Genomic DNA, 230,686 nt, shown 5'->3' on the forward strand with positions numbered 1-230,686 from the left:
CTGCAGGAAATGTAATCACCTTTTCCAATTTCATTTGGTTCATCACCACCATTAACAAACGATCAATTCCCAAAGCAATACCCGCACAATCTGACATATTCGGTAAAGCAGCGAGCAAATACTCATCGATTGGCATCACATGTAAACCCAGCTTTTCACGCTCAGTATTATCTGCTTGAAAACGACTACGCAAAACCTCAGCATCAATCAACTCATCATAGGCATTGGCAAGTTCTAACCCTTCAATATAGAGCTCAAAACGTGCAGCAACTAACTCACCATCCTCATCCAATTTAGTCTTTGCCAAAGAGGCCAATTCTGGGGGGAAATCAGTTAAAAATACCGGCGTATCAAAACCTAAACTTGGCTCAACCATATGAGAAAATAACAAATCAATATAGGCCAAACGATCATCACCCAAATCCAGATTGAGTCCTACACGGTGTGCCACATCTTTTAATTGTTGCAAAGTTGCTTGCAGTGGATTCAAGTCCAAACGATCAATAAATGCATGCTTATAACTGAGTACGGTTGGTCGAACTTCACCAAAACGTTCATCCAAAACCACATTCAATAAATCAGTGACTTCTAGCATCAAATCTTTCAAGCTGAACTGCGGACGATACCATTCCAACATAGTAAATTCACTATTGTGTTTACGCCCATGTTCATCATCTCGGAAAACTTTACAAATTTGATAAACCGCACCACTGCCACTCGCCAATAAACGCTTCATGGCAAACTCTGGTGAAGTTTGTAAATAATGCGTTTGTTTTTTGCCATGTACATGACGCTGAGCCTGTACAGAAGCCAGATGGACATCGGTTACACCTGCTTGAGACAAGATCGGAGTTTCAACCTCTAAAACATCACGCTCAATAAAAAATTGGCGAATTTGTCTATAGAGTTTTGCTCGTGCTTTAAGCGCCTGAATATCACAAGTCGGTTTAAAATCTATGCTCATGCTTTTGGCCCTCCATGAGCAGCCCATTCACGGCGCAAAGGATAAGTTTTACGAAGGTAATCAAAAGCTTTTTGATCCACCTTGCCATCCTTTAAGCAATCTCTTAAATTTTCATCATCTCGCTGAATATTGTAAATTTCAGTTAAGTATTTTTTCAGCGTTTGTTTAATGTTATTGCCATAAAAATATTGTTCACATGCCGGTAATTGTGATTCAAATTTCTTATGTGCGGTATAGGCAAATGTTTTACAAAATGCATCATAAATCATCTGAGTACCGCGTGCTTTACCTTCGAGACTGTAACCCGCAATATGTGGCGTCACGATTGTAATTAAATCCAGTAGACGTTGTGAAATCTCAGGCTCATGTTCAAAAACATCCAACACCACTTTACGACGTGTTTTTAAGATATCTGCCATTAATGCTGCTTCTTCAACAACAGCACCACGCGCTGAATTAATTAAAATGGTCTCTGGCTGCATTAGCGCCAATGCATCAGCATTGATTAAATGATGTGTTGCAAACGGCCCTGTTTGGGTTAAAGGCACATGTATGCTGATCGCATCGGCTTTCTTTAATAAAGCGTCAAATTCAACTTGCTGAACATTTTCTCGTTGTACCAAGGGATCATAGCCAATTACATTCCAGCCCAACAACTGAGCCATATATGCTAATCGTGTTCCCACATTGCCTAGACCAATAATGCCTAAAGTAAACTTTTTCCCTAAATCTAGAAAATCTTGATTGAGATGCAGTAAAGCCGTAATCACATATTCTGCAACGGCTTGTGCATTGCAACCTGCTGCATTTGACCATGCAATTTGATGCTTTTCTAATGCTGGAATATCTAGATGATCTGTACCTATGGTTGCACTACCAACAAATTTTAGTGCTGTATCTTGGATCAATTGTTCATTGACTTTTGTTATAGAGCGTACCAATAACGCATCTGCATCATTCACATCATGATGAGTCAAATTGCGTCCTGCTGCTTGATGAATGGTTCCGAATTCTGAAAAGAAATATTCAGTAAATGCTAGATTTTCATCTGCAACAATTTTCATAGCGTCATCCACAAGTTTAACTGCCGCTATGATAAACCTTTGAACCACTTAAGACTATGCAGTTCATACATCAAATTTTTTAAAAATGGCATAAAAAAACCCGCAAGATGACTTACGGGTTTTTAATTCTGAATATTTGTTTAGAACAAACGATTCATACCATTCAATGTTGCCACACGATAGGCTTCTGCCATTGTTGGATAGTTAAATGTCGTTTCAACAAAATACTTAATGGTATTGTTTCCACTTTGCATCACTGCCTGTCCAATATGAATAATTTCGGCCGCATTATTGCCGAAACAATGCACACCTAATAACTCTAAGGTATCACGATGGAATAACAGTTTAAGCTCGCCGACTGTATCCCCTGTAATTTGCGCACGCGCCAAATGACGGAATGATGCTTGTCCAACTTCATATGGAATTTTTTCAGCAGTTAACTGACTTTCAGTTTTACCAAAGAATGAAATTTCAGGGATGGTGTAAATCCCAGTCGGAATATCTTTCACTGGTTTAACATTTTCTTCGCCGCTCATATTTGAACCAGCGCAACGACCTTGGTCATATGCTGCAGAAGCAAGGGATGGCCAACCCACAACATCACCTGCTGCATAGATATTTTCAACTTCGGTTTGATATTGATCATTTACCGCAAGTTGCCCACGGCTATTTGGTGTAATGCCTACATTTTCAAGACCTAAACCATCGGTATTTCCTGAACGGCCATTACACCAAAGAATGGCATCAGCTTTAATTTTTTTACCGCTTTGCAAATACAAGACCACATGATCATCAAACGTTTCTAAATGATCAATTTGCTCATTGTGACGCATTAACACGCCTTGTTCACGTAGGTGATAAGACAACGCGTCAGCAATTTCATCATCGAGATAACTGAGCAGCTGATGTTGTGTATTGATCAAGTCAACTTTATGGTCTAAACCAATAAAGATAGATGCATATTCACAACCAATTACACCCGCTCCATAAATAATAATTTTATGAATTGGGTAATCCAAATCTAAAATTTTATCTGAATCAAATACACGCGGATGGTTAAAGTCTAGACCTTGCGGGTGATAAGGACGGCTACCTGTGGCAACCACAAGCTGTTTGAAAACTAAAGTTTCTTTAACACCATCTTCACTAAAAATAATCACCGTATTTTTATCTTGGATATATGCGCGACCGTGAAATACATCAATATGGTTACGGTCATAAAAACGTGAATGGGTATCAACTTGCTGTTGAATCACTTTATGCGCATTACGCAAAACTTGCTTCATAGTGAATTGTTTCCAATCCCCTACTTTTTTAAACATTGGATCACGTTGGTAACGGATAATACTTGAAACTGTCTGACGTAAAGCCTTACTTGGGATGGTGCCGACATGGGTACAGTTACCACCAAGTTGCTCACGAATATCTACAATTGCAACACGCTTACCCGATTTAGCAAGCTTCATTGCCGCGCCTTCACCAGCAGGACCAGAGCCAAGTACGACCGCATCGTATTTCACAAATTTCCCACTAACGACTTCTTTCTTACGTGGCATTCAAAGCTCCTTATAGTAAATTCAGTCTATCTCTTGTCTTATGCGATATTATGACCTAAACCAAAACAATTTTCTGTATTTCGCATGCATATATTCTGTGATAACGACATTTAGTATATGAATAGTGTTTTTGCCCTATCTTTTTGCATTTCCGCTATAATGAGCATAATCTCCCCCGTAGAAAACAGTGGAAAAGTTGAATATGTCAGAGAACCGTAAACCAGAACAGGGTGTCAAATTACGTGGCGCGGAAAAAGTTGCTCGTATACCTGTAAAAGTTATTCCGACGGTTGAAGCACCACGAAAGCCGGACTGGATTCGTGTCAAAATGGCTGCGCCTGATGAAGTTCAACGAATCAAAACCACTTTACGTGCACAAAAATTACATACTGTGTGTGAAGAAGCAGCTTGTCCTAACCTTCCAGAATGTTTCGGTGGTGGTACTGCAACCTTTATGATCATGGGTGATATTTGTACCCGTCGCTGCCCGTTCTGCGATGTTGCACATGGTCGTCCAAATGCACTTGATCCTGATGAACCTCGTCATATGGCAGAAACCATCGCCAATCTCGGTTTAAAGTATGCAGTGATTACCTCTGTAGACCGTGATGATCTTTTGGATGGTGGTGCGCAACATTTTGTTGATTGTATTCAAGAAGCGCGTCAACTCAGCCCAAAAACACTATTAGAAATATTGGTTCCAGATTTCCGTGGTCGTATGGATATTGCACTGCGTATCATGACCGAATGTCCACCAGATGTATTTAACCATAACATCGAAACAGTACCTCGCCTCTATAAAGCGATGCGCCCGGGTTCAGACTATCAACATTCTTTAAACTTATTAAAAATGTTTAAAGAATACTGCCCTGATGTGCCAACAAAATGTGGTTTGATGGTGGGTATTGGTGAAACCGAAGAAGAAGTGATTGCCCTGTTAGATGATCTACATGCACATGGTGTCGATTATGTGACAATTGGTCAATACTTACAGCCTTCTAAAGAACATGCGCCAATTGATCGCTTTGTTACGCCAGAAGAATTTGAGCGTTATACTGCACACGGTCACAAACTTGGTTTCAGAAATATCTGGGCTGCTCCAATGGTTCGTTCAAGCTATTTTGCAGATCGTCAATATTATGGTGAACCTGTTCCAGTGGTACGTCGTAAAGTTGATCCTGCGAAAAAAATTGCGGTACAAGCCATCGAAGCTTAAGTCATTGTTCAAAAAATTTAAGCGTCAAAAAAGCACTCAAAATTGAGTGCTTTTTTACAGATATTTTTGATCTTTAACGACACTTCCCTGTAGTTTTACCTTCAACACTACTCATACTGCTTTGTAGTTTCGTCAGTGTAGAGCATTGTAAATTTCCTGAAATCATTGATTTATTTAAGCTCAATATTGACGAAACCTGACCTGCAAGCACATCCCCCTCAACAGAAGAATTGACCAATTTCAATACTTTGGCGGTATTGGCTTGCACATTTCCACTCACTGAAGAATTATTTAAAATCAAACTCCCACCATTGAGTACATTCACATTTCCATCAACGGATGTACTATTTAAGGTACATGTTGCACCTGCTGGTACAGTTAAGTTTGCCACAGCATTATTACTGATTGTACTTGAACAATTTGCAGCAAATCCAAGTGGAGCTATGCCTAAACCACATGCAATTGTGATGAGCTTTAAGAAACGCTTTTTCATTGACATTACCCTTTTGTATTATGAATTTAGAATAAATTTATTGTTGGATGATTTTAAAATATACAGTTAGAAAGTTTAATGACAAATATGTTGATTTCTTTTAACTGGGAATCATGAATTTAAAAATGGATGGCGCTTTAGCTTATTTACCTCATTTTACTGTTGTTGCAGATTTGGGTTAAAATAAATCATTTCCGATTCATAGACTTAGCGACTTTGACTGATTTCAAAATCAGAAAGTCGCTTAAATTAAAATAAATGTCTTTATTTTACTTTCTGCTTAAGTTCCTCAACGTAGTCTGCGTAATTCAACATTAAGCCCTTCCCAGTCAAATCTTCAGGGAGCAATTTAGTACAAAACCAATTGTCGGTCCAAGTATGATTTTGTGGAAAATATAAGCTTACTAGCTCACCTTTAACTTCTTTTTTAATCTCAGCAATAACCTTCTTTGTTTTTGCTGTCCCCATTTGTTTACTAAGATATTTGAATATCAGCTGTTGCAATTCCTTCTGGTAACGCCCGTGCTGTTGATACCACTGATCATACAAGCGTTGTAGTTCTGGCTCTGTCGATGCATCAAACTTCTTACATGAAGCAAGTGTTTTTGGAAACAAGGCTGGTACATCTAAATAAGCCGTATATAGAAACTGTAGCTTGCCTGTACCGTCTGCACGTGCAACAGATGTCGCCAATAGCAAAACACAACACAAAACTATCCGTGGAATATTGAAAAGAGATTTTTTCATATTATATTTTCCTTCTCACTGCCGAATGTATGATTCGCACATCGTGTTAGACCACGACAAAGTACATATTGGACTAGATTTAACCACCAACTATAAATAGTTGATTAATATTTTATTTATAAAAACTTAACAATAATCTTTGACTATACCATTTAAAAACCCACAAGGCTAAGGTTTGCTTCAGTTTTTTGACTGCCTCAAATCACATTATAATTAGTTGTATAAATCGCCAAGTACGGTATGTAAGTTTAAATCTGACAAAATTTTTATAGAGTATTTATCCAGTCAAATCGGTTTCTCACTTATGTAAGCATCTAAATAAAATACGCATCGTTTTTTAGACTGGCTCGTTTGCAAGCCTAAGCATTTCATTTAGAAATCTCTTAACGATACTGTTTTATCTATTATTTTAATTATCTATCTTATTGTTAAATCAATATTATTTTATTTTTCATACATCGTTAAATTTTAACGATTAATATAATTTTACATTTTTTTAACGGCAACACTTCAACTTGACCTTAACATAGTGATTTTAGTCTTAGTAAAAATTGATGATGAAAAAATTAACTTTAGCTATTTCAGCAACCCTATTTTCTGGGCTTTGTTTTGCCCAAAACCCATTAAGTGTACATGTATTAAATCTTGAAAATGGCTTACCTTCAAGCAATGTTAAAGTCATTCTTGAAGCGCAACAAAAAGATAAATGGGTAAAAATTAATGAGGGAAGTACTGATAGTAATGGGCGAATTTCATCTTTATACCCTGAAAACAAAGCCTTAGATAAAGGTGTCTACAAGGTTACTTTTCAAACAGGTGAATGGTTTAAACAAAATAACCAACGTGCTTTTTTCCCAGAAGTTCCTGTGGTTTTTGTGATTGATGGAAGTCTTGAACATTACCATATTCCTCTCTTGATTAGCCCTTATGGATATTCAACATATCGTGGGAATTGATTGATCATACCAAGTTAAATTTTAGGCATAAAAAAACCGATGTTTTTTTAACATCGGTTTTTCTTGATACACAACTTAATTAAGCCTTTAACCATTTCTCAGCTTTGGCTTGATCTAATACAGTTAACTCAACCCTAGTCAACGCAACTTCACCACCTTGCAACTCAAATTGTAAAAACTCATCACGACGGAATGCATAAACTGTAAATTGACCTTGCTGTTTTGCATATTGGTTTAAAAGTTTTTCAGACGCTTTTAAACCATCAATCGCAATGATCACATCATTGGCAGACAGCCCCGCTTTTGCACCAACACCATCACGACGCGCTTGCTGAATAATGACACCCTCAGCTTTTTCAGCAACTTTCAAACCAAATGGAAGTGCTTTTTCATTTTGCAAGCTATAGCTCAAACCAAATTCAGGGAACAATTGATCCAGTGGTAACTCATCTGTGGTATTAATCAAATGATTAATCTGTTCGATCCAATTATCGCCAGTCAGTTCATTACACAGTTCGACAATCGTACGCTCATTGACTTGCATGCCCTTTTGGGTATTTTCATACAAACGGCGCATTAAGGCATCCAAACTAGAACCACGTAAACGTAGACCTAAATCTAAACTGAGTGCAACCAAACAGCCTTTATTGTAATAACTGGTTCCAGCATTATTTGAGTTTTCATCCTGACGGTAAAATTTAATCCAAGCATCAAAACTAGACTCTGAAACAGATTGAATAAAACGTCCTGGATTTTGTAGATAACGATCAATTTGCCCTTTTAACAACTTTAAATAAGATGCTTGAGAAATCACACCACTGCGATACAGAATCAAATCATCGTAATAAGAGGTGAAACCTTCAAAAATCCATAACAGTGAGGTATAGCCTTCCTGATCCAAATCATAATTTGCAAAATTTTCAGGGCGGATAAATTTAACCAACCACGAATGAAAATATTCATGGCTACACAATCCAAGGAAGCGTTGATAATCCGCAGAAGGCTCTACAGGTTCATTTACTTTAGGAAAATCATCACGTGGCGAAATCAGGCTAGTACTATTAGGATGCTCTAAACCACCATAACTATTGCCAGTTGCCATAGTCATAAAAGTATAGTTTTCAAAAGGCGCTGAACCAAACATTGAAATTTCTGTACTACAGATTTTTTCAAGGTCTTGCTTCATACGCGCTGCATTCATTGTATGCTGACCAGAAACCACAAATTCATGTGGAATCCCGTTCGCTTCAAAACTAAAACGGGTTTGATCCGCCAATTCAAATGGTGCATCAATCAATTGTGCATAATTGTTGGCTTTTAAGGTATAGCGCCCTTTCACCAAGCTTCTTGATTCTAAACCTGTGGCAATTTGAAAATGCTTTAATTCTTCAGGTAAAAATACTTCAACTTCGATTGCTGATTCTTCTTGGTCTTGTAGCCCTAGGCAGACACAAGCAGGATTGACATATAAACGGGTTTGATCGACATACGCGCCACGTACCGAAAGGTCATAGGCATAAACATCATATTCAACAGTAATCAGTTCATGGTCGGTGTTATATAAACGCCATTTATTTTTTTCAAACTTATTAATTTGCAGTTGACGACCCGCTTCATCATAGGCTTTCACAGATTCGATATGTTTAGAAAATTCACGGATCAAATAGCTACCAGGAATCCATGTAGGAAGTGACAAAACTTGGGTAGGGTTCGCCAGAAAGCGCAATGTGACATGAATGAGGTGCTGACGGTAATCGTCAAATTCAATCTGATAATGCAACATAAATATATATTCGAAAATAGACAGTGAGAAATTACCAATTAGATTAGCATTTTTTTACAAAGTCAGGCGATTTTAGTCGAAATTGTCTACTATTCTGACTAGCGAAGAGTGAAAAAAAGGCATAGCATTCGCAAAGTTTATGCACTCTTGCCATAGGATTGGCTTAAAGGTAAATCTGTTGAAAATTCTTGCTTCTTTTATCGCGATAACTGGCTTGGTTTGCTCCACGTTTGTTAACGCCGCTTTACTTAATATTAATCCGCAATCTGTTGAAGCTGAAGCTTGGACAATATTAGATACGCAATCGGGTCAAACCATTGCTGAATATAATAGTCATGTACAGCGCGCACCAGCATCCATGACCAAAATGATGGTCGCTTATATTGCGTTGAAAGAACTCAAAGCGGGTCATATCAAAAAAGAAGAGATTATTACTGCAACCCCTGTGGTTCAGATGGTGCAATGGGATGAATCTCAAATGTACCTAAAGCAAGGTGAGCAAATCTCAATTGACCAACTTCTTGCTGGATTGATTGTGATGTCTGCCAATGATGCAGCAGTAACACTGGCAGAACGCATCTCAGGTAGCGTACCTGCATTTGTTGCTCGTATGAATCAAGAAGCACAAGCCTTGGGAATGAAGGATACTCATTTTGCCAACCCTCCCGGTATTACCATGCCTGATCATTTTTCGTCAGCGCATGATATGGCGATCTTAGGTCAAGCAGTGACATCACAAACCCCTGAATATATGCATTATTCAGTGATGCCAAGTTTTAGTTATAACCAACATTTTCATCATGCCACCAACCTTGTTTTAAAGTCTGATCCAAGTGTAGATGGTTTAAAAACAGGTTTTACCAAAGCAGCAGGCTATAACTTAGCACTGACAGCGCATCGTCCTTCTGCCATTACAGAGTCTCCTGATCGTCGTTTAATTGTGGTGGTGATGGGTGCAAAAAGTGCAGTTAAACGCGCGGAAATTGCACATAAACTGTTAAACTTGGGCTATGCCTATACCCGTGATGAAGTCGCAATTAAAGACAAACAGCTGATTGCTGAGCTCCCTGTGGTTAAATCCACCTTGAAAATGTTTAAGGTTGAAGCAAAAAAACCTCAACTCATTACCACATCTTTATATAACGATGCGACACCAATTGATTTAGCGACTTTTGATGTTGTAAATAGCCGTATTATGAAAACTGAAGCAAATGGTCTATTGGCAACAGTTGAACCGCTTACAACAACTCAAACCCATTTGAATGTTGAACTGAATGAGACATCACTTACCGCACCTTTAGAAAAGATCATGCATTTGGCAAAAGTGAATGTTTACCAAAACAATCAACTGATTCAAAGTTTTGATATTGAAGATGAAGTGCATATCGAACAAGCCTCTTGGTTTGAACGTTTAATAGAATGGATCAAGTCAATTTTTGGAATTTAATTAAAACCAACCAATTTACTTAGATTTATTATAATTATGTAACCTGTAATACAAAAAAAACCTAAACAATTAAATAGAATGGCATATTTATGCCATTCTATTTTCATAACAACAATTTAGGTTTTCTATGTCAAATCTACATCATATCGTGATTGTTGGTGGTGGCGCTGGTGGTTTAGAACTGGTGACACAACTCGGTGATACGCTTGGAAAGAGTAAAAAAGCCAAAATCACCCTTGTTGACCAAAAACTCACCCATATCTGGAAACCATTGCTGCATGAAATTGCGGCTGGTACCATGAACCCAAGTGATGAAGAAACCAATTATTATGCGCATGCAGCCAAGCATCACTATGAATTTGTCTTGGGCCGTTTTGAACATTTAGATCGTGATAACAAAACCATCGAGCTTAGCAAAACCCAAACCAGTAAATATGAATCCAATCAAGAGCAAATCACACTGCATTATGACACTTTAATTCTGGCCGTCGGCTCAGTCTCCAATGACTTTAATACGCCTGGAGTTAAAGAATTTTGTCATTATCTCGACAGTCGCCAACAAGCAGAAGTCTTCCAACAGGACTTACTGCACTTGTATTTAGATGCACAAAATAAAAATATTGATCGTGAATTACACATTGCCGTGATTGGTGCAGGCGCAACAGGTGTTGAACTTTCAGCTGAGTTGGTTCAAGCCAAACAGAACTTTTATAAATATGGTTTAAATAAAATTAACCCAAACAATGTCAAAATTACTTTGGTTGAAGGCGCTGATCGTATCTTACCTGCACTTTCTGAAAAAATGGCTGAGCATGCCACACAGCAATTACAACGAATGAAAATAGATGTATTAACGGGCAAACGTGTTGAAAAAGTAGATGCTGAAAAAGTCTATTTTAGTGATGGCACATCCGTAGAAGCACAATTAAAAGTTTGGGCAGCAGGGATAAAAACCCCTAAAGTAATTGCCAACTTAGCAGGCTTTGAAAAAGATCGCATGGGGCGTTTAAACGTATACGCAACCTTACAGACTCAGGCTGATCCAAACATTTTTGCCTTTGGTGATTGCGCCCACTGTATCTTAGATGCAAGAGAAGCACCACTTGGTCCACGTGCACAAGTCGCAAGTCAACAAGCTTCGTTTCTTGTAGATGCAATGAATGCACGTATCAAAGGACGACCACAGCCAATGTTCCAGTTCGCAGACAAAGGCTCACTGGTATCACTCAGTGAAAATAAAGCGGTCGGTGAGCTACTTGGTCAGGTCAATGTTCAAGGCTTCGTGGCAAAATCGATGTATGTGTCTTTATATCGTATTCATCAAGCGACGATATATGGCTATGCTCATGCAGGCTTGTTAACGGCTAAAGATTTTGTTACACGAAAAATCGCGCCAAAAATAAAATTGCATTGAAATTTAAATTTTTGCCCATATTTATGAAAAAATGGTCAAAATACAGATGAAAATGCAATTTTTTAGTAATTTTAGTCTACAAAAATTGCTTTTCACTTTATGATGTAGCCTTAAAATTATCGATTACCGAATGGATCAATAACATGACTGCTATTGCAAATAACAACGTGGTTTCTTTCCACTATACGCTGACTAACGCTGAGGGTGAAACTCTCGATAAATCACAAGGTGAACCACTTGCATATTTACATGGCGCAGGTAACATCATTCCTGGTTTAGAAAAAGCTTTAGAAGGTAAAACTGTAGGTGACAAATTTACAGTCACTATCCCAGCTGCTGAAGGTTATGGCGAATATAACCCTGACCTCGTTCAAGAAGTTCCTGCTCAAATGTTCCAAGGTGTTGAGAACATTGAAGCTGGTATGCAGTTCCAAGCTCAAACTGATGATGGTGTTCAAATCGTTACTGTTAAAGCAATCGAAGGTGACAACATCATCGTTGATGCTAACTTCCCATTAGCTGGCCAAGATCTTACTTTTGAAGTTGAAATCGCAGAAGTTCGTGATGCTTCTCCAGAAGAATTAGAGCACGGTCATGTACACGGTGCAGGTGGTCATCACCACTAAGATCTGCTTGATCTGATCGAAAAGGCAAAGTTTTTACTTTGCCTTTTTTATGCGTATTGGTTTAAATTGATGAAAATCTAGTGTGAATGAATCCATTCCTATCAATCCTATGCAAAAACAACTTCTTTGGTTCCGTCAAGACTTACGTATTCAAGACCATACGGCCCTATGGCATGCAGCACAAAGCGGTCCTGTAATTGCACTGGTGATTCTTTCACCTGAGCAATGGCGGATGCATGACGATGCACCAATTAAGCTTGATTTTTATTTACGTCAAATTCAAGCCATTCAACAAGAACTTGCTTCTATTCAAATTCCGCTGATTATCCGCACTGTTCCCTTATGGGAAAATATTGCAGCAGAGATCAATCAACTCTGTCACAAACTGGACATTGAAAATGTACACGCCAATATTGAGTGCGGTGTTAATGAATTAAATCGAGATTTCCAAGTTCAAACACAATTGAATCAAAGTAATCGTGATTTGGTTTTATATCATGATCGCACTCTGTTCCCTGTCGGTTCAATTCGCAATAAATCCAATCAACCCTATCAAGTCTTCGGTACATTTAAAAAATACTGCTATGAACAACTGAGTATTTCGATCCCGCAATGCTTCCCTATTCCAGAGACTCAAGCCTTAAATGATGCAGTAGCTGTGGGCGAGTTGAATAACAATAGCCTGCCGACTTTGGCCGAGCTTGGTTTTATATTCGATCCGAATCAGATCAACAAGCAGTGGCAAATTGGCGAACAATATGCCTTGAATGTCTTGGATGATTTTATTGAAAACAAAGTCCGTCATTATCAACTCGAGCGTGATTTTCCCCAAATTGAAGCCACCAGCCAGCTCTCAGCCTATTTAAATATAGGCATCCTTTCAATTCGACAGTGTTTCAATGCCCTCTTTCGAGCACAATTCGGACATTTTTCTATTGATCATGTTGGTCAACAAACATGGCTCGATGAGCTACTTTGGCGTGAGTTTTATCAGCATATCCTGTTTGATTTCCCGCGTGTGTCAAAGCACTTGCCCTTTAAAATGCCCACACAGCAGCTACAATGGCGCGATGCCCCAAATGATTTAAGCGCTTGGCAAACAGGTCAGACAGGGATTCCTATCGTCGATGCAGGTATGCGCCAGTTACTTCACACAGGCTGGATGCATAATCGGATCCGTATGGTTGTCGCCATGTTTCTCACCAAGAACCTATTGATTGATTGGCGTTTAGGTGAGCAATGGTTTATGCAACATCTTATTGATGGGGATTTGGCTGCCAATAACGGAGGATGGCAATGGTGTGCATCCACAGGAACAGATTCCGTACCTTATTTCCGTATTTTTAACCCTATCAGCCAATCGCAGAAATTCGATGCACAAGGTGACTACATTCGACAGTGGGTTCCAGAGCTTGCACATTTAGACGCAAAAACCATTCATGAACCTTATGCAAAAAATCCCAATATTGAGCTCAATTATCCAAAGCCAATTGTGGATTTAAAACAAAGTCGTATTCGAGCAATTGAAGCTTTTAAGCAGATTTAAAGTCTCACTTAAAAGCGTTCTCAATGGTTTGATTAAATCGCGTGTTGAAACAATTTAAACGGATTTTGAGGATGGTTTTTTGGGCGTTCAATCGATTCAAAATAGCAGTAATATTTAAAGATGCGATCCAAAGAAACATAAAGCACTTTTTGTTCTGAAACTGACCAGATTTGCGCATGGTTAGAACCTGATAAGGTACTTCCACTCAATTGGAACAGATAAAAATCTTGTGTCCGTTGAACTGGTTTTTGAGTAGCTTGCGTGTCTGAACTTGATGAAACCTGACTGGATGAATTTAATAATCGACATGGTGTATTAATTAGCCATTTTTCACTAAACCAAAGTTGTAACAGATCGCCCAAATACAGTTTTTTTTCAGTAAATGGCCAAACATCTAAATAGGCTTGTTCAACTTGGATAAAATATTGTTCAGGATCTTGCAAGATTGAAAGATAATTTTCTTGATAGAATGAGAAGTTTTCAAAAATTTGAGAAATAGTAAGCGTATTCATTCGCTGTCTCCTATTTAGCCATTTAGTGCTGGCAAGTTGGTTTTAAATCCACACTGTTTAAGTCAAACTTAAACACTCTTTATGGTTTTAATCTAACAAGACCGTTTCACTATTGCAACTGTCAGAATCAATTTTTTTAAATTATCCATAGATTGCTCAAATAAAAACCATACAGTGTACAAATGAAGAAAAGATGACAGGAAAGGCTTGACCCATAAAGATATATCCTTATAATCGCATTCAGATTCTCCAATAGCTCAGTCGGTAGAGCGACGGACTGTTAATCCGCAGGTCCCTGGTTCGAGCCCAGGTTGGAGAGCCAAATTCTAAAAGCCCACTCATTGAAGTGGGCTTTTTTTATTTCAGAACTATACACAGGCTGTGACAAACTAAAGCAACAGTTCCATGTGGTTTTTATTAAACAGCACAACGAAATAGACCAAAGCAATGCTTTGGTCTATTTTTTAAATTCAGTATTTAATCAGGCAAGCAGTTAAACAGGCACACCACTATGAAAACGGAAAGTCTTATCAGGCGATAAAATCAAATCCTTCTCTACTTCACGAATCAATTCGATGCGTTGCTGAATATCCTCTTCTGGATCTTTTAATTTAGCAGTTTTAGCAACATCTAAAGCCAAAGCTAAATAGTCCTCATAATGACGAGATTCAGATTTCAGCAAGTAACGGTAATAACGACCCAACTCATCATCTACCAATGGCGCTAAGGCATAAAATCGTTCACAAGAACGTGCTTCAACAAACGCACCAATCACCAAAACATCAATCAAAGCTTCTGGTTCATAAGTACGAATTTCTTTACGCAAACCACCTGCGTAACGACCTGCACTCAGACCTTTCCATTCTTGACCACGCTTGGTCATAAACTCTAACACTTGTTCATAATGCAACATTTCTTCACGCACAAGTTGCGCTAATTTGATCTGCAAATCGGTAAAAAAACTGTAGCGAAACATCAAGTTCATTGCTGTTCCAGCCGCTTTCTTTTCACAATTCGCATGATCCTGCATGAGCAATGGGAGATTGTTCAATGCCTCATCCAACCATGCCTTTGGCGTTTCACAGCCTAAAAAAGCAATCACAGGTTGCATAAGCTCATCATAATTCATATTCGACATGATCAATATTCAACAACGTAAATCAAAAATTAAATTAACCAGCTGCATGAAGTGCGGCCTTCATGTCCTTCACTGCTTGTTCCAAACCGACAAAAACACTTTCGGCAATAATGGAATGTCCAATATTGAGTTCATGAATCTGAGGAATTGCAGCAATTGCAGCCACATTGTCCAAATTCAAACCATGACCAGCATTGACGACCAAACCTTTAGATGCTGCGTACTCTGTACCTTTAATAATTCTTTCGAGTTCAATCTGTTGAGCTTCAGCAGTTTTAGCGTCTGCATAAGCACCCGTATGTAATTCAATAGTGGGTGCACCACAAGCAATTGCAGCATCAATTTGCGCAAAATCAGCATCAATAAACAAAGATACATCACAACCAATTGCAGTTAATGCCTGAGTCGCAGCTTTAACATCTTCAAAATGCCCAAGCACGTCTAAACCACCTTCTGTGGTGATTTCTTGACGTTTCTCTGGCACAAAACACACATGATGTGGTTGAATCTCTTTTGCAAATGCAACCATTTCATCAGTTACAGCGATTTCCAAGTTCATTCTTGTCGTCAATACAGGTCGCATACGGCGCACATCATCATCTTGAATATGACGACGATCTTCACGTAAGTGTAAAGTGATGCCTTCCGCCCCTGCTTGTTCGCAAATTAATGCAGCTTTCACAGGATCAGGATAAGTCGTTCCACGTGCTTGTCTGAGGGTTGCAACATGGTCAATGTTTACACCTAGCAATGCAGCCATAACATTCTCCTAATTAACCAATAAATTAAAATTAACGGCTCAACGTTTTAGATTGAGCATTTTGAACCCAAAGCTGACGACTTTTTAATGGTCGATCACCTAAAAGTGAAGTAATCATTTGTCGATAGAGTTTAGCCAATAATTGTAACTGCTCTGGGCTAAAATCCCTACCCTTTTCATAATTTGCCATGCTTAGAATTTGTTGGCCCAGCAACGTCCCAGACGAGGTATATGACACTGGTGTAAAGCCTTCGGCCAATTGAAATTGATAACGTTGGGTCAGCATAATCTCTTGTTGATTTGAATCATGCCCATAATCCAGTGGATAGCCTAACTCTTCTAACAGTGCGTGTTCAAACTGGCGTAAAATTTGTCGAAGAAATAAATCAGCTTGTGGATGTTCAGCCAATTTTTGTAAATGTTGTAAAGTTAAATGGTATTGCTGAAATGTTTCAGACATCATTTCTTCAAGCGGACATAAACGGAGCAGCAGTTCATTTAAATAAAAGCCCGAAAAGAAAGCATCCCCATAAAAGAAAATCGGTTGATTGAGTATTTCGAGTTTTGAAAAGTTTTTAAGCTCGGATTTTCCCGACGCTTGTAAAGTAATCGGTTGGTATTGTGGTGGTGGGGTTTGTCTAAGAATACCGTCGACACGACCATGCTCTTGTGTAAATAAGTGCACAATATGACTACGTTCTCTGTATTTTCGATGATGGATTAAATAACCATGCAAGATTTCATTACGCATCTAGCTTGAACTTAATCATCCTTTTGTTTTTTCTTATCATCGTCATCATCCCCGTCAGGGATAACAGCGCCTACAACCGCAGCAGTGCCTTTAACCACGCCTTTTGTGGTTTTATAAGCAACTTTGACGGGAACTGTCACAATTTTAGTGATACAGCCTTGTAACATGATTATGCAAGCAAGAATTGCTATAACTCGAATCATTTCAGTTCCCAAAAAGTCAATTAAATATCGCTGTAGCCTAAACTTTTTAAAGCACGTTCGTCATCAGACCAACCGCCTTTAACTTTCACCCAAAGTGTTAGCATGATTTTTTGCTCAAACATTTTTTCCATGTCAACACGAGCATCCATACCAATTTTCTTCAGCTTAGCACCTTTTTCACCGATCACGATGGCTTTTTGCCCAGGGCGATCAACAAAAATTGTAGCATCAATATAAGTACATGCAGCTTTAGGACGACCAGTTTTTTCATTCACTGTCGCTTCTTCTGTTTTAAATGACTCAATTTGAACCGTTAAATCATAAGGCAGCTCTTCACCTAACTGACGCATAATTTTCTCACGAATGATTTCACTGGCAAGAAAACGTTCTGAACGGTCAGTTAACTGTTCTAAAGAGTATAATGGCGGCTGGAATGGCAGATACTTTTCAATCGCTTCACGCAAATGATCCAAGTTTGCACCACGTAATGCTGAAACAGGAACAATTTCAGCAAAATTCATCAACTTCGCACGTTCTTGGATCAACGGTAAAATCATACGCTTATTTTCTAAGGTATCGATTTTATTGATAATCAAAACGACTGGCATTTCTGCATTTTGCAGTTTCTCTAAAACCAAGTCATCATTTGGTGTCCATTTCTGGGCATCTAAAACAAATAGAACCAAATTGACATCACGCAATGCAGAATGTGCAGCTTTGTTCATCATTTTATTGATCGCACGCACTTCTTTCTTGTGCATCCCCGGTGTATCAACAAATACAGCCTGAGACTTTTCACGACTATCAATACCAATGATTTTATGGCGTGTTGTTTGTGGCTTACGTGAAGTAATTGACAACTTTTGACCCAATAAATGGTTCATCAATGTCGATTTACCCACGTTTGGACGTCCTACAATTGCAACAAATCCACTTCGATAATCCGAAGGGATTTCTGTACCTTGTGAGCTAAAAAATTGATTAATTAACTCATTACCGCTTTCAGACGGCTCGTGATCAGCATCATTGTGATCGGAATGTGTACTCATGCAGTTTACTGCTCCAATATCTTTAAAAAATCCGCCGCGACTGCTTGTTCTGCAAAACGGCGACTTGATCCCTCACCCATCATTTTAGGCAAGCCATCTACTGTACATTCTACTTTAAAATGCTGGTTAGGTGCATCACCCTGAATATCTACGACCTCATAAACTGGGAGATGCTTTTTACGAGCTTGTAGATATTCTTGCAAACGTGATTTTGGGTCTTTGAGTTGATCTGTCGGTTCGATATGATCTAAATACGGTTCATACCATTTTAAAACAATCGATTCCAACAAAGGCAAATCTCGTGTTTCGGTATAAATCGCGCCAATAATTGCTTCAACTGTATCCGCTAATATTGACTCACGATGATGACCGCCTGATTTCAATTCACCTGTACTTAAAATTAAACTTTGACTTAGCTTTAAATCATTAGCAATTTTACCCAGTGCTTCTTGGCGTACCAAAGTTGCGCGCATACGCGTCAAACGTCCTTCATTTTCATGAGGGTACGCATGATATAAGTAATTTGCGATGATCATACCCAACAATGCATCACCTAAAAACTCTAGGCGCTCATAGTTGTATTTGTGACTCACCGAGCGATGAGTCAGCGCGAGTTGTAATAACTCGTATTGTTTAAACTGGTAACCGATTCTACTCTGTAAGCGAGGATCACTTACTTTCAACTGACCTTTGATCAAAACTCTTCTCGAAAGTGAGGACTAAATCTATATTCAGCATGAAATTTTTTCGTACTTCATATTTTTTAGTCACTTGTAAACCATCTTTAGTTGATACAGTCGCAATATCCTCAAGTTTAGTATCTCGGATATTGTTCATTTCTAACCGTTTATCAACTTCTGTTGCAAATTTCATTGGTGTGATTTCAGCAGAGCTATTCTTTATCTGCTCTACAATTTGGTTATTAATCACACGATCATCCCAGTATAAAGGCCATACAGCAACTATGATTTTCAACATAAAAGCTAAAGCAATTATCCCCAGTAAAATTCCAATATATGAAGCGCCTTGTTGATTTTTACGCATTTTTTTTATCCAACAGCTCAGAATGAATAATCTTTAATCGCAATTGAAAATAATCATATAATTGAGTCAAATACACTGCTGCAGACTCACTGATCATTTTCAATTGTTATAAATTTTTTATCCACTGCAAACCCTGGTGTGATAAAAAACTTTATCGCGCTATTATCCTTGAAACTGCATCAAGTTGCTAGTTTAAATCATTTGTTCTATTTCATTTTTCTTATAAATCAAGACAACTTGATAGCTTTAGCAGATAAAAATAAAGGTCAATATAAATTGACCTTTATTTGATTTTCTAAACTGTAGTCGATTAGTTAATTGCACCGTTGCGACTAAATGAAGGCATTTTTAAACCAGGTTCCTTATGCATCCACACATATATTGCATGACCAGTTAAGTTTTCTTCAGGTACAAAGCCCCAAAAACGACTGTCTGCACTTTGGTCACGGTTATCACCCATGGCAAAATACTGGCCTTTTGGAACAGTCACTTCCCAACTTTGACCATTTGATTTTACAAAGCGGTCATTTGCAGTTGCTACATAAGGTAGGTCTTGTTTTTTCTGTGCATAATTAAATGCTGAAACCAAAGTATTTTGACCTTCCAACAAACGAACTAAATGCTTATGCGTACCCATCGTTTCATAATAGTAGATTGACTTAGGCGTATCTAAAATATCTTTTTCACGACTAAACTCAGCAGGTACTTGCTCAACATTTTTACCATTGATTGTAAGTTGACCATTATTGAATTCAAGATGGTCACCTGGTAAACCAATAATACGTTTGATATAACTTATTTTGGGATTTTCTGGATAACGGAAAACAGCAACATCACCACGTTGTGGCTCACCAATATCAATTATCTTGGTATTGGTAATCGGTAAACGCACACCATACTGGAACTTATTCACCAAAATATAATCACCTGTTTCTAAAGTCGGTACCATAGAATCAGAAGGAATATTAAACGGTTCAAATAAGAATGAACGCAATACCAAAACCACTGCTAGAACAGGCCAGAAATCATATGCCCATGAAATGATGACATTTTCATTCCCCTTACCTTTTGTTGCACGTTGTTTCAGTACAAACTTATCCAGTAACCATAGCCCAAAAAATATAAGCGTTGCAGGAACGAGAATTAAATTAAAATCAAAATCCATGAGCAATAAGACCTCTAGTTTTTATCTTTCTACTTTTAACACAGCAAGGAACGCTTCTTGTGGGATTTCAACACTACCCACTTGCTTCATGCGTTTCTTACCTTCTTTTTGTTTCGATAACAGTTTCTTCTTACGAGAAACGTCACCACCATAACATTTAGCCAATACGTTTTTACGCATCGCTTTAACTGTTGAACGTGCAATGATTTGTGCACCAATTGCAGCTTGAATCGCCACATCAAACATTTGACGCGGAATCAAGTCTTTCATTTTTTCAACTAAAGCAATACCACGGTGACGCGCATCATTACGATGACAAATCATTGCCAAAGCATCAACCTTATCACCATTAATTAACACATCAACCTTAACTAGAGATGAACTCTCAAAACGCACGAAATTGTAATCCAGTGAAGCAAAGCCACGTGAGCAAGATTTCAATTTATCAAAGAAATCCATAACCACTTCTGCCATTGGAATTTCAAAGGTAATTGATACTTGGTTACCCAAGAATTTCATATCTTTTTGCACACCACGGCGCTCGATACATAAAGTCATGACATTACCCAAGTATTCTTGAGGCACTAAAATATGACATTCAGCAATCGGCTCGCGTAAATCTTCAACTGTTGAACCATCAGGCATTTTAGATGGGCTATCGATATAAATCGTTTCGCCATTTTTCATCAATGCTTCATAGATTACGGTTGGCGCAGAACTGATTAAGTCTAAATCATACTCACGCTCTAGACGTTCTTGTACAATTTCCATGTGTAGCATTCCCAAGAAGCCACAACGGAAACCAAAACCTAAAGCATCTGAGCTTTCAGGTTCAAAGAACAACGCAGAATCGTTAATTTGTAACTTATGTAGCGCTTCACGGAATGGTTCAAAATCACTGGCATCAATTGGGAATAAACCCGCATATACCTGTGGTTTTACCTTTTTAAAACCCGGTAAAGTTGCAACATCAGGTGTGGTTGCCAAGGTAATCGTATCACCAACTGGCGCACCAAAAATGTCTTTGATCCCTGCAATGATAAAGCCAACTTCACCCGCTTCTAAAATACCGGTATCGGTATGTTTTGGATTAAAAATACCAACCGAAGTGATGATGTGCGATTGACCTGTTGATTTCATCAACATTTTATCGCCTTTACGCACACGACCTTGTTTGATACGAACAAGTGATACAACACCTAAATAGTTGTCAAACCAAGAGTCAATAATTAAGGCTTGTAATGGTGCGTCACGGTCACCTTGCGGTGCTGGAATAATGTCAACCAATGTCTCTAAAACAGACTCTACACCTAGACCTGTTTTTGCCGAACATGTTGGCGCATGTGTTGCTTCAATACCGATAATTTCTTCGATTTCATGAATAACACGTTCAGGTTCTGCTTGTGGCAAATCAATTTTATTCAGGACAGGTAGTACTTCTAAACCCTGCTCAATTGCGGTATAGCAGTTTGCAACAGATTGCGCCTCAACCCCTTGTGCAGCATCGACAACCAACAATGCACCTTCACAAGCTGCAAGAGAACGCGATACTTCATAAGAGAAATCCACGTGTCCCGGTGTATCAATAAAGTTTAATTGATACTCTTGCCCATTTGGATGGGTATAGTACAAGGTTACAGAAGCCGCTTTAATGGTAATCCCACGTTCACGCTCAAGCTCCATAGAGTCTAGGACTTGAGCCTGCATTTCACGGTCTTGCAATCCACCACACATTTGAATGAAACGGTCTGCAAGTGTCGACTTGCCGTGGTCGATATGAGCGATAATCGAAAAATTACGTATATTGTTGATATTAACGGATTTCTTAGCTACTGCCATACACTACTCTAAAAATATGTACACAATCATGTACTCAATATCAAAAGTACTTATGACGTGCAAAAAATGAAATATCTTAATTGCTGCACAGTATAAGCAGAACATGGTCAAAAATATAGTAATTACATATAAAAATAAGACCTGCTGTGTATTGTTTTATCAACTGTGTCAATCCATGCTTTTAATCTGGTGACTCACAAGAACGAGCAGAACCAAGCGCTTTTTCTTGATACTTATGCATCCTGACACTTCTATTCTTAGCTAAATAGTGTTCCAGCATACTTGATGCATAGATGGATAATTATCTGTATAGATGGATAGTTATCTTTAACGCTGCATCAATCATTAGCCTTATGTTTTTTCATTGATGTCACCTTAATCATAGGAGATGAATCATTCGCTAATGCAGAAATGAGCGATGTTCATTCTGTACATAGAATCTGTAATCCTGTACATAGAATCTGTACTCGTCTTTTTAATAAAAATAGGATCGGACTCATAAAAAGTTTGAGCCAGACTATAAAAAAATAACTGAGTTAAATCTCATGATAAAAAGAATGATTCAACAAAACATCAATAAAACACATAAAATAACTTCAGCAGCTTCAAACAAAATTAAAATTATTTACAACTTTTTGACTCTTTTTATATTCCTCAATCGTTTTAGTAATAGCTTATCTAAACAAAAACATTAACGTGGTGCTGTGCAGATAGAAATTAACCTTATTGGCGAATCTAAAGCACTTGATTCAAGCTCAATAGAAATCTTTGTTCAACAACAGATTACAGTGACCCCAAAATGACAAAACAGTCAGGTCATTGATATGAATATTATCCTTTTAGGTTGCAACGGCCATACCGCTGTGACCATGATTGAATGGTGAGACAATTTGAATAAAGACCATGATCCTAAGCCTAACATGCAACAGACCCAACTGATTACTCTGGCAGAACAGCTTCGCCCTGAACTGCATCGCTACTGTTCGCGACTAATGGGCTCTGTCATTGAAGGTGAAGATGTTGTTCAGGATACGCTTGCACGGGCATTGCTTGTGATTGACAAAATACAAGATTTTCAGATGTTACGTGCCTGGTTATTCCGTGTAGCACATAACCGAGCACTTGACTTACTCCGAAGTCGAGCCATTCGAATAACAGAAGCTGTAGATACTACTACTGACGATATTGAAGATATAAATACCTCTGATCCGATGGAGATGCTGATGCGTGAGGAAACAATTAAAATGGCGGTTTCACGATTTATGCAACTCCCAGTACTTCAGCGCAGTGTCATCATTCTTAAAGATGTTCTTGATGAACCTCTTGTAGACATTGCTACCCTACTGAATCTCTCAGTAGACTCAGTAAAAGCCCATCTTTCCCGTGGACGTGCTCAACTGCGCGAACTCAACATAACCACTGAGGAAGCACAAATTGTCCGACAAACATCTGATGCAGTAGCAAACTATGTAAAGCTGTTTAACCTACGCGACTGGGATGGGCTAAAAGCATTACTTTCTGATGATGTCAAACTCAGTCAGTCTACTCATCCTATCCGTGTTGGCGCTGCCGATGTCTCCATGTTCTTTGGTGCCTACGCAAAAATTGACCATATCTGGCTTGTTCCCGCATGGCTTGGAGATCGTGAGGTCATTGCGGTCTTTGAAAACCGTATAGACCTCAAACCAAGTTATATCATGTGGCTGGAATGGCAAGAAGGCAAAATTAGCTTTATTCGAGATTACCGCTATGTGCGATATGTTGCCGCTGATGCAGAGCTGATATTAACCCCAAATAAATAAACAATTAGGCTCGTCATCATACTCAAACCCACTCGCCATTGAGCATAGCTATTGTTGATGAGCCAAATGCCTTAAGGAGAATGCCATGAAAGCACAAGCAATCCGTATTCCAGATTTAGCACGTGAAGTATGTCCTTTAGAAAATATTGGCTATGAAGATGCTTTTAGCATTGATATTCCGACTCCCATGATGACTAAAAAGTACAGTGCTGAAAAATGGGCATATGAGATTTTTGCCAATGCTCCTCCAGCAATCAATCAGATCGTTAGTCAGTCATGGAATACCTTGGGATTTAAATCTAAATCTGAATCACACTGGCAATCACTAGAATCAGCAACAATGATCAAGCAAGATGATTTAATCATGATGGTTGTTCACTCTGATTCAGTTGATATTCAAATATGTATGGTCATCAACCTGATCGAATCTCAGCTGATCTTCTCTTCTTTCTTTAGCCGCGGTCATAAATGGTTCTCAACACCCACCTTGAAAATGATGACAGTTCCGCATCGCTTCATTGCACCATATTTACTTAACACTGCGGCTGAGCGTATGAAATTAAAATCATACATTTTTATTGTTTAAAAATAGCTCATCTCAAAATTGAGTAATGTCACTCATACAATTGCATGTTTTTTTTACAGATAAGCTCTCCATTGAGAGCTTTATTTTATTTCTTCATCTTGCTCGAATTATTTTTACTAACCCCATATTCCATTCTAATCGATGTTGTAATTTTGCCTAGTATGGCCAAGTAGCCAATACATTATCCTGCCTTTTCGGCTGTAGATGATGATTCAAAGTGATTCAACACATTTAAGCGTAGATGATAAAAATCACGTCAACAATCTTTCGATTCCACACCTGCCTCATCATCGCAAGTTATCAATACACATCCACATGATCAGAATGATCAGCGGCCCATCAACTGATATAAAAAGTCGAGTCGAAAGTACGTCGCTAGATCAAATTAAAATAATTTAGAGGCTTTTTGACTCTTTTCCAAGGCTTCAATCGTTTTAGTAGTACATCACTTTATTAGACATTGGAGAAATCGTCATGAATCTGAAAGACAAAAAAGTCGTGGTCACTGGTGGTAGTCGTGGTCTCGGTTTAGGTCTAGTTGAAGCACTGGTTGATCAGGGTGCAAAAGTAACTGTGGTTGCACGTAATGTAAAAGATCTTGATGCAGTCGCTGAACGGCTAGGTGTTTATACCATTTCAGCAGATATCACAAATCAAGCTGCGGCACACCGTATCATTGCAGACATTCGTCCAGATGTACTTGTGTTAAATGCTGGAGCAGCGCCTCGTATGGGGCTTTTGGACGAATTAACTTGGGAAGAATTCTCTATCAATTGGGAAACCGATGTCAAAGCCGCCTTTTTCTGGTTTCAAGCGGTATTAAAAACACCACTTGATCCAGGCAGCAGAGTTTTAGTGGGATCTAGTGGTGCCGCTGAGTCTGGTTCTCAAATGACGGGTGGCTACGCCAGTTCTAAACGTGCGCTTTGGTTCATGACCAAATATGCCAATTTGTTTGCGCAAGATAAAAATCTTGGTATTCAGTTTCAGGCCATCGTTCCACGGCTAATGGTTCTTGGTACGGGAGTTGGCGACTCAGCAGCAGGTGCTTATGCAGCAGCCATGGGAATTACACCTGAAGAATTTGTCTCCCGCTTTGGGGCACCTATGCCACCGAGAGCTTTTGGTGATCATGTGATTTCAATACTTAAAGAGCCTCAATTTGCTGAGAGTATGGTACTGGGACTCAATGGTAATGATGGCGTGACGGTTATCGATTTATAACCACCACTCAAAAGATCAGGGTTATACAGCCTGCGCTAAGTGAAGCTGTTATCTCCCTGATCATAATTTAAATAATTTGATTTTCGCTCAAAACCTAATTAAGGCATCATCCTATGATCCACCTACATTACTGGCCAACGCCAAATGGCCATAAGATCACTATTTTTCTTGAGGAAGCAGGTCTTAAATATGATGTAACACCTGTGAATATCGGTCGGGGGGATCAGTTAAAATCAGCCTTCCTTGCTATTTCACCCAATAACCGTATTCCAGCAATCATCGATGATAGTCCAGATGATGGTGGCGAGCCTTTGAGTGTGTTTGCGTCTGGCGCAATTCTTCAATACTTGGCTCAAAAGAGCGGATTATTTCTTTCCAGTGAACCCAGAGCACGAATCATGGCCTTGGAATGGCTGTATTGGCAAGTCGGTGGGCTTGGTCCAATGTTAGGTCAGAATCAACATTTTGCAAAGTATGCACCTGATAAAATTCCTTATGCAATCGAACGTTATGTCAATGAAACCCGACGCCTCTACAAAGTGTTGAATACTCATCTCGACGGACGTACTTTCATTACAGGTCAAGATTACTCAATTGCCGATATGGCAGCATATCCTTGGATCGTTCACCATGAAGAACATGGCATAAAGCTTGCTGATTTCCCTCATATTAAAACTTGGTTTGAAACAATCCGTGAACGCCCTGCTATTCAGCGCGCATATAAAGTTGCTGAGAAGGTACAAGTGATGGATCCAACTCAGGACAGCTTGGCACACAAAATATTATTTGGTTTGACTCAATAAAGTCAGGTCGTAACGAAATGAATTTGTTGCTGAACGATACATTATTTAGCAATAGTGTAAATGAGTCCTGAGATGCATGTCGTTACGATCAAATCCACTATACATTTATGACTCTGAAAATTTATTTCTCTGCTGGTCTTTATTTAAACGATTTTTTGAAAATTTATGCAAATTACAATTGAAACCCGCACTTATATTTTAGATCCAGGAAAGCTACGATATTATAATGGAAACACATATATTTATAATGAATGGCTAATTGCTCCACAACATAAACAAAGCTACCAAATCGATTATGAAAAATTGATAATATTGATCAATGTCGCCCAATATATCCCATTGATCAATGCAACGATTCCGCAAACGCTGATCTATGATCAGTTTCTCAGCCCAAAATTAAATAAATTACTGAATGGTTTAAAAAAATTGGATATTGAATTAAGCATTCAACAAGGTGAAATAGTTTTATTGCCAAGTGATATACAAATAGATCTGGGTATGCAGGATACTGCAGTTAAAAAAGAATTTAGTAGAAATATGCTGATTAATATATTGAATTCAGGAGCTGAATTTTTCTTAATGCGAACAGGGCCTTCCCTTAATTAATTTTTTATTATCAAATAGATATTTGATCAATCCTTTTTATAAAGAAGGAACTTTCAGTACCAATATAATTCAGTTAACATGATTATTTTTTGATTTATAGAAGCGGTTTCATAATATTTGACTGCCGATCTTTTAAATTTAAAATATTTGATTATAATCTGTATAAATGCATAATTTTTAAATTTATAAAAACCTGATCAAATGATTCTTTATTCAAAAAAATAAAGGACATAACATGTTCATTATTTGATAATAGATAAAAAAATTAATTATTGCTTTTTATCCTTCTGCATTTTTCCAATAACTTCTCTAGAAACATATTGCTTTCCAATATAGTCATCAAAATGGTTGATTTGAATACGCTCCAGCTTCAAATATTTTATATTTAAAATTTTAGTATTTTCTTGATGCTGCCCAATCGCAAAACCTAGACATTTTTTACTCATACTGTCATTTGCATCAGCCAATCCACTGAACATGAGCAATGGTAAAGAGTCTGTTGACAACTCATCTACGTTTGCGACTACGTGTGTTTATTAGGCGTTAGCAGGCACAAAATACGAAATTTAGTCATTCCAAATGATCAGAAACATCATTTCACAAGCTAACACGTAGCGGCAAAAACACGCTAGTCACCGCTACGCCTTGCGCTGCAAACAAAGCAGGGCTTTGTTCTTGCTCAGGTAGCAAAAATAAATTCTGCTGAGTGGAGGTGTTCTTTAAGCATTTGTTTATTGAACACGCTCATGATATTGCTCTATACAATAAATAATTTTGTCATAGGTCAATATCATGCTCAAAGAAATTATTTCAGACAGACTGAGTGAAATTAAATTAACGATTGAGAAAGCCTGCCTCAAGGTGAATCGAGATCCTTCTGAAATCAGATTATTGCCTGTCAGTAAGACCTTTTCAGCAGAGCATGTCCGAGCAATTCACGCTCTAGGATATGACTGTGTAGGGGAAAATAAAGTTCTTGAAGCTAAGAGTAAATATGAGGAACTAAAACAACTTAGCAATTTAAAATGGGTGCTGATTGGGCATCTACAGCACAATAAAGTGAAATATGTAGCCCAATTTATCAGTGAATTCCATGCCTTAGATCGCGTCGAACTTGCTTACAAACTAAATAGCGCCTTAGATAAAGAAAAGCGGATTATGCCTGTCTTTGTTCAAGTCAATACATCAGGCGAAAGCAGTAAATATGGCATTCAGCCTCATGAGCTAGAAGATTTCATAGAACAATGTCTGCCTTTTACCTACATAAAAATCGTTGGATTGATGACTCTGGCAATACATAGCCATGTCCCTACTGAGGTCAAGCAGTGTTTTCAGCTTTTAAGAACCCTAAGAGATCAAATTTCAAAAAAGCACCCAGAGATACAACGGCTTTCAATGGGCATGTCTGGAGATTTTGAACTTGCGATCGCTGAAGGTGCAACAGATATCAGGATTGGACAAGCAATTTTTGGCGCACGTTCCAAACCAGACAGTTATTACTGGCCTACTGAATAGAGCATCACGATGAAAACTCATTATCAGATCAATATATATCGAGAAAAAAAGTTACTCGGTACTTTTACACCCAATCATCTTGCTTCACAAAATTCGATTCAGCAACTCATCGCAACATTGAAAGTGATTGATTCTATTGACGTTGAGTTTGTACAAGTGACTGAAGATATGCGTGTTCTTATCTATCAAAATGGTCAGATGAGAACGTTGTCCTCTCAATACTCTTATCAAAATACAACTGCTGATTTAGTTTTTCAACAGAATGAAGAGTCATCCAATTCAGTTTGATTCATAGCGCTGATCCACACTTATTTCACCGAGAGACAAACATGAACATGATAAAACACCAAGTTATTAATGTGATCCAATTTTTAAGTTTTGAGGATACCGGAAGTTTTAGCCCCGTACTTAAACAGATGGGCTATGACATTTGTGTTTTTCAAGCAGGTGTAGATGACCTAAGTACTATCTTACAAGAAAAGGACCCACTTATCATTCTTGGCGGGCCAATCAGTGCATATGACTTAATCACCTACCCTTATCTAAAAGAAATCATCGTGGGATTGAAGCAACGATTAATAACCAATTATGCAACTTTTGGTATTTGTTTGGGTGCTCAACTGATTGCAACTGCTTTAGGTGCAAGAGTATATCCCGGCCATATCAAAGAAATAAGATGGGGGCGTTTATCCTTGAGTGCTCAGGCATTTGCATCACCTTTAAGGTTTCTTGAAGGTATACACGTTTTACATTGGCATGGTGATACATTTGATTTGCCGACTGTTGGCACGCACTTAGCTAGCTCAATTTATTATCCAAATCAAGCATTTAGTGTAGGGAATAATATTATGGCATTACAGTTCCATGCTGAAGCCGATCCTAAACAATTTGAAAGATGGCTCATCGGTCATAGTGATGAATTAAAGCAACATAAGATAGATATTCTGGATTTAAGACTTGAGAATCAATATTATGGCAATATACTGGCAGACAAAGCAAAACTTGTACTTGAAGACTGGTTAAATAACTTGATCAGGTTTTAAAGTAAATGATTGGATCTATATGGCTGAAATTAAAGGTAAAACATCTCAGGACATTCAAAATAGTATTCGAGAACTTATTCAGAATGGGATTTTGAAGGAGGGGGAATTATTACCCAATATTCGTGCTTTAGCCACTGAGCTGGAAGTAAATCGTAATACTGTCGCTGCCGCCTATAAAGATTTAGCCTTAATGGGGATTGTCATATCCAAAGGCCGTGCAGGTACCCAAGTCCGTAAAAATCCACAAATTAATAGTTTTGAAAACCTTCAAAAAACAAATCAAACATTTTTTGACCTCGCGCATGGAAATCCATGCCAAGGTTTTTTACCTCAACTACATGACATCAACTTTAATTTTAGTGCACCGTATTTATATGGTGACAGTACCAAGCTTCCAGATTTGGAAACCTTTGCTCGAAATGAAGTTTTTGCTGACATCAGCCATAAAATTGCTGAAATTGAATTTACCCATGGTGCGGTAGATGCAATTGAAAGAATTCTCCATGCACATTTAATCCAATCTGACAGTATTGCGATTGAACAACCAGGTTTCATTACCAGTATTCATACTTTACAGGTGAATCGCTTTAATATGGTGTTTTTCCCAGTCACAGCACATGGCTATGATATTCACAGTATAAGAAAAGCACTTGAGCAAAAAGCCAAAGCAATTGTCATTACACCAAGAGCACAGAATCCGACCAGTTATAGTCTTGATGCTAAAACGGCACAAGAATTACATCAGTTATTTTCTGAATACCCTGATGTACTCATTATTATTGATGATCACTTTTCATTACTTGCCACAACACCTTATTATCATATTGTGCCTGAATCTACCAGACATTGGGCGGTGATAAGATCTGTATCAAAATTTTTAGGTCCAGACTTTAGATTTGCATTTATCAATTGTGATCCTCAGACTGCGACCAGACTAAGGATGAAACTAAATCCAAACTGTACCTGGGTGAGTCATATCTTACAAAAGATGATATTTTCGCTCATGACATCGGACAAAGTTCATCAATTAATGAATAAAGCAAAAATACATTATCAGACAAAAAATCAAGAAATCGTTAAAAAATTATTGGATCAAAACCTTCTAGATCTAGGTTATTGTGATGGTTTAAATCTATGGATCGAACATGAACAAGCTCAGGAAATAGCATATCAACTCGCGCTAATGGGATGGAAAGTCAGACTTGGAAAAGAGTTTTCATTAGGCCAGGATATTAAAGGTATACGTATTACCACTTCTGAATTAGATGAACAAAAAGCGATGGACCTACTCAATGATTTATCATTTATCTTAACTAAAATAATGACACTCTAAAATTTATGCTTTTCATCCATTATTTTTGCTAACGATCTTAAACTAAGGAAAAGTAGAAAACTAATTTCCTACTTTCCCTCATGAAAAAACATTGAATTTAAAAATCAGAAACCTGCCAATTTTAAACGATTGGCATGCTGACCATATAACGGAACGGGATCTGCACCAGCACCAGAGCCAGCAAGTCCCAGTATCTGATTGATCTCATCCAAATGGTTCTGAGGATAATTATCACGAATGACATTGCCCAAATGAGATGAACATACCGGTACCAAACCGTCACTATCACTACCAGTGGTCAATTTGATAAATGCTTGACCAGCAAGCAACCCGTAAGATGAACCATCTAATAAATTTGTAAGTCCACCGTTACCTGACCATGAATAATAATTCACACCATTCACTGTGGCAGCTCCTGACCCACATTCAGTCACTGGAATACCTTGAGGGAAAGTGGTATTAAACTCACCAGCTCCAGCCTTGGTCAATCCTGCAAGTGCACTTAAAACATCTTGATCATATGTTCCACCATTACTAGAAGTACCACCCAGAAAGCTTTCTATACCTGTAAACGTATTGATTATAGCTCCGATAGTTTTATCAAAACCTATTACACTGGCGGGTTTACGTACAAGTGTTTCCACCAAATCTGCAACCGGACTACCTTTATTTGAGCCCGCAATACCTGTTACTGACGCGATCAAATCAGGACGAACACCCGCAACATAGCGTACAGTTTGCACACCTTGGCTATGACCAATCAGGTTTACTTTTTCAGCACCTGTTAAAGCCTGAATCGTGAGAACTTGTTTAAGTAATTGTTCACCTCGCACAGCGTCAGAGTTAGCAGAAGATGTATTGGTGACAAATACATTTGCACCCTGACGGCTTAAATCCTGAGGAATTCTATCCCAGTAATTGACAGGTCCAATCTGTGAAAAGCCGAATAAACCATGTGCAAACACCAACGGATATTTAGTTTTGGCATAATCTGTTTTTTTAGAAAACAGCCCCCAATCTGTTGCAGATGTTTGACTACAACCAGCTTGATCGTTTTTGATACCGCAATTTTGATAACTGGTAGTTACAATTGCTGAGCTATTAACCGATGTGAATATGATGGCCCCAAATACCAAGGCCGGGATTGCTTTCTTCATTGTTCAAGACTCCATATATTTGAACATTATTTTTGTATTACATTGATTTCTTGATACTTCAAAATATTTCCCTGAAAATCTCCTTGTCTAATTCTCAATGCTATATTTCTGTTATTGATCGTTTCCTCATTGCCTATTCAGCCACTTTTTTATTCGAATTAGCCTGCATCTGTTCAAAAGTCTGTGCACGGATTCGTTCTTCTGGGCTACTAAAAGATCTATTGCGTAATTCATTTATTGCAGCCTGTTGTTGAGCCGCATCTTGCTGACTCGCCGTAATTTGTGCCCTTGCTGCAAGATAACTATCCACTTTTTTTTGCCACTGGCTTTCCTGTAAATCAACCTGAGTCAGGCGATCTGCTGCCGCTGCACCCACTAATTTTTTACGCATCTCGTACAGCTCACTCGCTGAACCTCCACGTTGATTAATTTCAGTGGTCAATTCCTGTAATTGGTTGTATTGTAAAATCGGCTGCATACTTGCTTTCAGGTCTTCTGGCTGTTCATTCAGCAATGCTGCACTTTTTTCTGCCTTCTGATCTGTGCTTAAGCGTTTATCATTATTGATCGCGTATTGTGCGATTGTATATTGGTCATAGCTTTCTTCTTGCGCAAAAAATACATCTGCTTCTTGTGGCGTAAAAATCTGCCTGCGAAGTTTAACCATGGCTGACGCAACTGTTTTAAAGTCCTTTGCACTATTGGACTGTGCTGCAGGTAACTTTTCACGCTGATGTAGATAATCAATATACTTACCAAGTAGTTGGTAAGAATAAGGTTGAGCAGTCGTTGGTAGAAGACCAGCAAGGTATTGACGAATATCAGCAACAATACTGCTTTCCGTTTTTTCACCAATACTTGAAAGAAAATAATCGAAGCAGTCACGAATTCCACGAGATAAAACCAACTGCCCTTTAGTATCAACCTGTAAAGGACAATTCACCTCTGTTCCTCTTAGGGATGGTGCCAACTCAGGCATAACACCATGAAACTTTAAGACTTGTTGATTTGTATCAGAAACTGACGCAACAGTACTCAACGATTGCTGATTTTGTAACGTAGAGTCTGAACTTGATGGGGCTATTACAGTATTGGTTTCTGGTTTTAAATACCATACTATTCCAACAAGAAATAAGACAACCAACAGCAACAACAGATGTTTTTTATAGTGGCTTATAACGTCCATGTTATATCTCTTTTTCAATATTTTATTATGCTTTTCACAACCTCAGATTTTCCGATATTTCGCAAAATCATTAACCAGCTAAAAAGGTAGCTGCTCCCTACAAAAAACATATACCGATATAATCATAAGTTTTAAACCCATTCGCTACTCCATAAAATTATGATGTTCATATTCAAGTGATCTAGCTTTTCAAGAAGTTTCATGGCATAACTATTAAGAGCGAATTAATAATTGATACTTTTGGTCAGTCAAAGCTTCTTGCAATGATTATTAGACATAAATCACAAGCTAACAATCACCAAGAATGCAAAGTTTTTGCAGAAACAGTATTTTTCTCGGAATTCCAAAAATATGCTTAGTTCGTTTTCAGATACTTTTTTTGATATCTATCGGTTATCAGGTATAGCAGGCAAAATCCATAGTATTTCAACTCTTTTACCTGGAGAAATACTAGAATTTTCTCCAAATCATGGCTATATACATATTATTCAGAAAGAAAAATGCCTTTTAACAATGAACGATCTGGAACATCATCTGGAATTGAAACATTGCGACATAGCTGTGGTTTTACCTAGTAACTTTCACAGTATAAGCTTGAGTACAGATGCATTTCAGGATGCTAAAATCATCACCTGTACAATTGATTTTTCAGGTATTTATGGCTCAGCCATTGCCGAGGGTTTGCCTGCTTTCATTCACGTCCCTTTTACCTGCAAAGCCACAAATATTATTGCGGAATGGGTTCCAATCACTGTTCATGCAATTCAACAGGAACTTAAAGCACCTTCGATAGGCAGTCAGATTATGCTGACCAGAATTATTGATCTTTTATTTATTTGGTCAATTCGTTGTTGGCTTAGCACTGTTGAACCGAATCATAGAAGCTGGATTTCAGCATTACAGGAACCGATGATCAGTAAAGCCATGTCTTTAATGCATAATCATCCGCATTTTGACTGGACTGTTGAAGAACTTGCTAAGTGTACTAATTATTCAAAATCAAGCTTTTACAAGAAGTTTACTGAATCTGTCGGGACCACCCCAATACAATATTTAAAATCGCTGAGAATGCGATTAGCCAGTGAATTGCTATTAACCACGCAAAAAAGTATTTTTCATATTGCTGAGCTTGTTGGCTATTCCTCTCAGGCTGCATTCAGCCGAGTATTCTCCCAAACATTTAACTACTCACCTTCTGAGTTTAGAGAATCCTTTAAAAATAATCCTGCACAGGAGTAAAACACAACTGCGCTTATTAACAATGTATTGTGCAAAATTGTTAAATCAAAGTATTTTAATAGTTAGCTTTAGTATTCATTTAAGTCTGCTTCGGAATCTGGCATGCCAAATTTGAGTTCATCACCAACTTTGGCGATTGCGTGAATAGCGGGTAGGAATTTTGCACCAATAACTGTTAATTTGTATTCTACAGAGGGTGGCGATGTCGGGATTGGCAGACGTTGTATAATTCCTTTACTTTCCAAATGACGTAGGCGTTCTGTCAATACTTTTGCAGTAATTGATGGCAAGTCAGCTCTTAACTCGCCAAATCGACGTGGTCCAGCACTTAAACACCAGATGATTTCTGCAGTCCAAGCACCCCGTAGCAGTGCCATACTCTTACTCAAGGGACAGACATTATTTGGCGAAGGCGCACGGTTTTTCCGCAGCTTTAGACCCAAGGTTTCCTCCATTCATTCTTGAGATTTTCTCTGAGATTTCTTATTTATTCATATATTGAATATTAATTCCAAGGATGATATTCCACTGACATACTATGCGGAAAATATGCGCAAGCTGCAACCTGATGATTATTGTGAATCTTACTTTAAGCCTATTTGCGATGATTCATTCAGGTCTGTTCAACAGGTTGCAAGCGTTGCTTGTTGTTCTTAGAAGTGCATCTTTCACTTGGCAGGATTGATTATTTTTTTAAATATTAAAGCTACATTCAATTGTTGTGTATTAATTTTAAAATACTTCTCAAGATATTCGCGAAATTCATCTTCGCTTGTGAACTCTTTTTTTATTGAATGATTTCTACCATGAATCTTTACAGTCGTTCCACTTAAGTTTATTCGTTCATCTGGAGTAACTGCAGCAAGCATCAAATGTTGAGTAAATATAGAATCTGGTGATGTTGCAATATACCAATTGGCAATTACAGCATCCGACTCCGAGACTTTCTGTTCTGGATCAAGTGCATAAATATTGATCCACTCATCACGTATATAAGCTTGAAGCATAATCTTTACACCCGTCAGGGCACTTTCAGCAATACCACTGTCTTTTACGTCAATAAAACGGAAAGCTTCATGCGGTGTATCCTGGATTTCCCCGAGCTTATCCAGTGAAAGAACGGCTGTCGGAGTCGTTCCACCAAAACTGGGATCAAATAAATATAATTTATCCGCCAGCCTTACCACAGTCACCAAATGTGTACGAATCGGAGCTTCTATAGGTTGAGATTGATAATATACGCGCCCCAAAAGATTAAAAGCCTCATATCCCAGTTCATTTAATACTGTTCTAGTCAGCATACTCTGTTCCAAACAATAGCCTTCTCGTCCTTGATCAAGTAATTTATCTGCGATCTGTGATAATTCCATAGACACGTTATCACCAAGAAAAGAAGAAATATTTCCAAACGGGATGCTGGTTACATGTAGAAATAACAACTTTTTTAGACTCTCAAGCGTAGGTAAATACTCACCTTCCACGCCCAGTTTGGTTAAATATTTCTGTGAAATTGATAATTCTGAAGACATCGCTTTGCTACCTTATAAATCATAAAACTAGAATTTATTTGATTTTACAAAATCAGTGAATTTAATCGGATCTCGCCCCAGAACCTGAGTAACACCTTTGCCGATACTTTCATTTCGCCCATCTAATATTTCAAAAAATGCCTGCGCCATATGTTCTGCAATAAAATTATCCAATCCTGCATTTTGCAGATATTGTTTATATGCTTTTTGATTAAGATATTGATACTGTATATTTCGCTTAAGCTTTACTCCGATAGCATTCACCGCTTCTGCAAAAGTCAATAACTCTGATCCTGTGACTTCATAAATTTTGCCGTTATGTAAATCATCAGTCAGACATTCAACCACAACATCTGACAAATCCTCCAAGTCAACGAATGGTTCTTTTACAGTATCTGCCATAAACGTCACTTCGCCAGATCTTATGCCATGTAGAAAATGACCTTCACTGAAATTTTGGTTAAACCATGCTGAACGAATGACCGCCCAATCAAGTTCAGCCTGCATTAAAATTTTTTCACACTTTTCAACAGATGCTTGACCTCTGCCTGATAATAATACAGCTTTGGAAACAGACTGATTCATCATTTCTGTGATCAATCCTTCAATCTGTTGTTCTGCTCCTGACATTGAAGTATCTGGATGAACAATGTAAACGATTTCAATATTCTTCAGTGCTGGGCCAAATGTACTGCTATCATTCCAATCAAAATACCGTTCATTTTCTACATGCGCATTGATGGTACGAGTAGTGACAATTGGATTATATTTATGCGACTTTAATTTCTCTACGACGCGTCGTCCATTTTTGCCTTTTCCACCGATGATCAGAATATTCTTGGTCAAACTTTTCATAGATTACCACTTCATTAATTTAAAAAATTACTAGATTCTAGATGCCGAATAACAGCATGCATCTTCGAGTTTTCAGGAGTGTTAAACGAAACAGAAGTAGCTTCACTTCATAATAATTTCATCAAATTATCGAAGAAATTCATAAGCTAAGGAGCCTTTTGATGTGGTTATCATTGCACTTACTGTCTACATTGAGCGATCTCAGTATGCGCAAAGCATGATCAAATATGAATAGAATTACAGAAGACTTATACAAATCTATGGTATCCATTTGGAAACGGGTTTAATCACAAAATCGCTAAAAATTGCTCGTAATATCCACGCCATCTAACCAATGATATCTGCTCTAATCTACTGTTTTGAAAATAAATATTTTTTACGTGACTGTGTGTATTTAACAGCATTTTCTCAATGCGAAATAAAGATGGTCAGTTAATGATATGTAAGATTACGCATTAAAAAACCTTTTAACTTTCAAAAATCCCTAATGAATATTTAATTATTTGACATGTCATGATATTGTTCTGTTGTTTTAATTATTTTGTCACAGGACAAATTAAAAAGATCTAATCTTCTTTTCACTTTTGGATCTTAAGCTAATGATCGAATAGAAAAATTTATTTAAGTTAAACAAAATCATTAGTTTAATTTACTCACTATAAATAGTCACATTTTATAAATGACGACAATTTAAGCTAAAAATATAGTGAAAATGGCATAAGACTCCAATATGGCTATAAGTTTTAATCAATAGGTTGCAATATTATTATGAAAAATAGCTTGTTTAAAAACATCATGTTGATATACATATTCGGTCATGGACTACATAGCATGGCATTAAATGCAGCACCTTACTCAAATCAAACTGGTCAATCACCACTAATTGTTGCGCATCGCGGTGGAACGGTAGATGCTCCTGAGAACACAGCCTATGCAATTGATCTCGCTCTAAGGAATCACGCAGATGTAATCTGGATCAGCGTACAGTTAAGCAATGATGGTGTTCCTATACTCTATCGCCCTAATAATCTAAATGCTTTAAGTAATGGCCAAGGTTTGGTCTCTGCATATACTGTAAAACAATTACAGGGCTTGGATGCAGGATGGAATGTCGCCCGCAATGTAGGACAACAAACAATTTACCCATGGAGAGGTAAAGGAATCCATATCCCAACACTTCAACAGGTGCTTACTCAATTTCCTCGAACCACTTTTTATATTGATATTAAGTCGCCTGATGCTGATCCTGTGCAAATTGCTACGGCTATTAAACGTGTCCTCGTTTCCACCAACTCACTTAACCGAGTAAGGCTCTACTCCACTGAACGCCGTTATACAGATGCCGTCAAACAGGTCGGTCAAATTCCGTATTTTGTTGCAAGAGATGATACTCGGGATATTTTAGCTCGTGTCGCACTGAACCATAATTGTCAGGCTGCTCAAGAACCAATTGGGTGGCATGGTTTGGAGTTAAGACGGCAGGTTGAGGTTGTAGAAACCTATACATTAGGTGAAGGCCGTTCAAAAGCAGAGTTTGTTTGGGATAAGGAAATTATGAACTGTTTTAGGACACAAGCAGCAAATCGTATTGTCCTGTTCGGTATCAATTCTGAAGCAGACTATCGAATAGCAAAACAGTTAGGTGCTGAAGCCGTAATGGTCGATTCCCCTGCTCAATTTTCCAATCGATGAAGTGTTTAAGTTAAGTCAACTCATAGATCATTACAGTAAGGCAGTTCAATATAAATTGAACTGCCTTACTCAATCTTACTTTCGTTAAAGATCACCATTAACTAAGCATTAGACAGGATGGCTGGTCAACCATTCTCGGGGAGACATGCCTACCCTGACTGAAAATGCGCGAGATAATGCTGATGGATTAGCATAACCCAGTTCTTCAGCCAATATTTTAATTGAATGCCCTTCTCGCAATCTACTTTGTGCCAAAGCAATACGCCAGTCTGTTAAATATTCAGCTGGTGTCTGTCCCATCACATCACGGAAGGTATTGGCAAAAGCTGTTCTAGACATACATGCCAGTTCAGCCATGCGCTCTAGTGTCCACGATTCACCCGGATATTCATGTATTCCCACCAGCGTGCGCGCCAAACGTGGATCTGAAAGACCAATAATAAGTCCAGTGCTTACCCCTGCTTCATGAGGATGATCTAATAACCAACGTAATAGTTGAAGCACCACCACTTCAAATAACCGATTCGCTAATAATCGTTGCCCACAACGGGCGTGGTCTGTTTCAGCAAATAATAGTGCAAGCGCCTGATCCAATCCTTGTACACGCGCTAGAGGAAGTGCAATTACGGCAGGTAATGCCCTTACCAGTGGATTCTGTTGTCCACCATCCAGTATCAACCGCGCGCAGGTAAAATCAGCACCTTCTCTGGGCGGGTTATGAAAATGATGTGTAATTGGCCCAGGATAAAAAAGTAGCGTTGGTTCATCAAAACGCATGCGTCTTGGCAAATGCGCCATAGCTGGATGACTGACTTCCAGTTGTCCCTGACGTAAGACATGTAAATAGCCATACCCGTCACAAGCATCAAAATGGCTGACGCCACATAACACACCAGTATGGTACAACTCTGCCTGCATGCGGAAACGATCAAGCAGACCTGAAAGGCGATCAATGGGGTGAATAGTTTTCATTTGAACGAATTGATATATTTTATGAACATATTGTATCTAATCATACAGAAAATTTACACATAATAATCAAAGTTTGATGCACTTCTACTATCACTACGATCCTTTAAGGAGAACAACATGTCACGTATCAACCTTGACACTCAACTCGCACCCCAAGCAAGTCAGCCTTTATTAAGCCAAATTCAACAAGCTTTTGGTACGACTCCAAATATGTTTAAGGCAGTGGCAAATTCGCCAGCAGCGTTACAAAGCATGTGGTCCGCTTTTGCTGCCTTAGGTAAAGGTACACTTGGTGCAAAATTAGGTGAACAGATTGCTGTTGCAATCGCCAATTTAAACCGCTGTGAATATTGCTTAGCAGCACATACTGTACTCGGTCAAAATGCTGGCGCTAGCGCTGCTGAAATGGCTGAAGCGCAAATAGGAAAAGCAGCTGATGATAAAACAGCAGCAGCACTGACTTTTGCTTTAAAGGTGGTCAATCAACGAGCTCAGATGACTGACGCTGATATCACAACACTTCGCAATGTAGATTTTAATGACCAACAAATCGTTGAGATTATGGCGCATGTGGCTTTGAATATATTCACCAACTACATCAATATCACACTAGATACGCCAGTAGACTTTCCACGAGTCGAATTGATATAAAACCTACCGACCTCTCGTGTATAACAGAGAGGTCGCTTTCATTAAATATAAGATTTTCTTTATGCGTTATTGCACTTCATCTAAAAATCCAAGTAATTTAAATCATTGAACTTAAATCAAAAGGATCTATTTCAGAATTAATGGGTTGATAGGCTTGGATAAACGTCGGTGACATCCGTTTCGGACGCCCTGAAGCAATTTCTATACATGCCCATTTGGTATTGCCAGTAAAGAGCAAGCTTTGGTCTTTGGCATTAAAAAAAGCATACTGACGGAAAGAATAAAGTGCGTTGATCTCGTATAACCAAGTTCTCAAAATAATATCATCATCTAACATTGCTGCTTTGCGATACTGAACATGATGTTCTACGGCAACCATTGCATGTTTCATTTCTAAATACTGATCGAGTCCAACACCCAATGTTTCGATATGTGCAGATGCAACATCCTGCATCCATTGTACATAGACCACATTGTTTACATGACCTAAGACATCTATATGCTCTGGTTTTACTTTGATTCTTAAATCAAATACTGAACTCATATCTTCTTTCCTTTTCCACTTTTTCAACCATCCGTATAAGTTTGACATAAAAAAGCCACTCTTTGAGTGGCTGATTCTGATCAGTTGTATTTATTGAATACGTAATCCAATCATAGCATGTTGCCCTTCACGAACAATCGCTACACGCGCTACCGTATTTTTCTGTAGTTCAGAAATAGCATCAACAAAATCATTTGGTGTATTTACTTTCTTGTTATTTACTTGGGTGATCACATCGCCAGGTAAAATCCTTGACTGTGCAGCTAAGCCGCCTCTGGTCACATCTTGAATAAACACACCACCTTTAACATTTAAACGATTCTTTTCTTGTTCAGTTAAAGCACGAATCGCAACACCAATGATAGGCCCTTTATTTGGCTTAGCCGAAGTGTTGGTATTGTCAACTTTTGCAGGGGTATCATCTGGTGCAACAGTTAAAGTTGCTGTAATTACTTTTGGTTTATCGTCACGTAAAACTTCGAGCTTAACAGATTGATTAGGTTGAGTACGATTCAAATAATTCAATAATTCAGAGGTGCGTGATATTGGCGAACCATTATATTTTAAGATTACATCGCCTGATCTAAAGCCCGCTTTTTCTGCAGGTGAATTCGGCGCAACTTGGGTAATCAACGAACCTTCTGGTTTATCTAATTTATAAGCTTCTGCTAAGTTTCGATCGATATCTTGCAGCATTACACCAAGATAAGAACGAGTTACTTTACCATTCTTTTTCAACTGATCAGCAACATCCATTGCTACATCAATTGGAATAGAGAATGACAAGCCCATATACCCCCCCGTACCACTAAAGATACGAGAGTTTACACCGACAACTTGACCTTGTTGGTTAAATAGCGGACCACCTGAGTTACCCGGATTCAATGCCACATCGGTTTGGATAAATGGAACAGAGGTTTCACCCATCATATTACGTGACTTGGCACTGACAATCCCTGCTGATGCAGAATAATCAAAACCAAATGGCGAACCGATTGCTAGAACAGGCTGCCCGACTTTAAGTTGATCTACATTACCCACAGATAATGATGGGAAATTATTCCCTTCAACTTTCAGTAAAGCCACATCTGTACGTTCATCACTGCCCACCACTTTTGCATCAATTTCACGGCGATCATTCAGCATAATCGTCACTTTAGATGCATCTTCAACCACATGGTGATTTGTCAGTAAATAACCATCTTTACTAATAAAGAATGCACTACCATACGCAGTCTTTTCTTGTGGCGCGCGTTGTTGTGGAATAATGATTTGATTACCAAAGAAACGCTTTAGAATTTCAGGTACTTGTTGCTGTAACAACTCTTCCTGAGATAACTTTTTAACAACATTAACACTCACAACAGCTGGGCTGACTTGTTCAACCAAGTTAGAAAAATCCACAGGTGTTGAAGCTTGAACTTGTGATGTTGCCGCAGCGACAGTAAATACTGCTGCATACATTCCTTTTTGTATTAGACCATTACTCATTTCTCACGAACCCGCATCTGATGATTATTTGCTTAAAAATGTTTGTAACATATTATTTAATATCGTTACGTAAAAATATGTTTACATTTTTTTATAAAACAAGACTTTACTTAATTTTATATTAAAAGCCTTGGAATATCTTATTTATACTAAAATCTGACACATGTGACTATTGTAATTTGTTAAAAAAAAGAGTGTTATTAGCAAACATTTTTCAAATTAGCTGATGGACATGTCTAATTTAAGTACAACTCATCAATTTGACGTGGTTATTGTGGGGAGTGGCGGTGCAGGTTTAAGTTTAGCCTTATCTTTGCCTGAACATTTTAATATTGCTGTTTTAGCGAAATCAACCTTAACCGATGCAAGCACATATTTTGCACAAGGTGGTGTTGCTGCTGTACTTGATGAAACAGATTCCATTCAACAGCATATTGATGACACTATGATTGCAGGCGCACAGTTATGTGAGATTGATGCCGTCAAACATACCGTTGAAGGTGGTCGACCTTCTGTCGATTTCTTACTCAACCATGGTGTGCAGTTTACATTAGATGAAGATGAACAATTACATCTGACCCGTGAAGGTGGACATTCACAACGTCGCATTATTCATTCAGCCGATGCCACAGGTAAAGCCATTTCGACCACACTGGTTCAACGTGCTCAAGAAAAGAAAAATATTCATATTTTTGAAAATTACATTGCGATTGATTTAATCACCACACATAAATTAGGACATAAACAACAGCCCAATCGTGCGGTGGGTCTTTATGCACTTGATGAAAACAACGAAAAAGTTCATACCTTTTTAGCGCCATTCACTGCCCTTGCTTGTGGTGGTGCCATGAAAGCTTATTTATATACATCAAATCCAGATATTGCCACAGGCGATGGTATTGCCATGGCATATCGCGCAGGCTGTCGTGTCGCAAATATGGAATTTAATCAATTCCATCCAACCTGTTTATATCATCCTCAAGCACGCTCATTTCTGATTACGGAAGCAATGCGTGGTGAAGGTGCGTATTTACGTTTACCTGACGGTGAACGCTTTATGCTGCGCTTTGATGAACGTGCCGAACTTGCTCCACGAGATATTGTTGCACGCGCCATTGATTATGAAATTAAACGCTTAGGCATCCGTCATGTCTGGTTAGACATCAGTCATAAACCGGCTGAATTTGTTAAAGAACATTTCCCGACCTTATATGCGCGCTTATTAGAACTCGGTATTGATATCACCAAGGATATGATCCCCGTTGTTCCAGCTGCACACTATACTTGCGGCGGCGTGGTGGTTGATGAGCATAGCCAAACTGATTTAGCTGGTTTATATGCAATTGGTGAAACGTCGTATACAGGGTTACATGGGGCTAACCGTATGGCCAGCAATTCACTGCTTGAATGCTTTGTATATGGTATGAGTGCTGCCAAGGACATAGAGGCAAAGTTTAATCCTCACTTTGATATACCGACCGTGCCTGAATGGGATGCTTCACAATCGACCAATCCTGATGAAGATGTTGTGATTCTGCAAAACTGGGATGAGCTCCGCCAAACCATGTGGAACTATGTCGGGATTGTAAGAACCACAAAACGTTTACAACGAGCATTGCATCGTATTGAAATGTTGAAGAAAGAAATTACTGAATATTATCAGGATTATCATGTCAGTAAGAACTTGATTGAACTACGTAATTTGGTCATGGTTTCAGAGATGATTGTTCGTTGTGCCATGCAGCGTAAAGAATCACGAGGTCTACACTACACGCTTGATTATCCTGAGCTTTCACCTGAGTTAAGAAAAACGGTATTAACACCGCCAAACTTTACAGTTGAAACCCCATTGGTAAATGAAGCAGTTTAAAATCCTTTGAAATCACAAAAAATAGTCAGATCATTCTGGCTATTTTTATATAATGTAACTTAATGAGCAAATCAAAGCACTTGAGCAAGAACAAAGCACTGCTTTGTTTGTAGCGCAAGAATGTGATAACACAAGGAGAGGCACCGCTACAGATATAGTAGCGCAAGGATGTGGTAGCACAAGGTAAGGTATCGTCTACGCAAATCAATTTAAATTTTTCAAGCTAAAATGCGACAGTGCAAATCTTTTTAATAATTCATAAAGTTATAAATTCATTTTGATAAAATGCAATAAAACCTTCTACTTAAAAATAAAACCTTATATTTGCTGCATATAATTTCGAGGAGAAAGCTGCATTATTTTCTTAAACATCACAATAAATGAGCTATCACTGTCATAGCCTAATTTCATCGCAACCCGATGCACTGAATCTCCTTCTGTTAACCACTGTAATGCCAATACAACATGTAACTTTCTTCGCCATTGATTAATACTCATCCCTGTCGTTTGATGAAAAGTTCGTGTAAGGCTTCGTTCACTCATACAACATAACTTTGCCCATTCAGCCAAACTTTGATTTTGCTCAGGATATTTTAATAAATGGCGGGTCAATTTAACTAAACGAAGATCTTGTGGAATGGGTAAATAAAATGTCGGCTTTACAACTGATTGAATTTCATCCAATAGGCATTGCTGCAAACGGAAGTCTTTTTCTGAAAGCACCGTATCAGACAATGTTTCAACTCTTTCCAATAAGGCATTCAGCAAATTTGTCACTTGCAACATGGTGCAATTCGGTTCTAAAAGATGATCAAGTTGGGGGGCAATAAATGCAACATAGCCAGAAGAGACACCATAACTACTGACTTTATGTGGCACATTTGATGGAATCCATAAAGCCTGTTGTGCAGGAACAACCCAAATACCAGACGGTGTTTCCACAGTAATTAAGCCATTCAATGTCATCATCAATTAGCTTTTTACATGCTGATGTGACGCAAGCTCCCAATCAGGAACTTGCTGATGTATTTTTAATACAATAATTGCTTGGTCTATTTGATCTACAAAAAAAGGATCCACATTATCAAGCATGGTTTGCCTATATATTTATCACTTTAAAACAGCGTCGATGACTTTCTGCGCTTGTTGTTGATTGTCTACAATAAACATCGGGTAGCCTGTAAACTTAATAAAGTTATTGGCAAATTTTTGCGTCTCTAGTCGAATATTTTCATCAGGTTCAATATGAATCAATGCTTTCACATATTGGCTTAGAATTTCACGTTTTGCTTTAACCCATGCCGCAACTTGCTTGCGTTCTTCATGATCATTTTTTTGTTCAGAAAAAGCCCCTTCACTGATAAAAACAAATGTTTCTTTACGACTCAATAATGCTTCATAAATTGCAATTGTTTCATCAACTGAGACTGCATCTTCAGCTTGATAACTAATACGAACGATTGGAAAGTTTTCTAAATTTTGAATAAACATGATAACCACCATAAATGAGAATAATTATCATTGTATTGATTTATACAGATCGTACATTACTAAATTCAGCCAATAAATACGGTATTCCAGCCAAATTTAACAGCGAGTTTAGTCTTTATTTTTTCCATAATAAGTACGATGCGCTATATGAAAAGTTTCAGCATGTAATTTTGCTAAATCATCTAAGTTCTGATAGCCCCCTGCAAGTACAAACATGATCGGAATATTGTCACGTTTGGCAAGGTTAAACACTATTTCCTCTCTTTTTTGAATCAACTCTGTCGTAAACCATGCCGAACCATAAGGATCTGCTTGATGGCAATCCATCCCCGCTTGATAAATAATAATATCGGCTTTCCACTCATTCGCTCGCTGAAACGCTTCATGCAATGCCATAGTATATTGAGCAAAACTTCCATGCTTGGTGTGAATATGACGGCTTTCCGCCCGCTCATACGTGGGGTAGCCAAAGGCCAAACCGTAAATACTAAAATTATATAAATTATCTAATCTGCGGGTAAAATCAGCTGTCCCATCACCACCATGCTGATCGCAATCCAAAATAAAGATACGTTTATTTGCATAATGTTGTGCAATTAATGCCAAGCCATTAAAAGTGCAATAAGAGCCACCATATTCATAATTGGCGTGGTGAAACCCTTGCGCAATATTGGCGGCAATCCCATGTTGGAATGCCAGTTCAGTTGCCAACAATTGCCCAGCATTGATGGAGAGTACTGCATCTCTTAATTGTTCATTCCAAGGCTTAAAACCAGCAAAAGTTGCCAGTTTTGCGGGTTGCCCTGTTAAAAAAGCCTCGACATATTTAGGTGAATGTAAGGCTTTTAAAATTTCTGGATCAATTTGTTGTGGTTCATGAAATTTATAATCATTAAATTGCTGTAGTTGCTCTGCGACTGCAACAAGTTTTTCCATGCTATTGGTATGTGTTTGAGCAAAATAGCGTGGAGAAAAACAAACATTTAACATAAAGCTATCCGAGACTGAGTGCTCTCAATTGTGATTTTGCAACATCATTGAGTTGTTTTATAAGTGTTGTGTCAGGACTAAAAAGTCCATTATTCACTTGTTGTTCAAAATGTGTCGTAAATGCCCTTTGTCGATTCTCAGGTGAAATGGCTAAAGTGGTTAATCGCAAAAACCAAAAACCTTGAATCTCTTTATAGGGAATAATATAGCCTTTAAACTCTTGATTGGGGACTTTGTTTGCAATTTGTTCAATATCATAATCGACAGAAAATAAAGAACCAATTGGAATACGAATTCCATTCATCAATAAAGGTTGTAAATTTATACAGGAATGATTATCCCCCATGTTCATTTTTTCAATCAACAGAGGACGATTTTGATCATCTACAAAAATATTAATTGAGCCTTGTCTTAACATCGAACGATGGGCAATCTTTAAGAAAAATGCTTCTGCCATTGGACATGAACCCACTTTAGGCTTACCGTCAAGCGTCGCAATTTCAACATAACCTGTTTCATCTGCTGTTTTGGGTAAAATCACATCTTCCAAAATAGTGCAAATCACATGACTTTCTTCTAATTGCGCTTGTTGCGATAAGCGTCTTAAATTTGCTTGGATTGCAACTTCTTGTTCAACTAAGGCTTTAAACTCATCATCTTTGGCTTGAGTAAGAAAATTTTGAATCGATTTATTTTGATCTAAGTTATGCCAATCATCGATATCTAAACCATAAGCATTTTTTTGCTCAAGAATTTTTTTTAATTTCTTAAAATCATAATCTTTAAATATTTTTAAATCAGTTGCTTCAACTTGATCACGCGGAAAATTAATGTACTCAGCCAATACGCGTGTAGCCTGCGTATAACCGCAACCACGGCGTTCAGTTTGATGTGAATAGTGTTCATTCAACATCTCCGTCAATTTATCTGATAAAGGAAAAACCTGTTCCTTAAACAAATCTACGACTTCATGACCTGATGACATATTCTTTATTCCATTTAATCTATATTAATTTTCAAAATAAACTATTTATTATGAATAAATTAGCATTATCCCTTGCAGAACTCAATATATCACTCAAGTTGTAATTGCATCTATATCAATCAATACAATTGATTATTTATTATTGTTTTTGATATTCATGATCCATGCCCATACATGATCTAAGTATCCATTAAAGATCTTTCATAAATCAAAAAATGACCATGTTGAGTAAATCAGATTGGTATTGAAAGTCCCTTCTCCCTTTGGGAGAAGGCTAGGATGAGGGGGATTTTATGATGATCTATGGCTTTAAAAAGGACTAACGTAAGAAGTCTATTGTTAATGACGCTATAACCAAGAATATAGCTTGATAATCAAAACAATTTAACCATCACTAAAAATAGTGATTATTAAAACACCATCAGGAAATACAGCAGGGATTAAAAAATTCACCCAATACGCATTTTTAAAATCCCTAAATGCTTTATTTTTGTGGTGGAACAGAATAAGTTCCTGTCACATGTGCAACAGGATCATCCGAACCTAAAGAATAAATCCAGACCTCACCTACAATTAAAGCTTTACCCACTTTCATCAATTTACATACGCCACGAATATCAACACCACCCGTTGGCTTGCGTAAAAAATTAATATTCATATTGGTCGTAACCGTCAAACCAATTAAACCAATTTCACCCATAATCGCAACATAGAGTGCAAAATCGGCCAAGGCCATCATGGTTGGACCTGAAACAGTTCCACCTGGTCGTATATCTTGATCACTGACATGCCAAACCAAAGAAGCCCCTTTTTCGGTTACTTCTTCAATTTCACAACGTTGTAAGCTAGGTGAAAAAAATTGCTGTAAGAATTCTACGATTTCAGCTTTCGAGCTTTTCATAATTAAAGTCTTTATATCCTTGACCTAAAACAATATAAAGACTTTTTCGGTCCAAAACACTAGGGGCTGTTGACAATTCGTCTATGTTTGCGACTATAAGTGTTTTTTAGGCAATACTAGGCACGAAATACGAAATTTAGTCATTCTAAATGATGAGAAACATCGTTTCGCAAGGTAACGAAGTAGTGACAAAAAACACTTAAGTCCCCCGCTGCGCCTTGCGCTGCAAACAAAGCAGTGCTTTGTTCTTGCTCAGGGTTGTGACTAAAATTATCTCAGTCTACGTTATGAAACTCGAAAATAGTCTCGCTATTCTCTTCCTTTCATGCCTTGCCTGCTCAATTTTAGTCTACAACGCAAGCCATTTATGAAATGCCAACAGCCCCTTTCTCGTTCAAATCAATAGAATAAATTGCTCAATTTCACTTATTTAGAGGATTAATTGGTATTTATTTTAAGTAGCTCAACGCCTCAGCAAATACTTGCTCTGGTGCTTGAGTCGCATCTAAGCGTTTCATTCGTTGAGAATCACGCAAATGAATTTCAGAAAAACCACTGCGTACCGATTCAAAAAACACCACTTTTTCTTGTTCAAAGCGGTCTAAGGCACCACGTGCACGTGCACGGTTCATTCCCAATTCAATTGGCGCATCCAACCAAAAAGTAATATCTGGCATTTTAGAGACAAAATTTTCATTGAGCAGTTGTAACTTCTCTCGACTTAACCCGCGACCAGCACATTGATAAGCAAAGCTTGAATCGACAAAACGGTCACACAGTACAATCTTGCCCTCTGCCAAGGCAGGTAAAATCACAGCTGCCAAATGTTGTGCTCGTGCTGCATACATCAGCAATAACTCAGTGTCATTACTCATCTGTTCTTCATGATTAACAGACAGCAATAATGAACGGATTTGTTCAGCTAAAGGCGTACCACCAGGCTCACGTGTTAAAACAACCTGTTGACCTTGTTGTTGAAAGTAATCAAATAACTTTTGAATGAGCGTGGTTTTTCCTACACCTTCAGTACCTTCAAAACTTATAAACATGCTCATTCCTTAATTCTTAGACCGCATAACTTGAATATATTCTTGCACTGCACGATTATGATCATTCAGATTGGCTGTAAATTTGTGCCCACCATTACCTGTGGCAACAAAGTAAATGTTTTCAGAAGTATCTGGATGCATCGTTGCTTCAATGGCTTTTTTACTGGGTAATGCAATCGGAGTTGGCGGTAAACCATTGATCGTATATGTATTATAAGCAGTCGGAGTACGTAAATCCTGCTTTGAAATCTTACCCGTATATTTATCACCCATCCCATAAATCACGGTAGGATCGGTTTGTAAACGCATGCCCTGTTTTAAACGACGATAGAACACACCTGAAACCTGACGTAACTCGCTGTCTACACTGGTTTCTTTTTCAATAATTGATGCCATGATTAAGGCTTCATATTTATTTTTATAAGGTAAGTCTGGCGCGCGTTTTTCCCAAGCTTCATCTAAAATTTTCATTTGACGTTGGTACAGGTCAGTCAAGATTTGCTTATCCGTTGCACCTTTATCAAAGAAATAAGTATCAGGTGCAAATAAACCTTCTGGGTGATCATAAGGAATATTTAAGGCTTTCAGCATTTCACCACTCGGAAGCTGAATCACCGATTTTTCAACCAATGGATCTTTTTTTAATGACTGAATTAATTGCTTCGTTGTCGTCCCTTCTATCACCAAAAGTCGACTCATCTGGGCATTTTCAATATTAGAAACCATTTCTAATACTTGGCGTACATTCATACCTTTAGTGACTTCATACACACCAGCTTTCATGGTGTCATGAATGAAAATTTTCCGATAAAGCTTAAGAATGATTGGAAAACTAACCTTATCTTCTTTAGCCAATTGATCAATAAAACCGGTATAGGTTTCACCATTTGAAATAGACAGCTTTTGTTTTTGACCCGTCACTGGATACGCTTTAAAAATACTCATTTTTAAAATGATTGCAGTAATAATCAAAAAAACAACCAGAACGATCGCAATGCCTTTATAGATGTTATTGCTCACTTGGGCTTGAGTTTTCTTTTTAGATTTTGGCTTAGGTTTGGTTTTAGGCATGAGAATTAAACTGACTTAAATTTAAAGTATTAAATAACTCAACACAGGATTGAGTGTCTAGATGTTGATGATTCAACGTTTCGACCACTTTCATTGGACTGAGGGCATTGCAAAAGAACAGGCTTTGAAAATGTCGAATTTCATCCATATCGATAAAACGCTGTTCACAGGTGACACCATAATGTTGCATCCGTGACAAAATTTCGGCACGCATCACACCATGTACACCATTATAACGAAGTTCAGGCGTAATCCATCTATTGTTTATCCGAATAAAACAATTACTGCTCACACCTTCAACAACTGAACCTTGTACATCTGTGACTAATGCTTCTAACCAACCTTTTGCCTGAGCTTCTTTTTTCAGCAACACTTGTTCTAAACGGTTTAAGGTTTTTAAACCCACTAAATTCGGCATCAATAAGCCAATCGCTTGATCCAATACACCACTGTGAATTAATTCAGGCTGGAAGCATGCAGTTGTTTTTGGATAATAAACCACATAAAGATCGGCCTCATGCTCAGGCATCGCATAACCACGATCACCATCACCCCGACTAATGATGACCTTCAATGTGCCATTTAATATTCCATTTTTTTGTCTTAAACATTGTAGCGTCTGATCCAATAACTCAAAATTCACATCTAAAAATAAACGTTCAGCCGCCAACTTCAATCGAGCACGATGTAAAAGTTCCAACTCCATAACATCTTGATGTAATCGTACTGTGGTAAAACAACCATCTCCATAATGAAATGCTCGATCTAAAAGTGAAATAGAATCAACGAATTGAGCATTTTTAAAACAGATCATTAAGCAATTTCCTATGGCTTTGCACGAATACTATAAGCAATATAAGCATTTTCTTTTTCTCTTTTATTCATATAAAATTCGTTTTTTATTATTTTTTATGGATAAAGACTAGCGTTATGCTCACTCCATCTTACCGAACTTCAGAATTAAATGGGGCAAAAAAATGCAGTTCTCTAAACTTAAATTCGCTGTGGCAGCAGTACTGATCTCAACCACATCTTTCAGCGTTGCTGCAAAAGATTTTTTAAATGTATCTTATGATCCAACACGAGAATTGTACGATAATTTTAACAAACAATTTGCAACGTTTTGGAAATCTAAAACTGGTCAAGACATCCAGTTTAAACAATCACATGGTGGCTCTGGTAAACAAGCGCGTGCGGTTATTGATGGTTTGCAAGCAGATGTTGTGACTTTAGCATTGGCCGCAGATATCGATGCGATTGCACAAAATACAAATTTATTGCCAAAAGACTGGCAGAAGAAATTCCCACAAAACTCTACACCGTACACATCAACAATCGTTTTCCTCGTCCGTAAAGGTAACCCGAAAGGCATCAAAGACTGGGGCGATTTGGTAAAACCAGGTGTAGAAATTGTAACACCAAACCCTAAAACTTCAGGTGGAGCACGCTGGAACTATTTAGCAGCATGGGCTTGGGCAAAACATAAATATGGTTCAGACGCGAAAGCACAAGAGTTTGTACGTCAAATTTATAAACAAACTAAAGTACTTGATTCTGGTGCACGAGGTTCTACGACGACATTTGCAGAACGCGGTATTGGTGATGTGTTATTGGCTTGGGAAAATGAAGCGTATTTATCTACACGTGAACAACCAGGTAAATTTGAAATCATTACCCCATCACTATCGATCTTGGCAGAACCACCTGTCGCAATTGTTGAAAAGAATGCTGAAAAAGACGGTAACTTAAACTTAGCAAAAGCATATTTAAATTATCTGTATTCACCTGCTGGTCAAGACATTGCAGCGAAAAACTTCTACCGTCCGCGTAATGCAGCAATTTTGCAAAAGTATTCGACAACATTCAAACCGTTAAAATTGGTCACAATTGATAAAGAGTTTGGCGGTTGGACTAAAGTTCAAAAGCAACATTTTGAAAATAATGGTGTTTTTGATCAAATCGTAAAAGCCAATGCAAGCAGCAAATAACTGTTTAAAATAAACTTAAGCGAAAGGAAACAGGAGCATAGACATGATTCATACAATTATTGTTCCAGGCGTTGGTGGTAGTGATTACGATCACTGGCAGTCTAAATTACAACGTGAACTCATGTCTTGCTCGCGCGTACAACAACAGGATTGGAACTTACCTATTCTTAAAGACTGGATTGCCCAATTTGTTGCGACTGTCGTCAATGCTACGCAACCTGTTCAAATTGTTGCACATAGTTTCGGATGTTTAACCACGGTTGCTGCTTTGGCTCAGCATCCTGAAATTGTAGCTAAAGTAAGAAAAATTATTTTAGTTGCACCAGCTAATCCAGCACGTTTTGGTGATGCTGGTTTTGCTCGAAACAGTATCGGTGACTATGAAGCTTATTTTCATGAGTTGAAAATTACGGTCCCTGCTGAAATGATTATTTCTGAAAATGATCCTTGGTTAAATTTTGAAGATGCACAGAAGCTTGCGAAAGCGTGGAAAATTAGGCCTCGAAATTTAGGTCAGGTTGGGCATATCAATGTTGCATCAGGCTTTGGACACTTTCCTGAAATTTATGATCATTTAATTTTTGATAAGCAAAACTTCTTTATCAGTAATACTGATGACAACAAGTTGTTATTTAAATTTGCAATTTAATCATTGCCTTTTAAGCTTGCAAAATCGTTTTAAATTTGCTTATTGATTTCAATAAGCTTTCTCTCTTTTGAGGAGTCATCATGTCGCAGCGATCCCGAGTGCTGCCAGGTTTTGGTCTTTCACTAGGCTTCACCCTAGCGTATCTATCATTAATCGTACTGATACCACTGTCTGCTGTATTTATAAAATCATTAGGCGTAGGTTGGGATGGTTTATGGGAAATCTTGAGCTCTGAACGTATTTTAAAATCATTACAGCTCAGTTTTACCACCGCCCTGATTGCAGCCTTGATCAATGTCATTTTCGGCTTTTTATTGGCTTGGTGCTTAGTCCGTTATTCATTTCCTGGTAAACGTATAGTAGATGCATTGGTGGACTTACCCTTTGCATTACCTACAGCGGTCGCAGGTATTGCGTTAACCTCTTTATATGCATCAACAGGTTGGATTGGTCACTTGCTCGAGCCTTTAGGGATTAAAATTGCCTATACCTCACTAGGTATTACGCTTGCTTTAATTTTTATTGGTATTCCTTTTGTGGTTCGTACAGTACAGCCAGTTTTAAGTGACCTTGAAACTGAGCTAGAAGAAGCCGCTTCTGCATTGGGTGCAAATCGTTTTCAGATCGTGACAAGAATCATTTTACCGATTTTGTTTCCGGCCTTACTGACTGGCTTTGCGTTGGCATTTGCTCGCGGTGTGGGTGAATATGGTTCGGTCATCTTTATTGCAGGAAATATTCCTTACGAAACTGAAATTGCTCCGTTAATGATCATTACCCGTCTTGAAGAATATGATTATGCAGCTGCGACGACAATTGCAGTGGTGATGCTGGTGATTTCTTTCTTTATCTTGTTCCTGATTAACTTGGTACAAGCTTGGGCAAGTCGCCGTACAGGGAGAACCGCACGATGAGCTTAAATACCAACAGCAATGCTTTGGCTGAAAAACTGCAATCTCGTGATGCGACACGTGAACCTGCCTGGGTACGTAATATCCTACTGATTATTGGTCTGATTTTCTTTTTAGGCTGCTTAATTCTACCGTTGGTGCTTATTTTTGTTGAAGCATTTAAACAAGGGATTCAAGTCTACTTTGCTTCACTGGTTGATCCTTATACCCTGTCTGCGGTCAAACTCACATTATTGACTGCAGCCATTGCAGTACCTTTGAATGTGATTTTTGGTGTTACAGCAGCATGGTGTGTTGCCAAGTTTAATTTCCGTGGAAAATCATTCTTAACCACCATTATTGATACACCATTTTCAGTCTCACCCGTCATTGCTGGTTTAATGCTGGTTTTGATCTTTGGCTCACAAGGTTGGATTGGATCATGGTTAATTGAACATGATATTAAAATCCTCTATGCGACACCGGCCATTATCCTCGCAACTGTATTTATTACTGTTCCTTTTGTTGCACGTGAATTAATTCCATTGATGGAAGCACAAGGAACAGAAGAAGAAGAAGCTGCAATTGTGCTAGGTGCTTCAGGTTGGCAAACCTTTTGGAAAATTACCATTCCAAATATTAAATGGGGTCTCATTTATGGCGTGATTTTGTGTAATGCACGTGCCATGGGTGAATTCGGTGCAGTATCTGTGGTTTCAGGTCATATTCGTGGTGAAACCAATACCTTGCCGTTGCATATTGAAATTTTATATAACGAACCAAATTCGATTAGTGCTGCTTTTGCCGTCTCAACATTGTTAGCATTTTTGGCCATCATTACCTTGATTTTAAAAACATGGGTTGAATATCGCCAAGAAAAACAAGATCGCGAAAGTAAAGAATCAACTGTTTCTTAAGGAATTGCACATGAGTATTCAAGTTAAAAATATTGAAAAAAACTTCGGTGCATTCCATGCACTTAAAAACATATCGCTAGATTTTCCAGAAGGTCAATTGGTTGCCCTGCTTGGTCCTTCTGGCTGTGGTAAAACCACATTACTGCGTATTATTGCCGGCTTAGAATCGACTGATAGAGGACAAGTTATCCTTGAAGGTACAGATGCAACCAATATTCACGTACGTGAACGTCAAGTTGGTTTTGTATTTCAGCATTACGCACTGTTCCGTCATATGACTGTTTATGACAATGTTGCATTTGGTTTACGTGTTCGTCCAAAGGCGACTCGACCAAATGAAACTGAAATCAAAAAACGTGTTACTCGTTTATTGGATTTGGTACAACTTGGTTTCTTGGCAGATCGTTATCCAGCGCAATTGTCTGGTGGTCAACGTCAACGTATTGCATTGGCACGTGCCTTAGCTGTTGAACCACGTGTATTGCTCTTAGATGAACCTTTTGGTGCATTGGATGCCAAAGTACGTAAAGAATTACGCCGTTGGTTACGGACTTTACATGATGAATTACATATCACGTCAATCTTTGTAACCCATGACCAAGAAGAAGCCTTAGAAGTTGCTGATCAAATCGTGGTGATGAACAAAGGTGATATTGAACAAATTGGTTCACCGCGTGAAGTTTATGAAAAGCCTGCAACCCCGTTTGTATTTGACTTTTTAGGTCAAGCAAACCGTTTTGAAGGTGAAAACCATCAAGGCATCATTCAAATTGGTGAAGATCTCATCCAACTGCCTTCTGCTACGCAAACCGCAAATGGTAAAGTGATTGCCTTTGCCCGCCCAAATGAATTGAAAATTCACACGCAACCGACTGAAAATACAATTCAAGCAACCTTCTTACGTGAGTTGTGGATTGCGGGTAAAGTCATGGCAGAGTTACAAGATCGTCAAGGACAACTGATTGAAATTGCTTTAAATCCTGATGAAGCAAAATTACATCAATATCGACCAAATCAAACAGTTTGGGTAAGTGCATCTACACTTCACCTATTTGAAAATCAAGTCGCGTAATCGACGACAGGATGAATATTACCCCTATTCATCCACATTTGAGGTATCGAACATCATGAACTTTCAACAATTACGAATTATCCGAGAAACAGTTCGTCAAAATTACAACTTAACCGAAGCCTCTGCTGCACTTTATACTTCACAATCTGGTGTCAGTAAGCATATTAAAGATTTAGAAGATGAATTGGGTGTACAGCTGTTTGTTCGTAAAGGCAAACGGTTATTAGGTTTGACAGAACCTGGTCAAGCATTGTTGAGTATTGTTGAACGCATGCTTATTGATGCTGACAATATTAAACGTCTTGCCGATGATTTTAATAAAGTTGATGAAGGTACGCTTACAATCGCAACAACACATACACAAGCACGTTATGTGTTACCACCGATTGTTAATTTATTTAAAAAAGCATTTCCCAAAGTTCATTTGATTTTGCAACAAGCCAGCCCTGTTGAAATATCTGAAATGTTATTGCTTGGTTTGGCTGATATCGGTATTGCAACTGAATCACTAACCACTGAAGATAATTTGGGCAGTGTATCTTTCTATAACTGGAAACACAGTATTATTACGCCACAAGATCACCCTCTGACTAAGCTTAATCCTAAAGAGATTACCTTAGAAAAATTGGCTGAATTTCCAATTATCACCTACCACGGTGGTTTTACAGGACGTTCTAAAATTGATAAAGCATTTGAAGATGCCAATTTAGATGTAGATATCGTCATGTCAGCACTGGATGCCGATGTGATCAAAACCTATGTTGAACTGGGAATGGGTGTTGGTATTGTCAATGATGTCGCTTATGACACAGAACGCGATAAACGTCTAAAACAAATCGATACTGATATTTTTGGTTTAAATACGACATGGATTGCGGTTCGTAAAGGCCACTTACTTCGTGGCTATGGCTATGAGTTTATTTCACTCTGCTCACCGGAAGCCGATATCAAAGCATTGAAAAAAATTGCGTATCCTGATGATTAAACTTTGAGATAAATGATTAAGAAAGAAATTAAGTCATCAAGGAATAAATCGTCAATAAATAAACCATCGAATAGTCATGACGATCAAAGATAGAGAGCTACGGCTCTCTTTTTTTATCATTAAAAAATAAAACACAAACTCTTAAGAATAATTAATCTATTTGATTTTATTTAATATTTTATTTTAAGCATGCCTTTTTAGTATAAAATTTAGTCTTAACTTTATCACTGATCAATTTATTTCGGGGGGAATGAATGAATTCTATTGCTTGGGGCTTAACCCTTGGAAGCTTTGTTCCTCTTTTTAGCCATGCCGCAGGTATGGAGAAATCTGACCAGTCTATCCTTGCTTTTTTAGAACCGAATCATTATGTAGAATTGTCTTATGCAGAGCTCTATGCAGATGTTTCAGGGCAACTACCTCAACATGAGCAATTCAAACAACTCGGCATTCAAGATTTTTCAACGGGAAATCTTGTAAATAACTACCATTTTGTCAATGCTGCTGCAAAACTGCAAATGGCCCCACAACTTTCATTTGGACTGATTTATGATCAGCCTTATGGTGTTGATCTTAGTTATGAATATCGCCCACAGAGCTTTGCTGGAAAGCAACTTTTAGAATCGGGTCAATTTAATTTTAAAAGCCAAAATCTTTCGATACTCTTGGGTTATCAACCTAATACGAATTGGAATATATATGCTGGCGGCATTTATCAACAGTTCGAGGGTGAACTCAAAGTCTTTGGAGCAAACTATTCAGCGATGAGTGGCTATCATGCACAGCTAAAACAAAGTTCAGGTCATGGTTGGCTTGCAGGTTTAAGCTATCAAATTCCAGAGTATGCAGTAAAAACTGCGATTACCTATCGTTCCAAGATCAATCATCAATCTGCAATCACTGAGGATGTGGCAGAGCAAACTTTAAGTATTATTCCTTTCGCTAAAACACAAATCACCACACCTCAATCCGTCAATCTGGATCTTCAAACAGGTTTAACGCCATCGAATATTCTTTATGGCAATTTGAGGTGGGTCAATTGGAAAGATTTTGAAATTCAACCTAGACAATTTGGTGCAGTGGTTAAGATTGCTTCTGAACAATACCCTGAACTCATCAAACCTTTTAATTTGATTGATTACAACAAGGATCAATGGTCTGCAAAGCTTGGATTTGCGCATATATTTTCACAACAATGGGTTGCCACTACAGATATTTCATGGGACTCAGGCAATGCTAATCCCGCTGGAAGCTTAAATCCTTCTGATGGCTTTTATGCTTTAGGCTTGGGTGCTTTATATAACATCAATCCGCAGAGCTTTATTTCTTATGGTGTTAAATATTTTAAATTCAATAAAGCAAAAGTTAGCGACTTAGATGCCAATACTTCAATTATCCAAAATTCAACTTTATCTGAAGTGGGCCATAATGATGCTTTTGCACATGGAATTCGAGTTGGCTATCGCTTTTGATTCATCTAAAAATTCAATTCAGCTATCAAAAATACCAAGTTCAAAATAAAAAACGAGCCGAAGCTCGTTTTTTATTACATGATAATCAATAAATTACCAGTGGTAGCTTACACCCACTTTACCAACTGGTAACCATTTATATTTGTCATCGTTACTGATTTTATCCGCTTCTGCTCTAGTTGCTTGACCTAACGTACGACCATCATCACCAATTAACCCAGGGTTACTAGAAACAAGTTGTACTGTTGGATTACCTGTATAGTAAGCACCTACTTCACCAAATACACCGAAATTCTTGTTGATTTTTGGAGCAAAACCAAAACCTACATAAGGGGCGATATCATTATCATATTTCTGGTTACCTTTAATTGATACATTATCATTTAAACCAGCGTTAAAGCGTGATCCATCAACTTTAAATGATGCATTACGACCAATATTACGATTCACATCATAATCATTGTCGATATAAGCTACACCAGTAGCAACATATAGACCTTGTGCCCAAACATTTTGGCTTGCACCCCAAGGACGAATCTCAGCATTTAAATACGCTAATTTGTTGTCCATGTCTAAGTCATACTTAGATCCATTGATTTTTAAATCATCAGACCAAGAAATATCACCACCGTTATAACCCAATGCTAAACCAACATAAGGGTTAGCAGTCCAAAGTAAAGCACCACCGTAACCAGTTGTACCGACTTCAAGACGAGCGCCTGTAGGGATTAATTGGTTTGCTTCAAATGCATAACCTTGGTCAACAACAGACCCATCAGCCATTGCTAAACCAGAAGCAGATAATGCAGCTGTAACAGCCAATAATTTTAACACTTTCATTTATGTCTCCTCAAAAAATAGAGTTTGTTCTTTAATCATTAATGTGTTGGACTCAAAACGATCATATGTGATTCGTTCTTCACAATTAATAGAGAAATTGATTACTTTTTGTTATTTTTTGATACAATTGGATATTAATTGTTGTTTTTAAAAGAAATAAATTAAATAAAAACTTAACAATTCACTTATTTGGTTGTTTTATTTTAAATTATAAGATTAGTTTTTTCGATTGAAACTAGATTTTATATCTAATCTGAGTCGAATTTGGTGTAGAATCTTTTAAAATTTTTTGGGAAGGAAGATCATGTCTCAGCTTTCAACGATCATTGAACAAGCGTTTGAAAACCGTGCCAACTTTACAGCAGTAGATTGTCCTGCTGAAGTACGTCAAGCTGTTGAAGAAGCCATTGCTGGCTTAGATAACGGTACACTTCGTGTAGCTGAAAAAATTGACGGTGAATGGATTGTTCACCAATGGTTGAAAAAAGCTGTTTTATTGTCTTTTAAATTAAACGATAACAAGCCAATTGAATCATGTGATCTTCGTTTCTATGACAAAGTAGAAACTAAATTTACCGGTTGGACTGAAGAACAATTTAAAGCTGCTGGTGTACGTGTTGTACCACCTGCTGTTGCGCGTAAAGGTTCTTTCCAAGCGAAAAATGTCGTATTGATGCCTTCTTATGTAAACATTGGTGCTTATGTAGATGAAGGCACAATGGTTGATACATGGGCGACTGTAGGTTCATGCGCTCAAATCGGTAAAAATGTTCACCTTTCAGGTGGTGTAGGTATTGGTGGTGTTCTTGAACCACTTCAAGCAAACCCAACAATCATTGAAGATAACTGCTTTATTGGTGCACGTTCTGAAATCGTTGAAGGCGTGATTGTTGAAGAAGGCTCAGTTATTTCAATGGGCGTATTCATTGGTCAATCGACTAAGATTTTTGACCGTGAAACAGGTGAAATCCATTATGGTCGTGTACCAGCTGGATCTGTCGTTGTTTCAGGCAGCCTACCATCTAAATGTGGTACATATAGCTTATATGCTGCAATTATTGTCAAGAAAGTTGATGCTAAAACGCGTGCTAAAACAAGCTTGAACGAATTGCTTCGCGAAGACTAATTTATATTCCCTCGTGGAATTTTAGTTATCTAGCGTAGCAATCGCTTCTCATCTCTACGGTCAATCGTGATCGTAGAGATTTTTCATTTTGTAATCTGTGGTAAATTTCATGAATTCTCTTCGTTCTTCGACTATTCCTGTTTCTGATCCGTCTGCGGGGCTGCGTATCACGGAGATTTTTTATTCATTGCAAGGTGAAGCCAACACTGCGGGTTTACCGACTGTTTTTATTCGTTTAACGGGTTGTCCATTACGCTGTACCTACTGCGATACCACCTATTCTTTTGAAGGTGGCGAACGCCAATCGCTTGACCAAATAATTCAAACAACATTAGATTATAAAACTCCTTATATCTGTGTCACAGGTGGCGAACCGCTCGCCCAACCCAATGCCTTACCCTTAATGCAACGTTTGGCAGATTTAGGTTGTGAAGTTTCTTTAGAAACCAGCGGTGCTTTAGATGTCTCTAAAGTCGACCCACGTGTTTCAAAAGTTTTAGATTTAAAAACCCCAACTTCGGGTGAAGTTGCACGAAATTTACTCAGCAACTTTGATCATTTAACTCAACATGATCAAATCAAATTTGTGATTTGTAATCGTGAAGACTATGAGTGGTCTAAACAGCAAGTTGAACAATACGCATTAGAGCAAAAAGTCAGCACAGTATGGTTTTCTCCTGCTTTTGCAGTGGAAAAAGGTGCGGCACGTTTGCCTCAGCTTGCTCGTGATTTAGCACAATGGATTTTAGAAGACCATCTCCCTGTTCGCTTCCAGTTGCAATTACATAAATTGCTTTGGAACGATGAAACTGGTCGTTAAATTTATCGTCAATTATTAATATTTGGAGAGTTGGATATGCGCCCTCGTGCCGTAGTCTTATTATCTGGTGGCTTAGACTCAACGACGTGTTTGGCTTGGGCTCAAGCAAACTATGACTGTATTGCCCTAAGTTTTATGTATGGTCAACGCTCTACCACTGAACTCGATGCAGCCCGCGCTTTAACGCAACGTGCAGGTGTAGAACATCGTGTGATTAATATCGATTTAGGTAATTTAGGTGGTTCAGCGCTTACAGACCTTAACATTGATGTCCCTGATCATGAAACAGATGGTATTCCTGTAACTTATGTTCCAGCACGTAACACCATTTTCTTGTCTTATGCACTTGCAGCAGCAGAAGTTTTTGATGCTCAAGCGATCGTGATTGGCATCAATGCTGTTGATTATTCAGGATATCCTGACTGCCGCCCAGAGTTTATCGAGGCCTTTGCTAACATGGCTCGTCTTGCAACGAAAGTCGGTGTAGAAGGAAAACCGCTTAAGTTTGAAACACCTCTGTTACATTTATCCAAAGCGAATATAATACGCTTAGGCATTGAACATGGCGTAGACTATAGTCAAACGGTTTCATGCTATCAAGCAGATGACCAAGGACGTGCTTGTGGCAAATGTGATAGCTGCCGACTTCGTAAAGAAGGTTTTAAGGATGCAGGTATTGCAGACCCAACACGTTATATACCGCAATAACAAGGTACTGTTTATGAAAAATTTAAAATCAAGTCTTATTCTTTCTGCTTTATTTTCAGCTTCGGCTTTAATGGGATCTACGGCTTTTGCTGCTGAATCAAATGCAGTTCAACAAGCCTATAAAAGCGCAAATGTTAAATCTGCACTTATTGGCGTGTGTAAAACAGAAACAGCTAAAGGTGGTAAATTAACTTCTGCTGAAGTAAGCAAATACTGTAGCTGTGCTGTTGAATCTGATGGTAAGTTAACCAACGATCAAAAATGGCAAATCCAAAGTGCCATTAACCAAAAGAAAAGCCCAGCAACACTTGCTTTCGTTCAAAAAAATAACCAAGACCTTCAAACATGTTTTGGTCCTCAGTTAACAGGTAAATTAAAAGCCTTAACTGAAGAAGCAATGAAAGCTGCACAAGCGAAGAAATAATTTCTTCTTGTTGCAAAGAGCCTGCTTATGCAGGCTCTTTTTATAATTGGATGATACAAAACCATATGCAGGACCAATGGAATACTGTGATACAGCAACAAAAATTTGTTGCTTCATATAGTGGCGGGAAAGATAGTAGCCTAGCTTTATATCACGCTTTGCAAAATGGGCAAGCCGTAGCTCTCATTGTCATGTTAGAAGAACATGGACAAAGATCTCGTTCTCATGCCATGCCGCTTGATATCATTGATGCTCAAGCCGAGCTGATTGGTTTACCTATACTTAAAGCATCAGCCACGTGGAATGACTATGAACATCAATTTGTAAATCTTCTCAATCAAGCCAAACAGTTGGGTGCAGAAGCACTTGTTACAGGTGATATTGATCTGATTGGACATGCGCAATGGAACCAATCTGTCTGTGAGCAAAGCCAATTACAGTTATGCATGCCATTATGGCAAAAACCACGGCTCGACATTGTGGGTGAATTTATTCAACTGGGTTTTGTCAGCATCATTGTGACGATTAATTTAAACCTCGGTATGCGGGTTGAAGATTTGGGTAGAATTTTAACAGCTGATTTTGTGAATGAATTAATCGCACGTGGGATCGATCCATGTGGTGAAGCTGGTGAATTTCATACCACACTGATAGATGGTCCAATTTTTAAAAAGCCACTTTTACTGCATAAAGGTGATATTCTGTATCATGAAAATTATGCCTTTTTAGCACTTGAACTTAAACACAACAGCATTTAAGGACAAACAATGACTGAACAAATACAACTTCCAAATCAGAAATTCCCTACGACTACGGGTGAAATCAACCTCACTGAGCTCTCTACAGATTGGTTAGTTTTATATTTTTATCCAAAAGATTCTACACCTGGCTGTACCACTCAAGCGGTTGGTTTCTCTTGTATAAAAGATCAATTTGACGCTTTAAATACCACCATCATTGGTGTATCTCGTGACTCTGTAAAAGCACATCAAAACTTTACTGAAAAGCAAGCATTGACCATTAATCTGATCAGTGACAAAGAAGAAGTATTATGTAAACACTTTGATGTAATTAAAGAAAAAAATATGTATGGTAAACAAGTGATGGGGATTGAGCGCTCAACATTTATTTACCATCAAGGCAAACTGGTTAAAGAGTATCGTAAAGTTAAAGCGGCTGGACATGCTGAACAAGTTTTAGAAGACTTAAAAGCACTACAAAAAGCTTAACTGCAAAAGTCCCTACTCGCTTTAAAGTTAACGTGACTTAAAACGTGTCAGGGACTTTAAATGTTCTTATTGAGTACATCCTCAAGCCCGATATAGATTGTTTCCTCTTTCCTCATAAAAAGATCATTACTCTGACTTAATCCAACAATGCCAATCAAAGCAGCAAAGAGATTGCAATTCCCCACATAACCAATCCAATAATAAAATCTAATATTTGCCATGAGCGTTGATTTTGAAAAACCGGGAGTAAAAAGCGTGCACCAAAACCTAAGCTAAAGAAGAATAACCACGATGCTGTTACTGCACCAATCGCAAAATAAAGTGCGGTAGTTTCAAACTTTGTCGATATAGAACCAATTAAAACCACTGTATCCAAATAAACATGTGGATTAAGCCAAGTTAAAGCTAAACAAATCAGAAGCATTTTCATCAGCTTGGATTCATTTTTTTCACTTGGTTTTAAACCTGTCGATGTTCTAAAAGCTTGTAGAAAATGTTGCGCCCCATAGATCAATAAAAATGTCGCTCCAAAATATTTTGCCCAATCGACAAACTCTGGATGCGTTTGAATGACTTTTGAAAATCCCAGTACACCCAATAAAATTAAAATCGAGTCAGATGCGGCACAAACAACACAGACCCAAAATACATGTTGCTTTTTTAAACCTTGTTTGAGTACAAAAGCATTTTGAGCGCCAATTGCAATAATCAAGCTAAACCCAACAGCCAACCCCTGCATATAACTTTGCAACATTTTAAAACTACACTTTTAAAGTTTTGAATGGACTGTGCTATTATCCAAACTTATCTCTTTAAATGAGTATTTATAAATAAATATCATCTTAGCTAAGTTTTTCTTAGTTAATCATGATGTGACATTTTTAAAAGAACTTATATCTTTATATAAAAAACACCCAATTTTTTTATAGGATCAGCATGTTACAAAGTAAGCATAGTGAAGCATTTCTAGCGGTTGCCGAAACTGGTAGCTTTGAGCAAGCTGCTATTCGTTTGAATATCACAGCATCAGCGGTAACACTACGTTTGCAAACTTTGGAAAAACAACTTGGGCAAGTGCTGATTATTCGAGAAAGACCATGTAAAGTCACTCTAGCAGGTCAGGAAGTGTTACTTTTCCTGCAACATCATCGCTTGATGGAACAAAATTTAATTCAAAATCTTCAAGGGCAAAGCTCGCAATCACAATTTTTTAAATTAAATATCGCGGCTAATGCCGATTCATTGGTGACGTGGCTATTACCCACAATTCAACACACCTTACTCACAGAAAAAATTGTTATAGACTTAAAAATTGATGATCAAACCCAAACCCATCACCTTCTTGAAGCGGGATTGGTCAATGCCTGTATCTCGACCGAATCGAAACCAATGAAAGGCTGTGAGGCGATTCATTTAGGTAAAATGACTTATAGGATGGTTGCTACACCGAATTTTATCCACACTTACTTTCAGCATGGCATTCAACGTGAAACGTTACGGCATATCCCTGCTGTTATTTTTAATGATAAAGACCATGTACATGCTGAAGTTTTACAACACGGTTTTGGCTTGATGCCAAACAGTTATCCATGCCACTTTATTCCTTCTGCAACATCTTTTGTGGATGCAATTTTGCTCGATTTAGGTTATGGCATGGTGCCTAAAATGCAAATTCAAAAAGAATTAGCAACAGGACAATTACTTGAAATCATGCCTAAAGCAAGAACTGATTTACATCTATATTGGCATCATTGGAAACAACAATCTAAACAACTGGAAAAACTCACATTGGATTTAATTAGTAATACTCAATCTATTTTGGATTAATCTTTCTAGAAGCTACGACTCGACCCAAATTAAAGTATCTTATTTTAATAATTTATAATGAAAAACTTTAGAAATAATCCACCAGCGATTTTCACTAAAAACCAATGTTAAAACATCATAAAAATACTTTGGTTCAATGACACATTCCAAGCTTACAACTGCGGTAGTTTCACTCAGTATTTGAATGGAACAAATTTTATCTTTTCTTACTTGCTTTAAAGATGAAGGAGAAATGCGCTTTTCAACAATAGCAAAATATTCAGACATCGTTAAAATAACCAGTGGCTCTTCAACTGCAGAAACATAACATGCTTTAGCGTGAAAAATTTGCTGCAATTTAGCAATATCACAGTTGTATAAACCGTCAAAATACAATTGAATAAGTTGCTGTATATCCTCTAATGTTTTAGACATAATATACTCTCCATTGTCTTTATGATTTTTGGCGTATCTCTGTTACAGTTTGCCCTGCCACCCCCCAATTGTCGGTATGCACTTCATCAATCACTACAAATGTTTTTTCAGGATCCTTATTCAACACATTCACCAACAACTCAGTTGCACCTTGAATCAATTGCTTCTTTTGCGCTTGAGTCACCCCTTCATCTGTCACTTGAATTAGAATATATGGCATGGATGTTTCTCCTAAAGAAGACCTTCAGCTTGCATTGCTTTTTGTACAGATGGATGTTGTTGCATTTGCTCCATAAAAGCTTGTAAAGATTTCAAATGACTTAAGTCCAAATTGATAAATGTTACCCAACGAGTCACAACAAATAAGTAAATCTCTGCAATGGTAAATGCTTGCCCCAACAGATTTTCTGAATCATGAATTTGCTCGTCGACCCATGTATATTGTTTTAATAATTTCTCTTTGAAAATATTTTTACTCGTATCATCAAACCCTTTTTGAAAAAATGGTGCATACGATTTATGTAATTCCGAACTAATATAGTTCATCCACTCCAATACTTTATAGCGCTTTAAATCGCCAAATGTAGGTAATAAATCACTACGTTTAGCAACCTCAGCCAAATATTGGCTAATGATCGCACCCTCACTCAAATGCAAGCCATCATCACTGATTAAAAATGGCACTTGGCCTTTCGGGTTAATTTTCAAAAAATCCTGACCTTGTTCTGTCTGATGATTTTTAAAAGAAACATTCACTAAATTAAAATCTTGGTTAATTTCTTGTAATACGATATGAGGGGCAAGTGAACATGCACCCGCTGTGTAAAAAAGTTGCATCTACTTATTCCTTTAGTGACTTTAACTTCATGCTATTCTTAACATCATGAACAATAAATACTCATAATATCAATTCAGTTATTACATGGTGTATATAATGAACACAACATTAAAACGAACAATGTTGAGTAGTGTTGAAATATTTTGTCTCGTTGCAGAACAGCGAAGTTTTTCCAAGGCTGCCTATCAAGCTGGTTTGACACCCGCAGCGGTAAGTCGATCAATTGCTCGTTTAGAAGGTCGCTTAGGAATTCAACTGTTTAATCGAACAACACGCAATGTTCGTTTAACCCAAGCGGGTGAGGAATATTTCTTAGAATGTCAGCAGGCACTCAAACAAATTGCTGAGGTTGAATTAAGATTAAAAAATAAATCAGCTCAACCTTCTGGAACAATCAGGATGAGTTTACCGACACCTTTTGGTCACTTTAGAGTTCTACCTCTCTTACCTAAATTTCAGCAGCTTTACCCTGAAATTAACTTGGATATACAGCTCACCAATAAAAATGTAGATTTCATTACGGAAGGTTTTGATCTTGCAATTCGGGGGCGTAATGTGCCTGAATCCAATTTAATTGCTCGTTGTTTAGAAAAAGCCGACTTGCTGATTGTCGCCTCTCCTGAATACTTAAAGAAACATGGCACACCTACTGAGATTGCCGATTTACAGCATCATCAATGTATTCAATTTATCTTACCTAGCACAGGAAAAGAAGTGCCTTGGTCTATGCTCATTGAAAATGAAGTTGTAGAGATTCAAACGCAAGGACACTTGAATTGCAGTGAAGATATTTTAGCGACCATTACCTTAGCTCAACATGGTGGTGGTCTATTGCAAACCTGTCGTTTTATTATTGAAAATGATTTAAAACAAGGAAAGCTGGTAGAAGTCCTACAACAATATTCAGGTACTCAACGGCAATTTTCCCTGCTTTATCCTAAGAATAAATATGAACAACGACACATCCGCTTATTCATTGATTTTTTAATTGAATATCTAAAATATTAGACTCAAAAAACTGGCTCGAAATAACGATGAGATTAAAAAAAATACCGCACCCTGGTCTTTTCTATCTTTGATCTTTTCTATCTTTGATCTTTTCTAGGTCTGATATTTTCTATTGTGCTTTCCACTGCCCAGACACTTGGATATTCACTTTTTCTCCAACGCCACCCACAGCTTTTTTCATTCCGAAATCACTACGCTTTATGACTGTAGTAGAACTAAAATCCAGCAATTTTGGATTATTTAGATTGGGTTTAATTGTCGCATTAAAAGTTACAGGCTTAGTGACATTACGCAAGGTTAAATTACCTGAAATTAGATATTTATTATTAGCAAGCGGTTTAAATGCCGTACTTTTAAAAGAAGCGGACGGATATTTAGCAGCATAAAATAAGTCTTCACCCATAATTATGTTTTTCAAGGAAGATTTATTAATGCTGAGGCTATTTACATCCATCACAAATTCAGTAGATGCCTTTTGCGGAGTGCTCGTATCAAAGTTAAGAGAAGATTGAACACGTTTAAACTGCCCTTTGACAATGTTCATACCCAATGAGTCGATATGAAATCCAACATCACTATTGGGGGTCAATGTCCAAGACGCGGCATAACTTGAAATCGAAATAACAAAGCTACCCAATAACGCCCCATTTATAATGACTGATTTAAACTGCATGCAATACTCCATTCATATTCTATATATTTCTATTCAGTGTATTGCAATGCACACAAAAAACATTAAAGATTTGATTTGTCTTGCGTTTGGTATTTGTACTTTAATTGTTGGTAAATTTCCGTTTTCTGAAACTTTTCTAAAAACTCAGCTGTGCCCAAAGGAAATTCGACCTGATAAATTTCACCACGATAATACGCTTCACGTAACGGGGTCGCAGAAATAGAGCCGACTAAACTATCCAGTTCAACCATTTGCCATTCTGGAAATAGTTTTAAGTAATAAGATGAATCATCTTTAAAGTGACCAATTAAACCAATCTTATCGGTCTCTAAAACAGTAGCATTGACCAAGGACTTAACCAGCTCTACCCATTTAGTATCGTTATAAACATCAATAACATGTACAAATTTGATTCGTTTTTGATCCGCTTCAGAAAAATTAGACAAAATCATTTGTTCCCGTTCTGATGCCAGAAAAGGATTTTTAGTATTTCGTTCATTTTGCGCAGAACCCAAGGCCAAAATTACATATTGGCTTTGTTGTAATGCAATTTTAATGGTTTGCATATGCGCGAGATGAAAGGGCTGAAAACGTCCAATATAAACAAGATAATCAAATTTATAAGTCATAAAAGTAATTTTTTATGAACTCATCAGTTGCAACAGAATTTCAAATATGCGACATAATGAGGGCATAAAATCCAATTAAATTTTAAAGCAAGGATAGTACGATGACACTTAGTTGTATTCAACAGCCACATCAACATTTAAACGCAAATTTAGAGAATGGTGTACTGACTTTAGCAATTAATCGACCAGAAGCAAAAAATGCACTGTATGGTGAATTGTATCTATGGATTGCAAAAGCCTTAGATGAAGCTGATCAAGATCGTGATGTTCGTGTAGTGATCTTACGTGGTGCAGATGCTGACTTTAGTGCGGGTAATGATATGAAAGACTTTATGGCTTTCATTCAACAACCACTTGAAGGTAAAGAAGGTGATGGCCCTCCATTTGTATTATTAAAATCTGCTGCACGATTATCTAAACCATTGATCTGTGCAGTCCGTGGTGTAGCGATTGGGATCGGAGTAACAGTACTTTTACATGCTGACCTCGTTTATGCAGACAATACAGCCCTGTTCCAAATTCCATTTGTCAGCTTAGGACTTTCTCCAGAGGGTGCTTCAAGCAAACTGTTGATTCAACAAGCGGGATATCATAAAGCGGCTGAATTGCTGTTAACTGCGCAAAAATTTAACAGTGAAAAAGCACTCAATGCTGGCTTAATCAATAGTATTGAAGATGATGTATATGGTCACGCTTTACATCAAGCACAAACCCTTGCAGCACTTCCATTGGCTTCGATCAAGCAAACCAAAGCGTTAATGAAACATAATCTTGAAGAGATTATTCAATGCGTGGATGATGAAGCGGTGATCTTTATGCAACGCGTTAAATCACCTGAAATGGCTGAGGCCGTTGCTGCATTTATGCAAAAGCGTAAGCCAAATTTCTCTCAATTTAATTAATTGAGTGAATCTGATCAAAGCCACTGCATGAGTATTATTCAGTGGCTTTGGTCATTTTGAATCCAATAAAACAGTTCATTTAATTATGGGTAAAGATCATGTCACAAGATACAATGACCAAGAAGCGCTATTACGAACCCGCTCCACAAGATATCGATATTGAAAATTTCCGTAAAGTCATAGAAAGTCGTCGCTCAGTACGTAAATACACTGAAAAGCAAATCCCTGCCGATGTTTTAGATGCTTGTTTAGATTTGGCTTTATTGGCACCAAACTCATCAAATCTACAGCCTTGGACGTTCTATGTGGTTCAGTCTCAAGCGAAAAAGAATAAATTAGTCAAAGCTTGTTTAAGCCAATTATCAGCAAAAACAGCAGCAGAACTGATTGTATGTGTGGCACGTATTGACCGTATTGATGAAATGGCAAAAAACAATTTAACCCATTTCCCAATGCCTGAAGCGCCAAGAGCGGTAAAACAATATTATAAATTTATCGCATATAACTATAAAACAGGTTATCTCAATGCTTTAGGTAACTTTAAAAAAGTGGCTTTTAAAGTTGCACGCACGTTAGATAAACAACTCCCTGTGACTGCGTTTAACCCAGCTGATGCAAAGCTTTGGGCCAGTAAAACGACAGCCTTGGCTTGTGAAAACTTGGTATTGGCTCTACGTGCTTATGGTTTTGACAGTTGCATGATGGAAGGTTTTGATGAACCCTTAGTTCGTAAGATCCTCAATCTAGGTGATAAAGAATTTCCAGTCATGGTGATTAGTGCTGGTGAACGTGCTGAAGATGGCGTATTCTTCCCACAATACCGTTTTGATCGTGATTTGTTTATTCAAAAAGTTTAATTTTAGCTAATCAATACCCCCTCTCTATTCAGAAGAGGGTTGAGATTTTTAAACTATTATTCAATATCAACCATTTGAATAAACTCAAAAGCAGGTTCTTCATAAGGATGACTTGCTTTTAAAGCGATTGCCACTTGTTTTGCCTTATCTTCAGGAACGATGGTTTCCACTCGCCATTCAGGCAGTTGCTCCAAATGATCTAACTCGCCTATAAAAGGCTTTGCACCACTTAACGGTTTAAATTGACCTGTTCCTAACACTTGCCAAGCACAATGTTCATAATCGCCAATACCACCCGCTCCTGCTTTAAAAATTGCAAGCTTGGTTGCTTCAAGGTGTGATTCTGGAACGTAGTAGATCAATTTAAGCATTTATTTTATGTTCAAAAACTCGATTATAGCTTTGTTCGCATTTACTTTTATTTATTTTTTATTTGGTTTTCGTTAGAAAAAAACTGTGTATAGTTAGCTCAATTGATAAGATTTAATCAGAACTGTAGATTTTATAAGCTTGATCAGAATACAAAAAAAAGAGCGCCTAAGCGCTCTTCTTATTTCCCTAAAAATTACTCGTCAGATTCAGTATTATCAGACTCAGTTTCACCTTCATCCATAACAGTTTCATCATCAACTAATTTTTCAGAATCAATTAAACTCTCTGACTCTAAAGCAGTCTCGCCTTCGATCGCATCTAACTGATCGATAATCTCATCATCGGCTTCGACAGCTTCAACTGCAACCACACCGACCAAGACTTCTTCATTACCTAGGCGGATCAAACGGACACCTTGGGCATTACGACCTGTTCTCGCTACTTCAGAAGCACGGGTACGAACCAGCGTTCCACCATCAGAAATCAACATCAATTCTTTAGATTCATCGATGGCAACAGCACCCACTAACTCACCATTACGTTCAGATGTTTTAATGGCAATAACACCTTTACCACCACGTTTTTTGGTTGGGAAGTCATCTACTGGTGTACGTTTACCATAACCATTTGCAGAAGCACATAATACTTCGCCAGTTTCTGGTACAACAACTAACGAAACGATTCGGCTAACCACATTGGTATTTGAATCTGAAGTATCTTCATCATCTGAATCTACATCAACTTCAACATCTTCTTCTGTTTGTGCCGCAGCCAATGCCACACGCATACCACGAACACCTTTCGCAGTACGACCCATCACACGAGCATCAGTTTCAGAGAAACGAATTGCTTTACCTTCATTTGAGAACAACATGATTTGCTGTTCACCATCAGTAATTGCAACACCAATTAAAGTATCTTCTTCTTTCAACTCAATCGCACGTAAACCATTTGAACGAACATTACCAAACTGCTCTAATTCAACACGTTTTACTGTACCTGATGCTGTTGCCATAAATACATAGAAGTTTTTACGCACACTTTCTACACGTTCAGCAAATTCAGCAATTAATTCATCATCAAGATCAGAAGCAGAAAGCTCAATACCAATTTCTTTGAGTTGCTTACGTAAAGCATCTGATAAGTCATCTGGATTTTCACCAAGCTCTGCAAACGCAGCTTTTAGTGCTTCATAATGTGAGTCGATAATTGTGTTTTCACGCAGTTGAGCAACGTTGGCACGGACAAAAGTTCTAAACTCAGTTAAACGCTCGGTAAATTTCTTCGGAGCATCAATTACAGGAAGAATCGCTGTAATAGTCTCTTCTGCATCCAGTGGTAATAAGTTCACCATTGGGCGGCCTTTTGCACCACGTGACGCTTGAGGTACTTCAAATACTCTTAAGCGATAAACTTTACCTACATTGGTAAAGCACAATACAGTTGCATGGTTCGATGTCACGATTAAATGTTGAATATAATCATCTTCTTTCATCGAAGTTGCAGATTTACCACGTCCACCACGGCGCTGTGCAGCATAATCAGACAATGGTTGAGTTTTTGCATAACCTGTTTTTGAAACAGTTAAAACAACTTGCTCTTCTGGGATTAAATCTTCACGAGAAAAATCAATACGTGATTCAACAATATCCGTTTTACGTGCATCGCCATACTGTTGAAGAACCAATGCAAGTTCTTCACGAATCACATTCATCAAAAGATTGAAGTCATTTAAAATTGCTGTAAGTTCAGCAATTTGAGCTAAAATTTCAGAATATTCAGCTTGTAACTTATCTTGTTCAAGACCGGTTAAACGATGTAAACGTAATTCTAAAATTGCACCAACCTGAGCTGGAGATAAACGATAAAGCTGACCATCCAAACCAAATGGACGACTTGGATCTTCACCTTCGATCTCATCCGGACGAACTGAAATCGCGCCTGCTTTTTCTAGCAATGCAACAACATTTCCACCCGCCCATTCGCCAGCAAGTAAACGCTCGCGTGCTTCAGCTGGATTCGCAGAAGTCTTAATGGTTTCGATGATTTCATCAATATTGGCTAAAGCAACAGTCAAACCTTCTAAGATATGACCACGCTCACGCGCTTTACGTAATTCAAACATGGTACGGCGTGTCACCACTTCTTGACGGTGACGAATAAATGCCGCAATGATGTCTTTTAAATTCATCAGTTTAGGTTGGCCATTGTCTAGGCAAACCATGTTGATACTGAATGAATTTTCAAGTTGAGTATTTAAAAATAAGTTATTGACAATAACTTCAGCGTTTTCGCCACGCTTTAAGTCAATTGCAATACGCATCCCGTCTTTATCAGATTCGTCTCGAAGTTCTGAAATACCTTCAAGTTTTTTCTCTTTTACCAATTCAGCAATACGTTCAATGGTTCTTGCTTTATTGACCTGATAAGGAATTTCAGTGAAAACAATCGTCGTACGACCAGTTTTTTGGTCTTCTTCAAAATGGTATTTACCACGAATATGTAAACGACCTTTACCTGTACGGTAAGCATCTACAATTCCTGATTTACCATAGATAATCCCGCCTGTAGGGAAATCTGGACCAGAAATATATTCCATCAATCCTTCAATTGAGATGTTCGGATTATTTGCATAAGCCAAACATGCATTAACTACTTCTGTCATGTTGTGTGGCGCCATGTTGGTCGCCATACCGACAGCAATACCTGTCACACCATTGATCAATAAGTTAGGAATACGTGTTGGCATAACCTGAGGAATACGCTCAGAGCCATCGTAGTTATCTTCCCACTCGACTGTATCTTTTTCTAAGTCAGCCAACATTTCATGGGTGAGCTTACGCATACGGACTTCGGTATAACGCATTGCTGCTGCGCTGTCACCATCGACAGAACCAAAGTTACCCTGACCATCAACCAATTGATAACGTAGGCTAAAATCTTGAGCCATACGAACAATTGTTTCATAAACAGCTGAATCACCATGTGGGTGATATTTACCGATTACGTCACCAACAACACGCGCAGATTTTTTATAGGCTTTGTTATAGTCGTTGCCTAACTCGTGCATAGCGAACAGCACACGACGATGAACAGGTTTTAAACCATCTCTCACGTCTGGTAATGCACGAGATACAATAACACTCATGGCATAATCGAGATATGAGCTTTTTAGTTCATCCTCAATGGCAATCGGTCTAATTTCCGATACGCTCATGCATACTCCTTATTACAAACAGTGCAAGCAGCAACTGCTCATTTATATAATCTAGCTAGTCAAAATTTAGCTCAAAAAGCGTTGAGCCAAAATCTAAAATTCAGTCGCACAGTATAGCATAAAACCAAGCGATTTTGTGCCTATCCGACCACACTATAATCATGATTTTTTGTAGTATTTTTAAACAATTTTAACGATTTATTGACAATAAAAAACCACCTGATTAGGCGGTCAATCAAGCATCGCTAAATTTATAAATGAATGGGTATTTTTATCTCAAAACCTGACCTGTTTTTATCTATCCAATCATACTCACTAGCGTGCTTCATTCACTGTTTTTTAGGGTCTATTGACATTTCATAAATGGCTTGCGTTGTAGGCTAAAATTGAGCAGGCAAGGCGTGAAACGATGAGAATAGCGAGACTATTTTCGAGTTTCATAACACAGGCTGAGATAATTTTAGCCACAACCCTTCGGGACTAGAGTGGTTTTTACCGCTACGTCGTTTCCTTGTGAAACGATGTTTCTCATCATTTAGAATGACTAAATTTCATATTTCGTACCTTGTATCATCTAAAAACCACTCGTAGTCGCAAACGTAGACGAATTGTCAACAGACCCTTTGTTTATCAGTAAAAAATAAATCACATCAAACAGTTTTATTTCGGATCGATTAAAACAACTCAAACTTGAAAATTGCCATATAAAATCCGATATGGCAAAAAATATGAGCAAAGCAATACGGAGTCCAACCCCACTGATCAGAAAAATCTAAACACATCCAAATATAGAGTGTTGTAAATTTCTATAATTTATATGGATCTGCCTGAAGCAATTCACAGTGTTGCAGCAAATCATCACTGATTGCTACGCGATAACACTGCCAATCACGAATTTGATTATTTTCAAGCTGTGGAACCATATATATTCGGCTTGCAGGCGCATCAGTGAATTTACCCACTAAAATCCCTTGCTGTGTGATTTCAATTTGATCAAAAATAAAATCACTAAACTGGGTCTGTTCAAACTTTTCAATATCTTTTAGGCTCGTCGCAAAACGATGCTTGGCGTCATAATACTGTACTAAACGCGCTTGATAAGCTTGCATATCAAAATAACGTGCTTGGTATTCGTTAGACACCACCTCTTCACTTGCAGGTAGTGCTTCATCTGTTGTCGCAGCGTCATCTTGATTGGATGACCCAATTACAGACATCACAATAGGGATAACCACACTTGAAATAACCCCAAGCACTGCGGGACCAAACATAAATACGGCTAAAAGTATCCAGACAATTTTAAAATTTTTCTTTTTAGGCTGATTTTGAGACTCTCTTTGTGTATTTACGACTTTCTGCTGCCATGATTCAAGTAACGCACTCGCCTTATCACCTACAGATGTATGCTGATTGCTTTCTGTTTCATTGTTCGGCGGAGTCTGACGAGGTTTTATATTATGCGTGGGATTTGACTGTCCTTGCTTATTTTCACGGCGTACAGAAAATTCAACATTGCTATTGCCTGTCAAATCGTTGGTCTGTTTAACATGTTTTAAACGAGTACCACAAACACCACATTTCATGGCTTCATTGATATTCTCAGCGTAACATTTGGGACACTTCATATTTATAGCTATTCTAGGTGAGATGATATGGAATTGAGCAGTAATGGAAAAGCGCAGCGTCTAAAACGACAGAATCAGCCACTCTAACGCGCCAATAAGTATAGAATTAAAAAAATGGTCAAAAGCCACTACAGGATTAAATACGATGTTGTATCTGTAATAGCTGATTTACACTGGAATTTTCTGTATGTCGCCAGTATACGATTGAAAATTTAATTGTGTTTATGCTTTGATCTTATCGGGTTTAAAATTGGACTTCAAGGTATTTATCCACTGATTCTCTCTTGTTCTTTTAGCCAAAGCATTGATCTCCCTACATCAATTACTTATTGATAAAATAATCACTCAAGATACAGCATCTTAAACATAAAACTTAAGATCAGAAAAAATGAAAATAGCATTTTTGATCACTGTTTTTATTTTATGACAGCTTATGTTTAAAACCACTTTTATAAATCAAGAAAAGATCATATAGCGTGAATCATATTAGTTTTGCAAGGTTCCTTATACCTATGGGAAAAAATGACGATAAAGGAGCTTTTAAATTGATTTACACTATAAAAAGGGCTGATGAGAGAAGCTACTCAGAGTTTCTTTATTTGAATAGAGAATAACCCACCATCACGACTTTATTTATCCGTGCACACCATCCATCTACGTATTCAATAAATTTCTAAAATAAAAAAACGCACTTAGGAAATCCTAAGCGCGTTTTTTGAAACTTAATTCGAGAATTAAAGTTTAGAAACTAATTCAGGAACAACAGTATTCAAATCACCAACTAACCAGTAGTCAGCTACAGCATTGATTGGTGCTTCTTCATCTTTGTTGATTGCAACAATCACTTTAGAATCTTTCATACCTGCCAAATGCTGGATCGCACCAGAAATACCTACAGCGATGTAGAGATCAGGCGCAACGATTTTACCAGTTTGACCAACTTGCATATCGTTAGGAACGAAGCCAGCATCAACCGCAGCACGTGAAGCACCTTGAGCAGCACTAAGCTTGTCAGCAAGTGGATCAAGTACTTTATGATAGTTCTCACCAGAACCAACACCACGACCACCCGATACAACGATACGCGCAGCAGTTAATTCAGGACGTTCTGATTTCACAATTTCTTCAGAAATGAACTTAGAAATACCTGCATCACCTGTAGAAGCTGCAGATTCAACTGCAGCAGAACCGCCTTCAGCAGCAACAGGATCAAAAGCTGTACCACGTACAGTTGCAAGAACAATTGCTTCGTCAGATTGAACTGTAGCAATTGCATTACCTGCATAAATTGGACGTTTGAAAGTTTTAGGACCTTCAACAGCAATGATGTCAGTAATCATGCTTGAGTCTAAAAGTGCAGCAGCGCGTGGCAAGATATTCTTACCTGTAGTTGTTGAAGCAGCAAGGATATGTGAATATCCTTTACCTAATTCAGCAACAAGTTTCGCTACGTTTTCAGCCAATTGGTTTGCATAAGCTGCATCATCAGCAAGCAAAACTTTGCTTACACCAGCAACTTTCGCAGCAGCATCTGCAACTGCTTGAGCACCAGAACCTGCAACCAATACAGTGATATCACCACCGATTTTTTGAGCCGCAGCAACAACGTTTAAAGTTGCACCGTTAAGTGTCTTATTGTCGTGCTCAGCGATAACTAAAATACTCATGATTTTATCCTTCTGTATTAGATCACTTTCGCTTCATTTTTAAGTTTTTCAACAAGCTCGTCTACAGACTTCACTTGTACACCAGCTTTACGCTCTGCAGGTGGTTCAACTTTAACTGTTTTAAGTTTAGAAGTTGCTGTAACACCGAAATCTGCAGGAGTTTTCGTATCAAGTGGCTTTTTACGTGCTTTCATAATGTTTGGAAGCGCAGCATAACGTGGCTCATTCAAACGTAAGTCAGTGGTGATGATCGCTGGAGTATTTAACTCAACAGTTTGTAAACCACCATCAACTTCACGAGTTACTTGAACTTTATCGCCATTTACAGTTACTACAGAAGCAAATGTACCTTGACCAGCGCCAAGTAAAGCACCCAACATTTGACCAACTTGGTTAGAGTCATCATCAATTGCTTGCTTACCTAAAAGCACAAGTTGTGGTTGTTCTTGTTCAACAACAGCTTTTAGGATTTTAGCAACTTCTAAAGCGCCAAGTTGACTGTCATCAGCCTCAACTAAAATACCGCGGTCTGCACCAAGCGCCATAGCAGAACGAATTTGTTCTTGCGCTTCTTTTGGTCCAATAGAAACAACAACGATTTCTGAAACTGTTCCTTTTTCTTTTAAGCGAACCGCTTCTTCAACTGCGATTTCATCGAATGGGTTAATTGACATTTTAACGTTAGTAAGGTCTACCCCACTATTGTCCGGTTTAACGCGAACTTTAACGTTGGCATCAACCACACGTTTTACAGCAACAAGAGCCTTCATGTAATCCTCGGCTGTTTTAGCAAAAGTAAATGTTAAGAAGAGTTATAATAACGCTTCATTTAAAATTATTTAGGTGTCCTATCTTGCAATGTGATTGGCATTTCGGTCAAGTCACAATTCGCAAAACTGCTGTAAAAAGTCATAAAAAAGCTTGAACGTACAGTTCACATTTTTTCTAAATATTTTAACTTAGACACGTAAGGCTACTATTTCGATAATATTTATATATTGATAAATAACATTATTTGTATAGATTCTGTATAAATAATCAAAAGAATTAAGATAAATTATCAATCAATCAAAGGGATGACACCACCCGTTCATCGATACTGCTACACTCTGTCATTTTAGACAGATTCAGCAATTTTTCTAAGTATGTTTATTGATTAAATTTGTGAACTTTTTGGCATTAAACTTGTAACAAAATACTAAATATACAAAAACGGGCTTCTTTTCAGAATCACCCGTTTGTTTCTGTTTGGATTAATTTGCCAATAACCATGCGGCTGCAATGGTCAACAAAGTCCCTGAACCACCATCAATCCATTTTTGCTTACGTTCATTGATGTGCTGCTCTTTGGTCAATTGAGCAATCAAAAGGCTCAAACCACAATACACCAAGAATATCAAAGCAATAAAAATTGCTGACAAGGCTAAGCCTTGAAACACAGTGTTGCCTGATTTATCGATAAATTGTGGCAAAATCGCAAAATAGATCAACATGCCTTTTGGATTCAACAATGCAGTAACAAAGCCTTTGCGAATAGGATTTGAAACTGCTTTCTGTTCAATACGTAATGTCTTTTGGCTAAATACTGATTTAATCAAATGAAATGCCAAATACAATAAATAGGCGATCCCCAAATATCGAATCGTCTCAAACAATACTGGGAATGAAACAATAATTGCAGCAATTCCAAGCGCAACCAGAATCGAATGAACCAGATAGCCAGAACAAATACCGATTGTCGCCATCATGCCTGCTTTCGCATCTTTACCTATCACTTGTGACAGGATAAATAACATATCTGGTCCTGGTGTGAAAATTAACGGAAGTACCGTTAAGGCAAAAAGTACAAATACAGACATCTCTTTTCCCTTTCTGAAGTTTGACTGCGAGAAGAAAACAGTATCTTTTAAAATGCTTAAAATAGGATTTCAAATATTCTATAATGATGATTATTTTTCAAATTAAATTCTAATTTATGAAAATTTCATCTAAGACTATTCTAATTAAGCTAGACCGTATTGATAAAAATATCATTCGTGCTTTACAAGCCAATGGTCGAATCCAAAATAATGATCTTGCTCGTGAGATTGGGCTCTCGCCCTCATCATGTCTAAGACGAGTTCGACTCTTAGAAGAAGCCAAAGTTATCCAAAACTATACAACAGTGGTGGATCCACAAAAAATTGGCTTTCAATTGATGTTATTCTCAAGAATCTGGTTGTTAGGCCAAGATGCTGAAACCATTGATACCTTTATTGAAGCAATGAAAGAACTGCCTCAGGTCATGGAGTGTTATATTATTCTGGGTGAATGTGATGCGATGTTAAAAGTGGTAGTACCTGATTTAGAAAGCTATCGTAAATTTCAGTCGACACATTTGACCAAAAAGAATGGTATTACTAGTGTAAAAACGGATGTCCCAAGTCAAATTATTAAACAAAGCTTTCAGCTACCTCTTGAAGATCTGTAATTCAAAAATACGTATTAGGTGAATATGAAAACATTTAATCGCCCTGTTCGATTAGAAACACCCAGACTTATCCTTAGACAATGGCAAGCTCTTGATTTTGAAGATTTTGCAGATTTAAATGCTGATCCAGAGGTTATGCGGTATTTTCCAGCGACCTTGTCAAAAAATGAAAGTGACCTTTTGGCACATCGATTTCAAGACTCAATTACCGAATGTGGTTGGGGATTTTGGGCGGTTGAGTTAAAAGAAAATCAGCAATTTATCGGTTTTGTGGGTCTAGCCAATCAAGCGGAAAAATTTACTTTCTCTCCTTGTGTTGAAATTGGTTGGCGATTTGCACAACAATATTGGCATCAGGGCTATGCGACGGAAGCCGCTCAGCAATGTTTAGCATTTGCATTTGAAAAATTAGCTTTAGAACAGGTTGTTTCTTTCACATCTGTACTGAATCAAGCTTCGGAAAAAGTAATGCAACGACTTGGTATGGATTATGTCGAGAACTTTATGCATTCCGCTTTAGACAAAAACCATGCTTTGGCTGAACATGTACTTTACTGTATACAAAATCCAAAGCTGTAACGCTGGTCAATATGCGGGTTATCTTGGGCGATGCAAAATTTTATATCGTAAAACAAAGATCTGCATATCGAGCTAAATAAGACTGAGGAAATACGTTAAAAATTATCGCCCTTTTCTATCTAAGCAGTACTTTGATCAGGATGTTCAATAAAAATGATTTATGAATTATGTACAGATCGTCTTTTACTTCGACAATGGCAAGCTTCTGATTACGATGCTTTTGCAAAAATCACAGCAAACCCTGAAGTAATGCAATTTTTCCCCAAAATTTTAAATCGTGAACAAAGTGACGAACTGGCAAATCAGATTAAATATTTAATCGAAATCAAAGGCTGGGGACTTTGGGCAGTTGAATTGATTGAAACCCAAGAGTTTATTGGGTGTGTTGGACTACATCAACAACCCTCAAAATTTGAATTTTCTCCATGTATAGAAATTGGCTGGCGGCTTGATCCAAAATTTTGGAATAAAGGATATGCAACTGAGGCAGCTCAAGCTTGTTTAAGATTTGCATTTGAAGAACTGAATTTTCAAGAGATTGTTGCATTTACATCTAAACATAATCTTGCTTCGCAAAATGTCATGAAAAAAATTGGAATGAGCTTTTCTCATGACTTTCTGCATCCTGATTTTGATGAGCACCATCCACTACATGAAGAGAAGCTCTATCGAATTCAAAAACAAGATTTTCAATTTTAGTTTTGCATTATTTCGCCATGCTTGCTAAAAAATCACGATGAATATGGCTTAAATCAATCAAATCTTGATTTTTGAGCTCCAGCACTTGCCAAATCTCAATAAAGTCTTCTTTTAAATCAATATGATTAGACACTGTTTGTGCCGCTTGCCATTGTTGGTCTGATATCCATAAATAGGTCTGATTGGTTGCGGTATTTACAGCTTGAACTTTACCCTCAGCATTGATACCCAATACTTTTCCTTCTTGCGGTAAGGTTGCCTCAATTTTGGGGAGGCTGAATTCTACAAAATGTTTAATTTGACGTAAGCCATAGCCCTTAAAAATTTCTTTTTGAGCGTCAGTCAGTTGCTTATATTTTTGTTCAAGTTCAGGGATCATTGAAAGACCTAATTTTTCTGCAAAATTGAATCAATAGAAATGTATTGAATAAATACCAAACCTAGATATACATGAGAGCATTTTTAAAAACAATTATCTATTCGACTTTTTTCTGTGCTAAATGTGTTTAAGCATTATGCATTTTATTAAAAAACCAACTGTGCTTTTCACCAGGTCTATTCGCTACAAAATAGAAAGGTCAACGCTTAATAAAGCCTTATATTCAAAATTAATTTTTTATTTTTGATGCAGCAGCTCTTGGATGCGCTTGATCATAGACTTGTGCCAGATGATCAAAATCGACATGGGTATAAATCTGTGTTGTGGTTAAATTGCTATGTCCTAGCATTTCTTGCACTGCACGCAGATCGCCACTATTGGATAACATATGACTGGCAAAACAGTGACGCAATAAATGTGGGTGTAAGTCAACATTTACCCCTGCACGTAGTGCTTGATATTTGACTCGATTTTCAATCTGACGTGGGCTAATACTTGTGCCGCGTTGAGTAATAAATACCAAAGATTCAGGGCTAAACTCCCCCTGCCAGATTCGATAGATTTTTAACCATTCAATCAGACTCTCTCTCGCTTTAGAGCCAAAAGGTACGATTCGAGTTTTATTCCCCTTACCCGTGATACGCAATAAATGACGGGTAAAATCAATATCTCGTATGGTTAAACTTTGCACTTCCGCCAAGCGTAAGCCACTCGAATAGAGCAATTCCAGAATAGCCTTATCTCGTAACCACAACTGCTTTTCTATTGGCTTTTCAGGTTCGGGCTGATCCATAATTTGATTGACCGTTTCAATATCAATCATCCCTGGTAATGGTCGAGCTTGCCGCTTTATCTGAAAATCATCTGCTGCATTGATTTCTAAATAACCACCTTGTTTGGCCCACTTCATAAACTGACGAATTGAAGTTAAATGCCGTTGTAAACTACTGGTCGAAAGCTGATCTTTTTCGACACGATAAGCTACATACTCTCTTAAATCAGCAGCTTCGACTTGTTTTAACTCAACCTGCTTGTCATAACAAAAATCAATAAAGTTGGATACATCTCGGAAATAAGCATCTAAGGTATGTACCGATTGATTCTGTATTTTCCGATCCTTAATCCACATCGAGAGCAATTGCATTGCACCGTATTGCATAAGCTCTCCTTTGATCAAAATAGCAAATGATATAACCAGATTGAAAAATATCAGTCTTGTAAAACTGTATACACCACACCATTGATGACTTCCGCCATCTTATTTAAATTGAGTTTTTCAACAGTATCCTCTTGGGTATGATAATGCTTATTTCTAAAAAAAGCCGTATCTGTGATCATAATAGCAGGGATATCGAAGCGCCAATAATTCAAATGATCTGAGAAATCCACGCCGTGTACAAATGACGGCGCTATCAATCTTTGACAATCAAGGCGTTTTAACGCTTTCATAGCATCACAATATTTTTCGCCCAAACCACGTGAAGTGAAATTACTCACTGCACCAATAAAATTTCCATGTTTGGGATAAAACAAAGCTAATCCCGATGGATAATCCTGAACATTTTTATGGTCAAAATATCCAATCATTTCCAAAATATACACCGCTTGAATTTGATCTTTTTGTTTTAAAATGGATTGTGTATGAATATAACTCCCCATATGTTCAGTACGGAAATACGGAGGTTCTTCCAAAGTATAAAAGACAAAATCAACATTCTGTTTAAGACTAGCTTTATTGGCTGCCAAAATTCGTGCAATCTCTATTAGCCCCACCACACCAGAAGCATTATCATCAGCACCTTTGAAACTCCCATAAACATCATAATGTGCACCAACAATCACTTTTTTGGCATGACCCATTTGTAAGTGACAGATTACATTTCGATAGGTTTTGCCTTTGACTTGATAAGGCTGGTATTCACAAGGAATCGCAAACTGTTCAAGTTGTTGTTTAATGAATGCCGCAACTCGATCGAGCTCTTGAATATTTTGATAATTTCGAAACGCTTGTGGGTGAATCACTTGTTGTAAATAACTGTTTAAACGATCAGGTTCAGCTTGCTGATCATAGCGTTGTTCTGCAGCGACACTCCATGTTGAAAGCCCACAGCTGAGCAATATAATGAAAAGATAGTTTAAATTTAAAAAATTTGGATAAGCTATTTGCATGTATAAATCCAATTTAAAAGTGTGTTGGTATAGCTATAATTTAAAAAAACAGCAATTAGACATTCAGTTCTTGTTGTACGCCTGAGAATAACCAATATCACGCTATAATGATGCAATTACCACGTTAGAAATTGTTAATATGAAAATCCGTATTCTGACCATTGGTCAAAAAATGCCTGCTTGGGTATTAACTGGTTTTGAGGATTACTTCAAAAGAATCCAACCTTTTGTACAGACGCAAATTATTGAACTCCCGATGGCAAAGCGTGGCAAAAATGATTCCGAAGCAGATATTTTAAAATATCGCCAAATTGAGGGCGATAGTATTCTCAGCCAACTGAAACACAATGAAGTATTGATTGCACTTGAAGTAGGCGGACGTGAATTTAGTACTGAAAAGCTGGCTGAAACCATGAAAGGCTGGATGCTTGAGGGTTATGATGTTGCACTGGCCATTGGCGGACCAGATGGGCATTCTGAAGCCGTGCGAAAAGCTGCTGCTTGGCACTGGTCACTGTCAAAACTAACTCTGCCCCATCCATTGGTTCGGGTTATGCTGATTGAACAACTTTATCGTGCGATGAGTATTAACCATAATCATCCGTATCATCGTGCAGGCTAGTCATGTAATTGCGCAAAAGTTGCATTGATGAAACAGTCTGTTGAAATAAAAGGCTTATTGAGAGCATACATTTTAGCTAGAATGGGCAATTCACGCTGTATTTAATGATCATTTAGGCACAAAGATATGAACTTACAAACACTCCCAGGTTTATTCATTTCACATGGCTCTCCCATGCTTGCGCTAGATCCTGAACAAGTCGGTCCTGCACTACATCGTCTTGGTCTAAATTTGCCAAAACCACAAGCCATCGTGGTGATGTCTGCCCACTGGGAAAGTGAGGCTTTAGAAGTCAATACAGGTGTACGCCCTGAAACATGGCATGACTTTCGTGGTTTTCCTCAAGCGCTGTATGAGATTCGCTATCCCGCACCAGGAAATCCTGAATTGGCGGAAGAAATTCTACATCTCTTGGCTGAAGCTCATCTTCCTGCACATGCAAATAGTACTCGACCTCGTGATCATGGTGTATGGATGCCTTTATTACATATGTATCCTGAGGCGGATATTCCTGTCATTGAAATTTCTTTACCGATGAATATGCATGCTGATCAAATCTACCAAATTGGTCAAGCACTTGCCCCACTCCGTGAAAAACAAATTTTATTGATTGGTTCAGGCAGCATCACTCACAATTTAAGAGAATTGTCATGGAACGGCAAAGATGAAAATGTCCCTGAATGGGCATCTACATTTAGAAATTATGTGGTGAGCAAACTCAACCATAGTAATTATGATGCTGTATTGGAATGGGATAGCATTCCTTATCTACAGAAAAACCACCCAACACTTGAACACTTTGCGCCTCTTTTCTTTGCAATGGGTACTGGCCATCGCTTTAGTATTGTGCACAGTAGTTTTTCGATGGGCGCGCTAGGTATGGATATTTATCGTTTTGACTAAATGATTCAATTGATCATAATTCAGCACAAATGATAACAATTTGTTAATTATTGTTTAACTTTTAGTTATATGGATACATATTGAAACCGAATTAATAAATTGTATCCATATCTTTTAGTGTTTCATGGTTTATCCTATGCATAGTTTTTTAAAACGTGAATAGAATATGAAATTCAAATATTTAGCATTAGCTGTACTTCCTTTAGCCCTAGCGGCTTGCCAATCTGGCGATATTCAAAAATTGGGTGATACCGCTGTGAAAGTATTACAACAACAAGGTAATGCAGAGCAAACATTAAATGCTTATCAATGGTCTTATCAACCAGCAGATACCAAACAACCCATCGTACTTAATTTTGCAGACCAACGTCTAAGTGTTGCGACTGGCTGTAACCGACTAATGACCAGTGCAAAAGTTGAAAACGGTTTATTGGTTACTGGCAATATCGCATCAACCAATATGATGTGTTCTCCTGAATTAATGAAACAAGAAAGTTTTGCTGCTGCATTGTTCCAATCAAATAAAACAGCATTTGTACTCGATACAGCAAACACTGAAAGCCCAACGCTTACTTTGGTAAACGCGACAGGTGGTAAAGTTGTATTTACAGGTAAAATGACACCTGAAACTAAATACCAAAGCCAAGGTGAAACAATTTTCTTAGAAATCAGCCCAGAAACTAAAGAATGTTCTGCTGGTGTAAGAAAAATGCAGTGCTTACAAGTACGCGAAATCAAATATGCTGACAATGGTGTAAAAACCCAAGTAGATAAAGATTGGACATATTTCTATGACCAAATCGAAGGCTTTACTCATAGCCCTGCTGAGCGCCAAGTGGTTCGTGTAAAACGTTATGAGATTAAAAACCCAGCTGCTGATCAGTCTAAATACGCTTATGTACAAGACATGATTATCGAACGTGAAACTGTAAAATAATTGTATAGAAAAGCTGAAGTTCAACTTCAGCTTTTCTTAGTTTAACTATTTATAAACATCTAGATTTAAATCAGTTTTATGCTTTTCCAGCCAAATAATCAAAATATTTCTATTTTAAGGTTTGCGCCTCAATTTTAATCGATGCAGAACATTCAACACTGCATAATAATTAAAAAAAACAGTGAATATAAACACTCAATAATACAAACTTAAGCAATCCATAGTGATTGCAGCAAAGCTCATTTTTAATACAGCAAGATCGATAAAGGTAAAATCATGAATCACAAATTAAGCGTTGCATTAATCTTACCGTTGCTCGTCATGGCATGTAGCCAAGAATCTACAACTCAAAAAGTTCCTACAACACCAACGCCTATAGAAACCCAAGTTTCAAATACAGCAACTCAACCACAAATTATTTTTTTAGAGGTCAGTCCTGAAACTCGACCTTGTACTGGTGTTGCACCACAAACCTGTCTTTTAGTTCGTGAATTAACATTGAGCGAAACTGGTCAAAAAAATTATAGCGAGAAAGAAGCGAGTTATTTTTATGACTCTATTGATGGCTTTACCCATAATTCAAAGTCTACTCAAATTATTAAGGTCAAACGCACAGAAATTGCCAATCCTGCAGCTGATCAGTCTCAATACCAATATGAACTCGACTCAATTGTTGAAACAATTCCGAGCAAATAACCTTATCACTGTTTTTCTAATTGCTCAGATAAAAAAACCGATGCAAAAGTTATTACTAGTGTTTGAAAATATATAAAACATATCAAATAGACTCTCTAGGGATTCTATTTGATATCAACCATAGGATATTAAACTTGTTTATTTTTAGTTGAAGTTATATATGATAGCTAAAAATGACAATTGAAATTTCCTTAAAAAAGAGCCTAACAATAATGCTCTTTTATAAAAACTGATTAGTTACTCTGGAGTCTTATTAGGACTAGCTATCATTGCTTTATGTCGAGATGATGTGCTTAGCAGAGGCATTTCTTGCTGAAACTAAGCTAATAGTTTTTGTTGCGATTAGTATCTACTTTTCTTCCGTAAATTAGTACTTAATAAATTCACTGATCATACCCAAGCTGTCATCTGAATTTGGATCGCTTAGGGGCTTTGTATTCTTAAATATTTGTGCAACAAAGCCATTCAAATAGTTATCTTTTTACAGTCAACCAATTTATAAAATCCATAGTGAGTATATATTAAACTAGTTGATAGGAATTTAAATTAAGCAGTTAATATTTTTAGAAAAAAAAGAAAAAAATTAAATTGTCATTCAGTAGGGAACGAGCTATCTTTAACTTGAAAAATAAATTAGTAATGATGTATATTGTGTGAAAATAAACACTTATATAAAGATGTTAACGAGGGATTAAGTGAGTCAAGAAATCAATATTTTTGTTAGCTACTGCCATACAAACGATGAAGATCAAAAATTTTTAGATGATTTATTAATGTTTATCAAGCCTGCTATTAACAATTTAAGCAATGCTAAATTGTGGGTTGATAAACATATAAAGACAGGTCAAGACTTAAGACCCACTATTGAAGAGGCTCTTACTGAAATGAACCTCATGATTTGTATGGTTAGCCCAGAATATTTGAATTCAGACTACTGTATCAATAAAGAGCTGCAAGATGCACTGGAAAAGAGAAAAATTGGGACAGCTAATATTTTCCCTATTATCCTAAGAAAATGTCCATGGAAGTATACTTTTTTTGGACAGGTTTTATGTCAACCTAAAGATGGTAAGCCTTTAAAAGACTGGGATGATCGGGACGAGGTATTCTCTGATATTACTGATGAATTGATGGATGTCATTTACCACATACGAAGTAATGCTATGGACGAAAAAAAAAAGTAATAATTAGTGACAATGTTAGCCATGAACTGATGGTTCCTGATAATAACCAGTTATCTAATTATCTGAACAATTTAGGCATACATATCACCCATGCCAAGAAAGACTTTATTACACTAGAAGAATTATTCGTATATCCTGATATACGAATAATTAATGATATTTCTACCATCCAGAAACCTGCTTGGACACCACAAGAAGTCCTAGATAAGTTCAAGCTAGTTTATTTCCGTGGTACAGAAGAAACAGGAAAGACATCCCTTTTCAAAAAATTAGCACAGGATTCGATTAATGCTAATGAAAAAGTAATCATTCTGAATGGTACAGATATTAACAACACTAATATTATTGACCTGGTTAAAAAGTGTACTGATAAATATAATTTGAATCCAATATCTGACTTTAGTCAGTACACTATTTTTATTGATGATTTCGAGAAGCAAAAATTAAAGCCTCAATACTTAGACAATCTACTTAAAATATTGTCGGAAGATTTCAAACAAGTCGTACTTTTTATTGATAAAAAATCAATCATCCATGAGCAGAATAAATATTTAAAACATGGCTTCTATGAGGTTGAAATTCAGCCATTTGGATATAAAAAACGATATGAACTAATTAAGAAATGGGTCCTTTTAGAATCTGAAAATGATGAAAATTTAATCAGTGATGAGGCATATAATCGTATTGATATTTTTTCACGTCAGTTCGACTCCATAATGAAAAAGAATATTATGGATTCACGGCCAATTTATATTCTTAGTATTATGCAGACCTTAGAGAACCTGTCACATACAAATGGAAACTATTCTCTAACATCTTATGGTCAATGTTATCACGTCTTGATAACAGCAATGCTCAGTAAAGCAAAAGTAGGAATGCAAGAATTAGACGGTGTTTTAAACTTCCTTTCCTATTTAGCTTACTACTTCTATAAATTGAAGATTGATAGTATATCTGATGAAGAATTCTCTGAGGTTTTAGCTGAATATAGTAAATTATATGTTCCGCCTAGTAACTTGAAAGATGTATTAATAAAATCTGGGATTTTAGTTACACCAGATAAAGATTCTTTGAAGTTTTCTCAGAAGTATCTGTATTACTTTTCATGTGCAAAACACTTATCGGATAATTCTAAAACATTACAGGCTGATATAACTTATCTCTGTGAAAATATCCACAACGAACAGAATGCCAATATTTTAATTTTTCTAGTACATCATTTACGTGGTACTGATTTACTGGATGAAATTTTGCAACATGCGACAAAGCTATTATCACATGTGACGACATTTGATATGTCCTTAAATGCCACTTTGGGATATAAGCAAATTATTGGAGATCGGCTCTTAAAAATAGCTCTGGACAATGATAAAAGCCCAGAAGAACAGCGCGCAGATTTATTGGAACGCAAGGATAAAATGGAGGAAGAACTTGGTGAGTTCTCCCCTATTGAATACTCATTAAACACGAATGATATTAATGAAAGAACGCTTGATACCTCTCAGGAATTTGAGCTTATTCAACAAGCCACATCTGCTTTGAGAAGCATTGATGTATTAGGTCAGATAGCTAAGAACCGTCATTCCTCCATTCAAATTCAAGGTTTACAGCATATCCTTAGTTCTTCTTATGATACTGGTTTAAAGGTATTGAATTTCTATCTAAGCATTTTTAATGAGAAAGAAGATGATTTAGAGGAACTTTTACTTAATGTCGTACTGGAAAATAATGAAGATATTACAGAAGGTGAAGCTAAAGAATTAACCAAAGAAATGATTAACAATTTTATTTTTGGTATTTGTTTTTATATGATTCAGCTAATTTCACAGTCTACTGCCCATAGTAAGCTAATACATATTAGTAGTTCTATGTGCGTAACTGATGGCGATAAAAAACCATCAGCAGCTTATCTTTTAATTAATTTGTACTCGCAGTTACTTGTTAGCCACAAATTACCAAAGCCATCAATTAAATTGATTAAAAAGGAACACTCTAATAATATTCTTGTTATGTCACTACTTAAATCTATTGTGGCAAATCATGCATATCTACATAATTTAGACTTCCAAGATAAACAATGGATTCAGGATTTTCTTGAAATTCCTGTAGCTAATCAAATTAAATCCAATACGCATACATTATTACCTATGCCCGAATAATTTATAAGGACAAGACATGTCAATTCAAGCAAAAGATGTACAACGAGGATGGTTATTTAGAACCCCGAATAATCAAGAGCGAATTGTTTTAGGCTTCAATACTGAAAAAAAAGTGGTTTATGCAATCCGTGGCGGTAATGTAGGCGGACCATTTTCGGTTCGTAATGCATCATCAATCGAGCGTTTTATTGACAAATGTTCTGAACGATTAGAACAGTATTCAGATGAACAAATGGAACGGGTCAAGGTGCAATGTAATGCCCAAAACCTCACTTTGACCACCACCCTGTAAAAGGTAATAAGAACAGATGTCTAAGATATCTGTTCTTTACATAGTATTACTGAGTAATCTGGAGGTGAAGATAAATTTTTATGAATGGCTTAAATGTATGATCTTTGGTAGCTCTGTATCTGAACAATATAGTTGTTATCTTCGGGGTAACGGATTAGCCTTAGTGAAAAATGTAACCAACATTATGATTAAATTAATAAATCTTTATTTTCAAAGATTTATTTTTTATTTCCTACTAGTCATAAAATACAAAAAATAGAGTAAAAGATGATCAAATAATTCATAAAAAAAGTGATTCCATTTTTCATATTATTAAATCTATCGTTCAAATTGATAAAGCATTTAGTTCATTTCAATTATTAGATTGAAACAAGACTTATATCGAACACCAAACTTTTAGGTCAGCTCTTGTCGTTTTCTTTATGTACGATTCAGTATATGTCAATAACTTTGATACCTCATCGGTAATAACTGATTTACTTAAGCTGGGCTGAACAATTGTTAGCTCCAATTTATTTGACATCGTATTGGCAATATTTCTATATTTTTCTAAGTCAAGGTTAGGTAATTTCTAAGCTTGGCTCCATCAAAGATGAGAATGGCAGATCATTATTTAAACCATGGTTTGTATCTGCTGTGCAAAAAATATTAGCTGAAATATAAAAAATGGCTGGCAATATGCCAGCCATTTTTTACATACTGTTTTTATACTCACATAAAAACTATGAAAACATAACTAGTTATAAAATAATATAAAAATATAGATTAACTTATGTTTATATACCGTTAACTAGATATAAGGTGATCCATCGGTTTTAAGTTCAAAATCAAACTGAGATTAGAACACGCCTTGCGCTAACATCGCATCGGCAACTTTGACAAAACCAGCAATATTTGCACCATTTACATAGTTCACTGTGCCATCAGCTTGAGTACCGTATTTCACACAGTTACGATGAATTTCTTTCATAATTGCATGTAGGCGCTCATCCACTTCTTCAAATGTCCAACCCAAACGAATCGAATTTTGTGACATTTCAAGACCAGAAGTGGCAACACCACCTGCATTAGACGCCTTACCAGGTGCATAAAGAATTTTTGCTTCTACAAATTTTTCTACAGCTTCTAGTGTTGAAGGCATATTAGCACCTTCAGCAACACAGATTACACCATTGGCAAGCAGTACATCTGCATCTTCTTCATTTAATTCATTTTGAGTTGCACATGGCAATGCAATATCACACTGAATTGACCAAGGGCGTTGACCTTCTAAATATTCAAAACCGTGTTTTGAAGCAAATTCAGAAATACGTCCACGTTTTACGTTTTTAAGTTCCATTACTTCAGCAAGAAGCTCATTGGTAAAGCCATTTTTTACATGTACCGTACCATTTGAGTCTGACAATGAAACCACTTTCGCACCTAAGTACATGGCTTTTTCTGCAGCAAACTGCGCTACATTGCCCGAACCTGAAATCACCACAATTTTATCTTTAAAGCTTTCACCACGAGTTTTTAGCATTTCTTCAGCAAAATAAACTGTACCAAAACCTGTTGCTTCTGGGCGAGCCAAAGAACCACCGAATGATGACCCTTTACCCGTAAATACACATGAAGTGTCATTACTGAGCTTTTTCATCATACCCGCCATGTAACCTACTTCACGACCACCCACACCAATATCCCCTGCTGGAATATCAGTATTAGAACCAAGGTGACGGTAAAGTTCGATGATTAATGCTTGGCAAAAACGCATGATCTCGCCGTCTGATTTGCCTTTCGGATCGAAATCAGAACCACCTTTACCACCGCCCATAGGCAGTGTGGTCAAGGCATTTTTAAACGTCTGCTCAAAACCTAAAAATTTTAAAATAGAGAGATTTACAGATGGGTGAAACCGCATGCCGCCTTTAAATGGACCAATAGCAGAATTATATTGAACACGAAAAGCACGGTTAACTTGAGTTTGACCCTTGTCATCTACCCATGAAACACGGAATTGAATCGCTCGTTCTGGCTCAACAAGACGTTCAAGCAAACCGTGCTCAGCATACTCTGGGTTTTTCTCAATAAATGGCCACAAACTGGTCATAACTTCTTCCACAGCTTGTAAAAACTCTGGTTGATTTGGATCACGTGCTTTAACGTAATTTAAAAAGTCATTCAGGCTATTATATTTCAACGCTCATTCCTCAGCAGAAAATGATACAAAAAAGGTCAACCCTTTTAATAAAATGATAAATTTTGGCGCAAAGTATTTAATCCCTTTTGTATATAATCCACAACCTTTTTTCAAATGTTTTTTCAAATAATATTTAAATTCAATATGATAATTTCTAATCAATCCCAAATAAAATGTCAATTTGTTGGCGTTTTTAACCAAAAAATATTCGATATTTTGATCTAAATTAGCGCATTTTTAGCGCCAAATTAGAGCAAAGATTTTCACTACAAAACATGCTAAAATTGCAAAATATTCTTCGCTTTTACCAAGCATTTGTTCATTTTTCTTTAAAGTTTTATTCACATGAATTCATCGCTTTCCTTCATTCAGCAAATAGATGCCATTTTGCCACAAACACAATGTGGACTCTGTGGTCACCGTGATGGGTGTCTACCTTATGCAAAATCTATTGTAGAAAAAGGCGAAGAAGCCAATAAATGTGTGCCAGGTGGGCAGCCTGTTGCAGATGCGCTTGCTGATATACTCAATCGCAATAAGCTCGTTGCTGAACCAAGTGTCTGGCCAACTCAAAGCGATGGCCGTCCACAACGCATGAAAGCCATTATTCGTGAAGATGAATGTATTGGTTGTACCAAATGCATCAGTGCTTGCCCTGTAGATGCCATTATTGGTTCTGGTAAACTGATGCATACCGTACTTACAGATCTATGCACTGGGTGTGAACTATGCATTGCTCCCTGTCCAGTAGATTGCATTGATTTAGTTGAAGACATTCAGCCTATTCCAAATGAACAACAACGTCTTTTAGAACAAAATGACTTACGTGGTCGTTACTATGCACATATTCAACGTGAAGAAAAACAACGCATGCATCGTAAAGGTCCTGTGGTTCGTGCAGAAATCGACACTGAACTCTTTGCGCAGATAACACAACAGAGTCAGGCTTTACCTACAATTGAAATCAATCAGCCCACAATAAAAAATCCAATTGTTACAGATGCGAAAACCACCATTGAATTGGCTAAGCTGCGGACTCAAATTAAAAAACTAGAGAAACAATTGAGTGTTCGAGCAGATGAAAATAAGCAACATCAATTAAATGAATTGATTCAACAGTTATCTGTTTTGCAAGAGGATGCATCATGACTGTAAAGAATATGACCAAAAAGCAGATTCAGATTTTCTTTGAACGATTACGTGAGCAACGCCCAAATCCTAAAACAGAACTCAATTACTCAAACCCATTTGAGTTGCTTGTCGCCGTTACCTTATCGGCTCAAGCCACAGATGTAAGTGTCAACAAAGCCACTGATAAGTTATTCCCTGTCGCCAATACCCCCGAACAGATTTATGCATTGGGTGTAGATGGTTTAAAGCAATATATTAAAACCATTGGTTTATATAATGCCAAAGCTGAAAATGTGATTAAAGCTTGTAAGATTCTGATTGAGAAGCACAATAGCCAAGTTCCAGACAATCGTGCTGATTTAGAAGCTTTACCCGGTGTAGGTCGCAAAACTGCCAATGTTGTGCTGAATACCGCCTTTGGTCAGCCCACAATGGCTGTAGATACGCATATCTTCCGTCTTGGCAATCGCACTGGACTGGCAGTAGGGAAAAACGTCCTTGAGGTCGAACATCGTTTAATTAAAGTGATTCCAAAAGAATTTATTATAGACTCGCATCATTGGTTAATTTTACATGGCCGCTACTGCTGTATTGCACGCAAACCCAAATGCAATGAATGTATTGTGTCAGATGTTTGTAATTGGCCTGATAAATATGAGTTTGGTGCTGCACGCGAAGTCAAAACAAAGTAGCGAATAAATGAGAGATTTTGACAAAACATAGTCATCATTTAATCAAGATTATGCTTTGTCATTTTTCTGAGGAAGTTATTTACTAAAGAAATAGATAGAATCTTAAAATAGCCCTCAATCAAATCTGACTTAACACCTCTAAGGGCACCCAACCAGACTGCTCATCAGATAATCTGCTACACCAAATCCAGCCATTTAGTTGTTCTTCTCCAACCAATAGATCGCCATGATCTACATTGAGTTCTTTCGCTGTGTAATCTGCGATTGCATAGCCTTGATGCTTATTGATCCATTCAATGATTTGAGTAGGAACCCACCCCTCTAATCCACTGTCGACTGTGCAGAAATACCAATTGTCCCAATTCTCCGAGCCTTGATACTTTTCGCCTATGTTTAGCAAAGTCCCCTTTGAAAAATAAATAGGCTCTAAATATTCGCTACGATGTGCTGCTATGGCAATCAATTTCATTTGGACAGTCTTCTTATAATATGAATGCTGTGAATTTAGCATGTAGATGGATAAACAAAACCCTTAGAATTAATTGCTTACACATCTCAATCATACAAATTCATCAATTTGGCATAATGAAGCTCGATGATAGATAAGGATTAATTTATCCTCAGCATTAATCTCCCTGATTATTTTACTTTTTATTTTCCAAATCTTTCTTTAACTTTTCAAGTCGTTTCCACTCTTCAGCCACCTGTGGATGCACTTGGTAATTGCCTGATTTTCTCATTTCACGGCGTTGCTGAAGCTCTTCTTTTTGAGCTTTGCGTAACAATTTAAAGCTCATATACAATAAGCCTAAAAGAAGCAATATACTCAAAATGACCAAGGCAATTAATACAAACTTCACTCTCTACGCCACTCTTGCAAAAAAAGAGACCTAATATGAATCAGGTCTCTGTTATTGTCAAAGCTTAAAAAAATGCTTTGAATGCGGTCTTATTTATCTAAAATCGCAAATAAATCTTTTTGAACATCTTCTATTGGACGTAAACCGTTCAATTTATTATAAGTCGGTGCATTTTCCCCAGAAGCTGCACGTCCTTGATAGAAACCAACAAGCTGTTCAGTTTCATTATGATAAGAGCCTAAACGCTTACGAATCGTTGCTTCTTCGTCATCTGGACGTTGCACAAGATCTTCGCCAGTTTCATCATCTTTACCTTCCACTTTCGGTGGGTTATAAATCGTGTGATAAACACGACCAGATGCTGGGTGCTGACGACGACCAGAAAGACGTTTTACGATTTCTTCGTCTGGTACTTCAATTTCGATTACATGGTCAATGCTAATCCCTTCGTTCTCTAAAGCCTCAGCTTGAGGAATCGTACGTGGGAAACCATCGAAAATACAACCATTTACACAATCAGGTTGTGCAATACGTTCTTTCACTAAACCGATAATAAGCTCATCAGATACTAAACCACCTGATTCCATTACACTTTTAGCTTTAAGACCTAATTCAGTACCTTCACGAATTGCAGCACGGAGCATATCACCGGTTGAAATTTGTGGGACATTGTAGCGCTTACAGATCAACTGAGCTTGTGTACCTTTACCTGCTCCAGGTGGTCCGAGTAATATAATGCGCATAAAAAAACATCCTCATTTAAAACAATATGTATGATACCGTTTGCCATGACAAATTAAAACTTATCATCGTAATGGCATCAAATTTATAAGAAAGCCACAAATAAATGTATTAGACCAGCAAAAAATCCAGTCACACCACCAAGTACAATCAAAATCCATTCGTCTTCCTGAAATGCAGGACGTAACAGGTTTTGAAACTCTTTTGGGGTTAACTCTCTAATCCGCTCTTTAAACATCTGAAAAATTTTCTGTGCACGGCTCGCATTAAACGCAGGGTCGCAAACAGGCACCATCGTAATTTCAATTGACCGATCAATCAAGTCTGTCTTGAGTTTTGCATACTCTTTTAGTCCTAAAGACAATTGTAAAGAGGTCCGAACCAATGGAGTTTCCATAATTTCGTTAATATGACGCTTTACAATACGACGGGTTTTTTCTTTCTTAGGACCATACATCATTTCAGTCATGATTGATTTTAACGTAATCAAATCTTCAGTCACGACACTTGCAAAAACATCTGACACTTCTTCTTGGCGTTTCATAAACGCACCCTGAACATTATAAGTGCCAATTCTTGGAATAACAGGTTTAATCCATGGAAATTTTCGATCTTTTGTACGTTCAAAAAATTGTGGATAGCGTACGTAATGTGGCTCTACTGGATTGAAAACCATCCAGATTGCAATCCAGTTGGTTAAAAAGCCCCAAACGGCTGCAAAGAAAGGTACCGTCCAATGTTGTGGTACAAAGACATAAACAAACATTTGGAAAATACCAAAGAAACTCCCGATTACAGCACTAATATGCCAAATAAAGTTAATTTCTTTTTGCCCAACTTTTAAAAACATACGAACCATCAAACGGCGATCGCCTTCCATTTGAGTAACGACCATATCCCGCATGTTGACCAGTGACTCGACGTTCATGGTCAGCTCGGTCACGAGTTCTCTTAAGACACCCGGCAATTGTTTATGCGCTTGACCATAAATTCGACGTTTAATCGAATAAGGTAAGTTTTCCCACAAAACAGCATTACGATCTAACATCACCTCATCAATCAAATGCTCAAGCTCAAAACCGACTTGTTCACCGATAATCCGAGCCATATCTTCAGGATCCATTGCATCTAAAAATTCACGCAAAGAACCCAGTTTGGATAATGTATTGTCTGTGATGATGCCTGAAATTCGCCCAGCTTTGCGTGGCACAATCCCTTGCCAACCCACGGGTAAGGGACCAATATGAAATCCCCAGAACGTGATTGGATAAAATACCATTTTCAGTGCCATCCAAACGTGTGCCCACGTTACAAAGGCCGTCACTGGGATGATACTTAAAATGGCAAGATGATCAGGTCGAGCTGTAAAAGCGTGCCACAAACCATTAACGTATTCCAACATGCATGACTCTCGTATTTATTTCTATTTGCGGTCGAAGGATATGGATAAAATCATAAAAACTTTAGAACCCGACACTTAAGGTATAAGCAAATTGTATTTGTGGACGAGTTTCCAGGACCATATCTCCATTTTTATTATGAAGCTCACTACCTGCACCCATCCCCACACTAAATGTACTTATACGCTCTTTATTCAATAAAACATAAGATAAATCGGCACCACCACCATATTGAACTTCATCACTTCCGTCCACTTTTTTACTTTTAAGTGTTCCGCCATAGACCCCAACATAGAATCCATTTTTATCTTTACCATTTAATACTACAGGAATTCTATAGCCGACTTGACCTGCAAACTCATGGTCGCCATTATAAAAAACACCTAATTTAGTATACGCAATTCCATAAGGATTTACCCACTCACCATTCGCATGGACCATCTGTTGCGTTACACCCGCACCGATATTCCATTTAGAAGCATCTTCAGGCTTAAACTTTGCCTCTGGTAAAATTCCCTTCATATCTGGCAAATAATCTTTAACATCAGCATGCGCGAAATTTCCGACAGCTACTAACATTAATAAGGGAAAGATTTTTTTCATTATTTTCTCCATTATCCCTAATCTTAACTTAGGTCGAATCTATTTATCCTTAAGGCTCGACTTTAACAGAATTATTTTAGCACTCATATACAAAACGCTATAAATTTAATGTCGCTAAGGTCAAATCCATACAGGCTCTGCTGACAATTCCTCAATGTTTACAACGATGCGTATTTTTCAGGTGAAATGTCAACGGTCCTGCATAAGGCATAACAAATTTGTTGCAGAGACTGAGTTAAAATATATTTTGATGAGTTATTTGTGTTTTTTAATTTTTAAGACTAAATCTAGGGTAAAATGTTTGACCCCTAAATTCACCCATCTTTAAGTACTAAAGCCGACGACGTATGAAGCAGCAGTTTCCTCTAAAAAATGTCCAACAAGAAAAACGCATCTTTCGTAGTCGTGTCTTTTTTGCGATTGGTATTGTTTCATTTTTTATGTGCCTTCTGGTTGCACGCTATGCTTATCTGCAGATTTTTCATCATCAAGAGTTTAGTGAAGCATCAGATAAAAACCGTATTCGACTACAACCCATCGCACCAGCACGCGGTTATATTTACGATCGTAATGGGATTTTACTGGCAGATAACTACCCTGTTTTTACTGCAACCCTAAGCAAAGCCGATGTCGAAGATATAGATGATACGGTTAAGCGTTTAATTCCAATTTTAAATCTGAATCAAGAAGATATTGACCGTTTTAATAGCCGTATTAAAGCCTCTAAAAAAACAGAACGAGTCACCTTAAAGCTAAACCTAACAGAACAAGATATTGCACGCTTTAGTGAAATCAAGTTTCAATTTCCAGGTGTTGATATCGAAACACAAATGACCCGCTATTATCCACATGGTGAGCTATTTGCCCATGTTATTGGCTATGTGGGTCGTATTAACGATAAAGAGCTCAAAGCAATTGATAAAGATAGTTATGCAGGAACCAACCTGATTGGGAAAATTGGTGTAGAGAAATCCTATGAAGATTTACTGCATGGTGTTCCTGGTTATGAATCGATTGAAGCCGATGCACATGGTAATGTCTTACGTCATTTAGGCCGTAAAGAGTCTACCCGAGGCAATGACTTATATCTTTCACTCGATTATGGTCTGCAAACCATTGCAGCAGAACAGCTTAAAGATCGTCGTGGTGCAATCGTCGCAATTGATCCACGAACTGGTGAAATATTAGCACTGGTTTCAAGCCCAAGTTTTAACCCGAACTTATTTGTAACAGGTATTGGACACGCAGATTATACAGCCTTGCGTGACAACCTAGATCAACCGCTCTATAACCGTGCTGTCCAAGGAACCTATCCTCCCGGCTCTACCATTAAACCGATGGAAGGCTTAGGTGGTATTCACTTTAAAACGGTAGATTGGGGAACTACAATTTCCGATCCTGGCTATTTCCATTTACCTGGCGATTCACATAAATTCCGTGACTGGAAAAAGACTGGACATGGCTCAGTCAACTTACATAAGTCCATTGTGGTTTCTTGTGATACTTACTTCTATATCTTGTCTTACCAGATGGGTATAGACCGCATGAATGAATGGATGCGCCAATTTGGTTTCGGTGAAAAGACAGGGGTAGATTTACCAAGCGAAAGTACAGGTTTATATCCAAGTCCTGAATGGAAAATGCGTACCCGAAAAAGCAAATGGCTCAAGGGTGAAACCATTTCTGTCAGTATTGGTCAAGGTGCGTTTACCGCGACTCCATTACAACTGGCGATGGCAACAGCAATTACCGCCAACCATGGTGCACATGTCACACCACACGTATTACGTGAATCCAAAGGGGCGAAAAAGCATGAAGTACTCAATGCCCCGACAGGAAAAATCAACTTCAGTGGTACAGATGAAGACTGGATTAAAATGCGTGATGCAATGGTTGATGTTATTCAAACAGGTACAGGTCGTGGTATCCGTACACCAATGTACCAAATCGCAGGTAAAACAGGTACAGCACAGGTCAAGAGTATTGCCCAAGGCAAGCGCTATAACGAAGCCGCACTGACATCAAGACAATTAGACCACGGTTTATTTGTTGGTTTTGCACCTGCTGAAAACCCTGAAATTGCCATTGCGGTGATTTGGGAAAATGGTAAGCATGGTGGTTCTGCTGCCAAGATTGCTCGTCCTGTGTTTGATTACTGGTTGCTGACTCGCAAAAAGAATCCAATTGTACCGCTTAACCATCAAGTCAGTGGTGGCTTAATGACAGCTGGCATCAAACCGGGTGAACTGCCAAGTGGTGATGTTTCTCTTGCAGCAGATCCAAATGCCTTGCCTAAACCGAAGCCAAATACGCAGACCAATACGGCTACCCAAAACCGTATACCAACTCAAGGTCATAGTACGACTTCGACACAACCCACTCCCCCACCTGTACCTGAGGCTGATATCAGTGAATAATAAAGTGAAAAACCAATTACGTATTATTGGTGGAGAATGGAAACGTCGAGTTCTTCCTTTTGCTGATATCGATGGTTTACGTCCTACCCCTGATCGAGTGCGTGAAACATTGTTTAACTGGCTGATGTGGGATATTCAAAATGCCAAAGTCTTAGATCTTTGTGCTGGTTCAGGTGCTTTAGGATTTGAAGCACTTTCACGTGGTGCAAGGCACGTGATCATGATTGAACCCAATGCCACGCAAGCTAAATTTTTAAAAGACAATATTCAGTTGCTTAAAGCTGAAAACTGTCAGCTGAAAATTCAAACAGCACAACACGCCTTATCCAATTTAAATGAACAGTTTGATTTAATGTTTTTAGATCCACCCTATAGTTTAAATTTATGGGATGAATTGGCTCAAAAAGCTGATCAATACTTATCTGATCAAGCATTGATTTATGTAGAAGCAGATCGTGGCTTAAATCAACTGAATTTACCCTCAACATGGCAATTACAGAAACAAACCAAAGCTGGTGTAGTACAAGCAGGTTTATTTAAAAAAATAATATAGGGTATTGTTCTCGTGTGGCATGCCCTACAAAAAATACGCTATTGCCTACACAAATATATTTAAACTTTCAATGTAAAATGCGGCAGTGCCACCCTACAAAGATATAAATTAGTTTTTAAAAAAATATATGAGTTACTTCATTCATATATTTTCAAACAACAAGATAGAAAAAAATGGGCATGCATTGCCCATTTTTATATTTAAGATAAAGAATTAACGCCCTTTCCAATTCCAGTCACGATCATTGCGATCTCGGTCATAACGATGTCGATCACCATCACGACGCTGATCCCAGCGATGATCTGAATCATGTCGCTGATCATAACGACCATGACCACCTCGATGACCATCATCAAATGGCGCAACAATACAGCCGGTTAATGAAATAGCAACTACACCCAACACAATAACTTTGTTTAACATGATGACTCACCTCTTCATCTCATTTTGTTTAAGTTAGTCTGTTAATGTGTAGTGCTAAACAAGCTTATGTTTCAAGTTGTAGTATTTCCCCCATGATTTCTTCATGGAAATAAAAAATGATCGATAAAATATTTATGGTTAATAGGTCAGCGTTCTAATCCAAAACAGACGCAATAATTGCCCACGATCATAAGGAAAACTAGAGATGTATTCATAACCGACTTTGTTTAAAGCATTGATCTTAAATTCAATACCATAACCAAAAGAAAGATAAAGCTCACTTGATGCAGGATTATCATTTGAAGGATTGAGCAATGATGTCTTTAATTGTTGTACATTATAAGCAGTATAATTAAACACCCGAATACGCTCATTTTCATAAAATTTATTGGTTAAAATTGAATAATCTGCCAATTCATGCTCATGCTGTTCTGCTAGCTTTTTTTGCAATTGGTCTTGTTCAAAAAAAATATCATTTCGCTCAGTGCTCATTTCAGTATCACTTAGGCTATTTTCTTGATTTTCAATTTTAAATAATTGCTCATCTTGCAATTGATCTGGTTGTCCTAATAATTCATCTTGATATTCCACAATTTGATTTTGTGCCTCTTCTGCCATAAGTGCCAGATCATCAAAAGCATAAACATTTGAATTTATAAAAAATATAAAAATGACCATTAAATTGAGCGGGTAAATAGGTCGCATGTTTTGCCTAATCAATTCATCATTTTTATCGGAGTTATACCAATCATAAAACAAGATGGTTGTCTCCTCTGTTTGTTTATACGTCACTTAAATGTTCAGTCTAATTGTAGCCTACATATAGATCAGAATGGCTGAAGCACACCCAATATCAAATGCGTTTCGTTTTAATTATAAATAATATGATCAATATGTTAAACCAATTAACTATCATTCTGAGCCATCATTTTATCAATAGGATTTAAAAAGTTTAATTATTTGAATATTCATATGTAATCAATCCACTAAGATGCTTAAATTTCTCTAGATGTTTTTATATTTTTCATCTTGAGTATGTGCAATTGATAAACTTTGTAACTCATCTCTCAATCTAAAAGTCTCATCGATAAAAGTGCTAAAATTAAATTGATATCAAATGAGTTGATTTGAACATGGAAATACGAGATCAAATTATTCTAGTGACTGGTGGCGCACGTGGTCTAGGACTTGCAATTACCCATGCTTTGATTCGTGAAGGCGCAAGAGTTGTGGTGAATTATTTCAATAGTGAAGAATCCGCACAACAACTTGCTAAGGAACATGCCGAACAAGTTTTTATTTACAAAGCTGATGTAACTGATGCAGATCAAGTCAACACGATGTTTAAAAAGGCAAAACTGCATTATGGACATGCAATCACCTCAGTGATTAATAATGCGCTATTGGCATTTAAATTTGATGGTGATCTACGTCCAAAAGTTGAAACCTTGAGCTGGCACAGTATGCAACAGCAATTGGACAGTGCAGTAAAAGCCGCTTTAAACACCACCCAAGCTGCACTAGAAGATATGAAAAAAGATCATTTTGGTCGAATCATCAATATTGGAACCAATCTTGTACAGAATCCTGTGGTTCCTTATCATGATTATACTGCAGCTAAAGCAGCACTTTTGGCCTTTACCCGCACAACGTCACACGATTTAGGTCAGTATGGTATTAATGTAAATATGCTTTCAGGCGGTCTATTACGTAAGACTGATGCTAGCAGTGCAACACCTGATCAAGTGTTTGATTTGATCGCTGCTTCCACACCCTTACAAGAAGTCACCACACCTGAGCAGTTTGCAGATGCCGTGCTGATGTTTTTATCACCGTGGTCACGCGCTGTAACAGGACAAAATTTGATTGTGGATGGTGGTTTAGTCAAAGGCTAATCACAGATCACCACTCTCATATAAATTCCCTTTTTTCTATCTTGATCACAAGGTTAAATGCTAACAATCAAGAATATACAACCAATACTCTTCAACCAATAAAAATGGGAGCCGATTGGCTCCCATTTTTTAGCTTAAAAATTTAAACTTTAAATTAAACCAAGCCTTTCTTTTTTAAAACATCAAACATAGTTGAACCAAGTTCAGCTGGGCTACGCGTATATGCCATACCCGCTTTTTCAAATGCAGCAAACTTCTCTTCAGCAGTACCTTTACCGCCAGAGATAATCGCTCCTGCGTGACCCATACGCTTACCTTTAGGCGCTGTTACACCCGCAATATAACCAACAACAGGTTTAGTCACATTAGATTGAATATATTCAGCAGCTTCTTCTTCCGCACTACCACCAATTTCACCAATCATGATGATTGCTTCTGTTTGTGGGTCTTCTTGGAAAAGTTTTAAGCAGTCAATTTGGTTCATACCTGGAATTGGGTCACCACCGATACCAATACAAGTAGACTGACCTAAACCAAGCTTGGTCGTTTGCGCAACTGCTTCATAAGTCAATGTACCAGAACGAGAAATGATTCCGATTTTACCTGGTTGATGAATATGCCCTGGCATAATCCCAATTTTACATTCGCCCGGTGTGATAATACCTGGACAGTTTGGACCGATTAAACGTGCATTATTACCATAAGTTTCAAGGTAACGTTTCGCTTTTAACATGTCTAAGGTTGGAACACCTTCGGTGATCACCACGATTAACTCAATACCAGAATCGACTGCTTCAACAATAGAATCTAGTACAAATGGTGCAGGTACATAAATTGATGTTGCATTTGCACCAGTCTCTTTTACTGCTTCACGCATTGTATTGAAAACAGGTAGACCAATATGAGTTTGACCACCTTTACCCGGTGTTACGCCACCAACTACTTTTGTACCGTATGCAATTGATTGCTCAGAATGGAATGTACCATTCTTACCTGTAAAGCCTTGTACCAATACTTTTGTGTCTTTATTAACTAATACGCTCATGATTGATACTCCTTACGCTTTCACAGCAGCAACAACTTTTTCTGCGGCATCAGCTAAGCCGTTCGCAGAAATTAATTTTAGACCTGATTCATCAAGTAATTTAGCACCTAACTCCGCATTGTTCCCTTCTAAACGAACAACCACAGGTACGGTTACATTTACTTCTTGAACCGCTGCAATAATCGCTTCAGCAATCATGTCACAACGTACGATACCACCAAAAATATTGATCAATACACCTTGTACAGATGAATCTGAAAGAATAATTTTAAATGCTTCAATTACGCGATCTTTAGTCGCACCGCCGCCAACATCAAGGAAGTTTGCTGGCTGACCACCATACAGTTTGATGATGTCCATTGTTGCCATCGCAAGACCAGCACCATTCACCATACAACCAATATTACCTTCTAAAGCAACATAGTTAAGGTCAAATTCAGATGCTTTTAACTCACGCTCATTTTCTTGAGATTTATCACGCATCGCTGCAATTTCAGGCAAACGATAAAGTGCATTTGAGTCAATACCGACTTTAGCATCTACACATAAGATTTCGCCATTTTCACGAACTGAAAGTGGGTTAATTTCAAATAGTGCAAAGTCATTTTCAACAAATGCTTTGTACGCGCCTGTCATGATGGTTACAAATTGGCTGATTTGCTTATCTTTTAAACCTAATTGGAAGCCAACATCACGCGCTTGGAATGGCAATAAACCAACCAGTGGATCTACTTCGACTTTAATAATTTTTTCAGGTGTTTCTTCAGCAACTTTTTCAATTTCTACACCACCCTCTGTAGACGCCATGAATGTCACACGACGACTAGAACGGTCAACCACTGCACCTAAATACAATTCACGTTCTACAGGATAAACATCTTCACAAACAAGGATACTATTTACCGGCTGACCATTGGCATCCGTCTGATACGTGACTAAACGAGTACCTAACAGGCTTTTTGCATATTCAGCTGCTTCTTCTTTTGACTTAACAACTTTTACGCCGCCCGCTTTACCACGACCACCTGCATGGACTTGGGCCTTCATCACAGCGAATTTGCCACTAATTTGCTCAAAGGCAGCAGATGCTTCTTCGGGCGTAGTGATTAAAATGCCTTCTTGAACTGGCATACCATATTTTTTTAACAGCGTTTTCGCTTGATACTCATGTAGATTCATGTTTTACCTTTTACTACTTTTCACATTGTTATGACACACCAATAATTAGACTTCCATCGCAATAACTATCGGCATTTATTAAAGTTTGTTCTTTTATTTTTAGATGATTATTCAATTAAAAACAACCATCAAAAGTAAAAAGAGCGGTCGAAACCGCTCTTTTTTGTGTTATTTACGTTTACGCTGAATCGCGTGAATCGCACGCCCATCAACAGCAAGCGCTGCTTCATGAACGACTTCAGAATAAGTTGGGTGACCGAAAGTCATCAATTGTAAATCTTCAACTGAAGATACAAATTCAAGTGCAATCATACCTTGGTGAACAATATCAGAAGCACCTGGACCAATGATATGCATACCCAATAAACGATCAGTTTTTGCATCTGCAACAAACTTCACAAATCCAGCAGATTCATTGGCAGCTAAAGCACGACCATTTACCGCAAATGGGAATTGACCGGTTTTAACGTCGTGACCTTTCTCTTTAGCTTGCTCTTCAGTCAAACCTACCCACGCAGCTTCAGGGTGTGTATAAATCACTGAAATAATAGTGTCATAATTCACTTGAGCAGCATGACCATGCATACGCTCAACTGCCATTACACCTTCTTCCATTGCTTTATGCGCAAGCATTGGACCACGTACCAAGTCACCAATTGCATATACACCGTCAACAGACGTTGCACACCAATCGTTCACTTCAACCAAACCACGTTCAGTTAATTTAATGCCTGAATCTTCAGCCAATAAACCTTCTGCATAGGCTTTACGGCCAACACAAACGATTAATTTATCAAAAGTTTGAGTTTTATCTTCGCCTGCTTGGTTATATTGAACAGTCACTTCACGACCATTCACTTCAGTACCTGAAACTTTAGCGCCAATACGAATATCTAAACCTTGTTTTGTTAAAAGTTTTTGATAATCTTTTGCCAACGCTTTATCCGCCATTGGTAAGAATGCATCTAATGCTTCAAACACAACAACTTCAGAGCCAAGACGACGCCATACTGAACCAAGTTCTAGTCCAATTACGCCTGCACCAATTACACCTAAACGTTTAGGCACTTCTTGGAATTCTAATGCACCTGTTGAATCAACGATAAGGTCTTCATCAACTTTTGCTACAGGAATATTTACAGGTACAGAACCAGTTGCAAGAATTACGAATTTAGGTTCTAAAACTTGAACATCGCCACCTTCTAATGGTGTGAATTCAACTTTTTTACCAGCAAGTAATTTACCTGTACCTTGTAACCACTCGATACCATTGCCTTTCAGCAATTGAGCAACACCGCCAGTTAAGTTATCTACAACTTTGTCTTTACGAGCAAGAAGCTTTTGAAGATCAAGTTGGACATTTTCAACTGTAATACCGTGAACATCTAAGCCATGAAGAGTGTCTTCATAGTGATGAGAAGAATCCAAAAGTGCTTTAGAAGGAATACAACCTACGTTTAAGCAAGTACCACCTAAAGATGGCTTACCTTTGTGTACACGTTTTTCGATACACGCAACTTTGAAACCAAGTTGAGCAGCACGAATTGCCGCTTCATAACCACCTGGCCCACCGCCGATTACCACTAAATCAAACTGAGACATGCTTATCTCCAAAAACGAGTTTAAAGGATCACTCTAAACTCGTGTTGTTATTCTAAAGAATTAAAGGTCAAGGATTAGTTTAGCTGGCTCTTCAAGTAACTCTTTAACAGTTACCAAGAAACCTACTGCTTCTTTACCATCAATCATACGATGGTCATAAGAAAGCGCTAAGTACATCATTGGAAGAATTTCAACTTGACCATTTACAGCCATAGGACGCTCTTGGATTTTGTGCATACCTAAAATAGCAGTTTGTGGTTGGTTCAAAATAGGTGTTGAAAGTAGTGAACCGAAAGTACCACCGTTGGTAATTGTGAAAGTACCACCAGTCATATCTTCAATTGCTAATTTACCTTCACGTGCTTTTGCAGCATATGCACCAATACCTGATTCAACTTCAGCATAGTTCATACGGTCAGTATTACGTAATACTGGAACCACTAAACCACGATCAGAAGAAACCGCAACACCGATATCATAGTAACCATGATAAACAATATCATCACCGTCGATTGAAGCATTTACCGCAGGATAGCGTTTAAGTGCTTCAGTTACAGCTTTAACGAAGAATGACATAAAGCCTAAACGTGCACCATGACGTTTTTCGAAAGCATCTTTATATTGCTTACGCATTTCCATCACAGGTTTCATGTTGACTTCGTTAAACGTAGTCAACATTGCAGTTTGCTGTGTAGCAGCAAGAAGACGTTCAGCAACACGCTTACGTAAACGTGTCATTGGAACACGTTTCTCGATACGCTCACCAACAGCAACGCTTAATGGTGTTACAGCTGCAGCAGCTGGTTTAGTTTGATGATTTGCAACATCTTCTTTGGTGATACGACCACCACGACCAGTACCATCTACATCCGCAGCAGCAATACCTGTTTCAGTTAAAGCTTTACGCACTGCAGGTGCTTGATCTTGTACTTGAGCACGTTCAACAACAGGTGCATTACCCGCTTGAGTTTGTGCCGCAGCTTGTTCTACTTTCTCTTCAGATTGAACTGCTTGAGTTTGAGTAGCGCCAGAAACAGCACCTTCTTCAAATGTTGCAATAACTTCAGAAGAAAGAACTGTGTCACCTTCATTTTTGATGATTGCAGAGATAGTACCATCAGCAGGAGCAACAACTTCTAAAACAACTTTATCCGTTTCAATATCACAGATGACTTCATCACGTGATACCGCTTCACCTGGTTGTTTGTGCCAAGTTGCAATTGTTCCGTCAGCAACTGACTCTGGGAACACCGGTGCTTTAATTTCGGTTGCCATTATTTAGATTCTCCTGATTGTTCAGCTACGATCGCAAGTGCGTCATTCACGAGCTGAGCTTGTTGTTTTGCATGCAAATATGGTGAGCCACATGCAGGTGCAGCTGAAGCTTCACGTCCTGCATAGCTAATTTGAACTTGTAGAGCAGACTTCATTACACCTTCGTATAAACGAGGAGCAATGAATAACCATGCGCCTTGGTTCTTCGGTTCTTCTTGACACCAAACAAGTTCTTTTATGTTTGGATATGTCGCAAGCACTTCAGCAAGACGTTTTTCTGGGTATGGGTACAATTGTTCAACACGTACCACCGCAATGTTCAAGTTTTCTTCACGACGTTTTTCAAGTAAGTCGTAATAAACTTTACCACCACAAAGTACAACACGTGTTACATCTTGTTTGTTGATTTGATCCACTTCATCAATCACAGTCTGGAATGTACCAGTTGCAAGCTCTTCCAAAGTTGAAGTTGCAAGTTTATGACGAAGCAATGACTTCGGTGAAGTCACGATCATTGGCTTACGAATTGGGCGAATTGCCTGACGACGCATTGCATGGAAAATCTGTGCAGGTGTCGTTGGTGTAATCACTTGCATGTTTTCTTCAGCACATAACTGTAAGAAACGCTCAAGACGTGCAGATGAATGCTCAGGACCTTGACCTTCATAACCATGTGGAAGAAGTAATGTTAAACCACACACACGTTCCCATTTGGTTTCACCAGATGAGATGAATTGATCAATAACCACTTGCGCACAGTTTGCAAAGTCACCGAACTGAGCTTCCCAGATTACCAAGCTTTTTGGCAATGTTGTTGCATAACCATATTCAAATGCAAGCACAGCCATTTCTGACAATAATGAGTCATAAATTGCAGTACGTGGCTGGTTTTCTTTGATATGACACAGTGGAATATAAACCGAACCATCAACTTGGTTATGTAGCTTGGCATGACGGTGTGAGAATGTACCACGACCAACATCTTCACCAGTCAAACGCACCAAGAAACCATCATCAAGGATAGAAGCATAAGCTAAAGTTTCTGCTGCACCCCAGTTTAATGGCATTTCACCAGTTTGCATTTTCAAACGTTCATCGATCACTTTAGACACTTGGCGCTGCATCACGAAACCTTCCGGTAATTCGCGCATTTTTGTACCAATTTCTTTTAAGCGTTCGATTGGGAAAGTCGTATCCCAAACATCTGTATATTCATGGCCTAGATACGGTTTCCAGTCCACAAACATTTTATCATTTGGTTCAAGCACTAAAGCATTGGCAACATGGTTACCTGCTTCAAGATCTTCACGATATTTTTCAACTAAAGCATCTGCATCAGAACGATCTAATACTTTTTCTTGTACCAATTGATCCGCATAAAGCGTACGTGTAGTCGCTTTTTTATTGATCACTTGATACATCATTGGTTGTGTTGCTGCTGGCTCATCTGCTTCGTTATGACCACGACGACGATAACAGAACATGTCAATCACAACATCTTTACGGAATGTATGACGGAAATCATGTGCCAATTGCGCAACAAACAATACAGATTCTGGGTCATCACCATTTACATGGAAAATTGGCGCCTGAATCATTTTTGCAATGTCAGTACAGTATTCGGTAGAACGTGCATCACGTGGATCAGATGTAGTAAAACCAACTTGGTTGTTGACTACGATATGAACCGTACCACCTACGGTATAACCACGCGTTTGTGACATTTGGAAGGTTTCTTGGTTGACACCTTGACCAGCAAATGCAGCATCACCATGTACGATTACAGGCAATACGTCATCACCACCAATGTCTTTACGACGTACTTGGCGTGCACGAACTGAACCTTCAACCACAGGACCAACAATTTCTAAATGCGATGGGTTAAATGCCAAAGCCAAGTGAACTTCACCACCAGGTGTCATCACATTTGATGAGAAACCTTGGTGATACTTAACGTCACCTGAACCTTTTTTAGCTAAAGTTTTACCTTCAAACTCACCAAACAAATCAGCTGGGTTTTTACCCATGATGTTCACAAGTAAGTTTAAACGACCACGGTGTGGCATCCCAATTACGACTTCTTTACAACCTACAGAACCTGCACGTTGAATAAGTTCGTTTACCATTGGAATGAAAGATTCACCACCCTCTACACCAAAACGCTTCGCACCAACATACTTATTACCGAGGAATTTTTCTAAGCCTTCAGCAGCAGTTAAACGTTCAAGTACGAGTTTCTTTTGATCTGCCGAGAAACCGAACTGACCGCGTGCACCTTCAAGACGTTGTTGAATCCAGCGTTTTTCTTTGGTGTCAACAATGTGCATATATTCAGCACCAATAGAAGCACAGTATGTTGCCTCCATTGCGCTAACCATCTCACCTAAAGTTGCTTCAGTTTTACCAATCGCCAAATTTCCAGCATTGAAAACTGTATCTAGGTCAGACTTGGTTAAACCATGTGCAGCAAGATCTAAATCTGGCACATCTTCACGTTTAGCCAAACCTAGTGGATCAAGCTTCGCTTTTTGATGACCACGGTTACGGTATGCTGCAATCAGTTGCAAAACACCGATTTGACGACGTTCATGCTCAGTACTTACTTCACTTTGCACAACAGGCTGAACACGACTTGAATTACGACCTAATAATAAGAATTGCTCACGAATATTTCCGTGTGGTTGGTCACCTTTAGGGAATTTATCGAAATATTGACGCCAATCCTCACCTACTGAGGTTGGAGAAGAAAGGTACTGTTCGTAAAGCTCTTCAATATACGCTGCACTATCAGCGGAAAGTTCAGTATCAAGACGCAATGCGTCAGCAACTTCTTGCATTTGTGGACCCATTTCCTATTGCAAAAACATTAGAGGGTGCTTTTTAAGCACTCCCATGATTGATAATGCCAAATCGGTAAATTGACATTCACCCATCAGATACTCATGACCAAGGGGCGTTATAAACATTAGCTTTTACTAATGCATACAATGAATCATAACGCCCTCAATGGCATCATCACTCACTTATATACTCAACCGAAGCTGAGCAATTTTTTGCAAATCGACTTAGAAAAAACAAAGGCTTTTTTGCTTTTTCTAAAGCGGTTCTAAACTTTGCTTATAAAATTATTTATAAACTGATCTGGATCACACTTATGTAGAAAAAATGTACCAAAAACATGGTGTGTTTTTCACATATAGTGGTTTGTTAAATCGTAACATGATCTGTCACTTCAATTGATTTTTTTGACACATACCACCTATAAATTAGCGAAATACATACAAGAAATAATCTATTATTATCCATCCATTTATATCGGGTCTGTTGATCCTTTTTCAATGCTTAAAGCTTAGATCCCATTCACTCGAACAAAAAACAACCATCTCATTAAAAATCCAATAAAAAAAGAGCGTACATCCCAAGATGCACGCCCTTTTTTCACATCGTATTAACCCGCTTGATCGAGCAACATGCTACGGATATGACCGATCGCTTTTGTTGGATTCAAACCTTTCGGACATACAGACACACAGTTCATAATCCCTTTACAACGGAATAATGAGAATGGGTCATCAAGACGTGATAAACGATCTTGTGTCGCAGTATCACGAGAATCAATAATGAAACGGTATGCATTCAACAATGCTGAAGGACCCAAGAATTTATCCGGGTTCCACCAGAATGATGGGCATGATGTTGAACAACATGCACAAAGAATACATTCATACAAACCATTTAAGTGCTCACGCTCTTCTGGAGATTGTAAACGCTCTTTAGGTGGTGCAGGTTGATTATTGATTAAGAATGGATGAATTTTGTCATACTGATCGTAGAACTGATTCATATCCACAACTAAATCTTTCACTACTGGCAGACCAGGTAATGGACGAATGACGATTTTTTCAGGTAAATCATTCAGGTTCCATAAACACGCAAGACCATTTTTACCATTGATATTCACACCATCTGAACCGCAAATACCTTCACGGCAAGAACGACGGAATGTTAATGATTCGTCTTGAACTTTTAATGCTAAAAGCGCGTCAAGCAACATACGATGCTTATCCGTCAACTCTAGTTTAAAAGTCTGCATATACGGTGCTTTATCCTTATCAGGATCATAGCGGTAGATTTCGAATGTACGTGTACCTCTACTCATCTTATTTCTCCCGATTAGAATGTACGTGGTTTAGGTTCAATTGGGTCTACAGACAATGGGCTGTAACGTACTGGCTTGTATTCAAGATGGTTATCCGCTGAATACCATAAAGTATGTTTCATCCACTCATCGTCACGACGACCATATGAATAGTGCTCATCATCAGCAGGCAATTCATAATCTACAACAGTATGTGCACCACGACATTCTTTACGTGCAGCAGCAGAAATCAATGTTGCTTTCGCTACTTCGTATAAGTTTTCAACTTCCAAAGCTTCAATACGTGCAGTATTAAATACTTTAGATTTGTCTTTTAAATGAATGTTACGTACACGTGGTTCAATCGCAAGAATCTGCTTAACACCCTCATCAAGCAAGGCTTGAGTACGGAATACACCCGCGTGGTCTTGAACGATATCACGAATCGCATCCGCAACTTCTTGTGCATTTTCACCAGAAGTAGAATCATCTAAATGATTGATACGTTTCAACGTGTTCACAAGTACATCATTTGGAAGTGGTTGGTATTCATCACCGTGATGTTTAGTCACGTAATCGATGATGTGTTCACCAGCAGCTTTACCAAATACAACCAAGTCAAGTAATGAGTTGGTACCTAAACGGTTTGCACCATGTACAGACACGCAAGAACACTCACCAATAGCATAGAACCCTTTTACAGGAACTGTGTAATTCATTGTACCGTTGGTTGTATATTCATTTGCAGCTTTATCAAAACCTGCATAGAAATCTGCTGCATTTTTCGCTGTTTCAGGAATAACCACTTGACCATGAATATTGGTCGGAATACCACCCATTTGATAATGGATTGTTGGTACAACTGGAATTGGTTCTTTGGTGATATCCACGTTTGCGAATTTCTTACCAATCTCAAATACAGATGGTAAACGCTTCATGATGGTATCTGCACCCAAGTGAGTCATATCAAGTAGGATATAATCACCTTTAGGACCACAACCACGGCCTTCTTTGATCTCTTGGTCCATAGAACGTGATACGAAGTCACGCGGAGCCAAATCTTTCAAAGTTGGAGCATAACGTTCCATGAACGGTTCGCCATCTTTGTTACGAAGGATTGCACCTTCACCACGACAACCTTCCGTTAACAATACGCCTGCGCCAGCAACACCCGTTGGGTGGAATTGCCAGAATTCCATATCTTGTAATGGAATACCCGCACGAGCAGCCATACCAAGACCATCACCAGTATTGATATAAGCATTGGTAGATGCACGGTAAACACGACCAGCACCACCTGTAGCAAACAATGTTGCTTTGGCTTGGAATACAGCAATTTTGCCTGTTTCTTGGTCAATTGCTGTTACACCGAGTACATCACCTGCTTCGTTACGGATTAAGTCTAATGCAATCCATTCAACGAAGAATTGAGTACCCATTTTCACGTTACTTTGATAAAGCGTATGAAGAAGTGCATGACCTGTACGGTCGGCAGCAGCACAAGCACGTGGAACTGGTTTTTCACCATAGTTCGCAGAGTGGCCACCAAATGGACGTTGGTAAATTGTACCGTCAGCATTACGGTCAAATGGCATACCTAAGTGTTCAAGCTCATAAACAACTTTAGGCGCCTCACGACACATAAATTCGATTGCATCTTGGTCACCTAACCAGTCAGAACCTTTTACCGTGTCATAGAAATGATAGTGCCAGTTATCGTCTTGCATGTTACCAAGCGATGCACCAATACCACCTTGAGCCGCAACAGTGTGAGAACGTGTTGGGAATACTTTAGTTAGCACTGCAACTTTCAACCCTGCTTGAGCAAGTTGATATGAAGCACGCATACCTGAACCACCACCACCAACGATGACTGCATCGAAGAACTGGCTTGGAATATTTGAATAATCTTCTTTAGGGGTTAAAGCGCCCATGACATTTTCCTATCAATTCGCCCAAAAAATCTGGATTGCCCAGATCGCATATGCAATAACAGCAATAATCACTGCTGAAGTTAACACGATGCGTAAACCTGAAGCTGAAGGACCCATCTGACGAGTAGTCACATAGTCAGTGAATACTTGCCACATACCAATCCAAGCATGCGCAACAAGAGATAAGACTGCCAATAAAGATAAAATCTTCATCGGAAGTGTCATCATAAAGCCAAACCATTGCTCATAGTTAAATCCGCCATTGCACAGAATCCAACCTAATACCACAACAGTATAAACAGCTAGAACTACAGCACTTACGCGTTGGATATACCAATCACGAGAACCTGAACCCGTTAAACCTGTAGCACTTTTCATTAGAGAACGATCCATACAAATGAAGCGATAACAGATATCGCAGCCAAGATTAATGCAATAGTTGCTGCTACGCGACCACTTTGCAACTCTTCAGCAAAGCCTAGGTCAGCAAGTAAGTGCTTAATACCCATAATGAAATGGAATAATAAACCAGCGACAAATACCCATACGATAAAACGTACAATGAAGCCACCAAAGATTGCTTGAACTTGAGCAAAGCCTTCAGGCGAAGACAAAGACTTGTCTAAAAGCCACAAAAGTACCGGTACGAGTAAAAATACGATGACACCTGATAGACGGTGTAGAATTGATGCAATAGCCACAGGGGATTTTAAGTTTACATCTAAAACTTGACCCATGGACAAATTGACAGGTCTGTTGCTTTTCACAGCGGGCATCCTGTAAGTAAAAACTCCATCCGGAGTTTGTTGGAATTAATTCGAAGGAAAGCTAGCATTGTCAGACAAATTTAATTGCCTGAACTTTAAACGACACTGAATTATAAAACGTGCACTGTCAAAATACAAACCATCGAAATTGGCTTTTTCTTTAAAAATCACTCAAATAAGAATCATTTACACCCATTTGAAAAATAAAGCAGATCACCCATCTCTGTTTTTCAAGGCTATCTCGTTATTTTTTATGACATTTAAACATATTACTTTTACACATAATTACGACTTATATTATTTTTATAAATTTAGACTAAAGCACAACATTACGGACAAAATCGTCCTGTGGTTAATTTCTCCCTGCTGTTTTATTTTTCATCAACTGGTTAAGCTTTAGTAGATACCCAACATGTTATTTTAAAATAGTCCTTTATTCCTATTTTAAATGGGTGCCATTTAATTCAGTGATTTGACTGAAAGCTTTATAATAAGAAAGAAAGACTTAGTTTGTGAATAATTCATAATTTAGCTGCAAGATTTTATGGTATTTGATTATTCCTAAGGCAACTAAATGCCTATTTTTATACTGATTCGATTATTTTTTATCCTTTAAAAGCTTCAATAAAAACTATTTTTTAATCAATTAAGCATTAAAATGAAAATAAATATTTCATCAACTCATTTGGGTGTTTTTTACACAAAAATAATGGCAAAAGCTATGTAAGTCGTGAAATTCAGATGGTTTTAAAACAGCAACAATGCATTTCGCAACTTACAAAAGCCACAAAATATTGGTCAAAAATGCCATTTCCTGTCTAGCAATCACAATTATTTTTCTGCACCTTCTTTAGAATTTACCTTATTATACTGACCAACTCTGAAATTTAATGATCAATCTTACTGGTTAAAGTTAGACTAACTACTGATGAAAACATTGTTTTTTCATCCATAAGTATAATTGACAAAATTTCAGTACTCACTAAGCTAAATAGCAATTTTTGATCCGTCTGACTTGTACATTACAAGATGACTCAGCAAGTTAGATAAAATATCCACCAGGACAGGAGATCTATTGAATGTCTGCAGCAACTGGCAAGAAAGCCGTTCTAGAGCTTGATGGCAAAAAAATTGAATTACCAATTTACAGCGGCACATTGGGCCCAGATGTAATCGACGTTAAGGATGTGTTGGCTTCAGGTCACTTTACTTTTGATCCTGGTTTTATGGCGACAGCTTCTTGCGAGTCTAAAATCACTTTCATTGATGGTGATAAAGGCGTTCTTTTACACCGTGGTTATCCGATTGCTCAACTTGCAACTCAAGCTTCTTACTTAGAAACTTGCTATTTATTGTTAAGCGGTGAGCTTCCAACTGCTGAACAAAAAACAGACTTCGAAAACAAAGTCCGCAACCACACAATGGTTCACGATCAAGTTAGCCGTTTCTTCAATGGTTTCCGTCGTGATGCTCATCCTATGGCGGTTATGTGTGGTGTAGTGGGTGCGTTATCTGCGTTCTATCACAACGGTTTTGACGTTGAAAACGTAGACCACCGTGAAATCACTGCAGTTCGTTTAGTTGCTAAAATTCCTACTTTAGCTGCTTGGACTTACAAATATACAATCGGTCAACCGTTCGTATATCCACGTAACGATTTAAGCTATGCTGAAAACTTCTTGTACATGATGTTTGCTACTCCAGCAGATCGTGATTACAAAGTTAACCCTATTCTTGCTAAAGCAATGGATCGTATCTTTACGCTTCATGCTGACCATGAACAAAATGCATCAACGTCTACAGTACGTTTAGCTGGTTCTACAGGCGCTAACCCTTATGCATGTATCGCTGCGGGTATTGCTGCACTTTGGGGACCTGCGCATGGTGGTGCAAACGAAGCTGTTCTTAAGATGCTCGATGAAATCGGCTCTGTAGAAAATGTTGCACCGTTCATGGAAAAAGTAAAAACTAAAGAAGTTAAACTTATGGGCTTCGGTCACCGAGTTTATAAAAACTTCGATCCACGTGCAAAAGTAATGAAAGAGACTTGTGACGAAGTGTTAAGTGCACTTGGTATCAATGATCCACAACTTGCGCTTGCAATGGAACTTGAACGTATTGCATTAAGCGATCCGTACTTCATCGAACGTAAACTTTATCCTAACGTAGACTTCTATTCAGGTATCATCCTTAAAGCGATTGGTATCCCAACAGAAATGTTTACGGTAATCTTTGCGCTTGCACGTACAGTTGGTTGGATCAGCCACTGGTTAGAAATGCACAGCGGCGCGTACAAAATCGGTCGTCCTCGTCAGCTTTATACTGGCGAAACTCAACGCGATATCAAACGTTAATTCGTTGCACGTTCAGATCGAACAAGAGACCACCCTTTGGGGTGGTTTTTTATTACATATTCATACCATTTGGTATAATCTATTTATTTTAAAATTCATTTAAAATCAAAACATAACAATACCAATAATAAGCATAGAAAACTGAAATTTATATTTTTACTATAAAACTTACAAATCACTACTTTAAAAAACACCCAACAAATAACTTTATTTTATATATTGTTTAAAATTTTTTTATTAATACATTTTCAAAGGAATTGAAGATGCCTCAACATTTATCCAAACAAGTGCACGACCCAGATCAAGCTTTTTTTGGTCACCCCCAACCATTAAAAGGTTTATTTTTTACCGAGCTTTGGGAACGTTTTTCCTATTATGGTATTCGCCCTTTATTAATCCTCTATATGGCAGCTTTAGTTGCTGATGGCGGTCTCGGTTTAGATCGCCCAACAGCATCAGCAATTGTCGGCTTATTTGCAGGCAGTATGTATTTAATGACCGTATTGGGTGGATGGGTTGCTGACAATTATCTCGGTCAGGAGCGCGCTGTGTGGTACGGTTCACTGATCATCGCACTCGGACATTTATCCATTGCATTGGCAGCTTTATTTGGACATTTCTTTTTTTATTTTGGTTTAGTTTTGATTGTGATCGGTTCTGGTTTATTTAAAACCTGTATTTCCGTCATTGTTGGCACTTTATATCAGGCTCAAGATTCACGGCGTGATGCAGGATTTTCCATTTTTTATATGGGAATTAATCTAGGTTCGTTGATTGCCCCACTATTGACTGGTTTATTGGTTAATGAACATGGTTGGCACTGGGGATTCGGAATCGGTGGCGTTGGAATGTTAATCGCCTTACTGATTTTTAAGTTAATAACTGTGCCTCAATTAAAACAATTTAATCATGTGCAAGGCAATGAAAATAACTGGGCTCGTCCTGTACATTACAATCCTAAAGCACCCCAAATGATCATAGGTTTTATTGCAGTTGTTGGCTTGATTATCGGTCTAGTTTCTCTTGGCGTAATTAACATCAATCCAATTCAGATCGCCACATATTTCACAATCACAATCTGTATTTGTATTGCCTTATATTTCAGCTATCTATTGCTCTTTGCTGGTTTGAATAATACTGAGAAAAAACAAATCATCATCTGTTTTATTTTACTCATCACCGCTGCACTTTTCTGGTCAGCATTTGAACAAAAACCAACATCTTTCAATCTTTTCGCCCAAGACTTTACAGATCGCCAATTCTTTGGCTTTGAAATACCCGCAGTTTGGTTTCAATCGATTAACCCGCTTTTCATTATTATTTTCGCACCGATCATCGCATGGCTTTGGGTTAAATTAGGCAAACAAAATCGTGACCCTAGCTATATCACCAAATTCATTATTGCTTTACTTCTCGCTGCGGGTGGTTTCCTCGTGATGAGCATTGCCAGTTACTTGATCACCCAAAATGGTGGAACTGTTTCTGCATTGTGGATCGCATCAAGCCTCCTGCTTTTAACACTAGGTGAATTATGCTTAAGCCCTGTTGGTCTTTCAACTATGACTAAACTTGCTCCGACTATCATTCGTGGGCAAGTGATGGGGCTTTGGTTTACAGCATCTGCTTTAGGAAACTTGATGGCAGGTTTAATTGGTGGTCATGTTTCTATCCATGAAGTTGACCAATTACCCTTGCTATTTGTGCGATGTGTCATCGCTTTACTTCTTGGCGCAGCCGTTCTATGGTTAATGAGAAAACCGATTCGTAAATTACTCAATCAAACATCGACCCCCTCTCAAAAATCTATTGATATGCAATTGGAAAAAGTATGAACAGTTTGTCACCTGCCAACAAATTAGAAAACCTTCGTACAATTATGAAGAAATATCAGCAGGATGCTTTTATCGCCATGAGTGCAGATCCACATATGTCAGAGTATCTACCTGATTATTGGAAAATACGTCAATGGCTAACAGGCTTTACAGGTTCAGTCGGCACAATTGTAGTTACTCAAAACTTCGCAGGTTTATGGGTAGATGGTCGATATTGGGTACAAGCTGAACAGCAACTGGAAAATACAGGTTATATCTTACAAAAACAAACACCTGATGAATCATCAACACATTTGGCTTGGCTTTCACAACATTTAGCCAAAGATGCAAAAATTTCAGTCAATGGACACACCATTTCTGCCCTACAATTTGATGCGCTAAGTCTAGTTGCTCAATCCCAGCAATTTGAAATCCGAACAGATTTAGATTTGATTGGTGAAATTTGGACTGAACGGCCAGCACTGCCCCTACAACCCATTTGGCAAATGGCAGATGATTTAAATGCGCAAACACGCCTAGAAAAAATAACTGCGCTCCGTCACAAACTTATTCAGAAAAAAGCAACAGGGCATTTTATTTCTGCACTCGATGATATTGCTTGGATTTTGAATTGTAGGGGGCGTGATGTTGAATATAATCCCGTGTTCTTAGCACACTTATATATCGACCATTCTCGAACTGTGCTTTTTATTGATGTTGCAAAACTTTCAACTGAAATGCAGCAAAGATTTGCTTTGGATAACATTGAAATCTTAGCTTATAACGCAAGCATCGAGTTTTTGCTCGAACTTAAACAACAAAATATTTTAATTGATCCTGCTAAAGTCTCAATTTCATCTGCACAGGCCATTGAGCAGCAAAGTCATTTAGTCCAAGACATTAATCCAAGCAGTTTATTTAAATCACGTAAACATCCTTCAGAAATTGCACATGTGCGCAGTGCAATGACCAAAGATGGTGTTGCCCTATGTCATTTCTTTCATTGGCTAGATAACGCATTGGCTGATAAAGAATCGATCAATGAACTCACCATCGACGAAAAAATTTCAGGCTTTCGCGCACAACAAGCAGGTTTTATTGGATTAAGCTTCTCGACAATTGCAGGCTTTAATGCCAACGGCGCATTACCCCACTATCGTGCCACCGAAGAAAGCTTTAGCGAGATTAGTGGTGATGGTTTGCTGCTAATTGATTCAGGCGCACAATATGATGAAGGAACCACAGACATTACCCGCGTTGTTCCCATAGGCACAGCAAGCGCTGAACAAAAATGTGATTACACTTTGGTGTTAAAAAGCCATATTGCACTTGCACAAAGCGTTTTCCCTGAAGGCATTGCATCACCACTATTAGATGCAATTACCCGTCAAACGCTATGGAAATACGGATTAGATTATCGTCATGGTACAGGTCACGGTGTAGGCTATGCATTGAATGTTCATGAAGGCCCACAAGTGATTTCATATTATGCCCCAGTCACACCATCCACCAAGATGCGCGAAGGGATGATTACTTCCAATGAACCTGGTTTATATCATCAAGGCAAGTACGGCATTCGGATTGAGAATCTTGTCGTCAACAAAATTAAGCATTTTGAAGATACGACCTATGGTCAATTTTTGGAATTCGAAACACTAACACTGTGCCCGATTAACCTGACGTGTATCGTTTTAGACCTACTTAGTCATGATGAAAAAGCATGGTTGAATCAGTACCATCAAATTGTCAGAGAGCGATTAGCACCTCACTTAGAAGGTGATGTTTTAAACTGGCTAAATGAAAACACCCAAGCTATTTAACATTTTCCGTAAAATTTAAAAAGCTCAAAGTACCTGACTTTGAGCTTTTTAAAGCAAAAATAATGATATAAATCAAATTAAAATGCTTTTGCTTTAGCTATCATTTAAACCAGATATGATCAAAATATTGATCAACGACCCCATTCCATTTTCGCCATATACGGGCGAATTTTTTTAATACGCTGGATATTGGTCTTTTCAATCTGAGTTAATTGATTTTCAACATTGGTACTGCATGGCATATACCAATTATCGTTAGCAAATTGAGAGGCAATCTCTTTATTGGCAAATGAATAACCATGACGCGCATAAATTTCATTACGCATCCAGTCCAGTTCTTCAGGAGGAATTTGTAGATCCTCATCTTTTAATAAACGTTGTGATGCAACTGGATAATCACCGACATCTTTTTGATAGCGACACTGTTGCGGCTTTAAATCAAAATATTTTGGTTTAACCTTAGCCGTTGTAGATTCCCAACTAGATTCCAACACATTCGGCTGATTCTGTTTTACAGTAAACGTAAACACACCACTACTTGCTTTAGCACCGCTTTCTGTTGCGGTAATTTTATAGCCTTGTGAAGTTGTCTGTACTTTTCCTGAGAAATTTTGTTTATTTTTACCAAGAACACTATAGCCTTTGATCTGATTACGATCGATAGATTGGATGAAAACAGCAATTTTCTGATCATCATATTTTCCAGACCAAGATTTTTGCAACTGTTGAATATCCAGTGCATAGCTATTCTGGAAACCAATCATTCCTAATCCGACGAGTGCGATTAAACTTTTATTCATTGTTATACCTATTTGTTATGAAGATATTGGATGCATTTTCACATTGATTTTAGATTAAATTGTTTGCTTTGTGATCTACTTTAAGATAAATAAATCAGGATTCTCTGTGGTTTATTTTAAAATCTATGCCATACCCAAACATAAATATGCTGTTTCAACCTATGTTCCACTATAATTTCTCAATCACCATTCCATTATAAGCAGTGATGAACAAAACAAAAACTAACTTGGCCTATTCAAGCTTGAGTCTAATTTCACTCGTGATCTATGCTTATTTATGCTATCTCATGGTGGCAATATGTCTACAATATTTCCCATGGCAAACTGATCAGCATTTTCTATTGTTAAAGCAAGATGTAGTCAATACTCAACCTTGGCAGGCGGCTTTTAAAATCCATGTGATCAGTAGTAGTTTTGTACTCATCGCTGGATTTACACAGTTTTTCCGTGTCTTTCGCACGCGTTATCCCCGAATTCATCGCTGGAGTGGTTGGCTCTACATCATCACCATTTTGGGGCTGTCTTTACCCAGTGGCTTAATTTTAGCTTTTTCAGCGGCTGGAGGGTTATCCACACAAATCAGCTTTGTCTTATTAAGTTCACTCTGGGCGATCACCACCCTATCCGCTTTATACTTTTTATTGAAAAAGCGCTGGATTTTACATCGTGACTGGATGATCCGTAGTTTTGCACTAAGTCTTTCAGCGCTAAGCTTAAGGACATGGAAAATCGTGCTTTATGAGTTACAACCTTATTTTGATTGGTTAACCCCAATTCACATCTATCAGTTAGAATCTTGGTTAGGTTGGGTGGTCAATCTAATCCTAGCTGAAATCATTATTTTTGGATTACATCATCGCACAAGACAAAAAAATAAAAGCCCTAAATCAATTTAGGGCTCTCATAAAAAGTGTTCAGCAATTGAACACTAAACTTATTTTTTACTCACACTATAATGGTTTAAATCTAGTTGTTTTAATTGGTTACGTAATTGTTGCAATGACCATGGCCATGCTGCAAAGTTACGACCATTTTCATCCAGATAATAGGACTTACACCCACCCGCATTAAATACAGTGGTTTTTAAATGTTTCTGCAAACGTTTATTATGCTGGGCAAGCACATCCGCTTTGATTTCAAAGCGAGTGAATTTTTGCTCACGCATTTTTAACAAGCCATCAACAATATAACCGACTTGTGCTTCCGCGATACCAATAAATGAGTCATATACCAGAATGTTTGGACCAAGGACCAAGAACGCATTCGGTACATGTTCAATACTGGCACCCAAATATGCTTCAGGTGAACTATTTTTCCAACGCTCAGCAAGGACTTGACCATTGCTGTCATAAACTCGTTTACCAATTGGAGGATGTGAAACTTCAAAGCCTGTTCCCCAAATAATCACATCCACTTCATGACGTTCACCATTTGCTGCAACCACTGTATTTCCATCAATTTCAACCAAACCATGTGCAATCAGACTCACATTATCTTGTTGTAGAGCTGGATAATAATTGTTTGCAAACAATAAGCGCTTACATCCAATAGTAAAGTTCGGTGTTACTGCTTTACGCAAGGTCTCATCTTTAATTTGCAGTTTGAGTAATTGCTTACTCAGGAAATTAACGGGTTCCAATACTTTAGGATTACGCAATCCAAAGTTAATTCCATTTAAAATCTGTGCAATGCTATTACGCCAAGTTTGTTGAATGATTGGGAATCGAGAAATGATCCCTTTAGCCGTTTCGTTTAACTCCATATCCGCCTTGGGTAGTACCCACGGTGCTGTACGCTGGAATACGATTAGCTGTTTCGCTAAAGGTTGTACTTGCGGGATAAACTGAATTGCAGAAGCCCCTGTACCAATCACTGCAACACGCTTACCGGTTAAATCATAATCATGATTCCAACGTGCTGAATGGAACATTTCACCTTTAAAACTTTCAATTCTTTTTAATTTCGGCAAAGCAGGTTCAGTAATTGGTCCTGTCGTAAAGATCACTGTCTTTGCTTGATATTGACCTTTTGATGTTTCTAAGTGCCAAATATGTTGTGCTTCATCCCATTTGGCACTGATTAATTCATTATTAAATTCAATTTTCTCACCAAGATCATATTTTTCCACCACTTCTTCTAAATAGCTTAGAATTTCTGGCTGCTTGGCAAATAAATGACTCCATTTATGGCTTGGTGAGAAAGAAAATGAATAAAGTGCTGAGGGTACATCACAACCGCAGCCCGGATAATTATTGTCGCGCCATGTTCCCCCCACACGACTGGCTTTTTCAAGGACCACATAATCGTTATAGCCTGCTTGATTCATTTTATAAGCAGCAGCAATCCCTGAAATACCAGCACCAACCACAATGGTGTCATAGATGTGCAGAGCTTCTTTGTGCTGAATCGTCGGCGCTTTTTCCTCAGCCGATTGTCCAAGCTTTTCAGATTGAGCACTTATTTGTGTTTCAACTTTTACCTCAGGCTTATTTTTAGCTTTAGCCGGAGTTTGGACTTCAGCTTTAGCAGTATTTACTTTCGCTGGCTTTGTAACAGTCTTTACCCCAACTTGCTTCTCTACGAGCGCTTTTTCTTTAAGCTGTTTTGCTTCAAGCGATTTGTCTTGCACAGTATTCTGTTGAGTCACCTGTTTAATGTCTTCGACTGTAGTTTGTGTTGAGTTTTGCTCTACGCTTTTCTCTTTAGGCAGCGTAGCTAAAGTTGTTTCTGTTGTCATCTTGATTTACTCGCAGCTTATTTGATGTATTTGTTAAATAATGGATACCCGATACCTAGCGCTTTGGCATATAAGGTGGGTGATACACGTTTTAATATCCAAAACAGTTTTGCGTCTGGCTGAGGAATGGTGTACAGCTTGCCTGCATCCAAGTTATTTAAGGTTTTAATCACCACCTGATCACTGGTGGTAAATGCATGATTCATCAGTAAATCATCTGCTAAACCCGCATAATGACCAGGCAAACGACCATTTTTCATAATATTTGTAGGCACTAATGTTGGACACAGCACATTCACTCGAATGTTGTCACCGCGAAGCTCTGCTGAAAGGGTTTCTGACAATGCCAGCACACTGGATTTTGTTACGTTATAAGCAGTCATTTCGGGAGCTGCTGTATACCCCGCAGCTGAAGCAACATTGATAATTGCTCCATAACCTTGTTGCTTAAACTGAGGAACAAAATAATGGCAACCATGAATAACCCCCCAAAGGTTGACATGCATACACCATTGCCAATCTTCCAGTGACACTTCATCAAACTTACCGCCCAGTCCTACACCCGCATTATTAATGATCAGGCTTACAGGATGATTCATTAATTTTTCGGCTTGTTCTGAAAGTGCTTTTACTTGCTCTTTCACACCCACATCACATTGCACAGCAAATGCTTTAGCTGAAGTTTGTGATTCAATCAAACTGACAGTTTCTTTGGCTGCATCCAGATTTATGTCAGCACAAACAATTGTTCCTCCGCGTTTTGCAAGTTCCATTGCAAAACTACGTCCAATGCCACTGCCTGCGCCAGTCACGACCGCATAAGCATTTTGGCTCGGCTTAACTTTTTTAGAAAAAATACCCATAAACTTTAAATCCATCTCTTTTAGGTTTTTATGAACGCAATGCAGGATAAAATTCTTTCGTCAAATATGGCGTAAGAAGACCTGTCTTTGGATTCAGCAGTTTCTCTTTGTAATAGTCCAAAAATTCAGATGTATCATGATCATTTGGATGAAAATCGGGACGAAGATAATCAAAAATATGTTTAAAGCTACTGCCGTAAACACCATCTTTTAAGCCAAAGATCAGGCGAAAATTATATGGAATCTCTTTCCAATAACGTAAGCTAATCAGGTTCTTAGGATTGCGATAAAAAGGAACTAAAAATGATGCAGCTGAAATCAGCACCAAAATCGTGATCAATGCGGGAAAGAATCCAGCAATACGTAATAAATAGTTATTAGATAATTCTTGAAACACATCGAAAGCAATATCCTTATGCTCTGATTCTTCAAGCATATGCCACATCCAGATTGCCCGTTGTTTTTCATCTTGCGAACGGAAGAACACTTCTTCATGATTCATCATGTATTCTGCAAGTACCGCAGTAAAATGTTCGATACCAGCCATCAACGACAATTTCATCGGTTGTGGAAGACGCTCAAACCCATATTCAAAAGCCCAGCCAGCCCAAGTACGAAACAGCTTTACTGGCAAATCACGAATTAAATAAGCGTCATTTAACTCTTCATGCATTTTTGAATGAATCGCCTCTTGACCAATCAATGAAGTAACACGTTGCTTCAATAATGGATCAGTAATGAAATCACGATGATAACGAGCAGTATCAATCACAAGATCTTCACCACGAGTTAAGAAAATCGACAATGACGCAAAATATGCACTTGCCAATTCTGCATCCATATAAAATCGGTGATCTACTTGCGCTGGATCAAAATCAAACTTCATATGACGAATTGGAATAATCGACGTTTGATTTTCCAGACTGAATGGTGCCGCAGCAAAAACTTTAGCAACGGCTTTCTTAATTGGCTTAGCGAACATAGCTGGTACTCTTTATTCATTTAATATGGCAATCCATTTCATCGTCTTTACGCTGATGAGCTACAGATCGCCTTTTGAGTAAAAACTCTACTTTGATGGCTAAAAATTACGACATGCTTTGTCAATTACCATTGGCACATGCATTCATTCGGTTTGCAAATTATGACAACCTTAGATAATTGTCAGACAATCACTTTTAAGAGTTGCCTCCACTGATAAAGAATGTCCCTTAAAAACAATTTTTATAAAGTGCTTGGTTAAAATCACAGCTTTTAAAAAAAAGCTTTTCCTTCAAAAATTGATGGAAAAGCTCAGTATCGATCTACAACATCGTTTTTATATTGAATAGAAAATTTGAATGCTAAGATTGAATAAAATTACATCCGTAAAGCAGGGGTAAACTCTTTAATAAAATAAGGGGTGAGTGTGCCTGTTTCAGGATCAAGTAATTCTTTTTTGAAATATTCTAAAAGCTCAGTTGTATCATGATCATTAGGATGAAAGTCTGGACGCAAATAATCAAAAATATGGCCTAAACTGCTACCAAAAACACCATTGTCTCGACTAAATAATAAATCCCAACTGCCCTTTGCCTCTTTCCAAAAACTTAGACTAAAGCTATTCATTGGACGTCGTAAAAATGGCAACATCAATGCGCCAGCACCTACGCCTAGACCCAAAGTAATCAACGCAATAAAGAATCCTGAAATTCGTAATGGATAATTTGCAGAAAGCACTTGATAAGTATCATAAGCAATATCTTTATGCTCAGACTCTTCCAGCATATGCCATAACCATAAAGCACGTGTTTTTTCATCAAGAGAATGATTAAAGATGTCTTGATGAGTCATGGCATATTGAGCAAAGACAGCGGTGAAATGCTCAATCCCAGCCATCATTGAAAGCTTTAAAGGTTGTGGGAATTTTAAAAAAGTATGATTAAAAACCTGTTCTGCTAAAAACCGATATAACTGCACAGGCAAATTATTTGGAATCATGGTTTCATTGTATTCTTCATGGACTTTTGAGTGAATTGCCTCTTGCCCAATCAAACTGGTTAGACGCTGTTTTAAAACAGGGTCTTGTATTTGATCACGATGATGTCGTGCGGTTTCGATCACCAACTCTTCACCATAGGTCAAAAAAATTGACAGTGCGGCAAAATAAGCAGTCGCCCACTCTTTTTGCATAAAAAATTTAACATCCAACTCATCTGGGCTAAATTTAAAATTGAAGTGACGAATCGGGATATTCGCAATCTGATCTTTTAAATTAGGCAATCGACTTGGAAAAGCTTTTGCAAACACTTTTTTGACAGGCTTAGCAAGTAACATATGAAGCACCTATTGTTTATTTAGGGATCAAGGATTTGACTGAAAACCAGTTCAAATTCACATTTCAAGTAAAAAAATCCTATTTATGTTGGAAAAGTAAGTCATCTGGATTCAAATACCACTGACATTTCAGGTCAATCCATTGGCAATTTATGACTATTCAATAAAGTGTCTGACAAATAAGGCCTGAGCTTGCCTCTACTGATAAATAATGACCTTTGCGGACAAGTCATCAGCTTTGGCTTAAATCATGATTTAAATCTTAGGTATGCCAACCCTTAACCACGGATGCTCTACATTACTGAAATCAGGCAACAAGAAAAGGTTCATGTCAGCACATATATATAGGGTCTGTTGACATTTCATATTTCGTGCCTTGTATCATCTAAAAATCACTCATAGTCGCAAACGTAGACGAATTGTCAACAGACCCCAATAGAGAGCTTTTTTATCGTGGTGTATCTGGGCCACAGTTAATCTTTGGGTCACACTGAATCAGTGCTAAACTTCATGATGTACTTTTTACACAGCACAAAATAAAACAATGTTCAATTTCATTTGGCGCTTTGTACAGCTTCTTCAATTGGATCAATTCAAGTATCGAAAATTGACGGAGGGTGAAATTCGTATTAGCCAAAGTGTATTTGGAGATTTAATTGACTACAGCCAAGTCAAGGTGATGAATCATCCTTATTTACCGTGGCAGCCTGTTGGTATTTTGATGGCGCCCAATGGTTATATTCACTTAAAAGATGCAGACTATTGTGAAGACTTTTCCTGTATGAGCTTGGGTTATCAAGCTGTTTTTATTCATGAAATGGCCCATATTTATCAATATCAGCGTCATGAAAATGTATTACTGAAGGGGGCGATTTTACAGTCCGCACTTTACCTGAGTTTTGGTAAATATAACCCTTATCGCTACACCCTCATTCAAGGAAAAGCTTATTTCGATTACAATATTGAGCAACAAGGCGATATTGCCAAAGATATTTATTTAAATCGAATTGAAAATATTATTCTGGATAAAAATGCAGTCAATCATTCTATTTAAGTCCCTTGTTTTGATGCTAATTTAAACAATTTAAGTGATGTATTTCACAAAAATAAATTAAAGCTAATCCTTTCCAATATAAAATTCAAAAAATAATGAAAAATCACTAGTTTCTATAAAAAAAATACACTAAATTCATGAGGTCATTGATGGTGTATTGAATAAACTTGATGAATTACTAGCTTCTGACGTTTTTTTAGTTAAAATACTCAATGTCTGAAATTTTTGCCTTGCAAGAAAATAAAGATTTTGATGATTTTTTAATGATTTTATAGTTTCGCCCTTTGGCAATTTCTGTGATATCTATACACATATGTTGAATAACTACATTTTAAAAATCAACAACTTGTGTATAAATTACCCTATTGGAATAGGATTTGGTTTAAATGAAAAGTTTTAAAATTGCTCTCGCGCAATTCTCTCCATTCATTGGTGATATTGAGTCGAACGTTCAAAAAATGATTGAACAAGCCAATGATGCAAAAAAACAGAATGCTGAAATTGTTGTTTTCCCTGAACTTTCTATAATCGGTTACCCTGCCGAAGATTTGCTTTTACGCCCAAGCCTAGCAAAGCGTACTGCACAAGCTTTCGAGAAACTGTCTACTGTTAAAGACATCGTGATGGTATTTGGTTTTGCCAATCTTACAGACGATGGTCAACGCTACAATGCTGCTGCAGTGATGAAAGATGGACAAGTTTTAGGGGTCTACAACAAACAAAATCTTCCTAATTACAGCGTTTTTGATGAAAAGCGTTATTTTAATGAAGGACATCAACATCTTGTATTTGAGTACTTAGGTCATAAGTTCGGGGTCCTGATTTGCGAAGATGTATGGTCTTTAAATACAGTTCAACAGCTTGCTCAACTCAATGTGGAAAGTGTTTTGGTCTTGAATGCTTCACCTTATGAAGTCGGCAAACCGCAACATCGTATCGAAACATTAAAAGAGTTGGCAAAACAGCTCCATCTCAATGTGGTTTATATCAACCAAGTGGGTGGTCAAGATGATCTCATTTTTGATGGGACCAGTTTTGTTATTAACCATTCAGGTGAAGTTGCACTACAAGCACCAAGCTTTAAAGAAGATCTCTACTTTGCTGACTATCAAATAGAAAATAAAGCCTATCAAGTGGTTGAAGCTGCGCCAGCATTAAACACTATGGCTGAGATCTATCAAGCTTTGGTTTTAGCAACACGCGACTATGTACAACGCTCTGGTTTCCCTGGTGTGATTTTAGGACTATCGGGCGGTATCGACTCAGCTTTAACCTTGGCAATTGCAGTTGATGCGATTGGTGCAGATAAAGTTCAAGCCGTGATGATGCCTTATACCTACACATCACAAATTAGTGTGGAAGATGCAACTGAACAAGCAAAACGCATGGGCGTTACTTTTGGTATTGCCGAAATTCATCCTATCGTAAATAGCTTTATGCAGACCTTGTTCCCATTCTTTGGTAACTCACCTGCGGATACAACTGAAGAAAATCTTCAAGCACGTGCACGTGGTACATTGCTTATGGGCTTGTCCAATAAGTTTGGTAACCTTGTGCTTGCAACAGGCAATAAGTCTGAGCTTTCTGTAGGTTACTGCACACTGTATGGCGATATGGTAGGTGGTTTTGCTGTACTCAAAGATGTTTATAAAACTATTGTTTTTGAATTGGCTAAGTACCGTAACAGTATTTCTGAAACGCCGGTGATTCCTGAACGGGTTATTTCTCGTCCACCATCAGCAGAACTTCGTCCTGATCAAAAAGACCAAGACTCTTTACCTGCTTATGATGTACTTGATGCCATTCTATATGCATATATTGAGGAAGAACAAAGCCAAGAAGACATCATTGCCAAAGGTTTTGAACGTGCAATCGTGGAAAAAGTCATTCAGCTTGTCGACCGCAATGAATACAAACGTCGTCAAGGTTCAATTGGACCACGTATTAGCTCACGCGCATTTAGCCGTGAACGCCGTTATCCGATTGTAAATGGCTGGAAAGCAGGTGTATAAGCCTCGTGAATGTGAATAATTCACCTCCACCTTCGAGCTTTGCTCAGGAACTTGCTCAAGCATTATTGCTTGAGCAAGTTCGCTTTATTAAAAAACAACTCTTAGATCAAAAAAATCCGCAATTTATTCAAAATTTTATTTCCCAAACCTATCAAAATGCAGACAAAATCCTTTTAAAAAATGTGATTCAACTTAAGCAACTCCAGTCTGTAGTGCAAAAATATGCTTTTGAATTGAATTTAGGCGCAGATATTCTTGAATTTATCGGTGTCGTCGCTCAAAAAATTCATCAATATGCCATTCATAGTCAAACCATTTTCAATGATCTACTCTCAGATGAATCTTTTGAACTGTGGATGTTTAAAATCTTAGAATTAGAACAATTAAGAGGCTATATTCAAGAAAACTTACAGCACAACCCGCAGATTCAACAGGTTAGCCTACAGCTTGCCAATCAGATTTTAGAAAGCAACACCCCTTGGCTCAACCAGCTACGTCAATACACAGTGAAACATAACCGTATTGGCGCTAAAGTCATCAGCTTTATTCAAGATCAACAACACAATATTGAGCTTAAATTAGAACAACAACTCGCAACTGCTATCCGTAGCCAACTCAGCAATATCATTCTACTGCCTAATGAAGACCTGGCAGATATCGCTACACATGTTTGGAATGAAGTTAAGCAACGCTCATTAAAAGAGGCTTTCTCTCAAGTTCAATCCATTGATTTTGAGGAATTCTTTATTCTTGTTTATGAAACCTGGAAAGAATTACGTCAAACAGAATATATGCAACAGGTCATTTTAAATGTTGTCGAAGCATTTTATGAATACTTTGGCGAATATAGCTTACAAGAATTACTACACTCTGTTGGCTTAGATCAAAACGATTTATTTATCGAAGCAGATCGCTTTATTCCACATACACTAGGTGCTTTGGATCAACATGGCTTATTGGATGAGATCATTCAATCCTTGATTGCGCCATTCTACCTTGACACGCAAACACAAAGATTTATAGAAAATTATTTAGCAGAAAAAGCTTAATCAAATATTCAACTGGATTTTTTCAGTGTTCTAAATATTCATACGTGATGATAATTTTTATCTGTATCTACTGATCTTTTGATGATGCACAAAAAAAGAGACCATGCAGTGAGCATGGTCTATAAAAATGGTGGCTATGACGGGACTTGAACCTGTGACCCCCGCATTATGAGTGCGGTGCTCTAACCAACTGAGCTACATAGCCATAAACTGTGTGCGCATTATCTAAAGTTATCTACCCTACGTCAAGCATTGAAACACACCAATGATCATACTTTAAGCAATTGATATTTAGATGTTTAAAATTAATACATATTTATGTTTTTATCGAAAAAATCAGCTTAATAAGTATTGTAAATAAGTAAGGAATTAAGCTCTCTCCCCTATTTATCTCTAAAAATCGATAGCAAAAAAAGAGAGTGGCTTACCACTCTCTATTTGCAACAAGCTCTTCCATTTCAATATCAAGATACCCTTGGTCTTGTACCACCATCATCATTGCTTCAGCAATATAATCAGCTGCAGTACCATCCAAAGAAGAATCAAGATCCTCAAACTGTGGCTTCATTTCATTAATTTCAGTCACAGTCAGTTTTGCCATAGAATAAATTTCTGCATCACTGAAGCTGGTTTTTGCCACTTTTTTAGCAAAATTTTCAATAAGTTGCTTAACCTCAGCAACTAGAATATCTGGATAATATTCATCATCGAACATTGGGAGAAGTAGATCGTTAAACATTGCAACCTAAAATAAAACAGCAATTCACGCGCTTATATAACACAAACCATACAATTCACCAAATTGATCAGGCAATTTAACTGATTAATTTTTCAGATGTAGATGATCTAAATTAAAAAAAAAAGATCAAACAATATTAGAGGCTATTGATCATTCATCATTAAATTGCAGAGCGTATGGCTTGCCATACTTTAATTGCATCCGACATTGCTTTTACATCATGTGCACGCACCATACACGCGCCTTGTTGAATACTGAGCAAGTGTGCAGCAACACTACCTACAGCACGATGATTGGCATCTGCACCATCTAAAGCTTCACCAATGAAGCGCTTACGTGATAAGGCTGATAAAATTGGATAACCCATGTTGTTCAGTTGATAAAACTCATTGAGAAGCTTTAAATTTTGTTGCGCATTTTTAGCAAAACCAAAACCAGGATCTATCATAATATTTTTGGGGTGAATTCCTGCCTGTAGTGCATCATCTACGCGTTGCTGTAATTCAGCAATTACCTCTTGAGTAACATCTTCATACTGGTCAAGATGATTCATTGTGGTCGGCTCGCCTCGCATATGCATAATAATCACAGGGATATTGAGCTCTGCAGCAGTCTCTAAGGCATGTGGACGAGTTAAGGCACGGACATCATTCCAAATATGTGCACCAGCCTTAACTGCCTCACGAATGACTTCGGGCTGTGAGGTATCTATTGAAATAATGACATCCAATTTGGCTAATTCAGTAACCACAGGAACAACACGACGTATTTCTTCGGCAATCTCGACTACAGATGCACCCGGGCGTGTAGATTCACCGCCAACATCAATCACTGTCGCACCATCAGCAATCATTTGCTTGGCATAAGCAACAGCTTGATCTTTTTGATCATGCTTCCCACCATCGCTAAATGAATCAGGAGTGACATTCAAGATACCCATGACATGTGCTTGTGATAAATCCAGACTTAAACGCCCACATTGCAAAATTTGCTTGGTTAGTGGCATCAGTTGCATGTCAATTCTCCGTATTCAATTCAGGCTAGTTTAACAATTCAAATCAATAGCACAGTGATTTTTTTTCATCTGTGAATTTTTTCGTATAAAAAAAGAGCCTCGATTGAGGCTCTTGTTTATTCACTGACTGATCAGGTCGCTGGTAATGGTGGTGGTGTTGATGGACCATCTGTAGGTGTTACATCAAGCACTGGATTTTCAGCAACATAAACCTTAGGTGGCTGAGGATCACGACCTTCCATGATGTCACGGATTTGATCACGATCAATCGTTTCCCATTCCATCAAGGCTTTTACCATTGCATGTGCAATATCTTTGTTATTTTCAAGAATATCACGCGCAACACGATACTGTTCATCCAAGATACGACGTACTTCTTGGTCAACCTGTTGTTGTGTTGCTTCAGAAATCGTACGGCTACCGACATTTCCGAAGAAACCATTCTGGTTTTCATCTTCATAGACCATCACGCCCATTTTGTCTGACATACCATACTTGGTCACCATCGCACGTGCCATTTTGGTTGCACGTTCAAAGTCGTTAGACGCACCCGTTGACATTTGATCAATGAAAACTTCTTCAGCAATACGACCACCGAATAAGATTGAAAGTTCATTCAACATCTTAGACTTGTAATGGCTAGTTTGATCATGTTCTGGCAACTGCCAAGTTACACCCAAAGCCCAACCACGTGGCATAATTGTTACTTTATGCACAGGGTCAGTACCTGGAAGAATTTCTGCAACAATGGCATGACCTGCTTCATGATAAGCAGTCGCGCGACGTTCTTCTTCACGGATCACCATCGACTTACGTTCAGGGCCCATGTAGATCTTATCTTTTGCATCTTCAAAGTCATGCATATCGACGGTGTTCTTGTTACGACGAGCAGCAAACAATGCAGCTTCATTTACAAGATTCGCCAATTGCGCACCAGAGAAACCAGGTGTACCACGTGCCAATACTTTAAGATCAACACCTGTTACCGAAGGAAGTTTCTTCAAATGCACTGCCAAGATCTGTTCACGACCTTTAATATCTGGCAGACCCACCATCACTTGACGGTCGAAACGCCCCGGACGAAGTAATGCTTTATCCAGTACATCCGCACGGTTTGTTGCAGCAATGACGATAATCCCTTCATTACCTTCGAAACCATCCATTTCAACAAGCATTTGGTTTAGTGTTTGTTCACGTTCATCATGACCACCACCTGTACCTGAACCACGATGACGACCAACTGCATCAATCTCATCAATAAAGATGATACATGGTGCATGGCGTTTCGCCTGTTCGAACATGTCACGCACACGAGATGCACCAACACCAACGAACATTTCAACGAAGTCAGAACCTGAAATACTAAAGAATGGAACTTTGGCTTCACCAGCAATCGCTTTCGCAAGTAAAGTTTTACCTGTACCTGGAGGACCAACCATCAATACGCCTTTAGGAATTGTTGCCCCTAAGCGTTTGAATTTTGCAGGGTCTTTCAAGAAATCAACGATTTCCACAACTTCTTGTTTTGCTTCATCACAACCAGCTACATCGGTAAAGGTCACTTTGATTTGGTCTTCTGAAAGCATTTTTGCTTTAGATTTACCAAAACTCATTGGACCATTTTTCCCGCCTGCACCACCACCCATGTTACGCATAAAGAACATGAACAATAAAATAATTAAAAGCACAGGAAAGCTTGCGATGAGAAGTTGCATCAATAAACCTTGACGTTGAGGTGCAGTACCTTCAACAACAACGTTATTTTTGATGAGTGTAGGCATCAATTCAGGATCTTGAACTGCTGGGCGAATACTTTCAAAGTTCGAACCGTTCTTTTTTTCGCCGCTTATTCTTTCACCATCAATTGTGACTTTACTAATTTGACCAGCATTCACCGCTGTGACGAATTCTGAATAATTCATCGCAGAAGGCTTACTGCGGTCACTGAGATTGCTGAAGATTAAGATCAGCACACCCAGTATGACCAGCCACAATACGGCATTTTTGAAGTAATCGCTCAAAGCTTTATTCCCATATATAACTATTTTGATCAGGCTCAATCTTGCTTGATCGTAACAAAAAGCGAGTAATGAATTTCGCAATAAAGGTTAAAAAGGTACAAAATGCACAATTTTTAACAACTTGGCAAGCATTTGTTGGCAATTCATTACGAAGAATGAACATACCTCAAAAACACCATCTATTGCGAAACTTTTTTACGGCCCTGTCCAATTAAAAAAACTTCTTTTGAACGTGCACGTGAAGCAGCTGGTTTTGCTGTTTTTAACACATCAAAACTATCCACGACTTGCTTTCGGAACTCATCAAAACCAGTTCCTTGGAAAACTTTAACTAAAAACTGCCCTTTTGGTCCAAGAACCTTGTTGGCAAAATCTAACGCAAGTTCACACAAGTAAATCTGGCGAGGTTGATCTACAGCCCTATTACCTGATGTATTGGGGGCCATATCTGAAATTACAACGTCTACAGTGCGTCCATTTAAAATATTTAACAATTTTTCGAAAACTTCTTCTTCTCTAAAGTCACCTTGTAAGAAAGTAACATCAGGTAAAGCATCCATTTCTAAAATATCTGAAGCAATCACTAAACCTTTATCACCGACCAGTTTACCTGCGATTTGCGACCAACTTCCTGGCGCAGCACCCAAGTCAACCACGGTCATCCCTGGTTTAATCATTTTGTGTTTTTCTTGAATTTCAAGAAGTTTATATGCAGCACGAGCGCGGTAACCTTCTTTTTGTGCTTTTTTCACAAAAGGGTCATCTAAATGCTCTCTCATCCACGCACGACTACTTTTGGATAACTTCTGGTTGGTAATGCGTGTAGCCATAACTCTCTTGATCTAAACCGATAACTAACTTCTGATTGTACGTGAAAAAAATTCTCATTGCAGTATTCATATTGATTTAAATCGACAGATATTGATATGTTTTTTTGAATAAGCTTCATCGATTATTTCTACAGAATTTACAGCGTAGTGATATGGCTTTTGTTATACTAAGTCGTTTCTAAAATTAGGTTATCTTTTATGGCGGCTCTATCTATCCAAGAACGTAAACGTTTACGTCAAATCGGACATGCGTTAAACCCTGTTGTAATGCTTGGCGATAAAGGCTTGACTGAAAGTGTCGTTGAAGAATTAAACCGTGCTTTAAATGATCACGAGTTAATTAAAGTCAAGGTTACAGGTGAAGACCGCGAAGCACGTGCTGCAACGATTACTGAAATTGCCAATGTCACTTGTGCGGAAGTTGTTCAAACAATTGGTAAAATTGCATTGCTTTATAAAAAAGCTGCGAAACAAAATCCAAAATTGTCTAATTTAGTTCGCCACGCTCATCTTTCAAATTAAGATTTATTTTCATGGCAAGTTTCGAACTGAATGCATTTGATCGTCGTTTTCAAAGTATCTCCCTAGTTGGTGCGATTGAACAAATTAGCCCATATACACTCAATGTCGGTTATTGGTTAAGAGATCCCAATCAATTCATAATTTATCCTGAACTGGTTACAGCAAATCCACGTCAGGATTTCCTTTGGGAAAATACCTGTTTTGAGATTTTTATTGGTGTGCAAGGTGAAGATTATTATCGTGAAATTAATCTATCCCCTTCTCAAGCTTGGCAAGCTTACCAATTTGAAGAATATCGTTATCCTGAAAATATGCCGCCAGTCGCTGCTTATGACATTGAATTAAATCAGTTAAAGCGTACGCATTATGGATTAAATGTCAGCATAGATCTTAGCGAGTTCATGCTTGCCAATAAATTAAAATGGTCAGACTTATTTTTAGGTTTAAGCGCTGTTTTAAATACCACGCAAGGTCAACATTTCTTTGCCATGCAACACAGTGGCCAACAGGCCGACTTTCACAATAAACGTGATTGGTTACATACATTTTAAAATACGCTTATGTAAACTGTGATTGAAAATAAAAAAGTGAGGCAACTAGCCTCACTTTTTTATTGCCATTTTTCTTAAAAATGGCTTTCCTCAAAACATAAGCTTTACATATCTTATTGTTTTGTTGTTACTTTATTCCAAACTTCTAAAGTATGATCTTTTGAACGCTTTAAAGTTTCAGTTAACTGTACTTTATGTTTGCTCGAAATTTGTGAAACATCTTCACGAATTTCTTTACCAACTTCAGTTAACTCTTTCACTAAAATGCTTAATTCAGATTTTAAGAAATCAGCCAATTCAACCAAATCTTTTTGTGAAGTTGAAAATTGTGATTTGATCACATCAAGACGTTGCACCAAATCTTGTTTAAAGTTTTGTACTTGATCTTGAACTTGCTCAGTTAATTGCTCTGATTCTGCTTCAAGTTTAGTTTTAGTTTCGGTAACCGCTTCAGCAACCTTCTGCTGCGCTTCTTTACCTAACTTCTCTAAGTTTTCAGTAGTTTCAGTCACAACTTCTTTCAAAGCTGCAGTCTCTTTTGTTACTTTATTTGTAACAGTTTCTTTAGATATAGTCATATTGATTCCCCCTGGAATGTGAGTCAATAAGATACATTGAAAGGATAAATTTTAGATTTTGATTTGTCTGACAATATTTAAATACTTACAATTTCAAACAATTCACTTTAAAAGCAGAATTAATGCTAAATAGCAAGGTATTTATCTTAGATTATCCCTCGAAATAAAATAGACTTTCGAGAGGCTCATGCGTATAATGCGCTGTTAAGTTACAAGCGAGCAGACAAGAGGAGGGTAGGATTTAGTAAGCCTTCCTTTTTTTTCGTCTACTCGCTTTTTTACAGCCCTATTTTTGTGGTTTTAGTTCAGGAGCTATGGTTTGAGCACCCCCGCCATTTTAGCCCTTGCTGACGGTACTGTTTTTAAAGGTACATCGATCGGCGCTACGGGAAGTACGACTGGTGAAGTCGTTTTTAACACTGCCATGACTGGTTATCAAGAAATTTTGACCGACCCTAGTTATGCACAGCAACTTGTAACTTTAACTTATCCTCATATCGGTAATACTGGTTGTAATGAAGAAGACGCTGAATCAGGTCGAATTCATAAAGTTTGGGCGAATGGTTTAATCATTCGTGACCTACCGTTATTACACAGCAATTTCCGAGCTACTCAGTCTCTTGGCGAATATTTACAACAACATAATGTCGTTGCCATTGCAGATATCGATACTCGTAAATTGACACGTATTTTACGTGACAAAGGCGCACAAAACGGATGCATTCTTGCCGGCGATAATATTACTGAAGAAGAAGCTATTGCAAAAGCACGTGCCTTTGGTGGTCTAGATGGTTTAGACCTTGCGAAAGAATGTTGTGACCCAGAAGGTTTTGAATGGACCGAAGGCTCATGGACATTGGGCCAAGGCTTTTCTCAACCAGAAGCAAAATTTCATGTTGTTGCATACGATTACGGTGTCAAAACCAACATCTTACGTATGCTTGCAGACCGCGGATGTAAATTAACTGTTGTTCCTGCACAAACACCTGCTGAAAAAGTATTGGCGTTAAACCCAGATGGCGTATTTTTGTCAAATGGACCTGGCGATCCAGCAGCATGTGATTATGCAATTGCAGCAGTAAAAACCATTGTTGAAACTACAAACCTACCTGTTTTCGGTATTTGTTTGGGTCATCAAATTCTAGCTTTAGCTTCTGGCGCTAGAACTGTGAAAATGCCACATGGTCACCACGGTGCAAACCATCCTGTACAGAACCTTGAAAATGGTACAGTGATGATTACTTCTCAAAACCATGGCTTCGCAGTAGATGCAGAAACTTTACCTGCAAACCTCAAAGCTACGCATAAATCTTTGTTCGATCAAACCTTACAAGGTATTCATCGTACAGATAAACCTGCGTTTAGCTTCCAAGGTCACCCTGAAGCAAGCCCTGGTCCACATGACTGTGCCCCATTGTTCGATCATTTCATCGAACTTATTGAAGCATCTAAGAAGTAATTAAGGAAGCGATCATGGCTAAACGTACAGACATTAAAAGCATCTTAATTATTGGTGCGGGTCCGATTGTCATCGGGCAAGCATGTGAGTTCGATTACTCAGGTGCGCAAGCATGTAAAGCCCTTCGTGAAGAAGGCTACCGTGTTATTTTGGTGAACTCTAACCCAGCCACCATTATGACTGACCCGACTATGGCAGATGCAACGTATATCGAACCGATTACGTGGCAAACTGTTGCACAAATCATTGAGAAAGAACGCCCAGATGCGGTTCTTCCAACAATGGGTGGTCAAACGGCATTAAACTGTGCATTGGCACTAGATGCTAACGGTATTTTAGAAAAATACAATGTTGAATTGATTGGTGCGACCAAAGAAGCCATCGAAAAAGCGGAAGATCGCAAACTTTTCGATATCGCAATGCGCAAAATTGGTTTGGAATGCCCACGTGCTGATGTTGCAGAAAGCATGGAACATGCGCTTGAAATTCAAGCCCGTTTCGGCTTCCCTGTGATTATCCGCCCATCATTTACGATGGGTGGTTCAGGTGGTGGTATCGCCTATAACAAAGAAGAATTCATTGAAATCTGTGAACGCGGTTTTGATCTTTCTCCAACCAAACAATTATTGATTGATGAATCATTAATTGGCTGGAAAGAATATGAAATGGAAGTTGTTCGTGATAAAAACGACAACTGTATCATTGTATGTACCATTGAAAACTTCGATCCAATGGGTGTGCATACAGGTGACTCCATTACTGTTGCACCTGCACAAACTCTGACAGATAAAGAGTTCCAATTACTGCGTAATGCTTCTTTAGCAGTGCTACGTGAAATTGGTGTAGAGACAGGCGGATCAAACGTTCAGTTCGGTATCAACCCGAAAGATGGCCGTATGGTTGTGATCGAGATGAACCCTCGTGTATCTCGTTCTTCTGCGCTTGCGTCTAAAGCAACAGGTTTCCCTATTGCCAAAATTGCAGCAAAACTTGCAGTGGGTTATACCCTTGATGAATTGAAAAATGACATCACTGGCGGTACAACGCCTGCGTCATTTGAACCTGCAATCGACTATGTTGTAACCAAGATTCCTCGCTTTAACTTCGAGAAATTCCCACAAGCTGATGCAACACTCACTACACAGATGAAATCTGTGGGTGAAGTCATGGCAATTGGTCGTAACTTCCAAGAATCTGTACAAAAGGCACTTCGTGGTCTTGAAGTCGGTGCTTGTGGTTTCGATGAGAAAATTGCGGTGGGTACTGAAGGCGCGAAAGATAAAATCTTGGTAGAGCTTAAAGTGCCAGGTCCTGAGCGTATTTGGTATGTTGCTGACGCATTCCGTCATGGCTTCACATTAGATGAAGTATTTGCTGCAACCAATATCGATCGTTGGTTCTTGATTCAAATCCAAGACATCATTCAGTCTGAAGAGCAAATCAAAACTTTAGGTTTTGGTGATTTGAACGCTGACAATATCCGTGCATTTAAACGTAAAGGTTTATCTGATTTACGTATTGCAGACTTGATGGGCATTTCGCAAAAGCAATTCCGTAAGCACCGTTGGAACTTGGGTGTATACCCTGTTTACAAACGTGTAGATACCTGTGCAGCTGAGTTCGAGTCAGATACTGCTTACATGTACTCAACTTATGATGACGAATGTGAAGCAAATCCATCTAACCGTGACAAGATCATGGTGATCGGTGGTGGTCCTAACCGTATTGGTCAAGGGATCGAGTTCGACTATTGCTGTGTTCACGCTGCCCTTGCAATGCGTGAAGATGGTTATGAAACCATTATGGTTAACTGTAACCCTGAAACGGTTTCAACTGACTATGACACATCTGATCGTTTGTACTTCGAGCCGATCACTTTAGAAGACGTTTTAGAAATCGTACGTACAGAAAAACCAAAAGGTATTATCGTACAGTACGGCGGTCAAACACCTTTGAAATTGGCTCGTGCTTTAGAAGAAGCAGGTGCACCAATTATCGGTACGTCTCCAGATGCGATTGACCGTGCAGAAGATCGTGAACGTTTCCAACAGATGATTCAACGTTTAAATCTTCGTCAACCAAGCAACAGCATTGTTAAATCTGCTGAAGAAGGTATGGCTGAAGCATCTAAAGTGGGTTATCCGTTGGTTGTACGTCCATCTTATGTCCTTGGTGGTCGTGCGATGGAAATCGTATACAACGACGACGAACTTAAACGTTACTTGCGTGATGCTGTACAAGCGTCTAACGAAGCACCTGTACTGCTTGACCATTTCCTTGATGATGCAACTGAAGTCGATGTTGACTGTGTATCTGACGGCAAAGATGTGGTGATCGGCGGTATTATGCAGCATATCGAACAAGCAGGTATTCACTCTGGTGACTCAGCATGTTCAATTCCGCCTTACTCTCTTTCTGCAGAGATTCAGGATGAAATGCGTCGTCAAACCGTTGCTATGGCGAAAGAGCTTGGTGTGATTGGCTTGATGAACGTACAGTTTGCTGTTAAAGGCAATGACGTTTATATTCTTGAAGTGAACCCACGTGCGTCTCGTACAGTACCGTTCGTTTCTAAATGTATCGGCGAATCATTAGCAAAAGTTGCAGCACGTTGTATGGCGGGTCAATCTTTAGAATCTCAAGGATTCACAAAAGAAATTATCCCAACGCATTTTGCTGTGAAAGAAGCAGTATTCCCGTTCAACAAATTCCCAGGTGTAGACCCGATCCTTGGACCAGAAATGAAATCTACTGGTGAAGTGATGGGTGTTGGTACAACTTTTGGTGAAGCTTTCTATAAAGCTGTGTTAGGCTCTAATGATCGCTTACCGGGTAAACCAACTGAAGGTGAAGTGAAGCACGTATTTATTTCAGTACGTCATTCAGATAAACCTCGTGCCGCGGGTATTGCGAAACAATTGGTTGATTTAGGCTTCAAAATTATCGCAACTGGCGGTACTTATGATGTCATTAAAGAAGCTGGTATTGAATGTGAACGTGTGAATAAAGTAACAGAAGGTCGCCCAAATATTGTCGACCGCTTGAAAAATGGCGAGATTCACCTCATTATCAATACTACAGAAGGTAAACAAGCTCAGCAGGATTCATTCTCAATCCGTCGCTCTGCGCTTCAAGGTAAAGTGTATTACACAACAACCTTGAATGGTGCTGATGCTGTATGCCAAGCTTTAGCAATTAAATTGCCAATGGATGTATATCGCTTGCAAGATTTGCAAACACTAGGTTAATTCGTTTCCGATAAGTCCCGCCATCTTATCGGTGGCGGGCTTTTTTCATTTTATAAACCTGTATTTTTAAAATACTGAACTGAGGGACAACAATGCAACGTTATCCTATGACTCCTGAAGGCAAGGTCGCCTTAGAGAAAGAATTGCAACAGCTAAAATCTGTTGATCGTCCACGTATTATTGCTGCAATTGCAGAAGCACGTGAACATGGGGATTTAAAAGAAAACGCAGAATACCATGCAGCGCGCGAGCAACAAGGTTTTTGTGAAGGTCGTATTCAAGACATCGAAGGTAAACTTGGTGCTTGCCAAGTAATTGATGTTAAAGGGCTTGAACAAACTGGTCGTGTGGTTTTTGGTGTGACAGTAACCATTGAGAATTTGGATACTGAAGAAAAGAAAACCTATAAAATTGTAGGTGATGATGAAGCTGACTTTAAGATCAATAAGATCTCAGTGAACTCACCTATTGCGCGTGGTCTTCTTGGTAAGAATGAAGGCGACGAAGCCAAAATCACCACACCACAGGGTGAAGTGGAATATGAAGTGGTAAGTGTGGAATACATCTAATTCACCTGAGTGAATTGCCACGGAACTCTTCATAAATTGAAGAGTTCTTTTGTTTCAAGCATATGATTTATAAATAGAATAAAAATAAATTTAGTAATTAAAGCTCTCCCCCTCTTATTTAAAAACGTATTAAAAAACCATTGATCATAAAAACGAAATTTAAGTCAAGAATCATTTGATAATGCTATTGATTATAATTATCATTAACAAAAATAAACATTATGCATATTTAATAGGTATTCCCTTATGCAGCAAGTTGTACGATTCACAAAGCATCCACTCTCCCTTGCCTTACACTTGATGCTAAGAGGTACTAAAATTGCCTTACCCATATTATTACTCTCAGGGCAAGTTGCTCAGGTCATGGCTGAACCAATTGCATCAAGTCATAACGATGTCATAAATGAACAAGTAGAAAAAAGCACCTTACCTACCATTACCGTGATCGCCAATGACGATAAATCGACCTCCTATATAACGAAAAAAATAGCAATCGGAAAAACACCACAACCCCTAAAAGAAACACCGCAGTCAGTTTCAGTAGTTACTCATCAACGTCTAGATGACCAAAATATTTCCACCATTGATAATGCTATGAAATATGTCACTGGCATCACTGTTGCACGCTATGATGCAGCAGGAAATTACAATGATTTTTATGCCCGTGGTTATGGCAGTGATACCTACGAAATGGATGGCACAACCTTAAGAACTGATTCTAATGGGACTTATCTAGATCTGTCTGTATTTGACCGTATCGAAGTATTACGCGGCGCTTCTGGTATGTTCAGTGGCGCAGGTGAACCAGGGGTTTCTATTAACTTAGTGCGAAAACGGGCGCTGGCTGATTTTTCTTTAACAGGTAAAGTAAGTGCAGGTTCATGGGAAAATTATCGTGGTGAGGCTGATATTACAGGGAAGCTCACTCAAGACGGCGCATTACGTGGCAGATTGGTCACTGCAGTACAAGACTACGATACCTTTATGAATGGGATTGATGGTAATAAGAAACTCGTCTACAGCACATTGGAATATGACATTCAGGACAATACCACGCTTTCCCTAGGTGCAACATATCAAGATATTAATACCGTATTGTCACGTGGTTTACCGTATGGTCCTGATGGAAAGCTACTGAATATTTCACGCAAAACCAGCTTTGTACAGGACTGGAATAAGCAGGACTTGACCAATACAGAATTATTTGCAGAACTAGAACACCATCTCAACAATGATGGACTGATTAAAGCCACTGTTCGTCAAAGCATACGTGACAATCATGCTAAATATAGCGACCCATCTCAGCCAGATGCCAATGGAGACATGTCCAAATTTAGCGCACTGGCATTTAAGCGACAAGATAAAGACTTAAGTGCAGACATATTTTTCAATACCCCTTTCCTGTTTGCTGGACAGACCCATAATTTCCTGATCGGGGCAGATTACCTGAAAGGTCATTCCAAAACCAATTATTCATCTTGGGGAACACCTCTCACAGGTACCATCAATATTTATCATGACAACCAACATCAGTTCGCTGAACCTGATTTTGACTACGATACCAATGTGAGCAAAGATGAAATAGAAAACTATGGTATTTATAGTCAACTCAGAATCAAACCCTTTGAGCATTGGACACTGGTCGGAGGTGGTCGTGTCAGCTGGTGGAAATCGATATCAACCACCTTGCGTGATAATGGTGTAGATAGCACCAATCCTGCAGCTAAATATGATGCAAAAGCAGAGTTTACCCCTTATGCCGCAGTGCTTTTCGACCTAAATCCGAATCTATCTTTCTACACTAGCTATTCGGAAATCTTTAAACCGCAAAATAACTTTACTTATGATCCTGTGACAGGTGGTAAAGGTAAACAAATTGATCCACGTACAGGCACTCAAATTGAAGCTGGGATGAAAGCGGCTTTCTTCGATGAGCGTTTAAACCTTTCTTCGGCTATCTATCAAATCGAAGATAAAAACCGTGCAATAACAGATCTTTCCGCGCCTGAAGGATATTCCGTAGCATCAGGTAAAGCGCGTAGCCGTGGTTTTGAGATCGAAGCGAATGGGCAGATTACCGATAATTGGCAAATTACAACGGGCTATAGTTTTAATCAAAACAAATACTTAGAGGAACCGGATCTAGAAAATCAACCTGTTAGTACATTCACGCCGAAGCATACTTTTAATTTATGGACCACCTATAAGCTGCCTGCATCTTTAGTCGAGGGTGTAAATGTTGGGCTTGGGGTACGAGCAGTGAGTAGTTACTACGATGGCTCTGGTGCAGAACGTGTGCAACAAAATGGTTATACTTTGGCTTCTGCAAGTCTAGGCTATCAAATCAACCCACGTTATAAGTTTGCAATTAATGTGGATAACCTATTTGATAAAAAATATTATGAGAAGGTTAACTATTGGATTCGTCAGAATATGTATGGTTCACCACGTAGTGTGACTGCCAGTTTAAGCTTTAAATATTAATTGCTTTAGAAATAGACTCAACCAAGGTGAAGTGGAATACGACGTGGTCAATGTTGAATATATTTAACACATACTAGGGCTGATGATTCAGCCCTTTTTATTGGGCTAAAAATATAATATGAATAACAAAAAACTCGTAACTTTATATTCAATCATCAGTAATTAACTAAGAAAAACTGACTCAAATATTTTTTTCAAAAACTCAAGATATATAGTCAAACCACCTCATTATTAATACAAGTGAAGGGTGACTATAGATAAAAAAATTTAAAAACAGTCAGATCAGAATAACCCTGCATTCACCTAGAAAATAACACTGATCGCATATCCATTTAATCAACATCAAGCATCATCCATACATCGCTCAGATCTTGCGCCAAGCTAAATAAGATGCCTCAGCCATATAGATACCAAGAAAACTAGCAATTATCACCAACTGTTCAAAGTAAATTGCCATTGTTAAATATTTTCTATGCATTACATTGAGGAAAAATTAAAATTCATTGAGGACGAGGATGAAAGCAGGACGAGCAAGTAAAACTGCTGAAGCGGCAGCAGCAATTAGGGCCAATCACCATTTAAATGCCAACGATCCAGTATTCTCTGACCCTTATGCATTTGAAATGACCAATTCACAATGGCGCTTACTTTTAAATAACGCCCTTCTACGTAAAGCGTTAAATTCCAATTTGATGAATCAAACTTTTGGTAAATTAACTGGACAAGTGGTTGGACGTTCTCGCTATACAGAAGATCTTTTAAAGCAAGCGATTGAACATGATCATATTCAACAGTATGTATTGGTTGGCGCTGGTCTAGACTCTTTTGTATTACGCTTGGCCCAGCAATACCCTCAACTCAAAATATTTGAAATTGATCATCCTGATACACAAAAAACCAAATTAGAAAAATTAAAAAAGCTCAGTAATACAGGTGAGCTCCCAAGCAATGTGGAATTTGTAGGGATTGATTTTGAAAAAGAAAAACTGTCTGATGCTTTGGCGCGTAGTGGATTTCAAAATACCCAAGCTGCATTTTTTTCATGGCTGGGCACAACCCATTATTTAACCCCACAAGCAACCCTAGCAACCTTACACAACATTGCATCCTTTACTGGCAAAAATAGCCAAGTCGTGATGGATTATTCGATTGATTATAAAGCCTTACAAGGTATTGAGCGTTTGGGTAGCTTCGCAGTGTCACAGTTTACCCGTTTCTTAAAAGAGCCTTTGATTGGTGCGTTTGCTTCGCAAGCATTGCATCATGCAGTTGAAATGATGGGTTATCAGGTGGTTGAAGATTTATCAGGAAAAGACATTACCCATCGTTACTTTAACCATCGTGCTGATCATATTCGTCATACCCATGCCACGCATTTGATCCATTTAAAAATAGGTTAATACTTGAATACCAGCCAAGGAATAGCTGAAGAATTGATGTTTAAACCCAATACACTGAATATTTTTTAATTGCTGATCAAGATCTAAGTTCAATCTAAGGTTACAATGCGCGCTCTAGCCTTTGCACTTAAGCTTTTGTACTCCCATGACTGACGCTATTCACTCCCCCGTAAAACACTGGTGCGAATTTGAGTTTATTTCTAAGACTGTGAAAAATCCCAATATTCATATTAAAGGAAATTATTCTTATTATTCGGCATATTGGGATCAGGGGTTTGAACGTTGCGTGGTGCGTTATTTGCATGATAAGCCATCAACTGTAGAGAAACCAATTGACCAGTTATATATTGGTAACTTTGTTTGTTTTGGGGCGGAATGTGTGATCATGATGGGTGGAAATCAATTACATCGCCCTGACTGGATTTCTACATTTCCTTTTGATACCCGTAGCTTTTTACCCGCTGGGGATACGGTGATTGGCGATGGTTGTTGGATTGGCAGTCGTGCCATGATTATGCAAGGGGTAACGCTAGGTGAAGGTGCCATCATTGCTACAGGTGCAGTCGTCACTCAAGACGTGCCAGCGTATGCAATTGTCGGTGGTGTACCGGCAAAACTCATTAAATATCGGTTTTCTCAGGATCAGATTGAAAAATTACAGTCAGTTAAATTGTATGATTTAGATGAAAAGCAGATTTTAAAAATTCGTGAACAATTACAAGGCGATGATATCAATCAATTGATTGAGTTTTTAAAAGCAGCAGAATAATTCCGTCGGTATAGGTTAATAATCACACAGAAAGCAAAAGGGCTAAATATCAATTTAGCCCTTTTGCAAAGATTAAAATCTTTTGCTATACCTCAGAATTTAACACAACATTTTGCTGTGCATTTTTTAACTTTCGTTGTTTCAGATAATAAGCAAGCATCAAACAAAGAATCCATGCTGGAATCATCATTACCGCAATACGCATATTCTCGGTGAATGACATTACCACCAGAATACCCAACATAAAGATAATGCAAAGATAATTACTGAATGGATAAGCAATACTTGGAAACTTGGTGGTCTGCCCTTGTGTTTGCATGGCTTTACGGAACTTTAAATGCGTCCATGAAATGACCACCCAGTTAATCACAATTGCAGCAACCACCAACATCATCAATAAACCAAATGCTTTTTCTGGAAATGCATAATTGAGTAGTACACATAAAACTGTGACAAAAGCTGAAACATAGACTGCATTGGTTGGAATACCACGCTTATTAATATGCTTAAGGAACTTTGGTGCATTACCCTGTTGCGCCAAACCAAGTAACATGCGACTACTACAATAACTGGTCCCGTTATACACCGAAACAGCTGCAGTAAGGATGACAAAATTCAGTAAGGTCGCAACACCATGACTATCCAGTGAAGCAAATACCATTACAAATGGACTACCGCCTTCTGCCATTTGGTTCCATGGAAAAAGTGCAAATAAGATAAACAGTGTTGCAATATAGAAAATCAAAATACGGTAAATAATTTGATTGACTGCTTTAGGCAGAGTTTTATCAGGATCACGCGCTTCTGCTGCGGTAATACCAAATAGCTCAATCCCACCAAAGGCAAAAATAATCACAGCCATTGCCATGACTAAACCTTCCACACCAAATGGGAAAAACCCACCCAATGCCCAAAGGTTACTAATGCTTGCCTGTGGCCCTGCTGTACCTGTTGCAAGTAAGTAGGAACCAAAGCCGATCATGGCTAAGATTGCCAAAATTTTGACAATAGAGAACCAAAACTCCATTTCGCCAAAAAATTTAACATGCAATAAGTTGATACCGTTGATTAAAACAAAAAACACCAATGCTGAAATCCAAGTCGGAATTTCAGGCCACCAATATTGAACATAAAGACCAATTGCGCTCAGCTCTGCCATACATACCAAAACATTGAGTACCCAATAATTCCAGCCAGACATAAAACCTGCAAATGAGCCCCAGTATTTGTAGGCAAAGTGACTAAATGAACCACTGACGGGTTCTTGCACCACCATTTCACCTAACTGTCGCATCATTAAAAACGCAATAAATCCAGCAATCGCATAACCGAGTATGACTGAAGGACCTGCAAGCTTAATCGATTGCGAAATACCCAGAAACAATCCTGTACCAATAGCACCACCTAGCGCGATAAGCTGGATGTGCCGATTGCTTAAACCATGTTTCAGGTTTCCTTGCTCATGTTTTGACATATGATTATTCTCATCCTTGTCTCGTAATTTTTGTATTCAAAATTACGTATATCATAAGTTAATCAAAAATGCCTATATCTAATCGAAAAATAATTGATTTACTTTTCTCATAACCGCGCATATAAGCAGAAAATTCAACAAATAACAATTATTATGAATTATGTAATCAAATTATGTATTGCGTAATTAAATATTTTCAGTATGATAGAAATGATAAGACACTGACAACTTGCTTGAGTCATTTGAACAAGGCATCTAAATAGCTTTATATTTATTTGTTTTTCAAATACTTAAGAAAATACATTAAAGATTTTGATCACCCCTAACAAAATTAAAGACAAGGAAAGCAAATCATGAACTCACATTTAACTTGTTTTCTTGAAATTGACTCACAATCAGATTTCACAATACATAATTTGCCCTACGGTATTTTTAGTGAAACACCCCAAGGCACAAAACGAGTGGGTGTTGCCATTGGAGATTGGGTCATAGACCTTGCCCACTTAGAGGTACATGGACTATTAGTGATCAATGGACATCAAGATTGTTTTAATCAAGCGACACTGAATAAATTTATAGAAACGGGTAAACACAACTGGCAAAAGGTTCGTACTACATTACAAAGTCTACTCTCTGCTGAAAATCCAACACTTCGTGATGATGTGGTTTTACGCCAAAACGCATTGTTTAAGCAAAATACAGTCACTTTACACTTACCTATTCAAGTCTCTGGCTATACAGATTTCTACTCGTCCAAAGAACATGCTACCAATGTCGGAACCATGTTTAGAGATCCAAAGAATGCATTGCTTCCAAACTGGAGCGAACTTCCTGTGGGATATAATGGTCGTGCCAGCTCTGTGATTGTCAGTGGCAAAGATATTGTTCGCCCTTCTGGCCAAATCAAATTACCAGATCAAGAACGCCCTGTTTTCTCTGCAACACGTAAACTCGATTTTGAATTAGAAACCGCCTTTATCGTTGGTAAAGCGACTGAATTGGGTGAGCCTATCGCGATTGCAGATGCTTGGGAGCATATTTTTGGTATGGTTTTGCTCAATGACTGGTCGGCACGTGATATTCAACAATGGGAATACGTACCATTAGGCCCGTTTAACGCCAAGACTTTTGCAAGTGCAATTTCACCTTGGGTAGTAACCATGCAAGCACTGGAACCATTTAAAGTCAAAGGTCCAGAACAACAGCCTAAACCACTTTGCTATTTAGAAGAAAATATTGCCAACAGCTATGATATTCACCTCAGTATTGAAGTTCAAAGCCCTCAATCAGCACAAGCTGATGTGATTTGCCAGACCAACTTTAAATATATGTATTGGTCAATGGCACAGCAACTCACCCACCACACGATTGCCGGTTGCAATGTCCAAGTCGGTGACTTGATGGGTTCAGGCACAATTTCAGGTCCTACAGAAGATGCTTATGGTAGTTTGCTTGAACTGACATGGAATACCACCAAACCGCTCACCCTCTCGAATGGCGAAAAACGTGGTTTTTTACAAGATGGTGACCGTGTTGTGATGAAAGGCTATTGTGAAAAAGCAGGGATCCGAGTGGGCTTTGGTGAGGTTGCCAATAGCATTTTGCCAGCTCGCCAGTTTAACTTTCATCAAACAGAAGACTTGAGCTATGAAACTGTATAGTTATTTTCGTAGCTCTGCAGCTTATCGGGTTCGAATTGCACTGAACCTCAAACAACTGAGTTATGAAATACAGCCCGTGCATTTGGTCAAGAATGAGCAACTGCTAGAGCGTTACCAAGCACTTAATCCAAGTCAGTGTGTTCCAACTTTAGTGGATGAAGATCAAAGCTTTTTACAGTCACTCAGTATTTTGGAATATCTGGAAGAACGTTATCCAGCAATTTCATTGTTGCCTGACAATATCGTCACGCGCTGTAAAGTACGTGCTTTTGCACAAGCGATCGCCTGCGATATTCATCCGTTAAATAATTTAAGAGTCTTAAAGTATTTACAAAATGATCTCAGTCTCAGTGACGAGCAAAAAAAACACTGGTACCAACACTGGATCATAGCGGGCTTTAACAGCTTAGAAGCCCAACTACAAGATTCAAATGGGCAATTCTGTTTTGGTACACAACCGACATTTGCAGACTGTTGTTTGATTCCTCAAGTCTATAACGCCAAACGCTTTAAAATTGATTTAAGCGCTTTTGCAAAGATTGAGTCGATTAGTCAACACTGTTTAACCCTTCCTGCCTTCTTCAATGCAGCCCCAGAACAACAACCAGATTGGGAATAAAGATAAAGGAGTTTTATCATGAGCTTTGCGATTAAAAAAATTCACCATGTGGCTTATCGTTGTAAAGATGCCAAAGAAACCGTGGAATGGTATAAAAAAATGCTCAATATGGATTTTATTTTGGCCTTTGCTGAAGACCATGTGCCTTCGACTAAAGCCTTTGATCCGTATATGCATTTATTCTTAGATGCTGGACAAGGCAATGTATTGGCATTTTTTGAACTGCCTACTCAACCCGATATGGGGCGTGATGAAAATACCCCTCAATGGGTTCAACATATCGCATTTGAAGTCGAAGACCTCGATACGTTATTGATTGCAAAAGAACATCTTGAAACACATGGTGTTAAAGTTCTTGGTGTCACCAACCATGGCATTTTCCACTCGATTTATTTCTTTGACCCCAATGGTCATCGTTTAGAACTGACCTATAACGATGTGCATGCAGATGCAAAAATCGCACGAATTACCGAAGAAATGAAATTAGAAATGCTGGATGAGTGGAGCCGTACCAAACGTGCGCCTCAGCATACTCACTTTTTGCATGAAGACGAGTTGGGAGCATAACCATGCTCAGTTGAGTATGTCTGCGTGCCAAAGCCAACTTAGTACTTACTAAGTTTATTAATCGAATGATTCGTGATTTGGCATCCTAGATCTAGTTGAACACGATATTAAGCAGCTTTAATGGCACACAATGCTAGTTTTGCTGGAACTCATCGGTATTGAAGCCTTGTGACACCAATACCGATTTTTATCGGCTTAACTTTAATGGTCTAGATCTTTTAATGATGTACTGTTGTTTAATAAATCATATGCAGCACTTCAAAAACAATTGTATGCTGATAACATTCACTGAGGCTCTTTTGATATTTCATTTAAAAAGATAAGTTCTATTTTGTACAATGCTCAGGCACTATGTGTTAAATATGTAAATCAAATATCGACAGCACATCAACACTGCTAGATCGTATACAGATTAAGGGTTATTCAATGATTGAAGAAAAGTTGTCTGGTGGGGTTCAATCACTTGAGGTGGGCTTAGCCGTTCTCAATGCCCTTTTGGAACATAATAAGCCGATTATTTTAAAAGAGTTGTCGAGTAAACTTGATATGCATCCAGCCAAGGTACATCGTTATCTTGTCAGTTTGATTCGGATGAATTATGCAAAACAACTTGAGGGTGGTCAGTATGCGCTTGGTGATCAAGCTTGGCGTTTAGGTTTAAACTGTATCCAACACACCGATGTTTTACAGCTTGTTCAGCACCTTATTTATGAATTACAAAGTAAAATTGGTTGCGGGATTCAAATCAGCAAATGGTCACCTAAAGGCCCATTAGTTGTACAGTCGATTGAATCAAATCATCCGATTTCAATTGTGACCAAAGTCGGTTCGATCATGCCTTTAGTAAATTCAGCTGCTGGGCGGGTTTTTGCCTCCTATTTACCCGAAGCGCTAATCAAGCCATTGATGCACTCTGAATGGGAAAAAGCAACGCTGAACCATAGTCAAGTCAAACCCACCAATTGGGACGAATTTCTTGTTTTAAAAGAAAATACTTTACAACAAGGTATGGCAATTGCCCAAGGTGACTTACTTGTTGGTATCAATGCTGTGGGTTTACCTATTTTCAATGCGCATCTTGCAATGGAATTTTGTATTGTTGCATTAGACAGTGAAATGTTTTTACCAGTCAACGCGGGTAGTGAAAAACTTGAACTATTTAAACGTGAAGTTGCTGCGATGAATCAATATATACAAACACGTTAATTTTTTAGTGAAAGATTGCAAAAAAGCCAAGAATTAAATTCTTGGCTTTTTGTATTGAGTACGATTTTGTTATTTGGCTTCTAATACGCCACGGCGGATTTGGTCACGTTCAATTGATTCAAACAATGCCTTAAAGTTACCCTCACCAAAACCATCGTCGTCTTTACGTTGAATAAATTCAAAGAATACAGGTCCAAGCATATTTTCAGAGAAAATCTGTAATAACAGTTTCTTCTGACCGTCTTTGGTATTGCCATCTAACAGAATACCGCGCTTTTGCAGCTCTTCTGTCGGCTCACCATGATCAGGCAGACGATCTTTTAACATTTCATAATAAGTTTCAGGAGGTGCCGTCATAAACTTCAGCCCTAAACCTTTTAACTTATCCCATGTTGAAATTAAGTCATCGGTAATAAAAGCAATGTGTTGAATGCCTTCTCCGTTAAAGTCAGCCAAAAACTCAGCGATTTGTCCATTGCCTTTGTCTGAGTCTTCATTCAAAGGAATACGAATCATCCCATCAGGTGCAGTCAGCGCCTTAGAAGTTAAACCCGTATATTCACCTTTGATATCGAAATAGCGAATTTCTTGGAAGTTAAAGATTTTTTCATAGAAATTTGCCCAATAATCCATGCGTCCTTTATAGACATTATGGGTTAAATGATCAATTTCATTTAAACCAGCTCCACGTGGATTTCGATTTTCGTCATCAAAGAATACAAAATCATTTTCATAAATATCACGATCAACCAAGAAAATTGGCATACCGCCTATGCCTTTAATCGCTGGGATATTTAATTCCATTGGTCCTGCTTGCGAATACATTGGCTCTGCGCCAAGTTCAATTGCATTTTTAAAAGCTTTGGCTGCATCACGCGTTCTAAACCCCATTGCACATGCTGATGGGCCATGTTCTTTAAAGAAGAATGATGCATAAGATTCAGGTTGATAATTCAAGATAATATTAATATTACCCTGACGCCATAAATAAACTTTTTTTGATTTATGCTTTGCGACTTTAGCAAAACCAATTGCTTCAAAGATTTGATCTAATCCATTTTCCGTCGAAACAAACTCAATAAATGCAAAGCCACATAGTTCTAATGGGTTATCTAAAATATCCATCTAGTTTCCCTTATTTGAATAAATTCATCCGTTTTTTAATGCCGAGAAAAGATCACAGGTATTTAGGTCAATCAACAAAATATCCTGATTTGAACTCTTCCTTTCCATAATTTAGTCCATGTAAAGCGCTAACCTTGAGCTGCATTTACACTGACGTTTAACTCTAAATTTATCCTACAAGAAAGCTCCAATTTATGCAATACATAATCAAATTATGTTATGTGTAATTTTTTATTTCTTATTCTAATAACCTCGAGCATACTATTTTCGCGCAAATAGCATTACATTATTATGAGACTTTCCTACTAGCTTTGATGTTTCAGGTTAAAAAGCTTCCCAACTTAAATCGTTATTTATCGTCCTTTAAAATTTGGCTTATCTTTCATTAAAAAAGCGCGAACACCTTCTAAAAAATCTGCTGACTGCCCTGCCTGTCTTTGCAAATCCTGCTCAACTTTAACTTGGCTGGTAAAATCATTTTGCATGCTGACCCGCATCGCTTGCTTAATCAAAGCAAAACTCAGGCTGGCTTGGGTTGCCAAATGCTCAGCTAAAGCAACAACCTCTATCTGTAACTGATCATCTTCTACCACTTTATAAATCATTCCCAATCGTTCAGCTTCATCTGCACTGATTTTTTCGGCAGTCAGCATCAATGCTTTGGCCTTGGCAAAGCCGATCATACGCGGCAATAACCAAGTTGCACCACAGTCTGGAATTAAGCCAATTTTACTAAAAATTTGTGAAAAGCTTGCAGACCTTGCTGCAATCACGATATCACATAACAATACTAAGCTCGCTCCCGCACCAGCTGCAACGCCATTTACAGCACAGATAATCACTTTTGGTAGTGTATTGATGAGCGCTAATAAGGGATTAAAGTATTTTTCCAAGACCAAACCCAAGTCTATAGCATCGCCATCAAATAAATCTGGGTTTATCGCCTGACCTGCACAAAATGCTTTTCCAATCGCAGCAATCACAATAATGCGGATTTCGGTATTATCTTTCCATTGTGTTAAGACCTCTACAATTTCAAGGCACATTTGCGGTGTAAAGCTATTGAATTGTTCAGGCCGATTTAAGCTCAAATATCCAACTGCATTTTTTTCTTCGACTATAATTGTTTGATATTCCATTGTCTTTTCCTTTTAATCCATGGTTTAAATTGTAATGTCCTATTATTTTCAGTATTTATATTTAAAACATTTTAAAGGAAGAACTGGATTTACAATTTGCCAATTGTTTCATTCAGCCTCTATATTTTCTCAATTGTGTATGGCTTTTGTTTAAACAATTTAAAGCTTTATTTTGATCATGCTTGATTGCATCTCGATCTTTATTTTATTGATTGATTTATCTTTTTATTCAGCTGCATTTACAAGCAACAAAACGATGTAACTTGATGCCAATGCTTTTAATTAAATTTATGATATTTATATGAATTATCCCTACACATTTACTCGGTTTTATTCATCTCATATTCACGTTATGATGATTCTATAAACTTAGAATTGTAATAAATATTCAACTCAGCTTTTTGGTAAAATAAGGAAAATAGACATGGCTTATCAAAATATCCTCGTTCCTGTTGATGGTTCAGAAACCTCATTATCTGTTGTAAAACATGCGGTTGAATTTGCCAAAGCATTTAACAGTAAAATCACGGTTGTACAGGTGATGACTTTAGATCCTTATATTGCATCAGAATATTTGGCGCATGGTCAAAGCAATATGCTGATTGAGCGTGCTCGTGAATTTATTCAATCCAATATCAATGTGGCAAAAGATCAATTTGCCGCAGAAGGTGTGCAAGTTGAAACACGTTTACTTGAAGGTGAAAATATTGCACATACCTTAAATCAAGCTGTGCAGGATTTAAAAATTGATTTGGTCATCCTCAGTTCACATGGTCGTACCGGACTGAAAAAAATTATTATGGGCAGCGTAGCGCAAAGCTTATTAACTGAATTACAAATCCCAGTTTTAGTAATTAAATAATTTTCACTATTTGTTTTAAACATTCCTCACTATCTTTATAGTGAGGAACTAAGGTGCCCATTGATACTTTTTTAGATTTATTTTGCCATCAATAACCACAACATCCTCAGCCAATAACTTTGCAGTCTGAATACACATTCCCTTTTCATCCAGCTTTTTTAAGCTGATTCTCCCTTGTGAATTAACCACGCGATACCAAGGGATATCATGATCTTCAGGTAACTGTCCTAATACACGCCCAACCAACCGTGCATGTTTGGGTAAGCCTGCATATTTGGCAACTTGACCATAACTGGCAACTTTACCTTGGGGAATTTGTATGATGACATTTAAAATCATCTGAGCGAGTTCATGATTTGACATTTTTTAGATCAATCAAATAATAAAAAATAATATTCATAAACATCTTGGCAAACGGGGTTAAATTGACTTTGAAAATAGGCTTTAAACATTTTAGGCAAATGTAATTTGACTGTACATAATCTAATCTTAAATCGTACCTCAAATACAACAACAAGAGTATTCAAAGATGAAAGGAATCTTCAACAAACTGATTTTATCGACGGCATTGGCAATAGGTTCTGTGGTAACAGTAGGCTTATCGACCACAAGCTATGCTGCTCCAGCGATTGACATTCAAAGTGTGCTTCAACAAGAACGAGCATGGGCGGGCATGGAAACCAAACGTGTAAAAGTCGGTGATATTGATTGGGCTTATAGTGAAGGCGGACCTGCTGGCAAACCTACCATTATGCTCGTTCATGGCCTAGCTGGAAGTCGTGACAACTGGAATCGTGTGGCACGTTACTTAACGCCTTATTACCATGTGATTATTCCTGATCTTCCTGGTCAAGGTGACAGTAAAGTCCCTAACGATTTTGATTACTCATTGCCCAATCTCACTGAAAAATTACGTCGTTTTGCTGAAGCCATTAAAGTAGATAATGGCTTAAATGTCGCTGGTCACTCGATGGGTGGCTCGATTTCCTTACTTTACGCAGCACAATACCCTGTTGATACCAAATCTTTATTTTTAATTGATAGTGCAGGTGTATTTAAATCTGCCAATACTCCTTATTTAAAAGATCCAACAACTTTACGTAATATGATTGTCAGCAAACCTGGCGATTTTGATCGTTTAATGAAAATTGCAACCAGTCTACCGCCTTTTATTCCTAAAGAATTAAAAGATGCTCAAGAGAAATTGATGATTAGCCAATCGGCAAACACCACCAAATTGGTTGAGCAACTGATTGTCATGTCTAAATTATTTACTCCAGATTCTTTTGCCATTGCAGCACGTTCGATTGACCAGCCGGTATTGATTGCATGGGGAGATAAAGACCAAATTATCAATGTTGAAGCTGCGGCTGAACTCAAAGGCTTATTGAAAAATGCACAAGAGCCAATCATTCTAAAAGGAGTCGGGCATTTACCGATTTTAGAACAAGAGCAACTTTTGATTAAACCTTACCTCGATTTCTTAGGCAAAAACGCAAAATAACAGCTCCAATAAAAAAGCCAGTATTGTTACTGGCTTTTTTATTGCGATAGACGTCTAAGAATATTGAAGTTTTAGCCTCTCAATTTTACACCTTAACTATTCGTCTGACTTAATGCGCTGCATTTAGAAGTTACCAGGATTTTCCAATCGCTTCATTTCTTGCGCTTTTTCAGGATGATGTACGGAGGCCACACCATCTGCAGCTTTCTTGTCAACCAACGCTTCTGGGTTATAAATGGTGATGGTTTCATGCCCTTCGTTATCTTCACCCACAATATATTTGATGCCTTTACGGTTCATTTTATTGCACATGCGCTGATACCAACCTTTGAAACCTTGGGTTTCTTCATTTGGATTGTAATAAAAGGCATTCATGACTGCAGGTAAACCCAAACCACAGACGACACCTGAAAGTAATACGCTGATAAAGGTATAACCAATTAGAATACTACTGTAATCACGTAACTCAGGGACGTTTGCCACAGCAAGGATCAATGCAAGTGAAATTCCCCCACGAACCCCTCCCCAAGAAAGAATAGCCAGACTACCGTTATAGCTCTTTTTGCGGAACGATGGGAAAAATGCAAAAGCTAAGAAATTTGCGGCAAAACGAGAGAGATGCAAGGCAAAGAAAGCAAAAATACCACCAAGAATCAAACTTGTGCTTAAATCTAAAATAAAGATTTCTAGACCAATCAAGGTGAAGAGGAAAGAGTTAATAATCCCTTCTACCGTATGCCAAAAATGATTAACCTCACGAATTTCACGATCCTGTAAAATTTCTTTCCATTTATTACCGACAATTAAACCGCCAATCACACAGGCAATCGGAGCGGATGCATGGGCAAATAATGCAACCAGATAAGAGCCACATGCCAATAATGCAGTGGTAAGAATCAAAGACTCCATCTCGTGTTTACCACGTAATAAACGCAAGATTCCCAGACCAAAAGCCCAACCAATGATGACCGCAACCACAATCTCATATAAGAAAGTTTGTAGCGTTGCCACTAAACTAAAATGCTCTCCTTCGAGGACATTCAATAAAGTCATGAAGACTGCGATACACATTGCATCGTTAAATAAGGACTCGCCTTCCAACTTAACAATCAGATGATGGGGCGCACGTACTGAACTTAGGACACCTTTGATCCCAATCGGATCTGTCGCACCTAAGGCAGAACCCAATAACAATAAAACTAAAATTGGAACGGGATTGCCAATCAAGAATTGGAAACCAAACACCAATCCTGCAAAAAATACAGCACAGAGCAGTAAAGCAATCGTTGCCAAGATACTGATCGGCTTCCAATAAACTTTTAAATCTGAAACCTTAAATTTAAGTGCTGAAGAAGTCAGAATGAAGCAAATGACACCATTGACTAAAAAATCATAAAAATCGACATGCCGTACAGCTTCTTCAATGTTATGAATATTAATCGAGATAAATTGATTGCCATTGAGTAAGCTGGCACCCCATTGCAAAATAAAGACAAAAATTGCTGAAACAATGGGAACACCAATGGCTTGAGGGAAACCTAATATTCGCTTATTAAAAATTGTAGTCGCGATAGAAAGCGCAAAAATGACTGTAAAGACCTGAAGAAAGAAATAGTTACCCATCCGAAACCTGTTTTAGATTTTTAATTTAAATGCACATCAAACACTCAATCATTTTTTTATAAAATATAAAATAAGAGACCATTTAACAATCTAGATAATTGTACAAAAAAAACTGAAATATGATGATTACTGGTTATATTTTTTAACATAAAAAGCGCTTAAAAAAAATTGATTGAGAAAAAAAGAGAACATGATGTTCTCTTCTTTAACTCAACAATCTATAGCTGTCTATTTAAAGGTATCACACGCATTGATATCACCAGAGTTCATACCGATGTTAAACCATTGCATACGTTGCTGACTGGTGCCATGCGTAAAGCTGTCTGGTACCGCATAACCACGTGCTTTTTTCTGCAAGTAGTCATCACCAATTTTTTCAGCAGCATCCATCGCCTCTTCAATATCACCCTGTTCTAAAAACTGGGTGCGTTGTTGTGTACGATTGGCCCAAACCCCAGCTAAACAGTCCGCTTGTAATTCTAAACGTACTGAAAGTTGATTGCCCTGAGTTTCACTGGCACGCTGGCGTGCTTGTTGAACCTGAGACGATATTCCCAATAAATTCTGTACATGATGCCCAACTTCATGCGCAATCACATAAGCTTGTGCAAAATCACCCGCTTCATCTTTAGCTGAAAGCTCAGATTGATTTTTTTCCCCAGAGATGCCCATCTGTTGGCGCATATCTTTAAAGAATTGGGTATCTATATACACTTTTTGATCTGCTGGGCAATAAAATGGCCCCATTGCAGATTCAGCAGTACCACAGCCTGATCGTTCCACACCACTGAACATCACCAGCTTAGGTGAAACGTACTGTACCCCTTGTTGCTGGAAAATTGGCTTCCAAGTATCTTCGGTATCTGCCAAAACAGTTTTAACAAAAGATGCCGTTTCCTGCTGTTCAGGAGTTAAATTGGTGGGAGCAGAATTTTGGCTTGCCCCAGCCGAAGTCACCTGTTTGGTCGCCTGATAGGCTTGCTGTGGATCAACACCAAAAAATTTCCATGCAACAAAAGCGACGATTAAGCCCAGAATACTAATTCCACCCGCTTTTACGCCACCACCGCCACGGCGATCTTCGACATTATCACTTTCTCTACGTCCTTTCCAACGCATAGATCGGTCCTTTTTATTTTAAATTGGCTATCGTTTAGGATGTGCTTTGCATTTAGGTTGTTGTTGATTTACCACGAACTTTTTGAATAAGTCCAACAACCAATACCACGGCTAAGCCTGCGACGATACCAATCAGTAAATTGATTAACGTTGGTGTTAATGCACCAATAACACTACCAACGGTTGGAATATGTTGAATATGATCAACGGCTTCTTCTGACCAATGATGCAAAGTTGAAACAGCATGTGTGATGATCCCCCCACCGACAAGGAACATTGCGATGGTTCCGACAATCGTTAATGTTTTCATTAACTTTGGTGCAAATACCAGTAAACCACGGCCAATGCTTTGTTTAACATTTGATGTTTGTTGGGTTAAGTACAAACCTAAATCATCAATCTTTACAATCATGGCGACAAAGCCATAGACACCGACGGTCATTAAAATTGCGATGACAGATAGCACCATCACTTTGGTACCAAATGTTGCAGCCGCAACAGTCCCTAAAGAAATCACCACAATTTCAGCAGAGAGAATAAAGTCTGTGCGTATCGCGCCTTTAATTTTATCTTTTTCAAATGTGGCTAAATCAGTTTCGATTTGTTCAAGTTCCTCTTGCGCAGCTTCACCGGTTTTGGCTTTTTTATGCTGCAAACTATGTAGAACTTTTTCAACACCTTCATAGCAAAGAAACAAACCACCAATCATCAGCAATGGGTTAATCAACCATGGTGCAACCACACTGATCAGCAAAGCCAAAGGCACTAAAATTAATTTATTGATAAATGAGCCCTTCGCGACACCCCATACCACAGGAAGCTCACGCTCTGCTCTTACACCACTCACTTGTTGTGCGTTCAGTGCTAAATCATCACCTAAAACACCCGCAGTTTTTTTAGCCGCCATTTTACTCATGACTGCAACATCATCGAGCACTGCTGCGATATCATCTAATAATATTAATAGACTACTTGCCATTTTTTATCCAAAATTTTAGTTATCCTGTCATTTTAAAGTGAAAATTCATTTTTCTATATAAAATTTTGTAGATTTTCACATTTATTGATAAAAATTGGTTCTACACCATTTTTCGCTGACATTAAAATAAATTATCTCGTACAATAGTGCCCATTCATAAAACACGACTGTCTATACAAAGACTTTGGAAGCGATAATGACGAATCAAGATAATCGTCCTGTGATTTTGACAGGCGACCGTCCTACTGGACAACTACATTTGGGACATTTTGTAGGTTCTTTGCGCTCACGAGTAGGCTTACAAGATTCTCATCATCAACACCTCCTTCTCGCAGATGCTCAGGCTTTAACAGATAATGCGGATAACTTTGAAAAAGTTCGTCGTAATATTCTTGAAGTAGCAACAGACTATTTAGCAGTCGGCATTGACCCAACAAAAACTACAATCTGTGTTCAATCTTGCTTACCCGCGTTGAATGAACTCACCATGTTGTATTTAAACTTTGTGACGGTTTCTCGTTTAGAACGTAACCCAACCATCAAAGCTGAAATTCAATTACGTGGTTTTGAGCGTGATATTCCAGCAGGTTTTCTTTGCTACCCTGTTGCACAAGCTGCCGATATTACTGCATTTAAAGCCACAGTCGTGCCTGTTGGTGAAGACCAAATTCCAATGATCGAACAGACCAATGAAATTGTTCGTCGTTTAAACCGTCAAATTGGACAAGAGGTTTTACCTGAGTGTAAAGCGCTTTTATCCAATATGAGCCGTTTACCTGGCTTTGATGGTAAAGCCAAAATGTCGAAATCATTGGGCAATACCATCGTGTTAGATGCAACAGATAAAGACATCAAAAAAGCAGTCAATGCAATGTATACCGATCCAAACCACCTGCGTATTGAAGATCCAGGTCAGGTTGAAGGAAATATTGTCTTTACTTATTTAGATGCTTTTGATCCAAATAAAGAAGAAGTTGAAGAACTTAAAGCACATTATCGTCGTGGTGGTTTAGGCGATGGTACTGTGAAAAAACGTCTTGAAGGTGTGTTAAAAGAGTTGATTACACCAATCCGTGAACGTCGTATGGAACTAGCAAAAAATCCAGATTACATCATGGATATCTTAAAAACTGGTACGGAAAAATGCCGTATCATCACTCAAGATACTTTAGACGAAATCAAAAATGGTTTAGGCGTATTTCATTTCTAAAATGCGCTGATTGTCTAAGCAAAAAAAAGCCACTGAATTCAGTGGCTTTTTTTACAACATCTTTTATAACATCATAAATTAATTTTTATGACGCATATGTGGGAATAAGATCACATCGCGGATACTTGCTGCATTGGCAAATAACATCACCAAACGATCGATACCAATACCTTCACCTGCTGTAGGAGGTAAACCGTATTCTAATGCTTCAATAAAGTCAGCATCGAAATGCATTGCTTCATCATCGCCCGCATCTTTTTCAGCAACTTGCGCTTGGAAGCGTTCAGCTTGGTCAATTGGATCATTTAATTCCGAGAAACCATTTGCCAACTCACGACCACCGATAAAGAATTCGAAGCGGTCAGTGATATGTGGATTATCATCATTTCGGCGTGCTAACGGCGAAGTTTCCGCAGGATATTCAGTAATGAATGTCGGCTGACGTAATTGAGTTTCAACAGTTTCTTCAAATACGATGGTTTGTAGTCGACCTAAACCAAAACCTGGTTTAACTTGCTCTTTTAACTCTTCACGAATAAATGTTGCCAAGAATTCACGATCCGAAACATTTTCAGCAGTGAAATTTGGATTATGCTCAAGAATCGCATCAAACATCGAGATTTTCTTAAATGGACCTTTGAAGCTATACACTTCTTCACCATAAGGAACATCTGTTGAACCCAAGATGTCGATTGCTAATTTTTCAAGCATACCCTCTGTCAAAGCCATGAGATCTTTGTAATCAGCATAAGCTTGATAGAATTCAATCATGGTGAATTCTGGGTTATGACGCGTTGAAACACCTTCGTTACGGAAGTTACGGTTAATTTCAAATACACGCTCAAAACCACCAACAACCAAACGTTTTAAGTAAAGCTCAGGTGCAATACGCAAGAATAATGGCATATCTAATGCATTATGGTGTGTTTCAAATGGACGCGCTGACGCACCACCTGGAATCACATGCATCATCGGAGTTTCAACTTCCATAAAACGTTCATTGATGAGATAGTTGCGAATACCTGACACAACTTTTGCACGAATTTCAAAAGTTTTACGTGTTTCTTCATTCACAATTAAGTCTAAATAACGTTTACGGTATTTTACTTCTGTGTCATTCAAACCATGAAACTTGTCTGGAAGTGGACGAAGCGATTTCGTCAATAATTCAAAATGTTCAATATGAACATATAAATCACCTTTGCCAGAACGACCGATATAACCTTGAACAGCAATAATATCGCCAAGATCTAGACTTTTCACAGTTTCTAGAACTTCAGGTGCAAGCTCTTTACGTGGCACATACAATTGAATACGGCCCGTCATGTCTTGAATCACGATAAATGAACCACGGTTCAACATCACACGACCCGCTACAGATACGTGAACTTGCTCGCCTGCTTCAATTTGTTCTTTAGATTGATCTGCAAATTGTTCTTGTAGATCTTGCGCATAATGCTCACGCTTAAATGTGTTTGGCCATGGGCTAACACCGGTTTCCTTGGCGTGATCTTGAATTTGCTTTAACTTGGCATGACGCTGTGCAATTAAATCGTTTTCGGAAATGTGTTGTTCAGAAGTCGATTGAGCGTTATGTTGCGTCATCTCTGCCTCGATTATATTAAAAAACGGAAGTTGCATAGCATAGCAGATTTACAACATAATGCGTATGAATATAACTCTACGAACCATGTAAAAATTAAAAATCATGAATAAATACTGGCAAGGATTCGCCCAAAGTATCATTCTTTTCAATGTTTTGTGGTTTTCAACTGTGGTTGATGCCGAGCAAATCGTTGTTATGAGCAATACTCAAAAAGATCTTCCTATAAAAATTGAAAGCACCAATCTCAATAATCAAGATTATATTTGGCAATTAGAAATCGTTCCAAATCGAACTAGTTTACAAAGCCTAGTCAAATTAATGAATCCACACCCTACTCAAAAAGCACTCAATTTAAGGGCTTTAGAACTGGCAAAAAAACTTACTCTAGATCAATTACCGCAAGTCAGTAATGATTTTAAAAATAAAACCCTCAATTTTGATGAACAAAACATCGCAAAAATAAAATATTATTATGGGAAATACATTCTGTTTATTAAATTTCCAGCCCGCGTCCAATACGCCATAAAACCCAACTTTTCACAAGTACAAAGCGCTTTAGAACCCTTTTGTGACCAAAGTAAGACACCCTCTCAGAATAAAATTAAATTTGATCAACAAGGTAATATCTCGCTCTCAGCAAAATTTTTGGTAGATGCACAAGGGCAAATCCTAAATATCCGTTACACCCCTTTAATTCACGAACAAATGAAATCGATACTGCAACCTTTACTAGAAAAAATTCGCTTCCAACCGCGTAATGAAAATGGTGTGGCAAAATCATTTTCTATTGAACAACCACTGATTATTCAATGCCATTAAACAATAATGAAAGTGCTAAATTTCTCAATGGTCTTGTTCAGCCAATGATTTGACTATGGCAAACCCTTGCTGGAAAGCACGATCCATCATGTCCTTATATTCCTCAGAGGTTTCTATTTCAGCAGATAATGTGGTTGTTTCACCCTGTTCATTTAAGAAATATTTTTCTAAAGAGCCACTCCAACTTTGAACATCTTCACTTGTTGAATCTAAAACACCATTTTTCAAAACACCCAAATGTTTAAATACCACTTTTTTAAACTGCTCCAACTCTACAATGGTGGCGACCATACCATTGCCACTGGCATCCTGAAATAAGGTTTCCCCGCCAATTTTCCAGTCAGACTGCATCTGCGAAGTTTCCGAAAACGGTTGGGTCCATTTGGAATAAGTATGGGTATCCCACAGGATATTCCATACTGTTTGTGCATTCGCTTGAATGACAATGTCATAGCTTAAAGTCATCATTTCTTTCTCTTATTTTATTGATCCAATCTATAGCTTAGTACAATAAAAACCCAGAATGATTAATTTTTGTTAATAAAAATCCATCACCTAAAAAATTTAAACCTAAATATTCAATATGTTAAACAATAAATAACAAGCATATTGATCTGTTACACAACACTCTTAGACCAAAATCTAAGTTTTTAAAAAAGTGCAGCTAAGTAGAATATTTGAATATAAAAATAGTTAAATGGAAAATTTTAAATCCATTGATAACTTTTTCTAGCTTTGTTCAATTTCTACCTTTGCTCAATAAAGAAAGACCATATGAAAACGATAACAATGAAGAGTATTCATTCTAAAATTTTATTTTTACATGGATTAGATTCATCTAAAGAATCGACAAAATTCCATGCCATAAATGCTGAAAAAAAATATTGTATTAACGTGGATTATCGTAATCTTAACTACAAAACGGTTGAGTGTTTTTATCACGATATTATCGAAAAGATTAAACCTGATTTACTGGTAGGTCATAGTTTAGGTGGGTATTGGGCATTAAAAATGTCACAGCAACATCGAATTCCTGCAATCCTTGCCAATCCAAGCTTAAATCCAGATTTCCGTGAAGACTATGCAGCGATTGATGAACATGATTTAGACCATGACATTCCACAAATTGCTTATCTGGAACTGGGTGATGAGGTTTTAGATATGTATAAAGTGCTTGAACAACTAGAGTCATATATGCAGATTGAAGCTGTTGAAGGTGGACACCATCGTTTAGTCCAACCTGAAAACTTAAATCATTTAATTGAATATATGGAACAAACCTTTATTGCTTGAAATAAAATCATCAAAGTACAGTTCGTTGCTCTCCAACTAAAAAAGCCTTGTATTTACAAGGCTTTTTTCACGTCGAGACAGACAAACAAATGATTTAAGTATTCAATCACAAGAATGTAGCCCGAAAACTTAAATTGTTATTTTGTCTTTAAGCAACCGCTTTTTCAACTGGCTTGGAATGCTCATCGAGCACTGACCAAACCTTTAAATCAAGATCTTGATGTAAATCAGGTAGGTCAAGAAAAATACTTGCACCCAATACCGTATGTTGGCATTTATGCATCAATTGATGGACTGCTTTTAAAGTACCGCCTGTAGCCAAGACATCATCTACAATAATCACTTTTTGTGCTGCGATATCCGCTGACATTTCCAAGCGATCTAAACCATATTCTAAGCTATAGCCCACACCAACCACTGGAGGTGGCAACTTACCTGCTTTACGAACCAACAATAAGCCTTTGCCGGTACGTTGTGCCAATAAGCTGGCTAAAACAAAACCTCGTGCCTCAACTGCAACAAAACTATCTACTGCATCCAATTGCTCTACAGGAATACTCGCAATCAATGCATCGGTTAACTCCACAAGATTGTTCATAAACAATGGGGTTAAATCATAAAAACAAATACCTGGTTTTGGGAAGTTTTGGACAGTACGAATACTTGACCACAAAGCAGTAGACATGTTCATCATGGGGGAGATTTAAAAAAAGATAAATAATACGTGAATTTTAACGTTTATTAGCCAAAATTGACAGCAGCTCGCTACCTATTCAATATTATGGTCACGCTAAGCTGTTGAATTTATTAAGTCCATTTTCACACAAAATGATGGCTATAGAGTGAGCTAATTTTAGCTTAATATTTTTGGCTAAAATATTCATCTAGACCTTTGTCTAAATTCAAATATTTTTAAACTTTTATATCAGCGCTCAACCCTTGTTATGACAGGATTGTAATTAAAATTGTCTGACAAAGTTGGCATAATAAACATCGCTTTTGTCCTGAGCTGCCATTCAGCTTTGAGATTAGTTAGATAAACTCCGATATTTACTTTACTTTAGATACAGAACTGCGTAAGAATTTAGAGGAATATGTACACATTTTATTTGCATATTATTTGAGTCAAGCAGCAGAAGGAATTTTACTGACAGAAAAAACAATGCATCTGTCAGATATCGGAGAATCAGATGAAGAAATATCAATGCATCGTTTGTGGTTGGATTTATGACGAAGCAGAAGGTTGGCCACAAGATGGCATCGCAGCAGGTACCAAGTGGGAAGACATTCCTGATGACTGGACATGCCCAGACTGCGGTGTTTCTAAAGCAGACTTTGAAATGGTAGAAATCTAAGATATTGCGTAAAGACCATGTTTACATGGTCTTTTTTACATTTATTTTCAACAATACAAAATTATTCAATTCACCTCTAAATTTGAAACAGGTATGGAGAAAGATATGCAACCGATCATCATCATAGGTTCTGGCATGGCGGGTTATACCCTTGCAAGAGAATTTCGTAAGTTAAACACCGAACAGGAATTGGTGATGATTTGCGCAGATGATGCGGTGAATTATGCAAAACCTACCCTATCTAATGCATTGGTTGGGAAAAAAGCGCCTGAACAAATTGGTTTAGGTGATGCTGAAAAGATGAGTACCCAACTGAACATGCGGATTGAAAAAGAAACATGGGTTAAAAGTATTGATGCAGAGAAACATGAATTAACCCTTGAAAAAGATGGACAATCTTCAACTCAAGGCTACTCAAAACTTATTCTTGCCGTGGGCGCAAATCCGATTCGATTAGCGATTGCTGGTGATGGGAGTGATGATATTCATGTGGTTAACTCATTAATTGACTATCGTGCATTCCGTGAAACTTTAGACAATTGCAGCACGGGTGAATGTGGCAACAAACGTGTGGTGATTTTAGGCGCGGGCTTAATTGGTTGTGAATTTGCCAATGACTTACAAAATACTGGGCATCAGGTTACGGTGATCGACTTAGCACCACAACCTTTAGGGCGTTTATTGCCTAATCATGTTGCACAAGCATTTAAAGACAATCTTGAACAATCAGGAATTAAATTTGCCTTGGGTACCACTGTAGAAAAAGTTTCTAAATCTGAGCGTGGTTATATCGTTTCATTGGCCAGTGGTCAGTCCTTGCTCGCGGATGTTGTGCTTTCTGCAATTGGCTTACAACCTAATATTGCCTTGGCTAAAGCTACGGAAATCAACACCAGTCGTGGTGTCATTACCAATACCTTGCTCGAAACCAGTCAAGCAGATATTTTTGCCATCGGTGACTGTGCCGAAGTGAATGGAACACTCTTGCCATTTGTCATGCCAATCATGCAACAAGCGCGTGCATTAGCCAAAACCTTGAGTGGACAAACCACCACTGTACACTACCCTGCAATGCCAGTCGCGGTGAAAACCCCAGCTGCACCTTTGACTGTACTTCCTGCTCCAATTGATGTAGATGTTACATGGGAGAATGAAGAGTTTGAAGATGGGATGTTATCTAAAGCAACAGATGCTGAAGGTATCTTACGTGGTTTTGTATTGTTAGGTGCAACTGCTGGAAAACAGCGTTTAACATTAACAAAACTGGTTCCAGACTTGATTCCTGCATCCGTTTAAGGTTTTAATAGCAAGGATATTTTTTAATCAAAGAATATCCTTGCTTAGGAAAATAACAATGAATAGCGCACTTCAATTTCAAGTTTCACCTTATGCCTCGTTCATGAATGAAACCAAAGTCGATTTAGGTAATGGTATTCAACTTCATGTTGAAACTGGAGGGAATCCACAACACCCGACCATTCTGTTGATTATGGGTTTGGGTGCGCAAATGTTATTTTGGCCTGATTTTTTTTGTAAATCACTGATTGATCAAGGCTTTCATGTGATTCGCTTTGATAATCGTGATATTGGCTTATCTTCAAAAATTCGCCACCAAGGTCCACGTTTAAACTCTTATAAGCTGATGGGTCGCTTTGCTTTGGGCTTACCAAATGACGGCGCGCCTTATAACTTATTTGATATGGCGGATGATGTTGCATTATTGATTGATCGTTTAGGCATTGAAAAACCACATATTTTGGGTGCTTCAATGGGTGGTATGATTTCTCAAATTTTAGCTGCAAAATATCCTGAGAAAATTGATAAAGTCGGCTTACTCTTTACCAGTAATAATCAACCTTTGCTACCTCCACCATTTCCAAAACAACTCTTTAGTCTCATTGGTAAACCTGAATCACGTGATGAAGAAGGAATTGTGAATCATTCCTTGAAGGTTTTTCATATGATTGGTTCACCTGGTTATATCAACCAAGTTGAAGCAATTCAAACTGCACGTAAATTATATCGTCGTAGTTATCACCCAGCGGGTGTACTTCAACAGTTTTTAGCAATATTATGTACAGGTTCCTTACTTAAATTGGATAAGCAGATCAAAAAGCCAACTTTAGTGTTACATGGCTCTAAAGATCGGTTACTACCTCCAAGTCATGGTAAGGCAGTTGCTAAAGCAATTTCAGGCGCTAAATTTGAATTAATTGAGGGAATGGGGCATGATATCCCACCGCATTTTGTTCCTCAACTTAGCGGGTTATTTGCACATCATTTTAAATCATAAGCATTAGGACACTATGGCTGCATTACCATCCCTAAGACAGTTGTCATATTTAGTGACACTGTCTGAGACGCTGCACTTCACTGAAGCAGCGCGCCGTTCGTTTGTAACTCAATCTACTTTATCTGGTGGAATCATGGAGTTAGAACGTTTATTGGGTGGCGTACTCGTAGAACGTGATCGCCAAAACGTACGTTTAACTCCTCTAGGTGAGCAAGTTGTTGCCCGAGCCCGTGTTCTACTCGCCGATGCTCAGGACTTGATGCGGTTAAGTCGAGAAATGAGTGAACCGTTAACTGGTGATTTGCATTTAGGGATTATTCCAACCATCGCCCCTTTCATTTTGTCGCAGCTTTTGGAAGAAGTGCATAAACAACTTCCAAAAATTCAGTTGCATCTGCATGAAGCACAAAGTGAAAAAATTGTTGAAAAACTTGAGCATGGCAATCTAGATGTGATCATGCTGGCTTTACCATTCGACACACGTGGTTTGAAAGTTGCTGAAATTGCGAAAGAAGATTTATTCTTAGTCTGCAATAAAGCAGATCAAAATGCGATGAATGCAAGAAGCTTAGATGATTTAGATCTTTCTCATCTCATGCTCCTTGAAGAAGGTCATTGCTTACGTGATCATACCTTAAGTGTTTGCCCAATCGGTGAGCGTAAAAATGATCACCGTTTAAAAGCGAGCTCATTGCCAACTTTAGTGGAAATGGTCAGTTCAAACTTAGGCTATACACTGCTTCCTGAGATTGCAATTCATGCACATATGCTGAAAAACAATGATCAGATTGTGGTTAAACCTATTGAGAATGCACCATCACGCACTTTGGCTTTAGTTACACGTAAAAGTACACCACTACAAAGTGAATTTGATGTGTTGGTACAAATTCTTCAAAAAATCACGCCAAATTTACGTTAATTTTCCGATACTAAAAAGGAGTCATGATTGACTCCTTTTTTATTGAAATGTCTAAAAAGACTATAGATCACCTCAGCATAAGCAAAATTACAACGATCTTGTTTTTACTGGATCAAGAATGATAATATTTGAGCAGTACAAAATACTCGCTTATTTTTGTATGTATTGTTACGATAAAAATCGCGAAAAATCGACCTATCCTCAGCTTGTTTTAAAAGCATGCATCCATCTCGTCGACACATATCCAATTCTTCGCATTGGTCAGCGTTCCACAGGGCTTGAATCTTTCAAGCATCGTTAACAGGTTTCCACAGTTTTCTGTGCCTGAATTTTCGATAGGACGCGTATGAACCGACCTTTATATATTATTTTTTCAACGATTGTCTTAGATGCAATTGGCATTGGCATCGTATTCCCTCTGCTTCCCTCACTACTGAAAGACCTGAGCCATCAGCATAATGTTGCCTTGTTAATGGGGGTTTTCCTAAGCCTGTATGCGCTTATGCAATTTATTTTCTCCCCGATCTTAGGTGCTTTGAGTGACCGTATCGGTCGAAGACCTGTTCTGCTGATTTCACTTGCGGGTTCTGCAATCAACTATTTGTTTCTTGCTTGCTCACCCTCTCTTATCTTGCTGTTCATTGGACGGATCATTGCTGGAATAAGTAGTGCCAATATGCCCGTGGCTTCAGCCTATATCGTTGATACCACGTCAGAAGAAAATCGAGCAAAATACTTCGGTTTAATGAACGCCATGTTTGGTATTGGATTTATTCTCGGTCCTATACTCGGTGGATTATTGGGCGGATATTGGTTACGGCTACCTTTTTTCGTTGCGGCAATTTTAACAACCGTCAACTTGCTTATCGCATTCTGGCTACTCCCTGAATCCCGAAGCAACAATCCACTCCTAGCCCCCCCTCAAGCTTCTATTTCACAACGTTCGAGTTTAAAAATAAATCCCTTGAAAAGTTTTGGTTTTATCCTTGCTCAAAAAGGTATATTACCGATTTTGCTGATATTTTTTCTGTTTAGCGCCTGCGGTGAAGCTTATGGTGTCTGCTGGGCACTTTGGGGACACGATACCTTTAAATGGAATACATTTTGGGTTGGTCTTTCTTTAGGCACTTTTGGTTTATGCCAAGTACTGGTTCAGTCATTTATACCGCAACATGCCGTCCGATATTTTGGTGAAAGAAATACCGTGCTGATCGGTCTGGCATGTATATGTATGGCATTAATCATCATGGCTTTTACCCAACACGCTTGGATCATTTTTGCAATCATGCCGATCTTTGCCCTAGGAAGCATCGGCACTCCTGCACTACAAGCTGTTGTTTCACAAAAAATCCCAGCTGCGCAGCAAGGACAGTTTCAAGGTGTTATCGCATCAACCATCAGTCTGGCCTCGATTATTGCCCCATTGTTGTTTTCTACACTTTACTTTCATTTCCAAACACGATGGACTGGCGCTATATGGTTGGTTGTCGCGATGATTTATTTAATTGCATTACCTGCAATTTTATCGAGTTTAAAATCACAACAGCTTAAGTCATCCTAGTATTTAAGAACGTCAATGCTTTATTAAAAGCGTTGATTGCTGATTTAAAAAGCTTAAATTTAAAATAACCAAGTCATTCAATTTCATTAAAATCCGATTGATTGATACAAAAAAGCCCGATTAATTTTAATCGGGCTTAAGACAATCAAATTATCTTGGCTTAACCATTTACAAAGTGCTCAAGCAAATTTTGTTGAGCATTGTAAATTGCCTCGCCTTCTTTAGGTTTCACACGAGTCCAAGTCCCATCGCCTTGCAACAGCCAAGCGCGGATATTATCTTTTAAGTAATTGACTAAACCTTGCTGATAAATGCGTTTTTTTAATGCTGGATCTTCGATCGGGAAACACACTTCTACACGATTAAATAAATTACGATCCATCCAGTCTGCACTTGAACAGTAAATACGTGGATTGCCATTATTTCCGAAATAATAAACACGGGTATGTTCTAAGAAACGCCCGACAATTGAACGAACTCGAATATTTTCAGACAGATTTGGTAACCCAGGACGTAAACAGCAAATTGAGCGAATAATCAGATCAATTTGTACCCCTGCTTGCGAAGCTTCATATAATTTATTGATCAATTGAACTTCAGTTAACGCGTTAACTTTAACAATAATTTGTGCAGGCTTGCCCGCTTTGGCATTGGCAATTTCATCATCAATAAAAGCAATTAACTGAGCATGTAGAGTAAACGGCGCATGTAACAGTTTTTTCAACTTTGCCATTTTCCCCATACCAGTCAATTCTTGGAAAATACGATGTACATCTTCGCAGAGCTCTTTATCTGTAGTGAGCAAACCATAATCAGTATAGATACGAGCATTTGTTGCATGGTAGTTACCCGTACCCAAATGCACATAACGTACTAGCTTATTATTTTCACGGCGTACCACCAAGATCATTTTGGCATGCGTTTTATAGCCCACGATGCCATAAACTACAACAGCACCCGCCTCTTGTAATACATTGGCAACGGCGATATTCGATTCTTCATCAAAACGCGCCCTTAACTCAATCACAGCAGTGACTTCTTTACCATTACGTGCCGCTTCTGCAAGTACCTGAACAATTTCAGAGTCAGCACCACTACGATATAAGGTTTGTTTGATCGCTAGCACTTGGGGATCACGTGCAGCTTCACGCAACAAGTTAATAACTGGTGCAAATGATTCAAATGGATGGTGTAAAAGAATGTCTTGTTTTTGCATTGCTGAAAAAATATTTTCAGACTTTTTCAATACTTTTGGAATCGCCGGCACATGCGAGTCATAACGCATATGTGGACGTTTAAAATTTGACACAAGACGTGCCAGATTTACCGGCCCATCCACTTTATAAAGTTGTTCTTGTTCTAGATCAAATTCTTCAAGCAAATATTCATAAATATGTTTTGGACAGTTTTCTGTCACTTCTAAACGTACTGCACGACCAAAACGACGTGAACTCAATTCACCTTTCAATGCTTTGGCTAAGTCTTCTACATCTTCATTCAGTGCCAAATCTGCATTACGTGTAACACGGAACTGATAACAACCTGTAGCTGTCATCCCTGGGAACAAATCCGATACATGCTCATGAATAATCGCAGACAACATCACAAAATGTTCTTTGCCGCCTGTAAGCTCATCAGGTAAACGCACTACACGCGGAAGCGAACGTGGCGCTGGTACAACTGCTAAATCAATTTGTCGACCAAATGCGTCTTTCCCTTCTAGAGTCACAATAAAGTTTAAGCTTTTATTGACCAATCGTGGGAATGGATGTGCAGGATCAAGGCTAATGGGAGTAAGCACTGGTGCAACTTGTTCTTGGAAATATTTTTTAATCCACACAGATTGTGCAGGCGTTAACTCGCCACGACGTAAAAAGCAAATGTCTTCTTCACGTAACTTAGGAAAAATTTCCTCATTGAGGATACGGTACTGACGCTCAATCGCTTCATGTGCAGTTTTAGAGATTTGGTCTAAAACTTGTTTTGGCGTCAAACCATCTGGTGAACGACTTTCATTCCCTAAAGTTAATTGTTCCATCATTCCTGCAACACGGATTTCAAAAAATTCATCCATATTACGAGAAAAGATCAATAAGAAATTCATACGTTCAAGCAAGGGATGTAAAGGATCAACGGCTTGCTCTAAAACACGTAAATGGAAATCTAAAATTGAAAGCTCACGATTTATATATCGTTCATTATAAGAATATTCTGTAGGCGTTGTTGTCGTCACTGCGGTATTCATGCAATAAACCTGCATCAAAAAAAATGTCTTAATTCTAGTATGCTTCAAATTTGTGACAATTTCATAAAAAAAGCATCGCTTCATAAAAAAAGCACATCAATTTGTGCTTTTTTAAATTCATTTATTTAGCGTCAATCTGGAATACGGGTATAACGCATATACTTCAAAACCAAACGCTTACGGTATTGAAGCTTAGAATCATCACGATTTTTTTGATAATACTTCGGATTGGTTAAAATCACTGCTAAAAATGCGGCCTGTTCACGACTTAAACTTGCCGCGCTCTTAGAAAAGTAATGTTGTGATGCAGCTTCAACACCATAGATATGATCACCAAATTCAACAGAGTTCATATAGACTTCTAAAATGCGCTGTTTAGTCCACATCCGCTCCATCATGGTGGTGGCAATCGCTTCCTGACCTTTGCGAATAAATGAGCGACGATTATAGAAGAATAAATTTTTAGCCAATTGTTGAGAGATCGTTGAACCACCGGCGACTACTTTGTCTTTTTTAAGATTACGTTGTAGTGCATTTTCAATACCATCCCAGTCGAAACCATGATGATCGAGAAATTTGGCATCTTCAGCTGCGACAATTGCATGTTTAAAGTTATCACTGATCTTGTCATAGTCGCGCCATTGATGTTGAATCGGCTCAAAATCAGACAGATATGTCCAACGCATAAACATGGTGGTTTCTACATCATGAGTACGCCAATAAATTAAACTTGAGAAAATCCATAGCTGAATCATGATCAAAATACTGACCACAATTAACAAAGCACGAACAATAAAAGCTTTCATGTCAGCTGCTTACTCCGAAAATTCTGACGTTTCATGTTAAGCTGAATCTATCTATAAAAAGCTAAGCAATAGCATGTCTAAATATCAAGATCTTTCAACTTATAGCCAACCCAATTCTATTGGTAAAATAACCTTATTGCTGATTGTCATCAATGTCGGTTTATTTGCCATCCAAGTCTTATCAGGTGTCAATATTACTGACCCGACAACATTGGACGCGTTGCGTTGGGGTGCTGATTATGCACCTTTAACCTTCTTAGAGGAACCATATCGCTTATTCAGCAGTATGTTTTTTCACTTCGGTATCCTGCATCTAATGATGAATATGTGGGCACTGTATATTTTTGGTGATGTTGCTGAAAAAACTTTAGGAAAGTTTTATTTCCTTGGACTTTATATCCTTGCTGGACTCATGGGAAGTTTATTAAGTGGTTATTTGGATATTCGAAATAGCTACGAACTGCTGCAAAATTTTGATCAAAAACTCTTTCCTCATGTATCTGCAGGTGCATCGGGTGCTGTGATGGGACTTGGTGGTGCACTGACACTACTATCGTTGTTCCCACCTACCCCGAATCAAAGATTCATTTTAGATAAAAGATCACTTTTAACCGTACTTGCGATCAACTTAGCTTTTGGCTTTTTAGCCTCTGGAATTAATAATGCTGCCCATATCGGTGGGATGTTAATGGGTGCGGTCATGGCTTTGGCTTGGTATGCAACACAACGTGCCAAAATGGGTAAAGCTGCCAATATTATCATTGTGATTTTAGGGATTGCAGCAACCTATGCGGTTTATCTCTATTGCCAGCATCTCGTTGGACCACTTAGCCCACTTTGGCAACAAGCCATTGCACAAATGCGTGAGCAATTAAACTTTTAATCTCTAAAATAGCTTGTCTATGCCGCAATAAAACATTGCAGAGTACACTCAATTCAAGAAGCATAAAAAATGGCGGCCTATAGGTCACCATTTTTTAATTTACTGTCTTCACTGGGCAGTCTTTTAAGGGCTCAACTGAGATTAAACAGCCAGATAAAACCACTTAAACAAAGCGGTTTAATTCAACTCTCTTAGACTTTGCAATGGTGGGATTTCGGATAAATAGCTCAATCGGTAACGCCCAATCAATGCGCACAACACTGCCATCGAAATTGGTAAAATCAGCCAAATTTCCCAATGTAATTGCATCACCATTTCCATACGATAACTGGCAACGGCACTAATCACCTCTGCAAAGAAACATGAAACGATTCCCGCCAATAATCCAATAAAGCCGATTTCAAAACTCATCATATTTTTTAACTGGCGCTTTGAACTACCAAAAGAGCGTAGCAATGCCACTTCTTTTTTACGTTCATCCATCAGCAAATTGATACAGGCAATCAGTACCAAAAAGCCAGATAAACTCACCAATACTGCCAAAACCGTAATGATTTTAACCAACACAGAAACCAAGTTTTTAATTTCATCAAAAATTAAAGAGACGTCAATAAAGACCGTATTGGAAAATTGTTGAATCAGATTAACCATCTTGATTTTTTCACTCGGCGGCACATAAAAACTCCCTAAGTAGCTGCCTGCGTTTTCATCCAACGTCTTTGGAGTAAAAATAAAGAAAAAGTTTGGACTAAAGCTTTGCCATTCCACGGTACGCAAATTCACAACTTGCGCGTCCAAATTTCCCTCAGGCAAACTAAAGGTTAAACGATCGCCAATTTTGATGCCCAATTCTTCAGCCAGTTTAGCCTCTACAGACACCTGCCCAACTTGAGTCAATTGAGCATTTCCAGCAACAATGATATTGTCTTGTGGATAATGATCTGCTTGGGTGAGATTTAACTCACGACGTAAAGAATTATTGGTTTTTACCAATTGGGCAGGAAAAGCTTGACCATTTTTTGCCAATAAGCGCCCTTTTACATTGGGATATAACGGTGTGCTTTTCCAGTGTTGCTGTGCCAATTGTTGTTTAAAAGCATCCAGTTCAAATGGTGGTAGACCATAAATAAACTGGTTAGGCGTTCCTTCAGGCAATTGTTGCTGCCAACGCTCTAATAAATCAGTTCTCAATACAGCAAGTACCGTGATCAGACTTAAACCTAATGCCAAAGCGGTAATTTGCAATGCGGTTTGCGAAGGGGTTCGGATATAGGCTGAGAGCCTATTTTTCATTGATTTTAAAGTCTTTAAAATCATCCAAACCACTGCATATAACAAAGCTGTTAACACAATGACTGCACCCATTACCAATGCAGTAAGTATCAGATTTTCGGTCAAGACCAAACTAAAAATAATCAAGCTCACTAAACCTGTAGCCATCATCCACAACATTGAACGTGCCGACTTTTCTTGTTGGCGTATCACCCGAATAGGCGGTGTATTTAACAGTTGCCACAAGCTCGGTAAAATAAATCCAATCAATACAATTGCACTGGTAAAAATTGCAATAGGCAAAGGACCAACCAGCATCTGCAACATTGAAAATTGCAACTCTAGGTTCGGAATCATCTGCAACATCAATTGCAACAACGAATAACCTAAAATCAGTCCTAAAATACTGCCAATGACAATGGCGATTAAAATAACAACACTCAGCAACCCGAGATAGGTTTGAAAAATCTGCCGTTTCGTTGCCCCCATACAACGCATCAGTGCAATATGATCTTGGTTCTGCTGTACGTAACGCTGACTGGTTAAAGCGATGGCTAAACCACATAAAAGAATCGTCAGAATATTGGCCAATTGTAAGAAAGTATCGAGGTTTTCAATCGGTTTAAGTAAGCGTGAATTGCCCTCATCTGCATTACGTAGTCTTAAATTACTTTGTGCATCTAATTCATTATCCGCATTTTGTTGATCTTGTATGGATTGATCTGTTTGTGAGTGTGTTGCTGGCTGCTTTTCAGTCAATGTGTTTTCAGTCAATGTAGTGGCACTTGATGCACTTAAAGCTGAATCTGCGTCCGAATTTTGTGCAATCTTTGAATTCACATTTTGCTTTTCTTGTGCTTTAAATGTCTTAAAAAATTGCTGATATGTTGCAATCGACTCCGCATCCCCTGCCATCAACAAACGATATTCAATCCGACTTCCAACTTGAATTGCACCCGTTTTTGCAACATCTGCTTGAGAGATAATCACGGTTGGCGAAAAGGCAGAAAAGCCTAATTCTTGATTTGAATCATGTTCAATGATGCCAGTAACTTTAAACTGACCATTGGCAATTTGAACGCTATCGCCTAGGTTTAATTTTAATAATTCTTGTGCGCGTTTGCTTAGCCAAACCCCGCCACTTTGTAAGGCTTGTTTTGGCGCAATTCTTAATTCACCACGTAAGGGAAATGCTGTGTCAATGGCTTTCACATTGACCATAACAAACTGATCCTGTGTAGAGGCCATTGAACCAAAAATGGTGACATGGGACTGTTTTAATTTTAAATCATCAGCCTGTTTGATCCATTGTTGGTCAATTGGATCTGTATCACTAAGTTGTAAATCTGCAGCTTGCATTTTGGCAGCTTGTAAGGTCACTGCTTGTTTGACTTGATCATTGCTAAACTTGAATGCAGTAGTCGCACTAATGGCTAAACTCAATGCAATAATCAGCAAATATATGCCTGAACTGGCAAAACTTTGCCTAAATAAGGGTTTAAACAAGGTCAACATTACACCACCTCATTCGATTGAGGCGTTTGAGCATGTTCAATCAATTGACCATCTTTTAATTCATAATGACGTTGGCACTGTGCTGCCAATTGCGAATCGTGAGTGACAAGCACTAAAGTTGTACCGAGTTCTTTATTTAAATCAAATAAGAGTTGTTCAATTTCAAATGCAGTATGTTCATCTAAATTGCCTGTAGGTTCGTCAGCAAAAATAATTTTGGGGTCAGAAATTAAAGCTCGTGCAATGGCAACCCGTTGTTGCTCCCCACCAGACAATACTTTCGGTGTTTGTTGGCTTTGTCGTTCTAAACCAACTTTGGCCAATAAACTTAAAGATTTTTGTTCTGCGTGTGCATAATTAAAATTCTTCTGTAAACGTAATGGTAACATCACATTTTCTAAGGCAGAAAGATGTGGGAGCAACTGGAAAGATTGAAATACAAAACCAATATATTGAAGTCGAATCAACGCACGTTGTTCTTCATTTAAATGCTCAATTGATTCACCACAAACACTGAGTTGACCTGCACTGGCTTGATCGAGAGTAGCAAGGATGCCCAATAAAGTTGATTTTCCGGAACCAGAACGTCCAGTAATCGCAACCTGTTCACCTGTATAAATATTAAGATTTAGATTTTCAAAAATTGTAAGCGTTTGATGAGGTAATTCTATCTTTTGTGTAAGTTGCTGTGCAGAAATTATCACTTGTGGCATGATGGGAGAAGTTGAATCATCCTGAACCTTAGACATCATAAAGTACCTTATATGCAAATCAAAAAATTGTTAAATTTGAAAATGATGAAAAACCTAATTCATTGTTTATTTTTTAGCATAATCTGTCTGTTGCCCGTTAGTAGTTTTGCAAAAACGATCATGATTTTAGGTGATAGCTTAAGTGCGGGTTATGGTATCAACCCACAACAAGGCTGGGTTTTCTTGCTACAGCAACGCTTAAACCAACAATTTCCCAAACAACATAATGTGGTGAATGCCAGTGTAAGTGGTGAAACCACCAGTGGTGCGTTGGCGCGTTTTCCAAAACTTTTACAAAGCCATAAACCTGATATCGTGGTGATTGAGTTGGGTGGCAATGATGGTTTACGTGGTCAACCGCCACAAATGATTCAGAAAAATCTTGCGCAATTAATTCAACAAAGCCAGAAAAGCCAAGCCACGGTCATTTTATTGGGAATGAAAATTCCACCGAATTATGGTGCAGCTTATAGCCAAGCTTTTGAGAAAAACTACCAAACCCTAAGCCAACAATACAAAGTTAAAATGCATCCGTTTTTTATGAATGGAATTGCAGGCAATAAAAGTTTGATGCAAAAAGACTTGATCCATCCCAATGCAACGGCACAAAAAATTCTACTCGATAATGTCTATCCATTGATTCGAGGCGCGCTTTAAGTTTTTCTCAAAGCCGAAATGATTGCACCTGTTTACTACCCAAAATCGGATGTTGTGTTTTTAAAGACATCCGCAAAATTAAATAAACGTGCCAATAAGTGGTGAATATAGTCCAAACTCGATTCTTGTTCGGTAAATAGAATCCGATGCAACATGGGTGCAATCACAATTTCAATAATCAGTTGATTGTCGATGCTTGTTTCATTCCTTTGCTGGGCACGTTGCTGAATAATGTCTAACTGTTGAATCAAAAAGTCATAACACTTACCAGAGGTTGGCGAATCATTTTCCGCCACAATATCGCTTAAGATTGTACGCCCAACGGGTGAGGCATATTCCTCAAAATATTGCTCCATCCATGCATATAAGTCTTGCTTAAAACTCCCAAGATCCGCAGGTACACTGTCTGGATGTAAAATATTAAAGGCAACATCTGCAAGCAGTTGAGATAAATCTCCCCACCGTCGATAGATCGTAGAGGGGGTGACCCCTGCATATTCAGCAATCATCGGAATCGTCAAATCTGCCACAGCTACATTCTGCTGTAATGTTTGCACCGCATTATGAACTGCAGCTTGTATTCGTGCACTGCGCCCACCGGGACGCAAACCTGTAATCACTTTCGTCATCAGCAAATCACTACAAATCTATAAATGAAAATCTATCAATGGGTTAATGATTGAAGAACAGCTTTAATCAAAAATCATCTTAGCTAAACCTTTGTGTTTAATCCAAAATACGGTATAAAAGCTAATTAATAGCTTTTATGTACATGTTGATTATGCGCAACTCTAATTTTAATCGTCAAGTGACTTCCTATAAATTAAGCCATAATGCTGCACTGTACACACATACTTTTACCCTAATGGCCTTTTTGGCAGCCTCAAGCGCACCAACACCGTTATATCGCTTGTATCAACAACAGTTCCATTTTTCTCCTGTTTTATTAACGCTTATCTTTGCCACCTATGCGTTTGCATTGCTATTAACCTTATTGGTGGCAGGATCATTGTCTGATTATATTGGACGTAAGCCGGTTATTTTTGCGGCATTGATTTTAGAAATTATGTCCATGGGCTTTTTCTTGTTTGCATCCAACATCGAAATGCTGTTTATCGCACGTGGTTTGCAAGGTATTGCCACAGCTTTAGCCGCATCTACGTTTGGAGCCGCTTTACTTGATCTGAGTAAAACACAGGGTTCTTTAATAAATAGTATTTCTCCAATGCTTGGTATGGCTGCGGGTATGCTGATGACCTGCATTGTTTTAGAGTTTTCGAGTGTTCCATTGACACTGATTTTTGAAATACTCATCTTTCTGTTTCTGTGTACCACCTTTATCGCAATTTTTAGCCCTGAAACCGCAGCTAAACGTATGGGTGCTTTGGCATCATTAAAACCACAACTGACTGTTCCAGTACAAACCCGAAAAGCACTCTTGATCGTAAGTCCAATTAATATCTCGTTATGGATGGTCAGTGGGTTCTTCCTCTCGTTAATGCCTTCATTGCTGGCTCAAGCTTTCCATGTGCAATCGGCATGGCTGAATGGCATGATGTTTATTACCCTATCAGTTTCAGGGGCTGTTGGGATTTTAACCCTGCGCAATGCGCCAACATTTAAAATTTTAGTCACTGCTGCAATTACGATTGTCTCGGGCTCAAGTGTTATTTTGCTTGGCATTCATCTGGTACAACCCATCTTATTGTTTATTGGTGCTGTGGTGACAGGGGTCGGCTTTGGTACAGGTTTTATGGGTGCAATTCGTGCTGTTATGCCCTTAGCTTTGCCTGAACAACGTGCAGGTTTAATGGCCGCATTTTTTGTTGAAAGTTATTTAGCCTTTAGTATACCTGCGATTATTGCTGGATACTTTGTCAATAAAGTGGGCTTAATTTTTACTGCAGATGTCTATATTTGTATGATTATTTTGTTAGCTAGCTTGGCGTTTGTTTTTGCGTTTAAAAACAAACAGAACATCCACTAAAGCGTGTTAAAAAGTAAAACCAAAGGCGCATTGAGCGCCTTTTTATTTAAATCGTAGATTAAGCAGGAATATCACGAATAGATGCTTTACGAATTGCTTCTTTCAGTGCGTCATAACCATGAATTGGCGGGAACTGTGGAAATTCACGAATCACATTTTCAGGCGCGTCAAATAAGAAACCATGATCAGCTTCACCCAACATGGTTGTATCGTTATACGAATCGCCTGCTGCGATTACACGGTAATTTAAACCATGTAAAGCTTTTACAGCTTCACGTTTTTGATCAGGTTGGCGCAATTTATACGCAGTGATTATACCATTTTCATCAGTTTCTAATTTATGACAGAAAATTGTTGGCCAACCTAACTGTTGCATCAACGGATGTGCAAACTCATAAAATGTATCTGAAAGAATAATCAACTGAAAATGGGTACGTAGCCATTCTACAAACTCTTTTGCACCCGGAAATGGCCCCATGTCTGCAATCACAGCTTGAATGTCATTTAAACCTAAACCATGCTGTTTAAGAATATTTAAGCGTTGAGTCATCAACACATCGTAGTCAGGAATATCACGAGTTGTTGCTTCTAATTCTTTGATTCCTGTTTTTTTAGCAAAATTGATCCAGATTTCTGGTACCAATACACCCTCAAGATCAAGACATACGATTTCCATGGGTTCTCCCAAATGTCAGTTAAAAATTTTGGGCTTATCATAGCACTAAAGTTTAAAAAGAATGCTGAAAGTTTTTACAGCAAACCCATTTCATTTGGTTATGCATAAGACTTGTGAATATTTACAAATCTGTTTTATTCATAAGCATTTTAATTAATCTGCTAAGTAGCATATTTCATTTACTTTAAAATATCTGGATCGTCAAAAGCAGCAATTCACATAAGTTGAATTGAGCTAATTTTTGCCAAAATGCTTAAATTCAAATATCTTTTGAACATGTTTACGAAAATTGTAGCTTCAAGCTAACTGCCAGGAGCAGATATGACCGCCATTCCAATCATAGATCTTGTGGACGCACTTGCGACTGAGTATGCCGACAAATCACCTTCTGAAATTTTAGAACTTGCGCTTTCTCAGCAAGGTGAAATTGCAATTTCATTTTCTGGCGCAGAAGATGTTGTTCTTATCGATATGGCACACAATTTAGGTAAACCATTTCGTGTTTTTAGTTTAGATACAGGTCGTTTACACCCTGAAACCTACCAATTTCTTGAAACCGTACGTAAGCACTATGGGATTAAAATTGAGATTTGCTTTCCAGAAGCCGATACCGTTCAACAGTTGGTCAATGAAAAAGGTTTATTTAGCTTCTATCAAGATGATCATAAAGAATGCTGTGGTATCCGAAAAGTTCAGCCACTACGTAAAAAATTAGCCACTTTAGATGGTTGGATTACTGGGCAACGCAAAGATCAAAGTCCAGGTACACGTACGGAAATTCCAGTCATTCAAGCGGATAGCGGTTTTTCTGGTGAAGGCAAACAACTGATTAAATATAACCCATTGGCCAATTGGTCAAGTGCGGATGTATGGAACTATATTCGTATGATGGAGATTCCTTATAATCCATTACATGAAAAAGGCTTTATCTCAATTGGCTGCGAACCATGTACCCGTCCAGTATTGCCAAATCAACATGAACGCGAAGGTCGCTGGTGGTGGGAAGAAGCAACACATAAAGAATGTGGCTTACACGCAGGCAATTTAAAAAAGTAATATCAGGAAAACTCATTAAAACTCATGAATTTTTATTAACTTAACGTTCATCGAAATGCTTGGATTTTACGCTTAGAAAAGTTTTATACTAAGGTTTGTTGATATTTCATCTATAGCTTGTGTTATAGGCTAAAGTTGAGTAGGCAAAGGCATGAAAAAATAGTGAGACTATTTTCAGGTTTCATCACTCAAACTGAGAAATTTTAGCTATACCCAGAATGCCAACAAAGCGCTGCATTGTTGGCAACACAAAATGTAACGATGTACCTGATGTTTTCTAACATCACATCGTTGTAAACATGGACGAATGATCAACAGACCCAAGTTACACGGTTCTATAATTCTAACAATTCACCAGCTCATAAATGAGTTGTTGTAGAAATTGCAGTGAGGCAATCCAAGACTATGCGCCCATTACACCCTATTGATTTTATTTTTTTAAATTTAGAAAAACGTCAACAACCCATGCATGTTGGTGGGTTATTCTTATTTGAAATACCAGAACATGCGCCTTCTACCTTCATTCAAGATCTTGTTGCAGATATTCGTAATTCAAAATCTATTCCTGTCCCCCCCTTTAACAATCGCTTAAGTGGCATGTTTTGGGATGAAGACGAAGAGTTTGATATCGATCATCATTTCCGTCATATCGCACTACCTCATCCGGGACGTATCCGTGAATTATTGGTTTATATTTCACAGGAACACAGTTCGTTGATTGACCGAGCAAAGCCACTTTGGACCTGTCATATTATTGAAGGGATTGAAGGCAATCGCTTTGCCATGTATTTTAAAATCCACCATGCCATGATTGATGGTGTGGCTGGTATGCGTCTGGTGGAAAAATCATTTTCAAAAGATGCTGACTCCAAAACCATTATTCCGCCTTGGTGTGTCGAAGGTAAACGGGCAAAACGTTTAAAAGAAACCAAACTGGATAAAGCTAAAAAAATATTCTCTGCCTTAAAAGGGCAAGTTGAAGCAGCACCTAAGGTCACTCAAGAGCTGTTCCAAACTGTATTTAAAGAAATGGGGAAAAACCCCGATTATGTTTCAAGCTTTCAAGCGCCGAGTAGTTTATTTAATCAACGGGTAAGTTCATCACGTCGTTTCGCTGCTCAGTCTTTTGAACTTGATCGTTTTAGAGATATTTCCAAAGCTCTTGGTGTAACGATTAATGATGTGGTGCTTGCTGTTTGTGCAGGCGCGTTACGTGATTATTTAATCACACAAGAAGCTTTACCGAAAAAACCTCTGATTGCGATGGTTCCAGCCTCATTACGTGATGATGACTCAGATATGAGTAACCGTATCACCATGATTTTGGCAAATTTAGGTACACATAAAGAAAGTCCTTTAGAGCGTTTAGACATTATTAAACGCAGTGTACAAAATGCAAAAAATCGTTTTAAACGTATGAGCTCTGATCAAATCTTAAATTATAGTGCTTTCGTTTTTGGTGCAGCAGGCGTGAATATTGCATCAGGACTTATGCCAAAACGTCAGGCGTTTAACGTAATCATTTCCAATGTACCTGGACCACGTGAACCTTTGTATTGGAATGGCGCTAAATTAGATGCCCTCTACCCTGTTTCTATTGTTTTGGATGGTCAGGCACTAAATATCACCATGACCAGTTATTTAGATAAATTAGAAGTCGGTTTAACGGGTTGCCGTAAATCTCTGCCTAAATTGCAGAATCTTCTCACGCATTTGGAAAATGAAATCCAAAAGTTTGAGCAAATTATTGCAGAGAAAAATGCAGTAGAACTTGCCGACAAAAAGCCAAACGCTCAAGCCAAGGCAAAAACGGATACTCAAGATGTAGCGAAGGAATCTGTTGCAGCACGAAAGTCAGTATAGGATTTTATAATTGATTTTAATGTTGATTTAGAGATAAAAACTTAAATTGATTCAAAAATTAAGGGGCTAATATATGCCCCTTAATCTTTAACATTACGACACTTATTTAACAGTTGATGACAGACATTAACCACCATGTCTTTAGTGATTTTCACTTCTTGACCATTGTCATCTAACATAACACATGTATTTTTAGGCTGGCTTTCCAACACATGCTTGATACTACGACTGATTAATTGTTCACTTACACTCATTTTATGACCTCACTTGCTAAGACTGTGAAAGGGAGAAAGTCTTTGGCTACCTTTGTAATCTAGTATTGTGAAATCAGTTCAAAAAGTAAAATTTCAGATGTAACAACTGTTTAACGACATCCTGTTACAATTTCAACTCAAAATGATATCGTATTGCTCTTGCGTGTATAAATTTTCGACTTGGAATTTAATCACGCGATTAATAAAATGCTCTAAATCCGCGACAGCTGGGGCTTCCGCAGTTAATAGGCGATCAATCACCGATGGATGACCGATAACAGTAAAGCCACTCTTAGACTCATAAGCACGGGTATATCTTAAGATTTCTCGAAAAATTTCGTAACATACTGTCTCTGCTGTTTTCACAAATCCGCGCCCTTGACAGGTCGGACATGATTCACACAACAAATGCTCTAATGATTCACGCGTACGTTTACGTGTCATTTCAACTAAGCCAAGTTCAGAGACTTGGGTAATCTTGGTTTTTGCATGGTCACGTTCCAGCATTTTATCAAACTGATTCATGACCTCTTCACGATGTACAGCTTCCTGCATATCAATGAAGTCAATAATGATAATGCCACCTAAATTACGTAAGCGTAATTGGCGCGCAATCACCTGTGTCGCTTCCATATTGGTTTTAAACACAGTGTCTTCTAGCGTACGGCCACCGACATACGAACCTGTATTGACATCAATTGTGGTCATCGCTTCAGTCTGATCTATCATCAGATAACCACCTGACTTCAAAGCTACACGGGTTTGTAATGCTTTTTGGATATCTTCTTCAACATTGTACAAATCAAAAAGTGGACGCTCACCAGGATAGTGCTGCAAGCGGCTTTCCATACTCGGTACAAATTCACAAACGAACTCTTGCAACTTGGCATGTATTTCCCGTGAATCGACATAAATTGTTGCCGTATCATCATTGGCTAAATCGCGAATAACACGTTGTGGTAAAGGAAGTTCTTCAAAAATCAGCGAAGGTACTGCAATAATTTTTTGTTTTTTCTGAATAAATTCCCAAAGCTTGGCTAAATATGCCATATCTTGAGCAATTGAAGCCTCTTCAATTCCTTCAGCGGCTGTACGTACAATCACTGAACCCGGCAACTTATGCTCGCTTTGAATTCTTTCAATCATCGAGCGTAAACGGTCACGTTCTTCTTCAGACTCAATCCGTTGCGATACACCAATATGACTGCCATATGGCATCAAGACAAGATAACGAGATGGGATAGAAAGATCGGTACTCAGCCGCGCACCTTTAGTGCCCAACATGTCTTTCATCACTTGAACCGTCAGAATTTGACCGGGTTGTAATAACTCAAAGACATTTGGCGTAGGTTGATTACGCGGCCAAATCATATCATTGATGTGTAAGAATGCAGTACGAGATAACCCGATATCGACAAAGGCTGCTTGCATCCCTGGAAGTACACGGACAACTTTTCCTTTATAAATATTCCCGACTAACCCGCGTTTAACAGTTCGTTCAACAAACAGTTCGTTGACCGTACCATTTTGAATTAGCGCCACACGACATTCCATAGGTGTGACGTTAATCAATAACTCGTCAGACATAACTAAACTCAAAACATTATAAAAATTCTTTTCAGCAGTTAATTTAGTGCCTCAACTGCGCTGATCTATACGATCAAGTAACTGTATCGTTTCATGCAACGGTAGCCCAACCACATTGCTATAACTACCATTTATACCTGTCACATACTTTGCCGCAATACCTTGAATTGCATATGCGCCAGCTTTCCCCAAAGGTTCGCCTGTAGCCCAATATTCTTCCATATCATTCAGACTGAATTGTTGGAACTCAACTTCCGTACGAACCACGACACTCAATAATTGATGTGCATTTGCAACGCAAACACCTGTCAACACTTCATGTTTTTGACCTGACAATAATGTCCATATTTCAAAAGCATGCTGCTTAGATGTTGGTTTCCCAATAATTTGATTGGCAAAAACCAAGCTTGTATCTGCTGCAATAACAGTGCTTTGCGGATGCAACGCCAATACCACTTTGGCTTTGCTTTCAGCCAAACGTTGGACATACTGCTCAATCTGTTCGTGTTCCAAGACAGATTCATCAATATCTGGGCTGTGGATGCTAAAATCCAAGCCCACTTGTAAAAGCAGCTCTTTACGCCTTGGCGAGCCTGAGGCCAGAATTAAATGCGCCATCTTCTTAATAAATAATAAAGAACTGGCCAGCAAAAAATACTCGAAACCAATGTTTGCCAATGACGGGTAATCGAAAAATGCGTACCTGCCATCACTTGCGCCATAAAGGTAAAGACCAAATGCGCGAGAATTGCAAACATACTAATAATCCAAAGATTACTAAATGTCAGTACACGTCTTTCTCGAATAAAATAGCGAGTTAAAAATGCAATCAGCACATAGCTCAATGCATTCATCCCCAAAGGTGCATCTAACAATAAGTCAGTAAATAGCCCCATGGTAAATGCAAACCAAATTCCACACCATGTAGGCTGACACAGCACCCAAAATAGCATGATTAAAAACATATACAGTGGCCGCCATCCTGCTAATGCATAGGACATCGGATAAACCACTAAAATTGAACCAATAATAATTGAGACAACAATAATCCATAATGGATCTTTACGTTGCTTTTCAGAAGGTAATTTCTTAGCGATCAACATTTGGCTGCTCCATCGCTAAAGAATCAGAGAAAAGTACCACAACATGATGACCACCTGCTAATTGTGCAGCTGGAACCACATCAATTTGCGCAAACTCACCCGTGTTATGACGCATGACTTTAGATACAGAACCGACCAAATAGCCTGCTGGGAAATGTTGCCCCAAACCTGAACTATAAACTTTATCACCCACTTTGATATTGGCACTTGTTGGAACATATTCCATTTTCAAATGTCCTAAATCACCAGTACCCGTCACGATGGCGCGCATACCTGAGCTTTCTAAACGTACAGATAAAGAATGTTCTTTATCGGAAAGCAACATGACACGGCTACTATGTGGATAGACGTTGATGATTTGCCCCATGATTCCTTTATCATCTAAAACGGTTTGCCCAACTTTTAAATGATTGGCTTCACCACGGTTAATGATAATGATATGACGCAATGGGTCAGCATCGGTTCCAATCACTTCTGCAATTTCCATACGTCCATCGATAATCAATGGCGTATCGAGCAAACCACGTAAACGGGTATTTTCAGCAGAAAGTTCAGAGAGTTTTTGCAGACGTACTTGAGCCTGAAGCAATTCAGCTTGCATCGCGGTATTTTCACGACGTAACTGAGCCTCAGATTTAGTTTGTTGATTTAGCCATTCTTTCGACAATACAGGATAGCTTGCTAAGGCATAAATTGGATTATATGCCGCATACAAGACATCTCTTGCAGGTTGAATCACTTGGGGCATGCGCCAGTTAAAAAACAGCACTACCAAACAAGTGATGACCGCAATGATGAACGAGCGAAAAGATGGCGGTTGTCTTGAAAAGAGATTCGGTTGCACCGCCTCATCCTTAAACTTAATCGAGTATAGTTTAGCCTACAAAAAGCATATCATGGTTTGGATTGTCAAAGAATTCTAAGACTTTACCGCCACCACGCGTTACACAAGTTAAAGGATCTTCTGCTACAACAACAGGTAAACCTGTTTCTTGAGCAAGCAACTTATCTAGGTTACGCAGTAATGCACCACCACCTGTCAACACAATACCACGCTCTGCGATATCAGAAGATAACTCAGGTGGAGTTTGCTCAAGTGCCGATTTCACAGCAGAAACAATACTTTGTAATGGATCAGAAATCGCTTGGGTAATTTCATCTGAAGTTACCGTAATAGCACGCGGTACACCTTCAGCAAGGTTACGACCACGAACTTCAATTTCTAAAGTTGTGCCATCAGCAACAGCCATGCCCACTTCTTTTTTGATAGTTTCAGCCGTTGTTTCACCAATTACACAACCATGTGCTTTACGTACATAGTTAATAATTTGTTCATCAAAAACATCACCGCCAATACGTAAAGAATCTGCGTACACACAACCTTGTAAAGAAATGATGGCAATTTCAGTTGTACCACCACCCACATCTACGACCATAGAACCACACGCTTGCTCAACAGGCATACCCGCCCCAATCGCAGCAGCCATAGGCTCTTCAATCAAACGTACATCACGTGCACCTGCGTTAAACACAGCTTCACGAATCGCACGGCGTTCTACCAATGTTGATTTACATGGTACACATACCACTACACGAGGTGCAGGTGGAAATAAACGTTTTTCATGCACTTTACCAATAAATTGATTTAACATGGTTTCAGTAACTTCGAAATCTGCAATAACACCATCTTTCATCGGACGGATTGCAGAAATATTGGCTGGGGTACGACCAAGCATTTGCTTAGCATCTAAACCCACAGCTGCAACAATTTTCTGCGAACCACTGTGACGAATCGCCACAACTGTCGGTTCGTTTAATATAATGCCCCTTCCTGGTGCATAAATAAGTGTATTTGCAGTACCTAAATCAATGGCTAGATCTGGCGAAAACAAGCCAATTAGTCGTTTTAGAATCACGGGTCGTTCTCAGTTTAAACTTTATATGGACGCAAGATGGCAACTTTAACTAAATGTGATGATTTGAACAAGTCAATCGCTTATTATAACGCACGATATTTTGAATTTTTTTAAAACTGATTAGGTGAGACATCATGTCAAGTTCAGATGTTCAGCATTCTGCAGAATTAAATGCACAAACTGTATCGCAAATCGCCAATCTTGCTCGATTGTCGCTGAATGATACGCAATCTGCTGAATATGCTCAAAGTTTAAATAAAATCTTAGGGATGATGGAGACCTTAAAAGCGATCAATACCGATGGTGTTGAGCCACTTAAGAGCCCATTTGATAATCCGCAACCACTTCGTCCAGATGTCGTGACTGAAGCGAACCATCGTGAAGAATATCAAGCCATTGCTCCTGCAACTCAGGATGGTTTGTACCTCGTTCCGAGAGTGATTGAATAATATTTGATCAAATGAACTTATTTTAAAAAATTAATCGTAAAGAATTGTACTCATGACTGATTTACACCGTTTATCGATTCGTGAAATGACAGAAGGCTTAAAATCTGCCCAATTTTCATCTCGTGAATTGACTCAGCATTATTTGGACCGTATTGCGAAAATTGATGATCGTGTCAAATCGTATGTAACGGTCACTCCCGAACAAGCATTGGCTCAAGCTGATGCTGCTGACAACTTACTAAAATCTGGAACTGCTGGCGTATTGACTGGTGTTCCACTGGCGCATAAAGATATTTTCTGTACCCAAGGGATTAAAACCACTGCGGGTTCAAAAATGCTGGACAACTTCATTTCACCTTATGATGCAACTGTGGTGGCGAAAGCCAAAGCAGCTGGCCTAGTGACTTTAGGTAAAGTGAACATGGATGAATTCGCAATGGGTTCAACCTCTGAAAGTTCATTCTACGGCGCGACTAAAAACCCATGGAACTTAGAACATGTTCCAGGTGGCTCTTCTGGTGGTTCTGCGGCTGTTGTTGCGGCTGATCTTGCACCGCTTGCAACAGGTACCGACACAGGTGGTTCAATTCGCCAGCCTGCTTCTTTCTGTGGCTTAACCGGTCTTAAACCGACCTATGGCCGTGTCTCTCGTTTCGGGATGATTGCATTTGCGTCATCACTGGATCAAGGTGGCCCGATGGCACGTTCTGCTGAAGACTGTGCTTTTTTGATGAACACCATTGCTGGACATGATCTCAAAGATTCAACCTCAATCAACAAAGAAGTGGATGACTATGTTGCAAACTTAAATGCAACAGCAGTGAAATGTTTACGTATTGGTATTCCAAAACAATACTTCAATGTTCAAGGTCTCGATGCGGAAGTTAAAGCACGTGTTGAAGAATCTTTGAAAAAATTGCAAGACATGGGCGCGACATTGGTTGAGATTGACCTCAACATGACTGAAGCCTATGTACCAACTTATTATTTGATCGCGCCTGCGGAAGCGTCTTCTAACTTGTCACGTTATGACGGTGTTCGCTATGGCTACCGTTGTGAAAACCCGACTGATATTTTAGATCTCTATAAACGCTCTCGCTCAGAAGCGTTTGGTGCAGAAGTACAACGTCGTATCTTGATTGGTACTTATGCACTTTCTGCTGGTTATTACGATGCTTACTACGTGAAAGCACAAAAAGTTCGTCGTTTAATCCAACAGGATTTCTTAAAAGCTTTTGAAAATGTCGATGTGATTGCAGCACCATCTGCACCAACAACAGCATACAAAATCGGTGCGAACTTGAGTCCAACCGAAATGTATTTAGGCGATATCTATACACTTGCGGTGAACTTGGCCGGCTTACCAGCCATTAACGCACCTGTTGGTTTTGATACGAATAATCTCCCAGTAGGTTTACAGTTAATTGGTAACTATTGGTCAGAATCACAATTACTTTCAATTGTGCATCAATATCAACAAAATACAGATTGGCATACTAAACGTGCGGCTATTGCTGAGGAGAATGCATAATGACTGAAGCTCAAAAGTTAGCACCATCCGTGTCAAAGCTGATTGACGGTTGGGAAGTCGTTATTGGTATTGAGATTCACACACAGCTTGCAACTCAGTCTAAAATCTTTTCAGGTTCATCAACTGAATTTGGTCAAGACCCGAATACTCAAGCCAGCCTTGTTGATTTGGCAATGCCGGGTGTACTTCCTGTGCTAAACCAAGAAGTGGTTGATCTTGCAATTCGTTTTGGTTTGGGGATTGATGCCTATATCGACCAAGCCTCTGTATTTGCGCGTAAGAACTACTTTTACCCAGACTCGCCAAAAGGCTACCAGATCAGCCAGATGGACAATCCTATCGTTGGGCTAGGTCATATCGATATCCAGCTTGAAGATGGCACAGTGAAGCGTATAGGCGTAACTCGTGCGCATTTGGAAGAAGATGCAGGTAAATCGATTCACGATCAATTCGAAGGCATGTCTGGCATCGACTTAAACCGTGCTGGCACACCTTTACTTGAAATCGTGTCTGAACCTGATATGCGTTCAGTTGAAGAAGCTGTTGCTTATATCAAATCGATTCACACTTTGGTGCGTTGGTTAGGGATTTCTGACGGTAACATGGCTGAAGGTTCATTCCGTGCTGACTGTAACGTATCGTTACGTCGTCCGGGGCAACCATTTGGTACCCGTTGTGAGTTAAAAAACCTCAACTCATTCCGTTTTATCGAACAAGCCATCAATGTTGAAATTCAACGTCAAATGGACATCTTGGAAGATGGCGGTCGTATTGATCAAGAAACACGTTTGTTCGATCCGAACAAAATGGAAACACGTTCAATGCGTTCTAAGGAAGAAGCCAACGATTACCGTTACTTCCCTGACCCTGACTTGCTTCCAGTGATCATTGCAAATGAGCAAATCGAAGCTGCTCGTGCTGCACTTCCAGAGTTACCTAAAGCGCGTCGTGCGCGTTTTATCGCAGACTTTGCTGTGACTGAATATGATGCACATGTACTGACTCTATCTCGTGAATTGGCTGACTTCTATGAAGCGGTTGTTACGGCTTCTGGTGGTGCGGCTCAAGGTAAAGTTGCTGCAAACTGGGTGATGGGTGAATTCTCTGGTGCTTTAAATAAAGCCAGCCTTGAACTTCAAGATTCTCCTGTTTCAGCAGAACAACTTGGCGGGATGATCGCACGTATTGTTGACAATACCATTAGCGGTAAGATTGCTAAGCAAGTGTTTGGCTTTATGTGGGAAGAAGGCAAAACTGCAGATGACATCATTGCTGAAAAAGGTTTGAAACAGGAAACTGATACAGATGCCATTGAAGCCATTATCAAAGAAGTACTTGCTGCCAATGAGAAGATGGTTGAAGAGTATAAATCTGGTAAAGAGAAAGCATTCAACGGTCTAGTCGGTCAAGTAATGAAGGCCTCTCGTGGTAAAGCCAACCCTGCTCAAGTCAATGAATTGATGAAGAAATTGATTGGTTAAGCTGATTTAATTTTAAAAGAAAACCCGCTTTAGAGCGGGTTTTCTTTGTTTAAAGCGTTGGTATGTTTAGCTTTTTAAAAATTTGGTTATATTCAAATCTATTATTTTCTTTCAAAATTTTTTATCTGGGAAAGCACCCTCACCCCAGCCCTCTCCCATAGGGAGAGGGAGCGTCATCTGATTTTAGTCATGTTATTAATCTTATACATTTTACGAGTTAATAAGCATAACGAGGCAAAGAGTCATTTTATCTTCACTATTACTTTTTTATTTTCCAGAAACAGTTACACTTTCAAAAGAAATCTTTGCTGTTATTACTTTAAAAACATTAATCTACTGCTCAAAATTCAAGGTCAAAATGAAAATATCTATCCTAACTCTCTCAACACTTGTCCTTTTCACAACTACAACTTTCGCAGAAACGAAAGTTAATGTTCCTTCAAAAGAAGCCAGCTTGATTTTTAAAGCAGCAGGTTTTGCAAAAACAAAGCATGGTTGGGAAGGAAAATGCGAAACGGGTGAAATTACTGTATATCGGGATTTAAATAAAGATGGGCTAAATGATGCTGTTATTTCAGACTACAGCAGTATGTGTTATGGCAATACAGGCGTGGGATACTACCTTGTTTCACAACAGAAAAATGGGAAATGGAAAACTTTTTTTGAAAACGCGGGTATACCGACTTTTCTAAAAAGCACAGGCAAAGACGGCTGGCCTGATATTGAAAATGGAGGTCCAGATTTATGTTTTGCGGTATATCGTTGGGATGGTAAAAGTTATGAGGTAAATCGCTATGAGTATCAGGGTAAAGCCTGCTCATTAAACTAAGCCAACCTTACTTTAAGCCAAAGCATTAAAAAAATATTGATTGGTTAAGCTGATTTTATTTTAAAAGAAAATCCGTTTTAGGGCGGGTTTTCTTTGTTTAAAGGATTTATATGTTGAGTTTTTAAAATTTGGCATACATTTAAATCTATTATTTTTCTCAAAATTTTTTATCTGGCAAACTACCCTCAGCCGATAAAAGTACTCGGTAAAACAACACTTATTTCAGCAAACTTATAATCCTGAATATTTCTCGTCACGATTTTGCTACAACCAAAACTCAACGCAGAAAAATATTGAATTGCATCTTCAAAATCAGAAAACTTAGACACCAACGCTTGAGAAATCCCAACATGATCAACAGGGATAATCATCAAGAATTTTAAAAGTTGTTGAATAAAAAGACGCGCTTTCTCATCACCGCCCAACTTACGCAAAATATAATAAATATTGGCAACACTGTTCGAAGAAATACACCCTGTAAAATGCCCTTTCTCACACAACGCTACAACAGTTTGACTTGCCTCAACAAAAGGCTGACGCGCTAAAGCCACATCCAAAATTACATCAGAATCAATAAATATCCGCTCGCTCATTTATGTTTTTCCATACGAGCCTCAGAAAGCAATGCTTTATAATCTTGCCCTTGGTCTTGAATGGCAAACATCCCAGTCAAACTTCCAGTAATAGGCGCTTGAACATCACTCGAAATTTCAGTGTGTGTTGAAATACGATCTAAATAAGCTTCAACCAAACTCGAAACACTCTGCTCATGTTCCTGAGCATAAAGTTTCGCCCGTTCAATCACTTTTTTATCTATAGATAAAGTCAATTTCGCTTGCATAAGATTTCACCTCATACGTATCATTCAATTAATTATACGTATTGGTTAATTTTTAACAATTAAATTTTAAACAAATGAGACAAGGATTGATTTCGCATACCTAACTTATTTCTAATATCAGAAAGCAAAAATCACCTGTCATTTATAAATTATCAAACCACTCTACGCTCAGGTTCATACTGATGAATAAAGACTGTATATGTATCGGCAGGATGAACCATCTCAGCATGATGTAAAGCATGCGCGATATTACCTCTATGGTATGTCCCATGATTGATGATATGAAAGAGGATCTCTTCTATTGAAAGACTGCCTGTTTTTTTATCTATAAATTGAAAATGAATAATTTCTACAAGTTGATCCGATTGAATATTTTGTACAAATTCAATAAACCATAAATGTGATTCAGCAATTCGTTGTTTAATTTCATCTAAGGCGGGTAAAAATTCAGTATTGGTTTGGCTGTGCAACGCTTTTTTGTTTTCTAGCCGAGATCTAAATAACTCTTCGACAATGATCATATGATTGAATTGTTGCTTGGCAAAATTATAATCTTCTAAATATTGCACTTGATCAATTTGATCTATGGCTTTAAATAAACGCTGATCTGACCATTGTTTATATAAAAAGAGTTTTTCAAAATTCATTAAATTGACCTAAGCTTTCTTTGAATCAAATCATCAAGATAACATGCAATCACTGAAAAAACTCAATCTTTTAAATACCCTCAATCACCAATTTTTACAGACCAAAACTCAATCTAATTTTAACAATGTCACTTTAAACAAGCTTTCTTGATGCATTCATTCCACTCCCCAAAGCCTTTCAATAGTAAGAGGAGCTTCGTTGAAATTTCTATAATGCCTTCTATTGAGTCATGAAGATTCCCACTCCTTTAAACTGATAAGAAGTCTTGCTCCGTAAAGATAAAGTGATTTAAGGACGAATCACACCCAACTTATTCCAAATATCAGGGGTTAAAAAAGTCATCACCAATTTATTTAAGTCGACATAACGCAATACACCCTGTAACTGTTTTTTCACTTCAGGGTTTTTAATAATATCTTCACCTGTCGTACGACCTAGCTCTTGGAAACTGTCACCTACTGCTTGCACACCTTCAGCTGCAATCACTGCTTTGGTCTGTGCGGCACACTGCTCTACAATCACCCGTTGTAAAACCTGAGCAAACTTTTGATCGAGTTGCGTTCTTTGCGCATCACTAACATTACTCAATGCTTTTAGATCAGGGTGTGTAGATAGTGCAGCAAACGTCCACTGTAATACTGTAGTTTTATCTGTTGCTGTGGTTGCTTTTACCAAACAATCACTGAGTTGATCGACGGTTGGCCCTGCGACAGCAAATTGTGCTGTTCCCATTAATGCCGTCGCCATTAACACAGAACGACCCATATGGGAAAATTTAGAATGCATTGAGGAGAAAATTTGGCGTGACATAAACAAAGTCCAATTCGAAATTAAATCCTTTGTATCACAAGCGCTACCTGTTCGCCTGTTATGACTCTGTAAACAACATCTACTGAAAATAATCTCATTTGCTGTGCTAAACTGGATTCAATATTTAGGTTGTATTAAAAATAGAAAGCATCTCAAGTTTCAAAAATAAAATACTTTCTTAATCCATCATCTAGCTCAAACTGATTAAAGATCTAGAAGACCAATATCTCAGATCTCAATCGATAATTCATATCCAAAAACCTACATTTGTTGGATTTTATGACATAAAAAACAATCCTGTTGGTCATTAGTTCATCAATAGCACATACGTTTTAATAAGATATGCCATAACTGTTTATAGGGAAATATATATGAAAATGGTTCAAACTCTCACAATAACTACTTTATTCGTACTTTCAATGCCTGCTTTTGCAAAGCAAGTTGTATGTGTTTTTGATCCGGTTGGTAAAGCAGGTGATGCATATGCCCTAGCTAAAGATTATGCACTTGAAGCAAAAAATTGGGGCGCTGATATAGATTTAAGAGCCGTTACTGACGAAAGGCTCGCCGCAGAAGACTTAAAAGTGGGTAAATGTGATGGTGCAATTATCAGTGGTTTACGTGGTCGCCAATTTAATAAATATATTGGCTCCTTAGACGCGATCGGCGCATTAACGGATATGAAAACAGCCATTTCAGCCTATAAATTATTGTCTTTACCTCGAGCAGCGGAAAAGATGATCAATGGCCCTTATGAAATTGCAGGATTAGGTACAATTGGCCCAGCATATCTTTTTGTAAATGACAAAAATATCAATACATTAGCAAAAGCTGCTGGTAAAAAAATTGGGGTGTTCCGTTATGACGAAGCGCAACCAAAATTGGTTCAACAAGTGGGCGCACAAGCTGTTTCTGTTGATGTCACCAGTGCAGGCGCTAAATTTAACAATCATGAAATTGATATCCTTCCTGCACCTGTTGTTGCATTTAAACCTTTTGAGCTCTATAAGGGCCTAGGAGAAAAAGGCGGCATCGTAAAATTCCCACTGACTCAAATTTCGGCCAATTTTATTATTCGCAAAGACAAATTCCCTCAAGGCTTTGGACAAAAATCTCGAACTTGGGTCGCGAGTCAATTGGGCAGAACATTTAACATCGTAGCAAAATATGAAAAAGAAATTCCCGCAAAATATTGGATGAATATCCCAGCCAATGAACAACTGAACTATATCAAAATGATGCGTGAATCTCGTATTGCACTGACTAAATCAGGTATTTATGATCCACAAATGATGAATTTCCTCAAAAAAGTTCGCTGTAAAGAGAATCCGAGTAGTTTTGAATGTTCATTGAATGATGAATAACGCTTTTAATTTATTTGGGTGTTTCACTTCGTTGAGGTAAAACACCCTATTCCCTCACTTAATCTGTTTTAACATATGTTTGGCAACTGCATGATTTTGATTACCCGCCAAATTCTGCAAAATTCGTTTGGCTCGATCTTGCGGATTAGAAAAACGCTGACTGTAACTTGGCACATTGGTCAAACATCTTGCCACCAATACACCTGATTCAGCATAGACATTAATTCCACTTGTTCCATGCAAGCGCCCATAATTATAAGCACGTTCAGCATTGTTACAGGCATTGATCTGATTTTGCCCACGCCCTAACTCTTTGCGCGCAGAAATATATAATTGCATCTGTTGTGACTGCGGTGTCGTTATTGTTTTTTCAGGCTGAGGCTTTTCTTTCACTTCCTCTGTAACTGCGGCGACTGGCTTTTTTTCTTCCACAACTTTAACAGGGGCAGTTTTTGCCACGCTGTTAACAGTAGCATTTTTTGAATTGTTCGTTTTTATATCAGTGCTTTTTGCATCACTGCTTTTTGAATGACTATTTTTAGATTTCTTTTCTTGGACAACTACCGCCATATTGCTTGTGTTGTTATAGAATTTATTAAGCTCATCCAAAGATAAAACCTTGGTTTGTAAATTTACAACTCTGGTTCCTGTTTGATCGAGTTTATGTTCAGATAAAGGTTCGATGGATACATACCATTGCTGACCATTACTTTCAGTACATTGGTATGCACCGATCCCCTGTTTAACACTGCTATAAGTATTTAATAATTTTTTTGCCCAAATATCCTTAACAGAACTCATTGTGCTTTTTTGCACTTGAGAAAAATGACCACCTTTGGCACTACAATAACGGCTTAAGTAACTTTTCGGTGTTAAAGACTGCACCTGCTGATCGCTTTGTTTTGATCCCCAATCATAAACATATTCTTTAGATGCACTATTGTTTTCATTAATATTGTGCTTATCAATGAGTTCTTGAGCAGAAGCATATTGTTTAAAAGCGTCTGATGTTGATGTATTCATGGTTGTACAACCCTGCAATACAAAACCTACCCCACCCAACAATAAGAATGTTTTTAAATTCACCTGACATTTCTCAATTATATTTATGCATAAAAATATCTTAAAATGTTCAAAACAACAAACTTATTACATTGAATTTATTGACTATTTATCGAAATAAAGTGATAAGAAAATCACAAAAAAAATGATTAGAGATAATCAATTAAGTTAAAACTTAAAAAGCTCTATCTAGACATCTATTCCACTACCATTTATTTATACAACATGTGAAAAAAATATAAAAAAACCTGCCAAGTCTTGATATAGCTTGGCAGGCTTTTAGGTCAGATAATTACCAAATGGTCACGCGTTTATTGGCAGGTAAATACATTTTATCGCCCTGCTGGATATGAAAAGCATCATAAAATGGCGCTTGATTTAGCAAGGTGGCATTGCCACGAACTTTATCAGGTGAATGCGGATCTCTTTTTAAGAATTCAACTTGCATTGCATCAGTAATTTTAGAACGCCATGCTTGTGCCCAACCAATATAAAAGCGTTGTTCACCTGTTAAATTATCCAACACTGGTGCAGCCTTGCCATTTAAAGACAGTTGATAAGCTTTATAAGCAATTGCCAATCCAGAATTATCAGCAATATTTTCACCTAAAGTTAACTCACCATTGACATGATAACCTTTGATTGGCTCATAAGCGTTATATTGAGCAACCAATGTATTGGTTTTTTCTTTAAATTTTCGATGGTCTTCTGCCGTCCACCAATTTTTCATATTGCCCAATTCATCAAACTGACTGCCTTGGTCATCAAAGCCATGACTGATCTCATGTCCGATAATTGCACCAATCGCACCATAGTTCACCGCATCATCGGCATCCATATCAAAGAATGGAGGTTGTAAAATTGCTGCTGGAAAGACAATTTCATTTAATGAAGCATTGTAATACGCATTGATGGTTTGCGGTGTCATGCCCCATTCATCACGATCAACAGGCTTGCCCAATTTATTCAAGGCATATTGATGTTCAAATTCACGTGAACGGATCACATTACCAATCAAGTCATTATTTTTGATTTCTAAAGCTGAATAATCACGCCATTTGTTTGGATAGCCAATTTTCACCGCAAAACTTGCTAACTTTTTCTGCGCCTGAACTTTCGTGGTTGGGCTCATCCAATCCAGTTTGTCTATGCTTTGAGAATAAGCTTTCATTAAGTTTTGCACCAAGACTTCCATGCGTTGTTTTTTCTCAGCAGAAAAATACTTTTTCACATAAATCTGGCCCAAACTTTCACCTAAAGTTCCCTCAACCAATTGCACACCACGCTTCCAACGTGGTTTCTGCTCCTTAATTTCTCTGAGCTGTTTGCTATAAAAATCAAAGCTATTGTCTACGAAAGCTTGACTAAGCAATGATGAAAAATCACTAACTAAATGAAATTTAAAATAAGCTTTCCAAACCTCTAGTGAGGTATTGTCAACAATTGGGCTTAACCCTTTGAAGTAACTTGGTTGAATGACTTGTATGGTTTTAATCTTATCGGACAACTCTTGTTTTTCTAGATAAGTTTGCCAATCAATTTTTGGACTAAGTTTGGCTAAGTCTTGCGTTTTATAAATATTATAGAGTTTTGTTACATCACGGTTTTGAACATTACTCCATTGTATCTTGGCGATTTGCGTTTCTAATTTTAAAATCCCTTGCGCATGCTGTGCTGCTTGCTTGTCTCCAGCTAGGGTTAAAGTTTTTTCAATATACTTTAGATATTGCGAACGGATTTTCTTAAATTTGGCATCATTTTTTAAATAATAATCACGATCAGGTAACCCTAAACCACTTTGCCCAAGCATTGCCACCATTTCAGTTGAGTTTTTCATGTCTTGGTCAATACCCACATCAAAAGGGCTGGTTACACCAATACGTGAAAAATGTGCGGCCAATTGCGCAATATCTTTTTTACTTTTCAATGCATCAACATTGTTAATTTCCGCTTGAATCGGCTGAATACCCAATGCTTCAATACTTTTTTCATCCATAAAATTGGCATATAGACTTGCCACTTTTTGCTCAGAACTTCCTTCCACCAATTGCTGTTTTGAAAGCTCATCGACAATATCATGCAATTGTTTTAAGGATTCTTCATGCAAAATATCAAAAGTTCCCCAACGTGATTTATCTGCAGGAATTTCGGTATTTTTCAACCATCCTCCATTTACATGTTGATAAAAATCATCATTTCCTTTTACATTTTGATCAAAATATTGATGATCAATCCCCGATTTTTTTTGATCTTTCACAATAGCTGAAGTGGTTTGAGTGATTTGCCCTGTTGTTTCAGCCCATAGTGGTGCAGATGACAACATGATTGCAGATGCTAAAACACTTTTTACAAATCCAAGTTTCAAAGCGATATCCTCAATTCTATTTCTAAGGTTTGAATTTAAAACAATAATAGTAATCTTGAGCTCAGACTTTATGTGTAGCAAAAATGCAATGATTCACTGATTTTGTTTTTAAGATAGAATTTCAAAGCATAAAGTATTCCGAAACAGCTTAACCTAGATCTTTAATCACAGTGAACAGCTCAAATATTCAAAATATATAAATCCACTAATTTAGCTTAAGCTTTAGCAAGTCAACCTATAAATTAAGCGAGCAAATTTAAAATATGTTTTAAACGGATATTTTCAGCATCCTGCTTATAGACTGCATAAATTGGTGCAATACACGGCGTATCCGCTTTAAGCGCTTTGTAAATAATTTGCTTGTTCCAAAAATCTCGAATGGCCTCTGGAACAATCGACAAACCAATCCCTGCTGCAATCAAATTTAAACTCGACGTTAAACGTGGAGCTTCTTGAACGATCTTTGGACTAAACCCAGCCTGATAACAGCTGGCCAAAATATTATCAAACAAGTCTTGTCCTGCTAAACGGCGATACAGTACAAAATCATAAGGCTCTAAATCAAGTAATTGGATGGCATCAGGATGTTCGGTTAAAGGATGATTATTGGGCAATGCCACAATTAAAGGCTCATCAAGTACGTGCAAACTGGTGAGCCCCAAACCAATCGGCGCAGGCTTACGCAAAAAAACGATGTCATTCTTTTCATTGATAATCGAATCAATCAATGAGCTACTACCATCTTCTTCCAAATGAATAGACACCGCTGAAAATACTTCACGAAAATTACGCAGTAAAGCAGGCAAAAAGGAATGTAAACCGACTGAGTTGGTAAAACCAATATTGATTTGCCCTTCCAAACCTTTAGAAATATTTTGCACGCGTTTGGGAATAGCCTGTGCATGCGCAAGTATGGTAAGTGCCTCTTGGTATAAGGCCTTACCCGCTTCAGTTGCTTCTACGCCACGCGGTAAACGCTTCAATAAATCTGTGTCTAATTCATCTTCTAAGTTTTTGATAATCCGTGTTAAAGGCGGTTGCTGCATATTCAGACGTACCGCTGCCCGAGAAATATTACTTTCCTCAACCACAGCCACAAACGCATTAAGCTTATGAATATCAATCATCTTTTCGCCTCAATATCGATCTTTTCATTTTTATCGTGCTAATTCACGTTTAAAGCATACTTTTTAGGTATGAATAACAGCAAAAATAGCATTTTTCTTTATAACTCAACAAGCAGATAATCATATTCAAGCCAAGTACATCACAGCAAATTGAAGAGGTCTAAATGAATACTGAAGCAATCCCAATGGAACAATCCATGACCACACCCAATTGCAAAGCATTATTTTTAGGCTTTATGAAACTTGGCCTCATGGGATTTGGTGGGGTACTCCCTCTCGCACATCGTTTAATTGTAGAAGATCAGAAATGGTTAACATCTGAAAAATTTACCGACTTGTTGGGTGTCTGCCAAATCTTACCCGGTGGAAATATTGTAAATATGGCAGTGGCAATTGGTTATGATTTTGCTGGTGTAAAAGGTGCGATTAGTGCGGTATTTGGTCTTATGCTGGCCCCGACCATTATTGTTATCTCGTTGTACCAGTTATACAGCAGTTTTCAAGATATCCCAATGGTGCAGCACATGATTCAAGGTTTAGCCGCTGCTGCTGCGGGTCTACTGTTTGCTACAGGTTTTAAGATGTTAAAACCAATTATGAAAAGTAAGCTGACCTATTTCACCATTATCTTGACCATTATTTTTATGCTGTTGATTAAATTACCCTTGGCACTGACGCTGTTGATTTTAATCACCGTGAATATGGCAGTTTTAGCATTTAATCAAACTAAAGTGACTCAGGAGTAAAATAAGATGTATGTTCTCATCGCACTGACTTTAGTGTTTACTCAACTGTCTTTATTGGCCTTTGGTGGCGGGAATGCCATCTTACCTGAAATGCAACATCAGGTGGTTGTGATTCACCAATGGATGACTGCTGAGCAATTCAGCTCTATGTTTGCAATGGCGCAAGCTGCACCAGGTCCAAACATGATGATTGTTCCCTTGGTGGGATGGCATGTCGCAGGGCCTATGGGACTGATCGTGACGTCTTTTGCAAAGTTTGGTCCGTCTTCAATCATCACCATTTATGCACTTAAATTTTGGAATAATTTTAAAAGTCATCCACTTCGGGCGAAATTTGAAAAGGCGTTAAAACCTATTACAGTCGGTTTGGTTTTAGTCAGTGCTTGGATTATTGCCCAAGCCTCTGCTCAAAATATTTTACTGATCGCAATCGTCGCCATCACCATTTGTCTAAGTCTGTTTAAGAATGTTCACCCAGTTTGGTTAATGGTGATTGGTGCTGGTACAGGCGCTTTAATTCTATAGATATTGATTAAGACCACCTACACAGGTTCATTCATAAAAATTCAGTCAAGACATCTCTCTCCCTCTAAGCCGTGTATCACACAAAGCAAAGAGGGAGAAAATTTAGAATGCAATAGAGATTTAAATCGCGACTGCTCTATATAGCTTAATTTATCTATTTTACTGCTGGTTTTCTAAATCACGTTCACGACAAGAAAGCTCATAATATTCTGCTGTTGGTAATGCTTTCAGTTTAAAACCATAATAATTACTGGTATCTGATTCTACTTTGCTTAATGAACACTGGTTGGTTTTGGCAAATTGAGTCAAGAGTTTCATATCACTCTTTTTAGCTAAAACAGCTCCCCAACCCTCACTGACACAACATCCAGCATACTGTGTCATATATTCGTCTGATAGCAGTGCAACCGTTTGCCCCATAAATTGAAGCGGTTTTTTTAATTTATATACATCATTATAGTCATTTCTTGAAATATCCGGTTTTTTATTGATTAGCCCCTGCTTCTGCATCTTTTTAAAGCTTGGAAACTGTGCAGATGCCTCGCCCATTCCTCTATACACTGTTTCTTCTACCGCAGCATGGCTGCTCATAGCAGCAGTCACGATCACTAAACCCAATAGATACTTTTTCATATTTTTCTCATTCATCACTGAATACAATTTTTATTACAGTTAAGTCTGTTAAATTAAGACTAAAGCCGTATAAATTCAACTTAAAACTGCAACTAGAGCATGCTATTTTACATGAAATAAATCATAAAATTTTAACAAAAGGTGTAAAAATGTCTAAACAAATTCTAATGTTAGTGGGTGATTATGTTGAAGATTATGAAACCATGGTTCCTTTTCAGTTCCTTACTGGATTGGGCTATAGTGTTCATGCAGTCTGCCCTGATAAAAAAGCTGGCGATACAATTACAACAGCGATTCATGATTTTGAAGGTGAGCAAACCTATAGCGAAAAACGTGGTCACAACTTTGCAATTAACTATGACTTTAACCAAGTCAACAGCGACAACTACGTTGGATTAGTGATTCCGGGTGGTCGTGCACCTGAATATTTACGTATGAATGATCGAGTGATCGAAATTGTTCGCGAGTTTGATGCGATTAAAAAACCAATTGCCGCTGTTTGCCATGGTGCGCAACTGCTTGCCGCAGCCGATGTATTAAAAGGACGTTTATGTTCAGCTTACCCTGCATGTGCCGCAGAAGTTAAACTCGCAGGCGGACAATATGCAGATATTGCGGTCACTGAAGCAGTCACAGATGGACACCTGGTAACAGCGCCAGCATGGCCAGCACATCCTGCTTGGTTAGCCCAATTTGTTAAAGCGCTTGGTGCAACGATTACTTTATAAAATTTAAAACTGTCTAAGCTAACGTTTTCCGCTGAGAGAAAACTTAGCCTTATACAATAGTGAAACTTTAAAAATGTTTAGGCTACATAAAGACCTATCAATGTTGCGTTTTTTAACGCTGTATCTCAGCAAAGCGCTTTGCGCTGTGCAATAATTATTTATAGAATTTTATTTTCAAACAATAGGTTAGTATAAAAGTGGAAATCATTGAATTACTCCAACCCGTTACCTTAAATAAAGATAATTTAGAACCAATTACTATTGAAACAGGGACTTTATTAAAGGTACTGATGGTGAATCCATCCTCATATCTTGTTGGTGATGAATCAGGTGTTTCGTTTCTGATTAATTTCTCAGAAGAAAACCAACAATGGAAAAAGATATAAGCTTTCAATTCGAGATCTGGATAAGGCTCAGTCAATAATTAATCATCGTGATAAATAAAATACAAGACTACCCTTGTAGTACTTATCCTGCAAAATCATAATCTTAAGTTCACTATACCAGCTAAATTCTGTATTTAAACTATTCATAAAAAAGTTTAAAAATTATGTTTTATTTGTATCTTTTTGTATGATAATTGATAATAATAATGATTCTTATTTACTATTTTCTATTCTTATGGACAATCTACGTAAACAAACGGCATTAAATATTGCAATAAAATCAATTCTTATTTGCAGTGCTATTTCCCATAGTGCCTTTGCACAAGAGCAAAAAAGTAATGAAGCGAATGCTTCGGTACTTCCCACCATTACAGTTAAAGCAGATGCTCAGGATGAAAAAACTGAGGGAAGCGGAAGTTTTAAAGCAAAATCCTCAAGAAGCTCATCAAAATTAAAATTATCTTTAAAAGAAACACCACAATCTGTAAGCGTCGTCACCCGTGAACAAATTGAACAACGCGGACTGACCATTCTGGATGATGTTCTTGCCGCAACACCAGGCGTTACTGCCACTAAAAATGACAGTGAACGTTCTAACTACTATTCCCGTGGTTTTCAAATTACCAATAGGCAAATTGATGGTATGCCTGTAGGAGACAACGCTCCCCGCTTTGATAGTTTTTTCTTTGACCGAGTTGAAGTGATCAAAGGTGCTTCTGGCTTAACTGGTTCAACAGGCAGCCCTTCTGCAACCATCAATATGGTACGTAAGCGTCCTGAAAAAGAGTTTAAGGGCAATGTCAGCTCAACTTATGGCTCATGGGACAATACCCGTGTTGAAGCAGATGTATCCATTCCACTGACTCAAGATGGCAGTGTTCGAAGTCGATTCATGGCAGCGTATACTGATAAAGAATCCTATATGGATCGTTATAAGCTCAAGTCAACAGCCGCAATGGGGATCATCAGTGCAGATTTAACCCCAAACACAACAGCCTCAGTAGGGTTTCAATATCAAGACAACGACCCTAAAGGCTCAACGTGGGGAACAGTACCATATTTCAATGCTGATGGAAGCAAAGCAAATTTTCCGCGAAACTTTAGTTTATCTGCGGACTGGAGTTCAATTGCCAATACCGATAAAACCGTTTTTGCTGATATTGAACATACTTTTGCCAATGACTGGCTGGTTAAAGCAGCGATTGCCCACAGTACCTCGGATAATAGTTGGATGGTGGCTTATGGTGGTAGTGGCTTTCCAGACCCAAACACAGGAAAAGGGCTGAGTCTATGGACCAGTGTTAGCCCTTATGCTGAAAGTAAAAAGCTCAATATTGATTTGTATGCCACAGGACCATTTCAATTGTTAAATCGCCAACATGATTTAATTATTGGCTATAGTGGTTTTAAAAGTGAAAGTACCTCATTGAGTGTAAAAAGCAATGTCGAGTATCCAGCAGCTATACCTGATTATCGTAATTGGACTGGTAATATTCCAAAACCAACCTATGAGAAAACCGGAGCTGGAAGTACCAATACCACAGAGCTTTACGGGGTATATTCAACTTTACGTTTAAATCTAGCTGACCCGCTTAAGTTAATTTTGGGCGCACGTTATAGCTCGTATGATTACAAAGTCGATAAATGGAATCCTAATGCCCCGGTTTCTCCTACAAAGCCACGTAACTTTGATCAATTGGTGCCTTATGCAGGGATTTTGTACGACATTAATGATACTTATACAGCCTACACCAGCTACACCAATGTATTTAATCCATCCACTAGACGAGATCGTTTCGGCGATTATCTAGATCCTGAAATGGGAAGCACTACAGAATTAGGGATTAAAGCAGATCTATTGGATGGTAAGTTATTGACCAGTGCTGCTTTATTTTGGTCAAGTGTCAAAGACCTTGCGGTAGAAGATGTTGAATATCGTGAAGGTGTAAAAAATGGCACTATTCCAAAAGTAGATGAGATGGATACTGCATATATGTCATCGGGCAAAGGACTGAAAGTCAATGGCTTTGAGTTAGAAGCCATTGGAAAGTTACAGGAAAATTGGAATCTTAGCTTCGGCTATACCTATGTAAATAGCGTAAGTTCTGCAAACGCCAATGCTTTAAGCAATATTCCTCAAAACCAAGTAAAGTTATTTAGTAGTATTACTCTTCCAGAAAATCTTTGGACAGGTTCAGAAAAGCTAACATTAGGTGGTGGATTGAATTGGCAAAGTGAAATTTCACAAAAATGGGGGGGAGCTCCTGCAAATGCCTATAACGATGGTGTAGTCACACAAAAGGCCTATGTATTGGCCAATGCTTTTGCCAGTTATAAGTTCAGTGATGAACTGACTGCAAGTGTGAATATCAATAACTTATTTGATGAAAAATACTATTTAAATGTAGGTTTCTATAATGGTGTTTATTGGGGGGAACCACGTAATGTGACTTTCACCTTAAGAGCGAAATTTTAATAAAATATAAAGCCAAGCATGAGCGTATAATTAAAAACGCTCATGCTTGCAAGTATTCTCAGCAATGCTTTGGCTGAATTGAATGGATCATAATGAATTAATGGCTAATGATAGAATCAGTCCACCCACTAAAAGGATTTTCAAACTCTTGCCATTTTTCTGCCCCTAACGCCATTTCATCATCGTTTAATAAACAATCATCAAATTGACGAATAAGTTCAGATTGATCCATCTGCATCCCAATCAACACGATTTCTTGTCGTGCATCACCTGTTTGAGCATCCCAGCTTTGTTGAATTACATCTCGACTTTGTTGATCCGTAGGCCAATGTTCGTCTGGCACTGCTGCCCACCAATATCCAGCAACACCATGGCGTGCCATCGCCCCTGCTTGAGACCAAGATCCAGCAAACTCGGGATTTGAGGCTAACCAAAAAAAGCCTTTGGAACGGATTACGCCTTTCCATTCGGAGTTGATAAAATCAAAAAACCGTTGTGGGTGAAAAGGTCTGCGCGCTCGATAAACAAAATTATTGATTCCATATTGCTCTGTTTCAGGCGTATGCTCACCTCTTAATTCCTTTAACCAACCCGGAGCTTGTGCCGCTTCGTTAAAATCAAATAGCTGGGTATTTAACACCCGATCAAGATTCACCTTGCCAAACGCAGAAACTTCAATTTTTGCTCTTGGGTTTAAAGACTGCAAAATTCCAAATAATTTTTCCTGCTCGTCTTGATCAATCAAATCTGTTTTATTCAATACAATCACATCACAAAACTCAATTTGATCAATCAGTAGATCAACAACATTTCGCTCATCTTGTTCACCTAATGATTCACCGCGCGCTTGTAAGCTATCCAGCGAACTATAATCTTTTAAAAAGTTATAAGCATCGACCACAGTCACCATTGTATCTAAGCGGGCAAACTCATTGAGAGAAATCCCATTTTCATCTTCAAAGGTAAACGTTTCTGCAACAGGGAGTGGTTCAGAGATCCCTGTAGATTCAATCACCAATTGATCAAAGCGCTGATCCTGTGCTAAACGACGCACTTCAACCAGTAGGTCTTCTCTTAAAGTACAACAGATACAGCCATTACTCATTTCAACTAGCTTTTCATCCGTTCTTGAAAGTTCAGCACCACCCTCTCGAACTAAAGCGGCATCAATATTGACCTCCGACATATCATTCACAATCACTGCAATTTTTCGGCCTTCGCGATTGTTTAAGATATGATTGAGTAAGGTGGTTTTTCCAGCCCCCAAGAATCCAGAAAGCACGGTGACGGGAAGTTTTTGCGGAGTGGCTAAAAGAGTATTCATTGGCATTCTCACTTTATATTTTTGTGTTTTCATATCTAGATCGACATGAAAATACTGACTGAATAACTCCAAACAGATCGCTTTAGAGTTAAATTTTAGCTGTGCTTGCACATACATTTTCAACACTGCAATTTGATGATTCGGTTTTAATCATTCGGTGATGATTACAGCGTTTTTCCAGATCCTATAAATCTAAGCTGAGGATTAAAAAACATCAGGATTTAGATTGTTTAGTGGCAGATAAACATGTGTCGCTTGAATTTCTCGTATTAAAAGTTGTCTGATGTCACGGATGAAATTTGACTTCATGGCGATTCACTCACTTTTTTATTGTTGCCAATTAAAGCGTTATTGATACATGGTGATGAGCTATAGCGATGGTCTGCACCCCAAGTACGAAAACCTGCACTATCAATATGAATCTGTCCTGATGCATAGACGCCTAAGCCCATGTGAAGTTCCTCACCAGAATCCAGCCAAAATTGACATAATTTTGCTTTGCGCTCTTGAATCATCAGCTGTTGGTTTAAGTCCGGATTTTCATCACCAATACGAAAATCTAATGCGGCATTAAAAATATGTTTGGAAGAAGCAGCGCCTTTTGCACACTGATTAAGCTTGAAATTTCGATAGACAGAAGTCACGCTAAACTGGGTTAAAATTTTTTCATCCACAAGACGATTTAAAATTTTTAATGTTGGCACAATATTGCCCCACAGCTCTTGTGGCGGAACTTCAAATTCAGATGCATCACATTGTTGCCAATCTCTGGCTGTTTGTAAAAATTCAAAAGTAGGAATATAAGCAGAAATACCTTGTTGCTTTAAAAAGCGCTGATAGGCCTGAACGCTTTCAGCATTTTTCGGTTCACTAAGCCATTTTAAATAAGCAGGCGGCAGATTTTTTTCTTGTTTTAAAATACCTTGCTGCTGAGGAAAGCCTGCCTTTAATGGCACTTGTGGTGATGTTTGCTGAACTGTACGCATAGCATGAATTGTATTTGAGTTGTTATGACTACATGCAGAAAGGCAGAGTATGAATCCGATCAAATATTTTTTGTTCATCTCAATTTGCAATGATCTCATAGCGTAAATTTAACTCAGATGAGTAGTGTTGATTAATATTGTTATGTTATAACATAACAATATGTATTTCAACTTAAGCTATTCCCCCTATGAATCTTGTTCTTCCAGATGTTTCTGCTGAATCCTCACTCACAAGAAGCTATCACTACCCGCTCGATTGGGTCGGTATGGAAAAAATCGCGCTTCCGCTTTATCTCGAAAATAGTCTTTGTCAAAGCCAAGTGAATGCTTATGTCAGTTTGGATGATGTGTTTGCCAAAGGTATTCATATGTCGCGCTTGTATACCCGACTTTTGAAATTGAGCACGATCAAAAATTTAGCGCTACTTGATATTAAAGACGCTTTATTGGATTTCTTAGCCAGCCATAAAGATTTATCAGCGCATGCCAAAATCGAAATTCATAGTGAGCTTTATATCGAGCGCCCAACCTTAGTCAGCCAATTGTCTGGCTGGAAAAGCTATCCTTTTGTGTTGTCCTGTCAGCTTTTAAAAGATGATTTTTATGCTGAATTAAAAATCGAAATTCCCTATTCATCTACTTGTCCTTGTTCCGCAGCACTTGCCAGAAACATCATCCAACAAAGATTTGCAACCGCATTGGAAAATCATGAGATTCATTTAGACCCACAAGAAATCCTCAGTTGGCTAAATAGCACAGATGCAATTGCAGCAACGCCTCATAGTCAAAGAAGTTTTGCTCAGTTAAATTTCAAATTAGATCAAAACATTCAATATATTCCACTGATTTTATTTATTAATCAGGCTGAACAAGCCTTGATGACACCCGTACAAACGGCGGTAAAACGTATTGATGAACAAGCCTTTGCTATTGCGAATGGTCAGAACCTGATGTTTTGTGAAGATGCATTAAGACGCTTGTATGCCACATTTATCCATCATCCCAGCATTCTAGGCTTTAACTTTAAAGTGATTCATGCAGAAAGTTTACATGCTCATGACGCAGTTGCTCAGGGCGCTTGGCAATGGTAATGCCTTATCTTAACCACCTTCATTGTTTAACTTATTTAAAATGGTCTAGTCATGCTTAGAAAAAACCCATCTGGTGATCTCCCTGTTATAGATCAATCAGCCTATGTTGACCAAACAGCGATTATTTGCGGAAAAGTCATTATCCATGCCAATGTATTTATTGGGCCTTATGCAGTGATCAGAGCAGATGAAACCAATGACGCGGGTGATATGGAACCCATCATCATTGGTGCAAATTCCAATATTCAAGATGGAGTGGTGATTCATTCCAAAGCGGGGGCAGCAGTGATCATTGGAGAAAATTCTTCAATCGCGCATCGCTCTATTATTCATGGTCCCTGTGAAATTGGACATCATGTTTTTGTTGGCTTTAACAGTGTGTTATTTAATTGCACAGTGGGTCATCACAGCGCGATTCGTCACAATGCAGTGGTTGATGGTCGTGATTTACCCGATCATTTTTATGTACCTGCAATGAGTTATATCAATCCCAAAACCGATTTAAAGCAATTTCCACCCATTGATATTTCAATCAGTGAGTTTTCAGAAAGCGTTGTCAGCACCAATATTAAACTGGTTCAAGGCTATAAGGCATTGCACAATGAGTTTTAAAAATTCGCCCAATCTTATTATTCGTAATGCCAATATTGTCAATGAAGGCAAGCAGTATTATTCCGATGTACTGATTCGACATGGTCGGATTGAAAAGATTCATCCCAATATTACAGGGGCTTATCATGCGAAAAATATAGATGCTGAAGGTTCGTGGTTAATTCCTGGCATGATTGACGACCAAGTTCATTTTCGAGATCCCGGCGCAGCGCATAAAGGCAATATTGCTTCGGAATCAATGGCAGCAACGATTGGTGGAATCACCAGCTATATGGATATGCCAAACACCAATCCAGCCACCTTAACTCTAGACGCTTTGACCCAGAAAAAGCAGATTGCAAAACAACATAGTCGGGCCAATTATGCTTTCCATTTTGGAGTCAGTGCGCATAATTTAGATATTATTGAACAGCTTGATCCCAAATCAATCAGCGGTGTTAAAGTTTTTATGGGCGCTTCTACGGGTGATATGCTCGTCGATGATCCTAAAGTTTTGGAACGCTTATTTGCAAATGTTCCAACGGTTTTATTGACTCATTGCGAGTTTACCCCTGCCATTAAAGCCGAAGAAAATTTCTATTTTCAAAAATATGGGGAAAATATTCCAGCAGAAATTCATGCGCAGATTAGAAATAAACATGTCTGCTTTGATAGCTCAAAATTAGCTGTATCTTTGGCCGAGAAATATGCCACACAGTTGCATGTTTTACATATCACCACCGCGAAAGAACTGTGTTTGTTTAAAAATCTGCCTTTAAATCGAAAACATATCACAGCAGAAGTGTGTATCCATCATCTCAGTTTTGATGATGCTGATTATGCTACTTTGGGCCACTTAATTAAATGTAATCCCGCCATTAAAACCCAGCAAGATAAAGATGCTTTGATAAATGCCCTTGCGAATAGTAATCGCTTGGATATTATTGGTACTGACCACGCCCCACATACTTGGGATGAAAAACACCAGTCATATTTTTATGCCCCTTCTGGCCTGCCTTTAGTACAACATGCGTTACCTGCACTGATGGAGCTGGTTGCAGCAGGTAAACTGAGTATTGAAACACTGGTTCAAAAAACTGCACATCAAGTGGCAGACTTATTTAGGATCAAAGACCGTGGTTATATTCGAGAAGGTTACTGGGCTGATTTAGTGATCCTTCGAGAAAATCAACAGCACATTGCAGTGAAAGATCAAAAAAACTATATGAAATGCAATTGGACACCATTTATGCATAAAACATTTGCTTATGAGGTCAGCACCACAATTGTTTCGGGGCAACTTGCTTGGCATCAACAACAGCTGTTTTTGAATTGTCAGGGACAACAACTTGAAATTAATCGTTAAAATAGCAAGTAACAAATAAATGGCATGAATTTATTCCAAACCTTTGATATTTAAATGGATCATTTTTTAAGTTTAAATATCATTTATCGTGAAATGTTCTCATGATTTTAATTCAATGAGAGAATTTACATCGAAAGGACTCCCAATATTCGTTTAAACCTGATTAACCTCAGCTTTAACGTTATTTTTCATCTTGCTTTTGCTTGAGTATAAGTCTAAAGTTAACTTTAATGTCAAGCGGAAGTCAGTAAAATGAACATTAGCGAGTTATCCAAACAAAGTGGTTTAAGTACCCCAACGATTCGTTATTATGAACAAATTAAACTGCTTCCTAAGGCAAAACGTAAATCTAATGGTTATCGTGAATATAGTGACAATGACCTCAAACAATTATTTCTAATTCAGCAAGCGCAACAAGTTGGATTTTCATTGGCTGAAATCAAAGCCTTTCTACCGTCAAATGTAGGCAAGTGGGATCATGATATTCTGATTGGACTACTCGAAAGTAAAATCAAAGACATTGAAGATCTAGAACAAAAGTTGTTGATCAGTAAGCAAAACCTACGCAGCATGATCACTGCAATCAATAGTAAGCCTGACGAAATCACCTGTGAAGAAAATGCCAACCGTTTACTGAATCTTTATTATGCCAATGATAAATGTTAAAAACTCCCATGTTATCGGAAAATCATAAAAGCGATTGAGCTTAAATCTTACTTTAAGCTCAGAATTGTGCATAGGTCATTGATAAGTGATCTATGATGTTCAAACCTTGGAGTCTGCAAAAAGATTGATCAGTATTCTCATCATTACTTTAATGGGTGATCATACCTAAGCATCAAGTAAAGCGTCTTCGAGCCGCAGTACAGTCTGTCAGATCTAATCCAACATCTTGTACTTAAGCTGAATGTGAATACTGACGCATACGTTTTTTATACTGACGTGTGCGGCATGTCGTTTCTGTCTGCTGTAATATCAAGGCCCATAAAGGTGAAACCTTAGGATTCGATTTTTTCCCATGACTAAGTTTCTGTAACTGGAATTTGACTGTTGCCATATTGGCAAGTGAAGCTAAGGTTTTATTTTCCCAGTGAATTGGTTTCAATTCAGGTGCGATATTCTGACCTTGTTTCCATTCGTTGGGTAAGTTAGGGTCGATTGCTAAGGCTGTTGCAATTCCGACCATATCGATCCCACTGTCAATGACTTGTTCTGCAACGGGTTTACGGCGAATACCACCGGTTACCATAATCGGCATATGGGCAACCTTGCCAATCTCTTGAGCAAACTCTAAGAAATAAGCTTCACGCGCCAAAGTCCGACCATCTCTAGCTTGGCCTTGCATAGCAGGTGCTTCATAACTCCCCCCTGACAACTCAACCAAATCAACTGACAGATCATTTAACATTTTAACCACTTGCTGCGCATCCTCAGCACTAAAACCACCACGTTGGAAATCGGCAGAATTCAGTTTAACAGCAACTGTAAATGTTGATGACACCACTGCACGTACTGCTTTGACAATCTCAATCAAAATACGCGCACGGTTTTCCAATGAGCCGCCCCATTGATCTTGACGTTGATTGCTTAAAGGCGAAAGGAACTGACTGAGTAGATAGCCATGAGCTGCATGAATTTCTACACCAGTAAATCCCGCCTTTTCACCTAAACGTGCGGTATTGGCAAAACGTTGAATCACTTCGTCAATCATGGCTTGAGTCATTTCAATTGGAGTATTAAAACGATCTGACATTTTACCTAAATCTAAAGCCACAGCAGAAGGTGCCCACGTTGGCTGACCTAAATTTGACTGCATTTGGCGACCTGGATGGTTGATCTGCAACCATGCTTGCGCGCCTTGAGAACGTGCAATTTTCGCCCAACGTTTGAAGTGCGCTAAATGCTGTTCATCTTCCAAGACCACACCACCCGGTCCTGTCATCGCACGACGATCCACCATCACATTACCTGTAATGATTAAACCGACACCACCATCTGCCCATGCCTGATACAAACGCATGAGCTCTTCTGATGGTGCATGATTGAGATCTGCCATATTCTCTTCCATCGCAGCTTTTGCAATACGATTTGGAATCTGAGTACCATTGGGTAAAACTAATTTTTCAAAGACGTTCATTTTTATAGCCTCATAGAGTATGGACTTACTTTAAGATTAAAGTTCACTTTAATGTCAATCCTTTTTTCGCATTTAATTTTTATTATTTTAAGAACTAATTTTATTCAAAGACTTACATCATAATAAGATAATAACGATCTGATACTTTAATAAAAAAAGAGGCCGCAAGGCCTCTATTGATATTCTGTTTTTAAATCAAACGACAACTATTCACTCGCGAATAAACGCCAATAAATCTGGATTAATCACATCGGCATTGACGGTTAACATACCGTGTGAATAACCTTTATAGGTTTTTAATCGGCCATTTTGAACCAGTTTGGCAGAAAGTACCCCTGAGTTTTCATAAGGTACAATTTGATCATCATCCCCATGCATGACTAAAACAGGCACTGAGATTTTTTTTCAAATCTTCGGTAAAGTCAGTCTGTGAAAATGCAACAATTCCATCATAATGCGCTTTTGCTCCACCCATCATGCCCTGTCGCCACCAATTCAATACGACGGGTTCTGAAGGTTGAGCATCTGGTCGGTTAAAGCCATAGAATGGCCCCGCTGGTAGATCATGATAAAACTGAGCACGATTTTTAAAAAGCTGATTCTGTAAGTCATCAAAGACTTCTTTGGCTAAACCTTGCGGATTTTTTTCCGTTTTCAGCATAATTGGAGGTACAGCACTGACCAATACGGCCTTGGATACATTTTCCTCGCCATGACGTGCAATGTAGTGAACAACCTCACCACCACCAGTGGAGTGACCAATATGTACTGCGTTTTTAATGCCCAAGTGTTTGACCACTTCTGCAACATCATCGGCATAGTGGTCCATATCATGACCATCCCAGACCTGACTTGAACGTCCATGTCCGCGACGATCATGTGCAACCACACGAAAACCTTCATTTAAAAAGAACAATAACTGAGAATCCCAGTCATCCGAGCTTAATGGCCATCCATGATGAAAAAATAATACTGGGGCATCTTTCGTTCCCCAATCTTTATAAAAAATATCAACACCATCTTTTGTCGTAACATATGCCATGTTAATTTCTCCTGTGTATGATTTACACTTTGAATAACTTATTGCTGTTCTCATTCATGTCAGTAAATTACAATGTTTGATACGATTCGTATGGACCGTCATTCTATACTAAGGTTAAAGTTAACTTTAAGGTCAATGCTTTTGGTGATTTTCTGATAGCAGAAATGTAAATCTATAAAAAATAAAAATACACAAATATCAGGATTTATTATTGAAAGAAAACAGCTTTATTTTTTTATATAGGATTGTTGAGGCTTTATGTCGTTACATGATTTAAACCATTACAGGTTTTCTGTTCAAAGCTTCAACGACAACCCACAGTATTTTTTATCGGTATAAAAATGAATATAAAAAAGCCAAGACTGGTTTAAAAATCTTGGCTTTAACCTGTTGCAATGGAAGTTAGGCGATACGATATTTTGCCTCTTCAGAAATACGCTGTAATGCCTGACGCTGTTTTTTGAAATAAGGTAAAACATGTTCGCCAAGGCGATAAGCTTCTTCTAAATGTGGATAGCCCGCCAAGAAAAACAGATCAACCCCAATACTGTTATATTCTTGAATCCGCTCGATAATCTGCGAATAACTTCCCACTAAAGCAACACCTGGTGGAATACCAATATAGCCAAAGCCTGACCAAACATTGGGATGAATAAAGAAATCATCGACGTTTTTACTGCCTGCTTTTTCACTATATTCTTTTTCAAAACTCAATACACGTGCCGATCTCAAACCTGCATGTGCAGCAGACGCATGTAAGCGTTGTTTTTCAGCAGCTTCATCCAAATAACGTTGTGCCTCTGCCAACGCTTCTTGTTCACTACGGCGTGCAATCGTATCAATGGATAAGCCGAATTTAATATTATCCCGCCCATATCTCGCAGCACGTTTGCGCACATCAGCAATCAATTCAGCAATTTCACTGGGTTTTTCAGCACGCATTAAATAATAATCAGCATGCTTCGCACCAAACTCACGGGCAGCTTCAGACGATCCTGCCGTACAAATGATCGGTAGTTCAGCTTTATTGAGGGGATATTTTAAACCGCCACCTTCAGCAGAATAATATTTGCCCTGGTAATGGAATGATTCATTATACCAATACCCTTTCACCACATCTAAAAATTCAGTCGCACGGATATAACGGTCATCGTGCGGAGTAACATCCCCAACTTGGCGCTGAATAACCTCAGAGCCGCCGTTGATAATATTCCAAACCAACCGATTCCCTGTGGCACGCTGATACGTTGCTGCACTTTGTACTGCATTATAAGGACTAAAATGATAAGGCTGGAATGCAGTCACAAAGTTTAAACGCTTGGTTTCTCTTGCCAATAAGGAACACACTGTCCACGGTTCTTCACCTGTAGGTGCATTCACCATCAGCGCACCTGCAAAACCATTGATTTCAGCCGCGCGAGCCACTTGGCTAAGATAGTCGATATAGGTAAAGTCATCACCAACTTGGTAATTCGATGTTGCACCAGTATTGTCTACACCTGCGACACGTGACCAATCACCACGATTGCGTGGATCACCTGCTAAGTACTCTGCTTCACCATGTAGTGGTAGACGGGTAAAAAATTCAATTCCCATGATGTTCTCCGTATAACTTAGAATTTAGCAGTCAGAGAAACACCAACTTGACGTGGGTTTCCATAAGTTAAAACATATTGTCCAGCGGGACCATTTGGACGGCCATGTACTTGATATTCTTCATTCAATAGGTTTTTAACGTAAGCATTGACTTGGTATTTGTTATTTGCACTATGGTAGCCAACATTGGCATTCCATAAGGTATATGCTTTTTGGCTTAAGATTGGATCTACCGAATAATCTTGACGGTTTACGAGGAAAAACTCACGGTCACGGTAGCTGGCATCTGTACCTACAACAACACGAGCACCATCATTGAGATTAAAGGTATATTCTCCACCCAGACCGACGGTGTATTTTGGCGAACGGACTAGACTGTTGCCTGTATTATCTGCATTAACCACATTGGTTACCGGGTTTTTATCGACGAAATCGGTATATTCGCTGTCAAGATAAGCACCAGCAAAACGTAAACGTAGATTTTCAGTCACTGAATAATCTAATTCTAATTCAGCACCTTTAACTTCAGCTTTTGGTCCATTGGCGAGAACAGAGGTCACACCGCCACCTTGTCCCTCTGTTGCAACCAGTAAATTGGTTTGAATATCTTTATAGTCATAATAAAAAATATTGGCATTTGCGATTAAATCTCCGTCCAATAACGTAGACTTTAAACCAAGTTCATAACTATTTAAGTATTCAGGATTCACGTCGGCAAGTTGGGTTAAACTGCTGGATAAACCAGTGTTAAATCCACCTGAGCGGAAACCGCGTGCGAATCTAAAATAAGTATTTAAATTAGGATTAATTTCATATTCTGGGGTGATGTCATAGGTCAACTCATTCCAAGTTTTATTGCGACTTGTTGACCCATTTGCATTTGGAGTTGGGTTATAAACTGCATTGCTATAGCCATCTTTTTTCCACCAACTGCCTTTTGTATAGTCTCCCGTTGTGATCTGAGTCAGATTGAGATCAATATCTTTTTCTTCACTGGTCCAACGTAAACCACCTGTCACTTTAAATTTATCTGTAAATTTATAAGTACTGTTACCAAAAAGTGCAAAGCTTTGAGTGGCTTGGTTATAGGTTATATCTCTAAATGCTGGCGTAGACGCAGTTTGAGAAGCAGCGCCATTTGGCAATGTTTTATTGACACGTGCACTGACTCCAGTGGAATCTAAATCCTCATTGAAATAATGAAATCCTGCAATCCAACTTAAGCGTTTTTCAGCATCAGAAGCGATACGGAACTCTTGGCTATATTGACGCCATTCATTATCACTATAGCTTCGTGCGACATCATAAGGGGTGTAATCACCATCTGAAATCGACTTTTGTGTGGTCTTATCAAAAGCAGTAATCGAAGTAAAGCTATATCCGCCCCCCAAATCTCCAGTTAAGGTTAATGACGCGCCATCATGCTGAATCTTATTGTTTTCATCTAAATCTAAATTGGTGTCTCGTCCTTTAGGTCTTTCATAAATACCCCAGTATTTACCCACGCTTAAGGAACCATTACTGCCTAAACCATTATAAGTTTGGCTGTGTAGATTGACCAAAGCATCCCATTCATCATTGATTTTGCCTAGCACTTGGAAGCGAAAAGATTTTTTATCCACGTTGCCATAATCTTCACCATTGGCAATATTCTTTGCATATCCGTCACGGTCTTCAGAGTAAAAAGCCCCGCGCACCGCAACATTTTCTGAAATTTTGCCGTTGGCAGCACCTTCAAATGTTCTTAGGTTATGATCCCCTAAACCAATGGTTGCATATCCATTGGGTTTATCTGAAAAATTAGGCTTTTTAGAAATATAATTGACTGCACCCGCGGTGGTGTTTTTCCCATAGAGCGTACCTTGTGGACCACGTAAAACTTCTATACGCTCTAAATCAAACAAGTCACCTGCACCTGCAACTGGCGCATTTAAGTAAACCCCATCTGCATACACGCCAACAGGAAATACTGTCGATGCAGCCACATCTCCCGTACCTAGACCACGAATATACCAACGTGGACGACTATCCCCATCTGGGTTTTCAGCTGCAGCATTTGGTGTATAGGTTAAAACATCCCCAATAAAAGTAGAACCTTTCGCAGCCAAGTCCTTACCCGAAACAGCAGTAATTGCAGTTGGAACTTTCTGAATATTTTGCGCCCGATATTGTGCAGTGACGATCACATCACTTAATTTTTTGACATCTTTGGCTTTTTCAACCAGTGCTTGTTGTACTGGTGTAGTCTCGATCTCTTCATTTGCAATAGCCAGTGTTGAAACACTCGCCGTTACGCCCCACATAGCAGTTAAAATACTCTGCCTAATTTTTGTAACCTTAAACATGGTGACTCCATTTAAATAAATCTATTCTTGTTATTCGCAACTTTTGTGCCATTCTATTTATTTAAATATTTTCAAAGTGTTATATAAAAAATCATAAAAAAAATATTTATTTTTGCTGATAGATAGACATTTTTAATTGTCGTATTGTTGTTATTTCAACATTTTGCTGCTTTTTATTTTTAATGATATCTACTAAGAGTAAATTTATAAAAAAGCCATACAAAAGTATGGCTAATGCAATCAAAAATAAAAATCTGTTTAATTTAGAATTTATAGCTAAATTGTCCTTGTACCGTCAATGGACGCATTGGCTGTAAAAACTCGCTATTTGCACCAGCTAAACCATTTACGAAATTACGCTCATTGGTCAAATTAAGAATATTTAAGCCTACTGTCCACTGCGGTTGACGATAATAAAGTCCCAAATCTAAATTATAATTATTGGGTACCTTTACGGTCTGACTTAGATTGGTATACCAGTTACTTGTCCACCAGCCCGATAAGTTTAGTCCAAAACCTGACTGGTGCTGATAATCCACATAAGCACTTGCAGAATATTTAGGAATGCCTGCTGCATCATAACGTCCTGCTTTGCGTTGGTTTAAAGCATTGCTATCGCCCCATACCGTCGCATTGTCTGCATGGAAACCAAAAGGTGAAAAACCAGCCGGAATAATGGAAGAATATTCAGCATTGAGATAGGTTAAGTTTGCCCCAATCGCGATATTTTTTTGTAGCTGCCAACGTAATGATGATTCAAGGCCTTTGATTTCAAAACGCGCCATATTGCCATTGGTATCAGGTGATAAATCGCGCTTCTGTTCAAAACCACTGAGCGTTAACAGAAGTTGATCAGTGATCGGCTCGTATTTCACTCCCACTTCTTTTAATTCACTTTGGCTGTCAAAAGCCAAAGGATTTAGCTGATTTCCAGCGCCCCAAATTAAAAATGGACCAAATACACCCGTATTCAATGCTGTACTTTTATCATAAGTAAAATATAGGGTACTTTTTTCAGTAGGTTTAATAAAGGTACTGGCTTGATAGCTGAGTAAACTATATTTATTGGAATCTGAGCGGACATCTGTAGGGACTAAAACCAGTGGATTCTCTAATTTTGCTTTTATAGAACTGTGGTTAATTCCCAGATTAATCCCAAAAACATCATTAAAGGTAAAATTTTGCTGTGTAAATACGCTGTAAGTGTCCCAAAAGCCTGTTCCTGTATAAACTGCTCCACCTCCATTGGGAGGAAAACCGCCTTTTTCAGCATATAAGCCATGACCCACAGGGTACATTCGAGGTAGATTTAAATAGCCAAAATACTGCGAATACTGTGGAACACCAGCCTGCCCAATCCAGCTTCCAGTCGAACCACCATGATTGACCAACCCCAATAAATCTCCAGAGTTTTTCTGTGATGGATCATTGGTTAAATCATAAGGATTGATATTAAAACTATTGTTTGCTGCGAGAGAGGTAAATTTCTCATGCCGATAAGCGCCACCTGTACTGCTTTTATTGTTGATTTTGACACCCAATAGCTCAAAGTCATGATCGCCTAAAAACTCTAAGCGGTTATCCAATAATTCATGGTCCAAATCGGTAAAGAAACTCCCAACAGAATCACCCAAATCACGACTCTTTTGATATAGCGTACTATTGGCCACAGACCAATTTTCATTGATATCTTTGACCAGTTTAAATTGTGTGCTAAAGCGCTTTGCACTGTTTTTATCTTCACCCCGCCCAGAAACATCATCATCTAATTTGACTAAGCCATTGCCTGCGATTGATGGATCATAGACCCAGCCTCGAATTGTACCCGCTTGATCAGCAGTAGAACTTGGCAAAGGAGAAGTCTGTACTGGACCTACAGCAATATATTGATTTTTGTCATTCTTCTGCCGAGTTTGCCAACCAATCACTTTAGAGTGAGCTGCACCAGACTCAAAGACTGGAGACCAAAAGTTTGAACCGTTTTGAATAATCGGGGTCGCTCTGCCTTTATAGTAAAGCCCTTGATCAACGGATTGTTGTGTCGCTCTGTTCCAACCATGCGTCACATTAAAATCTGAATAATCGTCATAACTGATATTCCAGTCAACCCGTAGACTGTCATCTGGACGCCAAGCCAAAGCACCATAAAATGCATTAAAATTATTTTTTACATTGTCATAATAGTCATCTGTTCGTTGTGCTGTTGCACTGACACGAAATGCCAATTCTTTAGAAATAGGTGCAGTATGATCAATACTGACTGAGAAATTAGGCTCAGCACCTTGCCCTGCATAAATTGAACCCACTGATCCCGAAATCGTAGTTTCTGCTTTATTAAAATTCGGTTTTTTGGTGAGATAATTAATATATCCGCCTGAACCTGACGTCGGTGCAAAAATTATCCCCGTTGGTCCTGCAACAATATCAGCAGCTTCATAAGCATTTAAATTGGTCGGATGTCGGGTACTGTATATTCGTTGGCTATCTTGAAAAACTTCGGAGTTTTGCCCTCGTATCTGTGGCGCGAAATTGGCATTTTGCCCACCTCCTCTGGTGATACTTGGAGCATACTTAACCAAATCATCTGCACTACGAATAACATCTTCACGAAACTGTTGTTCTGATACTTGTGAAACGACACGTGGGGTATCTAATACAGAACTATCCGTCCCATAAATCGAAGTGACTTTGCGCTTGGGGAGAATGGTGGCTTTTTTATTTGCTCCTGTCACCACAACATCGGCTAAGGTAATTACATCACCATTAGAATCCTTGGCTTGCTCTGAGGTTTCTTCAGCAAAAATAGCGCATGGAAAGATTGCCCCAAATAGCCCTAGCGCAATCACCAGTGGCTTTAATTGAAAGTTCTGTTTCATATCACACTCAGTAAAATAAATTTACACTGCGTTACGCAAAGCCTATGCCAATCTTTAAATAGGCAAAACTCAAATATAAAACATTGATTTTTATTACTTTTAAATAATTTTCATTGATATACAACTTTTATTCATGTTTATTTTTTCAACAGAAATGCTGAAAAAGCAACAGTGACAAAAAACACAACGCTTATAATTAATTGATAAATATTAGAAAAATATAAAAAAGAATTGGCATTCATTGTGCAATCTCCTCTGGATACGTTCTAACTGAGTATTTTTAATGACACATGAAACCTTGTTACTCTCACGTCGAAAATTTTTAACCCAAAGTCTAACTGCACTAGGTGGCGTTTCTTTAATCAGTGGTTTATCTGCTTGTGGACAATCTCCACAACCTAGCGCTGAATCCCAAAGTTCACTTTCCAGTACCCCTAAGCATGGTGGAACAATTCGATTAGGGCTGATTGGTGGACAACAATCAGGTAGCCTTGACCCTCACCTTTCAGCTTCAGGAAGTGGGATTACCCGTGGATTTGCGATTTATAATAAGCTCTGGGAATGGGACGAAAACATGCTTCCTCGTCTTGCTTTGGCTGAATTTGCAGAACCTAATCATAATGCCAGCGAATGGACCATACGACTGCGTAAAGGTTTAGAGTTTCATCATGGTAAAACCGTCAGCGCAGATGATGTCATTTTTTCATTGCAACGTTTAACAGATCCAAAGCTTGCCTCACCTTTTCGGAATCTTGTGCAATGGATTGATCGTGATCGTATCCAAAAATTAGATCAATATACAGTACGCATTCCTTTTATTAGTTCAATTGCTGGCTTTGTAGCCCTGCCTGAAACTTGGGTCAATTTTGGCGGTATTGTCCCCACTGATTTTGATCCCATTCATAACCCTGTGGGCGCAGGTCCTTATAAAGTCAAAGAATTTATCCCCGGTCAACGTTCTGTCTTTACTCGGTTTGAAAACTATTTTAAAGCAGATCGGCCTTATGCAGATCGTTTTGAAGTCATTGACTTTAAAGATCAAGTTTCTCGACTAAATGCATTATTGGCAGGACAAATTGATCTTGCAAATGCGATTTCACCTGAATACATTAAAATTTTAGAGCAAGCAAAACATATTCAAACGGTTCGTTCTCAAACCAATACCCACAATAGTTTTGACTTTAATACTCAACAGGCACCATTTAATGATCCCAAAGTCCGCCAAGCATTTCGTTTAATCGCCGATCGTCAAGAGCTGATACAACGGGGTTTAAACGGTCAGGGACGCATCGCCAATGATCTATATTCTCCACAGGATCCAGCATTTCTAAATTTGCCACAACGTCAACAAGACATTACCGAAGCCAAGAATTTATTGGCTCAAGCGGGCTTTAAAGATGGCTTAAGCGTTGAACTGATTACCCCCGTTGGCAACGCCCAACCTGCCCTGATATTTGCAGAACAAGCAAAGAAAGCCAATGTCAGTATTCGGGTCAAACAAGTTGATTTAGCCACATTTAATGGACCTGATCGGAGTAAATGGCAATTCTCCAGTAATGCAACCAACGTGGGTACACCGTATTTATCCACTGCTGTAGTGAATGATGCGCCAATTTCAACAACCAATCGTGTCAACTTTAAAGACCCAGAATATAGTGAGCTGTTTTATAAAGCACTGGCTGAACCCGATTTAGCCAAACGTAAAGTGTATTTGGCTCAAGCACAAAAAATTCAACATGAACGCGGTGGAATGCTGATTTGGGGTTTTAGCCATAGCATAGATGCTGCATCGAAACAGATTGGAGGATTAGCGGCAGAACACACTATTTTCCCAACGTGGCGTTTTGAGAAATTATGGAACAATCAAGCCTAAAATAAAATTTACAGAGCCTTAACACCATCAAGCGGCTACTGTAGTCAGCGATCTTCTGACTTTTCAAGGACGAAAAGTCAATCCAGTATGGGGCTCTAATGATGCATCCCGACTATTGCTGCCCAACACAACGACCTTAATGTTGCTGATCAAAATTGTGAATAACACATTCATTTTGTACACATTCAGTTTATAAAAATCAGGCTTATATAAATCATGCTTATACAAAGTAATAAAATTTGAACGCTGTTTTAATTTTAACTACTCATATTTTTAGGCACTAAAAAAGCTGCCGTAGCAGCTATTTCATTCAGCATCCAAAGACTACTTGGGTACGGTAATCACAGATAATTTTTCTACCCCTACTCGCTCAATACTGGCAAGTAATTTTGCAACTGTTCCATAAGGAATGGTCTCATCGGCATTTAAATTCAAAGCCAATTTAGGGTTACTGTTTTTACGTGACTGGATCTCTTTTTCAAAACTTGCCAAAGTTACTTTATCCTTGTCAAGGAAGATTTCTCCTTGCGGATTAACACTAATGACAACCGCTTTATTCTGATCCGTTGACTGCGTTGGTGCAGCCTTGGGTAAATTTACTTTCACGGTATTGGTTAACAGAGGCGCTGTAACGATAAACACGATGAGTAAAACCAGCATCACATCAACCAATGGCGTAATGTTAATTTCACTCACCACATCATCTTCTTGGGAGGTTGAAACGGCCATTATGCAAACACTCCTTTTTCTTTGACTTCTTTACTAGATGCATCATGATTGACTACAGTATTTCCAGTGGTATTTTTTGGCTTAGCGACAGGTAACTGAAAGCCCGCTTTTTGATTTAAACTGACAAAATCAGTGGCAAAATCATCGAGGTCTGCACCGATGGTTTTAACTTTACGTATGAAATAGTTATAAGCCAACACAGCGGGTACCGCCACAGCAATACCAATACCTGTAGCAATCAAGGCCTCACCAATTGGCCCTGCAACCACATCCATACTTGCATTACCTGAATGTGCAATGGCCTGTAAAGCATGAATAATCCCAAACACTGTTCCAAATAGTCCAATGAACGGTGCGTTATTGCCAATCGAAGCCAATAATGCAGAACCTTTTTCCAATTGACGACGTTCAGTTAAAATTTGCTTGCGTAAATGACGCTCTAATAAATCCTGACGACTCCAACTGTTTTGCAAATCTTGATGAGTCTTTTCATCTGCCTCAATCAAGGTTTGAAAACCGGCATTTGCAACACGAGCTGTAGGGCCTTCACCTTGTTGTGATTGAGTCACTGCCTCAGGCAAATTTTTGGCTTTCCAAAAGGCTTCGACAAAGACCTTACTTTGCTTGCTGGCTTTCTGTGTCTGTACCACTTTAACCACGATCAACACCCATGTGACGATGGAGAAAGCAACCAATAACCAGATTGTGCCGTCATGGATCAATGAATTTATGTCTGTCATGTAGATATCCTCTTAATTTAAAATAAGTTATTTCGGTAATTGATAATGAATTGGAACATCAACCCAACCTTCGACAGGTGTTTTACCTTTTAAGGCCGGTGAAAATTTCCATTGCTTTACTGTTCTTACAGCCGCGCTGTCTAAAAGTTTTTTGCCACTACTTTGTTTGACAGTTACGCTATCTGGGCTACCGTTTGGCAATACTTTGACCCTTAAAATCACCGAGCCTTCCCAACCACGTTCTAAGGCCTGTTCTGGGTACTCTGCTGCGGGGTTGCTTAGATAACCTGCATAACCCTTGGCTTCTGTCACAGGTAAATTGTCATCAGCAGGCTTCACTGGTTCTGCTGTTTTTGGAGCAGGTTCCGCGCTCAGTTTTTTGCTTACAACAGGTTCCTCAGTTTTTTGAACTGTGTCTTTCGCAATGGGTTTGACAATCGGTTTGGCTTGCTCCACAGTTTTTTGAACAGGTTTCGGCTGTTCGATAGGTTTCGCAATCGGTTTTGGTTTTTCGACCACAGGCGGAATTTTGGGTTTTTGCGTCACTGGTGGAATTTTAGGTTCAATGACTTTAGGTGGTTCCACTGGTTTGACAATTTCAATCACCACGGGTTCTGGCTTTGCAATGTCCAAAGCTGGTGTCGGTAATTGTTTTGCGATATACCAAATACCCAAATGTGCTGCAGCAACCGCAATGATCGCGATCCACAATTTATTCAATTTTGCTGGAGGTGATTGACTCACATCCAAATGATGTCGTGTAAATGGGTCTGATATGCCAGTTGCAGTTGAAGCAGATGCATATTGCCCAAATAGCAACGCCCGCTGATGGGGATTAAATATTCGTTCACTCATGGCAATTTAAACTAAAAAATAAAATACTGTATTGAAAATTGCACAAGTCATGCCAACAATATAAGCCACTAATTTTTATAAATTTAATTAAAAACACTCTTCGATTTGTCAGTAAAGCTGTTGGTTTTAAGACAGTTCTATGCTGTTGAAACAACAAGATCCCTCTGATATCTCAAAGGGATCTAAACTTATTATTTTAATTTATATCCAACCAAGGGTAAGACTTCTTCAGCAACCCGATATGCTTCTTCCAAATGTGGGTTACTGGCGAGAATAAAATGCCCAACGCCAATGTCGATATATTCTTGTAAGCGCTGTGCCACTTGTTCATAACTCCCCACTAAAATACAGTTTGGCCCACCCCTTACATTTGACATACCAGCCCAAACATTTGGACTGACAAATAAGTCTTCAAAACGATTGCCTTGTGCTAAGGCCTGCTGACGTTTTGCACCAACCGACTCAGTATCTTTACGTTCAAATGCATTGCCATCAACAGCGATGGTTTCATACATCTGTTTAAGCTCTTGAAACGCTTGTTCCTGTGTGGGGCGTGCCAAAATATCAATACGCATACCAAACTTTACCTTATGGTCTGGGGTATTTTGTGCAAGGAAGGATCGCGCCTGTTCAATCACTTTTTTCTGCTGTTCAACAGGTTCCCCCCAGGTTAAGTGGATATCGGCATGCCGAC

General features: G+C 38.3%; 216 protein-coding genes, 2 tRNA genes and 1 pseudogene (2 of these 219 only partly in view). 101 read left to right on the top strand and 118 right to left on the bottom strand.

Translation table 11 applies throughout. The features are described 5' to 3' along the window. The 3 genes from epmA to sthA form a co-directional block, all read right to left on the bottom strand. Positions 1-964: the 5' portion of an EF-P lysine aminoacylase EpmA gene (gene epmA / locus FY049_RS00275; RefSeq protein WP_262781115.1), read on the bottom strand. 11 nt of this gene lie to the left of the window's left edge; only the first 964 of its 975 coding nucleotides appear in the window; its start codon is at positions 962-964; the stop codon falls past the left edge of the window. Next, positions 961-2,028 carry a 4-phosphoerythronate dehydrogenase gene (locus FY049_RS00280; protein ID WP_056513564.1) on the bottom strand — a complete coding sequence of 356 codons (1,068 nt, stop codon included), beginning with the start codon at positions 2,026-2,028 and terminating at the stop codon, positions 961-963. Before FY049_RS00280 ends, epmA begins: the two co-directional genes overlap by 4 nt. Before the next feature lie 140 nt (positions 2,029-2,168). After that, complete coding sequence (sthA, locus tag FY049_RS00285) at positions 2,169-3,584, bottom strand: Si-specific NAD(P)(+) transhydrogenase (RefSeq protein WP_004717049.1); 1,416 nt, start codon at positions 3,582-3,584, stop codon at positions 2,169-2,171. Between the two features lie 202 nt (positions 3,585-3,786). Between sthA and lipA the strand changes: the two genes are divergently transcribed. Continuing rightward, entirely contained in the window at positions 3,787-4,800 is a 1,014-nt protein-coding gene (gene lipA / locus FY049_RS00290) for a lipoyl synthase (RefSeq protein ID WP_004717052.1), read from the top strand. 73 nt (positions 4,801-4,873) lie between these two features. Here the strand turns inward: lipA and FY049_RS00295 are convergent, their stop codons facing one another. Both FY049_RS00295 and FY049_RS00300 read right to left on the bottom strand, forming a co-directional pair. Then, positions 4,874-5,293 (bottom strand): hypothetical protein, encoded by a 420-nt coding sequence (locus FY049_RS00295; protein WP_224963966.1) that lies wholly within the window; start codon positions 5,291-5,293, stop codon positions 4,874-4,876. Between the two features lie 264 nt (positions 5,294-5,557). Next, positions 5,558-5,986, bottom strand: a complete 429-nt coding sequence (locus tag FY049_RS00300) for a hypothetical protein (RefSeq protein WP_262781112.1) — start codon at positions 5,984-5,986, stop codon at positions 5,558-5,560. 608 nt (positions 5,987-6,594) lie between these two features. Here FY049_RS00300 and uraH point away from each other — a divergent pair. Beyond that, complete coding sequence (gene uraH, locus FY049_RS00305) at positions 6,595-6,996, top strand: hydroxyisourate hydrolase (RefSeq protein WP_081407419.1); 402 nt, start codon at positions 6,595-6,597, stop codon at positions 6,994-6,996. Between the two features lie 79 nt (positions 6,997-7,075). Here the strand turns inward: uraH and FY049_RS00310 are convergent, their stop codons facing one another. Then, positions 7,076-8,779: a M61 family metallopeptidase gene (locus tag FY049_RS00310; protein WP_446082936.1), complete on the bottom strand. Its 1,704-nt coding sequence runs from the start codon at positions 8,777-8,779 to the stop codon at positions 7,076-7,078. A 178-nt stretch (positions 8,780-8,957) separates the two neighbouring features. Between FY049_RS00310 and FY049_RS00315 the strand changes: the two genes are divergently transcribed. The 4 genes from FY049_RS00315 to FY049_RS00330 all read left to right on the top strand — a co-directional run bounded on the left by FY049_RS00315 (position 8,958) and on the right by FY049_RS00330 (position 13,812). Further along, positions 8,958-10,226 carry a D-alanyl-D-alanine carboxypeptidase PBP6B gene (locus FY049_RS00315; protein WP_224963971.1) on the top strand — a complete coding sequence of 423 codons (1,269 nt, stop codon included), beginning with the start codon at positions 8,958-8,960 and terminating at the stop codon, positions 10,224-10,226. A gap of 127 nt (positions 10,227-10,353) precedes the next feature. After that, the gene (locus FY049_RS00320) at positions 10,354-11,640 is read left to right on the top strand and encodes an NAD(P)/FAD-dependent oxidoreductase (RefSeq protein WP_004717064.1); all 1,287 of its coding nucleotides are present in this window, start codon (positions 10,354-10,356) and stop codon (positions 11,638-11,640) included. Between the two features lie 143 nt (positions 11,641-11,783). Then, positions 11,784-12,266 carry an FKBP-type peptidyl-prolyl cis-trans isomerase gene (locus FY049_RS00325; protein ID WP_004717066.1) on the top strand — a complete coding sequence of 161 codons (483 nt, stop codon included), beginning with the start codon at positions 11,784-11,786 and terminating at the stop codon, positions 12,264-12,266. Positions 12,267-12,375: 109 nt separating this feature from the next. After that, entirely contained in the window at positions 12,376-13,812 is a 1,437-nt protein-coding gene (locus tag FY049_RS00330; protein ID WP_224965540.1) for a cryptochrome/photolyase family protein, read from the top strand. Positions 13,813-13,844: 32 nt separating this feature from the next. On the opposite strand, the gene FY049_RS00335 is transcribed toward FY049_RS00330, so the two are convergent. Further along, positions 13,845-14,324 (bottom strand): hypothetical protein, encoded by a 480-nt coding sequence (locus FY049_RS00335; RefSeq protein ID WP_327857465.1) that lies wholly within the window; start codon positions 14,322-14,324, stop codon positions 13,845-13,847. Positions 14,325-14,570: 246 nt separating this feature from the next. On the opposite strand from FY049_RS00335, the gene FY049_RS00340 reads away from it, so the two are divergent. Continuing rightward, positions 14,571-14,646: transfer RNA gene (locus FY049_RS00340), tRNA-Asn, on the top strand. A gap of 171 nt (positions 14,647-14,817) precedes the next feature. Here the strand turns inward: FY049_RS00340 and miaE are convergent. The 9 genes from miaE to lepA all read right to left on the bottom strand — a co-directional run bounded on the left by miaE (position 14,818) and on the right by lepA (position 22,273). Then, positions 14,818-15,462 (bottom strand): tRNA-(ms[2]io[6]A)-hydroxylase, encoded by a 645-nt coding sequence (gene miaE, locus FY049_RS00345; protein WP_171500353.1) that lies wholly within the window; start codon positions 15,460-15,462, stop codon positions 14,818-14,820. Between the two features lie 34 nt (positions 15,463-15,496). Continuing rightward, complete coding sequence (gene pdxJ, locus FY049_RS00350; RefSeq protein WP_004717080.1) at positions 15,497-16,222, bottom strand: pyridoxine 5'-phosphate synthase; 726 nt, start codon at positions 16,220-16,222, stop codon at positions 15,497-15,499. 31 nt (positions 16,223-16,253) lie between these two features. After that, the gene (gene recO / locus FY049_RS00355) at positions 16,254-16,973 is read right to left on the bottom strand and encodes a DNA repair protein RecO (RefSeq protein WP_004717082.1); all 720 of its coding nucleotides are present in this window, start codon (positions 16,971-16,973) and stop codon (positions 16,254-16,256) included. A gap of 11 nt (positions 16,974-16,984) precedes the next feature. Beyond that, complete coding sequence (locus FY049_RS00360) at positions 16,985-17,176, bottom strand: NF038104 family lipoprotein (protein WP_004717085.1); 192 nt, start codon at positions 17,174-17,176, stop codon at positions 16,985-16,987. Positions 17,177-17,196: 20 nt separating this feature from the next. Further along, complete coding sequence (gene era, locus FY049_RS00365) at positions 17,197-18,225, bottom strand: GTPase Era (protein ID WP_004717086.1); 1,029 nt, start codon at positions 18,223-18,225, stop codon at positions 17,197-17,199. 5 nt (positions 18,226-18,230) lie between these two features. Then, a complete protein-coding gene (rnc, locus tag FY049_RS00370; protein ID WP_004717088.1) occupies positions 18,231-18,923 on the bottom strand; it encodes a ribonuclease III in 693 nt (230 codons plus the stop codon). Beyond that, complete coding sequence (locus tag FY049_RS00375) at positions 18,895-19,269, bottom strand: DUF4845 domain-containing protein (protein ID WP_004717090.1); 375 nt, start codon at positions 19,267-19,269, stop codon at positions 18,895-18,897. The genes rnc and FY049_RS00375 overlap by 29 nt, the downstream gene beginning before the upstream one ends. Before the next feature lie 310 nt (positions 19,270-19,579). Continuing rightward, complete coding sequence (lepB, locus tag FY049_RS00380; RefSeq protein ID WP_056513541.1) at positions 19,580-20,434, bottom strand: signal peptidase I; 855 nt, start codon at positions 20,432-20,434, stop codon at positions 19,580-19,582. 21 nt (positions 20,435-20,455) lie between these two features. After that, the gene (lepA, locus tag FY049_RS00385) at positions 20,456-22,273 is read right to left on the bottom strand and encodes a translation elongation factor 4 (protein ID WP_004717093.1); all 1,818 of its coding nucleotides are present in this window, start codon (positions 22,271-22,273) and stop codon (positions 20,456-20,458) included. 890 nt (positions 22,274-23,163) lie between these two features. Between lepA and FY049_RS00390 the strand changes: the two genes are divergently transcribed. The 5 genes from FY049_RS00390 to FY049_RS00410 all read left to right on the top strand — a co-directional run bounded on the left by FY049_RS00390 (position 23,164) and on the right by FY049_RS00410 (position 27,294). Further along, on the top strand, positions 23,164-24,075 hold the full coding sequence (locus FY049_RS00390; RefSeq protein ID WP_446082937.1) for a sigma-70 family RNA polymerase sigma factor: 912 nt from the start codon (positions 23,164-23,166) through the stop codon (positions 24,073-24,075). 85 nt (positions 24,076-24,160) lie between these two features. Then, positions 24,161-24,661 (top strand): hypothetical protein, encoded by a 501-nt coding sequence (locus FY049_RS00395; RefSeq protein ID WP_166782081.1) that lies wholly within the window; start codon positions 24,161-24,163, stop codon positions 24,659-24,661. A gap of 474 nt (positions 24,662-25,135) precedes the next feature. After that, the gene (locus tag FY049_RS00400) at positions 25,136-25,885 is read left to right on the top strand and encodes an SDR family NAD(P)-dependent oxidoreductase (protein WP_004717099.1); all 750 of its coding nucleotides are present in this window, start codon (positions 25,136-25,138) and stop codon (positions 25,883-25,885) included. 113 nt (positions 25,886-25,998) lie between these two features. Then, complete coding sequence (locus FY049_RS00405; RefSeq protein WP_446082938.1) at positions 25,999-26,688, top strand: glutathione binding-like protein; 690 nt, start codon at positions 25,999-26,001, stop codon at positions 26,686-26,688. A 165-nt stretch (positions 26,689-26,853) separates the two neighbouring features. Next, on the top strand, positions 26,854-27,294 hold the full coding sequence (locus tag FY049_RS00410) for a hypothetical protein (protein WP_446082939.1): 441 nt from the start codon (positions 26,854-26,856) through the stop codon (positions 27,292-27,294). 269 nt (positions 27,295-27,563) lie between these two features. Here the strand turns inward: FY049_RS00410 and FY049_RS00415 are convergent, their stop codons facing one another. Next, positions 27,564-27,761: a hypothetical protein gene (locus FY049_RS00415; RefSeq protein WP_335954420.1), complete on the bottom strand. Its 198-nt coding sequence runs from the start codon at positions 27,759-27,761 to the stop codon at positions 27,564-27,566. 325 nt (positions 27,762-28,086) lie between these two features. Between FY049_RS00415 and FY049_RS00420 the strand changes: the two genes are divergently transcribed. From FY049_RS00420 to FY049_RS00435, 4 genes are read left to right on the top strand one after another with little or no spacing between them, the layout of a single operon-like run. Further along, complete coding sequence (locus tag FY049_RS00420) at positions 28,087-28,809, top strand: YggS family pyridoxal phosphate-dependent enzyme (protein WP_446082940.1); 723 nt, start codon at positions 28,087-28,089, stop codon at positions 28,807-28,809. A gap of 9 nt (positions 28,810-28,818) precedes the next feature. Continuing rightward, positions 28,819-29,097 carry a hypothetical protein gene (locus FY049_RS00425; RefSeq protein WP_446082941.1) on the top strand — a complete coding sequence of 93 codons (279 nt, stop codon included), beginning with the start codon at positions 28,819-28,821 and terminating at the stop codon, positions 29,095-29,097. 41 nt (positions 29,098-29,138) lie between these two features. Then, a complete protein-coding gene (locus FY049_RS00430; RefSeq protein WP_446082942.1) occupies positions 29,139-29,852 on the top strand; it encodes a glutamine amidotransferase in 714 nt (237 codons plus the stop codon). Positions 29,853-29,871: 19 nt separating this feature from the next. Further along, on the top strand, positions 29,872-31,185 hold the full coding sequence (locus FY049_RS00435) for a GntR family transcriptional regulator (RefSeq protein ID WP_446082943.1): 1,314 nt from the start codon (positions 29,872-29,874) through the stop codon (positions 31,183-31,185). Between the two features lie 104 nt (positions 31,186-31,289). Here FY049_RS00435 and FY049_RS00440 read toward each other — a convergent pair whose 3' ends face one another. Beyond that, positions 31,290-32,342 carry a lipase family alpha/beta hydrolase gene (locus tag FY049_RS00440; protein WP_446082944.1) on the bottom strand — a complete coding sequence of 351 codons (1,053 nt, stop codon included), beginning with the start codon at positions 32,340-32,342 and terminating at the stop codon, positions 31,290-31,292. A 133-nt stretch (positions 32,343-32,475) separates the two neighbouring features. Next, complete coding sequence (locus FY049_RS00445) at positions 32,476-33,528, bottom strand: lipase secretion chaperone (protein WP_446082945.1); 1,053 nt, start codon at positions 33,526-33,528, stop codon at positions 32,476-32,478. A 351-nt stretch (positions 33,529-33,879) separates the two neighbouring features. Here FY049_RS00445 and FY049_RS00450 point away from each other — a divergent pair, with 351 nt between their 5' ends. Further along, positions 33,880-34,767: an AraC family transcriptional regulator gene (locus FY049_RS00450; protein ID WP_446082946.1), complete on the top strand. Its 888-nt coding sequence runs from the start codon at positions 33,880-33,882 to the stop codon at positions 34,765-34,767. Between the two features lie 68 nt (positions 34,768-34,835). Here FY049_RS00450 and FY049_RS00455 read toward each other — a convergent pair whose 3' ends face one another. The 3 genes from FY049_RS00455 to FY049_RS00465 all read right to left on the bottom strand — a co-directional run bounded on the left by FY049_RS00455 (position 34,836) and on the right by FY049_RS00465 (position 37,151). After that, positions 34,836-35,144: a winged helix-turn-helix transcriptional regulator gene (locus tag FY049_RS00455; RefSeq protein WP_004717116.1), complete on the bottom strand. Its 309-nt coding sequence runs from the start codon at positions 35,142-35,144 to the stop codon at positions 34,836-34,838. A gap of 291 nt (positions 35,145-35,435) precedes the next feature. Further along, complete coding sequence (locus tag FY049_RS00460) at positions 35,436-36,296, bottom strand: arylamine N-acetyltransferase family protein (protein WP_446082947.1); 861 nt, start codon at positions 36,294-36,296, stop codon at positions 35,436-35,438. A gap of 27 nt (positions 36,297-36,323) precedes the next feature. Next, positions 36,324-37,151: an NmrA family transcriptional regulator gene (locus FY049_RS00465; RefSeq protein ID WP_446082948.1), complete on the bottom strand. Its 828-nt coding sequence runs from the start codon at positions 37,149-37,151 to the stop codon at positions 36,324-36,326. 831 nt (positions 37,152-37,982) lie between these two features. Between FY049_RS00465 and FY049_RS00470 the strand changes: the two genes are divergently transcribed. Then, complete coding sequence (locus tag FY049_RS00470; protein ID WP_056518192.1) at positions 37,983-38,843, top strand: glycerophosphodiester phosphodiesterase family protein; 861 nt, start codon at positions 37,983-37,985, stop codon at positions 38,841-38,843. A gap of 108 nt (positions 38,844-38,951) precedes the next feature. Here the strand turns inward: FY049_RS00470 and FY049_RS00475 are convergent, their stop codons facing one another. After that, positions 38,952-39,815 carry an AraC family transcriptional regulator gene (locus FY049_RS00475; protein ID WP_446082949.1) on the bottom strand — a complete coding sequence of 288 codons (864 nt, stop codon included), beginning with the start codon at positions 39,813-39,815 and terminating at the stop codon, positions 38,952-38,954. Positions 39,816-39,932: 117 nt separating this feature from the next. On the opposite strand from FY049_RS00475, the gene FY049_RS00480 reads away from it, so the two are divergent. Continuing rightward, on the top strand, positions 39,933-40,466 hold the full coding sequence (locus tag FY049_RS00480) for a carboxymuconolactone decarboxylase family protein (protein WP_056518188.1): 534 nt from the start codon (positions 39,933-39,935) through the stop codon (positions 40,464-40,466). A gap of 97 nt (positions 40,467-40,563) precedes the next feature. On the opposite strand, the gene FY049_RS00485 is transcribed toward FY049_RS00480, so the two are convergent. Together FY049_RS00485 and FY049_RS00490 are read right to left on the bottom strand one after the other, a co-directional pair. Next, positions 40,564-41,010, bottom strand: a complete 447-nt coding sequence (locus tag FY049_RS00485) for an acyl-CoA thioesterase (RefSeq protein WP_446082950.1) — start codon at positions 41,008-41,010, stop codon at positions 40,564-40,566. Positions 41,011-41,100: 90 nt separating this feature from the next. Next, positions 41,101-42,501, bottom strand: a complete 1,401-nt coding sequence (locus FY049_RS00490; RefSeq protein ID WP_004823133.1) for a Do family serine endopeptidase — start codon at positions 42,499-42,501, stop codon at positions 41,101-41,103. 226 nt (positions 42,502-42,727) lie between these two features. Here FY049_RS00490 and nadB point away from each other — a divergent pair, with 226 nt between their 5' ends. Then, the gene (gene nadB / locus FY049_RS00495; RefSeq protein ID WP_016539132.1) at positions 42,728-44,371 is read left to right on the top strand and encodes an L-aspartate oxidase; all 1,644 of its coding nucleotides are present in this window, start codon (positions 42,728-42,730) and stop codon (positions 44,369-44,371) included. A 318-nt stretch (positions 44,372-44,689) separates the two neighbouring features. Here the strand turns inward: nadB and FY049_RS00500 are convergent, their stop codons facing one another. The 8 genes from FY049_RS00500 to pabC form a co-directional block, all read right to left on the bottom strand. Next, complete coding sequence (locus tag FY049_RS00500) at positions 44,690-45,340, bottom strand: AraC family transcriptional regulator (RefSeq protein ID WP_446082951.1); 651 nt, start codon at positions 45,338-45,340, stop codon at positions 44,690-44,692. Between the two features lie 141 nt (positions 45,341-45,481). Continuing rightward, entirely contained in the window at positions 45,482-45,862 is a 381-nt protein-coding gene (locus FY049_RS00505) for a hypothetical protein (RefSeq protein WP_327857480.1), read from the bottom strand. A 108-nt stretch (positions 45,863-45,970) separates the two neighbouring features. Next, positions 45,971-46,852 (bottom strand): hypothetical protein, encoded by an 882-nt coding sequence (locus tag FY049_RS00510; protein WP_004717161.1) that lies wholly within the window; start codon positions 46,850-46,852, stop codon positions 45,971-45,973. Between the two features lie 4 nt (positions 46,853-46,856). Then, positions 46,857-47,837, bottom strand: a complete 981-nt coding sequence (locus FY049_RS00515) for a hypothetical protein (RefSeq protein ID WP_446082952.1) — start codon at positions 47,835-47,837, stop codon at positions 46,857-46,859. 484 nt (positions 47,838-48,321) lie between these two features. After that, positions 48,322-48,738 carry a PaaI family thioesterase gene (locus tag FY049_RS00520; protein ID WP_446082953.1) on the bottom strand — a complete coding sequence of 139 codons (417 nt, stop codon included), beginning with the start codon at positions 48,736-48,738 and terminating at the stop codon, positions 48,322-48,324. 449 nt (positions 48,739-49,187) lie between these two features. Further along, a complete protein-coding gene (gene tmk, locus FY049_RS00525) occupies positions 49,188-49,787 on the bottom strand; it encodes a dTMP kinase (RefSeq protein ID WP_056518179.1) in 600 nt (199 codons plus the stop codon). Between the two features lie 9 nt (positions 49,788-49,796). Beyond that, on the bottom strand, positions 49,797-50,858 hold the full coding sequence (gene mltG, locus FY049_RS00530) for an endolytic transglycosylase MltG (RefSeq protein ID WP_262781068.1): 1,062 nt from the start codon (positions 50,856-50,858) through the stop codon (positions 49,797-49,799). Beyond that, a complete protein-coding gene (gene pabC / locus FY049_RS00535; protein WP_056518176.1) occupies positions 50,851-51,672 on the bottom strand; it encodes an aminodeoxychorismate lyase in 822 nt (273 codons plus the stop codon). Before pabC ends, mltG begins: the two co-directional genes overlap by 8 nt. Positions 51,673-51,835: 163 nt before the next feature. Here pabC and FY049_RS00540 point away from each other — a divergent pair, with 163 nt between their 5' ends. From FY049_RS00540 to FY049_RS00570, 7 genes are all read left to right on the top strand, one after another. Then, a complete protein-coding gene (locus FY049_RS00540) occupies positions 51,836-52,846 on the top strand; it encodes a sulfate ABC transporter substrate-binding protein (protein WP_004717173.1) in 1,011 nt (336 codons plus the stop codon). A gap of 43 nt (positions 52,847-52,889) precedes the next feature. Next, on the top strand, positions 52,890-53,495 hold the full coding sequence (locus FY049_RS00545) for an RBBP9/YdeN family alpha/beta hydrolase (protein WP_056518174.1): 606 nt from the start codon (positions 52,890-52,892) through the stop codon (positions 53,493-53,495). An 80-nt stretch (positions 53,496-53,575) separates the two neighbouring features. Continuing rightward, the gene (gene cysT, locus FY049_RS00550) at positions 53,576-54,409 is read left to right on the top strand and encodes a sulfate ABC transporter permease subunit CysT (RefSeq protein ID WP_446082954.1); all 834 of its coding nucleotides are present in this window, start codon (positions 53,576-53,578) and stop codon (positions 54,407-54,409) included. Next, entirely contained in the window at positions 54,406-55,302 is an 897-nt protein-coding gene (gene cysW, locus FY049_RS00555) for a sulfate ABC transporter permease subunit CysW (protein ID WP_151957150.1), read from the top strand. The genes cysT and cysW overlap by 4 nt, the downstream gene beginning before the upstream one ends. 10 nt (positions 55,303-55,312) lie before the next feature. Then, positions 55,313-56,374, top strand: coding sequence for a sulfate/molybdate ABC transporter ATP-binding protein (locus FY049_RS00560; protein ID WP_446082955.1), 1,062 nt, complete (start codon positions 55,313-55,315; stop codon positions 56,372-56,374). Between the two features lie 55 nt (positions 56,375-56,429). After that, a complete protein-coding gene (locus FY049_RS00565; protein WP_004717184.1) occupies positions 56,430-57,359 on the top strand; it encodes a CysB family HTH-type transcriptional regulator in 930 nt (309 codons plus the stop codon). A 254-nt stretch (positions 57,360-57,613) separates the two neighbouring features. Next, positions 57,614-58,831 carry an OmpP1/FadL family transporter gene (locus FY049_RS00570; protein WP_446082956.1) on the top strand — a complete coding sequence of 406 codons (1,218 nt, stop codon included), beginning with the start codon at positions 57,614-57,616 and terminating at the stop codon, positions 58,829-58,831. Between the two features lie 93 nt (positions 58,832-58,924). On the opposite strand, the gene carO is transcribed toward FY049_RS00570, so the two are convergent. Beyond that, positions 58,925-59,671 carry an ornithine uptake porin CarO gene (gene carO, locus FY049_RS00575; protein ID WP_056518170.1) on the bottom strand — a complete coding sequence of 249 codons (747 nt, stop codon included), beginning with the start codon at positions 59,669-59,671 and terminating at the stop codon, positions 58,925-58,927. A gap of 304 nt (positions 59,672-59,975) precedes the next feature. Between carO and dapD the strand changes: the two genes are divergently transcribed. From dapD to FY049_RS00605, 6 genes are all read left to right on the top strand, one after another. Beyond that, positions 59,976-60,797 carry a 2,3,4,5-tetrahydropyridine-2,6-dicarboxylate N-succinyltransferase gene (gene dapD, locus FY049_RS00580; protein WP_034612558.1) on the top strand — a complete coding sequence of 274 codons (822 nt, stop codon included), beginning with the start codon at positions 59,976-59,978 and terminating at the stop codon, positions 60,795-60,797. A 109-nt stretch (positions 60,798-60,906) separates the two neighbouring features. Further along, complete coding sequence (gene queE, locus FY049_RS00585; RefSeq protein ID WP_056518169.1) at positions 60,907-61,617, top strand: 7-carboxy-7-deazaguanine synthase QueE; 711 nt, start codon at positions 60,907-60,909, stop codon at positions 61,615-61,617. A gap of 36 nt (positions 61,618-61,653) precedes the next feature. Next, positions 61,654-62,325 carry a 7-cyano-7-deazaguanine synthase QueC gene (gene queC, locus FY049_RS00590; RefSeq protein ID WP_004717194.1) on the top strand — a complete coding sequence of 224 codons (672 nt, stop codon included), beginning with the start codon at positions 61,654-61,656 and terminating at the stop codon, positions 62,323-62,325. 13 nt (positions 62,326-62,338) lie between these two features. Next, complete coding sequence (locus FY049_RS00595) at positions 62,339-62,749, top strand: hypothetical protein (protein ID WP_056518166.1); 411 nt, start codon at positions 62,339-62,341, stop codon at positions 62,747-62,749. A 65-nt stretch (positions 62,750-62,814) separates the two neighbouring features. Further along, positions 62,815-63,507 (top strand): Dph6-related ATP pyrophosphatase, encoded by a 693-nt coding sequence (locus FY049_RS00600; protein ID WP_333665963.1) that lies wholly within the window; start codon positions 62,815-62,817, stop codon positions 63,505-63,507. A gap of 9 nt (positions 63,508-63,516) precedes the next feature. Next, the gene (locus FY049_RS00605) at positions 63,517-63,978 is read left to right on the top strand and encodes a peroxiredoxin (RefSeq protein WP_004823156.1); all 462 of its coding nucleotides are present in this window, start codon (positions 63,517-63,519) and stop codon (positions 63,976-63,978) included. Positions 63,979-64,132: 154 nt separating this feature from the next. Here the strand turns inward: FY049_RS00605 and FY049_RS00610 are convergent, their stop codons facing one another. Next, positions 64,133-64,732, bottom strand: coding sequence for a LysE/ArgO family amino acid transporter (locus tag FY049_RS00610; protein ID WP_446082957.1), 600 nt, complete (start codon positions 64,730-64,732; stop codon positions 64,133-64,135). A 182-nt stretch (positions 64,733-64,914) separates the two neighbouring features. On the opposite strand from FY049_RS00610, the gene FY049_RS00615 reads away from it, so the two are divergent. Then, a complete protein-coding gene (locus tag FY049_RS00615) occupies positions 64,915-65,805 on the top strand; it encodes a LysR family transcriptional regulator ArgP (RefSeq protein WP_056518160.1) in 891 nt (296 codons plus the stop codon). 39 nt (positions 65,806-65,844) lie between these two features. On the opposite strand, the gene FY049_RS00620 is transcribed toward FY049_RS00615, so the two are convergent. The 3 genes from FY049_RS00620 to gstA are packed head-to-tail and all read right to left on the bottom strand — an operon-like array spanning position 65,845 to position 67,056. Further along, complete coding sequence (locus FY049_RS00620; RefSeq protein WP_416334341.1) at positions 65,845-66,222, bottom strand: nuclear transport factor 2 family protein; 378 nt, start codon at positions 66,220-66,222, stop codon at positions 65,845-65,847. 16 nt (positions 66,223-66,238) lie between these two features. Then, a complete protein-coding gene (locus FY049_RS00625) occupies positions 66,239-66,439 on the bottom strand; it encodes a tautomerase family protein (RefSeq protein WP_333665957.1) in 201 nt (66 codons plus the stop codon). 11 nt (positions 66,440-66,450) lie between these two features. Continuing rightward, the gene (gene gstA, locus FY049_RS00630; protein ID WP_333665955.1) at positions 66,451-67,056 is read right to left on the bottom strand and encodes a glutathione transferase GstA; all 606 of its coding nucleotides are present in this window, start codon (positions 67,054-67,056) and stop codon (positions 66,451-66,453) included. Between the two features lie 97 nt (positions 67,057-67,153). On the opposite strand from gstA, the gene FY049_RS00635 reads away from it, so the two are divergent. Further along, complete coding sequence (locus FY049_RS00635) at positions 67,154-68,065, top strand: LysR family transcriptional regulator (RefSeq protein ID WP_333665953.1); 912 nt, start codon at positions 67,154-67,156, stop codon at positions 68,063-68,065. Positions 68,066-68,174: 109 nt separating this feature from the next. Here FY049_RS00635 and FY049_RS00640 read toward each other — a convergent pair whose 3' ends face one another. Both FY049_RS00640 and FY049_RS00645 read right to left on the bottom strand, forming a co-directional pair. Then, positions 68,175-68,738: a YceI family protein gene (locus FY049_RS00640; protein ID WP_333665951.1), complete on the bottom strand. Its 564-nt coding sequence runs from the start codon at positions 68,736-68,738 to the stop codon at positions 68,175-68,177. A gap of 62 nt (positions 68,739-68,800) precedes the next feature. Continuing rightward, a complete protein-coding gene (locus FY049_RS00645; protein WP_034612542.1) occupies positions 68,801-69,367 on the bottom strand; it encodes a nicotinate-nicotinamide nucleotide adenylyltransferase in 567 nt (188 codons plus the stop codon). A 101-nt stretch (positions 69,368-69,468) separates the two neighbouring features. Here FY049_RS00645 and FY049_RS00650 point away from each other — a divergent pair, with 101 nt between their 5' ends. Beyond that, positions 69,469-70,269 (top strand): enoyl-CoA hydratase, encoded by an 801-nt coding sequence (locus FY049_RS00650; protein WP_004717217.1) that lies wholly within the window; start codon positions 69,469-69,471, stop codon positions 70,267-70,269. Between the two features lie 98 nt (positions 70,270-70,367). Then, positions 70,368-71,126, top strand: a complete 759-nt coding sequence (locus FY049_RS00655) for a nitroreductase family protein (protein ID WP_262781044.1) — start codon at positions 70,368-70,370, stop codon at positions 71,124-71,126. Positions 71,127-71,182: 56 nt separating this feature from the next. Here FY049_RS00655 and FY049_RS00660 read toward each other — a convergent pair whose 3' ends face one another. The 6 genes from FY049_RS00660 to FY049_RS00685 all read right to left on the bottom strand — a co-directional run bounded on the left by FY049_RS00660 (position 71,183) and on the right by FY049_RS00685 (position 79,866). Then, positions 71,183-71,497 carry a hypothetical protein gene (locus FY049_RS00660; RefSeq protein ID WP_056518150.1) on the bottom strand — a complete coding sequence of 105 codons (315 nt, stop codon included), beginning with the start codon at positions 71,495-71,497 and terminating at the stop codon, positions 71,183-71,185. 194 nt (positions 71,498-71,691) lie between these two features. Next, entirely contained in the window at positions 71,692-74,715 is a 3,024-nt protein-coding gene (gene gyrA / locus FY049_RS00665) for a DNA gyrase subunit A (RefSeq protein WP_056518148.1), read from the bottom strand. Between the two features lie 806 nt (positions 74,716-75,521). After that, a complete protein-coding gene (locus FY049_RS00670; protein ID WP_228129004.1) occupies positions 75,522-76,340 on the bottom strand; it encodes a zinc ribbon domain-containing protein in 819 nt (272 codons plus the stop codon). 734 nt (positions 76,341-77,074) lie between these two features. Beyond that, positions 77,075-78,007, bottom strand: coding sequence for an FAD-binding protein (locus FY049_RS00675; protein ID WP_004717227.1), 933 nt, complete (start codon positions 78,005-78,007; stop codon positions 77,075-77,077). 17 nt (positions 78,008-78,024) lie between these two features. Then, complete coding sequence (locus FY049_RS00680) at positions 78,025-78,777, bottom strand: electron transfer flavoprotein subunit beta/FixA family protein (RefSeq protein WP_004823176.1); 753 nt, start codon at positions 78,775-78,777, stop codon at positions 78,025-78,027. A gap of 483 nt (positions 78,778-79,260) precedes the next feature. Further along, positions 79,261-79,866: a LysE family translocator gene (locus FY049_RS00685; protein WP_056518144.1), complete on the bottom strand. Its 606-nt coding sequence runs from the start codon at positions 79,864-79,866 to the stop codon at positions 79,261-79,263. Positions 79,867-79,982: 116 nt separating this feature from the next. Between FY049_RS00685 and FY049_RS00690 the strand changes: the two genes are divergently transcribed. The 3 genes from FY049_RS00690 to FY049_RS00700 all read left to right on the top strand — a co-directional run bounded on the left by FY049_RS00690 (position 79,983) and on the right by FY049_RS00700 (position 81,755). Further along, positions 79,983-80,477, top strand: coding sequence for an Lrp/AsnC family transcriptional regulator (locus FY049_RS00690; RefSeq protein WP_004717233.1), 495 nt, complete (start codon positions 79,983-79,985; stop codon positions 80,475-80,477). Between the two features lie 24 nt (positions 80,478-80,501). Continuing rightward, positions 80,502-81,056 carry a GNAT family N-acetyltransferase gene (locus tag FY049_RS00695; RefSeq protein ID WP_446082958.1) on the top strand — a complete coding sequence of 185 codons (555 nt, stop codon included), beginning with the start codon at positions 80,502-80,504 and terminating at the stop codon, positions 81,054-81,056. 153 nt (positions 81,057-81,209) lie between these two features. Then, positions 81,210-81,755, top strand: a complete 546-nt coding sequence (locus FY049_RS00700) for a GNAT family N-acetyltransferase (RefSeq protein WP_056518140.1) — start codon at positions 81,210-81,212, stop codon at positions 81,753-81,755. A 7-nt stretch (positions 81,756-81,762) separates the two neighbouring features. Here FY049_RS00700 and FY049_RS00705 read toward each other — a convergent pair whose 3' ends face one another. The 3 genes from FY049_RS00705 to FY049_RS00715 all read right to left on the bottom strand — a co-directional run bounded on the left by FY049_RS00705 (position 81,763) and on the right by FY049_RS00715 (position 84,303). Beyond that, positions 81,763-82,134, bottom strand: coding sequence for a hypothetical protein (locus tag FY049_RS00705; protein ID WP_004717237.1), 372 nt, complete (start codon positions 82,132-82,134; stop codon positions 81,763-81,765). A 229-nt stretch (positions 82,135-82,363) separates the two neighbouring features. Beyond that, positions 82,364-83,263, bottom strand: a complete 900-nt coding sequence (locus FY049_RS00710; RefSeq protein WP_446083156.1) for a tyrosine recombinase XerC — start codon at positions 83,261-83,263, stop codon at positions 82,364-82,366. An 80-nt stretch (positions 83,264-83,343) separates the two neighbouring features. Beyond that, positions 83,344-84,303 (bottom strand): M28 family peptidase, encoded by a 960-nt coding sequence (locus FY049_RS00715; RefSeq protein WP_446082959.1) that lies wholly within the window; start codon positions 84,301-84,303, stop codon positions 83,344-83,346. 139 nt (positions 84,304-84,442) lie between these two features. On the opposite strand from FY049_RS00715, the gene rlmH reads away from it, so the two are divergent. The 7 genes from rlmH to FY049_RS00750 all read left to right on the top strand — a co-directional run bounded on the left by rlmH (position 84,443) and on the right by FY049_RS00750 (position 91,096). Continuing rightward, a complete protein-coding gene (rlmH, locus tag FY049_RS00720) occupies positions 84,443-84,925 on the top strand; it encodes a 23S rRNA (pseudouridine(1915)-N(3))-methyltransferase RlmH (RefSeq protein WP_004717243.1) in 483 nt (160 codons plus the stop codon). 126 nt (positions 84,926-85,051) lie between these two features. Further along, a complete protein-coding gene (locus FY049_RS00725) occupies positions 85,052-85,828 on the top strand; it encodes a dioxygenase family protein (RefSeq protein WP_004717246.1) in 777 nt (258 codons plus the stop codon). 166 nt (positions 85,829-85,994) lie between these two features. Next, on the top strand, positions 85,995-86,765 hold the full coding sequence (locus FY049_RS00730) for an META and DUF4377 domain-containing protein (RefSeq protein WP_004717248.1): 771 nt from the start codon (positions 85,995-85,997) through the stop codon (positions 86,763-86,765). A gap of 276 nt (positions 86,766-87,041) precedes the next feature. Beyond that, positions 87,042-87,461 carry a DUF4377 domain-containing protein gene (locus FY049_RS00735; RefSeq protein WP_446082960.1) on the top strand — a complete coding sequence of 140 codons (420 nt, stop codon included), beginning with the start codon at positions 87,042-87,044 and terminating at the stop codon, positions 87,459-87,461. 695 nt (positions 87,462-88,156) lie between these two features. Beyond that, complete coding sequence (locus tag FY049_RS00740) at positions 88,157-88,645, top strand: toll/interleukin-1 receptor domain-containing protein (RefSeq protein ID WP_446082961.1); 489 nt, start codon at positions 88,157-88,159, stop codon at positions 88,643-88,645. Between the two features lie 29 nt (positions 88,646-88,674). Beyond that, positions 88,675-90,804, top strand: coding sequence for an STAND family AAA ATPase (locus FY049_RS00745; protein WP_446082962.1), 2,130 nt, complete (start codon positions 88,675-88,677; stop codon positions 90,802-90,804). A gap of 16 nt (positions 90,805-90,820) precedes the next feature. Then, positions 90,821-91,096, top strand: a complete 276-nt coding sequence (locus tag FY049_RS00750) for a hypothetical protein (RefSeq protein WP_446082963.1) — start codon at positions 90,821-90,823, stop codon at positions 91,094-91,096. Between the two features lie 838 nt (positions 91,097-91,934). Here FY049_RS00750 and gdhA read toward each other — a convergent pair. Further along, a complete protein-coding gene (gene gdhA / locus FY049_RS00755; protein ID WP_004823182.1) occupies positions 91,935-93,278 on the bottom strand; it encodes an NADP-specific glutamate dehydrogenase in 1,344 nt (447 codons plus the stop codon). 345 nt (positions 93,279-93,623) lie between these two features. Between gdhA and FY049_RS00760 the strand changes: the two genes are divergently transcribed. Together FY049_RS00760 and nth are read left to right on the top strand one after the other, a co-directional pair. Then, positions 93,624-94,427 (top strand): RnfABCDGE type electron transport complex subunit B, encoded by an 804-nt coding sequence (locus FY049_RS00760; protein WP_056518128.1) that lies wholly within the window; start codon positions 93,624-93,626, stop codon positions 94,425-94,427. Then, positions 94,424-95,101, top strand: coding sequence for an endonuclease III (gene nth, locus FY049_RS00765; protein ID WP_034612511.1), 678 nt, complete (start codon positions 94,424-94,426; stop codon positions 95,099-95,101). Before FY049_RS00760 ends, nth begins: the two co-directional genes overlap by 4 nt. A gap of 118 nt (positions 95,102-95,219) precedes the next feature. On the opposite strand, the gene FY049_RS00770 is transcribed toward nth, so the two are convergent. The 5 genes from FY049_RS00770 to FY049_RS00790 form a co-directional block, all read right to left on the bottom strand. Further along, a complete protein-coding gene (locus tag FY049_RS00770; protein WP_166782043.1) occupies positions 95,220-95,570 on the bottom strand; it encodes an SH3 domain-containing protein in 351 nt (116 codons plus the stop codon). A gap of 175 nt (positions 95,571-95,745) precedes the next feature. Continuing rightward, the gene (locus FY049_RS00775) at positions 95,746-95,961 is read right to left on the bottom strand and encodes a hypothetical protein (RefSeq protein ID WP_004823188.1); all 216 of its coding nucleotides are present in this window, start codon (positions 95,959-95,961) and stop codon (positions 95,746-95,748) included. 89 nt (positions 95,962-96,050) lie between these two features. Next, on the bottom strand, positions 96,051-96,704 hold the full coding sequence (adk, locus tag FY049_RS00780) for an adenylate kinase (protein WP_004717260.1): 654 nt from the start codon (positions 96,702-96,704) through the stop codon (positions 96,051-96,053). Between the two features lie 83 nt (positions 96,705-96,787). Beyond that, on the bottom strand, positions 96,788-98,104 hold the full coding sequence (locus FY049_RS00785) for a hypothetical protein (RefSeq protein ID WP_004717262.1): 1,317 nt from the start codon (positions 98,102-98,104) through the stop codon (positions 96,788-96,790). Between the two features lie 61 nt (positions 98,105-98,165). Then, the gene (locus FY049_RS00790; RefSeq protein ID WP_004717263.1) at positions 98,166-98,705 is read right to left on the bottom strand and encodes a hypothetical protein; all 540 of its coding nucleotides are present in this window, start codon (positions 98,703-98,705) and stop codon (positions 98,166-98,168) included. Positions 98,706-99,052: 347 nt separating this feature from the next. Here FY049_RS00790 and mrdA point away from each other — a divergent pair, with 347 nt between their 5' ends. Then, on the top strand, positions 99,053-101,122 hold the full coding sequence (gene mrdA, locus FY049_RS00795) for a penicillin-binding protein 2 (protein WP_056518124.1): 2,070 nt from the start codon (positions 99,053-99,055) through the stop codon (positions 101,120-101,122). 4 nt (positions 101,123-101,126) lie between these two features. Next, positions 101,127-101,675 carry a 16S rRNA (guanine(966)-N(2))-methyltransferase RsmD gene (gene rsmD, locus FY049_RS00800; RefSeq protein WP_056518213.1) on the top strand — a complete coding sequence of 183 codons (549 nt, stop codon included), beginning with the start codon at positions 101,127-101,129 and terminating at the stop codon, positions 101,673-101,675. A 213-nt stretch (positions 101,676-101,888) separates the two neighbouring features. On the opposite strand, the gene FY049_RS00805 is transcribed toward rsmD, so the two are convergent. Together FY049_RS00805 and FY049_RS00810 are read right to left on the bottom strand one after the other, a co-directional pair. Next, entirely contained in the window at positions 101,889-102,098 is a 210-nt protein-coding gene (locus tag FY049_RS00805) for a hypothetical protein (RefSeq protein WP_004717269.1), read from the bottom strand. A 138-nt stretch (positions 102,099-102,236) separates the two neighbouring features. Further along, a complete protein-coding gene (locus FY049_RS00810; protein WP_224964007.1) occupies positions 102,237-102,716 on the bottom strand; it encodes a hypothetical protein in 480 nt (159 codons plus the stop codon). Positions 102,717-103,231: 515 nt separating this feature from the next. Between FY049_RS00810 and FY049_RS00815 the strand changes: the two genes are divergently transcribed. After that, positions 103,232-103,993: a 3-oxoacyl-ACP reductase gene (locus tag FY049_RS00815; protein ID WP_004717273.1), complete on the top strand. Its 762-nt coding sequence runs from the start codon at positions 103,232-103,234 to the stop codon at positions 103,991-103,993. A gap of 154 nt (positions 103,994-104,147) precedes the next feature. Here FY049_RS00815 and sucD read toward each other — a convergent pair whose 3' ends face one another. From sucD to sdhC, 9 genes are all read right to left on the bottom strand, one after another. Next, complete coding sequence (sucD, locus tag FY049_RS00820) at positions 104,148-105,038, bottom strand: succinate--CoA ligase subunit alpha (protein ID WP_004717274.1); 891 nt, start codon at positions 105,036-105,038, stop codon at positions 104,148-104,150. 12 nt (positions 105,039-105,050) lie between these two features. Next, positions 105,051-106,217 carry an ADP-forming succinate--CoA ligase subunit beta gene (gene sucC / locus FY049_RS00825; protein ID WP_004717276.1) on the bottom strand — a complete coding sequence of 389 codons (1,167 nt, stop codon included), beginning with the start codon at positions 106,215-106,217 and terminating at the stop codon, positions 105,051-105,053. Positions 106,218-106,385: 168 nt separating this feature from the next. Continuing rightward, positions 106,386-107,819 carry a dihydrolipoyl dehydrogenase gene (gene lpdA, locus FY049_RS00830; RefSeq protein WP_004717278.1) on the bottom strand — a complete coding sequence of 478 codons (1,434 nt, stop codon included), beginning with the start codon at positions 107,817-107,819 and terminating at the stop codon, positions 106,386-106,388. Between the two features lie 60 nt (positions 107,820-107,879). Beyond that, positions 107,880-109,094 carry a 2-oxoglutarate dehydrogenase complex dihydrolipoyllysine-residue succinyltransferase gene (gene odhB, locus FY049_RS00835; protein ID WP_004717280.1) on the bottom strand — a complete coding sequence of 405 codons (1,215 nt, stop codon included), beginning with the start codon at positions 109,092-109,094 and terminating at the stop codon, positions 107,880-107,882. Then, positions 109,094-111,931 (bottom strand): 2-oxoglutarate dehydrogenase E1 component, encoded by a 2,838-nt coding sequence (locus FY049_RS00840; RefSeq protein ID WP_446082964.1) that lies wholly within the window; start codon positions 111,929-111,931, stop codon positions 109,094-109,096. Before FY049_RS00840 ends, odhB begins: the two co-directional genes overlap by 1 nt. 611 nt (positions 111,932-112,542) lie before the next feature. Beyond that, the gene (locus FY049_RS00845; protein WP_004717284.1) at positions 112,543-113,253 is read right to left on the bottom strand and encodes a succinate dehydrogenase iron-sulfur subunit; all 711 of its coding nucleotides are present in this window, start codon (positions 113,251-113,253) and stop codon (positions 112,543-112,545) included. A gap of 14 nt (positions 113,254-113,267) precedes the next feature. Continuing rightward, entirely contained in the window at positions 113,268-115,166 is a 1,899-nt protein-coding gene (locus FY049_RS00850) for an FAD-dependent oxidoreductase (RefSeq protein WP_004717286.1), read from the bottom strand. 12 nt (positions 115,167-115,178) lie between these two features. Beyond that, complete coding sequence (sdhD, locus tag FY049_RS00855) at positions 115,179-115,544, bottom strand: succinate dehydrogenase, hydrophobic membrane anchor protein (RefSeq protein WP_004717289.1); 366 nt, start codon at positions 115,542-115,544, stop codon at positions 115,179-115,181. After that, positions 115,544-115,942 (bottom strand): succinate dehydrogenase, cytochrome b556 subunit, encoded by a 399-nt coding sequence (sdhC, locus tag FY049_RS00860; protein ID WP_126606943.1) that lies wholly within the window; start codon positions 115,940-115,942, stop codon positions 115,544-115,546. Before sdhC ends, sdhD begins: the two co-directional genes overlap by 1 nt. Positions 115,943-117,012: 1,070 nt before the next feature. Here sdhC and gltA point away from each other — a divergent pair. The 3 genes from gltA (at position 117,013) to FY049_RS00875 (ending at position 121,918) form a co-directional block, all read left to right on the top strand. After that, a complete protein-coding gene (gene gltA / locus FY049_RS00865; protein ID WP_446082965.1) occupies positions 117,013-118,287 on the top strand; it encodes a citrate synthase in 1,275 nt (424 codons plus the stop codon). 263 nt (positions 118,288-118,550) lie between these two features. Continuing rightward, on the top strand, positions 118,551-120,119 hold the full coding sequence (locus FY049_RS00870) for a peptide MFS transporter (protein WP_224964008.1): 1,569 nt from the start codon (positions 118,551-118,553) through the stop codon (positions 120,117-120,119). Further along, positions 120,116-121,918: an aminopeptidase P family protein gene (locus tag FY049_RS00875; RefSeq protein WP_224964009.1), complete on the top strand. Its 1,803-nt coding sequence runs from the start codon at positions 120,116-120,118 to the stop codon at positions 121,916-121,918. The genes FY049_RS00870 and FY049_RS00875 overlap by 4 nt, the downstream gene beginning before the upstream one ends. A gap of 131 nt (positions 121,919-122,049) precedes the next feature. Here FY049_RS00875 and FY049_RS00880 read toward each other — a convergent pair whose 3' ends face one another. After that, positions 122,050-122,718, bottom strand: coding sequence for a YARHG domain-containing protein (locus tag FY049_RS00880; RefSeq protein ID WP_096734804.1), 669 nt, complete (start codon positions 122,716-122,718; stop codon positions 122,050-122,052). 206 nt (positions 122,719-122,924) lie between these two features. Between FY049_RS00880 and FY049_RS00885 the strand changes: the two genes are divergently transcribed. Continuing rightward, positions 122,925-123,614, top strand: a complete 690-nt coding sequence (locus tag FY049_RS00885; protein WP_154129206.1) for a DUF2306 domain-containing protein — start codon at positions 122,925-122,927, stop codon at positions 123,612-123,614. Positions 123,615-123,652: 38 nt separating this feature from the next. Here the strand turns inward: FY049_RS00885 and FY049_RS00890 are convergent, their stop codons facing one another. The 4 genes from FY049_RS00890 to FY049_RS00905 all read right to left on the bottom strand — a co-directional run bounded on the left by FY049_RS00890 (position 123,653) and on the right by FY049_RS00905 (position 128,634). Beyond that, positions 123,653-125,455, bottom strand: a complete 1,803-nt coding sequence (locus tag FY049_RS00890; RefSeq protein WP_446082966.1) for a flavin-containing monooxygenase — start codon at positions 125,453-125,455, stop codon at positions 123,653-123,655. Between the two features lie 17 nt (positions 125,456-125,472). Then, on the bottom strand, positions 125,473-126,318 hold the full coding sequence (locus FY049_RS00895; RefSeq protein ID WP_154129208.1) for an SDR family NAD(P)-dependent oxidoreductase: 846 nt from the start codon (positions 126,316-126,318) through the stop codon (positions 125,473-125,475). 28 nt (positions 126,319-126,346) lie between these two features. Further along, positions 126,347-127,300 (bottom strand): metal-dependent hydrolase, encoded by a 954-nt coding sequence (locus tag FY049_RS00900; protein WP_154129209.1) that lies wholly within the window; start codon positions 127,298-127,300, stop codon positions 126,347-126,349. A 377-nt stretch (positions 127,301-127,677) separates the two neighbouring features. Continuing rightward, positions 127,678-128,634 (bottom strand): metal-dependent hydrolase, encoded by a 957-nt coding sequence (locus tag FY049_RS00905; protein ID WP_446082967.1) that lies wholly within the window; start codon positions 128,632-128,634, stop codon positions 127,678-127,680. Between the two features lie 544 nt (positions 128,635-129,178). On the opposite strand from FY049_RS00905, the gene FY049_RS00910 reads away from it, so the two are divergent. The 3 genes from FY049_RS00910 to FY049_RS00920 all read left to right on the top strand — a co-directional run bounded on the left by FY049_RS00910 (position 129,179) and on the right by FY049_RS00920 (position 132,749). Continuing rightward, the gene (locus FY049_RS00910; protein ID WP_056518112.1) at positions 129,179-129,688 is read left to right on the top strand and encodes a hypothetical protein; all 510 of its coding nucleotides are present in this window, start codon (positions 129,179-129,181) and stop codon (positions 129,686-129,688) included. A gap of 386 nt (positions 129,689-130,074) precedes the next feature. Next, entirely contained in the window at positions 130,075-131,700 is a 1,626-nt protein-coding gene (locus FY049_RS00915) for an NAD+ synthase (protein WP_004717311.1), read from the top strand. A 5-nt stretch (positions 131,701-131,705) separates the two neighbouring features. Further along, positions 131,706-132,749 (top strand): hypothetical protein, encoded by a 1,044-nt coding sequence (locus FY049_RS00920; RefSeq protein WP_446082968.1) that lies wholly within the window; start codon positions 131,706-131,708, stop codon positions 132,747-132,749. A gap of 128 nt (positions 132,750-132,877) precedes the next feature. Here FY049_RS00920 and FY049_RS00925 read toward each other — a convergent pair. From FY049_RS00925 to rlmE, 5 genes are all read right to left on the bottom strand, one after another. Beyond that, positions 132,878-132,954 (bottom strand) — tRNA-Met (locus FY049_RS00925). 219 nt (positions 132,955-133,173) lie between these two features. Then, a complete protein-coding gene (locus FY049_RS00930; protein WP_004717317.1) occupies positions 133,174-133,488 on the bottom strand; it encodes a DUF5713 family protein in 315 nt (104 codons plus the stop codon). Between the two features lie 160 nt (positions 133,489-133,648). Then, the gene (gene folP, locus FY049_RS00935) at positions 133,649-134,503 is read right to left on the bottom strand and encodes a dihydropteroate synthase (protein WP_446082969.1); all 855 of its coding nucleotides are present in this window, start codon (positions 134,501-134,503) and stop codon (positions 133,649-133,651) included. A gap of 131 nt (positions 134,504-134,634) precedes the next feature. Next, entirely contained in the window at positions 134,635-136,524 is a 1,890-nt protein-coding gene (ftsH, locus tag FY049_RS00940) for an ATP-dependent zinc metalloprotease FtsH (RefSeq protein ID WP_004823226.1), read from the bottom strand. A 179-nt stretch (positions 136,525-136,703) separates the two neighbouring features. Then, a complete protein-coding gene (gene rlmE, locus FY049_RS00945; protein ID WP_004717323.1) occupies positions 136,704-137,354 on the bottom strand; it encodes a 23S rRNA (uridine(2552)-2'-O)-methyltransferase RlmE in 651 nt (216 codons plus the stop codon). A 198-nt stretch (positions 137,355-137,552) separates the two neighbouring features. Here rlmE and FY049_RS00950 point away from each other — a divergent pair, with 198 nt between their 5' ends. Further along, positions 137,553-137,876, top strand: coding sequence for a YhbY family RNA-binding protein (locus FY049_RS00950; protein WP_446082970.1), 324 nt, complete (start codon positions 137,553-137,555; stop codon positions 137,874-137,876). 11 nt (positions 137,877-137,887) lie between these two features. Continuing rightward, the gene (locus tag FY049_RS00955) at positions 137,888-138,427 is read left to right on the top strand and encodes a DOMON-like domain-containing protein (RefSeq protein ID WP_004717328.1); all 540 of its coding nucleotides are present in this window, start codon (positions 137,888-137,890) and stop codon (positions 138,425-138,427) included. A 113-nt stretch (positions 138,428-138,540) separates the two neighbouring features. Here the strand turns inward: FY049_RS00955 and FY049_RS00960 are convergent, their stop codons facing one another. Next, complete coding sequence (locus tag FY049_RS00960) at positions 138,541-139,005, bottom strand: hypothetical protein (RefSeq protein WP_154129213.1); 465 nt, start codon at positions 139,003-139,005, stop codon at positions 138,541-138,543. Between the two features lie 319 nt (positions 139,006-139,324). On the opposite strand from FY049_RS00960, the gene carA reads away from it, so the two are divergent. The 6 genes from carA (at position 139,325) to FY049_RS00990 (ending at position 148,934) form a co-directional block, all read left to right on the top strand. Further along, positions 139,325-140,464, top strand: coding sequence for a glutamine-hydrolyzing carbamoyl-phosphate synthase small subunit (gene carA / locus FY049_RS00965; protein WP_004823230.1), 1,140 nt, complete (start codon positions 139,325-139,327; stop codon positions 140,462-140,464). A gap of 14 nt (positions 140,465-140,478) precedes the next feature. After that, positions 140,479-143,712 (top strand): carbamoyl-phosphate synthase large subunit, encoded by a 3,234-nt coding sequence (gene carB, locus FY049_RS00970; protein WP_151801998.1) that lies wholly within the window; start codon positions 140,479-140,481, stop codon positions 143,710-143,712. A 92-nt stretch (positions 143,713-143,804) separates the two neighbouring features. Further along, entirely contained in the window at positions 143,805-144,281 is a 477-nt protein-coding gene (gene greA, locus FY049_RS00975; RefSeq protein ID WP_004717337.1) for a transcription elongation factor GreA, read from the top strand. A 246-nt stretch (positions 144,282-144,527) separates the two neighbouring features. Then, the gene (locus tag FY049_RS00980; RefSeq protein ID WP_446082971.1) at positions 144,528-146,765 is read left to right on the top strand and encodes a TonB-dependent siderophore receptor; all 2,238 of its coding nucleotides are present in this window, start codon (positions 144,528-144,530) and stop codon (positions 146,763-146,765) included. Positions 146,766-147,280: 515 nt separating this feature from the next. After that, positions 147,281-148,165, top strand: a complete 885-nt coding sequence (locus FY049_RS00985; RefSeq protein WP_446082972.1) for a class I SAM-dependent methyltransferase — start codon at positions 147,281-147,283, stop codon at positions 148,163-148,165. Between the two features lie 145 nt (positions 148,166-148,310). Further along, entirely contained in the window at positions 148,311-148,934 is a 624-nt protein-coding gene (locus tag FY049_RS00990; protein WP_004717345.1) for a CatB-related O-acetyltransferase, read from the top strand. An 85-nt stretch (positions 148,935-149,019) separates the two neighbouring features. Here the strand turns inward: FY049_RS00990 and FY049_RS00995 are convergent, their stop codons facing one another. Next, positions 149,020-150,408, bottom strand: a complete 1,389-nt coding sequence (locus FY049_RS00995; protein WP_446082973.1) for an amino acid permease — start codon at positions 150,406-150,408, stop codon at positions 149,020-149,022. Positions 150,409-150,761: 353 nt separating this feature from the next. Between FY049_RS00995 and fahA the strand changes: the two genes are divergently transcribed. The 4 genes from fahA (at position 150,762) to FY049_RS01015 (ending at position 154,461) form a co-directional block, all read left to right on the top strand. After that, on the top strand, positions 150,762-152,069 hold the full coding sequence (fahA, locus tag FY049_RS01000) for a fumarylacetoacetase (protein ID WP_446082974.1): 1,308 nt from the start codon (positions 150,762-150,764) through the stop codon (positions 152,067-152,069). Then, the gene (maiA, locus tag FY049_RS01005; protein ID WP_105713576.1) at positions 152,056-152,688 is read left to right on the top strand and encodes a maleylacetoacetate isomerase; all 633 of its coding nucleotides are present in this window, start codon (positions 152,056-152,058) and stop codon (positions 152,686-152,688) included. Before fahA ends, maiA begins: the two co-directional genes overlap by 14 nt. Positions 152,689-152,706: 18 nt before the next feature. Continuing rightward, positions 152,707-153,255 (top strand): VOC family protein, encoded by a 549-nt coding sequence (locus FY049_RS01010; protein ID WP_004717353.1) that lies wholly within the window; start codon positions 152,707-152,709, stop codon positions 153,253-153,255. A gap of 426 nt (positions 153,256-153,681) precedes the next feature. After that, positions 153,682-154,461 carry an IclR family transcriptional regulator gene (locus tag FY049_RS01015; RefSeq protein WP_056518097.1) on the top strand — a complete coding sequence of 260 codons (780 nt, stop codon included), beginning with the start codon at positions 153,682-153,684 and terminating at the stop codon, positions 154,459-154,461. 69 nt (positions 154,462-154,530) lie between these two features. Here the strand turns inward: FY049_RS01015 and hppD are convergent, their stop codons facing one another. Further along, positions 154,531-155,586: a 4-hydroxyphenylpyruvate dioxygenase gene (gene hppD / locus FY049_RS01020; RefSeq protein ID WP_004717360.1), complete on the bottom strand. Its 1,056-nt coding sequence runs from the start codon at positions 155,584-155,586 to the stop codon at positions 154,531-154,533. A 353-nt stretch (positions 155,587-155,939) separates the two neighbouring features. Beyond that, a complete protein-coding gene (locus tag FY049_RS01025) occupies positions 155,940-156,725 on the bottom strand; it encodes an enoyl-CoA hydratase-related protein (RefSeq protein WP_446082975.1) in 786 nt (261 codons plus the stop codon). A gap of 424 nt (positions 156,726-157,149) precedes the next feature. On the opposite strand from FY049_RS01025, the gene FY049_RS01030 reads away from it, so the two are divergent. Then, positions 157,150-157,587, top strand: a complete 438-nt coding sequence (locus FY049_RS01030) for a universal stress protein (RefSeq protein ID WP_004717364.1) — start codon at positions 157,150-157,152, stop codon at positions 157,585-157,587. 48 nt (positions 157,588-157,635) lie between these two features. Here the strand turns inward: FY049_RS01030 and FY049_RS01035 are convergent, their stop codons facing one another. After that, positions 157,636-157,950, bottom strand: a complete 315-nt coding sequence (locus tag FY049_RS01035) for an MGMT family protein (RefSeq protein ID WP_096734820.1) — start codon at positions 157,948-157,950, stop codon at positions 157,636-157,638. Positions 157,951-158,116: 166 nt separating this feature from the next. On the opposite strand from FY049_RS01035, the gene FY049_RS01040 reads away from it, so the two are divergent. After that, positions 158,117-159,091 carry an alpha/beta fold hydrolase gene (locus FY049_RS01040; RefSeq protein WP_004717368.1) on the top strand — a complete coding sequence of 325 codons (975 nt, stop codon included), beginning with the start codon at positions 158,117-158,119 and terminating at the stop codon, positions 159,089-159,091. A 123-nt stretch (positions 159,092-159,214) separates the two neighbouring features. On the opposite strand, the gene FY049_RS01045 is transcribed toward FY049_RS01040, so the two are convergent. The 3 genes from FY049_RS01045 to FY049_RS01055 form a co-directional block, all read right to left on the bottom strand. Continuing rightward, positions 159,215-160,714: a cation:proton antiporter gene (locus tag FY049_RS01045; RefSeq protein ID WP_446082976.1), complete on the bottom strand. Its 1,500-nt coding sequence runs from the start codon at positions 160,712-160,714 to the stop codon at positions 159,215-159,217. 228 nt (positions 160,715-160,942) lie between these two features. Continuing rightward, a complete protein-coding gene (gene ypfJ / locus FY049_RS01050; RefSeq protein WP_446082977.1) occupies positions 160,943-161,833 on the bottom strand; it encodes a KPN_02809 family neutral zinc metallopeptidase in 891 nt (296 codons plus the stop codon). Positions 161,834-161,885: 52 nt separating this feature from the next. Then, on the bottom strand, positions 161,886-162,812 hold the full coding sequence (locus FY049_RS01055; protein ID WP_224964017.1) for a DUF808 domain-containing protein: 927 nt from the start codon (positions 162,810-162,812) through the stop codon (positions 161,886-161,888). A 196-nt stretch (positions 162,813-163,008) separates the two neighbouring features. On the opposite strand from FY049_RS01055, the gene trpS reads away from it, so the two are divergent. Next, positions 163,009-164,022, top strand: a complete 1,014-nt coding sequence (gene trpS / locus FY049_RS01060) for a tryptophan--tRNA ligase (RefSeq protein ID WP_446082978.1) — start codon at positions 163,009-163,011, stop codon at positions 164,020-164,022. Positions 164,023-164,100: 78 nt separating this feature from the next. Here trpS and lysS read toward each other — a convergent pair whose 3' ends face one another. Then, positions 164,101-165,627: a lysine--tRNA ligase gene (gene lysS, locus FY049_RS01065; RefSeq protein ID WP_004717379.1), complete on the bottom strand. Its 1,527-nt coding sequence runs from the start codon at positions 165,625-165,627 to the stop codon at positions 164,101-164,103. A 103-nt stretch (positions 165,628-165,730) separates the two neighbouring features. On the opposite strand from lysS, the gene FY049_RS01070 reads away from it, so the two are divergent. Continuing rightward, positions 165,731-166,447, top strand: a complete 717-nt coding sequence (locus FY049_RS01070) for a hypothetical protein (protein ID WP_004717380.1) — start codon at positions 165,731-165,733, stop codon at positions 166,445-166,447. A gap of 24 nt (positions 166,448-166,471) precedes the next feature. On the opposite strand, the gene FY049_RS01075 is transcribed toward FY049_RS01070, so the two are convergent. Further along, the gene (locus tag FY049_RS01075) at positions 166,472-166,915 is read right to left on the bottom strand and encodes an SRPBCC family protein (protein WP_166782026.1); all 444 of its coding nucleotides are present in this window, start codon (positions 166,913-166,915) and stop codon (positions 166,472-166,474) included. A 321-nt stretch (positions 166,916-167,236) separates the two neighbouring features. Between FY049_RS01075 and FY049_RS01080 the strand changes: the two genes are divergently transcribed. Then, positions 167,237-167,740: a YqiA/YcfP family alpha/beta fold hydrolase gene (locus FY049_RS01080; protein ID WP_004717385.1), complete on the top strand. Its 504-nt coding sequence runs from the start codon at positions 167,237-167,239 to the stop codon at positions 167,738-167,740. Between the two features lie 148 nt (positions 167,741-167,888). On the opposite strand, the gene FY049_RS01085 is transcribed toward FY049_RS01080, so the two are convergent. Then, the gene (locus FY049_RS01085) at positions 167,889-168,434 is read right to left on the bottom strand and encodes an adenine phosphoribosyltransferase (RefSeq protein ID WP_446082979.1); all 546 of its coding nucleotides are present in this window, start codon (positions 168,432-168,434) and stop codon (positions 167,889-167,891) included. A gap of 496 nt (positions 168,435-168,930) precedes the next feature. Between FY049_RS01085 and rubA the strand changes: the two genes are divergently transcribed. The 5 genes from rubA (at position 168,931) to FY049_RS01110 (ending at position 173,868) form a co-directional block, all read left to right on the top strand. Then, a complete protein-coding gene (gene rubA, locus FY049_RS01090; RefSeq protein WP_004678010.1) occupies positions 168,931-169,095 on the top strand; it encodes a rubredoxin RubA in 165 nt (54 codons plus the stop codon). Positions 169,096-169,200: 105 nt separating this feature from the next. Beyond that, the gene (locus FY049_RS01095; RefSeq protein WP_166782024.1) at positions 169,201-170,391 is read left to right on the top strand and encodes an NAD(P)/FAD-dependent oxidoreductase; all 1,191 of its coding nucleotides are present in this window, start codon (positions 169,201-169,203) and stop codon (positions 170,389-170,391) included. 58 nt (positions 170,392-170,449) lie between these two features. Further along, positions 170,450-171,388, top strand: a complete 939-nt coding sequence (gene estB / locus FY049_RS01100; RefSeq protein WP_004823254.1) for an esterase EstB — start codon at positions 170,450-170,452, stop codon at positions 171,386-171,388. Positions 171,389-171,401: 13 nt separating this feature from the next. Further along, entirely contained in the window at positions 171,402-172,307 is a 906-nt protein-coding gene (gene oxyR / locus FY049_RS01105) for a LysR family transcriptional regulator OxyR (protein WP_004717396.1), read from the top strand. A gap of 346 nt (positions 172,308-172,653) precedes the next feature. Next, entirely contained in the window at positions 172,654-173,868 is a 1,215-nt protein-coding gene (locus FY049_RS01110) for a TCR/Tet family MFS transporter (RefSeq protein WP_446082980.1), read from the top strand. Between the two features lie 160 nt (positions 173,869-174,028). Here FY049_RS01110 and ppk1 read toward each other — a convergent pair whose 3' ends face one another. Both ppk1 and mtgA read right to left on the bottom strand, forming a co-directional pair. Further along, a complete protein-coding gene (gene ppk1 / locus FY049_RS01115) occupies positions 174,029-176,113 on the bottom strand; it encodes a polyphosphate kinase 1 (protein WP_056518076.1) in 2,085 nt (694 codons plus the stop codon). Between the two features lie 131 nt (positions 176,114-176,244). After that, positions 176,245-176,919, bottom strand: coding sequence for a monofunctional biosynthetic peptidoglycan transglycosylase (gene mtgA, locus FY049_RS01120; protein ID WP_004717400.1), 675 nt, complete (start codon positions 176,917-176,919; stop codon positions 176,245-176,247). 73 nt (positions 176,920-176,992) lie between these two features. Between mtgA and FY049_RS01125 the strand changes: the two genes are divergently transcribed. Next, a complete protein-coding gene (locus FY049_RS01125; RefSeq protein WP_056518074.1) occupies positions 176,993-177,802 on the top strand; it encodes a rhomboid family intramembrane serine protease in 810 nt (269 codons plus the stop codon). Positions 177,803-177,979: 177 nt separating this feature from the next. Here the strand turns inward: FY049_RS01125 and FY049_RS01130 are convergent, their stop codons facing one another. After that, positions 177,980-180,589, bottom strand: a complete 2,610-nt coding sequence (locus FY049_RS01130; RefSeq protein ID WP_446082981.1) for an ABC transporter permease — start codon at positions 180,587-180,589, stop codon at positions 177,980-177,982. Further along, positions 180,589-181,338, bottom strand: coding sequence for an ABC transporter ATP-binding protein (locus FY049_RS01135; protein ID WP_035372018.1), 750 nt, complete (start codon positions 181,336-181,338; stop codon positions 180,589-180,591). The genes FY049_RS01130 and FY049_RS01135 overlap by 1 nt, the downstream gene beginning before the upstream one ends. A gap of 45 nt (positions 181,339-181,383) precedes the next feature. Here FY049_RS01135 and FY049_RS01140 point away from each other — a divergent pair, with 45 nt between their 5' ends. Beyond that, on the top strand, positions 181,384-181,998 hold the full coding sequence (locus FY049_RS01140) for an arylesterase (protein WP_151027073.1): 615 nt from the start codon (positions 181,384-181,386) through the stop codon (positions 181,996-181,998). A gap of 35 nt (positions 181,999-182,033) precedes the next feature. Here FY049_RS01140 and FY049_RS01145 read toward each other — a convergent pair whose 3' ends face one another. Next, positions 182,034-182,627: a TetR/AcrR family transcriptional regulator gene (locus tag FY049_RS01145; protein WP_105713565.1), complete on the bottom strand. Its 594-nt coding sequence runs from the start codon at positions 182,625-182,627 to the stop codon at positions 182,034-182,036. A gap of 152 nt (positions 182,628-182,779) precedes the next feature. On the opposite strand from FY049_RS01145, the gene FY049_RS01150 reads away from it, so the two are divergent. After that, entirely contained in the window at positions 182,780-183,985 is a 1,206-nt protein-coding gene (locus tag FY049_RS01150) for an MFS transporter (protein ID WP_446082982.1), read from the top strand. A 58-nt stretch (positions 183,986-184,043) separates the two neighbouring features. Here the strand turns inward: FY049_RS01150 and thrH are convergent, their stop codons facing one another. Then, positions 184,044-184,661 carry a bifunctional phosphoserine phosphatase/homoserine phosphotransferase ThrH gene (gene thrH / locus FY049_RS01155; protein ID WP_446082983.1) on the bottom strand — a complete coding sequence of 206 codons (618 nt, stop codon included), beginning with the start codon at positions 184,659-184,661 and terminating at the stop codon, positions 184,044-184,046. 321 nt (positions 184,662-184,982) lie between these two features. Between thrH and FY049_RS01160 the strand changes: the two genes are divergently transcribed. Together FY049_RS01160 and FY049_RS01165 are read left to right on the top strand one after the other, a co-directional pair. Beyond that, complete coding sequence (locus FY049_RS01160; protein ID WP_446082984.1) at positions 184,983-185,717, top strand: phosphoadenylyl-sulfate reductase; 735 nt, start codon at positions 184,983-184,985, stop codon at positions 185,715-185,717. Positions 185,718-186,122: 405 nt separating this feature from the next. Then, the gene (locus FY049_RS01165) at positions 186,123-187,580 is read left to right on the top strand and encodes a WS/DGAT/MGAT family O-acyltransferase (RefSeq protein WP_154129228.1); all 1,458 of its coding nucleotides are present in this window, start codon (positions 186,123-186,125) and stop codon (positions 187,578-187,580) included. Positions 187,581-187,660: 80 nt separating this feature from the next. On the opposite strand, the gene FY049_RS01170 is transcribed toward FY049_RS01165, so the two are convergent. From FY049_RS01170 to FY049_RS01195, 6 genes are all read right to left on the bottom strand, one after another. After that, positions 187,661-187,834: a PA1571 family protein gene (locus FY049_RS01170; RefSeq protein WP_004717412.1), complete on the bottom strand. Its 174-nt coding sequence runs from the start codon at positions 187,832-187,834 to the stop codon at positions 187,661-187,663. Positions 187,835-187,966: 132 nt separating this feature from the next. After that, on the bottom strand, positions 187,967-189,421 hold the full coding sequence (rng, locus tag FY049_RS01175) for a ribonuclease G (protein ID WP_004717413.1): 1,455 nt from the start codon (positions 189,419-189,421) through the stop codon (positions 187,967-187,969). A 51-nt stretch (positions 189,422-189,472) separates the two neighbouring features. After that, the gene (locus FY049_RS01180) at positions 189,473-190,039 is read right to left on the bottom strand and encodes a Maf family nucleotide pyrophosphatase (protein WP_096734838.1); all 567 of its coding nucleotides are present in this window, start codon (positions 190,037-190,039) and stop codon (positions 189,473-189,475) included. Further along, positions 190,027-190,524: a rod shape-determining protein MreD gene (gene mreD / locus FY049_RS01185; protein ID WP_004717415.1), complete on the bottom strand. Its 498-nt coding sequence runs from the start codon at positions 190,522-190,524 to the stop codon at positions 190,027-190,029. The genes FY049_RS01180 and mreD overlap by 13 nt, the downstream gene beginning before the upstream one ends. Then, the gene (gene mreC, locus FY049_RS01190) at positions 190,511-191,368 is read right to left on the bottom strand and encodes a rod shape-determining protein MreC (RefSeq protein WP_004717416.1); all 858 of its coding nucleotides are present in this window, start codon (positions 191,366-191,368) and stop codon (positions 190,511-190,513) included. Before mreC ends, mreD begins: the two co-directional genes overlap by 14 nt. A gap of 31 nt (positions 191,369-191,399) precedes the next feature. Next, positions 191,400-192,440 (bottom strand): rod shape-determining protein, encoded by a 1,041-nt coding sequence (locus FY049_RS01195; RefSeq protein WP_004717418.1) that lies wholly within the window; start codon positions 192,438-192,440, stop codon positions 191,400-191,402. 134 nt (positions 192,441-192,574) lie between these two features. Between FY049_RS01195 and gatC the strand changes: the two genes are divergently transcribed. From gatC to FY049_RS01215, 4 genes are all read left to right on the top strand, one after another. Next, the gene (gene gatC, locus FY049_RS01200; protein ID WP_004717422.1) at positions 192,575-192,889 is read left to right on the top strand and encodes an Asp-tRNA(Asn)/Glu-tRNA(Gln) amidotransferase subunit GatC; all 315 of its coding nucleotides are present in this window, start codon (positions 192,575-192,577) and stop codon (positions 192,887-192,889) included. A gap of 52 nt (positions 192,890-192,941) precedes the next feature. Beyond that, positions 192,942-194,420, top strand: a complete 1,479-nt coding sequence (gatA, locus tag FY049_RS01205) for an Asp-tRNA(Asn)/Glu-tRNA(Gln) amidotransferase subunit GatA (protein ID WP_446082985.1) — start codon at positions 192,942-192,944, stop codon at positions 194,418-194,420. Further along, on the top strand, positions 194,420-195,901 hold the full coding sequence (gatB, locus tag FY049_RS01210; protein WP_446082986.1) for an Asp-tRNA(Asn)/Glu-tRNA(Gln) amidotransferase subunit GatB: 1,482 nt from the start codon (positions 194,420-194,422) through the stop codon (positions 195,899-195,901). Before gatA ends, gatB begins: the two co-directional genes overlap by 1 nt. Before the next feature lie 358 nt (positions 195,902-196,259). Beyond that, complete coding sequence (locus FY049_RS01215) at positions 196,260-196,730, top strand: hypothetical protein (RefSeq protein WP_446082987.1); 471 nt, start codon at positions 196,260-196,262, stop codon at positions 196,728-196,730. 185 nt (positions 196,731-196,915) lie between these two features. On the opposite strand, the gene FY049_RS01220 is transcribed toward FY049_RS01215, so the two are convergent. The 4 genes from FY049_RS01220 to FY049_RS01235 all read right to left on the bottom strand — a co-directional run bounded on the left by FY049_RS01220 (position 196,916) and on the right by FY049_RS01235 (position 199,029). Continuing rightward, positions 196,916-197,323, bottom strand: a complete 408-nt coding sequence (locus FY049_RS01220; RefSeq protein ID WP_315074308.1) for a PIN domain-containing protein — start codon at positions 197,321-197,323, stop codon at positions 196,916-196,918. Then, positions 197,320-197,571, bottom strand: a complete 252-nt coding sequence (locus FY049_RS01225; protein WP_446082988.1) for a DUF6364 family protein — start codon at positions 197,569-197,571, stop codon at positions 197,320-197,322. The genes FY049_RS01220 and FY049_RS01225 overlap by 4 nt, the downstream gene beginning before the upstream one ends. A 152-nt stretch (positions 197,572-197,723) precedes the next feature. Further along, positions 197,724-198,218, bottom strand: coding sequence for a DinB family protein (locus FY049_RS01230; protein ID WP_446082989.1), 495 nt, complete (start codon positions 198,216-198,218; stop codon positions 197,724-197,726). A 289-nt stretch (positions 198,219-198,507) separates the two neighbouring features. Next, positions 198,508-199,029 (bottom strand): hypothetical protein, encoded by a 522-nt coding sequence (locus tag FY049_RS01235; RefSeq protein WP_270383686.1) that lies wholly within the window; start codon positions 199,027-199,029, stop codon positions 198,508-198,510. 371 nt (positions 199,030-199,400) lie between these two features. Here FY049_RS01235 and FY049_RS01240 point away from each other — a divergent pair, with 371 nt between their 5' ends. Continuing rightward, positions 199,401-200,393, top strand: coding sequence for a putative solute-binding protein (locus FY049_RS01240; RefSeq protein ID WP_419305508.1), 993 nt, complete (start codon positions 199,401-199,403; stop codon positions 200,391-200,393). A gap of 54 nt (positions 200,394-200,447) precedes the next feature. Here FY049_RS01240 and FY049_RS01245 read toward each other — a convergent pair whose 3' ends face one another. The 3 genes from FY049_RS01245 to FY049_RS01255 form a co-directional block, all read right to left on the bottom strand. After that, on the bottom strand, positions 200,448-201,479 hold the full coding sequence (locus FY049_RS01245; RefSeq protein ID WP_419305509.1) for a hypothetical protein: 1,032 nt from the start codon (positions 201,477-201,479) through the stop codon (positions 200,448-200,450). Between the two features lie 268 nt (positions 201,480-201,747). Further along, positions 201,748-203,820 carry a M13 family metallopeptidase gene (locus FY049_RS01250; RefSeq protein ID WP_446082990.1) on the bottom strand — a complete coding sequence of 691 codons (2,073 nt, stop codon included), beginning with the start codon at positions 203,818-203,820 and terminating at the stop codon, positions 201,748-201,750. A 242-nt stretch (positions 203,821-204,062) separates the two neighbouring features. Next, on the bottom strand, positions 204,063-204,947 hold the full coding sequence (locus tag FY049_RS01255) for a LysR family transcriptional regulator (RefSeq protein WP_224964038.1): 885 nt from the start codon (positions 204,945-204,947) through the stop codon (positions 204,063-204,065). Between the two features lie 164 nt (positions 204,948-205,111). Here FY049_RS01255 and FY049_RS01260 point away from each other — a divergent pair, with 164 nt between their 5' ends. Both FY049_RS01260 and FY049_RS01265 read left to right on the top strand, forming a co-directional pair. Then, positions 205,112-205,693 (top strand): chromate transporter, encoded by a 582-nt coding sequence (locus FY049_RS01260; RefSeq protein ID WP_004717445.1) that lies wholly within the window; start codon positions 205,112-205,114, stop codon positions 205,691-205,693. A gap of 6 nt (positions 205,694-205,699) precedes the next feature. Then, a complete protein-coding gene (locus FY049_RS01265; RefSeq protein WP_004823357.1) occupies positions 205,700-206,218 on the top strand; it encodes a chromate transporter in 519 nt (172 codons plus the stop codon). A 159-nt stretch (positions 206,219-206,377) separates the two neighbouring features. On the opposite strand, the gene FY049_RS01270 is transcribed toward FY049_RS01265, so the two are convergent. Next, entirely contained in the window at positions 206,378-206,851 is a 474-nt protein-coding gene (locus FY049_RS01270; protein ID WP_333667762.1) for a hypothetical protein, read from the bottom strand. 149 nt (positions 206,852-207,000) lie between these two features. Between FY049_RS01270 and FY049_RS01275 the strand changes: the two genes are divergently transcribed. The 3 genes from FY049_RS01275 (at position 207,001) to FY049_RS01285 (ending at position 210,441) form a co-directional block, all read left to right on the top strand. Continuing rightward, positions 207,001-207,579: a DJ-1/PfpI family protein gene (locus tag FY049_RS01275; RefSeq protein WP_446082991.1), complete on the top strand. Its 579-nt coding sequence runs from the start codon at positions 207,001-207,003 to the stop codon at positions 207,577-207,579. Positions 207,580-207,776: 197 nt separating this feature from the next. Beyond that, complete coding sequence (locus FY049_RS01280) at positions 207,777-207,965, top strand: hypothetical protein (RefSeq protein ID WP_446082992.1); 189 nt, start codon at positions 207,777-207,779, stop codon at positions 207,963-207,965. 235 nt (positions 207,966-208,200) lie between these two features. Further along, positions 208,201-210,441 carry a TonB-dependent siderophore receptor gene (locus FY049_RS01285; RefSeq protein ID WP_446082993.1) on the top strand — a complete coding sequence of 747 codons (2,241 nt, stop codon included), beginning with the start codon at positions 208,201-208,203 and terminating at the stop codon, positions 210,439-210,441. Positions 210,442-210,538: 97 nt separating this feature from the next. Here the strand turns inward: FY049_RS01285 and zigA are convergent, their stop codons facing one another. Continuing rightward, the gene (gene zigA / locus FY049_RS01290; RefSeq protein ID WP_446082994.1) at positions 210,539-211,765 is read right to left on the bottom strand and encodes a zinc metallochaperone GTPase ZigA; all 1,227 of its coding nucleotides are present in this window, start codon (positions 211,763-211,765) and stop codon (positions 210,539-210,541) included. Between the two features lie 305 nt (positions 211,766-212,070). Next, positions 212,071-212,829: a D-Ala-D-Ala carboxypeptidase family metallohydrolase gene (locus tag FY049_RS01295; protein WP_446082995.1), complete on the bottom strand. Its 759-nt coding sequence runs from the start codon at positions 212,827-212,829 to the stop codon at positions 212,071-212,073. 110 nt (positions 212,830-212,939) lie between these two features. Here FY049_RS01295 and folE2 point away from each other — a divergent pair, with 110 nt between their 5' ends. The 4 genes from folE2 (at position 212,940) to FY049_RS01315 (ending at position 216,465) form a co-directional block, all read left to right on the top strand. Further along, positions 212,940-213,842 carry a GTP cyclohydrolase FolE2 gene (gene folE2, locus FY049_RS01300; RefSeq protein ID WP_446082996.1) on the top strand — a complete coding sequence of 301 codons (903 nt, stop codon included), beginning with the start codon at positions 212,940-212,942 and terminating at the stop codon, positions 213,840-213,842. A 51-nt stretch (positions 213,843-213,893) separates the two neighbouring features. Continuing rightward, positions 213,894-214,454 carry a gamma carbonic anhydrase family protein gene (locus FY049_RS01305; RefSeq protein ID WP_004717461.1) on the top strand — a complete coding sequence of 187 codons (561 nt, stop codon included), beginning with the start codon at positions 213,894-213,896 and terminating at the stop codon, positions 214,452-214,454. Next, positions 214,444-215,799, top strand: a complete 1,356-nt coding sequence (locus FY049_RS01310; RefSeq protein WP_056518024.1) for a dihydroorotase — start codon at positions 214,444-214,446, stop codon at positions 215,797-215,799. Before FY049_RS01305 ends, FY049_RS01310 begins: the two co-directional genes overlap by 11 nt. Positions 215,800-216,051: 252 nt before the next feature. Beyond that, positions 216,052-216,465 carry a MerR family transcriptional regulator gene (locus FY049_RS01315; protein ID WP_004717464.1) on the top strand — a complete coding sequence of 138 codons (414 nt, stop codon included), beginning with the start codon at positions 216,052-216,054 and terminating at the stop codon, positions 216,463-216,465. A gap of 232 nt (positions 216,466-216,697) precedes the next feature. Here FY049_RS01315 and FY049_RS01320 read toward each other — a convergent pair whose 3' ends face one another. The 5 genes and pseudogenes from FY049_RS01320 to FY049_RS01340 form a co-directional block, all read right to left on the bottom strand. Beyond that, the gene (locus FY049_RS01320) at positions 216,698-217,936 is read right to left on the bottom strand and encodes an NADH:flavin oxidoreductase/NADH oxidase family protein (protein WP_446082997.1); all 1,239 of its coding nucleotides are present in this window, start codon (positions 217,934-217,936) and stop codon (positions 216,698-216,700) included. A gap of 210 nt (positions 217,937-218,146) precedes the next feature. Beyond that, positions 218,147-218,978, bottom strand: a pseudogene (locus FY049_RS01325) (alpha/beta fold hydrolase). A gap of 402 nt (positions 218,979-219,380) precedes the next feature. Then, the gene (locus FY049_RS01330; protein WP_446082998.1) at positions 219,381-220,574 is read right to left on the bottom strand and encodes an LLM class flavin-dependent oxidoreductase; all 1,194 of its coding nucleotides are present in this window, start codon (positions 220,572-220,574) and stop codon (positions 219,381-219,383) included. Between the two features lie 17 nt (positions 220,575-220,591). After that, positions 220,592-222,919 (bottom strand): TonB-dependent receptor, encoded by a 2,328-nt coding sequence (locus tag FY049_RS01335; protein ID WP_327857530.1) that lies wholly within the window; start codon positions 222,917-222,919, stop codon positions 220,592-220,594. Positions 222,920-223,182: 263 nt separating this feature from the next. After that, positions 223,183-225,795, bottom strand: coding sequence for a TonB-dependent receptor (locus FY049_RS01340; RefSeq protein WP_446082999.1), 2,613 nt, complete (start codon positions 225,793-225,795; stop codon positions 223,183-223,185). A gap of 283 nt (positions 225,796-226,078) precedes the next feature. On the opposite strand from FY049_RS01340, the gene FY049_RS01345 reads away from it, so the two are divergent. Further along, on the top strand, positions 226,079-227,668 hold the full coding sequence (locus FY049_RS01345) for an ABC transporter substrate-binding protein (RefSeq protein ID WP_327857532.1): 1,590 nt from the start codon (positions 226,079-226,081) through the stop codon (positions 227,666-227,668). 324 nt (positions 227,669-227,992) lie between these two features. Here the strand turns inward: FY049_RS01345 and FY049_RS01350 are convergent, their stop codons facing one another. The 4 genes from FY049_RS01350 to FY049_RS01365 all read right to left on the bottom strand — a co-directional run. Further along, positions 227,993-228,397, bottom strand: coding sequence for an ExbD/TolR family protein (locus FY049_RS01350; RefSeq protein WP_004717481.1), 405 nt, complete (start codon positions 228,395-228,397; stop codon positions 227,993-227,995). Next, positions 228,397-229,137, bottom strand: coding sequence for a MotA/TolQ/ExbB proton channel family protein (locus tag FY049_RS01355; protein ID WP_096734860.1), 741 nt, complete (start codon positions 229,135-229,137; stop codon positions 228,397-228,399). The genes FY049_RS01350 and FY049_RS01355 overlap by 1 nt, the downstream gene beginning before the upstream one ends. A gap of 27 nt (positions 229,138-229,164) precedes the next feature. After that, on the bottom strand, positions 229,165-229,992 hold the full coding sequence (locus FY049_RS01360; protein ID WP_327857533.1) for an energy transducer TonB: 828 nt from the start codon (positions 229,990-229,992) through the stop codon (positions 229,165-229,167). A gap of 191 nt (positions 229,993-230,183) precedes the next feature. Continuing rightward, positions 230,184-230,686: the 3' end of an LLM class flavin-dependent oxidoreductase gene (locus FY049_RS01365; protein ID WP_056518009.1), read on the bottom strand. 631 nt of this gene lie beyond the right edge of the window; 503 of the gene's 1,134 nt are visible here — the last part of the coding sequence; its start codon lies off the right edge, out of view — the gene reads right to left on this strand; its stop codon occupies positions 230,184-230,186.

The organism is Acinetobacter sp. 1125_18A (assembly GCF_052824985.1).

Excerpts from the sequence above, each read along its gene's own strand:
- ppk1 (WP_056518076.1), bottom strand. The coding sequence starts at position 176,113 with ATGAATACCGCAGTGACGACAACAACGCCTACAGAATATTCTTATAAT.
- FY049_RS00910 (WP_056518112.1), top strand. The coding sequence starts at position 129,179 with ATGTTCAATTTCATTTGGCGCTTTGTACAGCTTCTTCAATTGGATCAA.
- FY049_RS00610 (WP_446082957.1), bottom strand. The coding sequence starts at position 64,732 with ATGTTGCAAAGTTATATGCAGGGGTTGGCTGTTGGGTTTAGCTTGATT.
- FY049_RS00360 (WP_004717085.1), bottom strand. The coding sequence starts at position 17,176 with ATGATTCGAGTTATAGCAATTCTTGCTTGCATAATCATGTTACAAGGC.
- FY049_RS00915 (WP_004717311.1), top strand. The coding sequence starts at position 130,075 with ATGAAAAGTTTTAAAATTGCTCTCGCGCAATTCTCTCCATTCATTGGT.
- FY049_RS00985 (WP_446082972.1), top strand. The coding sequence starts at position 147,281 with ATGAAAGCAGGACGAGCAAGTAAAACTGCTGAAGCGGCAGCAGCAATT.
- FY049_RS01225 (WP_446082988.1), bottom strand. The coding sequence starts at position 197,571 with ATGCAAGCGAAATTGACTTTATCTATAGATAAAAAAGTGATTGAACGG.
- FY049_RS00895 (WP_154129208.1), bottom strand. The coding sequence starts at position 126,318 with ATGGGTATTTTTTCTAAAAAAGTTAAGCCGAGCCAAAATGCTTATGCG.
- FY049_RS00810 (WP_224964007.1), bottom strand. The coding sequence starts at position 102,716 with ATGGCAGAAGAGGCACAAAATCAAATTGTGGAATATCAAGATGAATTA.
- FY049_RS00310 (WP_446082936.1), bottom strand. The coding sequence starts at position 8,779 with ATGTTGCATTATCAGATTGAATTTGACGATTACCGTCAGCACCTCATT.
- FY049_RS01080 (WP_004717385.1), top strand. The coding sequence starts at position 167,237 with ATGAAGAGTATTCATTCTAAAATTTTATTTTTACATGGATTAGATTCA.
- FY049_RS00375 (WP_004717090.1), bottom strand. The coding sequence starts at position 19,269 with ATGCGTAAAAATCAACAAGGCGCTTCATATATTGGAATTTTACTGGGG.
- mreD (WP_004717415.1), bottom strand. The coding sequence starts at position 190,524 with ATGTTGATCGCTAAGAAATTACCTTCTGAAAAGCAACGTAAAGATCCA.
- carO (WP_056518170.1), bottom strand. The coding sequence starts at position 59,671 with ATGAAAGTGTTAAAATTATTGGCTGTTACAGCTGCATTATCTGCTTCT.
- queE (WP_056518169.1), top strand. The coding sequence starts at position 60,907 with ATGAATTCTCTTCGTTCTTCGACTATTCCTGTTTCTGATCCGTCTGCG.
- rng (WP_004717413.1), bottom strand. The coding sequence starts at position 189,421 with ATGTCTGACGAGTTATTGATTAACGTCACACCTATGGAATGTCGTGTG.
- FY049_RS01140 (WP_151027073.1), top strand. The coding sequence starts at position 181,384 with ATGATGAAAAACCTAATTCATTGTTTATTTTTTAGCATAATCTGTCTG.
- FY049_RS00760 (WP_056518128.1), top strand. The coding sequence starts at position 93,624 with ATGAATTCATCGCTTTCCTTCATTCAGCAAATAGATGCCATTTTGCCA.
- FY049_RS01030 (WP_004717364.1), top strand. The coding sequence starts at position 157,150 with ATGGCTTATCAAAATATCCTCGTTCCTGTTGATGGTTCAGAAACCTCA.
- FY049_RS00670 (WP_228129004.1), bottom strand. The coding sequence starts at position 76,340 with ATGAAGTGTCCCAAATGTTACGCTGAGAATATCAATGAAGCCATGAAA.
- FY049_RS00455 (WP_004717116.1), bottom strand. The coding sequence starts at position 35,144 with ATGGCACTGCTACGGGGTGCTTGGACTGCAGAAATCATCTGGTGTTTA.
- FY049_RS00790 (WP_004717263.1), bottom strand. The coding sequence starts at position 98,705 with ATGAAAAAAATCTTTCCCTTATTAATGTTAGTAGCTGTCGGAAATTTC.
- folP (WP_446082969.1), bottom strand. The coding sequence starts at position 134,503 with ATGCAACTGATGCCACTAACCAAGCAAATTTTGCAATGTGGGCGTTTA.
- FY049_RS00430 (WP_446082942.1), top strand. The coding sequence starts at position 29,139 with ATGAACATGATAAAACACCAAGTTATTAATGTGATCCAATTTTTAAGT.
- FY049_RS01230 (WP_446082989.1), bottom strand. The coding sequence starts at position 198,218 with ATGAATTTTGAAAAACTCTTTTTATATAAACAATGGTCAGATCAGCGT.
- dapD (WP_034612558.1), top strand. The coding sequence starts at position 59,976 with ATGTCTCAGCTTTCAACGATCATTGAACAAGCGTTTGAAAACCGTGCC.
- FY049_RS00885 (WP_154129206.1), top strand. The coding sequence starts at position 122,925 with ATGAACAAAACAAAAACTAACTTGGCCTATTCAAGCTTGAGTCTAATT.
- fahA (WP_446082974.1), top strand. The coding sequence starts at position 150,762 with ATGAACTCACATTTAACTTGTTTTCTTGAAATTGACTCACAATCAGAT.
- FY049_RS00905 (WP_446082967.1), bottom strand. The coding sequence starts at position 128,634 with ATGTTACTTGCTAAGCCTGTCAAAAAAGTGTTTGCAAAAGCTTTTCCA.
- FY049_RS00515 (WP_446082952.1), bottom strand. The coding sequence starts at position 47,837 with ATGTCATCAGGTCATGAAGTCGTAGATTTGTTTAAGGAACAGGTTTTT.
- FY049_RS00660 (WP_056518150.1), bottom strand. The coding sequence starts at position 71,497 with ATGCTTAAATTGATCTACTACGTTCCAGAATCACACCTTGAAGCAACC.
- lepB (WP_056513541.1), bottom strand. The coding sequence starts at position 20,434 with ATGGATTTTGATTTTAATTTAATTCTCGTTCCTGCAACGCTTATATTT.
- FY049_RS00480 (WP_056518188.1), top strand. The coding sequence starts at position 39,933 with ATGTCACGTATCAACCTTGACACTCAACTCGCACCCCAAGCAAGTCAG.
- FY049_RS01165 (WP_154129228.1), top strand. The coding sequence starts at position 186,123 with ATGCGCCCATTACACCCTATTGATTTTATTTTTTTAAATTTAGAAAAA.
- FY049_RS00560 (WP_446082955.1), top strand. The coding sequence starts at position 55,313 with ATGAGTATTCAAGTTAAAAATATTGAAAAAAACTTCGGTGCATTCCAT.
- FY049_RS00425 (WP_446082941.1), top strand. The coding sequence starts at position 28,819 with ATGAAAACTCATTATCAGATCAATATATATCGAGAAAAAAAGTTACTC.
- FY049_RS00605 (WP_004823156.1), top strand. The coding sequence starts at position 63,517 with ATGACTGAACAAATACAACTTCCAAATCAGAAATTCCCTACGACTACG.
- rubA (WP_004678010.1), top strand. The coding sequence starts at position 168,931 with ATGAAGAAATATCAATGCATCGTTTGTGGTTGGATTTATGACGAAGCA.
- FY049_RS01045 (WP_446082976.1), bottom strand. The coding sequence starts at position 160,714 with ATGGGTAACTATTTCTTTCTTCAGGTCTTTACAGTCATTTTTGCGCTT.
- FY049_RS00405 (WP_446082938.1), top strand. The coding sequence starts at position 25,999 with ATGATCCACCTACATTACTGGCCAACGCCAAATGGCCATAAGATCACT.
- FY049_RS01135 (WP_035372018.1), bottom strand. The coding sequence starts at position 181,338 with ATGTCTAAGGTTCAGGATGATTCAACTTCTCCCATCATGCCACAAGTG.
- mrdA (WP_056518124.1), top strand. The coding sequence starts at position 99,053 with ATGAAGCAGCAGTTTCCTCTAAAAAATGTCCAACAAGAAAAACGCATC.
- FY049_RS00950 (WP_446082970.1), top strand. The coding sequence starts at position 137,553 with ATGGCGGCTCTATCTATCCAAGAACGTAAACGTTTACGTCAAATCGGA.
- miaE (WP_171500353.1), bottom strand. The coding sequence starts at position 15,462 with ATGTCGAATATGAATTATGATGAGCTTATGCAACCTGTGATTGCTTTT.
- FY049_RS00955 (WP_004717328.1), top strand. The coding sequence starts at position 137,888 with ATGGCAAGTTTCGAACTGAATGCATTTGATCGTCGTTTTCAAAGTATC.
- thrH (WP_446082983.1), bottom strand. The coding sequence starts at position 184,661 with ATGGAAATCGTATGTCTTGATCTTGAGGGTGTATTGGTACCAGAAATC.
- FY049_RS00335 (WP_327857465.1), bottom strand. The coding sequence starts at position 14,324 with ATGAATACGCTTACTATTTCTCAAATTTTTGAAAACTTCTCATTCTAT.
- FY049_RS00730 (WP_004717248.1), top strand. The coding sequence starts at position 85,995 with ATGAAATTCAAATATTTAGCATTAGCTGTACTTCCTTTAGCCCTAGCG.
- FY049_RS01075 (WP_166782026.1), bottom strand. The coding sequence starts at position 166,915 with ATGATGACTTTAAGCTATGACATTGTCATTCAAGCGAATGCACAAACA.
- FY049_RS00995 (WP_446082973.1), bottom strand. The coding sequence starts at position 150,408 with ATGTCAAAACATGAGCAAGGAAACCTGAAACATGGTTTAAGCAATCGG.
- odhB (WP_004717280.1), bottom strand. The coding sequence starts at position 109,094 with ATGGCAACCGAAATTAAAGCACCGGTGTTCCCAGAGTCAGTTGCTGAC.
- oxyR (WP_004717396.1), top strand. The coding sequence starts at position 171,402 with ATGGCTGCATTACCATCCCTAAGACAGTTGTCATATTTAGTGACACTG.
- FY049_RS01015 (WP_056518097.1), top strand. The coding sequence starts at position 153,682 with ATGATTGAAGAAAAGTTGTCTGGTGGGGTTCAATCACTTGAGGTGGGC.
- FY049_RS00295 (WP_224963966.1), bottom strand. The coding sequence starts at position 5,293 with ATGAAAAAGCGTTTCTTAAAGCTCATCACAATTGCATGTGGTTTAGGC.
- gltA (WP_446082965.1), top strand. The coding sequence starts at position 117,013 with ATGTCTGCAGCAACTGGCAAGAAAGCCGTTCTAGAGCTTGATGGCAAA.
- FY049_RS00460 (WP_446082947.1), bottom strand. The coding sequence starts at position 36,296 with ATGTCTTCAGAATTATCAATTTCACAGAAATATTTAACCAAACTGGGC.
- FY049_RS01340 (WP_446082999.1), bottom strand. The coding sequence starts at position 225,795 with ATGAAACAGAACTTTCAATTAAAGCCACTGGTGATTGCGCTAGGGCTA.
- FY049_RS00475 (WP_446082949.1), bottom strand. The coding sequence starts at position 39,815 with ATGAAAACTATTCACCCCATTGATCGCCTTTCAGGTCTGCTTGATCGT.
- FY049_RS00880 (WP_096734804.1), bottom strand. The coding sequence starts at position 122,718 with ATGAATAAAAGTTTAATCGCACTCGTCGGATTAGGAATGATTGGTTTC.
- FY049_RS01170 (WP_004717412.1), bottom strand. The coding sequence starts at position 187,834 with ATGAGTGTAAGTGAACAATTAATCAGTCGTAGTATCAAGCATGTGTTG.
- FY049_RS01095 (WP_166782024.1), top strand. The coding sequence starts at position 169,201 with ATGCAACCGATCATCATCATAGGTTCTGGCATGGCGGGTTATACCCTT.
- FY049_RS00435 (WP_446082943.1), top strand. The coding sequence starts at position 29,872 with ATGGCTGAAATTAAAGGTAAAACATCTCAGGACATTCAAAATAGTATT.
- FY049_RS00505 (WP_327857480.1), bottom strand. The coding sequence starts at position 45,862 with ATGTTTATTCAAAATTTAGAAAACTTTCCAATCGTTCGTATTAGTTAT.
- pdxJ (WP_004717080.1), bottom strand. The coding sequence starts at position 16,222 with ATGGCTGCATTGCTAGGTGTAAACATTGACCATGTTGCAACCCTCAGA.
- nadB (WP_016539132.1), top strand. The coding sequence starts at position 42,728 with ATGGACATGTCTAATTTAAGTACAACTCATCAATTTGACGTGGTTATT.
- sdhD (WP_004717289.1), bottom strand. The coding sequence starts at position 115,544 with ATGAAAAGTGCTACAGGTTTAACGGGTTCAGGTTCTCGTGATTGGTAT.
- FY049_RS01335 (WP_327857530.1), bottom strand. The coding sequence starts at position 222,919 with ATGTTTAAGGTTACAAAAATTAGGCAGAGTATTTTAACTGCTATGTGG.
- FY049_RS00465 (WP_446082948.1), bottom strand. The coding sequence starts at position 37,151 with ATGAAAAGTTTGACCAAGAATATTCTGATCATCGGTGGAAAAGGCAAA.
- FY049_RS00655 (WP_262781044.1), top strand. The coding sequence starts at position 70,368 with ATGTCACAAGATACAATGACCAAGAAGCGCTATTACGAACCCGCTCCA.
- FY049_RS01360 (WP_327857533.1), bottom strand. The coding sequence starts at position 229,992 with ATGAGTGAACGAATATTTAATCCCCATCAGCGGGCGTTGCTATTTGGG.
- FY049_RS00850 (WP_004717286.1), bottom strand. The coding sequence starts at position 115,166 with ATGGGCGCTTTAACCCCTAAAGAAGATTATTCAAATATTCCAAGCCAG.
- FY049_RS00470 (WP_056518192.1), top strand. The coding sequence starts at position 37,983 with ATGGCATTAAATGCAGCACCTTACTCAAATCAAACTGGTCAATCACCA.
- FY049_RS01255 (WP_224964038.1), bottom strand. The coding sequence starts at position 204,947 with ATGATTGATATTCATAAGCTTAATGCGTTTGTGGCTGTGGTTGAGGAA.
- era (WP_004717086.1), bottom strand. The coding sequence starts at position 18,225 with ATGAGTACACATTCCGATCACAATGATGCTGATCACGAGCCGTCTGAA.
- lipA (WP_004717052.1), top strand. The coding sequence starts at position 3,787 with ATGTCAGAGAACCGTAAACCAGAACAGGGTGTCAAATTACGTGGCGCG.
- FY049_RS00320 (WP_004717064.1), top strand. The coding sequence starts at position 10,354 with ATGTCAAATCTACATCATATCGTGATTGTTGGTGGTGGCGCTGGTGGT.
- FY049_RS00400 (WP_004717099.1), top strand. The coding sequence starts at position 25,136 with ATGAATCTGAAAGACAAAAAAGTCGTGGTCACTGGTGGTAGTCGTGGT.
- FY049_RS00875 (WP_224964009.1), top strand. The coding sequence starts at position 120,116 with ATGAACAGTTTGTCACCTGCCAACAAATTAGAAAACCTTCGTACAATT.
- tmk (WP_056518179.1), bottom strand. The coding sequence starts at position 49,787 with ATGTTTATAAGTTTTGAAGGTACTGAAGGTGTAGGAAAAACCACGCTC.
- FY049_RS01150 (WP_446082982.1), top strand. The coding sequence starts at position 182,780 with ATGCGCAACTCTAATTTTAATCGTCAAGTGACTTCCTATAAATTAAGC.
- FY049_RS00735 (WP_446082960.1), top strand. The coding sequence starts at position 87,042 with ATGAATCACAAATTAAGCGTTGCATTAATCTTACCGTTGCTCGTCATG.
- FY049_RS00330 (WP_224965540.1), top strand. The coding sequence starts at position 12,376 with ATGCAAAAACAACTTCTTTGGTTCCGTCAAGACTTACGTATTCAAGAC.
- queC (WP_004717194.1), top strand. The coding sequence starts at position 61,654 with ATGCGCCCTCGTGCCGTAGTCTTATTATCTGGTGGCTTAGACTCAACG.
- FY049_RS00540 (WP_004717173.1), top strand. The coding sequence starts at position 51,836 with ATGCAGTTCTCTAAACTTAAATTCGCTGTGGCAGCAGTACTGATCTCA.
- lpdA (WP_004717278.1), bottom strand. The coding sequence starts at position 107,819 with ATGTCTCAGTTTGATTTAGTGGTAATCGGCGGTGGGCCAGGTGGTTAT.
- FY049_RS01180 (WP_096734838.1), bottom strand. The coding sequence starts at position 190,039 with ATGGCGCATTTAATTCTGGCCTCAGGCTCGCCAAGGCGTAAAGAGCTG.
- FY049_RS00690 (WP_004717233.1), top strand. The coding sequence starts at position 79,983 with ATGAAAATTTCATCTAAGACTATTCTAATTAAGCTAGACCGTATTGAT.
- sdhC (WP_126606943.1), bottom strand. The coding sequence starts at position 115,942 with ATGCCCGCTGTGAAAAGCAACAGACCTGTCAATTTGTCCATGGGTCAA.
- rlmE (WP_004717323.1), bottom strand. The coding sequence starts at position 137,354 with ATGGCTACACGCATTACCAACCAGAAGTTATCCAAAAGTAGTCGTGCG.
- FY049_RS01270 (WP_333667762.1), bottom strand. The coding sequence starts at position 206,851 with ATGAAAAAGTATCTATTGGGTTTAGTGATCGTGACTGCTGCTATGAGC.
- FY049_RS00510 (WP_004717161.1), bottom strand. The coding sequence starts at position 46,852 with ATGTTAAATGTTTGTTTTTCTCCACGCTATTTTGCTCAAACACATACC.
- FY049_RS01260 (WP_004717445.1), top strand. The coding sequence starts at position 205,112 with ATGAATACTGAAGCAATCCCAATGGAACAATCCATGACCACACCCAAT.
- FY049_RS00705 (WP_004717237.1), bottom strand. The coding sequence starts at position 82,134 with ATGATCCCTGAACTTGAACAAAAATATAAGCAACTGACTGACGCTCAA.
- FY049_RS01315 (WP_004717464.1), top strand. The coding sequence starts at position 216,052 with ATGAACATTAGCGAGTTATCCAAACAAAGTGGTTTAAGTACCCCAACG.
- FY049_RS01275 (WP_446082991.1), top strand. The coding sequence starts at position 207,001 with ATGTCTAAACAAATTCTAATGTTAGTGGGTGATTATGTTGAAGATTAT.
- FY049_RS00680 (WP_004823176.1), bottom strand. The coding sequence starts at position 78,777 with ATGAAGGCTCTTGTTGCTGTAAAACGTGTGGTTGATGCCAACGTTAAA.
- FY049_RS00770 (WP_166782043.1), bottom strand. The coding sequence starts at position 95,570 with ATGAAATTGATTGCCATAGCAGCACATCGTAGCGAATATTTAGAGCCT.
- FY049_RS01055 (WP_224964017.1), bottom strand. The coding sequence starts at position 162,812 with ATGGCAAGTAGTCTATTAATATTATTAGATGATATCGCAGCAGTGCTC.
- FY049_RS01215 (WP_446082987.1), top strand. The coding sequence starts at position 196,260 with ATGAAAATATCTATCCTAACTCTCTCAACACTTGTCCTTTTCACAACT.
- FY049_RS00485 (WP_446082950.1), bottom strand. The coding sequence starts at position 41,010 with ATGAGTTCAGTATTTGATTTAAGAATCAAAGTAAAACCAGAGCATATA.
- FY049_RS01070 (WP_004717380.1), top strand. The coding sequence starts at position 165,731 with ATGAATAAATACTGGCAAGGATTCGCCCAAAGTATCATTCTTTTCAAT.
- gyrA (WP_056518148.1), bottom strand. The coding sequence starts at position 74,715 with ATGAGCGTATCGGAAATTAGACCGATTGCCATTGAGGATGAACTAAAA.
- estB (WP_004823254.1), top strand. The coding sequence starts at position 170,450 with ATGAATAGCGCACTTCAATTTCAAGTTTCACCTTATGCCTCGTTCATG.
- cysW (WP_151957150.1), top strand. The coding sequence starts at position 54,406 with ATGAGCTTAAATACCAACAGCAATGCTTTGGCTGAAAAACTGCAATCT.
- FY049_RS01125 (WP_056518074.1), top strand. The coding sequence starts at position 176,993 with ATGTCTAAATATCAAGATCTTTCAACTTATAGCCAACCCAATTCTATT.
- FY049_RS01350 (WP_004717481.1), bottom strand. The coding sequence starts at position 228,397 with ATGGCCGTTTCAACCTCCCAAGAAGATGATGTGGTGAGTGAAATTAAC.
- lysS (WP_004717379.1), bottom strand. The coding sequence starts at position 165,627 with ATGACGCAACATAACGCTCAATCGACTTCTGAACAACACATTTCCGAA.
- FY049_RS00870 (WP_224964008.1), top strand. The coding sequence starts at position 118,551 with ATGCCTCAACATTTATCCAAACAAGTGCACGACCCAGATCAAGCTTTT.
- FY049_RS00600 (WP_333665963.1), top strand. The coding sequence starts at position 62,815 with ATGCAGGACCAATGGAATACTGTGATACAGCAACAAAAATTTGTTGCT.
- FY049_RS01265 (WP_004823357.1), top strand. The coding sequence starts at position 205,700 with ATGTATGTTCTCATCGCACTGACTTTAGTGTTTACTCAACTGTCTTTA.
- gatB (WP_446082986.1), top strand. The coding sequence starts at position 194,420 with ATGACTGAAGCTCAAAAGTTAGCACCATCCGTGTCAAAGCTGATTGAC.
- FY049_RS01145 (WP_105713565.1), bottom strand. The coding sequence starts at position 182,627 with ATGACGAAAGTGATTACAGGTTTGCGTCCCGGTGGGCGCAGTGCACGA.
- FY049_RS01130 (WP_446082981.1), bottom strand. The coding sequence starts at position 180,589 with ATGTTGACCTTGTTTAAACCCTTATTTAGGCAAAGTTTTGCCAGTTCA.
- FY049_RS00325 (WP_004717066.1), top strand. The coding sequence starts at position 11,784 with ATGACTGCTATTGCAAATAACAACGTGGTTTCTTTCCACTATACGCTG.
- FY049_RS00595 (WP_056518166.1), top strand. The coding sequence starts at position 62,339 with ATGAAAAATTTAAAATCAAGTCTTATTCTTTCTGCTTTATTTTCAGCT.
- FY049_RS00280 (WP_056513564.1), bottom strand. The coding sequence starts at position 2,028 with ATGAAAATTGTTGCAGATGAAAATCTAGCATTTACTGAATATTTCTTT.
- hppD (WP_004717360.1), bottom strand. The coding sequence starts at position 155,586 with ATGGATATTTTAGATAACCCATTAGAACTATGTGGCTTTGCATTTATT.
- FY049_RS00565 (WP_004717184.1), top strand. The coding sequence starts at position 56,430 with ATGAACTTTCAACAATTACGAATTATCCGAGAAACAGTTCGTCAAAAT.
- FY049_RS01110 (WP_446082980.1), top strand. The coding sequence starts at position 172,654 with ATGAACCGACCTTTATATATTATTTTTTCAACGATTGTCTTAGATGCA.
- FY049_RS00645 (WP_034612542.1), bottom strand. The coding sequence starts at position 69,367 with ATGACTTATAAATTTGATTATCTTGTTTATATTGGACGTTTTCAGCCC.
- cysT (WP_446082954.1), top strand. The coding sequence starts at position 53,576 with ATGTCGCAGCGATCCCGAGTGCTGCCAGGTTTTGGTCTTTCACTAGGC.
- FY049_RS00930 (WP_004717317.1), bottom strand. The coding sequence starts at position 133,488 with ATGTTTAACGATCTACTTCTCCCAATGTTCGATGATGAATATTATCCA.
- FY049_RS01040 (WP_004717368.1), top strand. The coding sequence starts at position 158,117 with ATGAAAGGAATCTTCAACAAACTGATTTTATCGACGGCATTGGCAATA.
- FY049_RS00625 (WP_333665957.1), bottom strand. The coding sequence starts at position 66,439 with ATGCCATATATTCTAATTCAAGTGACAGATGAAGGGGTGACTCAAGCG.
- carB (WP_151801998.1), top strand. The coding sequence starts at position 140,479 with ATGGCTAAACGTACAGACATTAAAAGCATCTTAATTATTGGTGCGGGT.
- uraH (WP_081407419.1), top strand. The coding sequence starts at position 6,595 with ATGATGAAAAAATTAACTTTAGCTATTTCAGCAACCCTATTTTCTGGG.
- FY049_RS00785 (WP_004717262.1), bottom strand. The coding sequence starts at position 98,104 with ATGTTGGAATACGTTAATGGTTTGTGGCACGCTTTTACAGCTCGACCT.
- FY049_RS00980 (WP_446082971.1), top strand. The coding sequence starts at position 144,528 with ATGCAGCAAGTTGTACGATTCACAAAGCATCCACTCTCCCTTGCCTTA.
- FY049_RS01240 (WP_419305508.1), top strand. The coding sequence starts at position 199,401 with ATGAAAATGGTTCAAACTCTCACAATAACTACTTTATTCGTACTTTCA.
- FY049_RS00570 (WP_446082956.1), top strand. The coding sequence starts at position 57,614 with ATGAATTCTATTGCTTGGGGCTTAACCCTTGGAAGCTTTGTTCCTCTT.
- FY049_RS00520 (WP_446082953.1), bottom strand. The coding sequence starts at position 48,738 with ATGAAAAGCTCGAAAGCTGAAATCGTAGAATTCTTACAGCAATTTTTT.
- FY049_RS00710 (WP_446083156.1), bottom strand. The coding sequence starts at position 83,263 with ATGTGGATTAAGGATCGGAAAATACAGAATCAATCGGTACATACCTTA.
- rlmH (WP_004717243.1), top strand. The coding sequence starts at position 84,443 with ATGAAAATCCGTATTCTGACCATTGGTCAAAAAATGCCTGCTTGGGTA.
- lepA (WP_004717093.1), bottom strand. The coding sequence starts at position 22,273 with ATGGCAGTAGCTAAGAAATCCGTTAATATCAACAATATACGTAATTTT.
- gatC (WP_004717422.1), top strand. The coding sequence starts at position 192,575 with ATGTCAAGTTCAGATGTTCAGCATTCTGCAGAATTAAATGCACAAACT.
- gstA (WP_333665955.1), bottom strand. The coding sequence starts at position 67,056 with ATGCAACTTTTTTACACAGCGGGTGCATGTTCACTTGCCCCTCATATC.
- FY049_RS00410 (WP_446082939.1), top strand. The coding sequence starts at position 26,854 with ATGCAAATTACAATTGAAACCCGCACTTATATTTTAGATCCAGGAAAG.
- FY049_RS00395 (WP_166782081.1), top strand. The coding sequence starts at position 24,161 with ATGAAAGCACAAGCAATCCGTATTCCAGATTTAGCACGTGAAGTATGT.
- mltG (WP_262781068.1), bottom strand. The coding sequence starts at position 50,858 with ATGCCTAAAACCAAACCTAAGCCAAAATCTAAAAAGAAAACTCAAGCC.
- FY049_RS00615 (WP_056518160.1), top strand. The coding sequence starts at position 64,915 with ATGTTACAAAGTAAGCATAGTGAAGCATTTCTAGCGGTTGCCGAAACT.
- FY049_RS00545 (WP_056518174.1), top strand. The coding sequence starts at position 52,890 with ATGATTCATACAATTATTGTTCCAGGCGTTGGTGGTAGTGATTACGAT.
- FY049_RS01355 (WP_096734860.1), bottom strand. The coding sequence starts at position 229,137 with ATGACAGACATAAATTCATTGATCCATGACGGCACAATCTGGTTATTG.
- FY049_RS00640 (WP_333665951.1), bottom strand. The coding sequence starts at position 68,738 with ATGCAGTTTAAATCAGTCATTATAAATGGGGCGTTATTGGGTAGCTTT.
- mtgA (WP_004717400.1), bottom strand. The coding sequence starts at position 176,919 with ATGAAAGCTTTTATTGTTCGTGCTTTGTTAATTGTGGTCAGTATTTTG.
- FY049_RS01285 (WP_446082993.1), top strand. The coding sequence starts at position 208,201 with ATGGACAATCTACGTAAACAAACGGCATTAAATATTGCAATAAAATCA.
- FY049_RS01025 (WP_446082975.1), bottom strand. The coding sequence starts at position 156,725 with ATGGAATATCAAACAATTATAGTCGAAGAAAAAAATGCAGTTGGATAT.
- nth (WP_034612511.1), top strand. The coding sequence starts at position 94,424 with ATGACTGTAAAGAATATGACCAAAAAGCAGATTCAGATTTTCTTTGAA.
- FY049_RS00840 (WP_446082964.1), bottom strand. The coding sequence starts at position 111,931 with ATGCAAGAAGTTGCTGACGCATTGCGTCTTGATACTGAACTTTCCGCT.
- pabC (WP_056518176.1), bottom strand. The coding sequence starts at position 51,672 with ATGATCTGTTTTAAAAATGCTCAATTCGTTGATTCTATTTCACTTTTA.
- FY049_RS01010 (WP_004717353.1), top strand. The coding sequence starts at position 152,707 with ATGAGCTTTGCGATTAAAAAAATTCACCATGTGGCTTATCGTTGTAAA.
- FY049_RS00450 (WP_446082946.1), top strand. The coding sequence starts at position 33,880 with ATGCTTAGTTCGTTTTCAGATACTTTTTTTGATATCTATCGGTTATCA.
- gatA (WP_446082985.1), top strand. The coding sequence starts at position 192,942 with ATGACTGATTTACACCGTTTATCGATTCGTGAAATGACAGAAGGCTTA.
- FY049_RS01235 (WP_270383686.1), bottom strand. The coding sequence starts at position 199,029 with ATGTCACGCCAAATTTTCTCCTCAATGCATTCTAAATTTTCCCATATG.
- FY049_RS00900 (WP_154129209.1), bottom strand. The coding sequence starts at position 127,300 with ATGTTCGCTAAGCCAATTAAGAAAGCCGTTGCTAAAGTTTTTGCTGCG.
- ypfJ (WP_446082977.1), bottom strand. The coding sequence starts at position 161,833 with ATGCGTTGGAAAGGACGTAGAGAAAGTGATAATGTCGAAGATCGCCGT.
- FY049_RS00420 (WP_446082940.1), top strand. The coding sequence starts at position 28,087 with ATGCTCAAAGAAATTATTTCAGACAGACTGAGTGAAATTAAATTAACG.
- recO (WP_004717082.1), bottom strand. The coding sequence starts at position 16,973 with ATGCGTAATGAAATCTTGCATGGTTATTTAATCCATCATCGAAAATAC.
- FY049_RS00440 (WP_446082944.1), bottom strand. The coding sequence starts at position 32,342 with ATGAAGAAAGCAATCCCGGCCTTGGTATTTGGGGCCATCATATTCACA.
- zigA (WP_446082994.1), bottom strand. The coding sequence starts at position 211,765 with ATGAATACTCTTTTAGCCACTCCGCAAAAACTTCCCGTCACCGTGCTT.
- folE2 (WP_446082996.1), top strand. The coding sequence starts at position 212,940 with ATGAATCTTGTTCTTCCAGATGTTTCTGCTGAATCCTCACTCACAAGA.
- FY049_RS01295 (WP_446082995.1), bottom strand. The coding sequence starts at position 212,829 with ATGAACAAAAAATATTTGATCGGATTCATACTCTGCCTTTCTGCATGT.
- FY049_RS00675 (WP_004717227.1), bottom strand. The coding sequence starts at position 78,007 with ATGAGTATTTTAGTTATCGCTGAGCACGACAATAAGACACTTAACGGT.
- FY049_RS00845 (WP_004717284.1), bottom strand. The coding sequence starts at position 113,253 with ATGAGTAGAGGTACACGTACATTCGAAATCTACCGCTATGATCCTGAT.
- maiA (WP_105713576.1), top strand. The coding sequence starts at position 152,056 with ATGAAACTGTATAGTTATTTTCGTAGCTCTGCAGCTTATCGGGTTCGA.
- FY049_RS01085 (WP_446082979.1), bottom strand. The coding sequence starts at position 168,434 with ATGATGAACATGTCTACTGCTTTGTGGTCAAGTATTCGTACTGTCCAA.
- FY049_RS01345 (WP_327857532.1), top strand. The coding sequence starts at position 226,079 with ATGACACATGAAACCTTGTTACTCTCACGTCGAAAATTTTTAACCCAA.
- FY049_RS01305 (WP_004717461.1), top strand. The coding sequence starts at position 213,894 with ATGCTTAGAAAAAACCCATCTGGTGATCTCCCTGTTATAGATCAATCA.
- FY049_RS00725 (WP_004717246.1), top strand. The coding sequence starts at position 85,052 with ATGAACTTACAAACACTCCCAGGTTTATTCATTTCACATGGCTCTCCC.
- FY049_RS01160 (WP_446082984.1), top strand. The coding sequence starts at position 184,983 with ATGACCGCCATTCCAATCATAGATCTTGTGGACGCACTTGCGACTGAG.
- FY049_RS00750 (WP_446082963.1), top strand. The coding sequence starts at position 90,821 with ATGTCAATTCAAGCAAAAGATGTACAACGAGGATGGTTATTTAGAACC.
- FY049_RS00500 (WP_446082951.1), bottom strand. The coding sequence starts at position 45,340 with ATGATGACATTGAATGGCTTAATTACTGTGGAAACACCGTCTGGTATT.
- FY049_RS00635 (WP_333665953.1), top strand. The coding sequence starts at position 67,154 with ATGAACACAACATTAAAACGAACAATGTTGAGTAGTGTTGAAATATTT.
- FY049_RS00890 (WP_446082966.1), bottom strand. The coding sequence starts at position 125,455 with ATGACAACAGAAACAACTTTAGCTACGCTGCCTAAAGAGAAAAGCGTA.
- FY049_RS00490 (WP_004823133.1), bottom strand. The coding sequence starts at position 42,501 with ATGAGTAATGGTCTAATACAAAAAGGAATGTATGCAGCAGTATTTACT.
- FY049_RS01320 (WP_446082997.1), bottom strand. The coding sequence starts at position 217,936 with ATGAACGTCTTTGAAAAATTAGTTTTACCCAATGGTACTCAGATTCCA.
- FY049_RS01035 (WP_096734820.1), bottom strand. The coding sequence starts at position 157,950 with ATGTCAAATCATGAACTCGCTCAGATGATTTTAAATGTCATCATACAA.
- trpS (WP_446082978.1), top strand. The coding sequence starts at position 163,009 with ATGACGAATCAAGATAATCGTCCTGTGATTTTGACAGGCGACCGTCCT.
- FY049_RS00700 (WP_056518140.1), top strand. The coding sequence starts at position 81,210 with ATGATTTATGAATTATGTACAGATCGTCTTTTACTTCGACAATGGCAA.
- FY049_RS00815 (WP_004717273.1), top strand. The coding sequence starts at position 103,232 with ATGGAAATACGAGATCAAATTATTCTAGTGACTGGTGGCGCACGTGGT.
- FY049_RS01310 (WP_056518024.1), top strand. The coding sequence starts at position 214,444 with ATGAGTTTTAAAAATTCGCCCAATCTTATTATTCGTAATGCCAATATT.
- FY049_RS00695 (WP_446082958.1), top strand. The coding sequence starts at position 80,502 with ATGAAAACATTTAATCGCCCTGTTCGATTAGAAACACCCAGACTTATC.
- FY049_RS00650 (WP_004717217.1), top strand. The coding sequence starts at position 69,469 with ATGACACTTAGTTGTATTCAACAGCCACATCAACATTTAAACGCAAAT.
- FY049_RS01220 (WP_315074308.1), bottom strand. The coding sequence starts at position 197,323 with ATGAGCGAGCGGATATTTATTGATTCTGATGTAATTTTGGATGTGGCT.
- greA (WP_004717337.1), top strand. The coding sequence starts at position 143,805 with ATGCAACGTTATCCTATGACTCCTGAAGGCAAGGTCGCCTTAGAGAAA.
- FY049_RS00685 (WP_056518144.1), bottom strand. The coding sequence starts at position 79,866 with ATGTCTGTATTTGTACTTTTTGCCTTAACGGTACTTCCGTTAATTTTC.
- FY049_RS00805 (WP_004717269.1), bottom strand. The coding sequence starts at position 102,098 with ATGTTAAACAAAGTTATTGTGTTGGGTGTAGTTGCTATTTCATTAACC.
- adk (WP_004717260.1), bottom strand. The coding sequence starts at position 96,704 with ATGCGCATTATATTACTCGGACCACCTGGAGCAGGTAAAGGTACACAA.
- FY049_RS00715 (WP_446082959.1), bottom strand. The coding sequence starts at position 84,303 with ATGCAAATAGCTTATCCAAATTTTTTAAATTTAAACTATCTTTTCATT.
- sthA (WP_004717049.1), bottom strand. The coding sequence starts at position 3,584 with ATGCCACGTAAGAAAGAAGTCGTTAGTGGGAAATTTGTGAAATACGAT.
- FY049_RS01330 (WP_446082998.1), bottom strand. The coding sequence starts at position 220,574 with ATGGGAATTGAATTTTTTACCCGTCTACCACTACATGGTGAAGCAGAG.
- FY049_RS00745 (WP_446082962.1), top strand. The coding sequence starts at position 88,675 with ATGGTTCCTGATAATAACCAGTTATCTAATTATCTGAACAATTTAGGC.
- sucD (WP_004717274.1), bottom strand. The coding sequence starts at position 105,038 with ATGAGCGTATTAGTTAATAAAGACACAAAAGTATTGGTACAAGGCTTT.
- FY049_RS00445 (WP_446082945.1), bottom strand. The coding sequence starts at position 33,528 with ATGGACGTTATAAGCCACTATAAAAAACATCTGTTGTTGCTGTTGGTT.
- FY049_RS00960 (WP_154129213.1), bottom strand. The coding sequence starts at position 139,005 with ATGACTATATCTAAAGAAACTGTTACAAATAAAGTAACAAAAGAGACT.
- FY049_RS00990 (WP_004717345.1), top strand. The coding sequence starts at position 148,311 with ATGACTGACGCTATTCACTCCCCCGTAAAACACTGGTGCGAATTTGAG.
- sucC (WP_004717276.1), bottom strand. The coding sequence starts at position 106,217 with ATGAATCTACATGAGTATCAAGCGAAAACGCTGTTAAAAAAATATGGT.